This window comes from Frischella perrara (assembly GCF_000807275.1).
Classification (GTDB): domain Bacteria; phylum Pseudomonadota; class Gammaproteobacteria; order Enterobacterales; family Orbaceae; genus Frischella; species Frischella perrara.
Window position 1 is genome coordinate 2,422,203 of the sequence record NZ_CP009056.1, and the last position, 230,686, is coordinate 2,652,888.

182 protein-coding genes, 4 tRNA genes, 3 rRNA genes, 1 other RNA gene and 4 pseudogenes (2 of these 194 only partly in view) are annotated in these 230,686 nt (G+C 35.6%); 105 read left to right on the forward strand and 89 right to left on the reverse strand.

Features of this window, described 5'->3' with window-relative positions; translation table 11 throughout:
• Positions 1 to 1,499, forward strand: partial view of a chaperonin GroEL gene (gene groL / locus FPB0191_RS10500; protein ID WP_039105961.1) — the 3' portion only. Its footprint begins 145 nt before the window's first position; 1,499 of the gene's 1,644 nt are visible here — the last part of the coding sequence; its start codon lies off the left edge, out of view; its stop codon occupies positions 1,497 to 1,499.
• Positions 1,500 to 1,708: 209 nt separating this feature from the next.
• Here the strand turns inward: groL and FPB0191_RS11815 are convergent, their stop codons facing one another.
• Together FPB0191_RS11815 and rlmN are read right to left on the reverse strand one after the other, a co-directional pair.
• A complete protein-coding gene (locus FPB0191_RS11815; protein WP_052236941.1) occupies positions 1,709 to 2,347 on the reverse strand; it encodes a hypothetical protein in 639 nt (212 codons plus the stop codon).
• 16 nt (positions 2,348 to 2,363) lie between these two features.
• Complete coding sequence (rlmN, locus tag FPB0191_RS10510; protein ID WP_052236942.1) at positions 2,364 to 3,557, reverse strand: dual-specificity RNA methyltransferase RlmN; 1,194 nt, start codon at positions 3,555 to 3,557, stop codon at positions 2,364 to 2,366.
• 117 nt (positions 3,558 to 3,674) lie between these two features.
• Here rlmN and FPB0191_RS11820 point away from each other — a divergent pair, with 117 nt between their 5' ends.
• Positions 3,675 to 4,394, forward strand: coding sequence for a M15 family metallopeptidase (locus FPB0191_RS11820; RefSeq protein WP_052236943.1), 720 nt, complete (start codon positions 3,675 to 3,677; stop codon positions 4,392 to 4,394).
• Here FPB0191_RS11820 and FPB0191_RS10520 read toward each other — a convergent pair whose 3' ends face one another.
• The 8 genes from FPB0191_RS10520 to murI all read right to left on the reverse strand — a co-directional run bounded on the left by FPB0191_RS10520 (position 4,395) and on the right by murI (position 13,222).
• A complete protein-coding gene (locus FPB0191_RS10520; RefSeq protein ID WP_039105963.1) occupies positions 4,395 to 5,687 on the reverse strand; it encodes an ATP-binding protein in 1,293 nt (430 codons plus the stop codon). It abuts the gene before it with no gap.
• Between the two features lie 12 nt (positions 5,688 to 5,699).
• A complete protein-coding gene (locus FPB0191_RS10525; protein ID WP_039107056.1) occupies positions 5,700 to 6,383 on the reverse strand; it encodes a response regulator transcription factor in 684 nt (227 codons plus the stop codon).
• A gap of 526 nt (positions 6,384 to 6,909) precedes the next feature.
• Positions 6,910 to 7,025 (reverse strand): 5S ribosomal RNA (gene rrf / locus FPB0191_RS10530).
• 67 nt (positions 7,026 to 7,092) lie between these two features.
• Positions 7,093 to 9,993 (reverse strand): 23S ribosomal RNA (locus FPB0191_RS10535).
• A gap of 196 nt (positions 9,994 to 10,189) precedes the next feature.
• A tRNA-Ala gene (locus tag FPB0191_RS10540) sits at positions 10,190 to 10,265 on the reverse strand.
• Positions 10,266 to 10,355: 90 nt separating this feature from the next.
• Positions 10,356 to 10,432: transfer RNA gene (locus tag FPB0191_RS10545), tRNA-Ile, on the reverse strand.
• 58 nt (positions 10,433 to 10,490) lie between these two features.
• A 16S ribosomal RNA gene (locus FPB0191_RS10550) occupies positions 10,491 to 12,024 on the reverse strand.
• The 16S, 23S and 5S rRNA genes sit together here with 2 tRNA genes alongside, the layout of an rRNA operon.
• A gap of 388 nt (positions 12,025 to 12,412) precedes the next feature.
• Positions 12,413 to 13,222: a glutamate racemase gene (murI, locus tag FPB0191_RS10555; protein ID WP_082018314.1), complete on the reverse strand. Its 810-nt coding sequence runs from the start codon at positions 13,220 to 13,222 to the stop codon at positions 12,413 to 12,415.
• Positions 13,223 to 13,570: 348 nt separating this feature from the next.
• Here murI and metK point away from each other — a divergent pair, with 348 nt between their 5' ends.
• From metK to gorA, 4 genes are all read left to right on the forward strand, one after another.
• Positions 13,571 to 14,725, forward strand: a complete 1,155-nt coding sequence (gene metK / locus FPB0191_RS10560; RefSeq protein ID WP_039105965.1) for a methionine adenosyltransferase — start codon at positions 13,571 to 13,573, stop codon at positions 14,723 to 14,725.
• A 45-nt stretch (positions 14,726 to 14,770) separates the two neighbouring features.
• Entirely contained in the window at positions 14,771 to 15,304 is a 534-nt protein-coding gene (locus tag FPB0191_RS10565) for a SprT family zinc-dependent metalloprotease (protein ID WP_238574446.1), read from the forward strand.
• 137 nt (positions 15,305 to 15,441) lie between these two features.
• Entirely contained in the window at positions 15,442 to 16,284 is an 843-nt protein-coding gene (locus FPB0191_RS10570) for a 23S rRNA (adenine(2030)-N(6))-methyltransferase RlmJ (protein WP_039105968.1), read from the forward strand.
• Between the two features lie 123 nt (positions 16,285 to 16,407).
• On the forward strand, positions 16,408 to 17,763 hold the full coding sequence (gorA, locus tag FPB0191_RS10575) for a glutathione-disulfide reductase (protein ID WP_039105970.1): 1,356 nt from the start codon (positions 16,408 to 16,410) through the stop codon (positions 17,761 to 17,763).
• A 140-nt stretch (positions 17,764 to 17,903) separates the two neighbouring features.
• Here the strand turns inward: gorA and dacB are convergent, their stop codons facing one another.
• From dacB to rsmB, 5 genes are all read right to left on the reverse strand, one after another.
• Positions 17,904 to 19,334, reverse strand: coding sequence for a serine-type D-Ala-D-Ala carboxypeptidase (gene dacB / locus FPB0191_RS10580; RefSeq protein WP_052236944.1), 1,431 nt, complete (start codon positions 19,332 to 19,334; stop codon positions 17,904 to 17,906).
• 201 nt (positions 19,335 to 19,535) lie between these two features.
• Positions 19,536 to 20,519, reverse strand: a complete 984-nt coding sequence (locus FPB0191_RS10585) for a hypothetical protein (protein ID WP_146202392.1) — start codon at positions 20,517 to 20,519, stop codon at positions 19,536 to 19,538.
• 15 nt (positions 20,520 to 20,534) lie between these two features.
• Positions 20,535 to 21,164, reverse strand: a complete 630-nt coding sequence (lpoB, locus tag FPB0191_RS10590; protein ID WP_039105977.1) for a penicillin-binding protein activator LpoB — start codon at positions 21,162 to 21,164, stop codon at positions 20,535 to 20,537.
• A gap of 14 nt (positions 21,165 to 21,178) precedes the next feature.
• The gene (locus tag FPB0191_RS10595; protein WP_039105980.1) at positions 21,179 to 22,465 is read right to left on the reverse strand and encodes a COG3014 family protein; all 1,287 of its coding nucleotides are present in this window, start codon (positions 22,463 to 22,465) and stop codon (positions 21,179 to 21,181) included.
• A 146-nt stretch (positions 22,466 to 22,611) separates the two neighbouring features.
• The gene (gene rsmB, locus FPB0191_RS10600; protein WP_039105983.1) at positions 22,612 to 23,898 is read right to left on the reverse strand and encodes a 16S rRNA (cytosine(967)-C(5))-methyltransferase RsmB; all 1,287 of its coding nucleotides are present in this window, start codon (positions 23,896 to 23,898) and stop codon (positions 22,612 to 22,614) included.
• A gap of 257 nt (positions 23,899 to 24,155) precedes the next feature.
• Between rsmB and FPB0191_RS10605 the strand changes: the two genes are divergently transcribed.
• From FPB0191_RS10605 to FPB0191_RS10650, 9 genes and pseudogenes are all read left to right on the forward strand, one after another.
• A tRNA-Phe gene (locus FPB0191_RS10605) sits at positions 24,156 to 24,231 on the forward strand.
• 742 nt (positions 24,232 to 24,973) lie between these two features.
• Positions 24,974 to 27,781: a type I restriction endonuclease subunit R gene (locus FPB0191_RS10610; protein ID WP_039105985.1), complete on the forward strand. Its 2,808-nt coding sequence runs from the start codon at positions 24,974 to 24,976 to the stop codon at positions 27,779 to 27,781.
• Entirely contained in the window at positions 27,781 to 29,331 is a 1,551-nt protein-coding gene (locus FPB0191_RS10615; protein WP_052236945.1) for a restriction endonuclease subunit S, read from the forward strand. The genes FPB0191_RS10610 and FPB0191_RS10615 overlap by 1 nt, the downstream gene beginning before the upstream one ends.
• Before the next feature lie 81 nt (positions 29,332 to 29,412).
• Positions 29,413 to 30,900: a class I SAM-dependent DNA methyltransferase gene (locus FPB0191_RS10620; protein ID WP_039105986.1), complete on the forward strand. Its 1,488-nt coding sequence runs from the start codon at positions 29,413 to 29,415 to the stop codon at positions 30,898 to 30,900.
• 688 nt (positions 30,901 to 31,588) lie between these two features.
• Positions 31,589 to 32,935 (forward strand): hypothetical protein, encoded by a 1,347-nt coding sequence (locus FPB0191_RS10630; protein ID WP_039105989.1) that lies wholly within the window; start codon positions 31,589 to 31,591, stop codon positions 32,933 to 32,935.
• On the forward strand, positions 32,913 to 33,338 hold the full coding sequence (locus FPB0191_RS10635) for a hypothetical protein (protein ID WP_039105992.1): 426 nt from the start codon (positions 32,913 to 32,915) through the stop codon (positions 33,336 to 33,338). Before FPB0191_RS10630 ends, FPB0191_RS10635 begins: the two co-directional genes overlap by 23 nt.
• Before the next feature lie 26 nt (positions 33,339 to 33,364).
• Positions 33,365 to 33,526: pseudogene (locus tag FPB0191_RS10640) on the forward strand (polymorphic toxin type 17 domain-containing protein); the annotation flags it as partial.
• A 23-nt stretch (positions 33,527 to 33,549) separates the two neighbouring features.
• Positions 33,550 to 33,768 (forward strand): Imm31 family immunity protein, encoded by a 219-nt coding sequence (locus FPB0191_RS10645; protein WP_039105995.1) that lies wholly within the window; start codon positions 33,550 to 33,552, stop codon positions 33,766 to 33,768.
• Between the two features lie 128 nt (positions 33,769 to 33,896).
• Positions 33,897 to 34,079, forward strand: a complete 183-nt coding sequence (locus tag FPB0191_RS10650) for an Imm31 family immunity protein (RefSeq protein WP_052236946.1) — start codon at positions 33,897 to 33,899, stop codon at positions 34,077 to 34,079.
• Positions 34,080 to 34,369: 290 nt separating this feature from the next.
• Here the strand turns inward: FPB0191_RS10650 and FPB0191_RS12450 are convergent, their stop codons facing one another.
• Complete coding sequence (locus tag FPB0191_RS12450; RefSeq protein ID WP_258324726.1) at positions 34,370 to 34,498, reverse strand: hypothetical protein; 129 nt, start codon at positions 34,496 to 34,498, stop codon at positions 34,370 to 34,372.
• Between the two features lie 688 nt (positions 34,499 to 35,186).
• On the opposite strand from FPB0191_RS12450, the gene FPB0191_RS11825 reads away from it, so the two are divergent.
• From FPB0191_RS11825 to FPB0191_RS10720, 15 genes are all read left to right on the forward strand, one after another.
• A complete protein-coding gene (locus tag FPB0191_RS11825) occupies positions 35,187 to 36,824 on the forward strand; it encodes a hypothetical protein (protein ID WP_052236947.1) in 1,638 nt (545 codons plus the stop codon).
• A 484-nt stretch (positions 36,825 to 37,308) separates the two neighbouring features.
• Positions 37,309 to 39,681 carry a polymorphic toxin type 17 domain-containing protein gene (locus FPB0191_RS12310; protein ID WP_039105998.1) on the forward strand — a complete coding sequence of 791 codons (2,373 nt, stop codon included), beginning with the start codon at positions 37,309 to 37,311 and terminating at the stop codon, positions 39,679 to 39,681.
• A gap of 23 nt (positions 39,682 to 39,704) precedes the next feature.
• A complete protein-coding gene (gene imm31, locus FPB0191_RS10665) occupies positions 39,705 to 39,923 on the forward strand; it encodes an Imm31 family immunity protein (RefSeq protein ID WP_039105999.1) in 219 nt (72 codons plus the stop codon).
• Positions 39,924 to 40,198: 275 nt separating this feature from the next.
• The gene (locus FPB0191_RS12620) at positions 40,199 to 40,390 is read left to right on the forward strand and encodes a polymorphic toxin type 17 domain-containing protein (protein ID WP_419185263.1); all 192 of its coding nucleotides are present in this window, start codon (positions 40,199 to 40,201) and stop codon (positions 40,388 to 40,390) included.
• A gap of 52 nt (positions 40,391 to 40,442) precedes the next feature.
• Positions 40,443 to 40,664: an Imm31 family immunity protein gene (locus FPB0191_RS10670; protein WP_039106001.1), complete on the forward strand. Its 222-nt coding sequence runs from the start codon at positions 40,443 to 40,445 to the stop codon at positions 40,662 to 40,664.
• 83 nt (positions 40,665 to 40,747) lie between these two features.
• Positions 40,748 to 40,975, forward strand: a complete 228-nt coding sequence (locus FPB0191_RS10675) for an Imm31 family immunity protein (protein ID WP_039106003.1) — start codon at positions 40,748 to 40,750, stop codon at positions 40,973 to 40,975.
• An 81-nt stretch (positions 40,976 to 41,056) separates the two neighbouring features.
• Positions 41,057 to 41,431, forward strand: a complete 375-nt coding sequence (locus tag FPB0191_RS10680; protein ID WP_039106005.1) for a hypothetical protein — start codon at positions 41,057 to 41,059, stop codon at positions 41,429 to 41,431.
• Between the two features lie 559 nt (positions 41,432 to 41,990).
• Complete coding sequence (locus FPB0191_RS12455) at positions 41,991 to 42,263, forward strand: Imm31 family immunity protein (RefSeq protein ID WP_052236948.1); 273 nt, start codon at positions 41,991 to 41,993, stop codon at positions 42,261 to 42,263.
• Between the two features lie 980 nt (positions 42,264 to 43,243).
• Positions 43,244 to 45,214: a hypothetical protein gene (locus FPB0191_RS11830; RefSeq protein ID WP_052236949.1), complete on the forward strand. Its 1,971-nt coding sequence runs from the start codon at positions 43,244 to 43,246 to the stop codon at positions 45,212 to 45,214.
• Positions 45,215 to 45,226: 12 nt separating this feature from the next.
• On the forward strand, positions 45,227 to 45,913 hold the full coding sequence (locus FPB0191_RS10695) for an NYN domain-containing protein (RefSeq protein ID WP_052236950.1): 687 nt from the start codon (positions 45,227 to 45,229) through the stop codon (positions 45,911 to 45,913).
• 1,335 nt (positions 45,914 to 47,248) lie between these two features.
• A complete protein-coding gene (locus tag FPB0191_RS10700; protein ID WP_039106007.1) occupies positions 47,249 to 48,136 on the forward strand; it encodes a hypothetical protein in 888 nt (295 codons plus the stop codon).
• Positions 48,137 to 48,528: 392 nt separating this feature from the next.
• Positions 48,529 to 49,566, forward strand: a complete 1,038-nt coding sequence (locus FPB0191_RS10705; protein ID WP_052236951.1) for a sulfate ABC transporter substrate-binding protein — start codon at positions 48,529 to 48,531, stop codon at positions 49,564 to 49,566.
• 82 nt (positions 49,567 to 49,648) lie between these two features.
• A complete protein-coding gene (gene cysT, locus FPB0191_RS10710; RefSeq protein WP_039106008.1) occupies positions 49,649 to 50,482 on the forward strand; it encodes a sulfate ABC transporter permease subunit CysT in 834 nt (277 codons plus the stop codon).
• A 14-nt stretch (positions 50,483 to 50,496) separates the two neighbouring features.
• The gene (cysW, locus tag FPB0191_RS10715; protein ID WP_039106011.1) at positions 50,497 to 51,354 is read left to right on the forward strand and encodes a sulfate ABC transporter permease subunit CysW; all 858 of its coding nucleotides are present in this window, start codon (positions 50,497 to 50,499) and stop codon (positions 51,352 to 51,354) included.
• Between the two features lie 9 nt (positions 51,355 to 51,363).
• On the forward strand, positions 51,364 to 52,443 hold the full coding sequence (locus tag FPB0191_RS10720; protein ID WP_039106013.1) for a sulfate/molybdate ABC transporter ATP-binding protein: 1,080 nt from the start codon (positions 51,364 to 51,366) through the stop codon (positions 52,441 to 52,443).
• Positions 52,444 to 52,467: 24 nt separating this feature from the next.
• On the opposite strand, the gene FPB0191_RS10725 is transcribed toward FPB0191_RS10720, so the two are convergent.
• From FPB0191_RS10725 to sat, 5 genes are all read right to left on the reverse strand, one after another.
• Positions 52,468 to 53,421, reverse strand: coding sequence for a LysR substrate-binding domain-containing protein (locus FPB0191_RS10725; RefSeq protein WP_039107071.1), 954 nt, complete (start codon positions 53,419 to 53,421; stop codon positions 52,468 to 52,470).
• 280 nt (positions 53,422 to 53,701) lie between these two features.
• Positions 53,702 to 55,468: an assimilatory sulfite reductase (NADPH) hemoprotein subunit gene (gene cysI / locus FPB0191_RS10730; protein WP_082018315.1), complete on the reverse strand. Its 1,767-nt coding sequence runs from the start codon at positions 55,466 to 55,468 to the stop codon at positions 53,702 to 53,704.
• Between the two features lie 46 nt (positions 55,469 to 55,514).
• Complete coding sequence (locus FPB0191_RS10735; RefSeq protein ID WP_039106014.1) at positions 55,515 to 57,314, reverse strand: assimilatory sulfite reductase (NADPH) flavoprotein subunit; 1,800 nt, start codon at positions 57,312 to 57,314, stop codon at positions 55,515 to 55,517.
• 139 nt (positions 57,315 to 57,453) lie between these two features.
• Entirely contained in the window at positions 57,454 to 58,089 is a 636-nt protein-coding gene (locus tag FPB0191_RS10740; RefSeq protein ID WP_039106017.1) for a phosphoadenosine phosphosulfate reductase domain-containing protein, read from the reverse strand.
• A gap of 49 nt (positions 58,090 to 58,138) precedes the next feature.
• Positions 58,139 to 59,299, reverse strand: a complete 1,161-nt coding sequence (gene sat / locus FPB0191_RS10745) for a sulfate adenylyltransferase (RefSeq protein ID WP_052236952.1) — start codon at positions 59,297 to 59,299, stop codon at positions 58,139 to 58,141.
• Between the two features lie 378 nt (positions 59,300 to 59,677).
• Here sat and FPB0191_RS10750 point away from each other — a divergent pair, with 378 nt between their 5' ends.
• The 3 genes from FPB0191_RS10750 to FPB0191_RS10760 all read left to right on the forward strand — a co-directional run bounded on the left by FPB0191_RS10750 (position 59,678) and on the right by FPB0191_RS10760 (position 62,583).
• Positions 59,678 to 60,550, forward strand: a complete 873-nt coding sequence (locus tag FPB0191_RS10750; RefSeq protein ID WP_039106019.1) for a phosphorothioated DNA-binding restriction endonuclease — start codon at positions 59,678 to 59,680, stop codon at positions 60,548 to 60,550.
• 40 nt (positions 60,551 to 60,590) lie between these two features.
• A complete protein-coding gene (locus FPB0191_RS10755) occupies positions 60,591 to 60,842 on the forward strand; it encodes a hypothetical protein (protein WP_202965343.1) in 252 nt (83 codons plus the stop codon).
• Between the two features lie 202 nt (positions 60,843 to 61,044).
• Positions 61,045 to 62,583: a DNA cytosine methyltransferase gene (locus FPB0191_RS10760; protein ID WP_039106026.1), complete on the forward strand. Its 1,539-nt coding sequence runs from the start codon at positions 61,045 to 61,047 to the stop codon at positions 62,581 to 62,583.
• Between the two features lie 8 nt (positions 62,584 to 62,591).
• Here FPB0191_RS10760 and FPB0191_RS10765 read toward each other — a convergent pair whose 3' ends face one another.
• Genes FPB0191_RS10765 through FPB0191_RS10785 form a run of 5 tightly spaced genes read right to left on the reverse strand, consistent with a single transcriptional unit; the run spans position 62,592 to position 70,354 of the window.
• Positions 62,592 to 63,173 carry a GIY-YIG nuclease family protein gene (locus FPB0191_RS10765; protein ID WP_039106029.1) on the reverse strand — a complete coding sequence of 194 codons (582 nt, stop codon included), beginning with the start codon at positions 63,171 to 63,173 and terminating at the stop codon, positions 62,592 to 62,594.
• 2 nt (positions 63,174 to 63,175) lie between these two features.
• Entirely contained in the window at positions 63,176 to 65,218 is a 2,043-nt protein-coding gene (locus FPB0191_RS10770) for an AIPR family protein (protein WP_052236953.1), read from the reverse strand.
• Position 65,219: 1 nt separating this feature from the next.
• On the reverse strand, positions 65,220 to 66,182 hold the full coding sequence (locus tag FPB0191_RS10775) for a PD-(D/E)XK motif protein (protein WP_039106031.1): 963 nt from the start codon (positions 66,180 to 66,182) through the stop codon (positions 65,220 to 65,222).
• Positions 66,179 to 68,872, reverse strand: a complete 2,694-nt coding sequence (locus FPB0191_RS10780) for a Z1 domain-containing protein (RefSeq protein WP_039106032.1) — start codon at positions 68,870 to 68,872, stop codon at positions 66,179 to 66,181. Before FPB0191_RS10780 ends, FPB0191_RS10775 begins: the two co-directional genes overlap by 4 nt.
• A gap of 6 nt (positions 68,873 to 68,878) precedes the next feature.
• Positions 68,879 to 70,354 (reverse strand): ATP-binding protein, encoded by a 1,476-nt coding sequence (locus FPB0191_RS10785; protein ID WP_039106036.1) that lies wholly within the window; start codon positions 70,352 to 70,354, stop codon positions 68,879 to 68,881.
• 414 nt (positions 70,355 to 70,768) lie between these two features.
• Here FPB0191_RS10785 and FPB0191_RS12405 point away from each other — a divergent pair.
• From FPB0191_RS12405 to FPB0191_RS10820, 7 genes and pseudogenes are all read left to right on the forward strand, one after another.
• Positions 70,769 to 71,180: pseudogene (locus FPB0191_RS12405) on the forward strand (type I restriction enzyme endonuclease domain-containing protein); the annotation flags it as partial.
• A 32-nt stretch (positions 71,181 to 71,212) separates the two neighbouring features.
• The gene (locus FPB0191_RS11835; RefSeq protein WP_052236954.1) at positions 71,213 to 72,325 is read left to right on the forward strand and encodes an EVE domain-containing protein; all 1,113 of its coding nucleotides are present in this window, start codon (positions 71,213 to 71,215) and stop codon (positions 72,323 to 72,325) included.
• Between the two features lie 331 nt (positions 72,326 to 72,656).
• The gene (locus FPB0191_RS10800; protein ID WP_039106042.1) at positions 72,657 to 73,112 is read left to right on the forward strand and encodes an STY0301 family protein; all 456 of its coding nucleotides are present in this window, start codon (positions 72,657 to 72,659) and stop codon (positions 73,110 to 73,112) included.
• 320 nt (positions 73,113 to 73,432) lie between these two features.
• Positions 73,433 to 76,012, forward strand: coding sequence for a type I restriction-modification system subunit M (locus FPB0191_RS10805; protein WP_039106044.1), 2,580 nt, complete (start codon positions 73,433 to 73,435; stop codon positions 76,010 to 76,012).
• Positions 76,009 to 77,181: a restriction endonuclease subunit S gene (locus tag FPB0191_RS10810; RefSeq protein WP_039106047.1), complete on the forward strand. Its 1,173-nt coding sequence runs from the start codon at positions 76,009 to 76,011 to the stop codon at positions 77,179 to 77,181. Before FPB0191_RS10805 ends, FPB0191_RS10810 begins: the two co-directional genes overlap by 4 nt.
• A gap of 13 nt (positions 77,182 to 77,194) precedes the next feature.
• On the forward strand, positions 77,195 to 80,119 hold the full coding sequence (locus tag FPB0191_RS10815) for a type I restriction endonuclease subunit R (protein WP_082018316.1): 2,925 nt from the start codon (positions 77,195 to 77,197) through the stop codon (positions 80,117 to 80,119).
• A gap of 69 nt (positions 80,120 to 80,188) precedes the next feature.
• Positions 80,189 to 81,397: an IS4-like element ISVsa5 family transposase gene (locus FPB0191_RS10820; protein ID WP_001339197.1), complete on the forward strand. Its 1,209-nt coding sequence runs from the start codon at positions 80,189 to 80,191 to the stop codon at positions 81,395 to 81,397.
• A 30-nt stretch (positions 81,398 to 81,427) separates the two neighbouring features.
• On the opposite strand, the pseudogene FPB0191_RS10825 reads toward FPB0191_RS10820, so the two are convergent.
• Positions 81,428 to 81,823, reverse strand: a pseudogene (locus FPB0191_RS10825) (helix-turn-helix domain-containing protein); the annotation flags it as partial.
• A gap of 87 nt (positions 81,824 to 81,910) precedes the next feature.
• Between FPB0191_RS10825 and tetC the strand changes: the two are divergent.
• On the forward strand, positions 81,911 to 82,504 hold the full coding sequence (gene tetC, locus FPB0191_RS10830) for a tetracyline resistance-associated transcriptional repressor TetC (protein WP_000428546.1): 594 nt from the start codon (positions 81,911 to 81,913) through the stop codon (positions 82,502 to 82,504).
• Between the two features lie 112 nt (positions 82,505 to 82,616).
• Here tetC and tet(B) read toward each other — a convergent pair whose 3' ends face one another.
• Complete coding sequence (gene tet(B), locus FPB0191_RS10835; protein ID WP_001089072.1) at positions 82,617 to 83,822, reverse strand: tetracycline efflux MFS transporter Tet(B); 1,206 nt, start codon at positions 83,820 to 83,822, stop codon at positions 82,617 to 82,619.
• 81 nt (positions 83,823 to 83,903) lie between these two features.
• Here tet(B) and tetR(B) point away from each other — a divergent pair, with 81 nt between their 5' ends.
• A complete protein-coding gene (gene tetR(B) / locus FPB0191_RS10840; protein ID WP_000088605.1) occupies positions 83,904 to 84,527 on the forward strand; it encodes a tetracycline resistance transcriptional repressor TetR(B) in 624 nt (207 codons plus the stop codon).
• Here the strand turns inward: tetR(B) and FPB0191_RS10845 are convergent.
• From FPB0191_RS10845 to FPB0191_RS10855, 3 genes are read right to left on the reverse strand one after another with little or no spacing between them, the layout of a single operon-like run.
• Positions 84,505 to 85,191, reverse strand: a complete 687-nt coding sequence (locus FPB0191_RS10845; protein ID WP_001284954.1) for an ArsR/SmtB family transcription factor — start codon at positions 85,189 to 85,191, stop codon at positions 84,505 to 84,507. The genes tetR(B) and FPB0191_RS10845 overlap by 23 nt on opposite strands.
• A 7-nt stretch (positions 85,192 to 85,198) precedes the next feature.
• Entirely contained in the window at positions 85,199 to 85,585 is a 387-nt protein-coding gene (locus FPB0191_RS10850; RefSeq protein ID WP_000460651.1) for a hypothetical protein, read from the reverse strand.
• A complete protein-coding gene (locus FPB0191_RS10855; RefSeq protein ID WP_000562370.1) occupies positions 85,578 to 85,898 on the reverse strand; it encodes an antibiotic biosynthesis monooxygenase family protein in 321 nt (106 codons plus the stop codon). The genes FPB0191_RS10850 and FPB0191_RS10855 overlap by 8 nt, the downstream gene beginning before the upstream one ends.
• Before the next feature lie 443 nt (positions 85,899 to 86,341).
• Between FPB0191_RS10855 and gltS the strand changes: the two genes are divergently transcribed.
• Together gltS and FPB0191_RS10865 are read left to right on the forward strand one after the other, a co-directional pair.
• Entirely contained in the window at positions 86,342 to 87,547 is a 1,206-nt protein-coding gene (gltS, locus tag FPB0191_RS10860; protein WP_000599533.1) for a sodium/glutamate symporter, read from the forward strand.
• Between the two features lie 230 nt (positions 87,548 to 87,777).
• A pseudogene (locus FPB0191_RS10865) lies at positions 87,778 to 87,897 on the forward strand (LysR family transcriptional regulator); the annotation flags it as partial.
• 15 nt (positions 87,898 to 87,912) lie between these two features.
• On the opposite strand, the gene FPB0191_RS10870 reads toward FPB0191_RS10865, so the two are convergent.
• Positions 87,913 to 89,121, reverse strand: coding sequence for an IS4-like element ISVsa5 family transposase (locus FPB0191_RS10870; RefSeq protein ID WP_021112574.1), 1,209 nt, complete (start codon positions 89,119 to 89,121; stop codon positions 87,913 to 87,915).
• A gap of 1,014 nt (positions 89,122 to 90,135) precedes the next feature.
• Between FPB0191_RS10870 and FPB0191_RS10875 the strand changes: the two genes are divergently transcribed.
• The 8 genes from FPB0191_RS10875 to FPB0191_RS10910 are packed head-to-tail and all read left to right on the forward strand — an operon-like array spanning position 90,136 to position 98,169.
• Positions 90,136 to 91,137, forward strand: coding sequence for a 3-oxoacyl-[acyl-carrier-protein] synthase III C-terminal domain-containing protein (locus FPB0191_RS10875; RefSeq protein WP_039106081.1), 1,002 nt, complete (start codon positions 90,136 to 90,138; stop codon positions 91,135 to 91,137).
• Complete coding sequence (locus tag FPB0191_RS10880; RefSeq protein WP_039106083.1) at positions 91,134 to 92,141, forward strand: NAD-dependent epimerase/dehydratase family protein; 1,008 nt, start codon at positions 91,134 to 91,136, stop codon at positions 92,139 to 92,141. The genes FPB0191_RS10875 and FPB0191_RS10880 overlap by 4 nt, the downstream gene beginning before the upstream one ends.
• Before the next feature lies 1 nt (position 92,142).
• On the forward strand, positions 92,143 to 92,949 hold the full coding sequence (locus FPB0191_RS10885) for an MBL fold metallo-hydrolase (protein WP_039106085.1): 807 nt from the start codon (positions 92,143 to 92,145) through the stop codon (positions 92,947 to 92,949).
• Entirely contained in the window at positions 92,946 to 94,235 is a 1,290-nt protein-coding gene (locus FPB0191_RS10890; RefSeq protein ID WP_039106087.1) for a F390 synthetase-related protein, read from the forward strand. Before FPB0191_RS10885 ends, FPB0191_RS10890 begins: the two co-directional genes overlap by 4 nt.
• Positions 94,232 to 94,840, forward strand: coding sequence for a phosphatase PAP2 family protein (locus FPB0191_RS10895; RefSeq protein WP_039106089.1), 609 nt, complete (start codon positions 94,232 to 94,234; stop codon positions 94,838 to 94,840). The genes FPB0191_RS10890 and FPB0191_RS10895 overlap by 4 nt, the downstream gene beginning before the upstream one ends.
• A gap of 14 nt (positions 94,841 to 94,854) precedes the next feature.
• Positions 94,855 to 95,961 (forward strand): sterol desaturase family protein, encoded by a 1,107-nt coding sequence (locus tag FPB0191_RS10900; RefSeq protein ID WP_052236956.1) that lies wholly within the window; start codon positions 94,855 to 94,857, stop codon positions 95,959 to 95,961.
• A complete protein-coding gene (locus tag FPB0191_RS10905; protein WP_039106093.1) occupies positions 95,951 to 97,054 on the forward strand; it encodes a fatty acid desaturase family protein in 1,104 nt (367 codons plus the stop codon). The genes FPB0191_RS10900 and FPB0191_RS10905 overlap by 11 nt, the downstream gene beginning before the upstream one ends.
• Positions 97,055 to 97,080: 26 nt before the next feature.
• Entirely contained in the window at positions 97,081 to 98,169 is a 1,089-nt protein-coding gene (locus FPB0191_RS10910) for a fatty acid desaturase family protein (RefSeq protein ID WP_039106095.1), read from the forward strand.
• A gap of 18 nt (positions 98,170 to 98,187) precedes the next feature.
• Here the strand turns inward: FPB0191_RS10910 and FPB0191_RS10915 are convergent, their stop codons facing one another.
• The 5 genes from FPB0191_RS10915 to FPB0191_RS10935 form a co-directional block, all read right to left on the reverse strand.
• Positions 98,188 to 99,969, reverse strand: a complete 1,782-nt coding sequence (locus tag FPB0191_RS10915) for a DUF2326 domain-containing protein (RefSeq protein WP_039106097.1) — start codon at positions 99,967 to 99,969, stop codon at positions 98,188 to 98,190.
• Entirely contained in the window at positions 99,956 to 100,204 is a 249-nt protein-coding gene (locus tag FPB0191_RS10920) for an ABC-three component system middle component 8 (RefSeq protein WP_039106100.1), read from the reverse strand. Before FPB0191_RS10920 ends, FPB0191_RS10915 begins: the two co-directional genes overlap by 14 nt.
• Positions 100,188 to 101,165 (reverse strand): ABC-three component system protein, encoded by a 978-nt coding sequence (locus FPB0191_RS10925; RefSeq protein WP_039106101.1) that lies wholly within the window; start codon positions 101,163 to 101,165, stop codon positions 100,188 to 100,190. The genes FPB0191_RS10920 and FPB0191_RS10925 overlap by 17 nt, the downstream gene beginning before the upstream one ends.
• A 678-nt stretch (positions 101,166 to 101,843) precedes the next feature.
• The gene (locus FPB0191_RS10930; RefSeq protein ID WP_039106103.1) at positions 101,844 to 102,998 is read right to left on the reverse strand and encodes a hypothetical protein; all 1,155 of its coding nucleotides are present in this window, start codon (positions 102,996 to 102,998) and stop codon (positions 101,844 to 101,846) included.
• A gap of 2 nt (positions 102,999 to 103,000) precedes the next feature.
• Positions 103,001 to 104,554 carry an AAA family ATPase gene (locus FPB0191_RS10935; RefSeq protein ID WP_039106106.1) on the reverse strand — a complete coding sequence of 518 codons (1,554 nt, stop codon included), beginning with the start codon at positions 104,552 to 104,554 and terminating at the stop codon, positions 103,001 to 103,003.
• Positions 104,555 to 105,339: 785 nt separating this feature from the next.
• On the opposite strand from FPB0191_RS10935, the gene FPB0191_RS10940 reads away from it, so the two are divergent.
• Positions 105,340 to 105,624 carry a hypothetical protein gene (locus FPB0191_RS10940; RefSeq protein ID WP_039106107.1) on the forward strand — a complete coding sequence of 95 codons (285 nt, stop codon included), beginning with the start codon at positions 105,340 to 105,342 and terminating at the stop codon, positions 105,622 to 105,624.
• Between the two features lie 131 nt (positions 105,625 to 105,755).
• On the opposite strand, the gene FPB0191_RS10945 is transcribed toward FPB0191_RS10940, so the two are convergent.
• Both FPB0191_RS10945 and rtcR read right to left on the reverse strand, forming a co-directional pair.
• Entirely contained in the window at positions 105,756 to 107,153 is a 1,398-nt protein-coding gene (locus FPB0191_RS10945) for an RtcB family protein (RefSeq protein WP_039106110.1), read from the reverse strand.
• Positions 107,154 to 107,299: 146 nt separating this feature from the next.
• Positions 107,300 to 108,919 carry an RNA repair transcriptional activator RtcR gene (rtcR, locus tag FPB0191_RS10950; protein WP_039106113.1) on the reverse strand — a complete coding sequence of 540 codons (1,620 nt, stop codon included), beginning with the start codon at positions 108,917 to 108,919 and terminating at the stop codon, positions 107,300 to 107,302.
• A 404-nt stretch (positions 108,920 to 109,323) separates the two neighbouring features.
• On the opposite strand from rtcR, the gene FPB0191_RS10955 reads away from it, so the two are divergent.
• The gene (locus FPB0191_RS10955) at positions 109,324 to 110,550 is read left to right on the forward strand and encodes an RtcB family protein (protein ID WP_039106114.1); all 1,227 of its coding nucleotides are present in this window, start codon (positions 109,324 to 109,326) and stop codon (positions 110,548 to 110,550) included.
• Between the two features lie 178 nt (positions 110,551 to 110,728).
• Here FPB0191_RS10955 and FPB0191_RS10960 read toward each other — a convergent pair whose 3' ends face one another.
• The gene (locus FPB0191_RS10960) at positions 110,729 to 114,697 is read right to left on the reverse strand and encodes a coiled-coil domain-containing protein (protein ID WP_039106116.1); all 3,969 of its coding nucleotides are present in this window, start codon (positions 114,695 to 114,697) and stop codon (positions 110,729 to 110,731) included.
• 361 nt (positions 114,698 to 115,058) lie between these two features.
• Between FPB0191_RS10960 and FPB0191_RS10965 the strand changes: the two genes are divergently transcribed.
• Positions 115,059 to 115,772, forward strand: coding sequence for a hypothetical protein (locus tag FPB0191_RS10965; protein ID WP_039106119.1), 714 nt, complete (start codon positions 115,059 to 115,061; stop codon positions 115,770 to 115,772).
• Between the two features lie 51 nt (positions 115,773 to 115,823).
• Here the strand turns inward: FPB0191_RS10965 and treC are convergent, their stop codons facing one another.
• The 3 genes from treC to treR all read right to left on the reverse strand — a co-directional run bounded on the left by treC (position 115,824) and on the right by treR (position 120,158).
• Entirely contained in the window at positions 115,824 to 117,500 is a 1,677-nt protein-coding gene (treC, locus tag FPB0191_RS10970) for an alpha,alpha-phosphotrehalase (RefSeq protein WP_039107079.1), read from the reverse strand.
• A 78-nt stretch (positions 117,501 to 117,578) separates the two neighbouring features.
• Positions 117,579 to 119,006: a PTS trehalose transporter subunit IIBC gene (gene treB / locus FPB0191_RS10975; protein ID WP_039106120.1), complete on the reverse strand. Its 1,428-nt coding sequence runs from the start codon at positions 119,004 to 119,006 to the stop codon at positions 117,579 to 117,581.
• Positions 119,007 to 119,174: 168 nt separating this feature from the next.
• Positions 119,175 to 120,158, reverse strand: a complete 984-nt coding sequence (gene treR / locus FPB0191_RS10980; protein WP_039107081.1) for a trehalose operon repressor TreR — start codon at positions 120,156 to 120,158, stop codon at positions 119,175 to 119,177.
• 591 nt (positions 120,159 to 120,749) lie between these two features.
• On the opposite strand from treR, the gene FPB0191_RS10985 reads away from it, so the two are divergent.
• On the forward strand, positions 120,750 to 121,292 hold the full coding sequence (locus FPB0191_RS10985; RefSeq protein WP_039106121.1) for a hypothetical protein: 543 nt from the start codon (positions 120,750 to 120,752) through the stop codon (positions 121,290 to 121,292).
• Here FPB0191_RS10985 and FPB0191_RS10990 read toward each other — a convergent pair.
• Positions 121,289 to 121,636: a winged helix-turn-helix transcriptional regulator gene (locus FPB0191_RS10990; RefSeq protein WP_039106123.1), complete on the reverse strand. Its 348-nt coding sequence runs from the start codon at positions 121,634 to 121,636 to the stop codon at positions 121,289 to 121,291. The two genes, FPB0191_RS10985 and FPB0191_RS10990, sit on opposite strands and share 4 nt — an antisense overlap.
• 186 nt (positions 121,637 to 121,822) lie before the next feature.
• Here FPB0191_RS10990 and FPB0191_RS10995 point away from each other — a divergent pair, with 186 nt between their 5' ends.
• A complete protein-coding gene (locus FPB0191_RS10995) occupies positions 121,823 to 122,461 on the forward strand; it encodes an NAD(P)-dependent oxidoreductase (RefSeq protein ID WP_039106126.1) in 639 nt (212 codons plus the stop codon).
• Positions 122,462 to 122,595: 134 nt separating this feature from the next.
• Here the strand turns inward: FPB0191_RS10995 and flhA are convergent, their stop codons facing one another.
• The 5 genes from flhA to flgA all read right to left on the reverse strand — a co-directional run bounded on the left by flhA (position 122,596) and on the right by flgA (position 127,477).
• Positions 122,596 to 124,665, reverse strand: a complete 2,070-nt coding sequence (flhA, locus tag FPB0191_RS11000; RefSeq protein ID WP_039107082.1) for a flagellar biosynthesis protein FlhA — start codon at positions 124,663 to 124,665, stop codon at positions 122,596 to 122,598.
• Between the two features lie 10 nt (positions 124,666 to 124,675).
• Complete coding sequence (flhB, locus tag FPB0191_RS11005; RefSeq protein ID WP_039106128.1) at positions 124,676 to 125,833, reverse strand: flagellar biosynthesis protein FlhB; 1,158 nt, start codon at positions 125,831 to 125,833, stop codon at positions 124,676 to 124,678.
• Between the two features lie 154 nt (positions 125,834 to 125,987).
• Positions 125,988 to 126,422, reverse strand: a complete 435-nt coding sequence (locus FPB0191_RS11010) for a flagella synthesis protein FlgN (protein WP_039106129.1) — start codon at positions 126,420 to 126,422, stop codon at positions 125,988 to 125,990.
• A 2-nt stretch (positions 126,423 to 126,424) separates the two neighbouring features.
• Positions 126,425 to 126,739, reverse strand: coding sequence for a flagellar biosynthesis anti-sigma factor FlgM (gene flgM, locus FPB0191_RS11015; protein WP_039106132.1), 315 nt, complete (start codon positions 126,737 to 126,739; stop codon positions 126,425 to 126,427).
• Positions 126,740 to 126,811: 72 nt separating this feature from the next.
• On the reverse strand, positions 126,812 to 127,477 hold the full coding sequence (gene flgA / locus FPB0191_RS11020; RefSeq protein WP_082018317.1) for a flagellar basal body P-ring formation chaperone FlgA: 666 nt from the start codon (positions 127,475 to 127,477) through the stop codon (positions 126,812 to 126,814).
• 155 nt (positions 127,478 to 127,632) lie between these two features.
• Between flgA and flgB the strand changes: the two genes are divergently transcribed.
• The 9 genes from flgB to flgJ are packed head-to-tail and all read left to right on the forward strand — an operon-like array spanning position 127,633 to position 134,867.
• Positions 127,633 to 128,049, forward strand: a complete 417-nt coding sequence (gene flgB / locus FPB0191_RS11025; RefSeq protein ID WP_039106136.1) for a flagellar basal body rod protein FlgB — start codon at positions 127,633 to 127,635, stop codon at positions 128,047 to 128,049.
• Between the two features lie 2 nt (positions 128,050 to 128,051).
• Positions 128,052 to 128,459 carry a flagellar basal body rod protein FlgC gene (gene flgC / locus FPB0191_RS11030; RefSeq protein WP_110021828.1) on the forward strand — a complete coding sequence of 136 codons (408 nt, stop codon included), beginning with the start codon at positions 128,052 to 128,054 and terminating at the stop codon, positions 128,457 to 128,459.
• Positions 128,460 to 128,471: 12 nt separating this feature from the next.
• The gene (locus FPB0191_RS11035; protein WP_039106141.1) at positions 128,472 to 129,200 is read left to right on the forward strand and encodes a flagellar hook assembly protein FlgD; all 729 of its coding nucleotides are present in this window, start codon (positions 128,472 to 128,474) and stop codon (positions 129,198 to 129,200) included.
• Positions 129,201 to 129,214: 14 nt separating this feature from the next.
• The gene (gene flgE / locus FPB0191_RS11040; RefSeq protein WP_039106143.1) at positions 129,215 to 130,426 is read left to right on the forward strand and encodes a flagellar hook protein FlgE; all 1,212 of its coding nucleotides are present in this window, start codon (positions 129,215 to 129,217) and stop codon (positions 130,424 to 130,426) included.
• Positions 130,427 to 130,444: 18 nt separating this feature from the next.
• The gene (locus tag FPB0191_RS11045) at positions 130,445 to 131,200 is read left to right on the forward strand and encodes a flagellar basal body rod protein FlgF (protein ID WP_039106144.1); all 756 of its coding nucleotides are present in this window, start codon (positions 130,445 to 130,447) and stop codon (positions 131,198 to 131,200) included.
• 13 nt (positions 131,201 to 131,213) lie between these two features.
• Positions 131,214 to 131,996: a flagellar basal-body rod protein FlgG gene (flgG, locus tag FPB0191_RS11050; protein ID WP_039106145.1), complete on the forward strand. Its 783-nt coding sequence runs from the start codon at positions 131,214 to 131,216 to the stop codon at positions 131,994 to 131,996.
• A 22-nt stretch (positions 131,997 to 132,018) separates the two neighbouring features.
• Positions 132,019 to 132,696 carry a flagellar basal body L-ring protein FlgH gene (locus FPB0191_RS11055; RefSeq protein ID WP_039106146.1) on the forward strand — a complete coding sequence of 226 codons (678 nt, stop codon included), beginning with the start codon at positions 132,019 to 132,021 and terminating at the stop codon, positions 132,694 to 132,696.
• Positions 132,697 to 132,705: 9 nt separating this feature from the next.
• Positions 132,706 to 133,815 carry a flagellar basal body P-ring protein FlgI gene (locus tag FPB0191_RS11060; RefSeq protein ID WP_039106149.1) on the forward strand — a complete coding sequence of 370 codons (1,110 nt, stop codon included), beginning with the start codon at positions 132,706 to 132,708 and terminating at the stop codon, positions 133,813 to 133,815.
• A gap of 14 nt (positions 133,816 to 133,829) precedes the next feature.
• Positions 133,830 to 134,867, forward strand: a complete 1,038-nt coding sequence (gene flgJ / locus FPB0191_RS11065; protein WP_052236957.1) for a flagellar assembly peptidoglycan hydrolase FlgJ — start codon at positions 133,830 to 133,832, stop codon at positions 134,865 to 134,867.
• Positions 134,868 to 135,212: 345 nt separating this feature from the next.
• Here the strand turns inward: flgJ and FPB0191_RS11070 are convergent, their stop codons facing one another.
• Positions 135,213 to 136,313, reverse strand: a complete 1,101-nt coding sequence (locus FPB0191_RS11070; RefSeq protein WP_052236958.1) for an SEL1-like repeat protein — start codon at positions 136,311 to 136,313, stop codon at positions 135,213 to 135,215.
• A gap of 368 nt (positions 136,314 to 136,681) precedes the next feature.
• Between FPB0191_RS11070 and miaB the strand changes: the two genes are divergently transcribed.
• The 6 genes from miaB to ybeD all read left to right on the forward strand — a co-directional run bounded on the left by miaB (position 136,682) and on the right by ybeD (position 144,050).
• Positions 136,682 to 138,109: a tRNA (N6-isopentenyl adenosine(37)-C2)-methylthiotransferase MiaB gene (miaB, locus tag FPB0191_RS11075; protein ID WP_039106152.1), complete on the forward strand. Its 1,428-nt coding sequence runs from the start codon at positions 136,682 to 136,684 to the stop codon at positions 138,107 to 138,109.
• Positions 138,110 to 138,304: 195 nt separating this feature from the next.
• Positions 138,305 to 139,360, forward strand: coding sequence for a PhoH family protein (locus tag FPB0191_RS11080; RefSeq protein ID WP_039106154.1), 1,056 nt, complete (start codon positions 138,305 to 138,307; stop codon positions 139,358 to 139,360).
• 4 nt (positions 139,361 to 139,364) lie between these two features.
• Positions 139,365 to 141,305, forward strand: coding sequence for a penicillin-binding protein 2 (mrdA, locus tag FPB0191_RS11085; protein WP_039106156.1), 1,941 nt, complete (start codon positions 139,365 to 139,367; stop codon positions 141,303 to 141,305).
• Entirely contained in the window at positions 141,305 to 142,414 is a 1,110-nt protein-coding gene (mrdB, locus tag FPB0191_RS11090) for a peptidoglycan glycosyltransferase MrdB (protein ID WP_039106160.1), read from the forward strand. The genes mrdA and mrdB overlap by 1 nt, the downstream gene beginning before the upstream one ends.
• A gap of 35 nt (positions 142,415 to 142,449) precedes the next feature.
• Positions 142,450 to 143,661: a serine hydrolase gene (locus tag FPB0191_RS11095; RefSeq protein ID WP_039106162.1), complete on the forward strand. Its 1,212-nt coding sequence runs from the start codon at positions 142,450 to 142,452 to the stop codon at positions 143,659 to 143,661.
• 122 nt (positions 143,662 to 143,783) lie between these two features.
• Positions 143,784 to 144,050, forward strand: a complete 267-nt coding sequence (gene ybeD, locus FPB0191_RS11100; RefSeq protein WP_039106165.1) for a DUF493 family protein YbeD — start codon at positions 143,784 to 143,786, stop codon at positions 144,048 to 144,050.
• Positions 144,051 to 144,160: 110 nt separating this feature from the next.
• Here the strand turns inward: ybeD and FPB0191_RS11105 are convergent, their stop codons facing one another.
• The 4 genes from FPB0191_RS11105 to ppnN form a co-directional block, all read right to left on the reverse strand.
• Complete coding sequence (locus tag FPB0191_RS11105) at positions 144,161 to 146,833, reverse strand: beta-N-acetylhexosaminidase (RefSeq protein ID WP_039106167.1); 2,673 nt, start codon at positions 146,831 to 146,833, stop codon at positions 144,161 to 144,163.
• Positions 146,834 to 146,845: 12 nt separating this feature from the next.
• Entirely contained in the window at positions 146,846 to 148,312 is a 1,467-nt protein-coding gene (locus FPB0191_RS11110) for an OprD family porin (protein WP_052236959.1), read from the reverse strand.
• Positions 148,313 to 148,677: 365 nt separating this feature from the next.
• Positions 148,678 to 149,301 carry a Fe-Mn family superoxide dismutase gene (locus FPB0191_RS11115; protein ID WP_039107088.1) on the reverse strand — a complete coding sequence of 208 codons (624 nt, stop codon included), beginning with the start codon at positions 149,299 to 149,301 and terminating at the stop codon, positions 148,678 to 148,680.
• A 256-nt stretch (positions 149,302 to 149,557) separates the two neighbouring features.
• Positions 149,558 to 150,940 (reverse strand): nucleotide 5'-monophosphate nucleosidase PpnN, encoded by a 1,383-nt coding sequence (gene ppnN, locus FPB0191_RS11120; RefSeq protein WP_039106169.1) that lies wholly within the window; start codon positions 150,938 to 150,940, stop codon positions 149,558 to 149,560.
• Between the two features lie 190 nt (positions 150,941 to 151,130).
• Between ppnN and syd the strand changes: the two genes are divergently transcribed.
• The 3 genes from syd to FPB0191_RS11135 all read left to right on the forward strand — a co-directional run bounded on the left by syd (position 151,131) and on the right by FPB0191_RS11135 (position 154,439).
• Complete coding sequence (syd, locus tag FPB0191_RS11125; protein ID WP_039106171.1) at positions 151,131 to 151,673, forward strand: SecY-interacting protein; 543 nt, start codon at positions 151,131 to 151,133, stop codon at positions 151,671 to 151,673.
• A 55-nt stretch (positions 151,674 to 151,728) separates the two neighbouring features.
• Positions 151,729 to 152,925, forward strand: a complete 1,197-nt coding sequence (locus tag FPB0191_RS11130; RefSeq protein WP_039106174.1) for an amino acid aminotransferase — start codon at positions 151,729 to 151,731, stop codon at positions 152,923 to 152,925.
• A gap of 164 nt (positions 152,926 to 153,089) precedes the next feature.
• Positions 153,090 to 154,439: an MATE family efflux transporter gene (locus tag FPB0191_RS11135; protein WP_039106177.1), complete on the forward strand. Its 1,350-nt coding sequence runs from the start codon at positions 153,090 to 153,092 to the stop codon at positions 154,437 to 154,439.
• 223 nt (positions 154,440 to 154,662) lie between these two features.
• Here FPB0191_RS11135 and FPB0191_RS11140 read toward each other — a convergent pair whose 3' ends face one another.
• Positions 154,663 to 156,225, reverse strand: a complete 1,563-nt coding sequence (locus tag FPB0191_RS11140; RefSeq protein ID WP_039106179.1) for a hypothetical protein — start codon at positions 156,223 to 156,225, stop codon at positions 154,663 to 154,665.
• A gap of 452 nt (positions 156,226 to 156,677) precedes the next feature.
• On the opposite strand from FPB0191_RS11140, the gene ypfJ reads away from it, so the two are divergent.
• The gene (ypfJ, locus tag FPB0191_RS11145; protein WP_039106182.1) at positions 156,678 to 157,523 is read left to right on the forward strand and encodes a KPN_02809 family neutral zinc metallopeptidase; all 846 of its coding nucleotides are present in this window, start codon (positions 156,678 to 156,680) and stop codon (positions 157,521 to 157,523) included.
• 532 nt (positions 157,524 to 158,055) lie between these two features.
• Positions 158,056 to 160,245, forward strand: a complete 2,190-nt coding sequence (gene priA / locus FPB0191_RS11155) for a primosomal protein N' (protein WP_039106188.1) — start codon at positions 158,056 to 158,058, stop codon at positions 160,243 to 160,245.
• A 107-nt stretch (positions 160,246 to 160,352) separates the two neighbouring features.
• On the opposite strand, the gene fbaA is transcribed toward priA, so the two are convergent.
• Positions 160,353 to 161,429 (reverse strand): class II fructose-bisphosphate aldolase, encoded by a 1,077-nt coding sequence (gene fbaA, locus FPB0191_RS11160; RefSeq protein ID WP_039106189.1) that lies wholly within the window; start codon positions 161,427 to 161,429, stop codon positions 160,353 to 160,355.
• 84 nt (positions 161,430 to 161,513) lie between these two features.
• Positions 161,514 to 162,674 carry a phosphoglycerate kinase gene (gene pgk / locus FPB0191_RS11165; RefSeq protein ID WP_039106191.1) on the reverse strand — a complete coding sequence of 387 codons (1,161 nt, stop codon included), beginning with the start codon at positions 162,672 to 162,674 and terminating at the stop codon, positions 161,514 to 161,516.
• Positions 162,675 to 162,869: 195 nt separating this feature from the next.
• Here pgk and rpsT point away from each other — a divergent pair, with 195 nt between their 5' ends.
• The 6 genes from rpsT (at position 162,870) to rnpB (ending at position 167,653) form a co-directional block, all read left to right on the forward strand.
• The gene (gene rpsT / locus FPB0191_RS11170) at positions 162,870 to 163,133 is read left to right on the forward strand and encodes a 30S ribosomal protein S20 (protein ID WP_039106194.1); all 264 of its coding nucleotides are present in this window, start codon (positions 162,870 to 162,872) and stop codon (positions 163,131 to 163,133) included.
• 141 nt (positions 163,134 to 163,274) lie between these two features.
• Positions 163,275 to 163,922: an SPOR domain-containing protein gene (locus FPB0191_RS11175; protein WP_039106197.1), complete on the forward strand. Its 648-nt coding sequence runs from the start codon at positions 163,275 to 163,277 to the stop codon at positions 163,920 to 163,922.
• Positions 163,923 to 163,941: 19 nt separating this feature from the next.
• Positions 163,942 to 164,823 carry a virulence factor BrkB family protein gene (locus FPB0191_RS11180; protein ID WP_202965347.1) on the forward strand — a complete coding sequence of 294 codons (882 nt, stop codon included), beginning with the start codon at positions 163,942 to 163,944 and terminating at the stop codon, positions 164,821 to 164,823.
• Entirely contained in the window at positions 164,820 to 165,254 is a 435-nt protein-coding gene (gene dtd / locus FPB0191_RS11185) for a D-aminoacyl-tRNA deacylase (RefSeq protein ID WP_039106201.1), read from the forward strand. Before FPB0191_RS11180 ends, dtd begins: the two co-directional genes overlap by 4 nt.
• 184 nt (positions 165,255 to 165,438) lie before the next feature.
• Positions 165,439 to 167,115: a C4-dicarboxylic acid transporter DauA gene (dauA, locus tag FPB0191_RS11190; protein WP_039106202.1), complete on the forward strand. Its 1,677-nt coding sequence runs from the start codon at positions 165,439 to 165,441 to the stop codon at positions 167,113 to 167,115.
• Between the two features lie 153 nt (positions 167,116 to 167,268).
• Positions 167,269 to 167,653, forward strand: an RNA gene (gene rnpB, locus FPB0191_RS11845) — RNase P RNA component class A.
• A gap of 31 nt (positions 167,654 to 167,684) precedes the next feature.
• Here the strand turns inward: rnpB and FPB0191_RS11195 are convergent.
• The 6 genes from FPB0191_RS11195 to FPB0191_RS11220 form a co-directional block, all read right to left on the reverse strand.
• Positions 167,685 to 168,347: a DedA family protein gene (locus tag FPB0191_RS11195; RefSeq protein ID WP_039106203.1), complete on the reverse strand. Its 663-nt coding sequence runs from the start codon at positions 168,345 to 168,347 to the stop codon at positions 167,685 to 167,687.
• Positions 168,348 to 168,379: 32 nt separating this feature from the next.
• Positions 168,380 to 169,840, reverse strand: a complete 1,461-nt coding sequence (gene tldD, locus FPB0191_RS11200; RefSeq protein ID WP_039106206.1) for a metalloprotease TldD — start codon at positions 169,838 to 169,840, stop codon at positions 168,380 to 168,382.
• A 95-nt stretch (positions 169,841 to 169,935) separates the two neighbouring features.
• The gene (rng, locus tag FPB0191_RS11205; protein ID WP_039106207.1) at positions 169,936 to 171,411 is read right to left on the reverse strand and encodes a ribonuclease G; all 1,476 of its coding nucleotides are present in this window, start codon (positions 171,409 to 171,411) and stop codon (positions 169,936 to 169,938) included.
• 11 nt (positions 171,412 to 171,422) lie between these two features.
• Positions 171,423 to 171,911, reverse strand: coding sequence for a rod shape-determining protein MreD (gene mreD, locus FPB0191_RS11210; RefSeq protein ID WP_039106208.1), 489 nt, complete (start codon positions 171,909 to 171,911; stop codon positions 171,423 to 171,425).
• The gene (gene mreC / locus FPB0191_RS11215; protein WP_052236960.1) at positions 171,904 to 172,782 is read right to left on the reverse strand and encodes a rod shape-determining protein MreC; all 879 of its coding nucleotides are present in this window, start codon (positions 172,780 to 172,782) and stop codon (positions 171,904 to 171,906) included. The genes mreD and mreC overlap by 8 nt, the downstream gene beginning before the upstream one ends.
• A 57-nt stretch (positions 172,783 to 172,839) precedes the next feature.
• The gene (locus tag FPB0191_RS11220; RefSeq protein WP_039106209.1) at positions 172,840 to 173,883 is read right to left on the reverse strand and encodes a rod shape-determining protein; all 1,044 of its coding nucleotides are present in this window, start codon (positions 173,881 to 173,883) and stop codon (positions 172,840 to 172,842) included.
• 376 nt (positions 173,884 to 174,259) lie between these two features.
• Between FPB0191_RS11220 and accB the strand changes: the two genes are divergently transcribed.
• The 7 genes from accB (at position 174,260) to FPB0191_RS11255 (ending at position 181,626) form a co-directional block, all read left to right on the forward strand.
• Complete coding sequence (gene accB, locus FPB0191_RS11225; RefSeq protein WP_039106210.1) at positions 174,260 to 174,724, forward strand: acetyl-CoA carboxylase biotin carboxyl carrier protein; 465 nt, start codon at positions 174,260 to 174,262, stop codon at positions 174,722 to 174,724.
• Between the two features lie 64 nt (positions 174,725 to 174,788).
• Positions 174,789 to 176,135 carry an acetyl-CoA carboxylase biotin carboxylase subunit gene (gene accC, locus FPB0191_RS11230; RefSeq protein WP_039106211.1) on the forward strand — a complete coding sequence of 449 codons (1,347 nt, stop codon included), beginning with the start codon at positions 174,789 to 174,791 and terminating at the stop codon, positions 176,133 to 176,135.
• A gap of 367 nt (positions 176,136 to 176,502) precedes the next feature.
• A complete protein-coding gene (recN, locus tag FPB0191_RS11235; protein WP_039106213.1) occupies positions 176,503 to 178,164 on the forward strand; it encodes a DNA repair protein RecN in 1,662 nt (553 codons plus the stop codon).
• Between the two features lie 111 nt (positions 178,165 to 178,275).
• Positions 178,276 to 179,493, forward strand: a complete 1,218-nt coding sequence (coaBC, locus tag FPB0191_RS11240; protein ID WP_039106215.1) for a bifunctional phosphopantothenoylcysteine decarboxylase/phosphopantothenate--cysteine ligase CoaBC — start codon at positions 178,276 to 178,278, stop codon at positions 179,491 to 179,493.
• Positions 179,486 to 179,944, forward strand: a complete 459-nt coding sequence (dut, locus tag FPB0191_RS11245) for a dUTP diphosphatase (RefSeq protein ID WP_110021827.1) — start codon at positions 179,486 to 179,488, stop codon at positions 179,942 to 179,944. Before coaBC ends, dut begins: the two co-directional genes overlap by 8 nt.
• Positions 179,945 to 179,946: 2 nt before the next feature.
• A complete protein-coding gene (slmA, locus tag FPB0191_RS11250; RefSeq protein ID WP_238574448.1) occupies positions 179,947 to 180,534 on the forward strand; it encodes a nucleoid occlusion factor SlmA in 588 nt (195 codons plus the stop codon).
• Positions 180,535 to 180,804: 270 nt separating this feature from the next.
• A complete protein-coding gene (locus FPB0191_RS11255; RefSeq protein ID WP_039106221.1) occupies positions 180,805 to 181,626 on the forward strand; it encodes a mechanosensitive ion channel domain-containing protein in 822 nt (273 codons plus the stop codon).
• 87 nt (positions 181,627 to 181,713) lie between these two features.
• Here the strand turns inward: FPB0191_RS11255 and cysE are convergent, their stop codons facing one another.
• From cysE to FPB0191_RS11275, 4 genes are read right to left on the reverse strand one after another with little or no spacing between them, the layout of a single operon-like run.
• The gene (gene cysE / locus FPB0191_RS11260) at positions 181,714 to 182,508 is read right to left on the reverse strand and encodes a serine O-acetyltransferase (RefSeq protein WP_039106222.1); all 795 of its coding nucleotides are present in this window, start codon (positions 182,506 to 182,508) and stop codon (positions 181,714 to 181,716) included.
• Between the two features lie 33 nt (positions 182,509 to 182,541).
• Positions 182,542 to 183,585 carry an NAD(P)H-dependent glycerol-3-phosphate dehydrogenase gene (gene gpsA, locus FPB0191_RS11265; protein ID WP_039106224.1) on the reverse strand — a complete coding sequence of 348 codons (1,044 nt, stop codon included), beginning with the start codon at positions 183,583 to 183,585 and terminating at the stop codon, positions 182,542 to 182,544.
• 34 nt (positions 183,586 to 183,619) lie between these two features.
• Positions 183,620 to 184,108, reverse strand: coding sequence for a protein-export chaperone SecB (gene secB / locus FPB0191_RS11270; protein WP_039106227.1), 489 nt, complete (start codon positions 184,106 to 184,108; stop codon positions 183,620 to 183,622).
• Between the two features lie 26 nt (positions 184,109 to 184,134).
• Positions 184,135 to 184,575 carry a rhodanese-like domain-containing protein gene (locus FPB0191_RS11275; protein WP_039106230.1) on the reverse strand — a complete coding sequence of 147 codons (441 nt, stop codon included), beginning with the start codon at positions 184,573 to 184,575 and terminating at the stop codon, positions 184,135 to 184,137.
• 473 nt (positions 184,576 to 185,048) lie between these two features.
• Between FPB0191_RS11275 and glnA the strand changes: the two genes are divergently transcribed.
• The 6 genes from glnA to mutH all read left to right on the forward strand — a co-directional run bounded on the left by glnA (position 185,049) and on the right by mutH (position 191,500).
• A complete protein-coding gene (gene glnA / locus FPB0191_RS11280; protein ID WP_039106233.1) occupies positions 185,049 to 186,458 on the forward strand; it encodes a glutamate--ammonia ligase in 1,410 nt (469 codons plus the stop codon).
• Positions 186,459 to 186,558: 100 nt separating this feature from the next.
• Positions 186,559 to 187,608, forward strand: coding sequence for a nitrogen regulation protein NR(II) (gene glnL / locus FPB0191_RS11285; RefSeq protein ID WP_039106236.1), 1,050 nt, complete (start codon positions 186,559 to 186,561; stop codon positions 187,606 to 187,608).
• Positions 187,609 to 187,620: 12 nt separating this feature from the next.
• Positions 187,621 to 189,147, forward strand: coding sequence for a nitrogen regulation protein NR(I) (glnG, locus tag FPB0191_RS11290; protein ID WP_082018319.1), 1,527 nt, complete (start codon positions 187,621 to 187,623; stop codon positions 189,145 to 189,147).
• 205 nt (positions 189,148 to 189,352) lie between these two features.
• Positions 189,353 to 189,946: a Dps family protein gene (locus FPB0191_RS11295; protein ID WP_082018320.1), complete on the forward strand. Its 594-nt coding sequence runs from the start codon at positions 189,353 to 189,355 to the stop codon at positions 189,944 to 189,946.
• Positions 189,947 to 190,013: 67 nt separating this feature from the next.
• Complete coding sequence (locus FPB0191_RS11300) at positions 190,014 to 190,562, forward strand: NADPH-dependent FMN reductase (protein ID WP_039106238.1); 549 nt, start codon at positions 190,014 to 190,016, stop codon at positions 190,560 to 190,562.
• A 245-nt stretch (positions 190,563 to 190,807) separates the two neighbouring features.
• Positions 190,808 to 191,500: a DNA mismatch repair endonuclease MutH gene (gene mutH, locus FPB0191_RS11305; RefSeq protein WP_039106241.1), complete on the forward strand. Its 693-nt coding sequence runs from the start codon at positions 190,808 to 190,810 to the stop codon at positions 191,498 to 191,500.
• On the opposite strand, the gene FPB0191_RS11310 is transcribed toward mutH, so the two are convergent.
• Complete coding sequence (locus tag FPB0191_RS11310; RefSeq protein ID WP_110021826.1) at positions 191,445 to 192,032, reverse strand: peptidylprolyl isomerase; 588 nt, start codon at positions 192,030 to 192,032, stop codon at positions 191,445 to 191,447. The two genes, mutH and FPB0191_RS11310, sit on opposite strands and share 56 nt — an antisense overlap.
• Positions 192,033 to 192,245: 213 nt before the next feature.
• Between FPB0191_RS11310 and FPB0191_RS11315 the strand changes: the two genes are divergently transcribed.
• The 3 genes from FPB0191_RS11315 (at position 192,246) to robA (ending at position 194,595) form a co-directional block, all read left to right on the forward strand.
• On the forward strand, positions 192,246 to 192,914 hold the full coding sequence (locus FPB0191_RS11315) for a phosphoribosyltransferase family protein (RefSeq protein ID WP_039106243.1): 669 nt from the start codon (positions 192,246 to 192,248) through the stop codon (positions 192,912 to 192,914).
• Positions 192,915 to 193,027: 113 nt separating this feature from the next.
• On the forward strand, positions 193,028 to 193,603 hold the full coding sequence (gene nfuA / locus FPB0191_RS11320; protein ID WP_039107098.1) for a Fe-S biogenesis protein NfuA: 576 nt from the start codon (positions 193,028 to 193,030) through the stop codon (positions 193,601 to 193,603).
• A gap of 92 nt (positions 193,604 to 193,695) precedes the next feature.
• Positions 193,696 to 194,595, forward strand: coding sequence for an MDR efflux pump AcrAB transcriptional activator RobA (robA, locus tag FPB0191_RS11325; protein WP_039106247.1), 900 nt, complete (start codon positions 193,696 to 193,698; stop codon positions 194,593 to 194,595).
• Between the two features lie 82 nt (positions 194,596 to 194,677).
• Here robA and trpR read toward each other — a convergent pair whose 3' ends face one another.
• Both trpR and sltY read right to left on the reverse strand, forming a co-directional pair.
• Positions 194,678 to 194,986, reverse strand: coding sequence for a trp operon repressor (trpR, locus tag FPB0191_RS11330; protein ID WP_039106248.1), 309 nt, complete (start codon positions 194,984 to 194,986; stop codon positions 194,678 to 194,680).
• 106 nt (positions 194,987 to 195,092) lie between these two features.
• Positions 195,093 to 197,072 carry a murein transglycosylase gene (sltY, locus tag FPB0191_RS11335; RefSeq protein WP_052236962.1) on the reverse strand — a complete coding sequence of 660 codons (1,980 nt, stop codon included), beginning with the start codon at positions 197,070 to 197,072 and terminating at the stop codon, positions 195,093 to 195,095.
• A gap of 188 nt (positions 197,073 to 197,260) precedes the next feature.
• Between sltY and FPB0191_RS11340 the strand changes: the two genes are divergently transcribed.
• Positions 197,261 to 197,337 (forward strand) — tRNA-Met (locus tag FPB0191_RS11340).
• A gap of 191 nt (positions 197,338 to 197,528) precedes the next feature.
• Here FPB0191_RS11340 and metF read toward each other — a convergent pair.
• The 8 genes from metF to FPB0191_RS11380 form a co-directional block, all read right to left on the reverse strand.
• Complete coding sequence (gene metF, locus FPB0191_RS11345) at positions 197,529 to 198,425, reverse strand: methylenetetrahydrofolate reductase [NAD(P)H] (protein ID WP_052236963.1); 897 nt, start codon at positions 198,423 to 198,425, stop codon at positions 197,529 to 197,531.
• Positions 198,426 to 198,427: 2 nt separating this feature from the next.
• On the reverse strand, positions 198,428 to 200,698 hold the full coding sequence (gene metE, locus FPB0191_RS11350; RefSeq protein ID WP_039106250.1) for a 5-methyltetrahydropteroyltriglutamate--homocysteine S-methyltransferase: 2,271 nt from the start codon (positions 200,696 to 200,698) through the stop codon (positions 198,428 to 198,430).
• A gap of 198 nt (positions 200,699 to 200,896) precedes the next feature.
• The gene (locus FPB0191_RS11355; RefSeq protein ID WP_039106252.1) at positions 200,897 to 202,126 is read right to left on the reverse strand and encodes an N-acetylmuramoyl-L-alanine amidase; all 1,230 of its coding nucleotides are present in this window, start codon (positions 202,124 to 202,126) and stop codon (positions 200,897 to 200,899) included.
• Between the two features lie 279 nt (positions 202,127 to 202,405).
• The gene (relA, locus tag FPB0191_RS11360) at positions 202,406 to 204,652 is read right to left on the reverse strand and encodes a GTP diphosphokinase (protein ID WP_039106254.1); all 2,247 of its coding nucleotides are present in this window, start codon (positions 204,650 to 204,652) and stop codon (positions 202,406 to 202,408) included.
• A gap of 12 nt (positions 204,653 to 204,664) precedes the next feature.
• Complete coding sequence (rlmD, locus tag FPB0191_RS11365; RefSeq protein ID WP_039106256.1) at positions 204,665 to 205,984, reverse strand: 23S rRNA (uracil(1939)-C(5))-methyltransferase RlmD; 1,320 nt, start codon at positions 205,982 to 205,984, stop codon at positions 204,665 to 204,667.
• A gap of 11 nt (positions 205,985 to 205,995) precedes the next feature.
• A complete protein-coding gene (coaD, locus tag FPB0191_RS11370; protein WP_039106259.1) occupies positions 205,996 to 206,481 on the reverse strand; it encodes a pantetheine-phosphate adenylyltransferase in 486 nt (161 codons plus the stop codon).
• Positions 206,482 to 206,629: 148 nt separating this feature from the next.
• A complete protein-coding gene (locus tag FPB0191_RS11375) occupies positions 206,630 to 207,208 on the reverse strand; it encodes a YiiX/YebB-like N1pC/P60 family cysteine hydrolase (RefSeq protein WP_039106260.1) in 579 nt (192 codons plus the stop codon).
• Positions 207,195 to 207,776, reverse strand: a complete 582-nt coding sequence (locus tag FPB0191_RS11380) for a biotin transporter BioY (protein WP_052236964.1) — start codon at positions 207,774 to 207,776, stop codon at positions 207,195 to 207,197. Before FPB0191_RS11380 ends, FPB0191_RS11375 begins: the two co-directional genes overlap by 14 nt.
• Positions 207,777 to 207,979: 203 nt before the next feature.
• Between FPB0191_RS11380 and FPB0191_RS11385 the strand changes: the two genes are divergently transcribed.
• The 5 genes from FPB0191_RS11385 to trpA all read left to right on the forward strand — a co-directional run bounded on the left by FPB0191_RS11385 (position 207,980) and on the right by trpA (position 214,667).
• Positions 207,980 to 209,539 carry an anthranilate synthase component 1 gene (locus tag FPB0191_RS11385; protein ID WP_039106262.1) on the forward strand — a complete coding sequence of 520 codons (1,560 nt, stop codon included), beginning with the start codon at positions 207,980 to 207,982 and terminating at the stop codon, positions 209,537 to 209,539.
• Positions 209,539 to 211,182, forward strand: coding sequence for a bifunctional anthranilate synthase glutamate amidotransferase component TrpG/anthranilate phosphoribosyltransferase TrpD (gene trpD, locus FPB0191_RS11390; protein WP_039106265.1), 1,644 nt, complete (start codon positions 209,539 to 209,541; stop codon positions 211,180 to 211,182). The genes FPB0191_RS11385 and trpD overlap by 1 nt, the downstream gene beginning before the upstream one ends.
• A gap of 2 nt (positions 211,183 to 211,184) precedes the next feature.
• Complete coding sequence (trpCF, locus tag FPB0191_RS11395) at positions 211,185 to 212,585, forward strand: bifunctional indole-3-glycerol-phosphate synthase TrpC/phosphoribosylanthranilate isomerase TrpF (protein WP_162485190.1); 1,401 nt, start codon at positions 211,185 to 211,187, stop codon at positions 212,583 to 212,585.
• A 61-nt stretch (positions 212,586 to 212,646) separates the two neighbouring features.
• Positions 212,647 to 213,840, forward strand: a complete 1,194-nt coding sequence (gene trpB / locus FPB0191_RS11400; protein ID WP_039106272.1) for a tryptophan synthase subunit beta — start codon at positions 212,647 to 212,649, stop codon at positions 213,838 to 213,840.
• Entirely contained in the window at positions 213,837 to 214,667 is an 831-nt protein-coding gene (gene trpA / locus FPB0191_RS11405) for a tryptophan synthase subunit alpha (RefSeq protein WP_039106273.1), read from the forward strand. Before trpB ends, trpA begins: the two co-directional genes overlap by 4 nt.
• A 180-nt stretch (positions 214,668 to 214,847) precedes the next feature.
• Here the strand turns inward: trpA and FPB0191_RS11410 are convergent, their stop codons facing one another.
• The 11 genes from FPB0191_RS11410 to FPB0191_RS11460 all read right to left on the reverse strand — a co-directional run.
• Complete coding sequence (locus tag FPB0191_RS11410; protein WP_146202379.1) at positions 214,848 to 216,056, reverse strand: hypothetical protein; 1,209 nt, start codon at positions 216,054 to 216,056, stop codon at positions 214,848 to 214,850.
• Position 216,057: 1 nt separating this feature from the next.
• Entirely contained in the window at positions 216,058 to 216,321 is a 264-nt protein-coding gene (locus tag FPB0191_RS11415; RefSeq protein ID WP_039106276.1) for a PAAR domain-containing protein, read from the reverse strand.
• A 295-nt stretch (positions 216,322 to 216,616) separates the two neighbouring features.
• Complete coding sequence (locus tag FPB0191_RS11420) at positions 216,617 to 217,288, reverse strand: hypothetical protein (RefSeq protein ID WP_039106280.1); 672 nt, start codon at positions 217,286 to 217,288, stop codon at positions 216,617 to 216,619.
• Between the two features lie 189 nt (positions 217,289 to 217,477).
• Positions 217,478 to 218,161, reverse strand: a complete 684-nt coding sequence (locus FPB0191_RS11425; RefSeq protein ID WP_039106282.1) for a hypothetical protein — start codon at positions 218,159 to 218,161, stop codon at positions 217,478 to 217,480.
• A 329-nt stretch (positions 218,162 to 218,490) separates the two neighbouring features.
• Positions 218,491 to 219,201, reverse strand: coding sequence for a hypothetical protein (locus tag FPB0191_RS11430; protein ID WP_039106283.1), 711 nt, complete (start codon positions 219,199 to 219,201; stop codon positions 218,491 to 218,493).
• Positions 219,202 to 219,217: 16 nt separating this feature from the next.
• Complete coding sequence (locus FPB0191_RS11435) at positions 219,218 to 221,809, reverse strand: hypothetical protein (protein ID WP_162485179.1); 2,592 nt, start codon at positions 221,807 to 221,809, stop codon at positions 219,218 to 219,220.
• 116 nt (positions 221,810 to 221,925) lie between these two features.
• Positions 221,926 to 222,633 carry a hypothetical protein gene (locus FPB0191_RS11440; RefSeq protein WP_039106290.1) on the reverse strand — a complete coding sequence of 236 codons (708 nt, stop codon included), beginning with the start codon at positions 222,631 to 222,633 and terminating at the stop codon, positions 221,926 to 221,928.
• Between the two features lie 16 nt (positions 222,634 to 222,649).
• On the reverse strand, positions 222,650 to 225,244 hold the full coding sequence (locus FPB0191_RS11445) for a hypothetical protein (RefSeq protein ID WP_039106291.1): 2,595 nt from the start codon (positions 225,242 to 225,244) through the stop codon (positions 222,650 to 222,652).
• Positions 225,245 to 225,373: 129 nt separating this feature from the next.
• Positions 225,374 to 226,069, reverse strand: a complete 696-nt coding sequence (locus FPB0191_RS11450) for a hypothetical protein (RefSeq protein WP_039106293.1) — start codon at positions 226,067 to 226,069, stop codon at positions 225,374 to 225,376.
• A gap of 16 nt (positions 226,070 to 226,085) precedes the next feature.
• Positions 226,086 to 230,360, reverse strand: coding sequence for a toxin VasX (locus tag FPB0191_RS11455; protein WP_039106295.1), 4,275 nt, complete (start codon positions 230,358 to 230,360; stop codon positions 226,086 to 226,088).
• A gap of 111 nt (positions 230,361 to 230,471) precedes the next feature.
• Positions 230,472 to 230,686, reverse strand: the end of a protein-coding gene (locus FPB0191_RS11460) for a DUF4123 domain-containing protein (protein WP_039106297.1). 736 nt of this gene lie beyond the right edge of the window; only the last 215 of its 951 coding nucleotides appear in the window; the start codon falls outside the window, past its right edge; it ends in the stop codon at positions 230,472 to 230,474.

Genomic DNA, 230,686 nt, shown 5'->3' on the forward strand with positions numbered 1-230,686 from the left:
TTACAAAAGATGGTGTATCTGTGGCACGAGAAGTCGAATTAGAAGATAAATTCGAGAACATGGGTGCACAAATGGTTAAAGAAGTTGCATCAAAAGCGAACGATGCAGCTGGTGATGGTACAACTACTGCTACAGTATTAGCTCAAGCAATTGTTAACGAAGGTTTAAAAGCCGTTGCAGCAGGCATGAATCCAATGGATTTAAAACGCGGTATTGATAAAGCGGTTATTGCTGCGGTAGAAGAACTTAAAAAATTATCTTCTCCTTGTGCTGACTCTAAGGCTATTGCACAAGTAGGAACGATTTCTGCTAACTCAGATGAAACTGTTGGTAGTTTAATTGCACAAGCAATGGAAAAAGTTGGTAAAGAAGGCGTTATTACTGTTGAAGATGGTACTGGTCTACAAGATGAACTTGATGTTGTTGAAGGTATGCAGTTTGACCGTGGCTATTTATCACCATATTTCATTAACAAACCAGAAACAGCAACAGTTGAACTAGATAGCCCTTATATTCTACTTGTTGATAAAAAAATATCTAATATCCGTGAATTGTTACCTGTGCTTGAAGCTGTTGCTAAAGCAGGTAAATCATTATTAATTATCGCTGAAGATGTTGAAGGTGAAGCACTAGCAACATTAGTGGTTAATACCATGCGTGGTATTGTTAAAGTTGCTGCGGTAAAAGCACCTGGTTTTGGTGATCGTCGCAAAGCAATGTTACAAGATATTGCTATTTTAACAGCGGGTACTGTTATTTCTGAAGAAATTGGTCTAGAACTTGAAAAAGCAACACTTGAAGATTTAGGACAAGCAAAACGTGTAGTTATTAATAAAGACAATACAACTGTTATTGATGGTGTAGGTGAAGAATCTTTAATTAATGCTCGTGTTGAACAAATTCGTAAACAAATTGAAGAGTCAACTTCTGACTATGATAAAGAAAAACTTCAAGAACGTGTAGCTAAATTAGCTGGCGGTGTTGCTGTTATTAAAGTTGGTGCAGCAACTGAAGTTGAAATGAAAGAGAAAAAAGCGCGTGTTGAAGATGCACTACATGCAACCCGTGCAGCCGTTGAAGAAGGTGTTGTTGCAGGCGGTGGTGTTGCTTTAGTTCGTGCGGCTAGTGCGATTACATCACTTAAAGGTGATAATGAAGATCAAAACGTAGGTATCAAAGTTGCACTACGTGCTATGGAAGCACCATTGCGTCAAATCGTAACTAACTGTGGTGAAGAAGCCTCTGTTGTTGCTAATTCAGTAAAAGCAGGCCAAGGTAACTATGGTTATAACGCATCAACCGAAGAATATGGTGATATGATTGCAATGGGTATTTTGGATCCAACAAAAGTTACTCGTAGTGCATTACAATATGCTGCATCAGTAGCTGGCTTAATGATTACCACTGAATGCATGATTTCAGAATTACCTAAAGAAGACAAAGCTGATTTAGGTGCTGCTGGAATGGGTGGCATGGGTGGTATGGGCGGAATGATGTAATTCACGCACACGCAATATACTCAAAAAAAATGAAAACCACTCTAACATGAGTGGTTTTTTTATTTAGCTAACTTCATCTTTAAAATTCAGTAAGACAAAAATTATTTTTTAGTTATGAATTATTGTTTAGTCGTCAAAATAGTATTAATTTTACTTTTTATTAACTAACAATGATGATTACTCACCATTTTGCTAAAACACTATTTTCTTTATTTAGAGTTATTTAATAAATGATTTAAATAATCGGCAATTTTAACCGCGCCCTTCTGTCGATATTCATCAGCCATTTTTGCGACCCTATCTTGCGCAGTTGTATCATAACGGAACAATTGTTTAAAAGTCTGGTCGGCTTCTTTGATGTCATTATTTTGTAGCGCGCAATAACCTAACTGTTCTAACCCATCTATTTTCCATTTTGGTTTATCTAAGCTAATCGCATGTTTGAATTGTATTTTTGCTTCATTATAACGCTCTCTTGCACATAAAAAAGAACCATAATGATTAGAATACAGCCCATTCATGGGCTCCATTTTTACTATATTTCTATAAATCATATCAGCTTCATCATATTGCCCTACATGCTGGTCAAATAATGCCATGCCCAACATGATATTGGGGTTATTAGGCGAATATTGATTAGCTAAATTCAGATTATAATGTGCTTTCTTAATATTTTCTGTCGATTCTTCAGCCTGCGCTAAATAACCTAACCCTAACTTTAGTCTAGCAAAAGCAGCTTTTTCAGGATTAAACTCTGCTTGTTGCTGTTCAGTAAATTGGCATCCAACTAAAGTAAATGAAAATAGTACACTTAAGACAACAAAATATAACTTTTTTGAAACCATCATTCTAAACATTCCAAGATTAAGTCTGTCTTACTTTGATTTGCGTTTGTTTTAACGCAGATTTAATGATCTTCGTTCTTTTTGTACGATCTAATACATCGCCGGCTAATTGACCACATGCAGCATCAATGTCATCACCGCGAGTTTTACGAATAATCACAGTAAAACCATACTCCATTAACGTTTTCATAAATCGATCAATACGCGTGTTAGAACTGCGAGAATAAGGTGCTCCAGGGAATGGATTCCAAGGAATAAGATTTATTTTACAAGGGGTATTTTTAAGAAACTTTGCTAATTGGTGAGCATGTTCAATACCATCATTGACTTGATTAAGTAATACATATTCAATGGTTACTTTACCATGATTAGCATTTGAAACGGCTAAATAACGATGAATAGAATCCCGTAACATCGCCATATTATATTTTTCATTGATTGGCATAATTTGATTACGAATTTCATCGTTAGGCGCATGTAATGACACGGCTAACGCCACATCAATCATTCCAGCCAATTTATCCAACGCAGGAACGACTCCCGATGTAGACAACGTTACCCTACGCTTAGATAAGCCATATCCAAAATCATCAAGCATAATCTCCATTGCAGGTACAACATTAGAGATATTTAATAACGGTTCACCCATTCCCATCATAACGACATTAGTAATTGGGCGATCAGCCAGTTTACCTGTCAATCCAATCACTTTGGAAGCTCGCCATACTTGTCCAATAATTTCTGAAACCCGTAGATTTCGATTAAAACCTTGTTGTGCAGTAGAACAGAATTGACAAGCTAAAGCACAACCTACTTGCGATGAAACACACAACGTTGCTCTGTCTTTTTCAGGAATATAAACACATTCAATTAATTGATTATTACCGACATCTAACGCCCATTTTATCGTACCGTCAGTGGAGCGTTGCTCTTCTGCGATCTCTGGAGCTTTAATTTCGGCAATTTTAGCTAACTGATCACGTAATTTTTTATTGATATCAGTCATTAATTCAAAATCATCATAGCCAAAATGATAAATCCATTTCATAACTTGATCAGCTCGGAATGGTTTTTCTCCTAAGCTCTTAAAAAATTCACGCAATTCTTGACGTGTGAAATTTAACAAATTGACCTTTTCCGTCGGTTGACTATTTGATAAAAAGGGATGATTAGGTAATTCAGTTTGAGTTGTTACATTATTTACTACAGTCATACGGCCTCGTTTTTACACATTACGGCAATAAAAAATATGAATAAAATTAAAAGGAGGATTATAATAGTTTTAAATTCATCTGGCTAATATAATTCTATTTTTTGAGATTTTAATAGCATGAAAAAATTTATTTTATTAATTCTAATTTTTACAACTTTTACGTCTATGGCTGATTCACTATCATTAAATAAATTAATTGGGCAATTTGATGAAAAAAAAGATGCTGATTTTATTTCGCTAGATTCTACAATTTTACCCGTGAATAAATCTGGTATGTATTTACAAAAAGAAGTAACCCAACAATTGATTAAAGCATATCAGGATTTTAAAAAGGTAAATCCTAACATTCCTTTTATTATAGTTAGTGCTACTCGGAATTATGATTATCAAAATCGTATTTGGCAAAATAAATGGAATACAATATTTGCAAAACTAAAAAATGAACAAAAAACAGCCGAAGAAATTTTAAAATACTCGTCAATGCCTGGAACTTCAAGACATCATTGGGGAACAGATGTTGATATTACGAGTGTTTCAAATGAATACTTTAAAAGCAATCCTCAAGGTAAAATTCTTTACCAGTGGTTACAAGACAATATGCCAAAATATGGCTTTTGCCAACCATTCAATAATGGAAGAAAAGGAGGTTACTTACCGGAAGAATGGCACTGGTCTTATCATCCAATATCTAAAAACTATTTAGCAAAATATAAAGATATATTTGATAAAGATTCACAATTAATTATTAATAAACTTAATTTTGTCGGACACAATAAAATCCAACTAAAGGAATTTATTAAAGAATATGTATTTGATATTAATTCAGAATGTTACTAATTAACCACGCCAATAGGGTAATTTAATTGTCATATTTAGACCTCGGCTTTCTCTATTTTTAGCCTGAATTGATCCATTATGCATTGTGATACTTTTACGTGCTATTGCTAGCCCTAATCCGTATCCTTTTCCTAATTGTGGCGATTGGATTCTGACAAAAGGCTCAAATATGCTAGATAATTTATGTACATCAACACCTGGACCATGATCACTCACAACTACTTGTAAATATTTACCCACCTCTTTTAAATGAATATCAATTTGCTGTTCTTTTTGTGAAAAACGAATAGCATTTCGGATAATATTCTCAATTGCTCGCCGAATTTGTTCAGAGTTTCCTTTAATTATTGAATGAATAATGGGTTCACATGTAAAATTGATAATTATATGTTGCGGTTCAGCCTCATATTTAGCATCATCAACAATAACACTTATTAACGCTTTTAAATCGAAATATTCATCTAACGAATTATTCATTTCAGCACGTGAATAATTTAATATTTCACCTATTAGTGCATCTAAACGTTGCGATTCAAGTTCAATTCGTGCAAGTGAATTATCAATATTTTGTTTATTCTGTTGCGCCAATCCAATTGCTAGTTGTAATCTTGCCAAAGGCGTTCTAAGTTCATGCGAGACATCATGTAATAAGACTTGTCTATCCGTAATTAGTATATCTAATTGTTCAACCATCGAATCAAAATCTTTAGCTAATTCACTAAGTTCATCATGACGTAATTTAAGATGTTCATAAAGTCTAACAGACAAATCACCTTGTGATACACGGAAAAAGCCTTGGCGTAAGAGTTTCATTGGCCGAGTGAGATTCCAAGCTAAAAATAAACTAAATAGTAAACCACCACTAATTCCCATTAAAAACATCGGAATAGGCAGGTTAAAAATAGAACCATTTGAATAATTTTTATTGTTATCTTTGAAAGTGATTAAATAAATAATACCATCCGGCGCTATGGCGGTTTTTTGATAGATAAAAGCACCATCTTTCAAATCATTAGATACAACTTTTATATGCTCATCCTGAGCATTAGATAGGGTAATGGAAAAACATAAACGTTCAGGTTCTGGTAAATGGGATATGAAATTAACTGCTTCACGTTCACCAGAAATTTGAAGCAATTGAGCTATCATTTCTACTTTGGTAGGAATGTGGTAATAGGTTTTTGCATAACGATTTTGAATATAAAAACTGAAACCAATCCAAGTCAATTGAAAAGTAAGATAAAAGATACCCCAAAATATGATAAGTATCTTCCAAAATAAACGTCTGTTCATCACACTTACTAATTATCTTATACGATAACCAACAGCTCTAATGGTTTCAATAGTTATTGCATCTCGAGTCAGTTGATGCAATTTTTGTCTAATATTACTAATGTGAACATCAACACTTCGATCATAAAGTTCTCGAGCTCGTCCTAATCCTTCTTCAGATAATTCTTCTTTCGTTACAACTCTATCGTTATTTTTAACAAGCAATGCTAATAAATTAAATTCAGTAGAAGTCAGTTCAATTGTAATATTTTTCCACATACATAACCTTTGTGGAATGTCTAATGTTAGATCATGGAATTGATATTTTTTATCATCAAGTTCTGCATAAGGTTGTTTATCATCCATTCGACGCAATACAGCTCTCAATCTAGCCAGTAATTCTCTCGGATAACATGGTTTAGGAATATAATCATCAGCTCCTAGCTCTAACCCTAGAACACGATCAATATTATCTCCTTTTGCAGTTAACATAATAACAGGAGTATTTAGTGATTGTCGGATATTTTTAAGAACATCAATACCGTTGAGATCAGGTAACATGATATCTAATATAATCGCTTTATATTCACCCGTAAGCGCTTCATTAATACCTTCTTGCCCTTGATGGACAACTTTAACTTTAAAACTTTCATTTGTTAAGTATTCACTTAGCATCTGAGACAGTTCAACATCATCATCAATTAGTAGAATATTAATCATAGCAATATAAGTAAATAATTATAGATAATCTATATTATCAGTTAGATACCAAAAATGTCAGTCATTTTTACTAAAATATTACATCATTCTGTTAATTATTATATATAAATCGCATATTTTTTGATAAAGATGTGAAGTAAAAACTGAATTAACAATAAATAAAGCAATTTCATTGTTATTCAAAAGTATATTAATAAGAGCCGGGAAATATTTTGAATGTTAAAGCAACTTCAATAAGATGATTTAAAAATTAAGTTTCTATAATTTATAAATAAATTAGTACAAGGACATCATTTATGATAATAATAAGGTAAGACTTAGACTTAAAATGAATATAAGATAAGTGTGGCATTGGAGTATTACATTATGAAAGGGTAAGGACTAATGGCTATGATGAACTAATCAGGAATCAGAATCTTAATCTTAATTTTAGTCTTATAAATTAAGATAGATATGGTTTAATGACAACAATATAACAGCAATAAAAAAACCCCATCCTTGCGGACGAGGTCGGTATTTTATAGTCTGGCGGTGACCTACTCTCACATGGGGTAACCCCCACACTACCATCGGCTCCACGGCGTTTCACTTCTGAGTTCGGCATGGGTCAGGTGGGACCACCGCAACATCGCCGCCAGACATATCCTGTCTAACTTCTCTAACTCTTCAGAACAAGCTCTTCTTTCCAAAAACAACTCCGAGTTGTAAGGTTAAGACTCTCGGCTCATTAGTATCAGTTAGCTCAATGTATCACTACACTTACACACCTGACCTATCATCGTCCTAGTCTCGAACGGACCTTACTGAATCTCTTCAGGGAAAACTCATCTCAAGGCTAGTTTCGTGCTTAGATGCTTTCAGCACTTATCTATTCCGCACGTAGCTACCGGGCAATGCAATCGGCATCACAACCCGAACACCAGCGGTGCGTTCACTTCGGTCCTCTCGTACTAGAAGCAAACCCTCTCAATTTTCCTACGCCCATGGCAGATAGGGACCGAACTGTCTCACGACGTTCTAAACCCAGCTCGCGTACCACTTTAAACGGCGAACAGCCGTACCCTTGGGACCTACTTCAGCCCCAGGATGTGATGAGCCGACATCGAGGTGCCAAACACCGCCGTCGATATGAACTCTTGGGCGGTATCAGCCTGTTATCCCCGGAGTACCTTTTATCCGTTGAGCGATGGCCCTTCCATTCAGAACCACCGGATCACTATGACCTACTTTCGTACCTGCTCGAGCCGTCACTCTCGCAGTCAAGCTAGCTTTTGCCATTGCACTAACCTCCTGATGTCCGACCAGGATTAGCTAACCTTCGTGCTCCTCCGTTACTCTTTGGGAGGAGACCGCCCCAGTCAAACTACCCACCAGACAGTGTCCCTTGCCTCGATTCAGAAGCATAGGTTAGAACATCAAACATTAAAGGGTGGTATTTCAAGGTCGACTCCATGCATACTGGCGTACACAATTCTCAGTCTCCCACCTATCCTACACATTAAGGCTCAATGTTCACTGTCAAGCTATAGTAAAGGTTCACGGGGTCTTTCCGTCTTGCCACGGGTACACCGCATCTTCACGGCAATTTCAATTTCACTGAGTCTCGGGTGGAGACAGCCTGGCCATCATTACGCCATTCGTGCAGGTCGGAACTTACCCGACAAGGAATTTCGCTACCTTAGGACCGTTATAGTTACGGCCGCCGTTTACTGGGGCTTCGATCAAGAGCTTCTGCTTGCGCATAACCCCATCAATTAACCTTCCAGCACCGGGCAGGCGTCACACCGTATACGTCCACTTTCGTGTTTGCACAGTGCTGTGTTTTTATTAAACAGTTGCAGCCAGCTGGTATCTTCGACTGATTTCACCTACATCCGCATGGGATTTCAATTACCATCAGCGTGCCTTCTCCCGAAGTTACGGCACCATTTTGCCTAGTTCCTTCACCCGAGTTCTCTCAAGCGCCTTAGTATTCTCTACCTGACCACCTGTGTCGGTTTCGGGTACGATTACATATAACCTGATGCTTAGAGGTTTTTCCTGGAAGCATGGCATCAATTACTCCGCCACCTTAGTGACTCGTCATCACGCCTCAGGGTTTCAGTGACCGGATTTGCCTAATCACACCCCTACACGCTTAACCCATTATCCAATATATGGTAAACCTAGCCTTCTCCGTCACCCCATCGCAGTTATATCTAGTACGGGAATATTAACCCGTTTCCCATCAGCTACGCATCTCTGCCTCGCCTTAGGGGTCGACTCACCCTGCCCCGATTAACGTTGGACAGGAACCCTTGGTCTTCCGGCGAGCGGGCTTTTCACCCGCTTTATCGTTACTTATGTCAGCATTCGCACTTCTGATACCTCCAGCACCCCTCTCAGGATACCTTCACAGGCTTACAGAACGCTCCCCTACCCAATATGCTTTCGCATACTGCCGCAGCTTCGGTGCATAGTTTTAGCCCCGTTACATCTTCCGCGCAGGCCGACTCGACTAGTGAGCTATTACGCTTTCTTTAAATGGTGGCTGCTTCTAAGCCAACATCCTAGCTGTCTAAGCCTTCCCACTTCGTTTCCCACTTAACTATGACTTGGGGACCTTAGCTGGCGGTCTGGGTTGTTTCCCTCTTCACGACGAACGTTAGCACCCGCCGTGTGTCTCCCATGCTCGAACTTGTCAGTATTCGGAGTTTGCATCGGGTTGGTAAGCCGGGATGGCCCCCTAGCCGAAACAGTGCTCTACCCCCAACAGTTATACATGAGGCGCTACCTAAATAGCTTTCGGGGAGAACCAGCTATCTCCCGGTTTGATTGGCCTTTCACCCCCAGCCACAGGTCATCCGCTAATTTTTCAACATTAGTCGGTTCGGTCCTCCAGTTAGTGTTAACCAACCTTCAACCTGCCCATGGCTAGATCACCGGGTTTCGGGTCTATACCCTGCAACTTAACGCACAGTTAATACTCGGTTTCCCTTCGGCTCCCCTATTCGGTTAACCTCGCTACAGAATATAAGTCGCTGACCCATTATACAAAAGGTACGCAGTCACTATTACCCAATGGTAACAGCTCCCACTGATTGTACGTACACGGTTTCAGGTTCTATTTCACTCCCCTCGCCGGGGTTCTTTTCGCCTTTCCCTCACGGTACTGGTTCACTATCGGTCAATCAGGAGTATTTAGCCTTGGAGGATGGTCCCCCCATCTTCAGACAGGATATCACGTGTCCCGCCCTACTCTTCAAGCTTTCACATATTTAGTCTTCGTGTACGGGACTATCACCCTCTATCGTCTAACTTTCCAGATAATTCCACTAACTCTATATGCTTCCCACTTTGGGCTCCTCCCGGTTCGCTCGCCGCTACTTCGGGAATCTCGGTTGATTTCTTTTCCTCGGGGTACTTAGATGTTTCAGTTCTCCCGGTTCGCCTCATATGACTATGTATTCATCATATGATAATGCAGTTACCTGCATTGGGTTTCCCCATTCGGACATCGACGGCTATTGCGCTTTTTATCAGCTTACCGTCGCTTTTCGCAGATTAACACGTCCTTCATCGCCTCTGATTGCCTAGGCATCCACCGTGTACGCTTAATTTCTTAACCTTACAACTCACAGTTGTCTCTGGTTTTCTTTTACGCTTTCTTCTCTTATCATATCTTCACCACATAAATTCATTCATGCAGTTACAATATCATTCGAGAACTCGTTTCTTTCAGCTTGTTCCTACTTGTTAAAGAGCTTTATCTCTCTATTCACTTATCAGTAAATACAAAGATAATTTATTGAGAGAATAAATAATGGTGGAGCTAAGCGGGATCGAACCGCTGGCCTCCTGCGTGCAAGGCAGGCGCTCTCCCAGCTGAGCTATAGCCCCATCTATCTTCACTTCATCACTTCTACCAATTCGATTCGACACCAACTTCGCAGGAATACAAACCTCTTCTCAGCAGAGCTTTTCTCAAATTGGTGGGTCTGAGTGGACTTGAACCACCGACCTCACCCTTATCAGGGGTGCGCTCTAACCACCTGAGCTACAGACCCAATAAAGTGCTTCTCTCTTCATAACAAACAATCTGTGTGAACACTGCCAGGCGCTTCGTAAGGAGGTGATCCAACCGCAGGTTCCCCTACGGTTACCTTGTTACGACTTCACCCCAGTCATGAATCACACCGTGGTAAACGCCCCCCTTGCGGTTAAGCTATCTACTTCTGGTGCAACCCACTCCCATGGTGTGACGGGCGGTGTGTACAAGGCCCGGGAACGTATTCACCGTGACATTCTGATTCACGATTACTAGCGATTCCGACTTCATGGAGTCGAGTTGCAGACTCCAATCCGGACTTAGACGTACTTTAGGAGGTCCGCTCCAGCTCGCACCTTCGCTTCCCTTTGTATACGCCATTGTAGCACGTGTGTAGCCCTGGTCGTAAGGGCCATGATGACTTGACGTCGTCCCCACCTTCCTCCGTTTTATCAACGGCAGTCTCCTTTGAGTTCCCGACCTAATCGCTGGCAACAAAGGATAAGGGTTGCGCTCGTTGCGGGACTTAACCCAACATTTCACAACACGAGCTGACGACAGCCATGCAGCACCTGTCTCACAGTTCCCGAAGGCACTCCCTCATCTCTGAAAGATTCTGTGGATGTCAAGACCAGGTAAGGTTCTTCGCGTTGCATCGAATTAAACCACATGCTCCACCGCTTGTGCGGGCCCCCGTCAATTCATTTGAGTTTTAACCTTGCGGCCGTACTCCCCAGGCGGTCGATTTATCGCGTTAGCTTCGGAGCCCATCACTCTAGGCAACAAACTCCAAATCGACATCGTTTACAGCGTGGACTACCAGGGTATCTAATCCTGTTTGCTCCCCACGCTTTCGCATCTCAGCGTCAGTATCTGTCCAGAAGGCCGCCTTCGCCACCGGTATTCCTCCACATCTCTACGCATTTCACCGCTACACGTGGAATTCTACCTCCCTCTACAGTACTCCAGATCACCAGTTTTAAATGCTATTCTCAGGTTGAGCCCGAGGCTTTCACACCTAACTTAATCATCCGCCTACATGCCCTTTACGCCCAGTCATTCCGATTAACGCTCGCACCCTCCGTATTACCGCGGCTGCTGGCACGGAGTTAGCCGGTGCTTCTTCTGTAACTAACGTCAATTATATGTGCTTATCCCACACATAACTTCCTCATCACCGAAAGTACTTTACAACCCTAAGGCCTTCTTCATACACGCGGCATGGCTGCATCAGGGTTTCCCCCATTGTGCAATATTCCCCACTGCTGCCTCCCGTAGGAGTCTGGACCGTGTCTCAGTTCCAGTGTGGCTGGTCATCCTCTCAGACCAGCTAGAGATCGTCGCCTTGGTGAGCCTTTACCCCACCAACTAGCTAATCTCATATGGGTTCATCAAATGGCAAGTGCCCGAAAGCACCCTTTGGTCTCGCGACATTATTCGGTATTAGCAGTCGTTTCCAACTGTTGTCCCAATCCATTCGGCAGATCCCCATACATTACTCACCCGTCCGCCACTCGTCATCAAGTGCAAGCACTCATGTTACCGTTCGACTTGCATGTGTTAAGCCTGCCGCCAGCGTTCAATCTGAGCCATGATCAAACTCTTCAATTTAAAGTTTGATGCTCAATAACTGTCTCTGACATATTCAAATGAATCTTCAGTGTCACTTATTAAGACTTGATTTCTTTTAAGTCCGTAGACTTTAATTCTTTGTCCTAACAGTGCCCACACAGATTGTCTGTTATTTACTTTTTAAAGAGCTGACAGTTTTTTCCGTTTCGGCTTACTGTCTCAAGGGTTGCGTATACTACGCTACCTCTTATTTCATGTCAAGAAGTTTTTTAACTTTTTTTAAAAACTTTCTTCACTTCACTTTGCAACCTTGACTTTCTTTTCGTTCGTCTCAATCGCTAAGTGAGTTGGGCATTATAGAGAACTTTTTCTTTTTAGCAAGCATAAAATGTCATTTTATTTTCAGTCGCGCAATCTTTAATCATGACTAAATATTAACTAATTGATATTTAATAAGATCATACTTTTTTAAGCTCTCAAGAGTTTTATCTACCTGAGGATTAAATAATGTACTGATAACAGTATGACTCATTTGATTCTTATCATTAATAAGTGCTAAGTCATAATTATCCTTTAATAAATAATGAACTCTAGATGCAATGGCATGACCTGAATCAATAAAAGTAGAGAGCGGAAAAATCTCTTGGAGCTCATCTTTAATAAATGGATAATGCGTACATCCTAAAACAATAGTATCTGGAACAACTGTTAATTGTAACCATGGTTGCATGAGCATATTTAGTTTTTCTTTATCAACGGCAATACCTTGTAATTTAGCCTCAGCAATCATTGCTAATTCCGACACACCTAGCAACTCTATATGAAATCCCTGAGCAAATTCATTTATTAGATTGTAAGTATATTGTCTTTGAACCGTTGCTTTCGTTGCCAGTAAACCTATACATTTATTCTGAGTGATTAAAGTAGCAGGTTTAATTGCTGGCACCACACCCACAATTGGAATTAAAAATGATTGCCGCAATGAAGGTAAACATATAGTACTAGCTGTATTACACGCAATTACAATCAAATCAAAGGAATAAAGTTTTAATGCTGCAGCAATAACTTTATTTACCCTTTCGACTAGAAATTCACTTGATTTATCGCCATAAGGAAACGCCTGATTATCAAATAAATAAAAATAATTTGCACTTGGGATTTTTTGCCGAACTTCATTATAGACTGATATTCCACCAATGCCTGAATCAAAAATAAGTATATTAGGTGTTCGATTCATGACATCATCCTGCTTATCTTGATTAACATAAAACAACATAAAAAAATGGATATGATATGGTATATGCTAAGCAAAATCTGATTTATTGCAAGATATCACTGAATGAATAATCTATTTTTAATGTTCGGAACCAACCAGATATTAAAGAAAATCGTTATAAAAATTGATATTTAATAGCATCTAGTTGTTCAACACATTAATAAAATCCATACATTAATTTTAATAAAATTAACTGGCTTTTTAGTAGTGAGTTGATTAGAATAGCCGTCTAGACGCTCAAACTGCTAGATAGATAATTAAAAATTAAAATCTTTCTATGCATCTAACTCAGTATTTAGGAGAGTATAAATGTCAGAATTCTTATTTACCTCTGAATCTGTTTCAGAGGGTCATCCGGATAAAATAGCCGATCAAATCTCGGATGCTGTGCTTGATGCCATTTTAAAGCAAGACCCTAAAGCACGTGTAGCTTGTGAAACGTATGTTAAAACAGGAATGGCCTTAGTCGGAGGTGAAATTACCACTTCTGCATGGATTGATATTGAAGAATTAACTAGAAAAACTATTCAAGATATTGGTTACACTAGTTCTGAAATGGGATTTGATGCCCGTTCTTGTGCGGTATTAAATGTTATTGGTAAACAATCTCCTGATATTAATCAAGGCGTTGACCGTTCGAATCCATTAGATCAAGGTGCAGGTGATCAAGGAATTATGTTTGGCTATGCAACAAATGAAATGCCAAATTTAATGCCTGCTGCCATTACCTTTGCTCATGAACTAATGAAACGTCAAGCCTTAGTTCGTAAGAATGGATTATTACCGTGGTTAAGACCAGACGCAAAGAGCCAAATTACTTTAATATATGAAGATAATAAAATTAAAGGGATTGATGCTATCGTATTATCAACACAACATGCTGAAGAAATCTCACTTGATGTGTTAAAAGAAGCAGTAATGGAAGAAATTATTAAACCTGTGTTACCAGCTGAATGGTTAACCTCTCGTACCAAATATTTTATCAATCCTACTGGACGATTTGTCATTGGCGGTCCTATGGGAGACTGTGGTTTAACAGGTCGTAAAATTATTGTTGATACTTATGGCGGAGCAGCTCGTCACGGTGGTGGTGCGTTCTCAGGCAAAGATCCATCAAAAGTAGATCGTTCAGCAGCTTATGCTGCCAGATATGTTGCTAAAAATATTGTCGCAGCTGGATTGGCAGATCGTTGTGAATTACAAATTTCGTATGCAATTGGTATTGCCGAACCAACTTCTATATATATTAATACCTTTGGTACGGAGAAAGTTTCTCACCGAACTATTGTTGAATTAGTCAAAGAGTTTTTTGATTTACGTCCTTATGGTTTAATTAATATGTTAAATCTGATTCAACCTATCTACCAAAAAACAGCATCATACGGACACTTTGGGCGCGATGAATTCCCTTGGGAAAGTATTGATAAAGCTGAACTGTTGCGCGATGCAGCTAACCTAAAATAATTGCCTAAGCTTTCACGGTACAACCGTGAAAGTTTTCTTCTAATAATGCAACAAATTAATCATTCCAGAATACCGATTCGACTTCAGAATCAAGTTTTATCTTGTTTAAGACAATATTTATCACTTGCAAATCAGTTTTTTCATACTGAATTCTTTGAGCCTAAAATAGAATATAAAAACAAAGGTAGTATAGCTGGTAGTGCTTTATTGAATAAGTGGCAGATTCAACTTAATCGTTCAATGTTAATAGAAAATCAACTACTTTTCATCAATGAAGTTATTCCTCATGAACTAGCACACTTAATTACTTTTAAACAATATGGCCGAGTTAAACCGCATGGCCCAGAGTGGCAATATGTAATGATGACGGTTTTTAACTGTCAACCCAAACGAACTCATCGTTTTGTACTCCCCTCAACAATTCAGAAAAAAAGATATCGTTATACTTGTCAATGCCAAACACATTTATTAACTACTATTAGGCATAATCGTATTCAAAACCAACATGCTAAATATTTCTGTAAATCGTGTCATGCATTATTACAACTTGATAAAAATGATTCCAATAATCCACAATAATGCTTTATACTTTATTGTCAAAACCATTCATATATTTTTATCAAATATCATTAACCTAAAATGAATTACACATATCTTGTAAAAACCATTTTTAGTTAAATGTATTGCTATAAAACCCAACTACAAATGAGATTAAGATGTTAAGTTACCGTCACAGCTTTCATGCTGGCAATCATGCTGATGTACTAAAACACACTGTTCTTACACTGTGTATCAATTATTTGAAAGAAAAAGATAAACCTTTTTTATATCTCGACACTCATTCTGGAGCTGGTCGTTACTTATTACAAAGTGAACACGCAGAAAAAACAGCAGAATATCAGACAGGGATCGGCCGTATCTGGCAACAAGAAACACTTCCAGAATTACTTACCCCCTATCTATCCGTTCTTAAATATTATAACCGTACAGAAACATTAAAATATTATCCAGGATCTCCCTTAATCGCTAAGCAATTACTCAGGGACCAAGATAAATTAAATTTAACTGAAATTCATTCAACAGACTATCCATTATTAAGACAAGAGTTTCTTAAAGATAAACGCGCAAAAGTCCTAAGAGAAGATGGTTTTCAACAATTAAAATCCAAACTTCCGCCACAATCGCGTCGTGGCATTATTCTAATTGATCCTTCATATGAGATTAAAGAAGACTATCAAAAAATACCGAAAGCTTTACTTGAAGGCTACAAACGTTTTTCAACAGGTATTTATTTAATTTGGTATCCGGTCGTTAATCGAACTCAATCACAAAGAATGATTAATCAAATTGTTGAATCAGGTATTAAAAATATTTTACAAATTGAATTAGCTGTTCAACCAGATAATAACCAGAAAGGAATGACCGCATCAGGTATGATTGTTATTAATCCACCGTGGAAATTACAGCAAGAAATGAAGGAGCTACTTCCTTGGCTAAGTCAGCAAATTGATCCTAATAATATTGGTCATCATATAATCAAGCAATTAGTCAACGAATAAAAAAGATTAATTATTTATTGGGCATTGATAGTTAAATTCTATCGCTTTGTTTTTATATTCTCACTTTTTTTATTGCCCTTTTTATGAGAAGCTTTAAAAATTATTAACTACAGGATTTAGATAATGACAATTCAACATTATGATTATATTGCTATCGGTGGTGGTAGTGGAGGTATCGCCTCAATTAATCGAGCAGCTTCTTATGGTAAAAAATGCGCTATCATTGAAGCTAAAGAATTAGGTGGTACTTGTGTTAACGTTGGCTGTGTTCCCAAAAAAATAATGTGGTACGGTGCACAAATTGCTGAAGCGATCAAAAATTATGGACCCGATTATGGTTTTAGTACTGAAATCAAACAATTTAGTTGGCAAAAATTAATTGAGAGTCGTTCAGCTTACATTGATCGAGTTCATCAATCGTATGATCGGGTATTAAGTAACAACAATGTTGATGTAATTAGAGGATATGCCAAATTTCTCAATGCAAAAACACTAGAAGTAAACGGTAAACAATATACCGCAGATCATATTTTAATTGCAGTCGGTGGTAAACCAACTATTCCAAATATTCCTGGAGCTGAATATGGAATCACTTCTGACGGTTTTTTTGCATTATCAGAACAACCTAAACGTGTAGCAGTAGTTGGCGCCGGTTATATTGCTTGTGAAATTGCAGGTGTATTACATGCTTTAGGTAGTGAAACGCATCAATTTATTCGCCGAGATACACCGTTACGTACTTTTGATCCATTGATTATTAATACATTAACGGAAATTATTCAAAACGAAGGATATCAACTTCATACTCAATCCATTCCAACTGCGGTAAACAAAAATAACGATGGCTCATTAACTTTATCGTTGCAAAATGGCGAACAATATGAAGTTGATTGTTTAATTTGGGCTATTGGACGTCAACCGGCTACGGATGGACTTAATCTTGAATCAACTGGTATTGAACTCACTGAAAAAGGCTTTATTAAAGTAGATAAATTCCAAAATACGAATATAAAAGGCATTTATTCAGTCGGAGACGATACTGAAGCAGCAGCGCTTACCCCTGTTGCAGTGGCAGCAGGTAGAAGACTTTCTGAACGTTTATTTAATAATAAACCAGAAGAACATCTAGATTATACTAATATTCCAACAGTTGTTTTTACTCATCCACCAATAGGCACCGTTGGGCTAACTGAACCACAAGCTATTTATGCTTATGGTAGGGAGAATGTCAAAATTTATCAGTCAACATTCACCGCTATGTATACTGCTGTAACACAACATCGTCAACCTTGTAAAATGAAACTCGTTTGTGCAGGTGAAGATGAAAAAATTGTTGGTATTCATGGGATTGGTTATGGTATGGACGAAATTCTACAAGGATTTGCAGTTGCTCTAAAAATGGGTGCAACCAAAAAGGATTTTGATAATACTATTGCAATACATCCAACCGCTGCCGAAGAATTTGTTACTATGCGTTAATACATCATGTATTTAATAAGCCAATCTAAAATGACATAGATTGGCTTAATTCGCTAATATACTCTAAATTATTCTTTCTTTTTCAAGATAAGTGTTTCAACGCTAAGTATCTTATCTAAGCGTATTAGTGGTTAATTAAATTATCGACTAATGAAATTTTTATAAAGTGCCTTCTCAAAATTAATAATCGCCGTGTTATTTGGTTCATTATTATCTTTAATATAACTATAACCAGTAATAAATTGCACAAATGCAATATATTTATTTTCTTTAAGTTTGATAAAACCTGCCAAATTATAATTGCCTTCCAAGTAGCCAGTTTTAGCATATATAGTTGATTTAAAATCACTACTTGTAAAACTCCTACGATATTGCAGCGTCCCATCAACTCCTGCAATAGGGAGCTTTTCAATTAGATGCAATGTTTCATCATTGGCAGCGATAAATTGTAAAACTGACATAAGTTTATCCGCATCTATGAGATTTAAACGTGATAAACCAGATCCATCATTTAAAACAGCATTACCTAAATCAATATTAGCTTTACTAAGTAAAATAGCTTTAGTTGCATCACTCGCACTTTTCCATGTTCCTGGAACCTTGAAATAATGAGCACCAATGGTTCTAAATATCGTATCTGCAATTAAATTATTCGATTTTTTTAACATTACAGTTAACAGTTCTGACAATGGCTCTGATTGATTAATAGCTAAAGGAACCAAGTTTTTCTGAATTGTTTTTTTTGTTTCAATCATTTTACCGGTAAATTGAATCTTTTTCGTAACAAGTTGAGATTTCAAAATACGACTAAAATAATCAAGGTTATCCATTACAGCGAATTTAAAATAGCTTTTATCCTTATTTTGCTTGATACATCCGGTTAAATGATAATGATTTTTTTCAAGGCTAATAATATCTAACTCGCAATATTTATCTTCAAATGCTTGCGAATTCTTAGCAATTGTCCGTACATCACTTGTTAACTTAATTGGATAGAGTGATGATACAGATGTTGTTGCTTTGTCACCAACTTTTTTACCCGGTAAGATTCCGGCATAAAAGTAATTCTGATCAATAATAATTGCCGATGGTGCCGTATTATATGACGCAGTTAAATTATTCCATGACCAACCTGAAGCTTTATCATGTCCTTTAAAAATAGATGTATCAATAATGATATTGCCATTAATCTTATCAATACCTTTTAATTTCAAAACAGTCAGCATTTCATCAAGTTGTGTACGCGTAAAAGTGGGATCACCACTCATTTGTATGATCAAATTGCCTTTTAATTGTCTATTAATAATTTTACCATCAGTTTGCATGCGAGTAATAAAACGAAAATCCTTTCCTAAGAATAATTGAGCCGTTAAAGCCGTAATTAACTTCTGCACGCTTGCTGGCTGCATAAACTGATGATTTTGATAAGCAATAATTGTTGTAGGATTTTTCTCGACTGATTGCACCAATATTGAAATATCAGTGCCTTTAGGTAACAACGGTAAATATGGAGCTAACTTCGCTTTATCATCGGCAAAACTATAAGTGGCGATGAAATACATCATTAGCATGATGAGTACTCGTCTCATTTTCATGTCTAAATTAGGATTAGTATAAATATAATATTACAAATTATTCGACAAAGCCAAACGGTATTAACGATTCAATAATGATACATTAATTGAATAACGATATCAAAATCAACAAATTATCAAATAAAGTATCACTATTGAGTCAAATTATTATAACGATCAGACAATTTAGTAGCAACGTTAATCAAAAGGTAATATTACGCCACCACGTTCAGTACGTATAACTAATTCAGAAGCAACTAATGATTTTGCTTGTCCAATTTTACAAATATCACCTTCTGATACTTGCCCGTCAATAATTTTACCGTAGCTTAAAACACTTGTGACATTGGTTACAGCCAATTTACCCACCTGAGTTTGTTCGTATCCTAAGACACTATTTGTGTAGCCATCTTTCAACTTTTCCCCGATGCGGATAACATCACATTCAGTATCAACCGGCAGAGGTTGATCTAAAATGATCTGATTATTATCAGCCTTCAAAATACGAATAGGATAAATTTCGTTAAGTACCTCACGCTTCATCAAATCCGCGATCTTAGCGAAAGTATTATTAATCGTAGTCGATAAACTTTCGCTATTAGTAGTACTTTTTAATTGATAACGTAAAGAACGGCCCAAAACAATTTTATTAGTTTTTGCGTCAATAATTTGATACAACACCGTTGTTGAAACCTGTTTCTCTTCAACGCCCTGACCTGTAGCTTTTAATATACGCACGGTCTCATCTGTATCAAGTTGAGTTAACGTACTTTTCAGATAAAATTCAGATTGAGTAATACCATTAGAATCTACCTCACTACTTTCATTTGATTGAGAATCGTTACTATGTTTATTAGCTAAGATCTCAAATCGCTGAGAATTGTGCAATGCTGTTGCGATTTCATGAGTAATGGTTTCAGAAAGTAAATCTGATGAAATAGGCAATTGATATTGGTTACTTAAATTAACTTGTGTAGGTAACACAACCATTTTATAACGTTCAATTTGTTTTTCACCTAAACCATTTTCATAAAGCGCTACTTGATTATCCATATCAGCTGCAACATTGCTAATTATTTGTTGATCTTCGTTAGAAGTAGACTGTTTTTCTGATTGTGAACTACATGCTGATAAGATGAATATCGCTATTAGTCCAAACTTTAGTTTTATTAATCTATTCATAGTCATCTAACCCAATTACCATACAGTTGATTTATTGCTGCCTAACTTACGTACAACACTCTCATTTTCCCAATAAGCTAAACCACTTTTAATATCAGTTAAAGTCAGTTGTAAATAATATTCGACTAACTGTTTATTCTTACCAGTACGCGCAATACGCTGCACTATTTTCCCTGTTAAAGAGAAATCAGGCGCATATAAAGTCCCTTTACCTGCAATAGTATCTTTCTTGAATTCATCATTATCACGCAATTCGCGTACGTCATAAATTAGATCATCAACATTATTACTATTACCAGCAATAGCTGTCGTAATCACAGCCTTTCCTGATTGCAACATTCCGATGCGGATTTTTTTCACAAGCATATCGGTATCAATACGAATAGTGGTATCATTAATAATCTTACCGATTGCTACCACATAGCGCCCACCACCCGGTTTATTTAATGCATTACTAGAAATTAATGAATTGAGTGATTCCTGTGCTGCTTGTTCAAAATCTTGGCTATCTAAACCTAAAGTAACCGCATCTTCAGCATTATCCTTCGTGACATACTCTATATTCGAAGAGCACCCCGTTAATGCTAATATGAATCCCAACGATAAAGCGGTTAGAATTTTATTTAGTGATATTGTAGCTTTCATTATTTATATCCTCGTTAATTGTATTTAGGATTCTTTTGGATAATATGAACTTTAAAGTGCTCAATAATATCCGATTTTATGTAGATTATTGCATCACGATCCTTCGATAAGGATGACACAGTTGTTAAGATCGAACCGTCTGGTTTATAAATATTAATTGGTTGATTAGGTATTTCCATTCTGGCGATTTGAAAATTTTTAGGTAATGATCGCCATTGTCGGATATCTGCACCACTAGTGAGCGTTTGATAAAGAAAGCCTAACCATTTACCACCATATTCTTCTAGATTCTCCTCAAGTAAATATTGAATACCAACATTGTTAATCATATTAAGCATGGCTTCAGTATAAATTGCTGGTAGTTTTTTATTAAATTCAAGCTGAATAATACTATCCATATCAGCAATTTCCGTTGTTTTCTGTTTATTCAATAATAAATATGGATAGGAGCTAGTGCGTTTTTCAATCGTCGGTAAACTAATTTGCGCAGAAACAATTTTATCTGTAAAAAAGTATGCTGGAAACTGGTAAGTAAATGATGTTTTTATCATGCCTAAACCATTTTCATAGATAAGCCATACATAATGTTGTTTATTTGGAGAATTTCTCTCGGTTAATATTAAATCCTGTTTAACTTGTCGCTGATTAGGTAACATGCGCAAAGTTTGTTTAAATAGCTCCCCAGCTTTAGCGTAATCATGATCCAAATAGAAAAATAATGCACTCATATAAGTTGCAAATGGATTAATAAAATCTGGATAAATTATCGCTGGCGTAATATCACCATAATAATCAGGAATTTCAGAGGAATGAGTTGGAAGTGTCATCACTTCTGAACGAGCGCTTGAACGATTAAATTCAAGATAAGCCTCATTGATCTCTTTTTGAAAATACTCGCTTGCTCGCCTTTGCCGATCAAGCGCTCGATTAAATTCAACACGAGCATTATCAAAATCATCTAACAACATGAAGTCTAATCCTTTATAGACATTCATCATGATTTTCTCATAATTCTCGCCATTATAATCATTTATATTATTATTGATTAGGATTGACAGAAAAGAACGCTCAACACCTTTAATATCAAGCTCCAATTCCTGTTTTTTAAAAATGGCCTCTGCTTTATCAAAAAATTTAATACTTTTCCGATAATCACCACAATGATAAGCAAGTGATCCACCATTTAGTGACCATAAAAGTGGATCACTCTTTATATATTCTTTCACGTCTGAATATTGACAATCATCAGTAATTACTTGTTTTTCGTATTGATTTAAAATTTCTTCATTATCCCTAAACATACTACAACCGTTTAAAATCAATACTGTAAAAACCACGACAAGGCTATTTATAAATTTCTTCATCAATTATTATGATTTGTTGTTATCATAGTCGAATAATCATATCAAAAATAACAATCATAAAAATGCTGATAAGCATAAATTGTTTAAATTTTATTAAGCTTAGCATAAAAGAAACCATCGCCCTCCTCTTCTGATGGAAGATATTGTATAACTGGTTCAACTAATTTCGCATCATTTGTCTCTTTTAAGAAACGCTCAATTTGTAAAGAATTCTCTTCAGGCAAAATCGAACAAGTCGCATAAACCAATGTTCCCCCAACTTTAAGATAGGACCAAATATTTACCAATATTTGATATTGCAATTTAGCAAGTTCGCTAATATCACTATCACGACGTAACCATTTAATATCTGGATGACGACGAATAACACCTGTTGCAGAACAAGGCGCATCTAATAATATACGATCAAATTTTTTCCCCTTAGCCCATTGCTCTGGTTTTACCCCATCGCCAACAATAACGTCTGCATTTAACTTCAGACGACTAAGATTTTCATTTATTCGTTTTACGCGCTCAGAATCAATATCGACAGCTAACACATTCGCTTGTGGTGCCAATTCAAGAATATGAGTGGTTTTTCCGCCTGGTGCGGCACATAAATCTAAAATCGCTTCACCATTTTGTGGATCAAGCAAATATGCAGCATGCTGAGCAGATCTATCTTGTACAGTCACGACACCTTCTGTGAACTTAGGTAACTTATTTATCGCTACAGGTACGTCTAACCGTAATGCTGTTGGTAATTTAACATCGATAGTCGATGTAATACCATGCTGTAATAATAAAGTTTGATAGTCTTGGGCGGAATAATGCTGCTGATTGACTCTTAACCACATAGGTGGCTTTTGGTTATTATTATCAATAATAGCTTGCCATTGATCTGGATAAGCATGCTTAATTCGTTTAATAAACCAACTGGGATGTAAAGTTGTATTACCTTTTGCCAAAAATTGTTGTTTTAGTGCATCCTGTTCGCGTAAGAAAGAACGCAAAACACCATTAACCAGTCCTTTTAAAGCGGTCTTTCTAAAAGATATGACGCCATTAACTGTATCACCGACAGATGCATGTTCAGGCACTCGGGTATAAACAATTTGATAAATCCCAACCATCAACAAATAATGAATAATGCGATTCTTACCCGTTAGCGGTTTTACCATTAAAGATTGAATATAAAACTCAATTTCAGGAAGTACACGCATAATTCCAAAACAGATTTCTTGCACTAAAGCACGATCTTTATCATTGAGCTTATTAGTGCACTGTACTAAAGCATTACTTAAAGAAACACCTTTATCCAATACATCGAAAACGACTTGACTACAAATTGCCCGTAAATTGTAAGATTTAGATTGTGATTTAAAAACCATTGCTAACAGCTACCATAATAAAAATTGCCATAAGCATAACTTAATCCACTTTGCTGTAAAGTCATTTTATTGTTAAAACAATTTTAAAGAAGCTTAAATCAAGCCCGATTGATAAATCTATACAATATTTAATCTATTTGAAATCAAAAAATAATCATATTGCTATTTTTCAATCAATCGAATCATTTTTTTATAAATTAATGCAAAAAGGGGATTGACGAAACAAAGCTTATCATGTTTAATATGCATCCATTGTTGCCCGGATAGCTCAGTCGGTAGAGCAGGGGATTGAAAATCCCCGTGTCCGTGGTTCGATTCCGCGTCCGGGCACCAATTCCAAAAAAGACACCAGCTTAAAGCTGGTTTTTTTATGTCTAAAGCCTTTTCAAAGCCACCTTTCAATGAGTTCTCTTTGTCAATCGTAATCAACTAAAATTACTCTACACCAAGTGCGAAATCATATATAAAACGGTATACAAACAGTTTTATATTAGTGTATATTCTAAAAATATTGTTAATCTCTTTATTTTGAATACTTAAAAGAACTTGCTTTTACCTAATTTATTCGGAGCTGGTTTTATAATATTCACTAATTAATACTCCCAATAAATAATGTTGGCTATATTGGTATATGATATAATAATTGGTTAAGTTATTATTTTATTTTTATATCAAATGATGAATTACTTAACTAAAATTGATAATAACGAGGCGTTGACCAAAAAATTGAGTAGTGAAAGCGTTTTAGGTAAAAGCAATTGTTAATGATTTAAATACAATGAATTGAATTGTCGATAAGCTGTTAAAACCCCCAGTGCATATAAAGAGTATTGATAGATTTTTAGTAGCTTCATCAGTATGATTATTATAGCAAGTTAACTTAACAGTGCTATAGTTTAAAGTAATCTAATATTCACACTATTTTGATTAAACAGCTAGTCATCACTTATCTTGTTAATGTGTTTATCTTGAGTGAAATTTGGACTTGACAGCATAAGAGGTATAATGCATTAAACTATTTAAATATTTTCTAATAATAGTTTTAGATGTGAGATGATTCATAAGAGAAAAATAAATGGTCAATCAAAATCCAGAACAAAAATCCCGAGATCAAATAGACGCATTGCTCGCGCAAGCGGGGTGGATCGTACAAGACAAGAAAAAAATCAATTTTTCCGTATCTAGAGGGGTTGCCGTTCGCGAGTATCAGACTGACGTAGGCCCTGCTGATTATGTGCTATTTGTCGATAAACAAGCAGTCGGTGTGATTGAGGCTAAACCCGAAGTCTGGGGCGAGAAGATTACTACGGTTGAAGAGCAATCTCAAGGGTATGCTAGCGCCACATTGAAATGGGTCAAAAATAGTCAACCGTTGCGTTTTGTCTATGAAAGTACTGGCATCATAACTCGCTTTACAGATGGATTAGACCCGCATCCACGCTCTCGTGAAGTGTTTAACTTCCACCGTCCGGAAACCCTCGCCAAGTGGAGCAAAGATTCTAAAAGCCTGCGAGGCCGTCTGCAAGATTTCCCTGTTCTGCTAAAAAACGGTCTACGTGATTGCCAAATTACAGCCATCACCAATCTTGAAGAATCTTTCAAACAAGACAAGCCCCGTGCACTGATACAGATGGCTACTGGCTCTGGGAAAACTTTTACCGCAATTACTGCTAGTTATCGCCTGTTACGCGAGCCCGTAAGCGCAAACCGAATTCTGTTTCTGGTGGATACGAAAAACCTTGGAGAACAAGCTGAACAAGAGTTTATGAGCTTTGTGCCGAACGACGATAACCGAAAATTTACCGAACTTTACACAGTTCAGAGATTAAAAAACCAAAATATTGCCAAAGATGCTCAAGTTTGTATCAGTACCATCCAACGTATATACTCAATTTTAAAAGATGAGGTTCTGGACGAATCACTCGAGGAACAAAACCCAGCGGAACAATTAACTAAACCAAAAGAACCACTGCCAGTTGTTTACAACGAAAAGATCCCACCTGAGTTTTTTGATGTGATCATTGTTGATGAGTGTCACCGTTCCATTTACAACCTATGGCGGCAAGTACTGGAGTATTTTGATGCCTATCTGGTCGGACTCACCGCCACTCCAGACAACCGTACTTACGGTTTTTTCCGTAAGAATGTTGTCAGCGAGTATAACCACGAAAAAGCTGTGGCCGATGGCGTTAACGTTGGCAACGAAATTTTTATTATTGAAACCGAAAAGACCAAACAAGGCGGAAAGATCAAAGCGAAGCAACAGGTAGAGCGCCGCGAGCGTACTACTCGGCGCAAGCGTTGGGAGCAACAGGATCAGGATCAAACCTACACAGCCAAGCAACTTGACCGTGACATCGTTAATCCAGATCAAATTCGTACAGTTATTCGTACGTTCAAAGATTCGCTGCCAAGCATCTTTCCTGGCCGTCAAGAAGTGCCCAAAACGCTGATTTTTGCCAAAACCGATAGCCATGCTGATGACATAATCCAAATCGTGCGTGAAGAGTTTGGTGAAAGTAACCAGTTCTGCAAAAAAGTCACTTACCGTGTCGCCAATGACAAAACCGATGCCAAAGGTAATGTGGTTGAAAAAGGTGAAGATCCTAAATCCGTACTCGCCCAATTTCGCAATGACTATTACCCTCGTATTGCTGTCACCGTTGATATGATTGCCACGGGCACTGACGTAAAACCGCTTGAATGTCTACTGTTTATGCGTGACGTTAAAAGCAAAAACTACTTTGAACAAATGAAGGGGCGCGGTACCCGTACACTGGATAAAGATAGCCTACAAAAGGTCACACCATCTGCACAGAGTGCCAAAACACACTATGTGATTGTTGATGCAATTGGTGTCACCAAGTCAGTTAAAACGGCAAGCCAACCTCTTATCACCAAGCCTAGTGTATCATTTAAAGATTTGGCGATGGGTGTTATGATGGGGGCGAGTGATAGTGATACTGTTTCATCACTAGCTGGACGCCTAGCTCGATTAGATAAACAACTTGATGACAAAGAGCGTGCCCGCATTGCTGAAAAAGCAGGTGGTACAACACTCCTTACGATTGTGAGTGAACTTTTCAATGCTATTGATGGTGACCGTATAGAGCAAAAAGCCTTGGAAATTGTCGGTCAACCCGTCGGTACCGATCCTGGTGATGATGCCCGCAACCAAGCTCAACAACAGCTGGTGAGTGAGGTGGCAAACCTATTTAACGGCGACTTAATAGAGCTAATTGATTCTATCCGTCGTGACAAAGAACAAATCATCGTTCACGATGATCTGGATACGGTACTTAAAGCTGAATGGGAGGGAGAAACCACCGAAAACGCTAAGGTACTTATACAGGAGTTTGCCGACTATCTGCAAGAGCAAGCCGATAAGATTGATGCTCTCACCATTTACTTTTATACTCCTGCTCGCAGGTCTGAAGTCACCTACCCACACATCAAAGCGCTGTTGGAAAAACTCAAGCAAGATCGTCCTAAGCTGGCACCATTACGTATCTGGCAGGCTTATACCCATTTGGATAACTACCAAGGTGACAACCCGCTAACAGAACTTACTGCTCTAGTGGCTTTGGTTCGCCGAGTATGTGGAATTGATAGTAAAATCAAACCTTTTACTAATACTGTAAGAAAGAATTTTCAGGATTGGATTATGAAGTACCATTCAAGTAACTCAGAAAAATTTAATGAACAGCAAATGCAATGGCTACAAGCCATTCGCGACCATATCGCCAGCTCCTTTCACTTTGAGCGCGATGATTTAGATATGACACCCTTTGATGCCAAAGGTGGTTTGATGGGCATGTATCAGCAATTTGGAGACAAGATGGACTGGGTGATTGAGGAGTTGAATCGGGAGTTGGTGGCGTGATGAGCGACATAGAAAAAAAAGATGATAACTGGATACCTCAATCCTACCCAATTCCTACTCATTGGATTTACACCGAACTAGAAACAGTATTCGAGAATTTGCCCCTCACTGGTAAAAAGTTGGCACAAAAATATTATGATACTGCGGGCAAAATTCCAGTCATTGACCAAGGGGTATCAGAGATAGGCGGGTACTCAAATTACCAGGAGAAAGTGGTTACAGCTGAACGTCCAGTGATTATATTTGGCGATCACACAAAATGTCTAAAATACATAACCTACCCATTTATTCCTGGTGCGGATGGAATAAAGGTTCTGTTACCTAACTTAGGAGTTGACCCTAAGTTTGCTTTCTATGCGTGTACATCCCTGCGGTTACCAGACAGAGGATATTCTCGTCACTTTTCTTTTCTCAAAAAGTGTGACTTTCCGTTGCCACCACTCAACGAACAAAAACGTATTGTCGCAAAAATCGAAGAACTGTTCTCTGAACTGGATAACGGCATTGCCTCGCTGAAAACCGCCCGCGAACAACTTAAAGTCTACCGCCAAGCCGTGCTTAAACACGCCTTTGAAGGTAAGCTCACTGCGAAGTGGCGTGAGAAGAATGCCGATAAGCTAGAATCCCCAGAACAACTTCTCGCCCGTATCCAACAGGAACGTGAAGCCCGCTATCAAGAACAGCTGGAAGATTGGAAAGCTGCAGTAAAAGAGTGGGAAGCTAATGGTAAAGAGGGGAAAAAACCGAGTAAACTTAAGAAATTGATTCAACTTACTCTGCAGTCTGAAACATCAAATCTAAAGCTTGCTTTTCTACCAGCTGGCTGGTCTCACATCAAACTGGGAAACTTAATTGACGAACCAGTTTACGGTACATCAGCTAAATGTGATTATGAAACTGGCGAGCAAAGTGTACTTCGTATTCCTAATATTTCAGCGGGAATAATAGATGACACTGATTTGAAGTTTGCTAACTTTGAAGAAGGTGAGGTCGACCATCTTCGCTTAATGATTGGTGACATATTAACTATACGTTCCAATGGGAGCATATCACTAGTTGGCAGTTGTGGGCTTGTCAAAGAAAAGGATACAAAACACATATTTGCAGGCTACTTAATCAGATTGAGACCCAATAAAAAAATGATAAAATCAGAATATTTATTGGCAGCCATGAGTAGTCATCTTATTCGCCAACAAATAGAGTCAGCTGCAAAATCAACAAGTGGTGTCAATAATATCAATAGTAGTGAATTGCAAAATCTAATTATTCCTCTGACTTCAATACAAGAACAAGAAGTTCTGATATCATTGTTGGATTCTATACTTCCGATGATTAAATCAACTGAAATTGAAATCGATAAGCAGCTAGCAAAAGCCGAAACTCTACGCCAATCGATTCTGAAAAAAGCTTTCTCTGGTCAATTGGTACCACAAGACCCAAGTGATGAACCAGCTAGTGAACTGCTGGCTCGTATTCAGGCGGAAAAAGGGTTCGTCAATACTCAGAAAACCAAAAAGACAAACAAGAAACAATCAGTGTCTGGTCATTAGATAACTGTCAACAAATCAACTTTATATGAAAGCCACATTGATGTGCTTTTTACTTATTTATCGAGTTAGGACAATGTAATAATGAATACATCAACAATCATCTCCAAAGTCTGGAGCTTTTGTACTACCCTACGTGACGACGGTGTCGGTTATGGCGACTATCTTGAACAGCTAACCTATCTGATCTTTCTTAAGATGGCCGATGAATACGCCAAACCACCTTACTCTCGTGATGTAGGTATTCCGGCAAAATATAATTGGCAGGCGCTTACTAGTAAGAAAGGTGCAGAGCTTGAAGTGCTTTACGTGGAATTGTTACTTGAATTAGGTAAGCAGAAAGGTATGCTTGGTCAAATTTTTACTAAAGCACAAAATAAGATTCAAGATCCAGCTAAGTTGTACCGCCTGATTGATATGATTGATAGTACTCAATGGATCATGATGGGAGCAGATGTTAAGGGCGACATCTATGAAGGGTTGCTGGAAAAGAACGCTGAAGATACTAAGTCTGGTGCGGGTCAGTATTTCACGCCAAGGCCTTTAATCCGCGCTATGGTGGAATGCATTCGACCAGAACCCGGAAAAACTATCGCTGACCCCGCATGTGGTACGGGTGGATTTTTTCTGGCAGCCTATGACTTTCTAACAAATCCAGAAAATACCGCTCTTGACAAAGAGCAAAAGCAATTTCTGAAACACAGTACTTTCTATGGTAACGAAATCGTCGCCAATACTCGTCGCCTGTGTCTAATGAATATGTTTCTACATAATATCGGTGAAATTGATGGTGATAGTCTAGTATCTCCTAATGACGCGCTTATTGCGACAAGTCCTATTAGTGTAGACTATGTACTTGCCAACCCACCCTTTGGTAAAAAAAGCTCAATGAGCTTTACCAATGAAGAAGGTGAACAAGAAAACGATGAACTGACCTATAACCGACAAGACTTTTGGGCGACTACCTCTAACAAACAACTCAACTTTGTTCAACACATTCGCAGTATGTTGAAAACCACCGGCAAGGCCGCAGTAGTTGTACCAGATAACGTACTGTTTGAAGGTGGTGCAGGAGAAACCATTCGCAAGAAACTACTAGAAAATACGACCCTACATACCATTCTACGTCTACCTACTGGTATATTTTATGCACAAGGGGTTAAGGCCAACGTATTGTTTTTTGATAACCAGCCTGCCAGTCCAAAGTCTTGGACAAAAGAGGTGTGGTTTTATGATTACCGAACCAATATTCATCACACCCTGAAGAAAAAGCCAATGCGTTTTGACGATCTGGCCGACTTTATCGAATGTTACAATCCGAAAAATCCTGCTAAACGCAAAGAGACCTGGCATCCCGAAAATAATCCCGAAGGTCGCTGGCGTAAATACACTATTGAAGAGTTACTGACACGGGACAAAACCAGCTTGGATGTTTTCTGGTTAAAAGATAGAAGTTTAACCGATCTTGATAACCTACCAGAACCAGATGAACTCGTAGAAGAAATTATTGAAAATCTAGAAGCTGGATTAAATAGTTTCAGAAATGTTCTCAATCAACTAACTACTAAATAGATTTATTAAAAAAATACTGTCAAATTAACTTTTCAACCTGAAACTAAATTTGACAGTCACTCCCCTATTTTGAATTTTGGACGCAACTTAGATGATCACATTCTATTCTTTAAATTGTCATTTAACGGAGTGTTCGAAAAGTTTTAGCTGTGCATTTAAGATACAACATGATAAAACTGATTAAAGTTCGAACAATTTAATTTAAGGATACAAAAGCGAATATATTTCGGCAATTTAAAACTCATAAACCGAAAATTAATAAGATTTGGTTTGATTAAATTCAACCCCATATCCAACCACCAAACTCCAAAACTTAACCCTAGCAGTTTTTTTATGTCTAAAGCCTTTTCCAAACTACCTTTCAAAGGATTTCCTTTGTCAACTGAGATTACCCCATATAAAGTGCAAAATCGGATACAAACCCGGTTACATTCAGTTCAATAATGACGTGTATTCATAAAATGACTTTAACGCTTTCCATAATTTTGAATAAACAGTTAATAGTATCTATATATTCACTTTTAACATTATTAAACATATTTTATTAAAATAATAATTTCGTATTAACGCTCAAAAGTATATAAAAATAGATAGTTTATTTTAAGAATTTTTATCTCTTTTTTTTATCCAATTTTATTATGTTATAGTTTACATTTTTTATAAAAAATAAAAAATTGTAAGTAATAAAATGTACTTCTACCAGCTTATGCTTGCCAAAGATTGGCAACAGCTTGAGGATAATTATCAATTATCTAACCAACAATCCGGTTACTATTCCCCTAAACCCAAACGAATTAAATATTTTTATGACAATCAATATCAAGACATCGTAAAACAATTAGTTAATGAACCTGAAAGTTGTAAAAATTTTTATCCGGTACTACAGCAAGTCGGTTTACCTTATCAAACTTATTATCATAAATGCGCCGATAAAGTTGCTAAAGTATTAACAACAGCATTATATAATGAACAGGTTATCTTAATTCATCAACCACAGATTAATGGTTATCACGATAACTCATCTTTTTCCTGTAATGAATTTCGCTCAATACCAATAATCCAGAAAGATCCTTATTTTGAACCGGATGATAGTTGGTTAATTGTCAATTTACAGAATCATCATCCGGAGCAAATACAAATTCTTGATGCCAGTAACAATCAATTAGTTACTAACACCCAAACCAGTGCAAATGAAATTTTTTTAATACATGGTGATGCATTTTCATCAATTCAGGTGTTACCTAAAGTGCATATTTTATTAGGTGGCTTACAAGGAAATTATGACCTAACTCTACGTGGTGATAAATCACTCCGAGTCAAATCATTAGCACAAAGCTGGCTTGATGAACTGAGCAACTTACTCCGCTCAGGCAATTCCCCCTTTACTGTTGAACAAGATGAAGCACTTGCGAGTCTGATTAATTATGGGGTCTCACCACAGCATTATAATCAGACTAAAAAAATAGATGATGAATCCGCGTTTCGTCCTGATGAAACCATTGGCGTATTTTTCTACCAAATGTTAGCGCTACTCCATAAAACGGATTTTATCACCGCAAAACGGCGTATAGGGAATATTGGTGCCGATGAAGGAGAAGGTGCAATTCCAGATGTAAAATTACTAAAACAGACTTTAAAAGCACTGCATAATATACGTCATAGCGATGGTCAAGACAAAACAGATTATGCTTACCATAGCAATAAATTGACGCTCACTGCGAATGAATATCTTAGTAAACCATTAGTACTTGATGGAACAGATCATGAAAATGATTATGAAAGTTTACTTAAACAAGAAGTTAAACACTATACACAATTAGACCAGCTAAGCGAAATTGAATCATTATATTTCAATGCTATCAAACTGTTAAAACTCATGCGTGAACCTGGTTTGATTCGACATGTCGAAACAAGGCGCGAATATCAACTAAAAGCTACAAAGCTGGATTATAGTTATGTTGAATTAAAGCCTTTAGACTATATTCAACTTGAGCTTCATCGTAACTACCGATATGAAATTAATTATATCCGATAACGATACTTATCGTTTTGTAGGGCGTTTTAATCCTGATGGTAAAGTAAATATTAAAATCCCATCTAAATGGTCGGCAACAAAACATTGGCATTTAAATGCTGAGCCCGTTGAAGAGGATTTTGTTGCCAAACTATTTCCTAAACTAGTCAATCCTACTTTTACTAAACAAGATATTAACAATACATTAATTGGAATAGGCTCAGGTGAGATTGTCGGTGGAATAACCGGTTACTTTTATGGTGACCAAATCAAAGAAACCGTGATAGAAAACTTACCGCGTATTACTGGTGCAATGCAAGTTGCTGGAGGTGCAGTTAGCTTATATCTTATATGTAGCCGGCGTTGTTGGTGCAACCGGTATTGGAGCTCCATTAGCAGCAGTAATTGGATTTGTCGCACTTGATAATATACAAGCAGGTATGCAGTCATAAATTTAAAAATGAATGGGTTAAAGGTCCATCAAGTACGGCAGGACAAGAATTTGAATGGGATGTTCAATTATCAAAACTAGGAACTAAGCAGCTTGGTTGGGCATCTAGAGATGGCAAACACCTAAATGTATCTCTAGATGGAAGGATAACACATAAATAAAGTAAATTAATGGTAATTATATTATGACTAAATTTGAGTTTTATCAAGAAGTTGAAGTATTGGATAATTGTCTTCAAAAAGAATGTATTGGCAAAAAGGGGGTTATCACAGGAATTAGTGAGGAAAATGGAATTATTTATGGGTATGCTGTTGATTTATATGATAAGGAATATGGCTATTATTTTAAAACAGATTGCTTAAAACCAACAGGAAAGCAATTTAAACGCGAAGATTTTTATTAATATTATTTAAAAGATATTGCATCAAAAATTAAAGTTCCAAATCTAGATGGAAGGATAACACATAAATAAAGTAAATTAATGGTAATTATATCATGGCTAAATTTGAGTTTTATCAATAAGTTGAAGTATTGGATAATTGTCTTCAAAAAGAGTGTATTGGCAAAAAAGGAGTTATCACAGGAATTAGTGAAGAAAATGGAATTATTTATGGTTATGCTGTTGATTTATATGATAAGGAAAATGGCTATTATTTTAAAACAGACTGCTTAAAACCAACAGGAAAACAATTTAAACGCGAAGATTTTTGTTAAATTATTGTTTTTTATTTGGGGTCATTTTATTTCTTTATGTTTTTCGATTCGTAATGTTCATTTTTTGACAAATGTTTTAGCGAACACGGTTTATTTTTGATTATTACTATAAGCTTTTGGCTATCCTGTTCTTGAAAAAAGATTAATAAAACCTCAATGTTTAAGTGATGAGCAGCTCAGTCTTAAATTTGAGAGAGAAATAAAAAAATCTCTAAAGAAATAACGAAAATGATTAAAAATCAGGTATAAATTAAGATAGGCTAGTCTGACTTGACTAGCCTCAAATTATACTACTTTTTGTTGTTAGGGTTTAATTGTTTCCCTCTATTTCCTTGATTTTTATCGTAGGTTTGATTGGTTCCTTTCGTTCCTTTATTTGAGTTTTCAATATCGGCATTATGATTTGATTTTTTACTCATAAATTATTCCTTTTAATTTAAGTTAATGAATCTTTATGTAGATTATCTAAACCGCATAATTATGACATTATATTAATGCACTTCGGGGACAAATAAAAGTAAAAAGAAACAAACTATAAATTTCTTAACAGAAATCAGAAATTTTACAAATAAGGTATATTTGGTAAAGAAACAGTTCAAAGTGTGATTAATCAATTAACAGGTCTAAAAAAATTATTATTCAAAATATGCTGGAATGGATATTTCGCAGATTGAGCAGTTAAAAATACTTGAAATCTAATATTTGACATATAGTCTTAATCGGAAAATTGCAAAGCCATCAGAATTTAAAATTATGGCTATAAAGCAATTAATAAATCTTAGATCTTGATTCATTTAATGTTTAAAAATTCAATATCAATCAAATCTGCTTTTGTTATCAGACAACAAGCTTATTATCTAATCAAATGATTACAAACACCTTTTAATTGAAGTTAGAAATAAGCAAATTACCAACATACATAAGAATTACAAACTCTATTTAGTTTTCCATTCCAAAGTTTATTTCTTGTTTTGAACTCGATAATTGTCAATATAGCTGAGTTAACATAATGACATTGCCTTTATTAGATATAGTTTAGTGTATATCGAAGAATAATGTTATTATTTATAAATAAAAAATAATATCTTGATATTATCGGTCAACCATATGAAATTTTTAGAGATTATTGATAATATTACTGTACGGGATGATTGGCTGTCGGAATATAAAAAATATGTTCCTTTATTCATTGCGCAAGCCAAACGTGATGTGAACTGGGATAAATGGGACAGTGATATATTTAATGAATTCTTTGAGCGATCTTCTGAGCAATGTGTTGCTTCTTTAAAACAGGGCTATTTCACAAATCAAGAAAAAAAGAATATAAAAAATAAATGGACAGAATTATCACCATTACTTAAACAATTAGCAATACAGCAAAATGTCTGTAATTATGAATTATATAGTAAAATTGATAATTTAATTAGAACATGCACTGTCAATCATAAAAGATCAGCCACGCACAGGTTGATTGCCTCTTTACAACCATCATTACTATCTAATATTGTTGATCAAAAATCGCTTATTACACTACAAAAATATTTAAAAAATAATGTTGATGATATCGAGGTACCTAGTTTTTCTAATAGCTGGTTTGAGCTTAGTCATAATATTCTAAAGTTTTACCAAAATAATAAAAAACCGGGTTTTAACAATATGGATATAATTACTTACCCATGGCAAACATTAGAATTTTTTCAAAGAAAAAGAGTAGGTAGAATTTGTTGGAATGAGCATAATTGGGAAAGACCTTCTGGAACAGAAGGGAAATCAACCAATTCAGAAACCTATGAGAAAGAAAAAGGATATGGTCATGAGGAGTGGCTATTTGATAAAACAAAATTAATTGACGGATATTGCTATGGTTATCTCCGACCCATCGTTCATTATAGAAACAAATATTTAGAACAAAAAATTTTTGATCTTTACTTATATTCTATAAATGAAAACACAAAAGTTCGTTATTGGTTAGGTAAAATAAAAAAAGCTGAAGTCATTGATAGACAAGAATCCAAAAGAGTTTTCTCAATTTATAAAGCTAATGGTTGGTATGATGAAATGATTCAACAATTAAAAGCTGTTGGCGCAAATGTTGACGCCTTTAAGCAAGCCGATGAAGATTACTTTGCTGTCATAAAGTATAAACCAGATGATCTTGATTTATTGGATACACCAGTACCATTTGAACATACAGATAAAGCAGTTAGTTCAACTTATTATAATTTATTAAAATTTGTAAAAGAGCCTAAAAGTGTAATTGAATATAATGCTGGTTTTGTATTTAAAAAAGGAAATAATAACAAATCAACAACATCTAAAGTAAGTATTAGAAAACAAGAGTTTGAAAAGAATCTAATTCATAATCAAATTCAAGATCAAATTTATAATATTTTATGCAAAGAACATGGTAAAGAAAATGTTGGTACTGAAAATCAATTAGGAACGCGAGGTCAAATAGATATTGTTGTTAAATTAGAAAAAGGATATGTTTTTTATGAAATCAAAACCTCAAATAATATTAGGGAATGCATAAGAGATGCCATAGGACAATTATTGGAATATGCTCATTATGATAATGAAGAAAATATTATAGAGTTAGTTATCATTACGCCAAATAAACTAACTGATTCAGCAAAAAAATATCTTCTAAAACTACGTCAAATATACAATATTCCTATTACCTATAAATATTTTGATTTAAAAAATGAAAAAATAATTAATTGTTTTAAACAAGAGATGGTGTAGATGATCAAATTTAGACAAAATATTTTCCCATTAGTCAGGTTATGTTTTGATTACCCTTTCAGACGCCAATCACCAAATTTTAAGACCTACTTTTAGCAGTTTTTTTATGCCTAAAACCGTCTCAAATAAGACATTAACTTTATTTCACTACTTGACCAAGTTCAGCTAAAACGACTCCAAATAAAGTGAAAAAATGTATACCAATATGGATACATTTAGTTAGATAATTGCATGTTTCGATAAAAGAACATTCAAATCTTTATTTACAATAATTGTAGAGAATTTCTTAGAATGCAAGAATTAAAATACATGTTTATTTTTACTAACATGCGTGCTTATTTTTATTGGTCGAAATTTTACTCTAAAGCTTAAAATACATGAAAAAGTGATCGCTTATTTTGATTTTTTTATCTCTTTTTTTCTCCAATTTTATTATGTTATAGTTTACATTTTTTATAAAAAATAAAAAATTGTAAGGAATAAAATGTACTTCTACCAGCTTATGCTTGCCAAAGATTGGCAACAGCTTGAGGATAATTATCAATTATCTAACCAACAATCAGGTTACTATTCCCCTAAACCCAAACGAATTAAATATTTTTATGACAATCAATATCAAGACATTGTAAAACAATTAGTTAATGAACCTGAAAGTTGTAAAAATTTTTATCTGGTACTACAGCAAGTCGGTTTACCTTATCAAACTTATTATCATAAATGCGCCGATAAAGTTGCTAAAGTATTAACAACAGCATTATATAATGAACAGGTTATCTTAATTCATCAACCACAGATTAACGGTTATCACGATAACTCATCTTTTTCCTGTAATGAATTTCGCTCAATACCAGTAATCAAGAAAGATCCTTATTATGAATCGGATGATAGTTGGTTAATTGTCAATTTACAGAATCATCATCCGGAGCAAATACAAATTCTTGATGCCAGTAACAATCAATTAGTCACCAACACCCAAACCAGTGCAAATGAAATTTTTTTAAAACATGGTGATGCATTTTCATCAATTCAGGTGTTACCTAAAGTGCATATTTTATTAGGTGGCTTACAAGGAAATTATGACCTAACTCTACGAGGTGATAAATCACTCCGAGTCAAATCATTAGCACAAAGCTGGCTTGATGAACTGAGCAACTTACTCCGCTCAGGCAATTCCCCCTTTACTGTTGAACAAGATGAAGCACTTGCGAGTCTGATTAATTATGGGGTCTCACCACAGCATTATAATCAGACTAAAAAAATAGATGATGAATCCGCGTTTCGTCCTGATGAAACCATTGGCGTATTTTTCTACCAAATGTTAGCGCTACTCCATAAAACGGATTTTATCACCGCAAAACGGCGTATAGGGAATATTGGTGCCGATGAAGGAGAAGGTGCAATTCCAGATGTAAAATTACTAAAACAGACTTTAAAAGCACTGCATAATATACGTCATAGCGATGGTCAAGACAAAACAGATTATGCTTACCATAGCAATAAATTGACGCTCACTGCGAATGAATATCTTAGTAAACCATTAGTACTTGATGGAACAGATCATGAAAATGATTATGAAAGTTTACTTAAACAAGAAGTTAAACACTATACACAATTAGACCAGCTAAGCGAAATTGAATCATTATATTTCAATGCTATCAAACTGTTAAAACTCATGCGTGAACCTGGTTTGATTCGACATGTCGAAACAAGGCGCGAATATCAACTAAAAGCTACAAAGCTGGATTATAGTTATGTTGAATTAAAGCCTTTAGACTATATTCAACTTGAGCTTCATCGTAACTACCGATATGAAATTATATCCGATAACAATGCTTATCGTATTGTGGGACGTTTTAATCCTGATGGTAAAGTAAATATTAAAATCCCATCTAAATGGTCGGCAACAAAACATTGGCATTTAAATGCAGAGCCCGTTGAAAAGGATTTTGTTGCCAAACTATTCCCTAAACTAGTCAATCCTACTTTTACTAAACAAGATATTAACAATACATTAATTGGAATAGGCTCGGGTGGGATTGTCGGTGGAATAACCGGTTACTTTTATGGTGACCAAATCAAAGAAACCGTGATAGAAAACTTACCGCGTATTACTGGTGCAATGCAAGTTGCTGGAGGTGCAGTTAGCTTATATGTAGCCGGCGTTGTTGGTGCAACCGGTATTGGAGCTCCATTAGCGGCAGTAATTGGATTTGTCGCACTTGATAATATACAAGCAGGTATGCGGTCAATGTATACCAATCAATACACACCGACTTATGGTGGAGAGTTGATAGAATGGTCAGGGTTACTACCAAAAGGTTATGGTGAAATAGCTTATTCCTTGGTGGATATAGGGTTAGTGGGTAAAGCTAGTGCCTTACTTAAAACAACCAGTCAGAGCACTAATATTATTAAATTTAAACCCATAAACTCAGCTAAAGGGGGCAGAGCGCTTACACCAACCGAAGTTACAATTTCAATTGAAAAAATCCACCTAAATCAAGCAAATAAGATCGAGCTGAAGGAGCCGACATTTAATCCACATGGTTCACTAGGATCTGCTAAACCTTGGACTATTGCGCAACGACTGAAATATGCTAAATTACCTACTACAGGTAAAATTAGGTTTGTTCCTCGTAAAAGATATAAGCCAAATGACCCCCTTGAAAGAGGTCCAAATAATGGTTACGTAGATAATTTCAATAATGAATGGGTTAAAGGTCCATCAAGGACAGCAGGACAGGAATTTGAATGGGATGTTCAATTATCAAAACTAGGTAATAAGCAGCTTGGTTGGGCATCTAGAGATGGCAAACATCTAAATGTATCTCTAGATGGAAAGATAACACATAAATAAAGTAAATTAATGGTAATTTTATTATGACTAAATTTGAATTTTATCAAGAAGTTGAGATTCTTCCTAATTGTCTATATGCTGAATATATAGGCAAAAAAGGAGTTATTATGGGAATAGGTGAGGAAGATGGTGTAATTTATAGTTATGCGGTTTCTTTACTTGATGGAGAAAGTGGGCTTTGTTTTAGTCCTGATTGCTTAAAACCAACAGGAAAGCAATTTAAACGCGAAGATTTTTATTAATCTTATTTAAAAGATATTGCATCAAAAATTAAATTTCCAAATATTAAATTAAATATATTTCACAATAAAGGAACATATTTATACATGATATTAATTATATAGAAGCAAAAAATTAATAATAGAATCTTATCATGAATTTATACAGAAAGGGGTTAGCTCTGGCCAAGCCATTCCTGCGGTATTTGAAGATTTAGTTATTAGCATGAAAAAATAATAAAATTTTAGTCGCCACTATTCAAAATTTATCAATAATAAGCTTACAACATTTATTCCTGATTAGATTTGTCCCTTCAAAATCGTATTTTCCAAACAAATCTTTACTCAGAGGAAATAATAATGGATACATTGATAGGTTTCTTTATGAATGTATTAAATGTCCATCAAGAACAGCAGGACCAGAATTTGAATGGGATGTTCAATTATCAAAACTAGGAACTAAGCAGCTTGGTTGGGCATATCGAGATTGAAAGCATTTAAATGTTTCATTAGATGGAAAAATAACACATAAATAGGTAATGTATGAAAAATAAAATAGATTTTGATTCGGAAGTAGAGATTCAAACATCATGTACACACAAAGAATATATCGGTTGTAAAGGAATTGTTGTTGGTATTAGTGAAGAAGATGGTGTGATTTATGGTTATGGCGTTGTTATTAACGGGAAAGAAACAGTCAGTTATTTTGATAAAGATGATTTAAAACCAACAGGAAAACAATTTAAACGCGAAGATTTTTATTAATCTTATTTAAAAGATATTGCATCAAAAATTAAAGTTCCAAATCTAAATGGAAACATAACACCTAAAGAATAAGGTTACTAGAAATGATAAATACATTAAATCTTTACCAAGAAGTAGAAATTTTACCAACAGCACCTGAATCACTTCAAGCATTTGTTGGAAAAAAAGGTGTCATTGTTGGAATAAGCGAAGAGGATGGGATTTTATATGGATATGGGGTTTGGGTTCATGGAGAAAATGAAATTGATTGTTTTGACGGAAAAGCTTTAAAACCAACAGGAAAACAATTTAAACGCGAAGATTTTTATTAATATTATTTAAAAGATATTATATCAAAAATTATAGTTCCAAATATTAAATTAAATATATTTACATAGTAAAGGAACATATTTATGCATGATATTAATTATATAGAAGCAAAGAAATTAACAATAGAATCTTATCATGAATTTATAGATGAAGGATTTAGCGCTGAACAAGCTATTCCGGCTGTATTTGAAAATTTAGTTATTAGCATGAAAAAAAATAATAAGATTTTAGTCGCTGTTATTCAAAATTTATCAATAATAAGCTTAAAACATAATTTTATTCCTGATTACCTGTTAAATAAATTATCTAAATTAAAAATTAATACAGAGCTAAACAATAATGAGATATTAGAATATACAAAAGATAAAGTTGAACTAAATGTATTATTAAAAAATAACTATACGCTTGATGAAGATGAACACTATAGCAAAAGAGCCGACATTTTATTAGGAACATAAACCTCTAAAAAAATATGCTGACACAAAACAGTGTGTTTTTATCGTAAAATTTAGTGACAGAATTAACCATTAGATTTAATTACAAATCCACAAAATCTAGAATGAGCCTTAACGATGCATTCCCTCACTTAAATCCCCTGCCCCAATAATACTAACACGTCCAAAGACCTCTTCGTTCCACGTACATGCACCAGTTTCAAGAAAAGATACCAGAGTAAAATTATTTTTATGTCTAAAGTTTTTTCATATGGTTTACTATTCAACACAAATCAATCTTTAGCCATATAGTTCACTAGTTTCTGCCCAATCTTTAACAACAGCTCAAAGACTTAATATTGTAAAATTACCAATTACAAGTAAAATTAGGTTTGTTCAAAAACATATTTCCTAGAGAAAATAATAACGGATACCTTGTTAAGTTTCATAATGAATGAGATGTTCAATTATCAAAACTAGGTAATAAACAGCTTGGTTGGGCATCTTGAGATGATAGATATCTAAATGTATCTCTAGATGGAAAGATAACACATAAATAAAGTAAATTAATGGTAATTTTATTATGACTAAATTTGATTTTTATCAAGAAGTTGAGATTCTTCCTAATTGTCCATATGCTGAATATATAGGCAAAAAAGGAGTTATTATGGGAATAAGTGAGGAAGATGGTATAATTTATAGTTATGCGGTTTCTTTACTTGATGGAGATTATGAGGTTTCTTTACTTGATGGAGATTATGAGGTTTCTTTACTTGATGGAGAAACTGGACTTTGTTTTAGTCCTGATTGCTTAAAACCAACAGGAAAGCAATTTAAACGCGAAAATTTTTATTAATATTATTTAAAAGATATTGCATCAAAAATTAAAGTTCCAAATATTAAATTAAATATATTTACATAGTAAAGGAACATATTTATGCATGATATTAATTATATACAAGCAAAAAAATTGACAAGGGAAATTATTGAAGCTGAAATATTATGAATGTTAAATAATCTTGAGTCTAAGAGTGATGAATATTGGGAACGTGTACAGAAGAGAACACCGACAATCTAGGTTAGGAAAAAAGTATAGCAGCAAGGATAAATTATCTCCTAAACTATTTCACTTCAAGACTAATTTTGATTGAAGAAAAAGAACATATATTTGAACCATTGTAGCCTAATAACAAACGACATGTTTATCGATAAATTTAAATAGTAAAAGCAAAAACTAAAGATTAGGCAGTACAAATAAAAATAAATCTTTTATTATTTTTTGCAATCGAAAAAATTAAGTACAATGATGAATTACACCGTTGTTTGTTAGAGTTTACGCTGATCATAAACCAGAAAGAGCTTATAGCCGCATAAAAACAGCCTAAACAAATTCAAAAAAATAAACAAGATATAACCTGTGTCTTTTTTATTGCCGAACTGAATCAAATAAATTGTGATATTCCCCATTCTAAACTCCTGAGACTTATTTGTTTTATTATTGATCACATCATCAACTAAATTGTTAAAAGTATTACATTTCAATCACAAACCAACTTATCTACTTTATCTAAAGAACTGATTTTTTGTTATGGAAAAAGTAATAAAAACGATATATTTGTCACAATAAAGAAATAATAGTTTGATTTTAAATGATATTTTTATGATAGATAAAGCCCCGATATATACTATAGAAGGTAAGCTGAATTAAATGTTATTTATAGAACTATGTTATTTATAAAACTTATTTTTCAAATATGAAGGGGGGGGGACAGCATTTTTCATAGTATATGGTAATAATTTTTCATAATATTACTCAAAACAAGAGGAGTAATAATTATGCCAACAATTCCAACCTTCGAAAGTATTTTACTTCAAATCAACCAAAGTTTTGGTGGAATACGTCTTTCAACAAATAAAAAACGAAAATTTTCAACTCGTAGAATACAAAAAGAAGGGGTTCAAAAAATATATAAAGCTATTTTTGAAGATATATGCAGTAAATTAAAATTAGATATTAAAGCTAAATCAGATATTTACAAAAATCTATCTGATGTTGAATATTTCTTCAAATTAGTTGAATTAAATACATGGACGGGAAATGCAACTAAACAACAGATAGTATGGATTTGGTTAGCTTACATTGGTGTACCTAGTCTAGCTAGATACATGACCTTTTGGAATATTGATGATATTACTGATAAAGGAATGCCTGGTGGTAAATTTTGGTATTTACCTGATATTATTGAAAGAAATAATAAAAAAATATTACATTTACCCGTTGCACAAATAGTGGATTGGTTATTAGATTTATTGGGTATATCAATGCAGGAGTTTATAACAGAGTACCGTGACAAAGCAGATCCTGATGATAAAAAAACAGATACACTAATTCGAACACTTTATAACTGGAAAGTCTCAGAAAATGTACCACAACCCTCTAAATTTGAAGAGTTTTTTCCTGACTCACTAAATAATTTAGAGTTTAAAGGTTGTTTCATAATTCAAGATGATTTATCTCATACAGAGCAATTTTCCTTAGCATTACAATTTGTTAAACAAAAATTTGAAAGTTTAGATACAAAACATATTGCAGAAATATTAATCCACGAAATACCAATTACTCAAGTCGAGACATTGGTAAATATTTTAAATAGAAATTCAGATATTGAGATGGAAAAACACTTTATTGAATTATTAGCTATTCGTTATGGAAAGCCAGAGCCGAAAATGATTCGTCATTATTTTTTAATGGCGCGTATTGCTCAAGATGGTTATATTCGTTTACTTAAATTTCTATTTCCAAATGTTGATAAACTTTGCCCAGATCCCGGTAAAAATAAGTTGTTACAGCTTATTTCACTCTATAAATTTGTTTATAACTTATCAATTTTTTCGTGTAAGATGAATAGGCATTCTATTGAAGAGGAAGAAATCTATTTTGATAATAATATCCCACCTCATTTAACACAAATTTTATTATCCATTTCCCGAACAAAAGCAAAACCAGAATCACTCCATCTGCTTGTATCCCAAATATTAACTGATAAATTTTTAAATTTTACTCCTCAAAATGAGTTAGAAGATATTTTCCCATATAGTGATACTTCATTATTAAAAATTTTTTCAAAACTTTATAATGAAGAACTAAAAGAAGAGGAAATAAGAAATAATGTAAAAAAACTGATGAAACTTTTCCCTTTGTCTACTCCGCAAGAATTTACATTACTAATAAAAAATGAAAATCAATTCGATACGGTTTATCAATTTTTTAACAAAGCTACTTTACAACCTCCACAGAAATTAATTCTAATCGAAAAATTATCAGAATTAGCAAAATCTTCTTATGAGAAAATGATGGTTATTTTATTGAAGCTAGGCCATTATTTGGATGATGATCCTATACAACCCTTTGATGTCTCTATACAAGTAGAAAACTTACTAAATGAAGCCGAAAAGAATAATGATTATATAGCTTGGAAAGCGCCTTTGTTAAACTACAAAGCAAAACATGTATTGTCACAAAATGATTTTACTCAAGCGAAAAAACTTTTCCGGGAAGCATTAAATCACTGCTCAGAATATAATTATGGTAATCTTTTTCGTTGTAAAATTGCATATGATCTTTTAGCAATAGAAGTGGCAACATCAGGTAAATACATTCCACAAAATCATTATCGTTATTATCAAGAAATGGTTAATCATGGGATGCCTGAGATAAGCTTATTTAATCAAGAATATTATGCCAAGCAGTGTGCCGAATATTTTCGGAAAACATTACATAAACCGTATATTAAGTACAACAAATAAAAGGTAAACATCATGATCAGAATGAATAACGTTAAAAATATAGCTGTTCTGATTGATGCTGATAACACATCACCAGAAATTATTGACCCACTTTTAGCTGAAATATCTAAATATGGATTGATATGTACAAAAAAAATTTATGGCAATTGGGCATCGCCAAGATTATCGAAATGGAAAGAAAAAATTATGCTTAATGCACTAATTCCGATACAACAATTTGCATCAACTAAAAGTAAAAATTCTACTGATATTGCATTGGTGATTGATTCAATGGATTTATTCTATACAGAAAAGTTTGATATTTTTTGCATTGTATCAAGTGATAGTGATTTTGCACCCTTAGCAACTCGAATCCGCCAAAATGGTACTCAAGTTTATGGATTTGGAAAGCGATCAACACCAAATACTTTTCAACGTTCATGCAATCAATTTAATTACATTGAAAAAATGATGTTACCAAAACTTATATCTAAAGCTAATAGAGAAGACATTAACGAGATACTTTTAGAAGCAACAAATGCGACCAAAGATTTAACAGGTTGGGTTAATCTTACAAAAATGGGGGAATATCTTAAAAAAAATAAAAGTGATTTTTCTATACAACAATATGGATATAAAAAATTATCTCTCTTAATTAAAGATACAAACTTGTTTGAAATGAAAAAAGAAAATAGTACTATTTTTATTAGAGCCATATAATTAGATTAAATAAAATTATTCCACCAAGCTTTCTTAGTTTGGTGGAAAATTAATTATATTCAGGTTAGATGTTTAATGGAATATTCTATTTAACTGTGTCACTTATGATTAATCAAATAAAAAAACAGATAATAAATAACTAATTTCTTTTGAAAGATCCCATTCATGAATCAATTTATCAAAATTCAGTATATTTTCTTGGTTTAAGTCATTTTCAGATTTTGATAAATTATTGACAGTTTTGCTGTTAGGTTTAAACCTCTCATATTCTTCGTCAGGTCTTGAGAAAAGACATTATATTCTGATGTAATGCCTTCAAAGCATAACCACTAAGATTCATCTGTTTGTATCAATACATCAATGTATTGGTATACTAACCATTTAGCTTCATATCTGTTTCTAAGTTTATCCCAATCCTCTCCTACTAGCATATTATCGCTCTAGATATTATTTATTAATGGTAAGTTCACATAAACAATAGTTTCAATGTTTCGAAGTTAAGTTGTTTAAAATTGATAAATTTATCTTCAACATCATTTTGTTTAATAAAATTAATCCATTGACCTGATGACAATTAGCTAGCATCCGTTAGTTCTTTTCATTTAATATTTTAATAGAAGAACTTTAAATATATTTATTTTCAATAAGCTTAAGAAATCGTTGTTTGGATTTTTTGATTAATTATTATTCTTTTTTATGCCAACTTAAAGTTTTTTGAGGGAAATCACAAAAATTATACGATATTTGTAATATTTTACTACTCATTAAATTTGTTTTGAGTGTTAATAGATTGGATATTAAATAATTACAACAGAAAACTACTGATATCACTATCTGGAAAAAGTCCATCAGCAAACATGACATAAATTCTTATTATTATTTGCGTATTAAAACAATTTAAACAAAATCATTTTCGTTTGTTACATTAAAAAATGAATTTACTTAATTCTAATAAATCTTAAATGACTAAATTCAGATATAAATCTTTTTACATGTAAATAATTATTAATACTTAATCTCTGATTACAATTTAAAACATAACTGTAAGTCAATTAGCCTTGAAGCAACTCATATAAAATGGAAATAATATAGTATCCCATACATTATAAATAATGAGATTGATCTAATTGTAATTTAAAAATCAAAGGATTAAATATCGTAAATAGTACTCATATAGCGAAAAACAATATTGGGGTTTTGACGGGAAAAACATCTCATTAATCCTAATAAAAATTGATTCTTTATAAGACCGGTTTAAAGAAATTTCAACAAAAATTAGTTTGCTTAAAAAAACCAAACAAAAACTAGAAATACTAATCAACAAGGACTTACATTATGAAATTAGAGAAAGCCTATTCTCAAGATTTAAAGAGAACAATAACCCCTGAAGATGCCGATTATAATTTCTCTTCAGGTAAAATTTCATCAAAATATGCCTTTACTTGCCCTGATGAAAACTGTGATGCTGCTGTGACCTGTGCAAATTTAGATAAAGAGAAATCTCAAAGAAAAATTCCTCCTTACTATAGAGTAGTTGGCGAGCATAATATAAACTGCCTAATTAATCAGGCAATTACTGAAAAAAATAATCAAAAAGCTGAGCCAAGCGATATTTATTCCGAAAACGATGTTTATATTAGTAACGCTGTTCGTTTAGATCTTCGTCTAGCTAGTAATCAACAAACAAAAACTGAGAGTTCAATTAATTTAGAAGAAAATATTCTTAAATCTGAATATAAAACAAATTTGAATAAATCAAATAAGCGAATGATGCAGCCTACTAATACAGTCTCTTCTTTAGTAAGTTCATTTCTTAATAAAGAAAAAAAGACTGTACAGATCCCCAAAGTAGGGACACTACTACCTATTGAAGAATTTTTTATCGAAATCAATGGGCAAGATATTCATGATTTTGATGATGAATATCGTATTTATTTTGGTTTGGCATGGTTTAACAAAATAGACGGCAAAGGATTTGTAGTAAGATTTGATAATAAACTTAAATATAGTGAACTGGAAGTTAGACCATCGTTTTTTATTTCTTTATCTACCATTGGAAATAGTCCTTATGCTAAATTCAGTTTAGAAAACATGAATAATTTATGTGATAAATATCCGAAACGAGTTTTTATTTTAAGTGAAACTAGCCCAAACGTAAAAGATAATAAATATATTAATTTTTGGTTAGATGGATTGCAATACATGGATTATCGTCTTGAATAAAATCAGATAAAAAAGTCACGAGATTGACTACTAGGCTAATCTAAATTTTTGCATGGACAAGTTGATGTGATAAATATGATTATAAATAGATTACTTTACTGTTTTATAATTTGCTATTAAATGTTAACTTGAAGTTGTAACTTATTCCATGCAAAAAATAGAATTCTGCTTATCATTTCACTCTTAGTACTTACGCATTACCAACAAAATCCATATATTCAACACATAATCATTCACTCAATACACACAAAATAAGACTCACGCTAAATTTAAACCCCCCTTAGCATATCTATTTTTGTTATAACCTAATGCAAAATAATCGTTTTCGCATCTTTCGATAATTTGGTCTAATCTTGGTATTCCTATCTAAAGAAGCTAATGTCTTTAATAATATGAGGTATCAAGTGGAAAAAACACCTATCGTTCGGAAACAATATTGGTTAAGTATTAGCTTAATTTTATTCGCTATATGCACCTTTATGGGTCATGCCTATAGTGTTGAATTACTTAATGTCTCGTATGATCCAACTCGTGAATTTTATAAAACCTATAATCAGACCTTTATTGAGTACTGGCAACAACAGACAGGTGAAACGCTGACTATAAAAAATTCGCACGGAGGATCTGGTAAACAAGCGCGTTCAGTGATTGACGGTTTGCAAGCCGATGTGGTGACACTTGCTTTAGCGAGTGATATTGATGCGCTAAATCGTTATCGAACTAATATATTACCTGAATGGCAAAGTAGATTGCCAAATAATAGTGCACCCTATAATTCCACAATTGTGTTTTTAGTCCGCAAAGGTAACCCAAAACAGATTCATGATTGGAGTGATTTAATTAAAGATGATATTGAAGTAATAACACCCAATCCCAAAACCTCAGGTGGTGCGCGTTGGAATTTCTTAGCTGCTTGGGCTTATGCTCGAAGCACTTACGGTAACGATGAACAAGCTCGAACATTTGTAACCAAATTATATCAACATGTCCCCGTCTTAGACACTGGAGCTAGAGGCGCAACCATTAGTTTTGTGCAACGAGGTTTAGGCGATGTATTAATTGCTTGGGAAAATGAAGCTTATTTAGCGTTAAAAGAGCAAGGTGGCGATCAGTTAGAAATCATCATGCCGTCATTATCGATTTTAGCAGAGCCGACCGTCGCCTTAGTGGATAAAGTCGTAGATAGCAAAGGCACACGTAAGCAAGCGCAAGCTTATTTAGAGTATTTATATAGTGAACCAGCACAACATATCATTGCTCAGCATTTTTATCGACCAGTAAATCCTAACATCCTCAAACAGTATGCTAAGCAGTTTCCTGAAATTAAATTAGTAACCATTAACGATTACTTTGGAGGTTGGCAAAAAGTACAAAAAGCCTTTTTTAGTGATGGTGCAATATTTGATGAGATTTATGCTGAAATAAACTAAACATTGCTTTTGTATGGTTATGTTATGTGTTGTTATCACTCAACCCTATGCGATAAAGGTACAAGTTCTAAAGGTGTAAGTTATGAAAGTGGCAAGCTTTAAACAACAACGCAATATACCCGGATTTAACTTAACGTTAGGTTATACTCTAACCTTTCTTAGTTTGATTGTTCTCATTCCGCTATTAAGCTTGTTTATTTATTCCACTAAATTGTCTTTCCATGAATGGGAAAAGTTATTATTCAGTAAACAATTTTTATTAGCGCTAATGCTTTCATTAAGTACCGCATTGATAAGTGCAGCTTTAAACAGTTTCATTGGTTTATTGTTGGCTTGGGTACTGGTACGTTATCGTTTTCCAGGACGCAAAATAATGGATATCTGTATTGATATCCCATTTGCTTTGCCAACTGCGGTAGCGGGTATTGCTTTAACGGCAATTTACGCTCAAAACGGTCCTATTGGCTATTGGTTTAGTTTTAAAATCGCTTATACGCCAATTGGTATTACCTTAGCACTACTATTTGTCACACTACCGTTTGTTGTCCGCACTCTACAACCTGTAATGGCTGACTTACCACGCGAACAGGAAGAGGCAGCCAGTCTGCTTGGCGCATCACCTCGGCAAATTTTTATGCATGTTATTCTACCGGCTATTTTACCTGCTTGGTTAACTGGATTTACCCTCGCTTTTGCTCGTGCTATTGGTGAGTATGGTTCGGTAGTCTTTATTGCTGGAAATATTCCATTTAAAACAGAAATCTTACCATTATTGATTGTCTCAAAGCTTGACCAATATGCTTATGATGCTGCTGCCGCCATAGGCATAACCATGTTATTGATCGCTTTCATACTATTATTTTTAATGAACACATTACAGCGAAGACTCAACCGTAATATTAATAAAAATAACTAATTATAGGTAAATTTATGCCAATATTGCCAACAAACCCAATAACCGATAAAAAACAAGCACTGACTAGTGTGCAGTTATTATTAATACTATTAGCGATATTATTGTTTTTAATTCTGTTATTTTTACCGCTCTTGGTAGTATTGGCACAAGGACTCGCCAATGGGATAACGGCTTTTTGGCAGGTGATCACTGAATCAGATACCTTAGCTGCATTTAAATTGACACTTATTGCTGTTGGTGTGGCGGTGCCTTTAAATGTCATATTCGGTGTGTGTGCTGCTTGGGTTATCACTAAATACCAGTTTAAAGGCAAACAGATATTAATGACCTTAATTGATTTGCCATTCTCAATATCTCCCATTATTGCGGGTTTAATCTATGTATTACTATTTGGTGCACAAAGTGCATTTTATCCCTTTTTACAGACATGGAATATCCAAATAATCTATGCCATTCCCGGTATTATCTTAGCAACCATTTTTGTTTCTGTTCCTTTTGTCGCGAGAGAATTGATTCCAATAATGATGGCACAAGGAACCCATGAAGAAGAGGCAGCCAGTGTACTTGGCGCAAATGGTTGGCAAATTTTTTTCCATATCACACTACCAAATATAAAATGGGCATTGATGCATGGCGTTATTCTTTGCACGGCTCGCTCACTCGGTGAGTTTGGCGCGGTATCCGTTGTTTCTGGGCATATTCGTGGTTATACCAATACGTTACCCTTACATGTAGAGATTTTATACAATGAATACAATATTGTTGCCGCATTTAGTGTCGCGATTTTGCTATTAATCATGTCGCTTACTTTATTATTAATTCGTCAATGGATTGAACGACGCTTAGTTAATGAACTTTATTTAGGCCACTAAGAGGTAACTATGGGTATTACACTACAGAATATTAATAAAAGTTTTAAAAACTTCAATGCTTTAAAAAATATTAACTTTAGTATAAAACAAGGTGAATTAGTTGCGCTCTTAGGTCCTTCCGGGTGTGGTAAAACCACATTACTACGCATTATAGCCGGTTTAGAAACAGCCAGCTCAGGTAAAATCTATTTCACTGATACTGATGTAACACCGCTTAGTGCTAAACAACGAGATATTGGATTTGTGTTTCAAAATTACGCACTCTTTCGCCATATGAATGTAGCAGAAAATGTGGCATTTGGGTTAAAAATGAAGCCAAGATCAATACGATTAAGTAAAACTGCGATTAATGAGCGGGTTAATCAGTTGCTTGGATTAGTCCAATTAGAGAATTTTGCTAAACGTTATCCTGACCAACTGTCTGGAGGACAACGACAGCGAGTTGCCTTAGCGCGTGCGTTGGCATCAAAACCTAATGTTTTGTTGCTGGATGAACCTTTTAGCGCCTTAGATGCTAAAGTTCGTAAAGATTTAAGACGCTGGTTGCGTGATTTCCATCATGAATTGAATGTAACTAGCATCTTTGTTACACATGATCAAGACGAGGCGCTAGAAGTTGCCGATAAAATAATTTTAATGAACCAAGGTCAAATAGAGCAAATAGGCACGCCAACAGAAGTCTATAAACAACCAAAAACAGCCTTTGTGGCGCACTTTTTAGGAGACGTTAATCTTTTACATGGTTACATTGAAAACAATACCTTAATCATTGGTGATTTTCAAAAAGATATGCAAGCGCAAGGGAACTGGGCTGATCAGTCAGCTATCGCTTATGTTCGACCTCATGAAATCAGTATTGCCAAAACAGCTAGAAAGAATGATATTCAAGGACAAGTCGTACGCATCCATACCGCTGGTCCAACGGTTTTTTTAGAAATTGCGGTAGCAGGACAACCAAAGCATATTGATGTCTCGGTAAGTTATCGTCAATATGAACAACAGCACGTTGAAATAGGTGATCATATCTATTTTCAACCGATACTAATAAATATCTTTGTACAGGATCAATTAGTTGAGTTTATGATTTAATGATATTAGAAACCACCATACCAATTAGATCTGATAATCAACTATTGCTGATGTTGTCTGATCGAATAAAGCATGACTTTTAATATCTTCTAGTGCAAGCTCTTGATTGCATAATTGAATAAAACGCCAAATGTAATTACGCTGCAATTTATGCCGCTTTAATCCTAGCCATGTCACATGTGATTCAAACAGATGTTTTGCATCAAGTTGGACCAAGTTTACATCATACTCAGGGTTATACATTTTATTGCCTAAAATACCAATTCCTAAACCTAATTCAACGTAGGTTTTTATAACGTCAGGTTCTTGGACGTTCAATGATATATTAGGCGCCAATCCTATCGCTGAAAATGCTTTATCGATGCTTTTGCGAGGAAAGATCCCTTGTCGATAAGTAATTATGGGTAAGGGTTGCAACATATCTAATGTTACTTTGTCGGCTTTGGTTAAAGGATGATCTTTCGGTGTCACAATCGAGTAATGCCAACGATAAAAAGGGTAGGTAGCAAGACAGCTGTTATCCACTCTCTCATTATCAATACCTATATCAGCCTCGCCAGAAAGAAGCTGGGCAATAATCTCACTTGATGAGCCTTGATTGATAATAATATGGACTTTTGGAAAAAGTATTCTAAAGGATTTAATAATATTAGGGAGAATATAACGCGCCTGTGAATGAGTTGTCGCTATTACTAATGATCCTTCATCAGTATTAGAAAAAACGGTTGATAAACGCCGAATATTATTAATTTCATTTAAAATCCGTTCTGCAATAACCACCAATTCTAGACCCGGTTCAGTCATATTGATCAAACGTTTACCTTGACGAATAAAGAGCTCAATATTCAGTTCTTCTTCTAGTTCTTTGATATGTCGGCTTACGCCAGATTGGGACGTATATAAAGTATTAGCGACTTCGGTTAAATTATAATTACAACGCGCTGCTTCACGAATAATTCTTAATTGTTGTATGTTCATCATCGAGCATCCGAGTAAAATGACTTTATCCCTATTGATATAGTTGCTTTGCACTAAATTTACTTAATAACATCAAACTGATTATAGATATGTCAATTAATCCATAAATAAGGCTTCTTATTAATTTTATTCAAAATAATCATATATTTTGATAAACAATTTAAGTATAAAAAAACATATAAAAAAGACAAATATGATAAAGTGATAACCATATGCGTTATTGCTATATCTACCAGTCAATAACAACGTTAAAAGCATCTACCAAACACTTATATGCGCTTTAATTAGCAACCTGATAAAAATCAATCGCTGAATTTAATACTGGTTTAACAATTTCATGACGAATAACAAAATCACCAAACCCCTCATCTTGATGACGATGAACCGACCAATCTTTAATTAACGGTTCCAGAACCAATAAAATTTCTTCAACATTCACGTTTTCTTTATATAAACGTGGGATTCGTGTACCCTCTCGATTACCGCCCAGATACAAATTATAGCGACCTGGCGCCTTCCCCACCATGCCTACTTCGGCCAACATCGCTCTGGCACAGCCATTAGGACAGCCTGTTACTCGTAAAATAATATAATCATCGGATAAGTGATGTTGACTTAACATTTGCTCGATTTTAGTGACAAATGACGGCAAAAAACGTTCGGCTTCGGCCATAGCAAGCGGACAAGTCGGGTAAGAAACACATGCCATGGAATATTTACGTTGTAATGTGACCGTATCGTCAAGCAGTCCATACTCTCGGGCAATTTTTTCAATGGCTTCTTTTTGTTCTGCTGGCACATTAGCAATAATCAAATTTTGATTAGCGGTAATGCGCAAATCACCTTGATGAATTTTAGCGATCTCAGCTACGCCCGTTTTTAAGGGTTTGTTTGGATAATCAAGCAATCGGCCATTTTCAATAAACAGCGTTAAATGCCAGTTATCATCAATACCTTTATACCAACCGAATTGATCCCCTCTTTGAGTGAATTTATAAGGTTTACTGGTCATAAAAGCACTGCCTGCGCGTAGCTCCACCTCTTTTTTAAAGTTTTCCACCCCTACTCGCTCAAGTGTATATTTCGTTTTGGCATTTTTGCGATTATGACGGTTACCCCAATCGCGCTGTGTGGTAACAACAGCTTCGGCAAAGGTCAGAACCTTTTCTACAGGAATAAAACCAAAATCATCCGCTTTACGCGGATAGGTTGTTTTATCTCCATGAGTCATAGCCAATCCACCGCCCACTAACACATTAAAACCAATCAATTCACCTTTTTCGGCGATAGCCACAAAACTAAGATCATTAGCATGAACATCAACATCATTAACTGGTGGAATAACTACCGTGGTTTTAAATTTACGCGGTAAATAAGTTGAACTTAAAATAGGCTCACTGTCGGGGGTAGCTAGTTTTTCACCGTCTAACCAGATTTCAATGTAAGCGCGGGTTTTTGGTAAAAGATGCTCTGAAATTTTGCTTGCCCAGTAGTAAGCCTGTTGATGAACTTTTGATTCTATTGGATTTGAAGTACATAAGACGTTACGATTAACATCGCCAGCAGTAGCAATCGAATCAAGTCCTATATTATGTAATAACTGATGCGCTGATTTAAGACTGTGTTTAAACAGACCGTGAAACTGAAATGTTTGTCGGGTAGTCAGCCGAATACTGCCATACCTTGTTGCCTCGGTAGCAAATTTATCAATCGTTAACCACTGTTTGGGCGTGATAATCCCCCCAGGAAGACGGCATCGGAGCATCATATTGATCAACGGCTCAAGTTTTTGTTCTAGCCGTTCCTTACGAATATCTCTGTCATCTTGCTGATACATGCCATGTAAGCGGATGAGCTGAGAATTATCACTATTAAAGCCGCCAGTTAGGCCATTATTCAGATCATCAACGATAGTGCCTCGCAAATAATTACTTTCTCGTTTAAATCGTTCAGAATCCGATAATGGTAAATCTGAGACATCATTTTGCGGAGGAGTTAAATTTACCGCTTGAGTTAGGGTAACTGTTCTAGGTTTGTTGTTGCTCATATTGCATCACTCAATAAATTAAAATTAATTGTTATATCTTTATGGTTTAATAAACATCTCGTTGATAGCGTTTTTCGCTCCTTAACTCATCTAAATAGTTGATGGCTTGCTCTTGATTGTATTGTGCTTGGGTCCGCAAAATTTGTTGTAGTGCTAAATCAACCGCTTTTGCCATGCGTTTTGCATCTCCACAAACATAAATATAGGCACCTTGTTGCAACCATTGCCAAATCTCACTGCCTTGAGCAATTAATTTATCTTGTACATATATTTTTTCGACTTGATCTCGTGACCAAGCAAGATCGATATTCGTTAACAGACCTTCTTTAACATAATTTTGCCACTCCACTTGATACAGAAAATCAGAAATAAAATGTGGATTGCCAAAAAATAACCAATTTTTACCCGTAGCACATTGGGCACTACGTTGTTGTAAAAAAGCTCTAAATGGTGCAATGCCCGTGCCGGCAGCAATCATGATGATTGGCGTATTGGTATCATTAGGTAATCTAAAGTTATCATTATGTTCAACAAAGATTTTGACCTGATCTTGGTCGGCAATTTGATTAGCTAAAAAGTTTGAAGCTCCACCGGTACGGGTTTTACCTTCGATCTGATAACGTACCACATTGACGGTAAGATGAACTTCATCGCCAACTTCATCTTGCGCAGATGCAATGGAGTAAAAACGAGGTGCAAGCGGTCGAAGCAATGCAACTAATGTTTGTGCGGTAAGATTGCCTCGATAACGATTAAACATATCAACCAGTGGCAATGTTTGACTCATTTCAATCAAAGCCTCTCGGTCTTTGATTAAAGTAAGCAGTTCAGGATATTGAATTGCTTGCGCGTATTTCTCAATAATAACAGGTGTATTTTGTGTCAATTCAACATGCTCAATCAGCGCTGTTTTTAAAGTAATTTGTTGACCATTGTGTTCGACCAGCTCATCACCGGTAAGCTGGGTAATATTAAGCATTTCATCCACAAGCTCATCGCTATTTTGATACCAGACCCCTAACGCATCGCCCGGTTGATAATTGATATCAGAACCGGTAAGGTCAAGTTCAATATGACGGATATCACGATCCGAATCGCGAGAAGTAATTTTTTGATTCACATTAACGGGGGCAATAAAGGGATTATCGCGGTGATAAAGGCTACTGTTAACAACGACACTGCTTGAAGTGTTATTTTCTGTTGGTGATATTGAAACTGATTGTTGTAGACTGCTAAGTTTATCAATTACAGCTTGTCGCCAATTGGTACTTACAGTTTGAAAATCCGTATCAGCATCAACGCGTAATAACAGACGCTGAGCATCTAATTGTTCTAATCGTTGATCAAAATCTTTAGCAGCTTGACAGAATTTTGGATAAGAAGAATCACCTAACCCCATTACCGCAAATTGTAAATTTGCCAATTTAGGCGCTTTGGCAGCAAAAAGGTATTTATAAAGTGGTAGTGCTTCTTCTGGTGGTTCGCCCTCACCTTGTGTTGAAGTAATCAAGATTAGAATTTCTTCCTGACTTAGTTTTTTGGCTTTATATTGACCAGCCGGCAGATGAGTTACTTCAACACCTAAACGCTCAATATCTTGAGTTAACTCATTTGCCACTCGACGAGCATTACCCGTTTGTGATGCTGATATAATCGTAACCTTTTTCGGTTGCGCGACTTGCGTTTCGCTGGGGACAGTTGTGACATCCGGTAATGCTTGTTCATTTGAACCTTTTTCTGCAAGCCCCCATAAATATCCAGACAACCAAGCAAGCTGTTTATCACTAGACTTTTCTATAATTTTTTTTAATTCATCACAATTAAAAGGAAAATGTTGTATGCTCATGTGATTCCCTTATCTGATAGCTTTTGAGCTATCGGTAAATTGCCAATGTCTAGCAACCTTAAAATGTTCTGTTAAATCCTAACAATATTGTTTTACTTAACGACTATCGGCAAAGCCAAATGTGTATTTATTTCTAAAATCAAAAGGTTATTTTATGTAAGCCACACTCTCTACCTTGCGGTCCTTTAGTCGGATCAACATAATCCATCTCATTAGGTAAATTAAATTTTTCGATATAGTTCTGCATATCTTGACTTGTCCAGTCGAGTAAAGGGGCAATCTTAAATAAATTATCTCCCGCTTTTGTCACGATATTTAACTCCTGCCTTAAGGCAGATTGTTCACGACGTAGCGCAGTAAACCACAGCGTTGGTTTGAGTGTGGCTAAAGCACGATTAAACGGCTCAATTTTAACAATTTGGGTAAACTCGGTATGCTCTGGCGTATCTAATTCAGGTAAACCACCGTATCGCACATTCAAATAAGCCGTCGTTCGTTGCGGTACAAAAATATGTAGATTGAGATTAAGTTGTTCAGTAATTTTATTGGCGACACGATAGGTTGCATTTGTGGCATAACCATTATCAACCCAAACAACCTGAATATGGGGATCAACTTGGGTAACAAGATGAAGAAGTACTGCTTCATAAGGTCCAAAATGGGTACTAATGATACTTTTAACTGGAATATCTTGTTGCGTTTTTAAAGCCCACTCAATAATGGTTAACGGTGACTGATTTTGTAAATTCTGGTTAACTTTGGTTAAATCTAACATGGCTTACCTCTTTATCAACTTATTGATGAGTAATTATTTATTTTGCATATTACTGCTTTGCCCATTGGTATAATTCAGCAACAACTTCTGGTCGGCTAAATGTTTCAGGTATGGGTTCTTTTGTTTGTAAACGCCGTCTTACCTCCGTACCTGAAATAAGTACATGATCACTACTGTCATGTGGGCAAGTTTTGCTTGATGCCATTCCCACACATTTATGACAATAAAATGTCCAGTCAATTTTGATTGGTTTAATGAGTAAATCTTCATCCCGCAATTGGGTAAAAATATCTTGTGCGGCAAACGGTGAATAATAATTACCGACACCAGCATGATCGCGACCAACAATAAGATGACTACAGCCATAATTTTGTCTAAAAAGAGCATGTAGCAACGCCTCTTTGGGTCCAGCGTAACGCATATCTAAAGGATACCCAGAATGAACAACTGAATCAGGCACAAAGTAGTTATAAATTAGTGTATTAATTGCTTTAAGACGAATATTTGCCGGTACATCACCTGCTTTCAAATTACCAAATAGAGAATGGATAAGCACCCCATCAAAAAGCTCTAATACTGTTTTGACTAAATATTCATGGGAACGATGCATAGGGTTACGCGTTTGAAAGGCTGCGATGTTATGCCAACCTAATTGATTAAAACGTTCTCGTGTCTCGTGTGGCGTTAATGCATATTGACCAAATTGCGTTTTAAAACCATTATCATGCAAAACACGCACTTTACCGCCTAAATTAACTGGTGGCTGAGCCATAAGCATTGCAACGCCAGGATGATTTTGATCCGTTGTTGTAAACACCTGCATCGCTTCAAATTGCTTATCGGGTCGATACATACTATCAACATTTAAAATACCAATTATCTGCCCATCAGGTGTTTTAAGGGCGATATCATCCCCCAATTTTAGAGTCTTCGCTTGGGCATCCGACACCGATACCGTAATAGGAATTGGCCAAAAAACGCCATTTGCTAAATGCATATTATCGCAAACACTACGCCAATCTTCTTCCCGCATAAAACCATACAGTGGCGTAAAACCGCCAATTCCTAACATCACTAAATCCCCAGTCTCACGACTTGATAGCGTAATTGCGGGTAAATTATTGGCATAATGCTGTAATGCCAATCGCTCTTCGTCTTTAACAAGCAGAGGTTTTAACTGATCACTGGCGTGAGGAGGTATCAATGCCATAACATTTCCTTACCTATCTAGTTTTTATTAAGCCTAATTAAAAACAATTATCGACAAATAAGGAAATATCAATTTTATATACTATTATGCGTTTTACGCATATTCATAAATGAGTTTGGGTTTGGGTTTGGGTTTGGGTTTGGGTTTGGGTTTGGGTTTGGGTTTGGGTTTGGGTTTGGGTTTGGGTTTGGGTTTGGGTTTGGGTTTGGGTTTGGGTTTGGGTTTGGGTTTGCAAGAGTTAAAAATAATTTTTTAGATCTGACTATCAAATATCCATCGATTTTTTCACACCAACTTATAATTTTGTGAGGCAGATCACAAAAATAATACGATATTTATAATATTTTTTCACTTATTACATTTATTTCTTCTGTGTTAATGGATATTAAACAATTACAACAAAAAATTACTAATATCACTATCTGGAAAAAAGGCGATCAGCGTGCTCCACATAAACCTTTATTATTACTTTATGTATTAGCACAATATAAGCAAGGTCATGATCGCTTGTTTGATTATGAAAAAGAAATTGAAAAACCTTTACATGATTTACTCGCCCGATTTGGTCCTCAGCGTAAACACTATTATCCCAATATGCCTTTTTGGCGTTTGAAAAATGACGGATTTTGGCAACTCATTAATTTTGAAAACTGCACTAATCCAATTTCGACAAGTAAAGAACCCACTAGTAAAACCCTTGCTTCACACCAAGTACTCGGTGGTTTTGATGAACAAACGTATCGACTGATAAAAACAAATCCTTCCATTATTGATCAATTAGCCGAACAAATTTTAAGTCAGCATTTTACAGAAAGTGTGCAAGAAAACTTACTTAATCGATTTGGCTTCAACCTAATAGAGGCTAATAAATACCGAGATCCTAAATTCAGACAAATCGTATTACGTGCATACAACTATCGATGTGCCATCTGTGGTTACGATTTAAGGCATGACTCAGTATCAATTGGTCTTGAAGCAGCTCACGTAAAATGGAAACAACATGGCGGACCATGCATCGTTAATAATGGCTTAGCACTATGTTCATTACATCATTCCGCTTTTGATATGGGCGCTATCGGGATTGATTGTAATCTAAAAATCAAAGTATCAAGCGGCGTAAATGGAAACCACATAGTTGAAAAACTATTTTGGGATTTCGACGGCAAAAACATCTTATTACCTCGCATGAAAAGTGATTATTTACATGACAGGTTTATTGAGTGGCATGTTAATGAGGTATTTAGGGATTAAAAACAATATCATTAAAAAATAATTTGCATAGGAGTTTATTTTGAATAGAAAAATAATGAAAGATTGGATTATTGAGGCTTTACAGAATTTAGGTGGAAAAGGATGGCCAAGAGAAGTAAGTAAATATATTTGGGAACATTACGAATCTGAACTAAAAAATGCTGGCGATACGCTCTATACTTGGCAATATGATGTACGCTGGGCTGCTCAATCATTAAGGAATGAAGGGAAATTAAAACCTGTAAATAATCGACGTGATTTACCTTGGGAGTTATTAAAAACTAAAAACTAAATATTTCATTAAAATTCTTATTTTAATAGTTATAAATTAAACAACTAGTGCTTTTTTATAACTTCTTTGCTACTATAAACATCCCATTATTGTTACGTACTTTTATTGGCTGAATATGAACAAAGTTAATATTCCATTACTCTGTTCATACCCGCCTTATATCAGATTTCCTATGTGAAATGTATTACAAGAAATATTTAAAATGCATCAAAAAATTTTAGTGATTGATTTATTTGCTGGTCCTGGTGGTTTAGGTGAAGGATTTAGCGCTTGTAGTACAGAAGACGGAAAATTAGCATTTAAAATAGGTATATCTGTTGAGAAAGATCCTGCCGCCCATAAAACTCTTACCACAAGAGCGTTATTCAGAAAACTCATTACGAATAATCAAGCACGCCAAGATTATTACAAATATGTGATGGGAAAAATAACCAGAGAGGATTTATTTAGAAAATATCCAAAAGAGGCTCGGTTAGCCCAAGAAGAAACATTACATTCTCCTCAAACACTTGGGGAAGATAATGAAATTATTCACAAAAGAATTAAAGAATTAGTTGAGTCTCATAACGGATTTAAAATAGTTATTGGCGGACCTCCATGTCAAGCTTATTCACTAGCTGGTCGTTCTCGTAATGCAGGTAATAAAGATTATAGAGCCGAAGAAGATCACCGACATTTTTTATATAAAGAATATTTAGAAGTTTTATCTATTGCAAAACCAGAAGTATTTGTGATGGAAAATGTTAGAGGTATCTTGTCCGCAAAAGTTAATAATAAATTAATATTCCCTCAGATTTTAGATGACTTGAAGCAGCCAAGTATTGCTACAGGTACTACAAATATGCGGGGATATAAAATTTATTCATTAGTTGTAAATTCAAAATCACCTGAAAATCCAGACTATCAAAACCATTCTGATTTTTTAATCCGAGCGGAAGAATATGGGATACCTCAAGCAAGGCATCGGGTCATATTGCTTGGTGTTAGAGACGATATTAAAAAGATTCCAGATATATTAGTCAAAACAAAGAATGAAAATAATACAGTTAAAAACTTGATAAGTGATCTTCCTCGTTTAAGGAGTGGTTTATCTAAACATCAAGATACAGATGAAAGATGGATGATAATAGTATCCAATTATTTAGATCAGCTTAGCCAGTATTTTGAAAAACAGGGCAAAGCAGAGGCTTTTTCAAAATTAAATCTAAATTTATCTAAAGAATTGAAACGAAATTGTTCTATGAACAATGGAACAAAAGACATTTTAATGCCAAATTTTTTAAGGAATTGGATAGAAGATAAAGATTTAAACGTGGTATTAAATCATGAAACAAGAGGTCATATCGAAACAGATCTTCTTCGATACGCATTTTGTGCAATTTACTCTATGCTCTATGATGGCATTTCGCCAAAGTCTCGGGATTTTCCCGCCGAATTAGCTCCTCAACATGCCAATTGGTCAACCGGAAAGCATGCAGATCGTTTTCGAGTTCAGTCTGCGAATAAGTTTTCAACAACTATTACTAGTCATATTTCTAAAGATGGACACTATTTTATTCATTATGATCCTACACAATGTCGTAGTTTAACTGTGCGAGAAGCCGCTCGATTACAAACCTTTCCAGATAACTATTATTTCGAAGGAAATAGAACACAGCAATATGTTCAAGTAGGAAATGCTGTACCGCCATTTTTAGCAAAACAAATTGCTGAAATTGTATTTAATTTACTTAACGAGTAAAAATATTTCTATTTATTTTTTATATATATTCGCCGATTATTCATTTTCTCACTTTTAATTTCTCCGTCGGCAATAAGCAAACCTAATATACTGTAAGTTAAATAATCTTGTTGACGACCTTCATTATTTGATTGTAATCCAAGATAGTGCGCGCAATTTGAATTTGTAATTCCTTGAGGGTTTTCATTAATAAAAGCTACAATAGCTTCTTTTATCAATTTCAATCCTAATTGCGCTTTCATTATTGCATCGTCTGGTAGTGATATATTATTAGGTTTTAATTTAGAGGATATACTACGAGGTGTAATTGAATTGTATAAAATACCATTATTATCAATAGAACCTAAACAAGAGATTAGTTCCATTTCAATACGTAATGCATCTTCTTCTGTAAGATGATCAACTAATTTTGTAATAATAATATTAAATCCGTCGTTTAATATTTCTTTGATATATTTTCCTTTACGAGTATTATCAGGTTTGTTTATATGCTCAATAGACCTACTTCCAGTTCCTTTTCCAACATAAAAAATTTTTGCCGGTTTTTGTCTAGGATCTTTCAATGCATAAACATAATAATTTCGTTTCATTCTTATAATTTTTCCACTTTATCTTGGTAACGATTAAGAAGGTTTTCTAGAACTATAGCTTGTTTTTCAGAAGGAGCTTTTTTATGATCCATTGCTACTCTTAGTATACTTATTTGCGAAACGGTAGCCTTATCTTCTTGATGCAAAATATCTTCGATCTTTTGCCATACGTCTTTAGGGACTCTCATAACTTTTTCTTGTAAACTAATTCCAGTCTCTATTTTTGGTGTTTTCTGAGATTTAATAGCTGAATAGTTTACTTCCTCTATTGTAATTAAAAGACTCTTAATGTCGTTTATATCACAGTCTATTTCTTTTACTCTATCCCAGAAATTAACTCTCTTCGCATATTCGCTTGGATTTCCTATTGGTCGATCATTTGCTTGTAATAATTCATTAATTTTTTGTGATAAAAGTAAGAGTAATTGAATAATTGAAGTAGAAACCGAAGATGAACGCCAGAGTAAATCAATATTCAATTCAAAGTTATGTTTATTTATCTCACTAGATAATCTAGCAATTGCATATGTAACTATATTTGCCCTAAACCCAGAATACCATTCTTCAGGCATAATTGCCTTTTCTAAAGCTCTAAAAATTGAAGCATAACAAACTAATTTTCGATAATACCGTTCACCAAAAATAGAGTCATCTTCTTCCCATTGTTTATTAATGAGCTCTGCAAATATAGCGAAATTTTTTTGTGCCCCTTTACTAACTTCATAAGGTAAACAATTCCAGCTATTCATTATTTTTGCAACGTCTGTTTTTGTAAGTAATTGTGAACGAGGATTTAACAATTGAAATTGCTTTTTCTTCGAGCCACTTATATATAATTGAGCATCTAAATATTGTCCCCTTGCTCGTTCATAAAACCAATGAGTTAGACCTTTTTGACCAATTTTAGCTGGAACCCATAATCTACGAGAGAACTCTTCAAGTCGAATATGAAAAGGATGATTTGAAAAAAGATCTGCATCGGATACTTTATTTTGAGAATTCGCATAACGAGATATATTTGATACTAGATTTTGCGTATTATCTGAAATTACAGTTAATTTCATTTGAACCGAAACATTAGATAAATCAGCTTTGTCTTTTATAAATGCGCTATATAATGATGCTGTTGTTTGACCGCCGTTTACGATTTGTAGGTCTTTTAATTGCGTTATTACGGTTCCTGTTGGCGTTTCTTTTGTTACTGCATGACTAGCTATTGTTGTTAGACCATTATTATATGCAAAGAAATGTAGGGGATCATGCAGAATTGTAGCTTTTATTCCTTTGTTCACTTTTCCTTTATGTTGTAAAAAACTACGAACATTCTGCTCAAGTAAACGAGATCCCCATTGTTGGTATAGCTTAGCTAGTTGCTCTCCAGGTAAAACTGCTAATATTGATTTTTCTTCCTCATTTTTTTGATTTGCAATGAGACATGAAATAGGAGAGTCACTTAAATCAATAATCATTTCCTCTCTTTCTTTACGAGAAAATTCAAGTTCAAAAGTTCTTTTTAAATCCCATAAATTTACAGAACAAACTTTATCATCAAAATTATCTAGTTTTACTTCTTTCATCCTATCCGAGGCAAGTCTATTAGACAAAATAATAAATCTTATATTCTCAATATTAGACCAATTATTTTGAATAAACTGAGCTGCATAATAGCAATTACTCGATGGTTCAAAAGTATTATAAAGCACTTCTGGTGTAGCTAGTTTTTTAAGAAAATTTTGAAGTTTTTTCAATACAGCTTCAATTTCTCTTTTAGATAAAGAAGATTGTTCCGGTGTTGATGAAATTATTGTCCCGAATATGGATAAAGAAAAATTATTTTCATCAAAAGAGTAGCCATCAATTAACCAACGACCTGCCCCATCCCTTCCATCTTCGACAATATTGTAATCATCAAATTCTCCAGCATCAGATAATAATTCTAGAATATAACTAAGATATTCATATTCGATCATTCTAGATTCTACATCTGACGATACTTTTATATGCTCTATTAAAGATGTATAGTATTCTGTCAACTGTTCATTCATTTTAACATCCTTTTATATGTAGCTTCTCTATTGGGCAAAGGTGCTCTGAAACAGAATCCAGATCAATATCATATTTTACCCTTCCTATACCTATAGGAATGTTTATATCAGTAAGCTTTGGAAACTGTTCCGTGATAACATAACTTTTCGGTTTACCAAGATTAAAATAAAATGAATCATAATTTTCATTTTGAATATAACCAACATTTAATAATCTTTCATCAAAAATAGCATATTCTTGGGGAGAAATTAATTGCCTAACTTCTTTTATGAATTCATTAAGTGTAATTCCATTTTGTTCTGTATTCATAGCGCAAGGATATACAATTAAATATAAAGAATGAGGGCTATTTAGTTGCTGTCGAGAAGATATGTTAATAATATTAGAATCAAATGCACGAGTTTTGATTTCAACGCTTAATTCACATTTTTCATCTATGAAATCTTGACTCTTACCTAAAGGACCTTTCCATCCATAAACGCCTGTTCGAGATACTTTACTTATCCAATGCTCTTTTAAAAATTGAAGTTCTGCAATTAATCCCATACACTCTTGGGGAGTAAGTAGCTTATTTTCTTTTTCAAAAAGCCGCTGCCATGCTAACACTCTATTTTTTACTATATTAATGGTATCGATATAGGTTATAGAAACTTCACAAGAACTAATAAGATCAAGACATAAATGATAAAAAACCTTAGATAATTCTGATGAACCTATTACAATACATAAATAACAATCGTCATTTTCTCCTCTTATTTTAAGAATATTTAATCTATAATAATTGTGATTTAAGTGGATATATTGCGCATCTTGTAAAGGTATTTGTATAGCAATACCAAATTGCTCATCTCTACATTTTACCCAATACCAAGGTATTTTTTGGTCACTTCTTACTCGCAATGTACTTAACATACCTTTGACTGGCGTGTTCATTGAAAACCAAGGAATATTATTCTGACTCATATCTCTGATTCATCCGTTAATTGAGTTCCATACCGTTCAAACCAATCACGTGTAACCTCCCATCGAACTTCTGATCCGGCATGGTTAGAAGGTGGAATAGAAATAACCCAACCTAAAACTGTCGTTTTATGTAAACCATTTTTATTTACAGCATTAACTATATGAAAAATAATAGATGGCTTATTTCGTTTTCTTCTATATATTTTATCTGCGGGTGGTTTTCCATTAAATTTTTCGTTTATTTCTTCTATTTCTTCTTTAGTAAGACCTAAGGCTTCAATACCTTTATCTGTAAGTCTACTGTTTGCATTTAATCTCAATTCATTTTTATTATTAGCATTTTTACGTATATCTACAACAGTACGATTTACGCGAATAAACTGTCTCCCATTCTTATCAATCCAGTTTCTTTCTTCACTAGACTTTTTCAGTTGAAAAACAAAGACATCCCATAATTTAGCATCATTATCAGCTAAGACATTTAAAAAAGGAATAAACTGAGAATTATCAGCCCAAAAACCACAACTAGGGTGATTTGTAAGTTTTTCGAGACAATCTATGACTATATCTGCAGAGATATTTAAAAAGTGCAAATGTTGTTTTTGACTATCTGGTATATCTTCTGGATTTCTCTCTTTAGCAGCTATTTGTTGAATAAAGTCAGAGAAAATATCTAAGTTTTTTTGAATGATTTCCGGTCTAGAATCGACACAATCCGTTTCAAGCAATTTGTCATCAAATCGTAATCGAGTAACAATTCTAGTAGACGTTTTCATTTTATTTACAGCTGTGACCATTAATGCATCAGGTGAAGCTCGAACTCTTAATCCAAATTGTCTAGGCGTCATTTTCTTTTTCTTCATTTCAGCAATTTGTCTTCGCAAATCTTCTGTTGCTTCTAATATATGAAAATACCAATCTAACGATTCAGAAGTTAACCACAATTTTAGTAAATCTTTATAACCTTCTCTATAGCCGTACCAACGTCCCATTTGCATTAAACTATCATACATAACTGAACGTCTGTAAAAGTAACTAACTACTAATCCTTCTAATGTCAATCCTCGACTTAATTTCGAACCGCCAATAATAATTTGTTTTTTAGGTCCATACTGATCATACTTAAGTGTGTTTCCAGATTTACTATGAATTGTAATAACTTTAGGTTCTTCCATTGTTGATAATGCTTGGCAAACCTCTTTCCAAGATTCGTTTATTGTGCCTGCATAATTTTCATTCCATAAAGCATAAAGATCTGCCATAGTGTTGGATACCTGTTCACAATTATTGTGATTAGAATATAGTGTTATAGCATTCCAATATTCATCAAGGCAATTTTTAATGAATGGTTCTAAATCAGACTGTACCGCAGTTAATCTAGACATATTGATTAACATAGAATCATAATCATTATTTGTAATCAAAAGTTTTTTTCTTCGAAGATCCTTAACCGCACAAGCTAATAAAAAAACGCCAATAGCATTTATTAAAGACTTTGGTATAGATGTAATAGACACACCTGTTTTATGAACTAGAGGCAGATGGTTTTCTGCATCATCAATAATGTTACAAATACGATTACTAGGATCTTCATTAAAAAAATATGAAGCTCCATGATAAGAAGATGAAGCATTTAATGCCACAATAAAATCTTTTGGAAACAAGTCTTCTGTATCAGCGATATCTCCATCAGAGTCAGGATCGATGAAAATATTAGCAAATGGTGTTGCAGTGTATGCCACATAACTAACTTTTTGTCCGGTATTTATTACTTCTCTAATTAATCGATTGATTTTTTTAGGATCTTCTTCTGGATTACCTGTATTGACAGAAGCATTATCGGCTTCATCATCTATAATTAAAATAGGTTGTTCTATATAACCATTTTTTGCGTTTATTTCTGATTTTAACCATTTTAATAAGTAATTTAGCTTATGTGTATTTTTTTTTGTGACAACTAAAATCAGATCATTAATCACCGCGATACTATTGCGCGGAGTTTTCTCTATGTCATTTTGTTGGTCTGTTAAACAATAAGGTAATCGCGGGTTTTCCAAAAGCCCTACACCAATATATTTAGTTTCCCGGTCTCTTGTTGCTCGACCTGCTATTGATATGCTGCCAACAAAATCTTTGTCCAATCTTTCCTGTGTTTGGCTTCTTAAATCTTCAACAGTTCCAGTTAAAATAATAATTAATTTATATCCGATATCAGCTGCTTTATTAATTAATGCAGTATAGTTATTTGTTTTTCCTGATTGAACATCGCCAACCACCATTCCTTTAACGTGATAAGCCGTTTTAGACTTAGGATCACCTAATCGAGCTAAAATTTCATCGGTATCTGAATCAGTTCTTTTTAAAATATTTCTCGGTAAATCTTTACTTTTTGCATAACTAGAATATCTATTCCAATAGTACCAATCTGTTTCTTCCTTTCTTCTTTCTGTGAACCAATCCTCTTCAATATCATTATCAGTAAGAATAATGGCCTCACCAATAGTAACATTAAATTTCTCGCGGAAGCGTTTCTCTATTACCTTTAGATCCCCCTGCATAATACTAGGCATACTTAAACATTTTTGTAATTGCTCGTTAAGCCAACTACTTGTTATCTCTTGCTCACTCTTATAGGCTTCTTCTTCTAAAGCTCCTAGAACCATTTTGATTATTTGTTCTTTTGAGTACATATCTCACTATCCTTCTACACTTTTAATTAAGTGCTCTATTTCTTCTCGAGTTAAAGAAAAATTACTATCACCTAATAGAACTTTAGAAATAGAGTCAGCTGAAAATCCGGCGATTAAAAGTTCTTGAATTAATTTTTTAATCATCTGATTTGAATCTTCAGTTTCCTGAACTAATTTTATATTTAGTGCCGCAACATCATTTTTTAGTAATTCAAGGGGTAATGCTTGTTCAATAAGTGTTAATAATGCAGATTTAATCTCAGAGGACTCAATACAGTTTATCATTTCAGCTAACAAGGAATGGGTTCTATTAATTTTATAAACAATATATTGTTTATCCCTGTCAAATACACGTTGCCAAATGGGATCAGTATCTAATACTTGCATTTTAGCTCGACATGTAAATGTATTAGATGACTTAGCTGAACACTGAAAAACAATACGTTTTAATTGCTCTCGTAATAACGCTGGCAATTCAACCCGGGATTTTTTAACATCCAAACACCAAAGATGGTCTGCGTCATTATTAAATTCTACTGATATTCGAGCTAATTTATTTGCTTCTGAAGCTTTAGCAAGTTTTTGCCATCCACCTGCAACAATTAATCTTCCAGCGCGATAAATATAAATGCCTTGACCAAGATGATGCTCACCTTTATTCGATACTCTGTTAGAAAAAGCATAGCTCATCTTAGATGGATGAGGTAAAACATAAGCCTTAACTTGAATAGTGCACTTTCCAATGTTTAGCGCTTGTTCAGACAATAAAGTTGAAGCTAACTGTTCTGGTTCGGGATTAATAGCAAAAGGATCCATTCCTTTTATAACTTTATTATTAAGAAGTATACTAACTTTTTGCGAAACATTATCATTATTAATAAAACGATGAAAAATAAGCGATAGATGATCAATAAGATTTACGATACGTCGTTCATAGTCACGATCATTCTTAATAGAAGTCGGATCAATCGCTCTATCGAAACAGCTCCAAATAACAGCAGTGCCTGTTACAGATGAGAAAGAAATATCATTTAAATAGGCTTCACAAACATCATAAGGAATAATTTGAGCCAACCATTGATTAGTTTTTTCAACAAGATCTAAATCCCAACATATTCCATACCAATTATCATTTACATTAGTTCTGCTAATTAATATGAGCTTTTTACATTGGGAAAAAGAAGCTGTTTTTAACCCCATCCCAAATCGACCAAGATCACTTTTATCTCTTATCTGATTAGGACTAATAGCACCTAATTGCATTGCTTTTTGGACTGTTTCAGGCAACATTCCAATGCCATCATCCATAACAGCTAAAATAGGATTACCATTACGCCATTGTGTAAAAATATTTATTGATTTAGCATGTGCAGAAATAGAATTATCAACTAAATCTGCAATAGCTGACTCAAGAGAGTAACCCACACTTCTCAAACTTTGTATAAAAGAACTTGCAATAGGAGGAAGAGAAACAATTTCCATGCTTTAAATATTCCTCTCATTATTAATATTATTTTTATGAGTATTTATTTTTTTAATGTAGAGAAAAGTATTATACATTGTTAAGGATATATTTCTTTATTTATTTCAAAAATACAAGAAAACCAATTTATCTTATAGTAATTTTGTACCCTAAACTCAAAATTGATTAGGAATTAATTGTTCTAAAAATGATAATATTATTATCGTTTTTAATTATGCATTTTTTATAGAATTGTTATTAAAAAATATTTAAAAGTTACATAATATAGATAATATTTTTGCTCATTAGATATAGTTTAATAGTTAATACAAATAAAATATATTCCTCCCCTATATGTGTTCAAGAAAGGATTAAAAAAATGAAAAATAAAATCGCAAGTATCATCGCTTTTATTTGTTTAGGTATGATTAGCAATATTAACATCTGCAATTAATGGTTATCAAAATAAAATTCTTACAGCCGCCGAAGTTATTGAAGAATTAATTAAGTTGGCTAAAACAATTAAAAACTCAGATAATTTAGCCAAAGAGCTCAATCTTACTGTTCATGAATATGCTTTTTATTCTGCTGTAGCGGAAAATAATAGTGCTTGAGAATTAATGAGAAAAGAAAAGTTACGTGAGTTAGCTGTTGTATTGACTGAAGCCATTCGTGGTTCTGAATCGTTAGATTGGGCAAGTAAAGAATCTGCTCGAACAAAAATTCGTGTAACCGTTAAACGACTACTAAAAATATGGTTATCCATCAGGTATGGCTTTATTTGCAAAAAAGGCAGTTCTTGCTAAGGCTAAAATACTTTCTAAAGAATTAGTAAAAGAATTATAATATTTGAATAAGGATATAATAGGATCGAATTTATGGCTTACTATACCAACATATTTTCACCAGAAACGTACCAAGCGTTTACCCATTCAGATAAAACTATAGCAGGTTTTCTAATTCGGCAAGAAAGTTTAGCAAAGAAACTCAAGCCTAGAGATATTTTAATTTGTTATATTACACGTTTATCTAGATGGTGTGGGCTACTTGAAATTGCAGATGGTCCATACCAAGATAGCTCGCCTATCTTTTTAGATAAAGATGATCCTTATATAGTACGTTTTCACGTTCGAGTTAAAATTTGGTTACCATTATCAACGACAATCCCAATTCATATTGATGAAATTTGGCAAAATCTCTCTTTTACAAAATCACACGATAAAAATAGTAATGCTTGGACAGGTTTATTACGTAACAGTTTAAATAAATTTAATGAAAAAGATGGTAAATTGCTAAAAACTATTCTGTTAAAGCAGTCTAATAATACCATCACCTCTTACCCTTTAAGTGAAACCGAGCAAAAGAAATTAAAAATTCATACCGTTAATCGTACCGACAAAATTATAGAAGTTTCTGTTCCTGAAAATGATGATAGTTTAGAGGACAATCAACCAAATCAAGATGTTCGTGAATCAATAAAAATGCAAGCTTTACTTGCCGAAATAGGTGCGTGTATGGGACTTAAAGTTTGGTTACCTAAATCTGATCGTAGTCGCGTTCTCAAAAAATGGAAAAAAGGAATAGATACTTTGTTAGATAGATTACCTCTTAATTACGATGAAACAACATTAAGTACCATTGAGCAAATTGATGTTATTTGGTTAAAAGGACGATCAATTGTTCGGGCATTTGAAGTTGAACATACAACATCCGTTTATTCAGGTTTATTACGAATGGCCGATTTACTTGCACTTCAACCAAATATGAATATTAATTTGCACATTGTTGCCCCTGATAATCGTCAAGAAAAGGTATTCCAAGAAATTCAAAGACCTGTATTTTCTCTTTTAGAAAAAGGTCCTTTATCTGAAAGTTGTAGCTATATTTCTTATAGTAATTTGAAAGAACTCAGTAAACAAAAACATTTAGATCGAATGACGGATGCGGTGCTTGATGATTATGCAGAATTGCTTCAAAGTAATATTTTATAGAAAAGATAATACGTTTTAACGGTTTATTAACCGGATAAAATTTAGGAACACCGCCAATGAAAAACATCTAAAATTAACTACAACTAATCCCCCCTAACACTCCCATAATAAAACCGAGTAAAAACAAATCACTCGGTTACCTGCAAAACATAATAAATATAATCAAATGGTTATCAACTTCAATATTCTCTATTCAATATTCTAAATACATCAAATTATAAATAACTTATTAGACCATAATTAACATATCATACTTGATTTCGCATAAAGTACAGGCATAATTGTTTAGTGTATAAAATAGTATTACAGACGTGTGATAAGGATTGAGATAATGAAAAATAAAATCGCAAGTATCATCGCTTTTATTTGTTTAGGTATGATTAGCACAGCCAGTGCATATGAAATTGTTTGTCCGTCTGAAATCGAAGTTAAATACAACGAACCGGAAATTAAAGACATGCCTGACGGATGGGAAATGTCTTACAAAAAAAACCTCATTCATTTTCTTGATGGTATGGACGTTTATTATGATAAACCTATCTATTTAGGTATTTTAAAGCCAGAGCCAGGAATCATTAACGGCAATAGATATGAATCCACATGGACGCTTGGTTCGATCTATGATAAGAAAGATAGTTATGTTAGTTGCTCTTATTCTGGAATCTACTTAATAAAAAAAATTGACCCTTCCATGGAAAGCTGTTGGAGTATTGAATCTAAAAATGAATTTGGATATCCACAATTTAAACTTGTTTGCAGCACAGAAGAATTAGAAATGATTGAATAGTTTTCTTGATTACACAACGGAAAACTTCATATTTTTCAACTAAAGATGTTATGGATGATCTTATTTCATAAGAGAACCGATGTAAGTACCAAAATAAGGTTAAGTATGATTTATGCAGAATAAATCTTTATTATAAATTCTAAAATTATTAAAAAACATAAATTACTTTTTATAACACTAAAATTGAAAAACCTTTCATTAAGTAACTGATTATTAACAATGCTTTATAACTTAACCTAGCTAAAAATATAACATAACGTTATGGCAACAATTATTTATTAATTTTTAATGCCAAAAATCGATTGAAGAGGTAGTAAGCAGTGATAACGTCGGAAGAGATAAAAAATAGATTATGGGATGGTGCCAATGAACTTCGTGGATCAATGGATGCTAGTCGATATAAAGATTATATGTTAGGTTTGATGTTTTATAAGTTTTTAAGTGATAAAACATTAGCCACATTCAAAGGCATGTATACCAAAGATGAAATAAGTGAATCAGATTTAATTACTGCTTTTGAAGATGCAATGAGAAGTAACGGCGATCTACTTGAAGCATCTTTCCAAAAACTACTTGGTTATTATGTATTACCACAATATCTTTACCAAAAATGGATAAAAGATATTAATAATGGTGATTTTGAAGTCCAAAAAGTAATCGACAGTTTAAACTATTTCGAACGTTCAATTTCCGCATCACCAGATGCCGATGATTTTAAAAACCTATTTTCTGGCTCCACATTAGATCTTACTGATACAGCACTGGGTAGCAATTTAAATGAACGAAGCAAAAATATTAAAGCCCTGATTTTATTATTTGCTGATCTAGATATGATCGCATTACAGAAAGGTGACGTACTCGGGGATGCATACGAATATCTAATTGGTCAGTTTGCTATGGAGTCAGGCAAAAAAGCTGGCGAGTTCTATACGCCTCGCCAAGTTAGCGAAATTATGGCACAAATAGCAGCTAAAACATCTAATATTCGCTCTATTTATGATCCAACCGTTGGTTCTGGTTCTCTACTACTAACAGTAAAAAAACATTTAACTAGAGAAATACAAGAAGCACTCACCTATTATGGTCAAGAAAAAAATACAGCTACCTATAATCTTGCTCGTATGAATTTATTACTGCATGAAGTTAAACCAAATAAAATGACCATCAAAAATGGTGATACATTATCCCATGACTGGCCAGAAGATCCATCTCGTCCGAATGAAGGCGTACTATTTGATGCCGTGGTAATGAACCCTCCCTACTCTGCCAAAAATTGGAATCGAGCGGGACTGAAAGTAAGTGATCCACGTTTCGTTGTGGCCGGTGTATTACCCCCTGATTCAAAAGGTGATTTTGCTTTTTTATTACATGGACTATTCCACCTTGGGCAAACAGGTACAATGACCATTGTATTGCCGCACGGTGTTCTATTCCGAGGTGCAGCAGAAGGGGAAATCCGCAAACGACTACTTGAGAAAAATTATATTGATACTGTTATTGGTCTACCAAGCAACTTATTCACCAATACGGGTATCCCTGTTGTTATATTGGTATTAAAGAAAAATCGGCAACTAGGTGAACCGATTTTAATTATTGATGCATCAAACCAATTTATTAAAGTTGGTAAGCAAAATGTTCTTCAAGAAAAAGATATTGCCAAAATTGTTGATACTTATGTAAATCGTAGTGAAGAAAAAGGGTATAGCCATTTAGCTGACCGCCAAGAGATTATTGAAAATGAATATAATCTCAATATTCCTCGTTATATCGAAACGATTGATAATGAAATTGCTCATGATGTTGATGGTCATTTACTTGGTGGGATTCCACAACATAATATTAATAATTTAACAGTGATACAGTCTATAACCCCCGATCTATTACAGGCAGCCTTACAACCGTTACGACCTAACTATGTTAAATTAAATTGTGAAATTGCTGAATTAAGTGACAAGATTTTAAATGATCCGCGGCTAGTCAATCTATCCGCTAAATTAGCCCAGCAAGCACAAGCATACATTAATAAATATTGGCCTCAAATTATTACTATCAATGATCAAGATAAAATTCATGATTTAATGGAAGCGATGTTAGCGGAAATTAAAACGCTATTAACGAATTTCAATCATATTGATATTTATGATGGCTACCAGATTATTGCCGAAATCTGGCAGAATGCACTACTTCATGATAGTGAAATTATAGCTTTAAGTGATTTTTACACCGCCGGCCGTAGCCGAGTACCTAATATGATAACTAAAGGTACTGGAGATAAAAAACGTGAAGTACAAGATGGTTTTATTGGTAGCATTGTACCAAATGAATTAATTGCCACTGAACTTTATGCCGAAGAATTAGCAAAAATTGAACATAATAAAAATCAAATTCAAATGCTTGAAGGTGAGCTTAGCGAACTAATTGAAGCCAGTAAGGAAGAAGATAGCGCTGAGTACGAAGCACTTTACGAATCATTGAAAAAGAATGATGACGATGAACCACTTGATGCGTTTGATAATAAAAAACTAAAAGAAGAGCTAAAAAATACGCCAAAAGACAGTGAGCAATATAAATTACTTAAAAAAGCCGATAAATTGATCAGTGAAAAAGCCTCTTTAAGCAAAAAAGTAAAAGCAGTTGAATTAGCACTAAAAGATGAAATACAAGAACGGATTATAAATTTAACCGATCAAGAAATCGATTCCCTAATGTATAAAAAATGGTTTGCCAATACAACCACATTATTGAGTGAACTGATTGAAAAACCGATAAAGGCTGAATTAAAAATCTTACAAATGTTAAACGAACGTTATCAAGATACCTTAACTTCAATTGATGATGAAATAAAGCAACTTGAAGATGAGCTACAAGCCATGATGCAAGAATTGGTGGTAACCGAATGAGTAAGACTAAAAAATTAGTGCCTAAACGGCGTTTCAAAAAGTTTGATCTTAGCTGGGATGTTACAAATCTAGGTGAAATATCTGATATTGTTAGAGGTGCAAGCCCGCGACCAATTCAAGATAAAAAATGGTTTGATAGTAATTCAGAAATCGGTTGGTTACGTATTTCGGACGTTACAGAGCAAAATGGACGTATTTATCATATAAAACAACGCTTATCGAAAGCAGGACAAGAGAAAACGCGTGTATTAAATGAGCCACATTTGCTATTAAGTATTGCGGCCACTGTAGGAAAACCAGTAATAAATTATGTCAAAACAGGTGTACATGATGGTTTTTTGATTTTTCAAAATCTTAAATCTGATATTGAATTCATGTTTCAATATTTAGATATGTATGGGGTTAAATGGAAAAAATATGGTCAACCAGGAAGCCAATTGAATTTAAACTCCGATATTGTTAAAAATCACAATGTTGAATTACCTCACAATGAGGAACAAACCCAAATAGGCGAATTCTTTAAAAAACTCGATACTCTTATTCAAACACAGCAAAAAAAGCTAGACAAAACAAAAACCCTAAAATCGGCTTACCTAGCTGAAATGTTTCCCAAAGATGATGAATCCAAACCTAAACTTAGATTTAAAGGGATGAAAGATAATTGGATGCACACTAAGTTAAAAGATGTCATAGAAAGAGAATTAAAGGGAAAAACAAAAGCAACTATGCTTGGTAACAAAAATATATACCTTGATGCAAATTACTTAAATGGTGGAGAAATAAACTATGTTAATGCCTCTAAAGATGTTACGTTAAATGATGTTTTAATTTTATGGGATGGCTCTCTTGCAGGGACAGTATATCATGAATTTGAAGGAGCTTTAGGTTCAACTTTAAAAGCCTATAAACCCAAAGAATCAGGACAGTTTTTGTATCAATTTTTAAAGAAAAATCAGCAGAATATTTTTAATAATTATAGAACACCAAATATACCTCATGTGATAAAAACATTTACAGAAGAATTTCGGATAACAATACCTCATATTAAAGAACAAACCAAAATAGGAAATTTCTTTAAATTATTAGACCAAAAAATCGCCCTAGAACAACGTAAATTAGAAAAATTAAAAAAAATAAAACAAGCTTATTTAAATGAAATGTTTGTGTAAAAGGAGTTAGGTTATGAGTCAGGTGAGTAAAGATGCGTCAGAAAAAGTTTTCCAAGAAAAATTTGTTAGAGAACTAGAAAAAAATAAATGGCATGCGCCTGACTATTTAGATGGTAATAAACAAAAAGTTACAGTTAATGATTTAACTAATCATTGGCGCCAAGAACTTAATCGTCTTAATGCTGACCAGCTTGAAGGTATTGAACTAAGTGATAATGAATTCAAGCAAGTAATGGCAAAAGTACAACAAATTAATAATAGCTATGAAGCTGCCAAAATTTTAGCCATGGAAGAGTCAAAAGGTAAAATTGATGGCATCTACCGCGACGATCATCCTAACATTACACGCAAACAAATTACCTTAACTATTTTTAAAAAAGCAGAAGTCCGAGGTGGAGATTCTAGTTATCACATTGCCCGCGAAGTACACACCCCAAACGGTAATCGTTTTGATATAATTTTATTAATCAATGGATTACCACTTATCAATATTGAACAAAAACGTTCGGACAAAAATTTAGACGAAGCATTTGAGCAATTTAAGCGTTATTATCGCGAGGGTGAATATTGCAATAACTTTATGGCTTTTTCGCAGATGATGGTAATCACATCCGAGATCGAAACGCGCTATTTTGCTACACCGAAAACTATTGCTGATTTTAATCCGAAGTTTGTTTTCCATTGGGCGGACGAGTTTAATAAGCCAATTAACCACTGGCAAAAGGTAGCGGAAAAATTTTTAGTGATACCAATGGCACATCAAATGGTCGGTGATTATTTGGTAATCGATGAAGCAAAAGAAGAAGAAAACCGTCGCCATATGTTAATGCGTCCTTATCAAGTATGTGCTTTACAAGCTGTTGAAAAAGCCGCATTTGGAGCAGATACCCCTGAGAAAAAACCTCATGGTGGGTTTGTTTGGCATACTACCGGCTCAGGTAAAACCATTACTAGTTTTAAAACTGCACTATTTTTATCTACCCGAGCAGGATTTGATAAAGTGGTTTTTTTAGTGGATCGACGTGAATTAGATAGGCACACAATAATCAAATTTAATAATTATGCCGCTTATGAACCCGTTTCGGTTGATGATACCAAATATACCGCCCAATTACATAAACATCTTAAATCAGCCAAAAACGGTATTGTAGTAACCACCACATTCAAATTAAATAGTTTAATTAAAGAGCTAGAAGAATCTAAAGATAATGCTCTTACTAATAAAAAAATAATTTTTATTGTCGACGAAGCCCATCGAACCACAATGGGGCAAATGATGGGTAATATAATAAGTTACTTTAAAAACAATGGGTTATTTTTTGGTTTCACAGGTACCCCTTTATTTGATGAAAATAAGATCAAAGGCAAAATTAATGAAAAAAGTGAATTGATTAATACCACTGAAAAACTATTTGGTCCAAAACTTCATCAATATACTATAGATGAAGCTATTGCAGATGGTAATGTGCTCGGTTTCCATGTCGATTATATTAACACTGGGGAATTTAAAAGTTATGATGATCTCCGTGAAAAACTCATTGAAAGGATAAAAATAGAAAAACCAGATATGTCCGACCGAGATATTGCTCGCTTGGTACAAGGCTGGAGCGAGTTAGAAGTCGAAAAGCAAGCGGTAAAAAAAGATATTTTGGCATATCATGATAAAACTCATATTCCCCGCGTTGTTGAAGAAATTATTGCTAATTGGCAAACTCAATCACAACAACAGCAATTTAATGCTATTTTAACTGTTGCCTATAAAGAACGGGTGATTGCTTACTATAATGAATTTAAAAAACAACTAGAAGATAATCAGCAAAAAATCAATATAGCAATGACATTTAGCTTTGGTAATGAAAATGATCCAAATAATGTTGCTCCCGAAGTAATTAAAACCATGTTTGCGGATTATGCACAATTTACCGAAATTAAGTTTATTGCTGGCGATAAAAAACATGGTGAAAAAGCTTATTTTGAAGACATTGTCGAGAGAGCAACTTTGGGAGGAAGTGGTCGCAATGCTAAAAATATTGATTTAGTGATTGTGGCAGATCAACTATTAACCGGTTACGACTCAAAACGATTAAATACCCTCTATGTAGATCGAGCATTAGAACTACAAGGATTAATTCAAGCTTATTCACGTACTAATCGTGTATTTAACTCAAGTAAAGAATTTGGCACAATTATCAATTTTCAGTTACCAAGAATTACTGAAGAGATAGTTAACCGAGCATTAGAATTATATGGCAGTGGCGGTAAAACTAGCAAAGCTATTGTGGACACTTATCAAGTTGCGGTAGAGAAATTGGCAAATGATTTTGCAGAGCTCACGTTGACTTTACCCGATCCAACAGATTGGCAGAGTTTATTGCGAAATATTAAAAAGTTAAATGCATTTATAGTCGCTTTCAAAGTTGCTTCTGATCAACTTAATACCGTTCAACAATATTATGAATTTAAATGGGATGATATTGCTTTTGGTATGACAGAAAATACTTGGTTAAATTATGTTGGCGCCTATAAAAACTTAGCTCAAAAATCTAATACACCATTAGCCCCAATAGTTATACCCGCTTTAATTGGCAAAACTAAGTTAGCTGGAACACAAATAATTGATGCGGCACATATATTAAACCTGATTGGCGAAAAAGTATCTAATGCTTCTGGCATCCAGACGGTTGATAATGAAACTTTACGTATTATTTATGAACAAATTCAAGAATTGAGTAATATGGGGGAAAATCAGCAAGCAGAAATACTAAAAGAGTTTGTTGATACGGAACTAATAACCGGTAAGCTTTCTAATCAAACGCATTTTGATGAAGCATTTAACAAATGGAAAGCAGATAAAATCATTATTCTGGTCAGTGAATTTGCTAAAAAATGGGGACTTAATACTGATGAATCCCCTAATGATTTTGGTAAAAATCATTAAGTTAAGGTGGATACACATCTTGTCATATGATCAAATGGTTTCGCGAAAAATCAATAATCAGACAACAAGATGTGCGAACTCGATATTTTACACGACTCTCTTTACCAATTCTGCCCCGAATTACACTTAAAACGACTCAACAGCTTAACGTTGGCTTGCCACGCATTACTTGACTGTAAAACTCTCACTCTTACCGAACTTGGCCGTAACCTGCCAACCAAAGCGAGAACAAAACATAACATCAAACGAATCGACCGATTGTTAGGTAATCGTCACCTCCACAAAGAGCGACTCGCTGTATACCGTTGGCATGCTAGCTTTATCTGTTCGGGCAATACGATGCCCATTGTACTTGTTGACTGGTCTGATATTCGTGAGCAAAAACGACTTATGGTATTGCGAGCTTCAGTCGCACTACACGGTCGTTCTGTTACTCTTTATGAGAAAGCGTTCCCGCTTTCAGAGCAATGTTCAAAGAAAGCTCATGACCAATTTCTAGCCGACCTTGCGAGCATTCTACCGAGTAACACCACACCGCTCATTGTCAGTGATGCTGGCTTTAAAGTGCCATGGTATAAATCCGTTGAGAAGCTGGGTTGGTACTGGTTAAGTCGAGTAAGAGGAAAAGTACAATATGCAGACCTAGGAGCGGAAAACTGGAAACCTATCAGCAACTTACATGATATGTCATCTAGTCACTCAAAGACTTTAGGCTATAAGAGGCTGACTAAAAGCAATCCAATCTCATGCCAAATTCTATTGTATAAATCTCGCTCTAAAGGCCGAAAAAATCAGCGCTCGACACGGACTCATTGTCACCACCCGTCACCTAAAATCTACTCAGCGTCGGCAAAGGAGCCATGGGTTCTAGCAACTAACTTACCTGTTGAAATTCGAACACCCAAACAACTTGTTAATATCTATTCGAAGCGAATGCAGATTGAAGAAACCTTCCGAGACTTGAAAAGTCCTGCCTACGGACTAGGCCTACGCCATAGCCGAACGAGCAGCTCAGAGCGTTTTGATATCATGCTGCTAATCGCCCTGATGCTTCAACTAACATGTTGGCTTGCGGGCGTTCATGCTCAGAAACAAGGTTGGGACAAGCACTTCCAGGCTAACACAGTCAGAAATCGAAACGTACTCTCAACAGTTCGCTTAGGCATGGAAGTTTTGCGGCATTCTGGCTACACAATAACAAGGGAAGACTTACTCGTGGCTGCAACCCTACTAGCTCAAAATTTATTCACACATGGTTACGCTTTGGGGAAATTATGAGGGGATCTCTCAGTGCATTGCCTCCAATTCCCATAATTTATTACGCCGATAATAACTTGGTGTAACCTTAAAAATGTACTTAAATCGACGTGTAAAAGATTGTTGGGAATCAAATTGATATTTTAATGCGATCTCAAGGATAGTTTTTTTCGTCAACCTCAACTCAACAGCCGCTTTCGTCAAACGACGAGCACGAATATAGCTAGCCAGTGTGACCCCTGTTACTTTTTTGAACAGCCGCTGAAAATACCACTTGGTATAACCCGCTTTATTCGCCACATCATCAAGCAGTAAAGACTGATCTAAATTATGTTCAATCCATAATAGAACATCTTTGATAACCGTTGTATGAAACTGCTTATCATCATATCTTAATTGGATGTTATTAGCTTTATTTTGATAGCGAGAATGCTGTTCAATATACATAAAATAACCTAAATGTTCTTAAGATTGTCACGACCACATCATCATGATACCATAAACATACTGACGGTATGTTATTTTAAATCTATCATGGAAAATAAAAATCATCAACAAGAAAATTTTAAGAGTACCTATCAATCACTGGTTAACTCAGCACGAATATTGTTTGTTGAAAAAGGCTATCAAGCTGTTTCAATAGATGAGATCTCGGGAAAAGCGTTGGTGACCAAAGGTGCCTTTTATCATCACTTTAAAAATAAAAAACAATTACTCAGTGCCTGTTATAAGCAGCAATTAATTATGATTGATGCCTACATCACAACAAAAACTGATTTAACAAATGGTTGGTCTGCCTTAGAAAGTATATTTGAACATTATCTTGATTATATTATTGATAATAATAAAAACCTTATCCCTATCCAAGAAGTGATGCCTATCATTGGTTGGAATGAACTTGAAAAAATTAGCCTTGAATACATTACTGGTAAGGTAAACGCCATTGTCAGCAAATTGATCCAAGAGAACCAACTTAAAGCTTATGATGATGATGTGCTTAAAAACTTACTCAATGGCTGGTTTATGCATATCGCAATACATGCGAAAAACCTAAAAGAGCTTGCCGATAAAAAAGGCCAATTTATTGCTATTTACCGCGGCTTTTTATTGAGCTTGAAAGATAAATAAAATAGATAGGTTTTATTTGAAGCTAAATCTTCTTTATCGTAAAAAATGCCCTCTTGGGTTATCAAGAGGGTCATTATATTTCGCGGAATAACATCATTTGGTGACGAAATAACTAAGCACTTGTCTCCTGTTTACTCCCCTGAGCTTGAGGGGTTAACATGAAGGTCATCGATAGCAGGATAATAATACAGTAAAACGCTAAACCAATAATCCAAATCCAGCCATCCCAAATTGGTAGTGAATGATTATAAATAACAGCAAACAGTAATGGGCCAATAACACCGGTTGCATTGGTAAGGCTCACCAATAATCCCTGTAAAGCACCTTGCTGATGACTCTTTGTTTGGATAGACATCACTCCCTGTAATGCAGGTAAAGCGATCCCACCACCAGCCAATAAAATTAAAACAGGGAAAACTAACCAACCTTCAGATATAAACGCTAAAAAGGCAAATGCACTACTATCTGCAATAAATCCGAGCAGTACTGCCGTTTTTTCGCCCCATTTAGTGGCTATTCTTCCTGCCACAAAGGCTTGGAATACTGAGTGTAAAAGACCAAGACCCGCTAATGAAAAGCCAACCATCATGCTATTCCATCCAAAACGATTTTCGGTAAATAGCACCCACACCGTTGCGGGAATTTGGCCTATCAATTGCGCTGAAAAATAAATAATCAACAAAATGGGCATCGTTTTAAATAAAGTGATGTATACCGAATTCGATTGCGTCTCAACCCCTACTTCGGTATCTGTATTATCACGTGTATTTTTGGTTTCACGGAACCAAAACATAACCACAAGGAAAGTGACAATATTTAGCAACGCAGCGATAAAAAAGGGACTATGCGGTGAAATCTCTCCTGCAAAACCACCAATAATAGGCCCCGCTATTAAACCAAGCCCAAAACTTGCCCCTAACCAACCGAACCACTTCACGCGTTGAGAAGCTGAGGTGGTATCGGCAATGACCGATGCCGCGACAGCCCCAGTAGCTCCTGTGATCCCTGAAAGCAAACGGCCTAAATACAGCATCCAAAGCGCACTTGAAAAAGCCAGCAATAAGTAATCCAGCGATGCGCCTATTAATGACAACAACAGCACTGGGCGCCGACCAAATCGGTCAGACATTTTTCCAAGCCAAGGAGCAAAGATAACCTGCATTAACGCATAAAGTGCAAGCAATACGCCAAAGTGGTTAGCGATATCTTCCGAAGCAATAAATTCACGTAATAACGTTGGCAAGACTGGCATGATAAGGCCAATCCCCATGGCATCGAGTAACGTAATTACCAATGCGATCTTTGTCGAACTATTCATTTAACTTTTCTCTATTACTGATAGGGAGTGGTAAAATAACTCTATCAATGATAGAGTGTCAACAAAAATTAGGAATTAATGATGTCTAGATTAGATAAAAGTAAAGTGATTAACAGCGCATTAGAGCTGCTTAATGAGGTCGGAATCGAAGGTTTAACAACCCGTAAACTCGCCCAGAAGCTAGGTGTAGAGCAGCCTACATTGTATTGGCATGTAAAAAATAAGCGGGCTTTGCTCGACGCCTTAGCCATTGAGATGTTAGATAGGCACCATACTCACTTTTGCCCTTTAGAAGGGGAAAGCTGGCAAGATTTTTTACGTAATAACGCTAAAAGTTTTAGATGTGCTTTACTAAGTCATCGCGATGGAGCAAAAGTACATTTAGGTACACGGCCTACAGAAAAACAGTATGAAACTCTCGAAAATCAATTAGCCTTTTTATGCCAACAAGGTTTTTCACTAGAGAATGCATTATATGCACTCAGCGCTGTGGGGCATTTTACTTTAGGTTGCGTATTGGAAGATCAAGAGCATCAAGTCGCTAAAGAAGAAAGGGAAACACCTACTACTGATAGTATGCCGCCATTATTACGACAAGCTATCGAATTATTTGATCACCAAGGTGCAGAGCCAGCCTTCTTATTCGGCCTTGAATTGATCATATGCGGATTAGAAAAACAACTTAAATGTGAAAGTGGGTCTTAAAAGCAGCATAACCTTTTTCCGTGATGGTAACTTCACGGTAACCAAGATGTCGAGTTAACCACCCTTTAGATTCATAAAGCGAAAATAATGCGGCTCCAACGTACCCACCTAAATGGAAACGGCGTTCACTCCAATCTAAACACGCACAACAGATTTTACGTGAATGTTTGGAAGGAACGTCAATTCCCATTTCATGAAAATATTGAATACCACTTAATGTGATCATTGAACCATTTTCAGTGATCCATTGCTGTTGACAAAGGGAATCATAGATCTTAACGGCAACTTCGCCAGCTAAATGATCATAGCAAGTACGTGCTTTTCGTAAATGCACTGGCGTGGAAACTTTGGCATGTACGCCATGGTTTAAGGAGATCCCCATCATACTTTCCATCAATTCAGCAATATCTTTTCCTGCTAGCCGAAAATAACGATGCTTGCCTTGAGCTACTACTGTGATTAGCTGGCAATCTAATAATTTAGATAAATGACTGCTCGCCGTTGAAGCTGATATATTCGCCACAGAACTTAGCTCAGTGGCCGTCCAAGCTCGCCCATCCATCAAAGCACTGAGTATTTTAACTCGTGAAATGTCAGACATAGCCGCCCCTATCGCGGCTATTGAGGACTCAAAGGTAACCTCTTTTCGTATTAAATTAGCCATCGCAAGTTCACTTTATTGCCCAAGGGAGCGTAACAGATGCAGCCATACTATCATTGTCCGTTATTAATATCAGTTGGTTAGCATGGTCACTGTATTGCACTAAAATATTAATGTTATTCTCCGCCAATACTCGTGCTATTTCGCCAAGTTCCCCCGGTTTTTCCTGTTTTAACTTACGAATTAATGGTGTCCGGATCGCAAGTACTAACAGTCCAGCTTGCTCTAGCGCTATTTTAGCTTCCTTTCCTTGTTCAACAAGAAAATGAGCATGGCATTCATCACCAACCGTAAATATCCCTCCCCCTTCCAATCCAATACCTTTATTACCTAATGTTTTTCCTAGTAATGCTAATTGTCCTATTTGATTATCTAAAACAACGTGAACATCAAACATTATCCTTGTCCTTTTTAAATGAATATTCGCGAGTAATATGAGCAATACTAATTTTGTAAAAATCAAATATTGACTCTCGCCCTTCTTGTTGAGCTTTCGCATGTAAAACATGATTTTTCCATTGCAGAACTGCGTATTCGTTTTCCCACCAAGATAGCGATAACATTTTTCCTTCTGTAGCTAGACTTTGAAAACGTTCAATTGAAATAAAACCAGCTACATGACTTAATAGTGGTCTTAACTCCTCAGCTAAAGTCAAATAGCGAGTTTGTTGGTCGGGTTGTATTTGCACCTCAAATATTACAGCAATCATATTTTTCTCCGTTATTAATCAACAAACAGAGTAATCCACCCGAAAATTAACACTTCGATAAGCAACGAAATATAGAAAGGTCATGCTGCTGTTTTATGTTGTATATCACACTTCTTTAAATTGCTCGGCCTGCGCTTATCATGTTCTCCTTCTCTTATAATTTTGTTTATTATTTATACTTTTTTATTTTTTGCTATCACCGAAAATAGTGCGGATCCCGCATGGTATTTAGGTTTACCCATCATTAAATACCATTGTTGTTATTTTAATCTTTTTAATATTTCATGATTAAGATCACACTAAAATTATGACCCTATTAACTAAAAGTTATGGATACCCTAATAAAACTCATTGTTAAAGATTAGTTAACCAAAGTAACTTCATTTTTCACTATTGTTAAATTGTTATAGTGAAAATTCTGGTAAACTAATAGAGGTAAAAAAATGATCCTAGATGCCAGTTATACATTATTAGTCGCATGTATCGCGCTACTCATAGGAATGTTTGTCGTAAAATTTACCCCGTTCCTACAAAAAAACCACATACCAGAAGCCGTCGTTGGTGGCTTTATTGTTGCAATTGTTCTGTTAATTATTGATAAAACATCAGGTTATTCGTTTACTTTTGATGCTTCATTGCAAAGTTTATTAATGCTCACATTCTTTTCCTCTATCGGGCTAAGTTCTGACTTTTCTCGACTGATTAAAGGAGGAAAGCCGTTAGTTCTATTAACTATTGCAGTAACGATCCTAATCGCCATTCAAAATACTGTCGGCATGAGTATGGCTGTCATGATGAATGAAAGTCCATTTATTGGCTTAATTGCAGGTTCAATTACTCTAACAGGTGGTCATGGTAATGCCGGAGCATGGGGCCCTATTCTCGCTGATAAATATGGTGTAACAGGCGCCGTTGAATTAGCGATGGCTTGTGCAACACTTGGATTAGTGTTGGGTGGTTTAGTTGGCGGCCCTGTTGCCCGTCATCTTTTGAAAAAGGTCTCTATTCCTAAAACAACCGAGCAAGAGCGCGACACTATCGTTGAAGCTTTTGAGCAACCAAGCGTCAAAAGAAAAATCAATGCAAATAACGTTATTGAAACCATTTCAATGCTGATTATCTGTATTGTTGTTGGTGGCTATATCAGTGCATTGTTTAAAGATACTTTTCTGCAACTGCCTACTTTTGTCTGGTGTTTATTTGTCGGTATTATTATCCGTAATACACTGACTCATGTATTTAAACACGAAGTGTTTGAGCCGACCGTCGATGTATTAGGTAGCGTTGCTTTATCGCTTTTCTTGGCAATGGCGTTAATGTCATTAAAATTTGGTCAATTGGCAAGCATGGCAGGGCCAGTATTAATTATCATTGCTGTACAAACTGTTGTCATGGTGCTATTTGCCTGCTTTGTCACCTTCAAAATGATGGGCAAAGATTATGATGCTGTCGTGATCAGCGCGGGTCACTGTGGCTTTGGTATGGGAGCAACACCAACAGCAATTGCGAATATGCAAACAGTCACAAAAGCATTTGGACCATCACATAAAGCTTTCCTTGTCGTTCCTATGGTCGGTGCCTTTATTGTTGATATTTCAAACAGTATCTTAATTAAAATATTTATTGAAATTGGTACATACTTTACCTAATAGCTACACACTACTCGGCGTACTTCTCCTAACAATTTATTATAGGGCAGTATGCCGAGCCGCTTTCTTACCCCGTATATTCCCCTAGTCAATCTATTTAGCTTGCACGTTTACGAATTAATTCTCGTGACAACTAAACCAAAATTTGAATTATGACGAGTATATCTGATTATTTATACTTTATTCGTTAGAATAGTCCGTAGAAATAAATAATCAGTAGGCTACATGGAATGAAATTAAGACATCTCGATATCTTTTATGCTGTAATGACTTGTGGTTCCTTAACGCGTGCGGCTGAAGTTTTACATATTTCTCAACCCGCGGCGAGTAAAGCACTCAAACATGCTGAGCACTGAGAGATCCCCTCATAATTTCCCCAAAGCGTAACCATGTGTGAATAGATTTTGAGTAAGCAGGGTTGCAGCCACGAGTGAGTCTTCCCTTGTTATTGTGTAGCCAGAATGCCGCAAAACTTCCATGCCTAAGCGAACTGTTGAGAGTACGTTTCGATTTCTGACTGTGTTAGCCTGGAAGTGCTTGTCCCAACCTTGTTTCTGAGCATGAACGCCCGCAAGCCAACATGTTAGTTGAAGCATCAGGGCGATTAGCAGCATGATATCAAAACGCTCTGAGCTGCTCGTTCGGCTATGGCGTAGGCCTAGTCCGTAGGCAGGACTTTTCAAGTCTCGGAAGGTTTCTTCAATCTGCATTCGCTTCGAATAGATATTAACAAGTTGTTTGGGTGTTCGAATTTCAACAGGTAAGTTAGTTGCTAGAATCCATGGCTCCTTTGCCGACGCTGAGTAGATTTTAGGTGACGGGTGGTGACAATGAGTCCGTGTCGAGCGCTGATTTTTTCGGCCTTTAGAGCGAGATTTATACAATAGAATTTGGCATGAGATTGGATTGCTTTTAGTCAGCCTCTTATAGCCTAAAGTCTTTGAGTGACTAGATGACATATCATGTAAGTTGCTGATAGGTTTCCAGTTTTCCGCTCCTAGGTCTGCATATTGTACTTTTCCTCTTACTCGACTTAACCAGTACCAACCCAGCTTCTCAACGGATTTATACCATGGCACTTTAAAGCCAGCATCACTGACAATGAGCGGTGTGGTGTTACTCGGTAGAATGCTCGCAAGGTCGGCTAGAAATTGGTCATGAGCTTTCTTTGAACATTGCTCTGAAAGCGGGAACGCTTTCTCATAAAGAGTAACAGAACGACCGTGTAGTGCGACTGAAGCTCGCAATACCATAAGCCGTTTTTGCTCACGGATATCAGACCAGTCAACAAGTACAATGGGCATCGTATTGCCCGAACAGATAAAGCTAGCATGCCAACGGTATACAGCGAGTCGCTCTTTGTGGAGGTGACGATTACCTAACAATCGGTCGATTCGTTTGATGTTATGTTTTGTTCTCGCTTTGGTTGGCAGGTTACGGCCAAGTTCGGTAAGAGTGAGAGTTTTACAGTCAAGTAAGGCGTGGCAAGCCAACGTTAAGCTGTTGAGTCGTTTTAAGTGTAATTCGGGGCAGAATTGGTAAAGAGAGTCGTGTAAAATATCGAGTTCGCACATTTTGTTGTCTGATTATTGATTTTTGGCGAAACCATTTGATCATATGACAAGATGTGTATCTACCTTAACTTAATGATTTTGATAAAAATCATTAGGGGATTCATCAGGACTTAATACTCAATTATTACAAAAATCAATGAATAATTTTGATTTATCTCAACCGCAGATTATCCCTTATCTTGAAGAATTAATTAAAAGTGTAGATATCACACAAATAGAAAGCGAAACTAAGGATAACTTATTTATCCATAATTTGAAACTAACAGACGAATTACCTCGTTGGATGATAACCGTTAAAAATAAATATAGATAAGTTATCTTTTATTGAAAAGCTAATTCTTAGCACTCTTTTTTATATTTAGCTGTTATATATATTTGTTATAGTCATGAAGTTTTAATAATTAGCCAACCACATAATTAACATGAATAGATTACGGTTAGTCTTAGGTAAAAAACAGTAAAACATTAAACCGAATCACAATATTTTGTGAAAGGATTAGATCTGTATAAATTGTTATAAATTAATAGTAATATACACAATGATATTTCATATCATGGTTACTAACCATTTTTTCGGTCGATTTAAAATTATGTAAAATAACTAATGAAGTTAATATTTATAATATTTTTGTATTTATTACCTTTAGGTTCAATATTAATAGATATTCAACAATTTCAACAAAAAATCATTAATATCAACATTTGGAAAATAATAGTTTTACTCTGATTGCCATTGGGAAACGATTATGTGGCATCAAAACTACCACAATGACTACAAGTCCATAATACGAAAAACTTGTTTGCAGCACAGAAGAATTAGAAATGATTGAATAGTTTTCTGGATTACACAACGGGAAACTTCATGCCTTTCAACTTAAGATGTTATTGACATATCTATCTTTATCACATTAAGCTAATTTTAAAATTATTATAATAGTTAAACAACCTAAGATATATTGGTACTCAACATTAAGTTATAATTATTATTACAAGATAGATTACGAGGTATCTATTGTGTTGAAAGGAAATAAATTGCCAGTACCTATAAAAATTATTTCGACTGGCATTGCTCTACCGCCAGATAAAATAGAGGCGGTAGATTTAGATAAAAAACTAAATAAACCAAATGGTTATTCACTTAAACGTTCAGGCATACTTTACCGTTATCATGCCGATACGCAATTACAACAAGCCGATTTAGCTGCAAGCGCCATTAGTGATGCTCTCACCCGTTGTAATATTGCTGGAGAATCTATTGATTTATTAATATCTGCATGTGCTCTTCCTGTTCAAGCGCTTCCTTACACTGCTGCGCATATTCTAAAAGCAAGCTCATTACCCAAAACGATTACTTGCTTTGATGTGAATGCTAGCTGTGTGAGCTTTATCAGTGCGTTACAAGTAGCAGCAGGTTTATTAAATACCGGTATTTATAAACGTATAGCGATTGTCTCTGCCGATTTAGCATCACGTGGTTTAGATTGGCAAGATGAGGAATCTTCTTTAATTTTTGGTGATGGTGCAGCTTGTGCAATTGTTGAACAAGGTGACGGAAAGAGTGGCATCCTTTCATGCTTATTAGAAACCCATACTAATGGTATTGATTTGTGTGAAATTCGCGGAGGCGGTTCTCGTCGAAATATAAAAACCGGTATCGAAGAGCATGATTTCTTGTTCCATATGCAAGGAAAACCGCTGTTTAAATTAGCATCATCGCTAATTGAGCCCTATTTAACCCGATTATTAAACCAAGCCGGTTTAACACTTGCTGATATAGCGACTGTCATCCCTCATCAAGCTAGCCATTTATCATTAGAACATATGCGTAAGCGACTTAATATTTCTAGCGAAGGTCTAATTGATATTTACCGTTTCCGAGGCAATCAAGTATCGGCTTCAATTCCTAGTGCATTGCATGAGGCCGTAATAACTCAACGCTTTAATCCAGGTAAACCTGTTATGTTAATCGGTACGGCAGCAGGTTTAACGTTAGGGGGAATGATTCTATTACCATGAGAATTTTAGTGACGGGTGCAACAAGTGGTTTAGGTCGCAATGCCGTAGAGTGGTTACTTACACAAGGTCATCAAGTTCATGCCACGGGTCGTAATCAAACTGTTGGAAAGCAACTTAGCGCGCTTGGTGCAAAATTTACTGCACTAGATTTAATTACCGCAACAGATGCGGATTACCAGCAAATGCTTGTTGATTGTGATACGGTTTGGCATTGTGCTGCATTGTCTTCCCCTTGGGGAAAATATGATTGGTTTTACCAAGCGAATGTCGTAGTCACATCACGTTTAGCACAGTTTGCCGGTAAACTTGGTATTAAGCGTTTTATCCATATATCAACACCATCGATATATTTTGATTTTCAATCACACCTTAATATCACGGAAGACTACCTAGCTAAAAAGTTTGCGAATCATTATGCAAACACCAAATATCAAGCAGAAAAATGTATACAAGAATGTGTCGCGCATTACCCTCATACAGTTTATTTAATATTAAGACCTAGAGGAATTTTTGGTCCACATGATCGCGTGATTATTCCTCGGATGCTAGCATTATTGAAACGTACTGGCGGTACATTATATCTGCCGAAAGGCGGACATTCTTTTCTTGATCTTACATTTGTGCTTAATGTTGTTTATGCCATATTTACGGCATCGAATAATCCTCATCTTCGCTCAGGTGATGTCTTTAATATTACTAACCAACAACCAAGCCAACTTATTGACTTACTTAATTTATTATTAAGAGAACATTTAGCGCTTGATTATAAAGTTCGATCACTACCGTATCAACTTCTATATGGGGTAGCGACCTTACAAGAAGGTATCGCATCATTAACACATAAAGAGCCTACTTTAACACGTTATAGCGTTGGGACGTTATATTATGATATGACCCTAAGTCAGGAGAAAGCCATAGCCTGTTTAGGTTATCAACCGCTGTATAGCTTAAGTGAAAGTGTTGAACTGACCGCAAATTGGTTAAAGCAACAAAGGTTAGTATAAGATGGCAAAAATTATACCCTTTAAAGCCGGATATTGTACCCATATTGCCTGCATGGCAATGCGGGGAGCAGGGTTTAATGTCTGTCAATTTCCTGCACGAGCTTGGCTGATTGAGGTAGATGGCTATCGTTGGCTTTGGGACACCGGCTATGCAGACTATTTTAAACAATATACCCAAAAAGGCATATTTAAGCTGTATCAAAAAACAACCCCAGTTTACCTTAATCAGGGAGAATCGCTTAAAGAACAATTTAATGTATTGGGAATCGATCTGGCTAGTATACAGCACGTTATTATCTCACATTTCCATGGTGATCATATTGCGGGATTAAGAGATTTTACGCATAGTCGATTTATTTGTTCTCAACTCGGCTGGCAAACAGTTAAACCATTACGTGGTTTTTTTGCGCTTAAACAAGGTTTTGTGCCCAGCCTGATTCCTACTGATTTTGAACAACGGGTAAGTTTTATTGAACAGTTTGAACGTTGTACGCTCGCACCGGAATTATCACCGTTTACATATGGCTATATTTTACCTAATAGCAAAAAACAGGTAATTCTAGTCCCCTTACCGGGACATGCTGCCGGTCATATTGGCGCATTCATTCTGACCGATAATGGTTGGACATTACTAGCAAGTGACGCAGCATGGGTGAAAGCAAATTATAAAGAACTAAAAAAACCATCACGACTAGCTAATTTAATTATGTCAGATTCTCAAGCTTATTATTCAACCCTTAATCAGCTTCATCAACTCTCTTATCATCCTGATGTTACCATTTATTTAAGCCATGAGGGGGAAGAATGAGGTTACTAAAAATACTGTGGTATTATTGGCGCACCAAACATCTAACATTTAAAAATCGCGCTACACTTCAAACCTATCAACTAAAACAATTACAAAAATTTAAACAACGCGTTTTAACTCGAAGCCCCTATTTCAGCCAATTTATCCAACAACCATTCGAAACCTGGCCATTAATGAATAAAAAAATAATGATGGAAAATTTCGATCAAATGAATACCGAACATCTTACCTGCCATTCCTTATTGGCATTGGCTCAACAAAGTGAACAACAACGTGACTTTAGTGCCAAAATGGGAAAATTTAGTGTCGGCTTATCATCAGGCACATCTGGGCAACGAGGTCTTTTTGTTGTGAGTCCGAAAGAACAACAAATGTGGGCGGGTGTCATATTAGCAAAAATGTTGCCACGCGGATTACTAACCAAGGAACGAGTAGCCTTATTTTTAAGAGCGGATAATCACCTTTACCATAGTACAAACAGCCATCGACTAACATTTCGCTTTTATGGTCTTTATGATAATTTTCAACAGCAACTTGAATCACTAAATGACTATCAACCAACGATTGTTGTAGCACCGGCACAAGTACTACGAGCCCTTGCCATAGAAAAACTTGCTAACAAATTAAAAGTGAATCCAATTTTAGTCATATCCGCAGCAGAAGTACTAGAAGAACAAGATAAAGCGTTAATCAAACAAGCCTTTCAGCAAGTAGGTGAAGTCTATCAAGCGACAGAAGGATTTCTGGCTGCCACTTGTCCATTGGGTACACTTCATTTGAATGAAGAATTTCTCTATATTGAACCACAATGGATAGATGAAGATCGCTTTATACCAATTATTACTGATTTTACTCGCGAAACGCAGCCTATCGTGCGTTATCAATTAGATGACATTTTGGTACGACGATCAACACCTTGCCCTTGTGGTCGGCAAGGAATGGCGATCACACATATTGAAGGTCGGTGTGATGATCAGTTACTTTTAACCGATCAACAAGCAAAGCCATTAACCATTTTTGCCGATTATTGTAGTCGAATAATAGCCAATCATTTACCGTTAACTTGTGACTATCGTTTAATTCAGCATACAAAACATCATTTTGAGTTAATCGGCTGCTGCTCACAAGTACATTTAAGTCAATGCCAACAAGCATTAACAGCTCATTTTATACAACAAGGGGCTAATGTTGATGAATTAGTATGGACATTGACGGCAGTCAATACGTTGCCGAAACAATTTGCCCAGAAAAGACGGCGGATCATTCGTGAACGAGGTAGCCAATGAAACCCTTCTTTAAGCGATTAACCTATTTAATCATTGGCTGGGGCATGGTGGGAGTCTGCTACCACAGTGCCGCTATACTACAGCGCGAACCATATTTACTGCCGGTTTCTTTCATTGACCAATGGATAGCATTCACTCCTCATGCTGTTTGGTTTTATCTTTCGTTTTTCCTGATCATACCTATCTGTTTTTGCGTCGCACCTTATAAGCATGTACGTTGGATGTCGATCTGTTTTATGGTCAGTAGTTTTTTAGCGGCATTGTGTTATCTTATTTTTCCAACCACAATGGTTTTCCCGATCGATCAGGGTACTTCGATCAGTTCTTGGTTGCTAAGCAAACTGATTGATATTGATGTACCCGTTAATTGTTTTCCCTCACTGCATATCGATCTAACATTACTGGCTATTTGGGGGACTTTAGATAAGCATCATCCCGTACGTAATACTGTATTAGTATTATGGGGAATCATGATTGCCTTATCCATTATTCAACTTCGACGACATCTCTTTATTGATTTTGTCGGAGGTGTAGTTCTAGCGCTCACTGTCGGGTGGAGTGTACGTTTTATATTTAGTCGTTTGATTAATCAACCTTTAGAATAGTGATAATAATAATTATGATGGAATTAATTTTACCTCTAATAATCATGTTAATCATGATCATGGCTGAAGCTTTTATTTTACAATTCATTAAAAAAGTAACAATTAACTGGTCTGATATTGTTTTTAATCTCAACTCCGGGCTTTTAATGCTCTGGTTATTCCGCGGACTTGAGTTAGTTTGTTATCATTTCATGTATACACATTTTAGTTTCAATTTATTTATGCATGTTCCTATTATCATAACGTGGCTATTTACCATACTCGCGTGGGATTTTGGCTTTTATTGGGAACATCGATTACACCACAAAATCCCCATGTTATGGGCAATTCATATGGTCCATCATCAAGGTGAACACTTTAATTTATCGTTAGCTATCCGTAACTCTTGGTATTCATCACTAACCTCAATCCCATTTTTTGCATTACTGGCTATCGCCGGCGTTCCAACCTCGATTTTTATTACGGTATCCATTTTCCATTACTCTATCCAATTCTTTAATCATAATGCAATCACCCCTAAATTAGGGATATTAGAACGGATTTTAGTAACACCAACGCATCATAAAGTTCATCATCTTAAAGACCAGTATTATGCTAACAGTAACTTTTCTGGTTCATTTATCATGTGGGATAAGCTCTTTGGTACCTTTGAAACCACTCCCAAAGACAAATCAATTAACTACGGTAGTCAAGGTCTGATCTCGCAAAACCCTTTTTGGGCGAGTATGTTACCTTTTATGCGCTTATTGAAAATTCCATTTACACCTACTCAAGGCTTTTATCGTTTGCCAACGATTTTATTGGTCAGTGGTTGTTTATTTCTATTCAGCCTAGCGATCTGTTATGTGTATGATTATGGCTACGGTTATCAAGATCCCAATGTCATCCAATACTCATTATTTAGTTGCTTAGTTTTAGCCAGTATCGCATTAGGGGGGATTGCAGAAGGAAAACACTGGGCAATCATCAGTTGGTTTATATTGTGCTGGTTTATCCCCCTATTTTTTATTATTTTCCTGCAATGGTCAGCGTTATATTGGTTACTATTTATGGGAATGATAGCTTTACATGGTTCTATTACACTCATTATATGGCTGAAAGGGAAATATCATGTCAACTAAGCCACTACCCAAACTACACTATTCTAATTATGCCGAGACAGCCTTTCATCAAAGACTGATGAGTGAAGCCGAGGCTTATTTAACCCAAAAAGGCGATCACCGTTATGCCAACAGCACGTTAATTTGCAAAAATTTATTACTGTTAGTGCTTTGTGGTTTGTGCTACTTGTTAAGTTTACAACAAGTAAACGTATGGCTATTTGCGCTTTATTATTTTGGTTTTGTTATGCTAGCAATGCTAGCTAATATTAATGCCCAACATGATGCTTGCCATAACGTGCTTTTTAGAACGCCATTAGCTAACCGCATTTTTGGGCGTTTAGTTACCTTGCCTTTAGGCGTTGATCCTCATTATTGGCGAGTCAGGCATGTCGATTATCATCACATCTATCCTAATATGGAAAAGTATGATCTAGATATGGAAGAAAATGGCGTCTTTCGCCAAACTCCTTTCCAAAAATGGTATCCTCACATGCGTTACCAAACTTATTACTGGCCGTTCATTGCGGGCTTATCATTGCCCTATATTGCTTGGGTATTTGATTGGTCTGATCAGTTAGGAAAAACATCACTAGCAGCAGATAACAAAACGTTAACGGGTATCAAAGGTTGGGGATTATTTTTAGCAAGCAAAATTTTGCATTTCACAATCGCTTTAATCGTACCCATGTATATCCTCGCGAGTGTGGGAATAAGTTGGTATTTGGTGCTATTAGTTTATCTACTAACGCAAATGCTCTCCTCTTTATTTGTTGTCTGTTTATTATTAGGCACACATTGGGTTGATCCGGCCTTCTATACAGTTCCTAAAAATAATCAAATCGAACATGGATGGTATCATCAACAATTTACTACATGTTGTGATTGGTATCCCTCCCCGAAAATATTGAACGAATTATTAGGTGGACTTAATTTACATTTGACTCATCACTTGTTTCCGGGTTGGAGTCACCGTCATTACTCGGCTTTAATGTTGATTGTTGAACGGTTAGCAAAAGAATATCAATTGCCTTATCGGCGATTAAGCTATCCTGAACTGCTCACTTCGCAACTGAAATTTATTAGTAAAATGGCTCAAAAACCGGAATTATGATTTTTCATATAAAAGAGAAGCAAAAAATGCGACAGTCTCAACCAATACTCCATTTTACCGCTGAACAAGATGCATTATTACGCAGTGCATTAAACACCGCTGCTAAAAATTATTTATGTTCTACCAATGAACATCGTTATGCAGATACGGGAATGTTTGTAAAATTAGGCATACTTTCCGCTTTGTGCTTACTCTTTTACTTTATGGCACTTTGCCAGCAATCGGCATGTGTATTCTTTGTATGTTATTTTGTATTTATTACACTTGCTTTATTATTAGCGATAAATGTTGTTCATGATGCATCACATAATGTCTTTTTTAAATCAAGTAAAGCCAATGTTTGGCTTAATCGCATTATAACCATACCTTTAGGCATTGATCCTGAATGCTGGCGTATTCGCCATGTTATCCAACACCACCCATTTACCAATATAGAATATTACGATCTTGATATTGAATATAATGGTGTACTTAGGCAAACACCTTTTCAAGTTCATCATTGGTTTATGCGTTATCAGCAATACTACTGGCCATTGGTGGCTGGAATGACCTTCCCTACTATTATTTGGTGTTTCGATTGGCAAGATCGATTGGGTCTAAAATTTGATAAAAACAAATTTACTCATAACGGTATCATTGGTTGGACAGCCTTTTTAATTATCAAATTCCTACACATAATTTTAGCTATCGTTCTACCTTACTTTATTTGTTCTCAATTTAGTATCTGGTTTATTTTACTCACTTACTGCTTAAGTCAGTTTTTTGCCTCTCTGATTTTTGTTATTCTCATCTTAGGAACTCACTGGGCAAAAGCAACCTTTTACCAAGCACCTGACAATGGCGTGATGTCACATGGACCAATCCAACATGTATTTAATACCACTCTAAATTGGCGCCTCAAATCGCCGACTATCGAATACTGGTTAGGCGGACTGAATTTACACTTAACTCACCATATCTTTCCTGGTTTTAGCCATCGCCATTACCAACATTTAACCAAAATAATTCAACAAATTACCGAACAATATCAAATTGATTATCGCGAAATTACCCTTTTAGAACTATTCAAACAACAACAACTTTTTTTAAAACAGATGGGGAAACGTGGTGATTGATGGGTTTAATTTATTTGATTACCAGGAAGGTAATTTAAATAACCTTCCCTGCATCCCTTCATCATGTAATACCAATACGATGTCATTGTTATTAAAAAAGATATCATTATCAAGTGGAATATCTGAATCAATCACAGTAATAATTTGTTGGATGCCAAAATCAGAATATTGCCTTATCACATTAAGAAGATTAACCTTTTTTCTATCATCTAAAGATTCAAATATTCCATCATGATAAACAAAACGAGGGAAATTATCTTTAAGATGAGCACGCAATATAGCTAAATCAAAAGCTACACATAATAACTTTTTATAAGTATGACCATCATCAGCACTTGTTGAGCGACCGGCTTCATCTAAAATATCAGCACTAAAGTCTAGGTGACCTTCTTGATTAATTTTGACATTAAGTAATGCTTTTCGAGAAATAACATCTTCAACAATACGACTAAAATACAGCCTTACTTCTGAAAACAAACTTGTCTCTTTTTTATTCTGCTCTTCTAAATCTCTTTCTATATCAATTTGAATGTTTTGATATTGTTCTCTTATTTGCCTAATTTCAGCCCTCAAGACTTGCAACTTATTAATAAATTCTCTTTGTCTTTCTAAAAAGCTAATATCAGCTTTCAAAGTAATTAACTCATTAGATATTTGTTTATATTTATCAAAAACATCTGTTTCACATAAAAATGATAAAGTTTGTATTCTTTCATTTTCTAATTGCGATAAGGTCTGATCAATGTTTTTTAACTTATTTTTTATGGATGATAGTTCTTCTATTAAATATTTATTTCGTTCTTCTGTAATAGCGCGGTTGAATGTAATAAGTTGATCAAAATCTTTTTTTAATTGTTGTGGAAAAAGTATACCCGCTTCTCTATATAAATTTTCAGCTTCATTAGGATCAAATAATATCTGTTGTTTTTTTAAAGATAATTCTATTTTTTTTCGATTGAACTCTAATGAATATCGTTTTTTATTCAATGTAGCTATTTCTAAATCTAATTCATCAATTATTTTTTTTGTTTTTGCTTGATCAACTGAGTGAAAATCAAACTTATCTAATAGTCGTTGTCGCTCATTAACATCCTGTTGTTTTAATAATAAAAGCCCATCAATCTGACTAATATCTTCAATTGAGCCTCCCAATTCTTGTTCTACTAATTTTTCTCTATTTTGTGCATCGTTAAGTTGAGATTCGAGTTCATAATGTTTTTCTATTAAATCAGAATTAAAACCAAGAATATGAGCAAGAATGGGTTTCCAGTGTTTATGTTTAGATGCAAATTTTTTTAATTGAAAAACATCACGATAATCATCCTGAGACCGTAATAAATAACCTAAAATATTGCGATAATGCCACGGTTTTAAACAATAAAAATTCAGTATACTATCTAAAATCTCTTTCGCTTTTTCGAATGGCAAATTTTCGTGATCCCAATGAGTTGATTGAGTAAAATCTTGATGTGAATCGTTATGTTTCTTTATATTAATACGAGTTGCATCTGTGACGCTTCGCCGAATAGTAATATAAGATCTATCTTCTAATTCCAATTCTAAAAAAAACACAAACTGGTTAAACAACTGTTCGTGTTTAAATAAAAAGAATTTTGCATTTTTTTTAGATAAAAAACAAAAATCAAGTAATTTACCTAATATCGACTTACCAAGATTATGAGTATCTTTTCTCTTATTTTCAGGTAAACGAATCTCGCCTTGAATGACATTCAAGCCTGATGAAAAAAAAATTGTTTCAAACAAATCGGGTTTATTTGAATATAATTTAGATAGTTTCATTTATCCCCACATATTCAATTGAATCAGTTTTGGCATGATACTCAACTAAGCCTAATAGAAAAAGAAGATTAAGAGCTGGTAAAAATAAAACGTGACCACCTTCAATAGATTTCTTCGCATATTCTAATAAATTATCATACTTTTCTAGTCTCTTTTTCTTAATATAAGAAAGCAACAAAAAAGACATATTAATGATAGTTTTATCTGGGTGCGTATGTTTATTTGGTCTCAACATCTTCATTCACACCTATATCACAACTCCAATACATAAAAAATAACATAGTATTAACTAATCGTTTGTGTTTAGTTTGCTTTAAGATTGGCTCTCTATCAACTAAAAGTTTTGATAAGTAAACTATTACCTCATCAAAAGTTTGATAATGTTTTCTTTTTGCAATAATATTTAAACAAAATTCTTCTGCAGCTAAATTATAACGCTCACGTAATTCACTATTTTCAGGTGCGGATAGAAAAGATTCAATTTCATCAACATCTTTTAGGTAACGCCGTATTAGTTCATTAGAATACGCCTCAGTCATATTATTCAGCTGATTTTTTCTAGCATAAGCAGTACGTTTAATATCTTTATCAGAAATTCCTTTTATGATAGAACTTGCTTGATTTGCAAAAGCTTGTATAACCTCAGCTAAATCATCAGGACTAACAATTAAAGGACTATCAATAGGATCCAGATCAGCAACTTTAACTATTTCTGGGTACCATTTCAGGTAAAGTTCAATTTGATTAACATCTATAATTTTTACTGAAGCAATATTAACATTAATATATTCTGAAATCGTTTTACATATTTCACTTTCTGCATTACCTGTTAAGCGACGGTTAGTAAATAAAGCATAATTATCTAGCTCATTATTATCTCTTAGCTTCTTAATACGAATAAGTTCGGCACCAATAACCGAGTTTGGATTAGTTTTATTTTCTTTATTATAAAAATCAGGTTCAGAGCAATTACGATTATAGCCATTTGTGTGCTTAGCTTGAATAATTGTTATTCCAACCCAAGGACAACTTTGGCTAGGAAACAAGTCAGCTGTACCAATAAATTTAGCATCTCGGCCTCCATCAGGACCTTTGGCAAATCCTTGAGCAGAATTACCTAAAATACGTTGGCAAATAATAACAACTAATCTTTCAAATTGTTCATCACTCATATCTTCATAACTATATACTGCCATGTATGTATTCCTTATGATGAAATCTTAGACATTATAGTTGTGTTTATATACATAACAACAGTAAGTTTACTATGTTAGGATCTACCTCACGAATTTACAAAATTAGTTTTCTTTAATTTTAGGAATTTTTTCATTAACTAATTTTTTCGATATTTTTTATTGAAATCACACTATCTTTTTTCTATCACCTGTAAAAATTATTCAGGAGTCTATACCGTTTTATTTCAGCTCCTAAAACAATTTAAAATTAAAGTTATTTTAATAATACATTTGAATAAACATCCGTTTTTTTTGATTAACTATTATTAATAATCTTATAACTAACTAATCTAAATCTATAAATAAACAATTTTCCCATCTTGTGATATAGGTGGTTAGCTATTGCAATAGCGTATTTATCCAGATAGTAATGAAGCAATTTTAGAATCAACAATTATTGATTTATTAAGACTCTTTCGAAGTATATTGGTACATTATAACCTTTGGGGGAAAGCATTTATTTTAGGGTAAGACAAAAAATTTTAGTTATTACCATCCTCACAAATTAATCTAAATTGTTTATAAATTTAAGATGTTGAGGATGGATAAATGAATGAATGAATGAATGAATTATAATATCTACATTTACACACAATATTGAAAATAAAAAAACATGAGCTATCTCATAGAATATTATGATTAACTTACTTTCATTGACACATCATAACAACAGCACCAACTAAAAATGTCTTTTCCTATAATTTCCCAATAAGGAAGTGTAATTTTATCGATATCTTCTTTTTTATAATTATTATTATTTTCAAAAAATTTTAACGTGTTAGATAATAGTTTACTACCCATTGGAGCAAAACTGAAACAGTTATCATCACATTCATGATCTACCTTATCTTTATGTTCAAAACATTTGTTATTTTGTTCAATAAGCTTATTTAATTCAGTAGAATAATAACCGCTATTTTTATTTATATTTCCATATCTTCTATCTAACTCTTTAGCTTGATTTCTCTTTAACCCATTTTTATGATCAAGAAATAGTCTTATATTACTATTCTTTTCAATCATTCTCTTCAAGCGCCTTATTGTCAAGATTTGATCTTTGCTTGAATTTCCAGTTTCAATAATTTCAGCTAATACATTAAATGGAATAATGGATTCTATTTCATGTGCATCTAAGATTCTAACCTGCCCAAATTTTTCAAAAAAGAACTCTTTAAAAGCATTAATGTTTCCGAAAAATGCTTTACATGTTTCTCCTCTTGAAGAATGTGGATGTTTTTTATCACTATCAACTATGCAATAGCAGAATTTATTTTCAGCTAGAGTATTGTTATATATGTTAGCTGTTTGGCTTCCGCCACCATGGCAGCAACTATGTTTCAGAGCAAACTTATTTAGAATAGAATTATTTTTAATATAAAAATTCCCAATATAAATATAAAACCTTGCATCATTTAGATCTTCTCCAAGAATACTTGTACTTTGAATCGATGAGGAATTTTTAAAAAAAGCAAAACCTGATTCAAGTACTGTCTTTTGATTTTCTTCTACAATTTCAAATTTATCCTCATTACTTAAATCAATACGTATATATGTGCTAACATGGTCACTTTTAATAAGTGCTTTTAATTCTCGAACAGTTTGTTTAGCATACGCCGCTATATTTCTTACTTTACGTGAAAAATATTCATTTTTAATTACTTTATCCAATAATGAAGAAGGTGCGATTACTATATGCTGTTTTTCTGCAAATGCTTTTAAAAGGTTTTCAAGTGCATCAAGAAGTGATTCATCTGACCAATTAGCTTGCTCTTCATTTATTAATTCAAAAATCATTACTACTCTCCCGAAAAAAAACCAATAGGCCAGTTTTCGAGGGTACCCTCTTCATCAAAATAGGCAGTTTGAATATCTGTTTCTGTGTTTTCTTTATTGAAAATAATTATTGATAGATCATCTTTTGAAATTTTTCCTTTTTCTACACACTCTCCTAAAGCATTGATAAAATGTTGACTATGTGTTTCAACTATAATTTTAATCTTTAATTTTTTTGGTGCTTTAGCAATTATATTAACAAATAATTTGGCTAGCTGGGTTTGATAAGCTGGGTGTAAATGCAATTCTGGTTGTTCAATAACAAAAAATAATTCATTATTACGTCTATGAGTTAATTTTTCAGTTTCCAGCCATAAACTCATAATTATTGGTAAAAGTTGGGAATAACCAAATCCCATATCACTAATATTGTATGTAATATTGTCTTCATCAATAATATTAATGGTATAATGTAGACCTGATTCTTCTACAGATATAGAAAAATTAAAATTTTTTTTAACCCATGCAGTAAATGCATTTTTTTCTTTTTGGGTTAAAGAGTTTAATATCATTGCTACATTTGACCCTGTATGATCCATCTCATTAATTTGTAGATCTTGAAATCTATAAAACCTTTCGGCTATTGCTCTTATAGGTGCTATATATCTAATCTTTGAAAAAGTTTCATTTAAATTGTAATTAATTTCTGTCAGGATAGAGTTAATCTTAGAAAATAATAAACTTGGAAAAATATCTTCATATATTTGATCGTAATTATTGTTCAGATTCTCTATAAATGTTTTATTGTTTAAAAAACTTTTTTTTAAAGAATCCAAGAAAGAGTCTTTTTCTAGCATATCAAGTTTTAAATTACGGACAAAATTGTGTATTAATTCCATTTCCGGATTAGGTGAAAAATACTTTATAAGTTTTTTTTCTACTTTTTCATTAAACGAGATTAATTCAATAATTCCCCCAAAAGCATACTTTTGTATAAGTAAAGTATGATTATTACCTATTGTAGAGATTGAATAATTGACGTAGGGAAGTATAAAACTTCTATATAATTTTTCTAACTTAAGATCAGGAAAAGTTTTTTCAAACATTTTATTTCCATTCTCATAAAAGGAGTAATCAATCCCTTTTTCATCATTATTTGTTATAGATACTTTAATATTATTAAAAGATATATTGATACTTTTATATTTGGTCTTTTTTTGGTCTGATCCAACGATTAACTCTATATTGATTTGAGTCTCTTTCTCATCTCCAATAATAGATTTATAAACAAGAGATGACGATGGTGGGATAATAAATTTAAAGAAAAATTTTATATTTTTATCTTTAGCTTGTTTATATAAGGCTTTATTAAAATCACCAAAATCAACATATCGTCCAAACCATAAAATAGGACCTGTTGTATTAGCTTCTATTGATTGTCTAAAAAGTGGAAATAATCTTAGAAATGAGCTTTTACCGCTGCTATTTTTCCCAACAAAAACGGTTATTGGTTTTAATTCAATATTCGTTTTCTTTTTAAAACTTCGAAAGTTTTCCACTCCTAAAGAAACTAACATAGTAAACTCCCCATACTTAATTATAATTATTCTATTCCCTAAATGCTTTGCAGTATTTTTTATAAAAAATAAGTAAACCGAAGCGTTATTTAAATTTTGGTTCAATTCACTTATAAAGATAATTTCAGCAAAGCTAAATTATGTTTTATGAGATAATTCGTCAGTCGATAAGGTTAATTTTGTTGTCAAACAATAATTTATACATATATATTAACCGATGCTACCTGAATAGTTTTTATCTTGTTTGAACAGTCCAATATCAATCTTAACGTCTTATAAATTATTTAAAAAAATATAGCATATTTTATTTATACTTTGTATTGGTTAATCCAAACCGATAGCATCACTGACAATTTTTTTATTTGTGTTTGTCTTTTTTTATTACCAATACAGGTACTAGCTATTTAGCTTTTTGTTTGATTTAGTATGATTTTTATCTTTAAAATTAAATCCTCTATTTTTTACTTTTTAAATTCCATTCTTTATAAAAAACCATTCATGAATCTACACCATTTCATGGCAATTTTTGTAACCTTCGCCGTGTTATTGGATTGTTTCTAGATAAGTTAATTAATACTTATAGACTTTAAAGATAAAAGCTGTATCTATAGAGCTAAATAGATATAGATATAGATATAGATATAGATATAGATATTGATATTGATATTGATATTGATATTGATATTGATATGTCATTGTAACTTTACTTAATGCCTTTAGGTTTATAATTCCTGCCATAAAAAATACATTCCTCACTTATCATTATTAAATGAGGAATGACTAAAATGGGAATGAAATATAAAGTTAAACTACTATTAAGTATGTTACTCATGAGTGGCTTATCTCTGGCGGAACCGTTGCCTTTTTCAGAGACAGGGAAATATTGTGAGACTCCGGCTCGCTGTCTTAATCCGATCACAACCCAGATTATGGTGACCTCACCAAATTATTTAGCAACACAAGCAGGTCTGGATGTGTTACAGCAAGTTGGTAATGCGGGTGATGCCGACAATCATCGATTAATGGGCGCAACCGCTCCTCGTGGTGATGGCTTAGCCGCGGGTTATTGATGATTGATGAAAATAAGAGAGCAAATCAGCAATAATAGGACTAACATAATAAAGATAATGACATCAGCCATTATCTTTATTTACTCTCTATAGCGATGCCAATTTTTGGAGAAACTGACATCTTTTTTACATCATACTTTAAACGTTATCCAAGGTTTAAGTTTGACTGCGGTTTGGATCAAACCGGCATTTTCTTGCGCTTGAATGACGGGCGTAATCGGTTTATATGCAGTAGGCACTTCCTCAAATAGTCGTTCTTGTTTCAAAGTAACGCATTGCCATGGCAATAAAGCGTTATCAGAAGCCAACTTCTTACTGCGCATCGTTTGCCTTTTTTCTGCTCGTCCTGCGCCATGTGAGCAAGACCATAACCAATCAGGATGACCTTTTCCTATTGCAACATAAGAATAATCACCCATAGAGCCGGGTATTAACGCGATTTCACCTAAGTGTGCGGGCGTTGCGCCTTTACGATGAATATTCATACCATTTTCAGGAAAAATAACATTGTGTGATATATCGACCAATAATTGACTCGAATCCTGCTTAAAGAGTGTGTTAAACGTTTTACGCACCAGCTCTGTGATCACAATGCGGTTTATCCAAGCATAACGCGCAGCAACACCCATCGCTTGCAAATACTCTTGAGCATGATTGTCTGTCAAAGCAAATAAACCTGATTTAGGATATTTTTGATCAACAGGCCATAATGTTTTGGCTTTATCTTGCCAACGTTTGCCAATAGAAAAACCGACATCACGTGATCCGGTATGAATCATAACCACAATAGCATCTTTCTTTAAACCTAATTGATAAGCAACATGGCGATCAATAATTTCATCAACAATTTGTAATTCAACAAAATGGTTACCGGAACCTACTGTGCCTAAACTTGACGGACGAATAATCGCTCGTTTTTCAAAAAAGGCTTCGGGAGCATACTGGCTATCGGCTGAAAGAAGATCATTGCCAGAAATTTTACTAATCTCATGCGTTAGTCGATCAAAATTGACACTATTCCATAAACCTTGTTGCGGTAAAGCTCCCAACCAAGCGGTAAGACCTTCATCAAAGAGCGCCTGAAAAGATGTGGGTGTAACCGGTACATCGCGCTCATCATGCAATAACACCTGTTTTAATTGCTCAATGAGTTTTGATTTTTGTTCATTCACCTCATTAAGGCTTAAACCTGTAGTAAACAGGCGCATACCACAATTAATATCCGTACCTATCGCTGCTGGAATAATTAAATTAGAAGTAGTGGCAACAATACTTCCAATGGGTGCAATCGCACCAGGATGAAAGTCCGGCGTAGCCCTTGCCGCACAAACCTTGCCATCACTATTGGGCATTGTTACCGATGCAAAATCAAGTAACTGCTCAACCGCTTTTTCTTCTAAAGGTAATAGATTGGGTAACAGTACTTGTGCTGTAATATCTTGTTTATTAAATGTGTAAATATCATTATTAAAATGAGTTTCAATCCCACTTCGGGATAAACGTTTTTGTAAACGGGTAAATGTAGACATAATAGCCACCTAGAAAACAATAAAATACCGTCCTCTCAATTTGAGAGGATAATTACTGTTTCCTGCAGCAGCACTATTCAGGAAAGTGGGCGTATTCTAGACCAAAGTTTATTAAGATGTAAACGGATAAATCATTTTTTATTAGATCATCCGTTCTTACTGTGTATGATTTCCCAACTCAACCCAAATTTAGCTAAATATTTTTTTAAGCGATCGGCATCGTTGCTGCGTTGTTTTTTGGTTCGGGATATGGCAAATAATTGTCGCCCTGCTTCGGATAAGCTATTACTTTTTTGGCAGATTTCGAGCACTTTTTCCAATTGATAACGGTCAAATTCATCAATTTCTACAGGTATTAAGTCATCATAACTATTTTGGGTAGAAGTCCAATTTTGATTTAGCCGTTTAATTTCCTGTTCGACCTGTTCAATGGTAATGTTAGCTTGCGGTGCTAAGGTTGCCATGCGAATAATTGAGCTGTTTAATTCACGAAAGTTACCTTGCCATAAGGCTTGTGGTGAGGTGGCAAAATTCAGATAAGCATTGCGGGATTGTTGATTAAAGCGTGGCATAATGCCGTATTCTTTGGCATAACGGGCTAGCTCAAAATCAATATTGGGTTCGATATCCTCTTTTCTATCCACTAAGCCCGGCAGTTGATAACTCCACAAATTGATTCGAGCAAACAGATCTTCACGAAACTCACCTTGCGCTATAGCCTGTTTGAGATCTTTATTAGTACCGGCAATTAATTGAAAATTGCTTTGAATCGGTTTGTCACTACCATAAGGATAAAATTGTTTTTCTTCAATGGCTTTTAATAACATCGCTTGCTCATCAAGCCCCAGTTCACCAATTTCATCTAAAAATAGTAAGCCACCATCGGCATTTTTAAGTAATCCAGTGCGCGCAAGATTGGCTCCGGTAAAGGCGCCTTTAACATGACCAAACAAGGTTGACATTGCACTATCACCGCGTAGCGTGGCGCAATTAATTTCAACAAATTGTCCTTTGATCTGATGATTGGTTTGTTTGAGTAAATAAATCTGTTTTGCTAGAAATGATTTACCGGCGCCCGTTGGTCCACATAATAAAATAGGCGCATGGGAACGACTCGCGACTTGTTCGATTTCGGCAATAAGCTGATTAAATTGTGGGTTACGGGTTGCGATGCCCGATTTTAATAGCTCGGTCGCTTGGTGAGCATATTGCTGGAAACGGGTCAGGATTTTATCGTAACGATTTAAATTTAAATCAATAATACTCATTATTCCGCAAGGGGTAAGCGCAATCAGATCGTCTTCCTCAATTTCATTATTTTCGATCAATGTCGCTTTTTTCGGAGGAGACATTTGTAATAATTTAGCAGGAAAATAGCGTGATTCCGCCAGTAAAAACCAACAAATCTGCGCAACATGGGTACCTGTTGTAATATGCAAATAATACGCTTCTTGTTCTGAATTAAATGTGTAGTTTTTCGAAATATCAAAAAGGAAGGTATAAACTTGTTCAAAATCCCATGGATCATCAATATTTACCTCAATGGGGTTTACTTCAGTATGAGGCGATAGAATTTTAATATCCTTAACCGTTTCACAAAGTAGATTATAATCGTTTGGAAAATAGAGCAGTTCTAATTGAGTAACAGGCATATTCGGTTGATGACATAAATCAATGGTCGGTCGCCAATGCTTCCAGCGCCGTTTTCCTTTTCCACGTTGATCCAATACATTCCCTAAAAACCCAAATACGACATTCTTCTTCATAGCTTTATATATTTTTATAAATTGATATATAAAATTATAAAAAATGTGTATTAAAAATACTATGATAATTTTTATCTTCATTTAAAAAAATTATTTATTTTGTTTAAAAACAAATAATTAAAAAATAATTGTTATGGTTTTTCATTTATTGGCACGCTTTTCGCAATATTAATCATACCTAAGCAAACATATTCAGATATGTTGAGATGGTTTAAATTAGATAATTAACTCACTTTGTGGTGATAAAAGATAGCAGCATTAAGGCGCTCATAGCGCAATGTAGCAATAGAATTTTGGTCATAAACGAACGGATAAACGGTTACATGGTTTAGCGCGATCTAACCAATATAAAGATATTAACACTGGCGCAATGCATTTTGCCCAGATTTAAAAGGAAGATAAAAATGATTCAATATGAAGTAATAAAAAATGAAAATTCAAGACCTGTAAAAATGTGGACTAAAGGCGTGCCAGTAGAGCAAGGTGCCAAAGAACAATTACTAAAAACAGCACAATTGCCATTTATTTTCAAACATATTGCTGTTATGCCTGATGTCCATGTGGGTAAAGGATCAACAATCGGGAGTGTTATTCCTACTCTGGGTGCCGTTATTCCGGCAGCCGTTGGGGTGGATATTGGTTGTGGAATGATGGCCGTGCAAACATCACTTACTGCTAATGATTTACCTGATGATCTAGCCCCTTTACGTTTAGCGATTGAAAAAAACGTGCCACATGGTTTAACACCTAAAAAGGAAGGTCAAGATCAGGGAAGTTGGCAACATGCACCAGCAATTGTTGATCAATATTGGCAACAACTTTTACCAGGATTTGAGAAGTTAACCGAAAAATATCCGTGTTTTTTAAAAACAAATAATTACAACCATTTAGGGACACTTGGAACCGGTAATCACTTTATCGAAGTGTGTTTAGATGAAAATCAACAAGTATGGATTATGTTACATAGTGGTTCACGTGGGGTTGGTAATGCTATCGGTGAATTCTTTATTAAATTAGCCAAAAAAGATATGGAAACTTACTTTATCGATAAATATTTACCAGATAATGATTTAGCTTACTTTGTTGAAGGGACTGAACATTTTGATGATTATCTTATGGCGGTAAATTGGGCGCAAGAGTTTGCTCGTTTAAATCGTGAAATTATGATGCATAACACTATTATGGCTATTAGAAATATATTAAATATTGAATTTACCAGTCATATACAAGCGGTAAATTGTCATCATAACTATGTGCAAAAAGAGCATCATTTTGGGCAAAATGTGTTTGTGACGCGTAAAGGGGCGGTTTCGGCACGCAAAGGAGAACTTGGTATTATTCCTGGTTCAATGGGAGCAAAAAGCTACATTGTTCGCGGACTAGGGAATGAAGAAAGTTTCTGCTCTTGTTCTCATGGTGCGGGACGAGTGATGAGCCGATCTGCAGCCAAAAAAATGTTCACCATTGAAGACCAAATAAAAGCCACTGCGCACGTCGAATGTCGTAAAGATGCCAATGTGATCGACGAAATTCCAATGGCTTATAAAGATATTGATGCGGTAATGACAGCTCAAAGTGAATTGGTTGAAATTATGCATCAATTACGGCAAGTGGTGTGTGTGAAAGGGTAAATGATATCGAGGATAGACTCCTCGATAGTCATAATAACAATAGTTGGGTAATAATTGATTGTTTCAATGGTTACCTTTCTATTATAAAGTGCATGAATCCAACTAGTTATAAATCAACACAATTTCTTTAAAATTTGTTGATTTTTAATGTATAAATTTAAATTGCTAATAATTAAATTTAATTTTTAATTAACTTCTGTCCATAACCAATAATTTTATCTTCTTTTATTTTATATTTTAATTGCCACTTTTGATTCAGTTTTTTCATCATTTTTTTATTTAAAGTTGTATTATCAAAATATTGGTCTTTGCCTATAAATAAATTTGAGAAAAGACTTTCGTTTGTTGGATCTTGTTCTAAGATTTTAAATGCTTGATAGGTTTCTTCAATATTTAACTGATTTATTTGGTTACATAACAAAGTATATTTATTGTCTCGGGAAAACTGTTCAATTTTTAGTAATTCGATTAATAAATCATAAGAAATTTCTCTATATTCTAAAATTTCTTCCTGATATTCAATGCACAGATGCTTTATTGTTTCTTTTATTTCATCAGTTGTAGAATCATAAAATTGGCTATTTGTTATATAATGTAGATCAATAAGATTAAAGTTATTTTTTAAAATATAGTTTTGTAATTCTGTTGGATAATTTTTATTATTAATCAAAATTGGCTTACTTGTTAATGGTAATAATGAAAGCTTTTCATCCAAACTTAGATCTTCCGATAATAGGCTGATGATCTCGTCAGGATCGACTAATGAAGGATTGTTTTTTAGTTTGTTAATATAGTCGTTAAAATTATGGATAATCAATTCTTGAATATTTTTTGGATAATTTTCTCTTATAAAATTTAAATCTTGTTCTTCTCCTAGACCAATAGCTTTAAGCTGAATCAGCATTGATACGTTCTCTTCAGATACCTTCTCTTCATTAACGCCTATATCATTAAAGTTTGAACAACATTTACCATTAAACCATGCAATTAACATTTTATATCTATCAGGATTTAAGTCAGGATTTAGGATTATTTGTTTAAAGAATAAATCAGTGCCATCTTCATCTGATATTAAGTTTCCTAAATTAGCCTGTTGTGGCGATATATCTTTGTCACTATTGTTAATAAAATGGGCTAGTTGATCATTGATTTTTATTCCCTTATCTTCATCTTCATCTTCCAATGCATAATTAAAGAAATAGTGGACAATATTCTCGGCTGAATATTCTATTTTTTTATTTTCAAGTAGCTTATTCCAAACAGCTTTATCGGTTACTTGTTCCAATAATTTTATAGTTAATGAAATTTTATCTATATAAGCTATTTTAACAGATAAAGATATCTCATCATGATTCAGAATAAATAATACAATATCTTCATTATCATCGATTGTTTGGATATCTGATTCAGCAATAGATAAGACTAGTGGTTCAGGATTTCTTTTAAAATATACTTTAACTGGTGCATCATCACTTAATGTTAATAGGGTTTGTATAATTTGAGAATCAATATTTGTTTGATTATATCTATTTTGTAATAGATGTTTTACATTAACATAGTTTAATTTATAGCGATTGTTTGCTTCAACTAATGCTAATAATTCGGGGGTTGAATGCTCAATTTGTTTGAATTGAATATTCAGTATTGTAAAAGCATCAGTTATTTTGCTTAAATGATTCTCCGTTTCATCAAGTAGTTGAAAAATCCTATTCCATTCTTCATCAATACATAAAAAATCATTTTGCTTTTCAATAAACTCTTTTAGCGCAACCTCTTCATTCATGTTTTCTAATTCATTTGGTTGATTATGTATAAATGAAAGATATAGATAAAGCCGTTGGTCAAGCTTATCAATAGATGCCCATATATTCCATAATTGAATATTTATTTGTTTTACAAATAAACATAAATATTCAGGTTGATATTTTGTATTGTTATTTATCAATAAAGTATAAAATCTTGAAAAATATTGTTTAATAAAATTAATTTCACGATGTGATGTTAATAAATTGATAAATTGAGATAAATAACTTGTTTTACCTGTTGCTAAAAGATGATCAAGTAAGGAGAAATTTAACACAGCCGGCTCGTTAAACTTACTTGAATTATTGGGATTCAACCTTTTTAGTACTATCTCCGGTTTTTTTAATTCAAGCTGCCAGTCATTTAGTATTCGCTCGTTAATATTACGCAAAAATAGCATATCATTTTGTGGTAACCCTTGTTCATCATATAAGCTCGTATAATCATTATAATTCTCATCAATATAACCTTGAATAATGAGTGTGCGTAAAAGCGGAAAATAACATGAAGACGATAATTTTTCATATTCAGATTTATATTGTTCATGCTCTGTCTGGTCGTTAATATGAGCTTTAAATATATTATCTATAGTTATATTATTAGCTTGCTTAAGCTTAATTATTTCAGAAATTTTCTTAGGTGATTTCAATTGTAATTTTTGTTTTTTTAATTCTCTAATTTCTTGTTCAAGTGTTGATTTTTTGTTTTGTAGAATAATGTTAAGTTTTTTTCTCCTATTTTTATATTCGCTATCTCGCTCAAGAGCATCAAAATATTGCTTGCAATTAATTTCTCTATAATAATAGCTATTTCGACGCCCATTATTAATTTTATAGTCATTTTCTTTCAAACTAGAAATCAATTCTACCCTATTTAAAGTTAAAGCAGAAATTTTTGTCCCATCATCAAATTGATAGTCATAGGAATAAATTTCGGATGGAAACAGGATATATAAAGCCTCTAACTCATCAATACTTTCTAAATGGTCCGTTTCTAAATTTTTAATTTTCTCTTTTTTTAACTGAATTTTCTCATCAAGTTCTTTAATTTTAGTTTCAGTTTCATTATCAGTGTTTTTTTCCTGCTTTAATGATTCAATAATTCGATGGACAACGCCTTGCCCTAAACCTAAGCGCGTTAAAGAATAATCTTCTGGAAAAATATTTTTATAAACAATAATGGCTAATAGGTTTTCTTTTTTAAACCAACTGGCTTGGTGGGGTAATTTTTTCTTATAAATGATATATTCATTACAAATATTCTTAATGAGTCTAATATCATCTAGATATAAGGATAAAGTGTCTAAAAAAGTTATTGAAAAATCACTATAAATATTTTCATTTTTAAATAGTTCTTCCATTTTTCCTAATGAATTGGAGTTATCCATAACCGGCACAATAGGTAAAATGTAATCAAAAAACTTAGTGCGCTCCTTCGATTCAAAAATTTCATCTTTAATTAGATAGATAAATTTGATTGTTTTTCCTTTGGTTGGTTTTCTTTTGCGATTTTTTTGTCTTTGATTATAGATATAATTTAATTCTCTTAATTTATTAAGTATCAAATTATCATCATAGCGGTCGATATCTTCAAAAACGATAAAATCTAACTTTGATTTACGTAAGATATAAATAATTTCATCCAAATATTTATCAAAATAAGAAACATCACATTCTGATGAGATATCAATCTCATTCTGAAAAATTTTTAGTTTTCTAATAAGATTTTTTCTATGTTGCAGATCGATAATTTTATAAAAAACAAAAGTTATCAGAGTAAATATCGAACCGATAAGTATCAAAGTTAATTGAGTCGGCTCTTCTAACCATTTATTTAGTAATGTTTTATCAATATAAACAAAACAACAGAAAAACAAAGAAATAATGCTCGCCCAAAATATATTAATCCAGCTTTTTGACTCAGCTTTAACTTTAAAATCTGTCGAGGGAATTTGCTTTGGCTCGATTTGATGAATAATTTGGTTGATAATTTTTCTTTCTAACATTAATTCATCATTAAATGTTAATTCATCATCTGGGTTTTGGTTTTTTATTTTTGACTTTAGATTAGGTGAAAAATATGAAAGAGAAATATGAATACCCTTAAGTTTTTTCTTTTCAAGGCGTTTTTCTTCGTAAGTTTTAAATACACTGCTTTTTCCTGAAGCATAAGGTCCACTAATAGCAATGTTAAGCAAATCATCTTCTTTGAATACAAAATCGAGCGCTTCGTTATAACCACGCATTTCATCATCAGAAAGCGTTATAGGGGTAAGTTTTTGAAAGGTTAAACTACGTTGATCTCGGTTAGTTGGTTGTCTGGCTCCAATTTGATTATCTTCCATTATGTATTCCTTATTATTATTTTTTTAACTAATTATTGCATTTATAAAACGTATTTTTATTTTTATTCAACCAGATATTCATCGTTTTAATTTTAATATTTTGTAAAATATCTTGATATGCAATATAGCATATTTTAATTATACTTCGTACCGATTAACCAAACAGATAAAATAGTCAGTAATTTTTTATTGTAACTATTGATTCAAATAGTTTTTCATAAGCTAGCAATTGCCATTTAACGTTTTATTTTATTTATTTATAATTCTTATTTTTAATATCAAATCCTCGAACTCTTTATGTTTTACCTTATATCTTTGTAAAATTTATTGAGGAGTCTATACCGTTATAAGGAAAATAACCGTGTATCATGCTATTTTGCCTATTGAGCAGCATTCTGCCGCAGAGCGGTTTTTGCAGGGATTACCAGATTTAGTTGCTGCAAGTCCATTATGCCGACGTCTTAAGCCTGTTTCATTGTTGATTGATATTGCGCCAATGACGTTAACTGATCAGCCACATAGTTTTATTGCTGATAATTTTAATTTGTCACCTCGAGCAGCGCGTCGGCGAGATAATGTGATTCGTCAGTTGTTATCAGAGCATGAACCAGATCTTTATCAAGCGATTCTTAACCTTGCCCAGACCAAGCCAACAGAAGTTTTTCAGCAAGCTAACGCTTTTAAGACATGGCTTACGGAATTACTGAATACGGCTATCATGCCTTGCGATTATTGTGCATCTTTGAAAACTGTTAGAATCGGGCATCGGCTTAATTTTCGTTGTCGAGCATGTCGACGAACCTTTAATCCTCTTAAAAAATATCGGCTAGATAAATTATCTCACTGTGAACTATGGCTGCCCTTTATTGATTTATTACTCCAAGGCGAAACATTTAAAACCATTCATCGGCAATTAGGCATTAATACTAATACGGCAGCTAAATGGCAGCGTTATTTTTTTTCGTTAATGGATAAACAGGGATTTGACTTATTAATTAACTATTGCCAAGTGAAACGGCGTCAGCATTATCGTCAAACTTGGTTAGATGTTAATGCCAGCCGTTCACATTTTTGAATTTAATTAATACGGTTATGCCGTAAAAAATATTGGGGAGTCTATACCGTTTTAACGAATATCATTGAGAAAATAGATTGCTTGATAAGGTTTTAACGCAATGGTCTTATCGAATGATGTCGTTTCTGAAGTATAATTATTTAATAATTGTCGCCAATTTATATCCGCTAGATTGTCAGGCAATTGCCATTTAACTGGTTGTTCAGTTAGATTAATGATGACTAATAATTGTTGATTGTTCCAACGGCGTAGGTAGCACCAATAATCAGCAACATTGGCGGTTAAATCCTGATAATCACCTAAAATAAATATTGGGTATTCTTGGCGTAATTTAATTAACGTTTGATAGCAGTAAAAGATAGAATTAGGGTCTTCAAGTGCTGCTTTGACATTGATTTGTTGATAATTACTTGCTACTTCGATCCATGGTTGACCTTTAGTGAAACCAGCATTTAAGCTATCATCCCATTGCATGGGTGTTCGGCTGTTGTCGCGCGATTTGCTCGCTAATATGGCTAAGATTTCCGCTTTATCCATACCTTCGGCTACTTTTTCGTGGTAGATATTTAGGCTTTCAACATCACGATACTGATTAATATTATCAAAATGGGGATTGGTCATGCCGATCTCTTCGCCTTGATAAAGGTATGGCGTACCCTGTAATCCATATAGCAACATGGCAAGCATTTTAGCCGATTCTGTGTGATATTGGCTTTCATTACCTAAGCGCGACACAATTCGCGGTTGGTCGTGATTACACCAGAAAATAGCATTCCAAGCTTTATTATGCATCCCGGTTTGCCACTCACCGATGATATTTTTTAACTGGAGTAGATCCGGTTTGGCTAATGCCCATTTATAGCCTTTTGGATAATCGACTTTTAAATGGTGGAAATTAAATGTCATAGTTAGCTCTTTTCCGTCTAACGAGGCATATTTTAAGCAGTTAGCTAACGAGGTCGAAGACATTTCCCCCACCGTTTTTAGATCATTGGGTTGAAAGGCATCTCGGCTCATTTCTTGTAAAAACTCGTGGATTTTAGGTCCATCCGTGTAAAAGCAGCGACCATCCCCGTTTTTATCATCAGCAAAATCTTGTTGTTTGGAGACTAAATTAATCACATCTAACCTTAAGGCATCCACGCCTTTGTCTGACCAAAACTGACACACTTTTTTAATTTCAAAGCGAACTTGCGGATTTTCCCAATTAAGGTCCGCCTGCTCTTTGGCAAATAAGTGTAAGTAATACTGCCCTGACTGTTCATGCCATTGCCACGCTTTACCGCCGAATTTGGATCGCCAGTTGTTGGGTTCACTGCCGTCGGCTTTAGCATCTTTCCAGATATAAAATGAGCGATAAGGGCTAGATTTATCTAAGGCTGATTTAAACCATGGATGCTCGGTTGAGGTATGGTTAAACACCATATCCATCATAATGCGGATGCCACGTTCATGCGCCTGTTTGACTAATAATTCAAAATCCGCCATTGAGCCATAAGCCGGATCGATATCGTAATAATCGGCAACATCATATCCGTTATCTATTTGCGGTGATGGGTAGATCGGCGTTAACCAAATTGCACTAATGCCGAGTTTTTTTAGATAATCTAATCGGCTAATGATGCCTAATAGATCGCCTGTGGCACTGTCTTGGCTGGCTTGAAAACTTTTTGGGTAGATTTGGTAAATGGTGCCGTTTTGCCACCACGGGATATCAATTTTATTCATCGCTTGCTCTTTATTTTTAATCCGTAAATTGTAATATTCACCCTTCTGTAAAGTTGGGTGAATCACCCTGGCTATTCTTTATTGGACATTGAGCGTGCCTTTTTTCTGTTTTATCTTATAAACCACTATCGTTAATAATATCGGAACGACAATCGCCACTAACATCGCCAATGCATAAATCAACCAGTAGACTGGTTTTATCGATAAAATACCCGGTAATCCCCCCACGCCGATACCGTTGGATAATACGCCATTTAAGCCACAGATTAATCCCGCACAAGCTGCACCAATCATGGCGCAGTACATTGGGAATTTATAGCGTAAATTAATACCGTACATAGCGGGTTCAGTTACCCCTAAATAACCTGATATCGCAGCAGGAACTGAAACTTCCCGTTCATTATGTTTTTTACTTATTAAAATGATACCAACCACCGCTGAAGCTTGAGCAATATTTGACAAGGCAATGATTGGCCAAATCGGTGTCCCGCCCATACTTTCTGTCATCTGCATGTCGATAGCTAATGTGGTATGGTGGATGCCTGTTACGACTAAAGGTGCATATAAGAATCCAAAAATAGCTGAACCAATAAAGGCATAATCCCCTGTCATTAGATATTTAACGATATAAGCAATACCATCACCAAGTATGCGTCCAATTGGTCCTAAAACAAAGTGAGCTAAGACGACTGATACCATTAAGGCAACAATTGGCACGATAACTAGGTTTAAGTAATCAGGTACAATTTTGCGAAGACGCGTTTCAATCCATCCTAACGCTAAACCGGCAAAAATTGACGGGATAACTTGTGCTTGATAGCCAACTTTAGCAATGGTAAACCAACCAAAATCCCATACTTTGGGAATGGCCTTACCCAAATCATAAGCATTCATCAGTTGTGGTGAAACTAATGTGATGCCTAATACAATGCCTAAAACCGGTGATCCGCCCATTTTTTTCACCGTAGACCAGCAAATAGCTACCGGTAAGAAGTGAAAGATAGCTTCACACGGTAACCATAGGAAATCGTTAATTGGTATCAGCCAACTAAAAGTGTGTGTCAGTGGTTGATTGTCAATGGTTGGCATTTCACCAATCACATTACGTAAGCCAAGTAGTAAACCACCCGCAATAAGTGCGGGTAATAATGGCACGAAGATTTCCGCTAAATTCGAGATTAACCGTTCAAACCAAGACATATTTTGTTTAGCTGCAGCTTTAGTTTGCTCTTTAGTCGCTTCATCAATATTTAACTGTTCAGTGAGTAATTTGTAATAACGGTCAACATCCGTGCCAATAATAACTTGGAATTGCCCAGCGTTATTAAAGCAACCTTTGACAAAAGGAAGTTGTTCAAGAGACTCGATATTAGCCAAGTTAGGATCAGCTAATGCAAATCGCAATCGCGTTAAGCAGTGGCTAACACTTGCAACATTATCTTTTCCACCAACAAAATCAATTAACTGCTTGATTGATTCTGCCGTTATTTTAGCCCCTTTAGCCATAGCTAAGCCTCCTTACCATGAAAAATTTAGCCTTTTGTTTTATTGCTGATCTGGCTATTTTGAATAAGAATTAAGCATAAATTGAAATCAAATAATAATAAATGGGAACGTTCCCTATCTGTGATAAATCTCACAGTTTTTAATCAAATAACCGTTTTGTGTCCGGTATTATGATGATGAGTGATTGAGCTGGGAAGGAATCGTCATGGTTTTCGCTATAGCGTTAAAATCTGTGACCTTTTGCAACATAGCAATTAATTTATTTGCCGCATAAGTCCCCGCTTTATCAAATCCAAGTTCAATAAATAACGTTTGCGGGAAAAGGAAATTAAGTAGTTCGCTGTTTCCTACACTGGCAACCACAATGTGATTGAGCTGTTTTTCATACAGATATTTATTAAGACCTAATGCTATCGCTTCCGTTGCACACACAATGGCAGTTGGAGCAGATGCAAGTACCAATGGCGCTAGATCATAACCCGATAAAAAACTAAGTTTACCCAAATAAGCGTGGGGGATAATGTTATAACGTTGGCAAAAAGCCAGATAAGCTTGATAACGAACCGCCCCAGTGGTCTGATCTTGTTCTTCTACGCCAATGTAAGCGATTTTTTGATGTTTTTTAGTTAAATGTAAGTGATGAAGTAATTGTGTTACAGCACCAATATCATCGTAGCAAACACAGTTATAATCAGGGTATGACCTTGCCATTATGACACTTTTATTTTGCCAAAATGATAAAACGTTGTTATCCAGTCCAGTAAATGCAAAGATCACTACGCCATCCGCTTGTTTTTCTTTTAACATGGATAAATGCTCTTGGACTTTTTCAACCTTAAATTGGCTTTCCATAATAATAGGATCATAATCATGCTCATAAAATATTGGTAGCATGCAACGAACCGCCTGATTTTCAGACATAGAATCAAGACGTGTCACAATAATACCAATCACTTTATTACCATAACCTCGCATCGCCCTTGCCGATTTAGAGGGGGTGAATTGATATTGTTCAATAATCGCCATTACTTTATTACGCGTAGATTCTTTTACCATAGGATCATGATTAATTACTCGCGAAACGGTGGATTTACTGACACCACTCAATTTGGCAATATCTTTAATGGTTAAATGATTCGATGATACGGACATAATAAATTTACGAATGAAAAGCAATGGCAGCATAGTAATATAGTTTAAAGAAAATAGCGACAGTCCTATTTACTGAATGATTGATTAACGTGATGTTTTTATATTTGTATTTGTATTTGTATTCATATTTGTATTGGATTATCTTTATTTTTATGACTCGATCCGATATGCCAATAACTTTATACCCTGCCATTAGTATTTTACAAATTATAGAGATTGCGAGTAGAAAAGCGTTAACTTGCTTTCGCATAATAATCGTTAAACACAATGGGTTAAACACAACGGGTTAAACGCCACTTTTTAGATCCTTCATTAAGCTGATAATGCTTATATTAACGAATAAGTTAATATCAAATTTACACTATTAAATCCAATATAATTGGTAATTAGTTGATATTAATTACATCATCCCGCTCAATACGTTGTAATGGTTAATAATGCCTTACAAATTCAATAGATTTTATGTGATTTTGCCTATTTTCGGTTTGTTCTATAACTGCTATATTGACTAGAATGTAAAAGGATTGTTTAGCTAAACTGTTTAACTTTTAACAGTAACGAAAATCAGGTATTACTCTAAAGGAATAAAATATGAGAATACTCTATAAAATAATAAGCTGTGCATTAATAACTATTAGCTTTACAGGATATGCCACTAACGCTAACACATACGCCTTAATTGAATTGCAATTTAAAGGCGCATTATTATGTAAAAGAGCACCGGTCGATGGTCGCGATCCAAAACTGGCTGCAAAACTTGATCGCTATAGAATAAAAGTGCGAAACTTAAATCCTAACGGCGCGATTAATTTAAGATATCTCTTTACTAAGCCATTACGATTATTAAATGCCTTCATTTCCGTAGTTCAATACCAAGATGATGGTAGACCTTTCTTTTATGCCACAGCTAAGGGCGATATGGACGAATTTGTTAGACTGGTCGAAGCCGAATCCATATCGCCGCAATTAAGAGAAGCGTTTTCATTGGCGAGAACTAATCATTATTTTAAATTGGTAACTTTAGATTCAAACAATGAATCTCTCACAGCAATGATCTTAATTGGTCGTAAAAGCGAGATAAAAGTCAACGAGTTTTATTTTGGTTGTATGTATTTTAAAAATCAACAAGATTAGCTAGCAGAAAGATAATTATCCGTCCTTTTTGATTTGTAAGCTTCTCCCCATTGTAACATTGCATCGTGGACATGCTTTAGACTTTGCCCTACATCGGTTAAGCTGTACTCGACTTTAGGCGGCACAACCGCATAGACTTTGCGATGAATTAGACCGTTTTTTTCCATCGCCCGCAGGTGTTGAGTTAGCACTTTTTGCGAAACTCCCGCTAATGATTTTTTCAATTCACCAAAACGTTTCGTTCCGGTCAGTAAATCTCGTACGATTAACACTTTCCATTTATCGCCCATTAACATTAAGGTCGTTTCTACTGGGCATCGTGGTAAATTCTCATTTAATGACATGCAAATAATCCTTTAAAATCAATAATAGTTACCAAATGGATACTATATTACTTATCAGTACCTACTTTACATTAGATACTTTAAATATTAGTCTAAAAATCACTTTTTGCTAATCAGTTTTTAAAAAATAAGCACAAAAAAGAATCTTAACAAAATATTAAATCAAATTATTGAGAGGTGTTACAAATGAAAATTGCTGTAATTGGTGCCAGTGGTAAATCCGGATCTTTATTAGTAACCGAAGCACTTTCACGTGGTCATGATGTTACCGCGATCGTGCGTAAATCAAATTCAAATTTTGATCCTAAAGTGAACGTTTTAGTTAAAGATCTCTTCCAACTTAGCTATGATGATTTAAAACCATTTGATGTGATTATCGATGCGTTTGCAGCTTGGACACCTGAAACTCTACCCCTACATCAAACCAGTTTGAAACATTTAACGGATATTCTAAGCAATAAACCAAATCGCTTATTAGTTGTAGGTGGTGCAGGTAGCTTGTATGTCAATCCTGAACATTCAATTCGTTTAGTTGATTCACCGGATTTCCCAGAAGAATTTAAACCATTAGCAAATAATATGGCTAAAGCGCTTGATGCTTTAAGACAATGCAATGATGTACAGTGGACTTACTTAAGCCCATCAATTGAATTTATTGCTGATGGAAAAAGAACCGGTAAATATACCGCGGGTGGCGAACAAGTGCTCTTCACTAGTCAAGGTAAAAGCCAAATCAGTTATGCCGATTATGCTATTGCAATGATCGATGAAGCTGAAAATGCTAAACATGTTAAACAACGTTTTACCGCTGTATCTGAATATTAATTTTTAAAATTAGCCTGACATTGAAATTTATCATTATGGATGTCAGGCCATGTTAATTAAATATCATTTTAATCAACTTAAGTATTAATTCCGTTTCCTAATTAGTTTTCTTTTGAATATCATTCAATTAACAATTATTCGGCTCCAATTTGAGCCGTCATTTTTATTTGTCGATTGCCACTAATTTCCAAATTACTTAATACCGCCAGTTGAGGGAAATGTCGCCTTAAAAAACGTGCCATCATTGGTCTTAATGCATGATTAACTAACAACACGGGCGGTGCTCCCAATATATCTTGTTGTGTTAAGGCTTGTTGGGTCTGCTGAATAATACTATCGGCTAAACCGGGTTCTAAGCTACTAGCATTTTGCATAGCTTGTAATAACAATCGTTCTAAACCGACATTAAAACCGATCACCTGTACTTCATCCGCACTAGCAAACCATTGTTGTGTGATCGAACGTCCCAGTGCAACACGGACTATGCTCAATAATTCCATAGGATCAGTTTGTGCCGGTGCATGTTCACACAAGGTTTCTATAATGGTACGCATATCACGAATTGAAACTTGTTCACTAATTAAATGTTGTAACACTTTATGAAATACCGTTAAGGTTACCACCGCTGGAATAAAATCCTCTACCAATTTTGGGAGATCTTCTTTTACACGCGTTAAAAGTTCCTGTGCTTCTTGGCGACCAAACAGATCACCTGCATTTTGTTGCAATAAATGGTTGAGATGAGTGGCGATCACCGTGCTACCATCGACAACGGTATAACCAAGAATTTGGGCATTTTCTTTTAGGTGGTTCTCAATCCAAATTGCAGCTAAACCAAAAGCCGGTTCAGTGGTGTGGGTTCCTTCGATGGTTTCGGTTACATTCCCCGGATTAATCGCCAACCATTTATTATGCATAACCTCACCTTGACCAATTTCTACCCCTTTCATAAATAACTTATATTGATAAGGATTGAGTGACAAATTATCACGAATATGGACTGACGGCGGTAAAAAGCCAATGGTTTGGGCAAACTTTTTACGTAAACTGCGAATTCGACTTAGTAACTCACCATTTTGGCTCTGATCAACCATTGGTATCAACCCATAACCGACTTCCATTGCGAGGGTATCTTCAATATTGACATCTGACCAATTGGCTTCAATCGTTGTTGTCGTCGTAGCTTGAATGGTAACGGGTTCATTTGATGTTAATTGTTGTTTCTTTTGACGTGTTGTAATCCACCATGCTAATGTTGTTAACGCCCCGGTAAATAATAAGAAAACCATATTCGGCATGCCAGGAATTAAGCCCAGTAGACCAATGACAATTGCCGCTAAAATTAAGATCTGTGGATTATTGAATAACTGACCGAGCATCTGTTCACTGACATTTTGCTCTGAAGCAACACGAGTGACGATAACCCCAGCTGCTGTTGAAATAATCAGTGACGGAATTTGTGCTACTAAGCCATCACCAATGGTTAAAAGTACATAAGTGTGCGCAGCATCGCCAATTGCCATTGCATGTTGACCGACACCGACCAACAAACCGCCAATAATCGTGATCGCCATAATCAGTAAGCCTGCGATAGCATCACCGCGTACAAATTTGCTCGCACCATCCATTGAACCGTAAAAATCAGCTTCTTGAGTGACTTCCGCCCGTCGAGCTTTCGCTTCATCTTCGCCAATTAATCCAGCATTGAGATCGGCATCAATAGCCATTTGTTTACCTGGCATACCATCTAATGCGAAGCGTGCACCGACTTCAGCTATACGCCCAGCACCTTTCGTGATGACCATGAAGTTAATGATTACCAATATGATAAAAACCACGATTCCGATCGCAAAATTACCCCCAACCAGAAAATGCCCAAATGCTTCAATGACGCGTCCTGCTGCATCACTTCCGGTATGCCCGTTAAGTAACACGACTCGCGTCGAGGCAACATTTAATGATAGGCGTAACAAGGTCGCAAACAAAAGCACCGTTGGAAAAGCAGCAAAATCCAATACTCGTTGCGTAAACAGTGCCACGATCAAAATAATAATGGCTAAGGCAATGTTAAAGGTAAAAAGTAAATCTAAAATAAAAGGCGGTAGCGGTAGCACCATCATTGATAAAATCAACAATATCAGCAATGGACCAGCTAATACTTGATAATGTGCATTTTTTAGGTTTTTCTTAGAAAAAAAACTCATTATATTTAGTTTATTCATGAGATGGCTGATCTCCGTTATTTACAGCCGGATCAAGTGATGCCGGTACGGGTAAATGATGAGGTTTGATAGGCGCTGCACCCCCATGTTGATGCCAGCGTTTTAATTGATAAACCCATGCCAGAACTTGCGCAACGGCTGCATATAATTCGGCAGGGATTGTTTGACCGACTTCACTATGTCGATAAAGTGCTCGCGCCAAAGGAGGTGCTTCTAATTGAGGTATATTATGTTCGGTAGCTAATTGCTTAATGTGAAGGGCAATCTTATCCACCCCTTTTGCTAACACTTTAGGTGCTAACATGGTTTTCTCATTGTATTGTAGTGCCACAGCATAATGAGTGGGGTTAGTAATAATGACATTTGCTTTATTAACATCGCCCATCATTCGGCGTCGCGCCATGGCTTGTTGCATTTGCCGAATGCGACCTTTTAATTGTGGATCGCCTTCTTGTTCTTTAAATTCATCTTTAATTTCTTGCTTAGTCATTTTGAGTTTTTTCAAGTGACTCCAAATCTGATAAAAGATATCAAAGCCCACCATAGGGGTCAGCGAAATAACAATTAATATTCCGCACCCAATAAGCAGATTCATTGATTGATTTAACGCTTGATTAAAAAATGAATTGGGTAATGACAGCATGATCGGAAAGGTGGTTAAAAGAAAGCCACCTGTCATGATGGTGATCAATATAACTTTTAGCACGCCTTTTAATAATTCGGCGAAGATTTTAGTACTGAAAATTCGTTTAAATCCACTAATTGGACTTAATCGTTTAAGATCAAATGAAATCGATTTACTACTAAACAATAAACCACCGATACTGATCGGTGCACATATCGCCGTGACAACTAATGCGATTAACACCGGTACTAATACCCAAAAACCCGCTTTCATTAAGCGAGTGAAATTAAATAGCATCAATTTTTCATCACTACTTTGCTGGGCGACGATCATACCTTGTTTCATGATCGTGGTTAGATTGGATGTCATCGTCGATCCAAATAACCACATAGTCGCAAGACCTATTAAGAGAAGAACAATAGAAGTCAATTCACGCGATCGGGGAATTTGCCCTTCTTCTTTCGCTTTTTTTAACTTACTGTCGGTTGGCTGTTCACTTTTTTCTAAATCACTATCATCTGCCATGGCGGCACTTCTCTCGATGCAAACTATGATAAGGGTTGTATCAGAGCAATAAGTATCGCGCTAAATAGCATAAGTTATTGGCAAGAAAAGAAACTATTTTACAGTGTATTTAAGGCGTTTAAGGTTGTTAATAATTTGCCGAATATGGTATTAATTAGACTTTAGCACGCGTTGTTGAAACTGTTTCAGTCTTTTGGTAACCACCATTGGTGTATATATTGGTTTTTTTTGACTTATTAATGAAGTCTATTGTCTGTCGAGTTTGGTCTAATCGTTGTTGTAGTATTTCACCATTATCACGATTCATTTGCGCTAATAATGAGGTGCTTTTTACAATCGTTGCCCATTGATTGGCTAAAGGCTCATTATCACTATAAGGAGAGGCAAGATGCAGCTCTTTACCAATTGCGATGCGTTGCTCATCAAGAATTTTCAATTTTATCAGTAATTGATTTTTTTCATCAATGATATTTCCTAACTTATGAACCAGATAGTTTTCAATTAATATCATTTGTTCTGTATGGAGAATACCGGTGAGTTGCTGTAATAACTCCGTCATTTTATTCAAAATATGATTTAATTCTTGCATTATTATTCACCTTCAATATCCATTTCCATCGTTAGATATTCCATCGTATGCCTAATTAATTCATCTGCAATTTTATCGGTATTGACTAATAGACTGCCGGTTTCAATGGCATGTTTGATTTTGTTTACTTTTTCCATATTAATGTCATTGGTTGACGATAACAGTGAAACTGTTTGATTTAAACTAACATTTGTACTTGGCTCAATGCATGGTTTAGATTTTACTTTCGCAGTAGGTTGTTTTTGTTGAGCATTAATTAAATCGCAATTTAGCGTTGCTGCAATTGTTGAAACGGATTTAGTTGAATCTATACTCATGACATTTCTCTTGTTAATTATTAGTTTAAATAACTTTGCTCATTGTAATTATCGGCATTTTTTTAAAATTCCTTAATTTTTTTTATCAGAAATAGTAATGCCTTGATTTGTAACAACCCCTTTCACCACTTTACCATTTTCCGTTCGTACATTGATCATATCACCTAAGCCAGCATTGGTTAGCGGTTTACCCTGTGTAATAATTTGGTAACCATCCCCATTTAATATTAATTTGACAACTTGCCCTGCTTTGACCTGCCAACGTTTTCGGATCATGGTGCTTTTAATGGGTTGTTCATGCGTAATATTACGTAATGCAACAAAATCAATTAATTCTGTTTTATCAAGCAAAATACCCGGTGGTAATTTATCAAGTCTCCCTGATTGAAGGCGAATCGAATCTTGCGTAATAACGCTTCCTGCTGCAATAGATTGATTAGCGACAATATAATTACCCATTATCGCAATATAAACTTGGATAAATGTTTTTTTATGATGACATTCGGCGCTAATCGTTACATTTCCCCATTTTTTTTGTGGATTAACTAAATTTAAAATAGGTTCTTCACAATCAAGTTGAGGCTTAGTTTGTGGATAGCTCACTTGAATATCTGATGCTTTTTCACCCCATTGTGCATGAAAAAAGGCTTCTATCTGTTTATCTAATGTACTGGCAACAGTCGGATGAGCGCTTAATACCAGCATGACAATAAGAAATAACATTCTGTTTTTTATCATTATTAATTACTTATTATGTTAACAATAATCATAATTCTACGCTATCGCCCTGCATACCAAAGCAAAAAATAAGGATAATTTTTGCAGTTATTTATACGATGATTTTTTTTTGTCTAGCTTAAAATTCTGATCATCACATTAACCGAGTAGATGCTATGCTTGATAAATTAGATGTAATGATTGGATTTCACCGACAAGCGTTAAACTTACGTGAACAGCGTCAACAAATCTTAGCTGCCAATATTGCTAATAGTGACACGCCAAACTATCAGGCGCGTGATTTTGATTTTAAAACAGAACTCACTAAAGCGCTCGATCAGCATTCTGTTCATCATCGTCCCCCTGTTGGATTAAAAGTAACAGCTCAACAACATATGCAAATCGCGACACCACTAGCGAATAGTCCACAAGCCTTATACCGCGTTCCATTTCAAAATTCAGCCGACGGTAATACCGTTGATATGGATCTCGAACGAATGGCATTTATGGATAACAGCATTCATTATCAAGGTAGCTTAACTTTTTTAGGTGAGCAATTTAAAAGTCTAATATCTGTATTGCAACAAGGATAATCATCATGAGTTTTTCAATTTTCGCTATTGCCGGTTCAGCTCTTACTGCACAAACTCAACGGATGAATGTCAGTGCAAGTAATCTGGCTAATGCTGATAGTGTTACAAGCACATCTGGCGATGCATATCATGCTAAGCAAGTTATTTTCCAAGTGGATGATCAAGGAACGGGTAGTGTAATTGGCGGCGTAAAAGTAGCAAAAGTGATTGAAGATCCTACACCGATGAATCTGGTGTATGAACCTAATCACCCCTTAGCGGATGAACGTGGTTATATACAGAAACCAAATGTGGATGTCGTGGGTGAGATGGTCAACACGATATCAGCATCACGTAGTTATCAAGCTAATATTGAAGTGATTAATACAGCAAAGAACTTAATGTTAAAAACTCTCACGTTAGGACAATAACAAGGAATTATTATGGGCGTTTCGAGTATTCCCGTTTCAGCACAACCCGTTGATCATATGAATCGCGCAGTGACAAGCTCATCATCGAATGGTAATTCAAGTCAGGAATTACAAGATCATTTTTTAACCCTGCTGATTGCACAAATGAAAAATCAAGATCCTACCAATCCGATGGATAATAGCCAGTTAACTTCCCAGTTAGCTCAAATTAGCACGTTATCAGGTATTGAAAAACTCAATACGACGTTGGGTATGGTCTCTGGTCAAATTGATAATAGCTTATCAGTTAATGCCAGCAATATGATTGGGCATGGCGTGATGATACCCGGTGAGAAAATACTCGTAGCCAGAACACCGGCAGAAGACGGCAATGACACAGAAAACGACAATGAAGTCGTAACGACTCCTTTTGGTTTTGAATTAATGCGAGATGCTGATTCTGTTGTCATTACCATTAAAGATGAAAATGGTAATGTGGTGCGTGAAGTTGATCTTGGTAAAGTATCTGCCGGCGTCAGTTCATTCACATGGGATGGCGAACTAAGTGACGGAACACTTGCACCTGATGGTAGTTATACATTTACTGTGAATGCCACTAGTGATGGGCAAAAAATTCCCGCAACATCATTATCGTATTCTATGGTTTATGGTGTGATTAATAGCAGAATCAACGACACTGTGTTACTTGATTTAGGTATATCAGGCACTGTGAGCATTCATGACGTACGTCAAATTCTTTAAGAAGGTAATTAATTATGGGATTCTCTCAAGCAGTTAGTGGCATGAACGCTGCCGCAAAACAGTTAGATGTCATTGGTAATAATATTGCCAATTCAGCCACCGTCGGTTTTAAAAGTGCCAGTATTTCCTTTGCTGACATGTATGCAGGTTCGAAAGTTGGGATGGGGGTAAAAGTTGCATCCGTCATGCAAAGTTTCAATGATGGTACCATTACCAACACAAATAATAACCTAGATGTAGCCATTTCAGGAAATGGCTTTTTCCGTTTAGTTGATAGTACCGGTCAAGCTTATTATAGTCGTAATGGACAATTCCAACTTGATAGCGAAGGCAATATTGTTTCTGCTGACGGGTTGTATCTAACGGGTTATCCGGCGGTAGGTATGCCACCGAAGATCCTACAAGGCGCAACACCACAATCAATAACGATTTCACGGCAAATGTTAAGTGCGTCAGCAACCAGTAAGGCATCATTACAAGTTAATCTTAATTCAAACAATGTTATCCCTTCAAAATCACCCGTGAATGCCAGTGATTCTGAAACATTTAACTATTCCACAACAATTACGAGTTATGATTCCCTTGGTAATCAACATAATGTTCAGTTGTTCTATGTTAAAACCGCTGACAATCAATGGGATGTACATTATTTAGATAGCAGTGATCCTGATGCTAAACTCACTAAAGCAGGTGCGATGACGTTTGATTCTACCGGTAAACTGATCAGTGATCCAGAAATGACCATTGATATTGCTGGCATCAAAGGCGCTGCCGATAGTAGTTTTACGCTATCATTTGTCAACAGTTCCCAACAAAATATTGGTAAAGAAATGGGGAGTGTTAAAAACCCGATCGTTGATGGCTATGCTGCTGGTGACTTAATCGGTTATAGCATTAACGATGACGGCTCAATTTACGGTATTTATTCTAATCAACAAACCATGCTGTTAGCACAAATTGCCTTAGCTGATTTTGCCAATGTTAATGGGCTTGAATCTGCCGGCAATAATAATTGGCGTTCAACCAACCAATCTGGCGAAGCTGTGATTGGCGCTCCGGGTACGAGTACTTTTGGCTCATTAACAAGCGGTGCGATTGAAAATTCGAATGTCGATATGAGTCAAGAATTAGTGAATATGATTGTTGCACAACGTAATTATCAGTCCAATTCACAAACCATTAAAACGCAAGACCAAATACTTAATACTTTGGTTAATTTACGTTAATAAAATAGGGAGCGGTAAATGGATCGCGTTATTTATACAGCTATGTCTGCTGCTAGTCAGGCGCTTAATCAACAAGCCATTACCAGTCATAATTTAGCGAATGTTTCAACGACGGGATTTCGAGCACAACTTGCAACGATGAAAGCGGTGCCGATTCAAGGTAATAGCATGACCACACGTACCTTAGTCACCACAACGACACCGTTGTTTGATTCCTCAATGGGCGCACTCAATTATACTGGTCGTGAACTTGATGTTGCCTTAATGGAAGATCATTGGTTAGCGATCCAATTACCTGATGGTAGTGAGGCCTACACCCGTAACGGTAATATTGTTGTAGATGAAAATGGCACCCTCACCATTGAAGGCTACCCGTTATTAGGTGACAGTGGCGTACTTACCATCCCCCTTCACGCTAATGTCAGCATTAGTACTGATGGGACACTTTCATCATTAGGTGCCGGCGATGATCCAACGACCATTGCCCAAGTAGGAAAAATCAAACGTGTGCAGTTACTACCCAATGAGATAGTTCGCGGTGATGATGGTTTCTTCCATTCAACCGAGACGACTAAAAATCTGCGCGGTGCCAATTTGCCAGATAATCCTAATATTAAATTAATGTCAGGCGTTTTAGAGGGTAGCAATGTTAATCCGGTATCGGCAATGGTTGATTTAATTAGCCATTCCCGTAAATTCGAAATGCAAATGAAAGGGATAATGACCGCGGATGAAAATGCCCAAAAAGCTAATCAAATCTTATCATTAACTTAAGTAGGATCGACAAATGATTAAATCACTATGGATTGCCAAAACCGGGTTATCTGCACAGCAGATGAATATGGATATTATTTCCAATAACTTGGCTAATGTCAGTACAACTGGCTTTAAACGACAACGCGCTGTTTTTGAAGATTTGCTCTATCAGACTATGCGCCAACCCGGTGCTCAATCATCAGAGCAAACAACCCTACCTTCTGGACTACAGATTGGTACTGGGGTACGGCCGGTTGCAACTGAACGTATTCATAGCCAAGGTAATTTGGAATTAACGGATAACAGTAGCGATATTGCTATTAATGGGCAGGGATTTTTCCAGATCTTACTTCCCGATGGTACCCAAGCTTATACGCGTAGTGGTGCTTTTCAGGTTAATCAAAATGGGCAATTGGTTACAGCTAATGGCTATGAAATTCAACCTACTATTAATATTCCTACCAATGCGACCAAAATGACGGTATCGCGTGACGGTATCGTTAATGTCACGCTAGCTAACCAATCAAATCAAGTGCAAGTGGGTCAATTAACGCTGCATACTTTTATTAATGATTCTGGACTGGAAAGCGTTGGTGAGAATCTTTATCTGGAAACGGAGAGTTCGGGTGCTCCTACAGAAAATACTCCCGGTTTGAATGGTGCCGGTTTGTTATATCAAGGTTATACCGAAACCTCTAACGTGAATGTGGCAGAAGAGTTAGTGAATATGATTCAAGTACAACGTGCTTATGAAATTAACAGTAAAGCGATATCTGCTTCTGACCAAATGTTACAACGGTTGAATCAACTTTAATATTAAGGGTGTGGTCGATGTGATGAAATATTTTTGTCTTGTGTGCATTTTGTTCTTAGCCAGTTGCGCTCAACTACCCAAAAAACCGTTAGTAGAAGGTGAAACGAGCGTGTCACCACAAATGCCAGATATTACCAACAATAGTGGTTCAATTTACCAAGCTGCCCAACCGAGCAGCTACGGTTATCAACCCATGTTTGAGGATCGTCGACCGCGTCATATTGGTGATGTATTGACCATTGTATTACAAGAGAATGTCAGTGCGAGCAAAAGTTCATCGATCAGTGCGGGGCGTAATGGTTCGGCAAATATTGGCGTAAAAGCGATTCCATCTTTTCTTGATGGTGCTTTGGGGCGTGGTAAAGTGGATACCGATCTCTCTGGCGGTACCGACTTTAAAGGATCCGGGGGAGCTAACGCCAAAAATACGTTTAGCGGAACGATTACGGTCACTGTGCAAGATGTGATGATTAACGGTAATTTGAAAGTGGTTGGTGAAAAGCAAATCGCTATTAACCAAGGTACTGAATTTATCCGCTTTTCTGGCGTCGTTAATCCGAGAACGATCAGTGGTAATAATACCGTTATTTCAACCCAAGTTGCTGATGCTCGTATTGAATATGTCGGCAATGGTTATATTGATGAAGCGCAAACAATGGGTTGGTTGCAGCGTTTATTCTTGAACCTTTCACCTTTTTAAAAAATGATTATGTTTAAAAATCTGCGTTTATTGTTTTGTACTATTTTGATTATGTTAACAACGGTCACTCATTGTTATGCTGAGCGCATTCGCGATTTAGTCAGTATTCAAGGGGTGCGAGAAAATGCCCTCGTTGGTTATGGTATTGTTGTTGGATTAGATGGTACCGGTGACCAAACCTCCCAAACTCCTTTTACGATTCAAAGTATTACTAATATGTTGTCACAGCTTGGTATTACCGTACCTACCGGTAGTAATATGCAATTAAAAAATGTTGCAGCGGTAATGGTGACAGCCAAATTACCACCCTTCCCCCATATTGGGCAGCAAATGGATGTCGTGGTTTCATCTTTGGGTAATGCTAAAAGCCTACGAGGTGGTACATTAATTATGACTCCGCTAAAAGGCGCAGATAATCAAGTTTATGCCATCGCGCAAGGAAATTTATTTGTTGGTGGCGTAAGTGCTACTTCTCAAGGTAGTAGTATCAGTGTTAATCAACAAGCGGGAGCAACTATTCCGAAAGGAGCGACAATTGAGCGCGAATTAAATAATCAGTTTGATAAGCAAAACGTTGTCCATTTACACCTTAATCAATTTGATTTTACCCGAGCCTTAAAAATCTCGGATACAATTAATCGATGGCGCAAAAACTCCGCTATGGCTTTGGACGGTAGTACCGTCGCGGTGAATATGCCTACCGAGACGAATGAACGGATCAAATTTCTCGCTCATATTCAAGATTTGCCAGTTGGTAAAACGCCCGTTAGTGCGAAAGTGGTCATAAATACGCGCACGGGTGTTGTTGTCATGAATCAAAATGTTACATTGGATAATTGTGCCGTAGCGCATGGCAATCTATCTATTGTCGTAAATAATCAATTAAAAGTAAGCCAGCCAACAACCCCATTGACCGAGGGCAGTACTGTCGTGGTTCCAGAAACCCAAGTTGCAATTCACCAAGAACCGGGATCGTTACTTAATGTACCTTCTAGCGCTAACTTAAACCAAGTGGTGAATGCACTTAATGTGTTAGGGGCAACGCCCGATCAATTAATGTCAATCTTGGAAGCATTAAAAACGGTTGGCTGTTTACATGCTAGCTTGGAAACCATTTAACTAAAATTAACATCATGATAAATAACAATATAGGTCAATCTTACCATCGTTTAGCATTTGATGTATCGGGTTTTAGCCAATTAAAACAGCAAGCTGTTAATGGTTCTCCCGAATCAATTCGACAAGTAGCACAACAGTTTGAAACGTTATTTATTAATATGATGATGCAAAGCATGCGAAAGGCTGTGCCTGAAGGAGGATTATTCAGCAGTTCAGCAAGCCAATTATTTACGTCAATGTTTGATCAGCAAATTGCTCAAGATGCAGCGGGTAAAGGCTTTGGTTTAGCTGATATGTTGACTAAGCAGTTATCAAGAACATCAATGTCAACTGAACAGGTAAAATCCAATACTGATGTTAATCAAACTCAAGTCGCTCAATCATCTATGACAAACTCACTGGCGCAATCATTATTTACCGATTCAGCAACCCATACACCAAAAGCATTGGGTCAGGTCTTATATCAAAACCAAGTTAACAATTCAGCGATACAAGCTAAAGTACATAATCCGACGGCTAGCCAACAAAAATCAGATAGTAAAGAGGATCATATTACGCAATTCGTTAATCAGTGGTTAAATCCAGCCCAACTGGCAGCGAAACAAACGGGTATTCCTTATCAAATTATCATTGCGCAAGCTGCTTTAGAAACGGGCTGGGGTAAAAGGCAAATCACCACAACGGATGGTCAGCCGAGTTATAACTATTTTGCGATTAAAGCCGGTAACACATGGCAAGGTAAAACAACTGAAATCACAACAACCGAATATGTCAATAATAAAAAAGTGACTAAAAAACATCGTTTTCGGGTATATGATAATCATCATCAAGCCATTAATGATTACACTCGATTAATAACGCAAAATCCACGCTATAAAGTTATCCGTCAAGCGCCAACTGCCAAAGCGGCGGCTCAAGCCTTACAACAAGCCAACTATGCAACGGATCCCAATTATGGCAGTAAACTGATACAACTTATCGATCAAATTGATTCTATTACTAAGTCAATAAGTATCAAAAATGTCAAAGGGTTTAATAGAATCAGTTTTTAGCATTAGCTTTTAGCATTGGTAATAAAATTAGCCTTTGAATATCGGCTATTTGCTTTCAATTTCTATGGTAACGTGGCTTTTTTTCAACTGTGATATCAGTATGGAAACATATTATCTGAGGCATTGCGTGATCACAAGCTTAACGCTACTTAGAAAATAGCAACACTATGGCTATTATTTATCATCATTAATATCGTTTAAATGTGAGCGGTTAAGATGGCGATTCAATTCAATAGAAAATACCAGATAAATGCGTCGCCAGTTAATCAACCTAATTGCGAGTAAGTGAAAAATGGCTGATAAAGAAATATAAGCAATGGGTTACTTATATTTCTTGAAGTATAGTTACTTAACGGTTTCGCTATACTCATCATCTTTTAGGATTTGTGCTAGATTATTTTTAGCATCTTCATCACCTTGATCGGCTGCTTTGGTAAACCAGTAGATGGCGCGCCCTTTATTTTGGGTAATGCCATCCCCGTCTAAATATTTGACAGCTAGATTATATTGAGCATCAACACTGCCTTGTTCTGCCGCTTTTATGTACCATTTAACGGCAGTCTCGGCATTACGTTCCACGCCACCACCTATGTCATACATCACACCAATATTATATTGTGCTTCGACATTACCCGCTTCTGCGGCCTTTTCAAACCAATAAGCGGCTTGCGAGCTATTGGGGTTTGTACCGATTCCCATAGCATACATAATACCTAGATTATACATCGCATTAATATGACCATTTTCTGCTGCTTCGGTATAAAAGAAAATCGCTGCGTTGTAATCTTGTGTTATGCCGTCACCTTTTTCTGACATCATACCTAAATAATAATCAGCTTCATTGTTTTTATCTTTTGCAGCTTTACTGAACCAATCCGCCGCCGTGGACCTATTTAGTTGGACTCCATCACCTAAATAATACATTAATCCAAGATTAAGATAACCGTCAGATACACCTTGATCGCCAGCTTTGATAAAATAGTTGATGGCTTGAGTAATATCTTTTTTTATTCCCAAGCCATTTTTATAGGCTAAGCCTAAATTGAATTGTGCTAAGGCAAAATTTTGATCAGCTGCTTTTTTATAATATTCAACCGCTTTTTCAGGATCCTGTTTAAAACCCAATCCATCTAAATAAAGATTGGCTAGGTTATTTTGTGCTTTAGCTAATCCTTGATCGGCTGCCTTTTTGTACCAGAAAGCTGCTTTGATATAGCTAACATCAACACCTAAACCTTGTTGATAAATGTTCCCTAACGAGTATTGGGCATCAGCCTCCCCTTTTTCAGCTGCTGTGCGTAGTGATTCGATTAAGGATGACGGATCTAAGATCGTAACCTCTGATGGCTTGGAAGGATTGTCTATTGTAGCGTCCGATTGTGCTAACGCTGTATTTATAAATAACGGTATAGACAATATAATTATGAAAAATCGTAACTGATTCATTCAATGTTCCTGATCTTGTAAACTCGAAAAGGTATTTTTAATATAATTATTACCGTAATTATAACGAAATGTTGATATCAATAACAGCTTTCATTTAACAAGAATTAATCTATTTAAACTATATCTTGTTCCGATAGAAATATCCCCTTAACAAAACGGTACTTATTCAAGCATAATAGATAATATTTTAGTGATTTGATATGAAAATAATTGGAGCATGTTATGCGCTGATTAACTTATTTTTAGCAAAACAATATAGATTTTTTAACTGGATTCAATATTAACAAAGCATTACAATATGACGCGCTAAAATCGCGGATTTATAACCGTTTTCATTTTAACAACAATTAAAAATAGTTGAGCAATTGATGAGCAAGAAATTACATATCAAAACTTGGGGTTGCCAGATGAATGAGTATGACTCTTCAAAAATGGCAGATCTACTTGAATCGACCCATGGGTTAACCCTAACCGAAAATGCTGAAGAAGCCGACATATTATTACTTAATACCTGTTCAATTCGAGAGAAAGCACAGGAAAAAGTGTTCCATCAATTAGGGCGTTGGAAAAATCTTAAAAAACACAATCCTAATGTGATTATTGGCGTGGGTGGTTGTGTTGCGTCTCAAGAGGGTGAACATATCCGTAAACGGGCACCGTTTGTTGATATTATTTTTGGTCCACAGACATTTCACCGTTTACCCGAAATGATTAACCAAGTCAGTAATCAGGAAAATGCTCACGTGGTTGATGTCAGTTTCCCTGAAATTGAGAAATTTGATCGGCTTCCGGAACCACGAAGTGAAGGACCGACTGCATTTGTGTCAATTATGGAAGGTTGCAATAAATACTGTACTTACTGTGTTGTACCTTATACCCGTGGTGAAGAAGTCAGCCGACCTTGTGATGATGTAATTTATGAAATTGCGCAACTAGCCGCTCAAGGCGTACGCGAAGTGAATCTCTTAGGGCAAAATGTGAATGCTTATCGTGGCGCAACTTTTGATGGTAATATTTGTACTTTCGCTGAACTATTACGTTTAGTTGCTGCGATTGATGGTATCGATCGCATTCGTTTTACGACTAGCCATCCAATTGAATTTACTGATGATATTATTGATGTCTATCGTGATACCCCTGAATTGGTGAGTTTTTTACATTTACCGGTACAAAGCGGCTCCGATCGTATTTTGAATTTAATGAAGCGAACTCATACCGCTTTAGAATATAAGTCAATCATTCGTAAACTACGAAAAACGCGTCCTGATATTCAAATTAGTTCTGACTTCATTGTTGGTTTCCCTGGTGAAACACAAGAAGACTTTGAACAGACTATGAAACTTATTGCTGATGTTAATTTCGATTTAAGTTATAGCTTTATTTATTCTGCTCGCCCAGGCACACCGGCTGCCGATATGGAAGATACCGTTTCCGAAGAAGAGAAAAAACAACGACTTTACATTCTACAAGAGAGAATTAATCAACAAGCAATGCAATTTAGCCGTCAAATGTTGGGAACAATTCAACGTGTGCTCGTAGAAGGTACATCGAAAAAAGACATGTTGGAATTTACAGGACGCACAGAGAATAATCGGATTGTTAATTTTGAAGGCAATACCGATATGATTGGTAAATTTGTTGATGTTGAAATTACAGATGTTTATCCAAATTCATTACGTGGTAAGGTTATTCGTACAGAAGATGAAATGACATTGCGCGTTAATGAATCACCAAATGCAATTATTGCGCGTACCCAAAAAGAAGATGCGCTCGGCGTTGGTATGTATCATCCCTAAATAGGATGAATTAGGTAGTCGGATCATAGTATTTTTCTGAGATTGTTGATTTTATCATTAATTCAATGGGTTAATGATAAAATAGAAGTAAATCTGTTTGGTATATTAACGGGATATCGGTCTGTAATTAATATCCCGTTACAGGTGATTAGGCTGGGTCTAATCAAATTTTAGCTAACCCCAAAAGGTGATTTCTTGAACATTATTCAACGTGAAGTAAAACTAGAACCGGCTAATAACCAAAGGTTAATTAGCTTATGTGGTCCCCATAACGATAATCTTAAACAAATCGAAAATCGATTAGGGGTCGAAATTAATCAACGTGATAATGGATTTGTTGTGATCGGCGATGAAGCGAATGTTGAGGCATGTCAATCAATTCTTCAATCACTATATGAACAAACACTTTACGTTAATTACGTTATTGATGTCAAACCTGAACAGGTACATTTAGCAATTATCGAAAGTGGCATCTTAACTGAATCAAAGGAGAATCTGTTAATTAACTCATTGCAAAATAATGGCAAATTAGTGTCGATTAAAACTAAATCAGGCGTAATTAAACCTCGCACACCCAATCAGGCAAAATATATTAATAATATTTTCGAACATGATATTACCTTTGGTATTGGACCGGCTGGTACAGGTAAAACATTTTTAGCCGTTGCGACTGCCGTTGATGCTTTAGAAAAACAATATGTTCGCCGTATCTTACTTACCCGACCAGCGGTTGAAGCAGGTGAAAAACTGGGCTTTCTACCCGGTGATTTAAGCCAAAAAGTCGATCCTTATTTAAGACCACTTTATGATGCTTTATTCGAAATGCTTGGATTTGAACGCGTCGAAAAACTGATTGAGAAAAATATAATTGAAGTTGCCCCGCTTGCGTATATGCGCGGACGTACGCTTAATGATGCCTTTATTATTCTTGATGAAAGTCAGAATACGACCATAGAACAAATGAAAATGTTCTTAACCCGTATTGGTTTTAATTCTAAAGCGGTTGTGACCGGTGATGTGACTCAAATTGATTTACCGCGTAATCAAACATCTGGGTTGAAACATGCCATTGAAGTATTAAGTAATCTTGATGAGATTAGCCTTAATTTCTTCCATAGTGAGGACGTCGTACGTCATCCAGTTGTTGCAAGTATTATTAATGCTTATGAACAATGGGATACTCAAGAACAATTTAGATTAGCAGAAAGACGTCGTCAGCGTGAATTAGATAAGCTTAATAATAAGGAGTAGTACCATACAACAGAATAATTCCCATAAACAAACGAAATTCCGTGACCATAGTGCCGAAACCAATCTATTTCTGCGACGCGCTTTGATTGCTTTTGCGGTTATCATTGTTATGGTAATTGTTTTGTTAAGTAAATTAGCGCATTTACAAATTTTTAGTTATGGCTATTACAATACTAAATCAAATAATAACCGTATTGAAATCATACCAATTCCACCTAACCGTGGAATTATCTATGATCGGAACGGCGTTGCGTTAGCTACCAATAATACGATTTATCAGCTGAATATTATTCCTGATAAGATTCGCAATCTTAATGAACAACTGGAACAGCTTAAGTCTATTGTTAATTTAACCGATGAGGATATTGAGAATTTTCAAAAAGAACGCTTAAATTATAAATCTCATCGTGCGGTACCTTTGAAATATAATCTAACTCAAGAAGAAATTGCCCACTTTGTGGTGAATCAACACCTTTATCCTTATGTGAATATTACTGGCACACAGCATCGTTACTATCCTTACGGTTCTGCTCTTACCCATGTTTTAGGTTATGTTTCAAAAATAAATGGTCAAGATAAGATCCGCTTGGAAGAACAGAATAAAATTACTGAATATGTCGGTACAAATAATATCGGTAAAATTGGGATTGAGCGATTCTATGAAGATCTATTACATGGTCAACCGGGTTATGAAGAGGTTGAAGTTAATAATCGTGGTAGAATCGTACGCCTACTTAATCATCATGATCCTGAAGCCGGCGAAGATGTCTATTTAACTATCGATCTGAAATTACAACTTTATATTCAAAAGCTATTGGAAGGTCGACGTGCTGCCGTGGTGGCTTTAGATCCCAATAATGGTGAAGTATTGGCATTAGTATCAAGTCCTAGTTATGATCCTAATTTGTTTGTTGATGGTATTTCTTCAACTAAATATAAAGAGCTGCTTAATGATCCGAAAAAACCACTCTTTAATCGTACCATGTTAGGCTCTTATCCTCCTGCATCAACGGTAAAACCATTTTTAGCCGTTTCTGCGCTAAGTGAAGGTGTTATCACACCTAAAACAGTTGTGTATGATCCGGGTTACTGGCAATTACCCGGCACAACTAAACGCTTTAGAGATTGGATGCGTTGGGGACATGGTAAAGTGGATACCACTAAATCCATTGAGGAGTCGGTTGATACCTTTTATTATCAAGTTGCTTATGATTTAGGTATTGATCGTATTAATTATTGGATGAAAAAATTTGGTTATGGTGAACGAAGTGGTATCGATCTGTCACCAAATGAGGAAACCAGAGCAGTATTACCAAATCGTGACTGGAAAAAAAGTCGTTATAAGCAAAGCTGGTTACAAGGCGATACGATTCCTGTCGGTATTGGGCAAGGATACTGGACAGCAACACCGTTACAGATGGCCAAAGCCCTAACAATTTTAGTGAATGAAGGCGTTGTGTATACACCTCATCTATTATTGAAGAAAAAATCCGATGTGCTAGATACAGCCTTACCGAAACAAAATAAACCGCTACCTGTTGAAGATTCATCATTAGTTAATTTAATCAGTAAAAGTAACTGGCAAATAGCTAAACAAGGTATGTATCGAGTGATGTTTGGTTCACGTGGGACCGCGCGTAAGGTCTATGCCGATGCACAATATAAAGCAGCCGGTAAATCAGGTACGGCACAAGTATATGGTTTAAAAAATGATGAAATCTATAATGCCGATAGCATTCCAGAGCATTTACGTGACCATGCGTTATTCATTGCTTATGCCCCGTTTGATAAACCAAAAATTGTATTAGCGATTGTGTTAGAAAATGGTGGCGGTGGAAGTACTAATGGTGGTGCGGTGGCTAAACACATTTTAGATTATTATTTATTAGGTATTGAAAGTACCAATTTAGAAACTACAGATTCATCAATAAGGCGGGATGATTAATGATAGATCGTAAAAAATTGCCGATTTGGACAAAATTACATCTTGACCCATTATTGCTATTATTCACTCTCTTGTTATTAGGGTATAGTGTTTATGTAATTTGGAGTGCGAGTGGCCAAGATGTTGCGATGACACAGCGCAAAATTATGCAAATTATGTTAGGTTTAGCCGTCATGATCACCTTTGCCCAATTTCCGCCACGGTTTTATGAGAAGCTAGCCCCTTATCTTTATGCTGCTTGTATTCTGGTTTTACTGTCTGTGGATATTTTTGGACATACTAGCAAAGGTGCTCAGCGCTGGTTAAATTTGGGTTTTATTCGCTTTCAACCCTCGGAAATTGCCAAAATTGCAGTACCATTGATGGTGGCCAAATTTATTAATCGTGAAGGTTGTCCTCCGCCATTTATGACAATATTACAAACCTTTGCCATTATTGCTATTCCAACATTACTCGTTGCGATGCAACCCGATCTAGGGACATCAATTTTAGTTGCGATGTCAGGGATTTTTATTATCTTCTTAGCCGGAATTGGCTGGAAATATATTATTGCTGCGGTAGGTGCAATCGCTGCCTTTATTCCGGTGATGTGGTTGTATCTAATGCATGATTATCAACGCGAACGCGTATTAACTCTTATTTATCCAGAACGCGATCCTTTGGGTAAAGGGTATCACATTTTACAATCGAAAACGGCGATTGGCTCAGGTGGTATGTGGGGGAAAGGCTGGTTACAAGGAACTCAATCACAATTGGAGTTCATTCCTGAACGGCATACCGATTTTATTTTCTCAGTGATTGCAGAAGAACTTGGTTTTATCGGTGCGGTCATATTATTAACGCTCTTTTTATGTTTAATCATTCGTGGATTAATGATTGCTGGGCAGGCTCAAACGACTTTTGGTCGTATTTTAGCCGGTGGGTTTGTATTAGTATTTTTTGTATATGTATTTATTAACATCGGTATGGTGAGTGGTATCTTACCGGTGGTTGGTGTACCATTACCTTTAATTAGTTATGGTGGTTCATCTTTGGTCGTTTTAATGGCCAGTTTTGGCATTATTATGTCAATCCATACTCATCGATATATGTTATCTAAGAACATATAACTTTTTGAATTTTTCATCACTGTCGGATTTATATAATGAAGAAACAACATTTTCTAAAACATGTTAAACGATCTTTAACCATTTTGATATTATCAGCTTATGGCTGTGCGCATGCAGATATCAATTTTCCTATTCCTGATGCACCAAAACTTGAAAACGTAGGTGCTTATATTCTTATCGACGCAAAATCAGGTGAAATATTAACTCAATATAACGCCGATCAACGACGTGATCCGGCTAGTTTAACCAAAATGATGACCAGTTATGTAATTGGTGAAGCAATAAAATCAGGTCGTATCAATAACTCTGATATGGTCGTCATTAGTAAAGATGCTTGGGCAACAGGAAATCCGAAGTTAAAAGGTTCATCATTAATGTTCCTTGAAGTGGGTAAACAAGTTTCAGTAGAGAATCTAAATAAAGGTATTATTATTCAGTCTGGTAATGATGCTTGTATTGCAATGGCTGAACATGTTGCTGGCAGCCAAAGTTCATTTGTGAGTTTAATGAATAATTATGCCAATCAATTAGGCTTAGCGGATACTCATTTCCAAACTGTTCATGGTCTAGATGCTGATGATCAGTATACCACTGCTCACGATATGGCATTTTTAGGAAAAGCGTTAATTAACAATCTTCCAAATGAATATGCCATCTATAAGCAAAAAGAGTTTAAATACAACTTAAGTAAACCACAATTAAATCGTAATGGTTTATTATGGGATACGACTTTGAGTGTTGATGGAATTAAAACCGGCCATACCAATAACGCTGGTTATAATCTAGTTGCTTCCGCTGTCGATGGAAATACACGATTAATTTCGGTAGTGATGGGCGCGAAGACCGAAAAAGAACGTGAATCAAAAAGTAAACAACTGTTAATTTGGGGATTCCGTTCATTCGAAACGGTCAATCCTGTCGTGGCAAATCTACCAAAAATGAATGCTAAAATCTGGTACGGTGACAGTAACACGGTTAACCTAGGATCACTTAATGATGTCTATGTAACAGTACCCAAAGGACAAGCAGCGAATTTGCAGATTGAATATAAAATGGATTCCGACTATATTTCAGCACCAATTGAACAAGGTGTTAAAGTTGGTACTATGCAATTTATTTTGAATAATCAAGTTGTAGCGGAAAAACCATTAGTGACGCTTGAAAAAGTAGAAGAAACCGGTTTCTTTGGAAGTATTCTTGATTATATTAAATTGAAATTTAATCAATGGTTTGGCGATATTTTTTAATTTTATTATCATAATTTGGGGCGGTATAATCCGCGCCAAATTTTTATCATAAAATATTAGTTGATAAATAAAAATTGAACACCATATAATTAATGAATTTAATGATAACTTAAGAGAATATTATGCAACCAACCAAACTCAATGAATTACTTGAATTTCCTTGCTCATTTACTTATAAAGTAATGGGGGAAGCCAAACCAGAGCTGGTTGATAAAGTAATTACTGTTATTCAACGTCATGCACCGGGTGATTATACACCATCAATTAAACCAAGCAGTAAAGGTAATTATCACTCTGTATCGGTTACAATTAATGCAACACATATCGAGCAAGTGGAAAGCCTTTATAAAGAATTAGGTGATATCGATATTGTTAGAATGGTGTTATAATAATTGCGTGATTTAATCACATCCTATTAACTTCATAAAAAAACCAGCTTTATGCTGGTTTTTTTATTCCGAAGGTATTTTACCTTTCGTTATTCTACTTTTACCTTTTGTTATTCTACTATTTCGGCACGACTGGTTCGTTTACCATCGGCAGCACGACTGCGTACCATGACTTGATCTTGCTGATTGACCGTTACGTCTTGGCTATAAGTTAACCATGTTTTGCCTTTGTCTAGGGAATATTCAATTGTTAAGCCAGGAAAAGCAATGTTAGCGTGCAATTTACCATCCACCCATTTCGCACCCGGAATCGGTAAACGATAATTAATTCCAGCTAAATCAAGTTTGGCTAACTCACGTTGTCCAATTAGATTAGCAAAACGTGTCCAATCATTTAATAACGTTGTTTGATCGACATATTGTGTTTCGCCTAGCTTATATTCACGGTCTTTCACATATGGTGTTTCCCAGTCAGATTGATGCCAAGCACGCTCTGCAACAGCCAATAACCTTGGATACATCATATATTCCATTTGCTTATCTGTACGTACGATTTCACTCCATAATTGTGCCGATAAACCATAGCTTCCCGGCCAATCCTTTGTTCCTTTTGCATTAAACACATTACCATCACGATCTTTTGATGTTTCAGCATTCTGCGGTAAATTGTTCGGGGCAAAACTAAAGATCTTACGTTCATCATTAAAGCGGGTTGCCCAATAATAACCATGCTCTTTCGGATTTATTTCATATGGGAAGTCAAAATAAACGTAATCAGGGTTAGATATAATGACCTGATAACCTTTGTTTGCCCAGTCATTGGCCGAATCAAAACCACCCCAATAAAGCGTATCCCAGAAATTTAACCTCACTTGATCAACAGCAAAAGATTGGGCATTTTCAGCATACTTCACGCCATCTTGCCATGCTTGCATATTGTTAATACCGTGATCTTTGATGATTTTACTAACCTCGATGGCGAAATAGCTAGGTAAATGTTCAATATCATGTACAGTACCTTGAGCAACTAAGGCCTGACAAGCCTGTGATTTAGCCCAAGGATGATCTTCTTTACTTTGATCTATTGTACCTTTCCACGTTACTTTTTCTTCAGCATTGATATCTTGATAGCCATTACCTAAACGGATATTTTTTGCTTCATCACCACCAAAATGCCATACAGCAATAGGTTGACCTGCTTCACTATGCATCTTGGCAATTTCGGTAATGATTTTATCGACAAAGCGCTTTGATGAATCTAAGCACGGATTAAGATAACTTCTGCGATCATAAAATTGAACGGTGGTGGTATTAGATGTATCAGTTGGATCAACTAAGCGAAATTCATTGGCTTGTTCTGTTTTACCTTCTGCCATCAACCGATTATAACGTGCTTCCATCGCAATAATTGCTGCGCGCGCATGAGCTGGCATATCAATTTCAGGAATCACTTCTATAAACCGATCTTTTGCATATTTAACGATCTCGATATAGTCATCACGACTAAAATAGCCACTACCTAAGTTATCACTATCTGGTCCAGAACCAAGTTGCGGTAATAAACAAGATTGTTCGCTTAAATCATGACAACGTTGACCACCTACTGATGTTAATTCTGGTAGATCTGGGATCTCAATTCGCCAACCTTCGTCATCACTTAAATGGAAATGGAATTTATTAAGTTTGTAATGAGACATTTGATCTAAAAGCTTTAAAACAGCTTGTTTGCTTTTAAAGTTACGTCCGGTATCAAGCATGATACCGCGATAATCAAAACGTGGTGCATCATTAATTTCAGCAGTTGTGATCGTTGGTTTTTCGCCTGCTGGAATAAGTGATAAAATTGATTCTACAGCATAAAAAATACCACTTTCATCATAAGCAGTAATGGTCGCTTGCTTATCGCTAATATTAAGTAAATAAGCACCTGATACCGTATTTTCAAATTGTGTCGGATCAATACTTGCTTGGATTTTGTAACCTTTGTCGCTTAATTTAACACCTAATTGTTGGAATTGCTTAGATAGTACCGCTTGGCTAGCTTTATTAAGCGACTTTAATTGCAAATTAACACCGGTTTTATCAAGGGTAATATTTGTTTTTCCAACCGTAATATGGGTTGGTGTCGGTATAATTTGCCCACGTAATGTTGATGCTGATAGCTTTTGAACATCTGCATTACGTTCAAAACGTGTTACCGGTGTCATCAGAACATTATGGTCATCAGGCGTACGTTGCCATTGTTGCCCAATCGGTGAGACAAAATCACTCAATGTTTCGGTATTGGTATTATTAATTACTTTCGGTTTAGCTCCCTCTGATGTCACATACCAACGTGGAATAACATCCGATTCGCTTAATTGCCAATATTCGCCAATGATTGGAATCTCAATCGTTCCTTTTTCTGGGAAAGCGGTGAATTTTTCAGTGGGTTCAATTTTATGTAAATCACCGGTTAAATGAGTAATCGTAAACTGATCCGTTTCAACGGCTAAAATCATTCGTATACTACTAAAATAAATGGCCCAATTATTATCCGTGATAGCTGGTCCGTCGTTGGTTAAGGAAATCGTCGCTTTATTACAGGCTCCCCAATCGCCTCCTAAACTGGAGCAATCCACGCCATGATTGGCAGCATGGTTATCGATTACTTGATAATTAACTTTCAACTGTTGGCTAAGCGTATCAACGGTGGTTTGTGAAGCAACAGCAGTTGTACTCATCGCGGTGGACAATAAAGCAGTAATAACACTACTGAGTAACGTTGTTTTTAAACTATTCATAACACTGTTTTCCTATTTTTGATTCGGGCTAAATATGGTAAAAGGCAAAGTAACGATGAATTTAATGTCATGCTCATCTTGGAATACATTTGCGTAACCATTACTCCAACTTGGATTTTTCGAATGATTGTTATAACGGGTATAATGAAGTTGGAATGAACTATCTTTAGCCCAACTTTCTTGTACTGTATAAGATAAATCCAAATTCCAAGCTGATTCAGCTAATCTTTGGTGACGGTATTTACGTTTATTCGTCGCATTTTGGATATCTAACGCATTTGGTTTAGCATCCCAACCATAAGCATATGATGTTGCTGTGCGCCAACCTGATAGAGAGTTTGATAAGTGTCCTAAATCATAACTAATTTCAGCAAAAAGTGCTTTTTCACCATCAGCATTAAAGTCGGAACGGGAATTCCACCATACATCTAAACGTCCATTAGAAGAGGCATAACTTGGCGTCATACGTTGTAAGAAGAAACCTTGATTACCTGCAGCTTTAACAACTACCCCTTCAGCACGTAAACCGACTGGTCCCATTTGATAATGTAACGTCGCTGCTTGTAACCATGCTAATCCGTCATAGACATCTAAGCCACTATGACTTTGATCTTTAGCACCATAAAATTGATAGCTCATAGATAAAGGATTATTTAACACGTCTATTTGATAGGATGCTTTAGCTCGATATTGGTTCATATAGTTATGTGCCTGACCAAATGAGCCTTCAATTACGAAGTTATTTTTAAAATCATATTGAAATCCAGCAGAGTGTAAATAGCTGATTTCTGTTTTATTATCCCATTGACGGAAATTATATAAACGCTTATACCATGGTGCCTTATATTTATCAGCCCACATATAGGACATGGATAATGCACCGTGCTCTTGGAAATCTAAGGTAGTTCCGGTTTCAAAACCTCGATAGGTACCGGGTAATAAGCTCCAATGTGGGGCAAGTAAAGTTTGACCTGACGGCTGAATATAACCCGCTTTAAGCCAAAATAGATCATCAATTTTTACATGCATCAATGCTTTATAGGTACTTAACCCACTAACATCCCTTTTCCAATCTTCATCCCAGCGAGTTTTTCCACCACTGAAACCGATCTCATTTGGATGACCATCACCACCATTACTCACTTCCCATGCCCCATATTCACCAAATTCAAAACCTAATTTATCGGCAATAAATCCTGTTTTGATATCTAAATTGGCATTAAAAGTGGATTGGCGAATATTCTTTTTATACCCTTGATACTGTCTGGTGTGATTATAATCTTCAGTGATTTTTTTTCTTTCCCGATCTCGATTCCAAAAGAAGATATTTCCTGAAACAGAGGAATCATCTAAAAATTGGTTGGCATATACAGGTAAAGTCTCACAGAATAATGTTGTTCCTAAAATGATAGCAATTGAATGTTTGATAATGGATGGTTTCTTTCGCGATATTATGGCATAGCTATTATGGTTGTTCATTTTCATTATTTCCTAACAAGCGATGATTAATAAAAATATAATAAATTCAAAATTAAAGAAAATATGAACTTTATATTTATGGAAACATAATGAACTAACATATTTCACTGCTCAAATTAAATAATCCTAATTTGTGATTTTAATCACTTAAAAATGTAAATAAAATGTAAAATAGTGATGCAGATCTCAGTGTTATTTCATCTCCAAAAATAAATAAAATTTGGTAAAAACCATGTGTTAGTGGAAATTTCAAATAAAAGAAACGGTTTTTTAAAGCAATTAGAAAAGTAAATAATTATAAATAAAAACGACAATGACACGGTTATGTCATTGCCAAAAAATAAAGATAGGAGAAATGAAATAACTTATTGCGCTGCGGAATATAATTCTGAGACTTTATCCCAGTTCACGACATTCCAGAAAGCACCAATATAATCAACACGACGATTTTGATATTTTAGATAGTATGCGTGTTCCCATACATCTAATGTTAGAATTGGCGTACCTGACGTCGCTGCATATTTCTCTCCCATTGAAGGGTTATCTTGGTTAGCTGTAGATACAACCGCTAAACGACCATTTTGCACAACTAACCATGCCCAACCCGAACCAAATCGACTTGCTGCTGCTGAAGCAAATTTTTCTTTAAAAGCATCAACTGAACCAAAATCACGTTCAATAGCAACTTTTAATTCACCTTTTAATTCCGTACCGACTTTTAGTAATTCCCAAAATAATGTGTGATTTACATGCCCACCCACGTTATTACGAATGGCAGTAAGTTTATCCGCAGGCACTTTATCTAAATTCTTAATTAACTCTTCCGCAGATAAAGTTTGTAACTCTGTAGGTAAACTTGGTAATGCGGCATTCGCGTTATTCACATAAGTTTGATGATGTTTATCATGATGTAAATGCATGGTTTCAGAATCAATATAAGGCTCTAAAGCATCATAGGCATACGGTAACGGTGGAAGAGAGTAAGGCATTGATATTGCTCCTTTGTAATCATTATATAAATTAGCACTTAATTGCTTTTGTAAATAATTTACCCTTTTTTTTGACATTTCTCAATCAATTATTTTTATAATTAATGTTTATTAAAAGGTTAGCTAATAACACTTCATTCTCTGAGTTGATAAGCTTTTAAGACATTAAACATTAGCAGGATTTACTTGTTTCCTGCTAATGTTTTAAGAATCAGTCATCCCAAATGAGATAACTGTATATTTTTATTGATTTTAGTTACTTGTCATAGCAAATTTCATAACAAGGTTTATATGCTGATCCACCCGGTAATTTCATGCGATCTTGGTCAACAAAACGACGGAGTAGTTGATCTAGTTGTTGCATAATGAGTGCATCACCTTGTAATTTAAAAGGACCATGTTTTTCAATTTCCTGCATACCCAATTCTTTAACATTGCCAGCCACAATACCCGAAAAGGCACGTCGTAAATCCGCAGCCAACTGTTCAATGGGTTGATCTTTGTGAAGATTGAGCTTCGCCATATTTTCATGACTAGGGAAAAATGGATGTTGTAAGTCTTTGTTGATTTTTAAAGTCCAGTTAAAACCATAAGCATCACCACTGCTTAAACGTGCTGCTTTGACTTGCTTGATGCCGTTTTTCATAATACGTGCCACTTCTTTTGGATCATCAATAACAATTTGATACAGTTTTGATGCTTGTTCACCTAAAGTATTGTGAATAAAACTATCAATCGCTTGAAAATAATCACTACATTCTTTTGGTCCCGTTAAGACTAATGGCAATGCTTGAGCTTTATTTGCTGGGTCAAGCAGTATACCTAAAATATACAGTAATTCTTCTGCTGTCCCCGGTCCTCCCGGAAATATGACAATACCATGCGCCATGCGTACGAATGCTTCTAGCCGTTTTTCAATATCGGGCATAATAATCAATTCATTAACTAAGGCATTAGGGGGTTCTGCTGCGATAATAGACGGTTCTGTTAAACCAACAAAGCGACTATCCTTATAACGTTGCTGAGCATGACCGACTGCCGCCCCTTTCATTGGCGCTTCCATAATACCTGGACCACAACCCGTGCAGATATTCAATTCTCGCAATCCTAACTGCATACCAACTTGTCGAGCATAATAGTATTCTGTTTCATTAACGGAATGACCACCCCAACATACGACCATATTCGGGTCTTCCCCAACATGAAGCGCATTAGCATTACGCAAAATTGAAAAGACTAAATTGGTAATATAAAAAGTGCTATGCTCATTAAATAGTTCCGTCGTTAATAATCCCTTAACCGAGGCAATTTGACTATTAACAAATAAAATATCGCGTAGAACTGCAAAAAGGTTAGCTTGAATTGAACGAATTATTTTACCGTCAACAAAAGCACTCTGAGGTGGATCCACTAATTCTAATTTAACCCCTCGCTCTTTACTGATTACATTTATTTCAAAAGATAAAAACCGATCTAGTAATTGTTTAGTATTATCAGTTTTACTACCAGCATTTAGGGTAGCCAACGAGCAATTGCGATAGAGTTGATATAGTTCACTGCTCGCAGAACGCTTTAACATATCTACTTCAATTTGTGACAATAGATCCATTGAACCTAATGGACTAATTTGGGTAATCACAGCGCACCTCTCTTTGATTTTAAGTTATATCTCGGTACTTCTTACGTAGCAAATGCCTCATCAAAAATGCGTACTTTCTACGCATTGATTCCACTCTAGAGATTTTTCGCTACAATATTGTTTATCGATTCATTCAGCATAGCTAATTTAGCCTTAAAACTAAAGCGATTATTTAAACAACAGGACGATTATGACTAAACCATCTCTAGCACTTAAAGACTTTACACAACGATATGTTGATGAATGGCAAGCCACCTGTCACCATGATCCTAAAAGTTACGAACTATATGATATTGCTTCTCCTTGCATAACCAGTACTCATGATTCAGCGGTATTTTGGCGCCCTGTACCGGCTCAAGATCATTCACTCACGATTGTGGAACAAGTTATTTTCATCACCCTACACCCAGATGCGCATGATTTTTATCAAACCCAATATGCTGGTGATATGGCTGCCACATTCAATGGTTTAACTCTAACATTAATTCAGATCTGGAATGATGATGATTTTTCACGTTTAGAGCAAAACTTGATTGCGCACCTTAATATGCAAAAAAAACTCAAACGTCGCCCATCAGTATTTATTGCATCAACATCAGATAATACTGAAATTATTACGATCGATAATCAAACGGGTAACATTATGTTGGAAAGACTTGTTGATAATGAAAATCAAATTCTAGCTGATAATTTAGCTGAATTCTTGGCACAATTAAAACCTATTGCTCAATAGGATTTTTCAAGCGTATAATAAAAAGCTGAGTATAAAAATAACGATTGAGGTCAGCATGTTCGAGAGTTTAGTTAAAGCGCCGGCCGATCCTATATTAGGATTAGCTGATATCTATAAAGCCGATGAGCGTGTCCATAAAATCAATTTGAGTGTGGGTGTTTATAAGGATGAAAATACTGTTACGCCTATTTTAAACAGTGTCAAAAAAGCTGAATCTTATTTATTAGAAAATGAACAGAGTAAATCCTATCTACCTATTGAAGGATTAGCGACATTCAATCTTGCAACCCAACAGCTTATTTTGGGAAATGATAGCCCATTAATTCAAGACAACCGTGTTAAAACTGCCCAAGCTCCCGGCGGGACGGCGGCTTTAAGAATCATGGCTGATTTCCTATTTAATAAGACTAAAACCAAACGAATTTGGCTAAGTCAACCAACTTGGCCTAATCATCGCGGTGTTTTCCATTCCGCAGGGCTTGAAGTTAAAGAATACCGTTATTATGATCCACAAAATCATAATATTGCATTTGATGCTTTGCTTAGCGATCTCGAAAATATTCCTGAAGGAGATGCGGTACTTTTCCATGGATGTTGTCATAATCCAACGGGTATTGATCCAACCGCAGAACAATGGCAACAGATCTTAGCCGTCGCCACCAAAAAACGTTGGTTACCAGTCTTTGACTTAGCCTATCAAGGTTTTGGGGGGGGACTTGAAGAAGATGTGGTCGGTGTCCGTTTATTTGCTAATGCGCTGCCGGAATTACTGATTGCTAGCTCCTATTCCAAGAATTTTGGACTTTATAATGAACGCGTTGGGGCGTTGACACTGATCGCTGAAAATGCAGATATTGCCGATAAGGCATTTAGTCAAGTTAAAACCATTATTCGAACAAACTATTCAAATCCTCCTTCTCATGGTGGTAATATTGTTGCTCATATTCTAAATAATCCAGAGCTCAAAGAAGAATGGATTGCCGAATTAACAGTAATGCGTCAACGTATTCACCGTATGCGACAATTATTTGTTAAAACCTTGCAAGAAAAAGGCACTAATCAAGATTTTAGTTTTATTGTTAAGCAAAACGGTATGTTTTCATTTAGTGGACTTACTGAAGAACAAGTATTAACGTTAAGAAATGATTACGGTATCTATATCGTTAATTCTGGTCGAATTAATGTAGCAGGAATGACACTTGATAATATGTCTCTTTTATGTGAGTCAATTGTTAAAGTGTTGGCCTTGTAACTCATATCCGTCACGCTATTTAAATTGTTAAATAGCGTGGCAACATCTATACTTCCCTTTAGTAAACAAGCTATTAAAGCAATATTTGGTTTGTTAACCCAAACTAAGTACCATTTAAAAGTAAGTAACATTTAACTATAACATTCATTGTTGAGAAACGTTTTATGAAAGCAGATCGTTCGGTTATCGATCAATCACTCTTTTCTTTAAGTTGGCCAATTTTTATTGATATTTTCTTACATTTTTCCACGTTATTAATTAATACCTATATGATAGGTCACGAATCTATCTCAATGGTCGCTGCTACTACCATTGGTAATCAGTTTTTTGATATTTTTATTCCGATTTTTAATTTCATTGGTATTGGATGTAGTGTTGTTGTTGCACAACATTTGGGAGCCAAAAATTATCAACAGGCACGTCATGCTATCCATTTATCCATCGCTTTCAATCTTGTTCTTGGCTTAATTTGCTATTTATTTATCTTATTAGCGGGATATCACGTATTGATAGTTATGAATACACCAAAAACAATCCTAGATTTAAGTTATGACTACTTTCATATTTTGGGTATCTGTTTATTTTTCGAAGCCATTGGTCTTATTATGGCGTCGTGTATTCGCGTTTATGGTTATTCAAAATCGGTTATGTATGTTTCATTAATTATGAATATTACAACTGTCGTGGGTAATATATTGGTGCTTTATGGTTATTGGGGATTTCCTAAATTAGGATTAGTTGGTGTAGCTTGGTCAACAGTAATTGGTCGTGTAGTCAATGTTTTATTGCTTAGTATTATTCTCTTTTGTCATCTAAAAATTAAAGCGGAATTGCGATTATTTATCCAATGGAATAAGAACGTTTTAAAGCAAATTTTACAAATTGGCTTACCTTCTGCGGGTGAAAATTTGCTATGGACGGGTCAGGTATTAGTTATGACCGCCTTTATTAGTTTAATGGGAGAAACGGCATTAGCCGCGCAGGCACTCTATCTACAACTTGCTTATTTTATGATGCTATTTGCCATTGCGATTGGTATCGGTAATGAAATTATAGTTGGTCATTTGGTTGGTGCAAAACAATTCGAATTAGCCTATAAGCGAACATTTAGTAGCCTTAAATTGGGAATGATTGTCACCGTTGTTGTGGTACTTCCGTTTTTCTTCTTCAGAGAACTTATCGTTATATTATTCACCGATAATAGTGATGTGATGCGTATCTTATTACCAATTTTTATTTTATCTATCTTCCTTGAACCGGGACGCACACAAAATATCATTATGGTTAATGCACTAAGAGCAGCCGGCGATGCTCGTTTCCCTTTCTATATGGCAATCATCTTTATGTGGGGCGTTGCTATTCCTATTGGCTATATTCTTGGTATTACATTTCAAATGGGTTTATTGGGGATATGGATCGCTTTTGCTTGCGACGAATGGCTACGCGGACTAGCAAATGCTTGGCGTTGGAAATCAAAAAAATGGCAAAATAACCGTCTTAACATTGATTCATAATTTGGAATAGTTGCTCATTACAATTGCATTTTTAATTTTATAGCGTACAACATAGAAATGATTACTTAAAATATTAGAAATCTATAAAATTATACTGAACATACTAGTTGTAAAAATCATCCAGATGCGATGAACTTATGTTCATTAAGCATCAAGATGATAATTATTTCTAGCATAATGTTTTACTAGCATCGATGTAACTTTTTATTCTTCACTTATCCGCTTAAGGTGAAACGCAAATTGCTTGGGCGGTAAGATTTTTACCACCTCTTATAACCTGCCCACTCGAATTATCAATTAAGTATGGCAGATTATTATCCCCTTGATAATTAACACCCCAAGACTTCATTAATGTGACATTACTGTCTGAATATTCATTGGTATTTTTTAAATCGCCCCATTCTGCTAATAAACCACCACCAATTCGTCTTTGATAATTGTTTGGTTGCCCTAGAAGACCACCTTCCCAAGCTGAATCAGGTGCATTTGCATTTGTTAGATCACCGATAAGCGGTAATTTATAGCCAATACTTTCGCAATAGTCTTTAGCTTCTGAATATATCACTCCTTTCTTGTTATTATTTGAGTTCGGTTTAACAATAAACCATTGTGCAATTTTAAAGGTATAGAGCTTAGTTTTTTTACTTTGATCAGTAAAGATGGTGAAAGTAGTTGGGATAAATGTGTCTTGTGGTAGTATAGTGTTTGAGTTAGGGCCATGTAAGGTTATTTTAGCAATTACTTTTTTATTTTCTGAAAAGGGAGTAATAGCTAAACGTAATTTAGAATCACTTGGCTCTGTTGTATATGTCATGTCATTAACCTTAGTTTCCGCCATCGTTAAATAAAACCAAAGATTATCCATACCACTGGTTGGGAAATTTAGTGAAGGTTGATCAATATTTTGAGGTAAGAATCCTTTATCAAAATCCCACTGATTTGCCGGTCCATTAAAACTATCACTATTATTCACCCCGCCATTAGATTTCAAATAAGGTGTAACCCAACAGGCTGAAGGTTCAATTTTGTGTTGAATAAAAAAGTCGATGTAAGGTAGACCATCAAACTTAATTTTTTTAGGGAATCCATACATAGTTGATATTAAAGAATCACTAGTAAGGGTTAAAGTTATCCTATAATATTTTGAATCACAAGCAACAAACCGAGCATCTCGCCTTACAGTATGGTTTTCATCATTAGAAATTCGTACTTTTATTTTACCTTCGCCTGACATATTTTGATCACCATCGTCATCTACTCCCCATTTACTTGATAATTCAGCTAAGTTAATAAATTGAAAATTACTTGTGTCATATGATGCAGTTATAGGAACCGGTAATAGAATCTGTTCAAACGTTTTTACCGTTTCTGGTACTGTATAAGGGTTATCTTCTTCAGAAGTATTATTGATTGGATCATATATCTTTAGCTTATCCGCATCATAAAACGCCATATAAAATAGATCGTCACTATTATGTACTTTTCTTTTTTCACCATTTTCAAATTCGAATAACAAATAAGGAGCCGTCCCTTGAATAGGGTTTTCTGTTTGTTTCGACAAATTTCCCCATGCGACACAACTTCCCATAAGACTGAAAATTAATAACAATCGAAAAATTTGACAAAATACCATCGTCAAATACCGATAACTTTTATTAATAACTTCATCTGGCATTGCTACAAACACGTTTGTTTTTTGGTGAAGGACATCCACCGCATTTATCGTATTATGGTAGTAAAATTTAGGTATTATAAAAGATAAAGAAGCGTGATCGATGTGACGCATTATGGCTATTTCCTTTGTCTGTTTTTTAACCAAGCTATATTATTTTTTAGACTAAAAATACAGCTATTTTTGTGCTAACATATTAAATAATATAGATTTTTTTTGCAACTTATGTTTTTGTTTTACTTGGTAAAATGAGATATATAGGAAAGCAATAATATTGTCACAATAGTGAGCATATATCCCAAAAATCATTAAATGATTAATGAGAAGATTGTTTAGTGCGTACTGATTTATAATTAGTGAGATTAACTCATATCACTAGGATAATAATTTAATCGGCAGTGAAACTTAATTATCACTAATTTTGTGGTTAATATCTTAATACTTAAAAAGTGATTTTTCAACTAACTTATTAAATTATAATAAATTATTTATAAAATAACTTATAGTGGAATCGTAATTATTTATCATCTAAAATAGAGATGACCATTTATTGATAGGGTAAATCTATGCGCTGGCAAAATAAACGCGAAAGCACTAATATTGAGGATCGCCGTTCACAAACAAGCAGCCAATTAGGTAATATTCCACTTCGTGGTAAAAGTGGATTGATAGTATTCATTATCATTTTAGTGGCTGGTTATTACGGCGTTGATTTGACCGGTTTATTAAATAGTACCACCGTGACACCTACCGATCAGAGTGTTTCCTATTCTCAAGAGGATGAAGAGGCAACCAGATTTACCTCCGTTATTTTGGCATCAACCGAAGATTATTGGTCACAAGAATTTCACCGTTTAGGTAAATCATACACCCCCGCCAAATTAGTTCTTTATCGAGGTTCTACCCGAACTGGTTGTGGTGTTGGTCAATCTATAATGGGGCCTTTTTACTGTAGTGCAGATCGCACGCTTTACCTTGATCTCTCTTTTTATCAAGAAATGAAACAACGTTTGGGTGGAGGTGGTGAATTTGCACAGGGTTATGTTATTGCGCATGAGGTCGCTCATCATGTACAGAACTTACTGGGTACTTTTGATTATGTAGCTAATTTACGACAAGGTAATTCTTCCGCCGGTAAAAATCAATTGTCTGTTAAACTTGAACTACAAGCCGATTGCTATGCCGGGATGTGGGGACACGCAATGCAACAAGAGAATATTTTAGAGGTGGGTGATATTGATACGGCATTAAAAACGGCTCAAGCAATTGGTGATGATCGGTTACAAAAACAACAACAAGGCTATGTTGTACCCGACAGTTTTACTCATGGCACTTCTCAACAACGTTATAATTGGTTCAAACGTGGCTTTGACAGTGGTAATATAAAAAACTGTGATACTTTTGCGGATTAATTAGGATATAACCACTTACTCTTTTAAAGGATTAAGCATTAATAGGTAAAGTGATTTTATTGTCATTTTTATTACTCCGTTAATCGCATCTTTAGTCTGGTAAAGGGCTTATTTATTTCTACTTGTGTGGTGTGGTTTTGTTTATTTAATTATGGATTATTTTTCGCCGTGCCATACACAAGATATTCACTGAGTCTTTTAGCTGTATTGTTAATTAGTCTATGAGGTTGCTTATTTTTTTCTTATATACTTCATTTTATTCGTCAAATGGAAATTTGTCGTTGCAATAATAGTATTTTTGTTATGTCTAATCTCAAAAACTGATTATTTAGGATACTTTGCCGGTTCTTTAATTCCTTTTGTACTTGTGATGTTACATTTTGAGCTTTGGATTATAATTGGTCAGACTGCCTTAATCAGTGTTTCATTCGGTTTTGTCACCCAATTATTGAATGTATGGATTACTGGTAAAAATATCAATTAATCAAAATGTGCTAAAATAAAACCCACCTTTTATTGATTTGATAGCATTATGTTAATTGCCAAAGTTGTTTTACCCATTAGATTACATCAAATTTTCGATTATATCGTACCCGATAATTTGTGTACTATTGTCGGTGCCGGGCAACGAATTAAAGTCCCTTTTGGTAATCGACAAGCTATCGGAATTATTACCGCATTAAGTAAGGATAGTGAATTTGAATTAGATAAACTAAAAACTATCCATAGTATAATAGATAATCAAACTCTTTTTTCTGCAAAAATATGGCAACTTTTAAATTGGGCTGCCAATTATTATCATTACCCACTGGGGGAAGTTTTATTTCACGCATTACCTATCTTATTACGTCAAGGTAAACTTGCTGCGCTTCAAGAAACACAAATTTGGCAACTGACGGAAAAAGGTAGACATTTCGATACACAATTGTTGTCTCGCTCAATTAAACAACAAGCGCTATTAAATTTATTGCAGGCTGATCAACCCGTTGATAATCAAGACTTTTCTCCTGCTATATTTAAAGGTCTACAAGATAAACAATTAATTGAAAAGGTGGCGATTTCATCTATTACCAATGACTGGCGAATTGACTTTCAACCGCAACATATGCCTTTCCAACTTAATCAACAACAACATACGGCGATTAATGAAATAGTACGACAATTAGATAAATTTACTGCCTTTTTATTAGAAGGCGTAACCGGATCAGGGAAAACAGAAGTCTATCTACAAGCCATTCAATCTGTGCTTGCGCAAGGTCGGCAGGCCTTAGTATTAGTACCTGAAATAGGACTGACACCACAAACGATTAAACGATTTCAACAACGTTTCAATGTACCAATCGTTGTTTTGCATTCAGCGATGAGTGATAAAGCGCGTTTGGCAGCTTGGTTGCAATGTCGTACTGGCGACATTGCTATTGTAATTGGAACGCGCTCGGCATTATTTACGCCATTTTCTAATCTTGGCATGATTATTGTTGATGAAGAGCATGATAGTTCTTTTAAACAGCAAGAAGGTTGGCGATACCATGCGCGTGATCTCGCTATATTGCGAGCCAAGATTGAACAAATACCTATCGTGTTAGGCTCTGCTACGCCTTCATTAGAAACTCTAAATAATGCATATAATCAACGTTATCGTCATTTATTGCTTACCGAAAGAGCGGGAAATGCGCAATTAGCTAAACAGACAATCTTAGATATAAAAGGGTTAGTACTAACAGCCGGGTTATCTCAACCTCTTACTGCTAAAATTAAGCAACATTTGGCTAACAATAATCAGGTCATGCTATTTTTAAATCGTCGTGGTTTTTCACCATTATTAATTTGTCATGATTGTGGTTGGATCGCTGAATGCCCGCGGTGTGATAGACCTTTTACTTATCACCAAAAGCAGCATAAATTAATTTGTCACCATTGCGATACTCCAAGAACGATACCAACTCAATGCCCTAAATGTGGGTCTACACATTTAGTCCCAATCGGATTTGGTACAGAACAGTTAGAGCAACAACTCAATATCTTATTTCCGACCATTCCTGTAACTCGAATTGATCGTGATTCAACCCAAAAGAAAGGGAGTTTAGATCAATATTTACAAGCAATTGGTAAAGGAGGTAAACATATTTTAGTTGGTACTCAAATTCTAGCTAAGGGTCATCATTTTCCAGATGTAACACTTGTAGGTATTGTGGATGTGGATGGTGCATTATTTTCTAGCGATTTTCGGGCAACCGAACGTTTTGCTCAAATATATATGCAAGTTTCGGGTCGGGCTGGGCGTGAGAATAAAACAGGTGAAGTGATTCTGCAAACCTATCATCCTGAACACCCTTTATTGAATAATCTATTGCATAACGGCTATTCGGCTTTTGCAAAGCAAACATTGGCAGAAAGAAAAAGTACATTATTACCACCCTTTAGTTATCAAGCCTTAATCCATGCTGCTGATCGTAATAATCAATACGCCCCACAATTATTGCAGAAAATAGTTGATTGGTTACATACTTACCATACTGATCCTTCTTTATGGTTATTAGGACCAAGTCCAGCAAATCAACCTAAAAAAGCGGGCTATTATCGATGGCAGTTATTACTACAACATGGTCAACGCGCTAAACTGCAAGCTATTTTGAGCGAGTTAGTCATAATGATTGAAAAATGGTCGGAAGCAAAAAATAGCCGTTGGAGTATTGATGTCGACCCTATTGATGGTTGGTAATCATAGAATACCAATTATGATATCGTTCAGATATTTATGCTGTAGGATATTTACCATAAAAAAACCCACTATAAGTAGTGGGCTTTTTAATATCAAAATATGATAAATTATAATACATCTACAGCATTAAGTTCTTTAAATGCTAACTCTAAACGAGCAATTAGAGATTCTTCACCTTTACGTAGCCATACACGTGGATCGTAGTATTTCTTGTTAGGAGAATCTGGACCTTCTGGGTTACCTAATTGACCTTGTAAGTAAGCTTCATTTGCTTTGTAGTATTTTAAAATACCTTGCCAGTTTGCCCATTGAGTATCTGTATCGATATTCATTTTAATTACACCATATCGAACTGCTTCAGCAATTTCTTCAGGTGTTGAACCAGAACCACCGTGGAATACGAAGTTCAATGATTTTTCAGGTAAACCGAATTTTTCAGATACATATTTTTGAGAGTTATCAAGAATTTTCGGAGTAAGTTTAACATTACCTGGTTTATATACGCCGTGAACATTACCAAATGATGCTGCAATGGTAAAGCGTGAGCTAATTTCACTTAGACGTTCATAAGCATAAGCGACATCTTCAGGTTGAGTATATAATGCTGAACTGTCCATATGGCTGTTATCAACACCATCTTCTTCACCACCAGTACAACCTAACTCAAGTTCTAAAGTCATACCAATTGCTTTCATTCTAGCAAGATATTGGCAACATAGGTCAATATTATCTTTTAAAGATTCTTCAGATAAATCGATCATATGAGAAGAGAATAGTGGTTTACCAGTACGTGCAAAGTGTGCTTCACCAGCATCTAATAATCCATCTACCCAAGGTAATAGTTTTTTAGCACAATGGTCAGTATGAACTAACACAGGTACACCATATTTTTCTGCAACTAAATGTACATGTTTAGCCCCAGAAATAGCACCTAGCACAGCACTTTCTTGACCTTCTAATTTTAGCCCTTTACCAGCCATAAATTGTGCACCACCATTAGAGAATTGCACAACAACAGGTGAACGTACTTTAGCCGCTGTTTCAATTACAGCATTGATAGTATCAGTATTAACACAGTTTACTGCAGGTAATGCAAAATTATTCTCACGAGCAACTTGGAATACTTTTTGAACATCATCACCCGTAACAACACCCGGTTTTACTACATCTGAAATCTTAGTCATTATTCTTACCTATCGATTTTATAATTTTATAAAAAGTAAAAGGATGAGCTTGTTCTCATCCTTAGTATCACTTAGTAATCCTGATTATTTGCCTCTAGCTTCTAGCATAGCAACCGCAGGTAATTTCTTACCTTCAACAAATTCAAGGAAAGCACCGCCACCCGTTGAGATGTAAGAGATTTTATCTTCAATTCCAAATAAATCAATAGCAGCTAAAGTATCACCACCACCAGCAATTGAGAATCCAGCGCTGTCTGCAATGGCTTTAGCAACAATTTCGGTACCACGACGGAAATTAGGGAATTCAAATACACCTACTGGACCATTCCATAAAATAGTTTTAGCATTTTTAATGATTTTAGCTAATTCTTCTGCTGAAGCATCACCAATATCAAGAATTTGTTCATTATCTTTGACATCATTAACTGATTTTAATGTTGCTGTTGCTGATTCACTAAATTCAGTCGCAACACGAACATCAGTAGGTACTGGGATTGTACAATTTTGCATTAACTTCTTCGCTTCTGGGATTAAATCTGCTTCATAAAGAGATTTACCTACATTATATCCTTCCGCAGCAATGAATGTATTTGCAATACCACCACCAACAATGATTTGATCTGCAACTTTTGATAATGAATCAAGTACAGTTAGTTTAGTTGATACTTTAGAACCAGCAACAATTGCCACCATTGGGCGAGCTGGATTATCTAATGCTTTACCTAATGCATCTAATTCAGCAGATAACAATGGACCTGCACAAGAAACCGGTGCAAATAGACCAACACCATGTGTTGAAGCTTGAGCACGATGAGCGGTACCAAAAGCATCCATCACATAAATATCACATAATGCCGCATATTTTTTAGATAGTGCTTCGTCGTCTTTACCTTCGCCTTTATTAAAACGAACATTTTCTAAAACAACTAATTCACCTTCTTTAACTTCTACGCCATCTAAATAATCTTTGACTAAACGAACAGGATAGCTAACGTGTTCTTTTAAATAATCAACGACAGGTTGGAGTGAGTATTCAGGATTATATTCACCTTCTGTAGGTCGACCGATGTGTGATGTTACCATTACCTTAGCACCTTGCTTAATAGCAAGCTCTATTGTAGGTAATGAAGCACGAATACGTGCATCAGAAGTAACTTTACCATTTTTTACTGGTACATTGAGATCGGATCGAATAAAAACGCGTTTGCCCTTGAGATCAAGATCTTGCATTTTAATAATAGGCATGAAACTTCCCCTTTCTAAGATTTATAATTCAAAAAACTTTGTCGATATTCTAGCATAAAAATTTTAACGAATAACAAATTAAAAAAAATGATTTGACAAAAATTTCTTATTGACAAAATAGTTCAAATAGGGCATATTTTTCCGCCTTAATGATAATTATGTTTTAATTAGTTAAACTAATTTTGGGAGTTGACCTTGGCTAATATTAAATCAGCTAAGAAGCGTGCAGTTCAATCTGAAAAACGCCGTAAACACAACGCAAGTCGTCGTTCAATGATGCGTACTTATATAAAGAAAGTATACGCAGCTATCGCAACTGGTGATAAAGAAAAAGCACAAGCTGCATTTAAAGACATGCAAGTTGTTGTCGATCGTCAGGCGGCTCGTGGTTTAATCCACAAGAATAAGGCAGCACGTCATAAAGCAAACTTAACAAAACAGATCAATGCTTTAGCATAAGTCTGTAAATAAAATAAAAGCACATATTATCTCTGTGTTTTTAGACATTTTGTTTAAATTTAATAAAAGTGGTGTAAGCCACTTTTTTTATTTGTATACTATACAGAGTATTTAAATAAAGCGTAGCAAGAGAGCAAAATTGTGGCACAACGTGATTATGTTAAAAAGACTACCAAGAAAAAGAATAAGAGCAAGAGTAGAAATGTAACCAAAAGCAAATCAAATAATAAATCACGTACTATGCCTACCATCATGGTATTGTTAGCTATTACGCTAGTCGTGTTGTTTGCTGCAATTCTTTATGTTGTTTCGACCAATAAAAAAGATGCTAAGCCTGTCCCGCCAGTTAAAAATATTACTGAAGGACCTCAATCCACTTTACCTGAAAAACCTGAAGAGCGTTGGACTTATTTAAAAGAGTTAGAAAAAACAGATACCAATCAACTTCCGATTAATAGGCAGCCGATAACACACCAACAAAATTTAGAACGTCAGCAGATTTTGAATGACTTCATCAATGACAGTAGTCAATTATCAAGTAATTCCCTATCTTCAAATAATACAACAACAGATGATTGGTATTTACAATGTGGTGCTTTCAAAGAGCATGCTAATGCCGAATCTGCAAAAGCAAAATTAGCTATGCTTGGTTTCAATGCATCAATTGTTAACGATAAATTATATCGCGTATTCGTTGATGAACGATTTGCTTCAAAAATTGAAGCCGAAAATGCGAAAAAACGCTTAGAAAGTAACGGAATATTAGATTGTATCTTATCTCAAAAATAACTGCTTGAGGATAATACCAATGAAGCTGACTAACATGCAATTAAGTCAAACGACTAAGGGTGCTCAAACTTTTATCCATATTCTGGTACAACATATTATCCGTGATCGCTTGACCACCTCTGCTGCTAGTTTAGCCTATACCACTATTTTATCTTTGATTCCTTTAATTACGGTCATTTTTTCATTACTTTCGGCTTTTCCAATGTTTGAAGAAGTGAGTGGTAATGTTAAGACTTACATTTATAACAATTTAGCGCCAGCGGCGAGCGACACCCTAGCGCCTTACATTGAACAGTTTATTTCGAATACCAATCGTATGACGGTATTTGGTGTTATCGGACTGATTGTAACTTCCTTACTACTTATTCGTTCGATTGATAATATTTTGAATTTTATTTGGCGGACTAAGCGCCGTCGTTCATTAATGTATAATCTTACTATCTACTGGACTATTTTGACGTTAGGACCTATTTTGATTGGCGCCAGTATTGCAATTAGTTCTTATATTTTCTCCAGTAAATGGCTTTATAATACTAATGTAAGTTCAATTTTGTTGAGTGCATTACCTTTTATTATATCGGTAATCGGTTTTTGGTTACTTTATTGTATTGTACCTTCCGAACCAATCCCCATTAAAGAATCAATTTTGGGCGCATTATTAGCAGCAGTTTTATTTGAACTGGGTAAGCGGGCTTTTACCATCTATGTTACATCATTTCCTACCTATCAGTTAATCTATGGCGTATTATCTTCTATACCGTTATTATTGATTTGGATTTATTTTTCTTGGTGTATTATTTTGTTTGGTGCCGAATTTGCGGCAGCCCTAGCCGATTATAATCAACAGAAAAAATCGAATGATTCTTCATCACAAACTAATTTAAATCAGGATAGTTTATGATTGCTTTAATTCAACGAGTAAAACAAGCGAGTGTCAAGGTTGATGATCGTATCGTTGGTCAAATTGAACAAGGTTTATTGGTGTTATTAGGTGTCGAACAGGGCGACGATGAGCAAAAGGCACAAAGACTTTGCGATAAGGTTCTTGGTTATCGCATTTTTAGCGATATTAACGAGAAAATGAACCTTAATGTACAACAAGTTAATGGTAGTATATTGGTGGTTTCACAATTCACTTTAGCTGCTGATACTAAAAAAGGTATGCGTCCTAGTTTCACCAAAGGAGCGAACCCAACACAGGCTAATCAGTTATATGAGTATTTTGTTAAGCTATGCCAGCAACATATTACTACTCAAACAGGTATATTTGCCGCAGATATGCAAGTTTCTTTAATTAATGATGGTCCCGTGACTTTCTGGTTACAGGTTTAACGTATTTTCTACTTTGATAAATTTATTGGTTATAATTTTAGTCTAACCCTTTTATTTTTGTATACAAAGGCGTATCTTATAAAAACTATATAACCCTAAGTTTGATTGTCCGGCTGCTAAATCTTCCCATCAAAATGTCATATAACGAACTAATCAAACTGTAATTTACTGTAAAGAAAATAGCATGAAGTGGCATAGTATTAGTATAGTTCAAATCGGTAGCGCGGTCAGAGCTGCCTGCATCAATACCCCTTATAATCGATATCGTTTAATAAAAGACCTTACAGCTGGTATTACAGTCGGTATCATTGCCATTCCTTTATCGATGGCTTTGGCTATTGCCAGTGGTGTTGCTCCGCAACATGGATTATATACGGCTATTATTGCTGGGATAATCATTGCATTAACTGGTGGATCACAATTTAGCATTTCTGGTCCGACGGCTGCATTTGTTGTGATACTTTATCCTGTTTCAATGCGATATGGTTTATCCGGTTTGTTAATGGCAACACTGTTATCGGGCATTTTTCTTATATTCATGGGAATTATTCGTTTAGGTCGTTTAATAGAGTATATTCCGCTACCCGTTGTTCTTGGCTTTACTTGTGGGATAGGTATTACGATTGCCACCATGCAGATTAAGGACTTCCTAGGGTTAGAAATTCAAGATATGCCTGGAAGCTATATCGGTAAGGTAGGTGCGATTATTCATGCCTTACCAACTATACAAATAGCAGATTTTCTTGTAGGTTGTTCGTCATTGTTGGTGTTAATTTTATGGCCAAAATTAAAAATTAGATTTCCCGGTCATTTACCCGCCATTGTCGTCGGTGTGATTGTGATGCTAATTTTATTGCAATTTGGTTTGGGCGTGGAAACTATTGGTTCACGCTTTAGCTATATATTGCCTGATGGGACGGAAGGTCATGGTATTCCGTCAATGTTACCAGAGCTTATATTACCTTGGCAGTCTGAACAATTACAATGGGATTGGACAACATTCTCTGCTTTAGTTCCGATTGCTTTAACAATGGCAATGCTCTGCGCAATAGAATCCCTGTTGTGCGCTGTAGTATTGGATGAAATGACGCATACCAAGCATAACTCTAATAGTGAACTAATTGGTCAAGGACTGGGTAATATTATTGCGCCATTTTTTGGCGGTATTTCTGCTACAGCTGCTATCGCTCGTTCTGCAGCAAATGTCAAAGCGGGAGCAACCTCACCGTTATCTTCTTGTTTTCATGCTTTAGTGGTATTACTTGCTCTTATTAGTTTCGCGCCTATTTTATCGTTCTTACCATTATCAACGATGGCAGCATTATTACTCATTGTTGCTTGGAATATGAGTGAGGCAAAAAGAATCATTTATATGCTAAAACGAGCGCCCAAAGATGACATTATTATTATGATTCTTTGTATGTCCTTAACCGTTTTATTTGATATGGTGGTTGCTATCACTTTTGGTATTGTTCTGGCATCATTATTATTTATGCGTCGCATCTCACGGATGACCAAAATTGTTGAGCTACCTCAAAGCACGGATAAAACGCTAATTGTTAGAATAAATGGTCCACTATTCTTTGCCGCAGCAGAAAAAACCTTCCTTGAACTATATAAACGTGTTAATGGTTATCAACATATCGTATTACAGTGGGATGCAGTGCCGTTACTTGATGCCGGTGGTCTTAACGCATTATCGCATTTTATTGAAGCATTGCCACCTGAGGTTGATTTATCAATTGCTGAATTACAATTCCAACCATTGAAAACCTTAGCCCGTGCACAAGTTGTACCTATCGAAAACAAACTTATGTTTTATTCTACGTTGAATGATGCATTAGTGGGTAAATTAGATTAGTAAAATTAATAAGTTTTTTAAGTTATGTGATACACGTTAAGTCATTAATGTGTATCACATAATAGTCAAAATAGCGTTAATTTAAGCTATAACGTATCGTTAATTAGTAAACAGATTTACAACATTAATTTAATAGGTTATTCTGCCTGCTAAGAAATCAACCAGACAATCGCTGCTTTATTGTTGTCCCAATAGGGAGACAAATAAAGGGGAGGAAAGTCCGGGCTCCATAGGGCAGAGTGCCAGGTAACGCCTGGGGAGTTTTTACGCGAGTGAAAATTCACGACTAGTGCAACAGAAAGCAAACCGCCAATGGCTTATTTATAAGTTCAGGTAAGGGTGAAAGGGTGCGGTAAGAGCGCACCGCGCAATTGGTAACAATTGTGGCACGGTAAACTCCACTCGGAGCAAGGTCAAATAGGGATTCATTGGCGCGGCCCGCGTTGAATCCGGGTAGACTGCTTGAGCTAATGCGTGAGCATTAGCCTAGATGAATGATTGTCCTCGACAGAACCCGGCTTATCGGTTGATTTCCTTTTTCTCTACCTTTCTTAAGATGAACTTGATAATTACTTTTTAGTTGTTATCCAACGTTTTATCGCCATTATTAGTGACAATACGAGCCCTAAAACCAATAAAGCGACTGGAATTAAGGTTAATAAAGACATAAACTCTCTTTGGTGATTCTTGAAAAGCGAAGTCATTCCAAAAAAGTAACCTAATGTCACAATCAAAAAGATCCATAGCGTAGCACTAAGCCAGTTATAAACATGAAAACGTTTGCTTTGTAAGCCTGAAAGTCCAGCCATCATTGGCATTAAAGTACGAACAAAAGCAATAAATCGACCAATAAACAAAGCATGTAAACCATATTTATGGAATAAAAGCTCTGACTTACGATGATATTTTTCTGGCAAGTGTGCCATCCAGTTTTGGACTATTTTCGTGTTACCAAGCCAACGACCTTGAATGAAGCCTAACCAAGTACCGAGCGCAGCCCCAACAATTAAAATCAGATTAATTAAACCAAAATGAAAGACTTCATTACCAATTAATACACCCGTCAAAAATAATAAACTATCACCAGGTAAGAATGCAGCCGGTAATACGCCATTTTCTAGCAAAATAATGACAAATAACATGCCATATAACGTCCACAATAGATTCGGATTAGAAAGGGTATCCAAATCCAGATTAATAAAGGCATTATAGAGAGAGATCATTGTTTCCATTTATTATCCATCCAATTATATACATATTTAAACTACACATGATTAACGGTACCGCCAACAGTTAGATTGTCTACTTTAAGCGTAGGCTGTCCAACACCGACCGGCACACTTTGTCCAGATTTACCACATATTCCAACACCTTTATCTAATGCCATATCATTACCGACCATTGATATCTGTTGCATTGTTTCAATCCCTGAACCAATTAATGTTGCCCCTTTGACTGGTTTAGTAATTTTACCTTTCTCAATTAGATAGGCCTCGGAAGTTGAGAACACAAACTTACCCGAAGTAATATCTACTTGTCCTCCGGCAAAACCGGGGGCATATAAACCATAATCGACACTGCTTATGATATCATCAAAACTGGATTTCCCACCTAACATATAGGTATTTGTCATTCGAGGCATTGGTAAACAATCATAACTTTCACGACGACCATTGCCCGTTGAACTTGTTCCCATTAATTTGGCATTAAGCTTATCAAACATATAACCTTTTAAAATACCATTCTCAATGAGGACTGTTCGTTGACCATCAGTACCTTCATCATCAATTGTTAATGAACCTCGGCAATCTTTTAGCGTAGCATCATCAACAATAGTACATAATTCAGATGTGACTTGTTGACCGATTTTACCACTGAATACTGATGATTTTTTACGGTTAAAATCGCCTTCTAAACCATGACCAACTGCTTCATGTAACAATACTGCTGGCCAGCCAGCCCCCAACACCACCGGCATTGCACCAGCAGGCGCTGCATCAGCGGATAGCGCAACTAAAGCTAAGCGCACGGCTTCTTTGGTATAGCTATCAACGACACTCTCGTTAGTTTGAGGGTTTATTGAGAAGAAGTAATCATAACCGAATCGACCCCCTCCGCCACTACTTCCTCTTTCACGGACGCCATCCTTTTCAACTAATACTGAAATGGATAAACGCACTAGGGGTCGAATATCCGCAGCGTAGGTTCCATCCGTTGCTGCGATTAAAATATCATTGTAACTTCCAGCTAGTGTTACCGTTACATCAATTACCCTTGGATCAAGCGAACGAGCCAAGCGATCAATATGCTGTAATAAAGCAATTTTAACTTCTTGTTGCGTAGTATGGATGGGATTGATACTGCAATAAATTGGTGTTTTATCGCTGTTTTTAAACGGAGTAACCACAAGAGGCTGACTGCTTTTACATATACTTTGTGCGGCAATTGCACTTTGTTGCAATCCTGTTAATGCAATTTTGTCAGTATAAGCAAATCCCGTTTTTTCTCCGATAACAGCACGTATACCTACCCCTTGATTCTGATGAAAGTTAGCACTTTTTATTATTTTGTCTTCTAATGTCCAACTTTCATAGTACCCAGAGGAAAAGTATAAATCACCATAATCAATTTGTCTGGCAGCTAAAATATCCAATAGATTTATTACATCATTTTGGCTCAAATTATTAGCCGTCAGTAAACGATCACTTACTTTTGTTCGTAACATAGTTATCCTAAAATAGCTTTAATTTTATGTAATTAATTGTCTTTATTAAGTTCAGTCGTTTTTTAAATGTAACAGATATTTTTGTTAGTGAATACTTACATTAATACAACATCATACTGTTCTTGCATATAAAGATTTTCAACTTTGACTTCAACACGCTTACCAACGAACAATTCAACTTCTGCTAAGGCATGTGATTCATCTGTAGTCAGAGCATTTGCCACTGCTGTAGAAGCATACACTAATAAGTACTCACTACGATGCGCCTTATGAACACGTACAATCTCACGCAATATTTCATTACAGATAGTTTCAACTGATTTAACCATCCCTCGCCCCTGACAAGATGGGCACTCTTCACATAAAATGTGCTCAATACTTTCACGCGTTCGTTTACGTGTCATTTCAACTAAACCCAATGAAGAGAATGAGTTAACCGTTGTTTTAGCCCGATCACGACTTAATGAATCTTGCAGTGATTGTAATACCCGTTCTCGATGATGCTCTTGTTGCATATCAATAAAATCAATAATCACAATACCACCGAGGTTACGTAATCGTAATTGTCGCGCTATGGCAATAGTTGCTTCAATATTGGTATTAAAAATGGTTTCTTCCAAATTACGATGCCCAACAAAAGCGCCAGTATTAATATCAATAGTGGTCATCGCTTCCGTTTGGTCAATAATTAAGTAACCCCCCGATTTTAATAAGACTTTTCGTTCTAAGGCGCGTTGTATTTCATTTTCAATATCGTAAAGATCAAATATTGGCATATTGCCTTTATAGTGAACTAACTTATTGGTAACCTCTGGCATAAACTCTTTAGTAAATTCAAATAGCAGATCATATGTTCGCTTTGAATCAACTACAATTTTCTCAATAGGATCACCAACAAAATCACGTAGAATACGTTGCGATAATTCTAATTCACCATAAAGTAGATTTTTGCTTCTCGGACGAGCCATTCTTTCTTGGATTTTCTTCCATAATCGGCGCAAGAAATGAATGTCCTGCTCAATTTCATGTTCAGTTGCACCTTCTGCTGCCGTCCGAACAATAAATCCACCCTCTTCAGTGATATAATTTTCAACAATTTCCTTTAATCGTTGCCGCTCTTTTTCACTTTCAATACGCTGTGATGTCGCAACATGGGCTGAATTAGGCCCCGGCATAAATACCAAGTATCGTGAAGGTAATGTGATATCGGTTGTTAACCTTGCCCCTTTTGTTCCCATCGGGTCTTTTACAACTTGAACCATAATATCTTGTCCCTGACGGACAAGTTCAGAAATGTCTTTTACCTGAAACTGTTCTTGTTCAGAATCAGAAACACATTCTGTATGTGGCATAATATCGGAGGCATGCAAAAACGCGGCCTTTTCTAATCCGATATCAACAAATGCCGCTTGCATACCTGGCAAAATACGGATAATTTTGCCCTTATAGATATTACTAACGATTCCTCTTTTTGATTCTCGATCAATGTGAATTTCTTGTAGAATACCATCTTCAATATAAGCAACCCGCGTTTCTGACGGGGTGATATTCATAAATAATTCAACTGACATACTTTCCTCATTTAATCGATTGCAAAACGACGTCTAATTTGACGCAATAATGAAAATATCCAGATCCACAATACACCATCAACAAAGCTGGATAAAAATATCATGGGTGTCAAGGTAATCGTTCGATAGATAGCGATCTGGAATAACAATAATAATAAATCATAACATATTGATAAACCAAAAATAATAAAACATTGCTGCCATCGAGCTAAATTTCTGATTAATTGAAAACGAAAGAGAATTAAGTAAGCAATTACGGTAAAGATAAAAGCATGTACTCCTAACATGGTCCCTAAAAAGAGATCGATAATAATTCCTGACAAAAATGCGGTCGTTATACCAACGCGATGGGGCAATGCGACAAACCAATAGCAAAGAATTAACATCAACCAATGCGGTTTAAAAATATAAAATGATGAAGACCATGGCATAATTTGTAATAATAAACCAATAATAATGGTCACCCAAATCACCCAATAGTTATGTGCGATATTATTCATTTGAGCTTATCTCTTGAGTTGTTTCGATAGGTGTAACTGCTTGGGATTTATTATGCTCATTCCATAACAATAGAAGATAACGTAAACGTTTTAAATCAGCCGTTGGGGTCGCTGAAATCACTGGTGTAGAATCGTGCATATCAACTTTAACAGAACTCACCGTAGCAACAGGATAACCTTTCGGAAAACGCCCCCCCAATCCAGAAGTCACTAATACATCACCGACTTGAATATCGACATTATTGGGTAGAAAATCCAGTAATAGATCGTTATTACAACCATTACCAACTGCCACCATTGTTATACCATTTCTCAGTACTTGTACGGGTATAGCATGTTGAGAGTCACAAATGAGAATTGCTCGACTGGTATTATAGGCAGTTTTAAAAATCTGTCCGACAACCCCTTTTTCATCAACAACCGGTTGCCCAATAAAAACCCCTTCTCGCGTACCTTTATCTAAGGTAATTTGGTAAGAATAAGGGTTGGTATCTACCAGTAATACCTGTGCCACCTTTTTATATTCATCATTACGCAAAGGGGAGCCTAATAAAGTCCTTAATTCATCATTTTCTTTTTTTAAAGAATCTAAACGCACCAGATCACTTTGCTGCATTTGTAATTGTTCTTTTAATAAGACATTTTCGTCGAGTAATGCTTGATGCTTTGCCGATAAATCATTTAACTCATTAAATGCCGATAGAGGGAAATTAGAAACGTAATATAAAGGAGAAATTGCACTATCTAAGTAATATCTGATAACCGTGAACGGTCGATAGTTAACATCACAAATAATTAGGGCGACTGATAATATCAATGATAAAAAAAGCCTTAATCCTAAAGGTGTACTTTTTGAAAATATCAGTTTCATACAAACGACCACTCTTTATTAAAATAATAAAAAGTGGTTTTCATGATTAAATAGTGATTATTCTTCACTAAATAGATCGCCACCGTGTAAATCCACCATATCAAGTGCCTTACCACCACCACGAGCAACACATGTTAACGGTTCATCGGCAATGACAACATGAATGCCTGTTTCAGCAGAAAGTAGTTTATCAATATTACGCAATAACGCACCACCACCGGTTAACACCATACCATGTTCAGAAATATCTGCGGCCAACTCTGGCGGACATTGCTCTAAAGCAACTTTAACTGCACTCACAATTCCGCTAAGTGGTTCTTGTAATGCTTCTAAAATCTCATTGGAATTTAAGGTGAAACTTCTTGGTACTCCCTCAGCTAGGTTGCGCCCCCTCACTTCAATTTCCAATACTTCATCACCAGGATAAGCACTACCAATAGCATGTTTAATACGTTCTGCGGTCGCTTCACCGATAAGTGCCCCAAAATTACGACGAACGTAATTAATAATTGCCTCATCAAATCGATCGCCACCAATTCGTGCCGAAGCGGAATATACAACTCCATTTAAGGAAATAACCGCCACTTCAGTTGTACCACCACCAATATCTACTACCATTGATCCTGTTGGTTCTGAAACTGGTAATTCTGCACCAATCGCCGCAGCCATCGGTTCTTCAATTAAATAGACTTCTCGAGCGCCGGCTCCTAAAGCTGATTCACGAATTGCTCGTCTTTCAACTTGAGTTGCACCAACTGGAACGCAAACTAATACGCGCGGGCTTGGTTTTAAAAAACCATGGCTATGTACTTGGCGAATAAAATACTGCAACATTTTTTCAGTAACAGAAAAATCAGCAATAACCCCATCTTTCATCGGTCTAATCGCTGCAATATTTCCTGGGGTTCTACCCAACATTTGTTTGGCAGCTTGCCCAACGGCTGCAACACTTTTAGGCGCGCCATTACGATCTTGACGAATAGCAACAACAGACGGCTCATTAAGAACTATTCCCTGACCTTTAACATAGATCAGCGTATTTGCAGTACCTAAATCAATCGAGAGATCATTAGAAAAAATGCCGCGAATTTTTTTAAACATAATAAAAGTTATTCCTAGTTTAGTTGCATCCAAAAAATTGGATGTTATTGTATCTTATTTATATAGTAACGCATAGTTAGAAATAATTAGATTTTTGGTTTTTAATCTTTTTTTTTATTATCAATTTTTGTAACTAAATTAAATTAAATGATACATATAATAATATATATAATGACAAAGTTAATTTTAAGGTGTATGCTTGCGCGCAATAGATAATTGTCTTAAAATTTAGCAATTTATCTGCTAATTTCGGCAAAAATGGGCAATATCGGTTAATACACTATTAAACAGCAGGCCTTTAAAATCTAGGCTATTACAGGCTATTAAAAGTGTTATTAGCTTATTTTGACAATAAAACGAAAATACGGTGTTATTCATGGATATACGCAAAATAAAAAAATTAATTGAATTAGTTGAAGAATCTGGTATCTCTGAACTTGAAATCTCAGAAGGCGAAGAATCAGTTAGAATTAGTCGCGTCATTAATCAAGCTGCCTATCCTGTGCAAAATATTCACGTAGCACAACCGGCACCTACAGTTGTCAATGCGCCAGTTAATGAACCCGTTCAACCAGCAACAAGCGAAGCAAATGCTTGCGCAATGACAGGACATACCATTAAATCACCAATGGTTGGTACTTTCTATCGTACGCCGAGTCCGGATTCTAAGGCCTTTGTTGAAGTTGGACAAACCGTCAATGTTGGTGATGTATTATGCATTGTAGAAGCAATGAAAATGATGAACCAAATTGAATCAGAAAAAGCAGGAACAATAAAAGCTATTTTAGTTGAAAACGGGCAACCTGTTGAATTTGATCAACCGTTATTCATTATTGAATAACTTTGATCATCTTTAATATGTTTCTATACAACATTAAAACTAAAACAGCGGCCTAGAGGTTTATATGCTTGACAAAATTTTAATTGCTAATCGCGGTGAGATCGCCTTACGTATCTTAAGAGCATCCAAAGAACTTGGCATCAAAACCGTTGCCGTTCATTCAACCGCAGATAAAGAGTTAAAACACGTATTATTGGCTGATGAAAGTGTGTGTATTGGTCCTCCTCCATCTGCAAAGAGTTACTTGAATATTCCTGAATTAATTGCTGCGGCCGAAGTAACCGGTGCATCAGCGATTCATCCAGGTTATGGTTTCTTATCTGAAAATGCTGATTTCGCAGAGCAAGTTGAAAGCTCTGGATTTATTTTCATCGGTCCAAAACCTGATACGATCCGTTTAATGGGTGATAAAGTGTCAGCAATTAACGCGATGAAAGCAGCAGGTGTTCCTTGTGTACCGGGTTCTGATGGTCCACTTGGAAATGATATTGAGTTAAACAAAAAAATAGCCAAAGATATTGGCTATCCGGTCATTATTAAAGCTTCAGGTGGTGGCGGTGGTCGCGGAATGCGAATCGTGCGCCAAGAAAAAGATCTGGAACAATCAATTAAGATGACCAAATTAGAAGCTAAAACAGCATTCAATAATGATATGGTTTATATGGAAAAATTCCTTGAAAACCCTCGTCATATTGAAATACAAGTACTATCCGATGGGCAAGGTCATGCTGTTTATTTAGGTGAACGTGATTGTTCAATGCAACGTCGTCATCAAAAAGTGGTAGAAGAAGCCCCTGCGGTTGGTATCACTGAAAAAATGCGCCAATTCATCGGTGAACGCTGTGTTAATGCCTGTATCGAAATTGGTTATCGTGGTGCCGGCACATTTGAGTTCCTATTTGAAAACGATCAGTTCTACTTTATAGAAATGAATACTCGTATTCAAGTAGAACACCCAGTGACAGAAATGATTACTGGTGTTGACTTAATTAAAGAACAGATTCGAATCGCGGCTGGATTACCTTTGTCTATCAAACAAAAAAATATCCACATCAAAGGTCATGCGATCGAATGCCGAATTAACGCAGAAGACGCTAAAACATTTATGCCTTCACCGGGTAAAATTACACGCTTCCATGCACCAGGTGGGTTTGGTATTCGTTGGGAATCACACATTTACGCTGGTTATACAGTACCTCCGCATTATGATTCAATGATCGGTAAATTGATCGCTTATGGTGAAACACGTGAGATCGCTATCGCACGAATGAAAAATGCTTTAGCAGAATTAGTCATTGATGGTATCAAAACCAATATTGATTTACATATCGCGATAATGGAAGATGAGAATTTCCAAAAAGGTGGAACTAATATCCACTATTTAGAGAAAAAGCTAGGCATTTATGAATAAATCTTAATGCTATAGTTAAACTTTACAAACCACCATCTTTGGTGGTTTTTTTATACCTATCATTTTATACCCATCAACAACTAATACTATGAGCATAACATTGCGTTGTATTCTTATGAGTTACAGGTAATTGATAAAATCTAACGATTAATAAATTTATTATTAATTTTATAATAGCCTTTTTGTAAAAAAATCGCACAATAATCATTTTTTAGCATATAACAAAAATATTACTATTAAAAAGTAATGATCAAAAAGCAAATTAGCCTAGCTTAAAAAAGCGGTATATTAATTAAAGCTGTATTTATTTACAGTATTATAAACGTTATAATATTGATCAACGTAATATTCATTATTGATAAAAAATATGCTAACTCAATTAACTGTAAATAATTTTGCTATTGTTAATCATTTAGTTATCGATCTTAATTCAGGAATGACTGCCATTACCGGTGAAACAGGTGCTGGTAAATCGATAGCCGTTGATGCATTAAATTTGTGTTTGGGTGCGCGTAGCGATACGTCTTTTATCCGTCACGGTAGTGATCGATTAGATATTTCAGCACACTTTGTATTAGATGATACTCCAAGTGCACTAAAATGGCTTACACATAATCAACTCGATGATACTAATGAATGTATTTTACGAAGAGTTGTTAGTCAGGATGGTCGTTCAAAAGCCTTTATAAATGGCAGTGCTGTTCCTCTTAATCAGTTAAAAGAGCTAGGGCAAATGTTGATTCAGATTCATGGTCAACATGAACATCAACAATTATTACGCAGTGAGCATCAACAACTGATTTTAGATCAATATTTAGCTGATAACATTCTATTAGCTAAAATGAAAGAAGCGCATCGTTGTTGGAAACAGACCAAAAATCTATTACAAGAATATGAGAAATCTCGTTTAGAACGGGATGCTCATAGGCAATTATTACAATACCAATTGAAAGAGCTTAATGAGTTTTCCCCTATTGAAGGCGAATATGAACAAATTGATGATGAGTATAAACGTTTATCCAATAGTGAACAGTTAATAACAACTAGTCAACAATTAATTGATCTATTAGATGAAAACACCGAATTCAATATTCTTTCTCATCTTAGTCAAGCCAAGAATTTGGCGTTAAAATTGGTAGAGGTTGATCATCAACTTGATAATATTACAACTATTTTAGAAGAATCATCAATTCAAATTAAAGAAGCTTGTTATGAGTTACATCATTACGTTGATAATTTGGATATTGATCCGTCACGAGTAATGCAGCTTGAACAACGCATTTCAAAACAGATTGCTTTATCACGCAAGCATCAGGTAAAGCCCGAAGAACTACCAAAATTACATCAACAACTTTTAGATGAATTTAATCAGCTAAGTACCCAAGATGAGCAAGGTGAACAACTTAAGCATGATATTGAGAAATATCATCAACAAGTGATTGCTGTTGCACAAAAATTACATGATAAACGTATTAAAGTCGCTGCAACGTTATCTAAAAAAATCACTAAGAGTATACAAGAATTATCAATGCCACATGGTGAATTTAAAATAGACATAACTTGGGATGAGCATAAATTATCCGAGACAGGATGTAGCCAAATTGTATTTTTGGTCACAACCAATCCGGGACAACCATTACAGCCGATTGCTAAAGTAGCATCGGGTGGGGAATTATCCCGAATAGCTTTAGCGCTACAAGTATTAACTGCTCAAAAAATGGAGACTCCGGCACTTATTTTTGATGAAATAGATGTTGGCATCAGTGGTCCAACAGCCGCTAAGGTAGGTAATTTATTAAGGCAATTGGGGCAATCAACCCAAGTCATTACGGTTACACATTTACCCCAAGTTGCCGGTAATGCTCATCACCATTATTTTGTCGTTAAGCAAACTGACGGTAAACACACCCAAACGCAAATTAATATACTTGATAATCAACAAAGATTATATGAATTAGCCCGTTTGCTTGGTGGTGATAAAATAACCGACAATACCTTAGCCAATGCAAAGGAACTGCTTATTGATTGAAATCATTAATAAATTTTTTATTTCGTAACTAGTTAACGTTTTCACGTCATTTAATTATTAATTTTATTTATGTTAAAATAGCTTATCGTTCATTAATGAGTAAGATGATACATGAACATAACCAATAAACGCATTTTATTAGGCATTACCGGTGGCATTGCCGCTTATAAATGTCCTGATTTAGTTCGTCAATTGAAAAAAATGGGTGCGCAAGTACAAGTTGTAATGACTGAATCTGCCAAACATTTTGTTTCCGAACTTTCCCTACAAGCCGTGTCCGGTAACCGTGTTTCTCACGATCTATTTGATTCGGCTGCTGAACTTTCTATGGGGCATATTGCCTTAGCAAAATGGGCTGATCTCGTTATTATTGCACCTTGTACGGCAAATATAATTGCTAAACTAGCACATGGTATTGCTGATGATCTTTTAACGACGTTATGCTTAGCGACTAAGGCACCAATTGCTATTGCACCAGCTATGAATCAATATATGTATCTTGCTGAGGCAACCCAAACCAACATTAATACATTAACCCAACGGGGTTTCCATATTTGGGGACCTGATCAAGGTGAACAAGCATGTGGTGATGTTGGTCCCGGTAGAATGTTAGAACCACAACAACTCTGCAACAAAATTGTGGCTTTGTTTTCGTCTAAATCATCATATTCACACTTAAACATTGTTATTACAGCCGGTCCTACTCAAGAAGCTCTTGATCCAGTACGCTATATATCAAATCACAGCTCAGGTAAAATGGGCTTTGCTATTGCTAAAGCTGCAGCAGAATTAGGTGCTAAGGTTACTTTAATTTCAGGTCCCGTTAATTTATGTACTCCACATAATGTATTACGAAAAGATGTAACTACGGCGCTAGAGATGTACCAAACGACACTTGATACGGTTAAATCAGCTGATATTTTTATCGCTTGTGCTGCTGTGGCGGACTACCGCGCAGCAACCATTGCCGATCAGAAAATCAAAAAACAAGACAACAGTGATAATCTCACTATTACACTCGTTAAAAATCCAGATATCGTTGCTGAAGTCGCTAATCTTAAACAACATAGGCCATTTGTCGTAGGATTTGCTGCAGAAACACAAAATATTGAGCAATATGCATTAAATAAACTTACCAGTAAAAAAATGGATATGATTTGTGCTAATGATGTCTCATTAACAACACAAGGATTTAATAGTAACCAAAATTCGCTTACATTATATTGGCCTACAGGTAAACTATCCCTGCCTTTAGTTGATAAGAATCGCTTAGCACAGCAGCTTATTAGTGAAATATTTAAACATTATAATGAGTATCATGATGAATAAAAAAATAGATATTAAGATTTTAGATAAACGATTCCACAATGAATTTCCATTACCTACCTATGCCACTTCAGGTTCGGCCGGTATTGATTTACGAGCAATGTTTGATGAAACAACAGAAATTAAACCTGGCGAAACTATTTTAACGCCTACCGGTTTATCTATGCATATCGCTGATCCTAACTTAGCAGCGCTAGTACTTCCTCGCTCTGGATTAGGTGCCAAAAATGGAATTGTATTAGGCAACTTAGTTGGTTTAATTGATTCTGATTATCAAGGGCAACTATTTGTACCGTTATGGAATCGAGGTCAGCATCCCTTTACCATTGAAGTAGGCGATCGCATAGCTCAGTTAATTATTGTGCCAGTTGTTCAAGCCGAATTTAATATCGTTGAAGAGTTCACTACATCCGCTCGTGGTGAAGGCGGATTTGGTCATTCAGGTAAAAAATAATTGTGACAACAAAAAGAAAAAATCGCAAGGAAGACATCCTTCAAGCATTAGCAATAATGCTTGAATCTAACGAAGGTACACAGCGTATTACCACAGCAAAACTTGCTGCAACAGTAGGTGTTTCAGAGGCTGCGCTTTATCGACATTTTCCAAGTAAAACGAAAATGTTCGAAAGTCTAATTATTTTTATTGAAGATACCCTACTTTCACGCATTAACTTTATTTTACAAGATGAGAAAAATACCGAAGCTCGCTTAAAGTTAATTGTCGCACTTATTTTAGGCTTTGCTGAAAAAAATCCCGGTTTAACCAGAATCATGACTAGTCATGCATTGATGTTTGAACATGCACACTTACAAGAAAGAGTAAGCCAGTTATTTGATCGTATTGAAACACAACTAAAACAAGTTATTCGGGAACGAAAATTACGCGAAGGAAATGCTTTTGTGACAGAAGAACGTATTTTATCTGGTCAAATACTCGCATATTGTGAAGGTATAATGGCTCGGTATGTACGCTCAGGATTCAAATATCTACCCACAACTGATTTCGAGATACGTTGGACTTTAATTTCCAGACAATTTATCTAATCACAAAATAATGCCTAATGCAGGTGTGACTAGTATTCATCTGCATTCCTGCTCCTTATTTTAGCTACTTAAACAAGTTCGATAAGAATTAACTATTTGATTTATTTATAAAATGGATTATATTCTTACTTTGATGATAATAAGAACAAAAATTTGTAGAAGCTAGTCAGCAGTTTTATAGATAAGTTTATCTATCTGTTGCAGCGCCTTATCTGTTTAAATTCATTTTTATGCAGGCCGATAACCTGTTATTAATAAAGAAGGTTAAACATGGAAATTATTAACAGAAGCATACAATTTTTTGAAAATTACGATAGCATCATTTTGGATTATCTTATCCATTTTGGCTTAGCCATTTTGATTTTTATTGTAGGTCGATTTATCTCTATATTTGTTAGTAATCAGTTACGTAAAATTCTGATTCTTAAACAAGTAGAACCGACTATTATCAAATTTACGGCCTCTTCTTCTCGTTATACTATTATGGGGCTTACCTTAGTTGCCGTGTTAGGGCAATTAGGCGTACAGACTAGTTCTATCGTTGCTATCATTGGTGCAGCAGGATTAGCTATCGGTTTAGCATTACAAGGTTCATTATCTAATTTCGCAGCGGGTGTTTTACTCATTTTATTCCGCCCATTTAAAGTGGGTGAGTTAGTAATGGTCAGTAATATTCGTGGTACGGTGGATGCTATTCAAATTTTTTCGACAACTATTCTGACACCCACAGGTGAAGCCGTTACAATTCCCAATAGCCATGTACTCGCCACTAGTATCATCAATTTTACTCGCCAACCCAATCGACGAATTGATTTAACTATCGGTATTGATTATAAAGCTGATATCAAACAAGTGTATCAGATATTACTGTCGTCAGTCGAAAGAACACCCAATATTACTAAAGAATTAGGCATCATTATTCGTCTTGATGAGTTAGCAGCATCTAGTGTTAATTTTTTGGTAATGGTCTGGACTAATAATGATAATTACGGTCCGGTACGAACATTAATACTTGAGAATATTAAAATGGATTTAGATCATCATAATATCAATATTCCGTACCAAACATTAGATGTAAATATTAAACAATAGTGATTAACTAAATTTAATTAATAATTAAGTACTGTGAACTAATTTCTTCTTAATAGATATAATCATCTAAGAATAAACAAGAAGAAATTAGAGTACTTGATCCATATTAAATGCAGGTTTATCACAATTTGGATTGCCCACGATTTTAGCAGGCACTCCCGCAACCGTAGTATGAGGTGGTACTGGATTTAATACAACTGAACCCGCCCCTATCTTTGCACCTGTACCAATTTCTATATTTCCTAAAATAGTCGCATGTGCACCAATCATGACACCTTCACGAATTTTTGGATGTCGATCGCCATTTTGTTTACCTGTTCCGCCTAAGGTTACCGATTGTAATATAGATACATCATTCTCAATAACAGCGGTTTCACCAATCACAATACCCGTTGCATGATCAAACATGACCCCACAACCAATTTTGGCGGCAGGATGAATATCAACCCCAAACACGATCGCAATTTGGCTTTGTAAGAAAATCGCCAAAGCCTCTCGCTGTTGCCCCCATAACCAATGGGCAATTCGATAAGCTTGTAATGCTAAGAAACCTTTGTAGTAAAGTAACGGCGTAGAATATCGATTAGTTGCTGGATCGCGAACATAAACAGCAATAATATCGGTAATTGTGGATTGTATAATTTGAGAATCGGCTTGGTAGGCATGACGAATTACTTCACGAATATCTAATGCGGGCATAACTTGAGTAGCTAATTTATTTGCTAGTATATAACTAATTGCACTAGCTATATCGTCGTGATTTAACAATGTTGCATGAAAATAACTTGCCAACATCGGTTCACATTTCACTAATTGATTCGCTTCATCACAAATAGTATGCCAAAGATCTTCTGGTTTAACGATTTTTTTTTCTGTCCCCATAATCTAACCTGTAATTACAAGATGCATTATTTATTATATAGTATTTGAACTCGCTAATTCTTCTTTTTGTGTTCTTCCTAATAATGTTTTAGCAGCATCCAGTGGATTTTTATTACAATAGAGAATTTGATAAATCTGTTCAGTTATTGGCATATCAACTTGATTTTTTTGTGCCAATGTCCAAACCTCTTTGGTATTTTGGCAACCTTCAACCACTTGTGCAATGATGGCTTTGGCTTCTTCAATAGATTTATTTTGCCCTAATAACATTCCAAAACGTCGATTCCGAGACTGGTTATCAGTACAAGTTAGAACTAAATCACCAAGTCCTGCCATACCCATAAATGTGATCGGATCCGCACCTAATGCAGCGCCTAAGCGCATCATTTCAGCCAACCCTCGTGTAATTAGAGCGACTCGTGCATTAGCCCCAAAGCCCAATCCATCTGATAGACCCGCACCGATAGCGATTACATTTTTTACTGCACCACCGAGTTGAACGCCAATGAAATCTTTACTGCTATAAACACGGAAACTCTTACTGCAATGAAAAAGCTGTTGTAATTCACCCAAAAATTCATCATTAGTCGAAGCGACTGTGACCGCTGTCGGTAAGCCTAATGCGACCTCTTTAGCAAACGTTGGACCAGAGATTACCGCTAACGGAATTTGATCACCCAAAATCTCTTTCGCAACATCTTGCAATAATCGACCTGAATTGGTTTCTAATCCTTTGGTTGCCCAAACAACTTTTGAATCCGGTCGTAAAAACGGTTTTATTCTATTTAGTACCTCGCCAAAGGCATGGCTTGGTACCACAATCAATAAAATAGGGGATGCAGATACGGCTTTCTGGAGATCACTTTCAATAAACAAATTATCAGGAAAAATAATATCCGGTAAAAATTTCTTATTTTGTCGATCGTGTTGGAGAGCCTCAATTTCAGCCTTATCGTGCCCCCACAACAACGTTTCATAACCATTTCGTGCTAATAAAATTGCCAATGCGGTACCATAAGAACCTGCACCAATTACGCTAATGCTTGATGCAGTTACTGAACTTAATTGACTATTCATATTCACCTACTTTGATATTTAATGAGTAAAACGGTTATTGCAGTATCTCACTTGAATCTGCAACTTGTTCTTGTTCTGCTTGTTGTTGTAAATAATTTGCAAACAACGCATCAAAATTAACAGGGTCTAAATTAATTGGTTGGAATGAACCTTTATTGACCAGACTAGAAATCGTTTCTCTAACATATGGGAAAAGAATATTTGGGCAAAATGCAGCTAAACAATGTTGTAGTTGCTGGCCATTTAAACCAAGAATTGTAAATATACCCGCTTGCGTTACTTCACAAATGTAAGCAACTTGATCACCTGATTTTGTCGTTACTGTTAAGCGTAAAGAGACTTCATAAACATTTTCAGCGACAAGTTGTGAAGACGTATTTAGCTCAATATTAACATCGGGATCCCATTCTTGTGTAAAAATTTTTGGTGAATTCGGTGTCTCGAAAGAAACATCTTTAACGTATATACGTTGAATTGAAAAACCGCTTTCTTGAGTTTCTTGAGTGCTATTTTGTTCTGTCATGATAAATCCTTTATTTCCTGATTATTTTACTTAGTGACTAATGGTAAATTCTCACCATTCCAACCTGCAATACCGTCTTTTAACGCAAAAAGGTGGTTAAATCCTTGTTTAGACAGCGTTTCACCTAATGCAACTGTATTTAAATCATTTTCGTCAACTAAAATTACAGGCAACGCTTTATATTTATCAATTGATTTTGTACTACCATTTTTAATGTCAATCGGCAGGATATTAATTGATTCTGCTATGTGCCCTTTTTTAAAATTATCTGCATTACGTAAATCTACAACTGCGGCATTTTGATTATTAATCATTTGAATAGCGATAGCATTAGAAATGACTTTTACTTTTGATAATTTCATTTTTACAGTCATCTGAATTATCATGAATGCAATGGCTACCCAACCTAATGTTAGTATTGGATGATTTTTAAAAAATGGGAAAATCTCATTTACGATAAAGTCCATATTAGTACTATTACCTATCATTTAATGAATTAGTTAAAATTAAACTCAAATTATAACGATATTATGCCTTGAAATACAGCATTGAATAAAAAAGCTATGATTTAAGTCATTTATTATATAATACCTTAGCCTACCTTTCCTTTCATTGCGCTTTTTCAGCAATGGACAAACTCATTTTTAGAAATATACGCAAATATGACCTACCTTCTTATCTTAATTAGATAAAATTAAGTTGCATTATATTAGTGCAATTTTAATTATAAAGTGTCAAAATGGTGCACTATTAACGAGCACAATGAAGATTGATTATTCAATTTGCTCTCAAATGAACTTATAGCGCGTTTAAATTAAATTGTTTATTGGATATTTTAGCACGAAAGAAAATTGGCATAAATTTTGCTTAGTGATAAACATATTCATACAAGTAATTATTTTAAGATTCTTATATTTCATTCCAATTACGGAGAAACGACATGTCGATAGAAACAGTTTTAACAATGATAAAAGAAAACGATGTCAAATTTGTTGATTTACGTTTTACAGACACTAAAGGAAAAGAACAACATATCACAATTCCAGTTAGCCAGATCGATGCTGATTTCTTCGAAGATGGTAAAATGTTCGACGGTTCTTCAATTGCTGGTTGGAAAGGGATTAATGAATCAGATATGGTGTTAATGCCTGATGTATCCACCGCTGTTATTGATCCATTTTATGAAGATGCCACAATTAATGTTCGCTGTGATATTTTAGAACCAGCAACGTTACAAGGTTATGATCGTGACCCACGTTCAATTGCTAAACGAGCTGAAGAATTTTTAAAATCATCCGGCATTGCTGATACGGTGATCGTTGGACCAGAACCAGAGTTTTTCTTATTTGATGATGTTCGTTTTGGTACGCCTATGTCTGGTAGTTTTGTACATATTGATGATATTGAAGCAGCATGGAATAGTGGTAAACGTTATGAAGATGGTAATAAAGGACATCGCCCAGGTGTTAAAGGCGGTTATTTCCCAGTTCCACCTGTCGATTCATCACAAGATATTCGTTCACAAATGTGCTTAATTATGGAGCAATTAGGTTTAGTTGTTGAAGCACATCACCACGAAGTAGCAACCGCAGGTCAAAATGAAATCGCTTGTCGCTTTAACACCTTAACTAAAAAAGCTGATGAAGTGCAAATTTATAAATATGTAGTACAGAACGTAGCCCACGCTTATAATAAAACTGCTACATTTATGCCGAAACCGATGTTTGGCGATAATGGTTCAGGCATGCATTGCCACCAATCTTTATCTAAAGATGGCGTTAACTTGTTTGCTGGAGACAAATACGCGGGGCTTTCTGAAATGGCTCTCTACTATATTGGTGGTATCATTAAACATGCTAAAGCTATCAATGCTTTTGCTAATGCAACGACCAACTCCTATAAACGTTTAGTACCGGGCTATGAAGCACCTGTGATGCTAGCATATTCAGCGCGTAACCGTTCTGCTTCCATCCGTATTCCAGTTGTTAGTAGTCCAAAAGCTCGTCGTATTGAAGTGCGCTTCCCTGACCCAGCAAGTAACCCATATTTATCATTTGCAGCGCAGTTGATGGCGGGTCTAGATGGTATTATTAATAAAATCCATCCTGGTGATGCGATGGATAAGAATTTATATGATTTACCACCTGAAGAATCAAAACTCATTCCACAAGTTGCTGGTTCATTAGAAGAAGCGTTGAGTGCATTAGATGCCGATAGAGAGTTCTTAACTCGTGGTAACGTCTTTAGCAATGACATGATTGATGCTTACATCAAGTTAAAAACTGAAGAAGTCGATCGTGTACGTATGACACCACATCCGGTTGAATTTGATCTCTATTATAGTCTTTAATCAACACGTCATTTAATTATAGGCACTAAGGTTACTCAATTCCCGAGTAATCTTGGTGCTTAATGATCAAGCTATATCAATATTCAGGAGGCATACTGTGATGACAAAGCATCCATTTGAAGCAGATGCCATCCTTAATTCTTTATTTACTCATATTCTGTTACTCAACGACCAACTTCATATTATTTTTGCTAATAGCTCGGCACAACAGTTATTAGGACAGAGTACCAAAAAGCTATATGGCTCATTTTTTCCTGATCTACTTAGCTATTGCTCTTTGGATATTTCATTAATGTCAACCACTTTAGCGCAAGGGCAAGGATTTACCGATAATGAAGTTGATATGGTCGTTAATGATCAATTGTATGTCATGTCTTTAACGGCTCAACAATTTGTTGATAATAAGATACTCATTGAAATGACGCCGCTAAATAATCATAAACGTTTATCCAAGGAACAATTGCAATACGCGCAACAGACAGCCGCGCGTGATTTGGTCAGAGGTCTTGCCCATGAAATAAAAAATCCTCTAGGAGGATTAAGAGGGGCTGCACAATTACTAGCACGTGAATTACCGAATGATGATTTACAAGAATATACCCAAGTTATTATTGAACAAGCCGATCGTTTAAGAAATCTCGTTGATAGGTTGCTAGGTCCTCAGCAACGATTACAACAAAACGTACAAAATATTCATCAAGCTTTAGAACGAACCTATGCCCTTTTAAAATTGGAAAAACCGGTTAATGTTGAAATAATTCGCGATTATGATCCGAGTCTGCCAGAATTATCTCATGACCCTGAACAACTAGAACAAGTTATAATCAATATTGTGCGTAACGCTCTACAATCACTGGGCAATCAACCCGATGGTTGTATTACGATTCGAACTCGAACTGCTTTTCAAGTTACCATTCACGGTACGCGCTATCGATTATGCGCGCGCATTGATATTGAAGACAATGGTCCGGGTGTCCCGGTTCATCTGCAAGATACGCTCTTTTACCCATTGGTTAGCGGTCGAGACAATGGCTCAGGATTAGGTTTATCAATTGCACGAAACATTATCGATCAGCACCATGGCAAAATTGAATTTATCAGTTGGCCAACACACACGGAATTCTCCATCTATCTGCCAATACGTTTATAAAGGAGTTAGGTTATGAATTATCATATCAACATCAACAAAAATCATCATTATTCACCGCAAGATGCTAATTTTTCCCATTCACCTAAAACTGTATGGGTAATTGATGATGATAATTCAATTCGCTGGGTTTTAAAAAAAGCGCTCGATCAAACCGGCTTTGATTGCGTCTGTTTTGAAAATGGTAAAATAGCCTTAACTGCTCTACAAAATAGCTTGCAAAAACCAGCCGTACTCATTTCTGATATCAAAATGCCTGAAATAGATGGATTAACCTTACTAAAACATATAAAGCAATACTATCCCTCCTTACCGGTTATTATTATGACCGCACATTCAGATTTGGATGCTGCCGTTAATGCTTACCAACAAGGTGCTTTTGATTATATTCCCAAACCATTTGATGTTGATGAAGTGGTACATTTAGTGCAACGAGCGATTGCTCAGAATCAAAAAAATCGCGTTGACACTCATTTGGGTAGTAAAACAAGTACTGGCATTATTGGTGAAGCCCCAGCGATGCAAGATGTATTTCGGATAATAGGTCGTTTATCAAATTCATCCATTAGTGTATTAATTAATGGTGAATCTGGGAGTGGTAAGGAATTAGTGGCTAATGCCCTGCATACTCATAGTCCTAGAGTTCATGGACCATTTATCGCATTAAATATGGCAGCCATACCTAAAGATCTTATTGAAGCAGAATTGTTTGGCCATGAAAAAGGCGCTTTCACTGGTGCTAACCAAGTAAGACAAGGACGATTTGAACAAGCAAATGGAGGAACGCTTTTTTTAGATGAAATTGGTGATATGCCTTTGGACGTTCAAACTCGACTTTTAAGAGTATTAGCAGATGGGCAATTTTATCGTATTGGCGGTTATTCTCCTGTCAAAGTTGATGTGAGAATTATCGCGGCTACTCATCAAAATCTAGAATCGCGCGTTAAAGAAGGGAAGTTTCGGGAGGATTTATTTCATCGTCTAAACGTAATTCGTATTGTTTTACCATCCTTAAGAGAAAGAGTTGAAGATATTCCTGCATTAACTCATCATTTTTTACAATCTATTGCCAAAGAATTAGGGGTTGAAGCAAAAGTGATCGCACCAGAAACATTACAGGTTTTGTCAACGCTAAGTTGGCCAGGTAATGTACGGCAACTCGAAAATATATGTCGCTGGTTAACAGTCATGGCATCAAGTAAAGAAATTTTACCGCAAGATCTTCCTCCTGATCTGTTATCAAATACGAGAATTGATTCATCATTACAAGATCATAACACGCTTCATACATCTGAAAATCCATCGTTATCATCCAATAGCCATACGCAATGGCAACTGCTATTTACTCAATGGGCAAAACAAGCATTAAAAGAAGGCAAAGAGAATATCTTACCTGAAGTAACCTATGATATAGAAAAGATACTGTTAGAATGCGCGCTTAATTTCACCCGCGGACATAAACAAGATGCAGCTCGAATCCTTGGTTGGGGAAGAAATACCCTAACTCGTAAAATTAAAGAGCTAAATATTAATACAAAATAAATGAGTCAACCAATCATATTTATGAGTTTAGTTCTTGCTATTTTTTAACCTTTTTATTTAATTATAAATAGCAGTGATAGTTAAAAAAATTCTTATTTTACTGGACACTAGCATAATAAAATTGCTATTTTAATACTAATAATTATTTAATTATTATAGATTTTTTTACTCATTGCAAATTAAGGTTAAAATAAGGAGATTTATTATGGCTAAAACTGCATCATCAACAAAATCGACTGCGAAAACCGCACCTAAAAAATTATCGGCAACAAAAGTAGAACAAACTAAAAAATTGCAAAAAAGTGCAATTTTATTCCCTACTGATCTTGGCGAAAAAGCATCGAAAGATATCTCCGGCGCGATGAATTCTGTTTTAGCAGATGTATTTGCACTTTATTTAAAAACCAAAAATTTCCATTGGCATGTAAGTGGACCTCATTTCCGCGATTATCACCTTATGCTAGATGACCATGGTGAAGAATTATTTGCTATGACTGATCCGATTGCTGAACGTGTACGTAAATTAGGTGGTACAACATTACGTTCAATTGGTCATATTTCAAAATTGCAAAGTATTTCAGACAATAATGCTGATTACGTTGAACCTTCTGATATGCTAGCTGAATTATGCCAAGATAATATAAAACTTACTTCACGAATGCGTGTTGCGCATGATATCTGTGATAAGTACAACGATAGTGCTACTGCAAGCTTAATTGAAGAGTGGATCGATCAAACAGAAAAACGCGCCTGGTTCTTATTTGAAACTGGACGCAAAATGGATTCATCAGGCCATTAATTATTGCAACTAACGCCACGTAATGTGGCGTTTTTTATGTCATTAGCTTAAAAGGTAAGATTTTATTATGAGTAAACCCATCGCAGTGTTAGTCGGCAGTCTCCGTAAAGAATCATATAATCTTAAAGTAGCTAAAGTATTAGCACTAATTGCTCCGAATTCATTACGTTTGAAAATCATCGAAATTGGTGATTTACCCCTTTACAACGAAGATATTGATACTCAAAATCCACCCGCAAGCTATACCCGATTTCGGCAGGAAATAGCTGCTTGCCAAGGCGTTATTTTTGTCACCCCTGAATATAACCGTTCATTACCCGCTGTAATTAAAAATGCGATTGATGTTGGTTCCCGACCGTATGGAAAAAGTGTCTGGAGTAAAAAACCGGCTGCGGTAATATCTGTTTCTCCTGGTGCTATCGGTGGATTTGGCGCAAATCATCATTTACGACAAACCCTCGTCTTTTTAGATATGCCGACATTACAGCAACCTGAGGCTTATTTTGGTGGTGTAGCAAATGCTTTTGATGAGCAAGGTAATATCAATGAGAAAAGTCGAAGTTTTTTGAAACAGTTTATTGATGCCTATGCGCAATGGGCACAAAAAATTGCCTAAATCATCTTTAATAATTTAATAAAAATCAATTAAATATTATTTAAAACGTATTAGGATTAGGATGAAGATTCCTGATACGTTCAATACCTTTTTATCATAAATAAGCGTATTTCTTTAAACCTTACAATGACTTTACCAAAAGATAACGTATAGCATTTTTGCATTTATTGGTTATACGTTAAAATAAATAGACTTTTGATTAAACAAAATGGTTTCCATAACATCTGGCAACAACAGACAGCATAATGAAGACAATATCCGCACCGAAAAATGAAGTGGAATTAATGCAACGCGCTTTATCAATTGCCGGTTATACTTTAGCTGAAATTGCTAACAGCATTGACGTTTCAGTACCCTGCAATTTACAAAGGCACAAAGGCTGGGTAGGAACCTTAATTGAGCGTTATTTAGGTGCAGATGCCGGTAGCAAAGCACAACAAGATTTTGCCCATTTAGGGATTGAGCTTAAAACCTTACCGGTTAATCGTGTTGGCTATCCCTTAGAAACAACCTTTGTAAGCATCGCACCATTAGTCGCAAATCATGGCATCACATGGCAAACAAGCCATGTTAGATACAAATTAAGTAAAGTATTATGGATCCCAATAGAAGGTGAGCGATCAATTCCGCTAGCTGTTCGCCGAGTGGGAATGCCAATATTATGGCAACCGAATGCTGAGCAGGAGCAGCAACTGAAAAATGACTGGCAAGAACTAATGGATATGATTGTATTAGGGAAAATTGAGCACATCACAGCCAGACACGGTGAGTATTTACAGATAAGACCTAAAGCAGCCAATGGTCAAGCATTAACTGAGGCTTATAACGAAAGTGGCGAGTTAATCATGACTCGCCCTCGTGGATTTTATTTAAAAAAACAGTTTACTGCTCAGATACTGTCGGATTTTCTTGCTGAGGTTCATCGGGTTCATCGATAACCGATACTTTAATGATATAAATCGGTTCAACAGGAACGTTCTGATGAGGACCTTTACGTGTAGTTTTAACATTGGCAATTTCATCAACAACTTCCATACCTTTAATAACCCTTCCAAATACAGCATAGCCATATCTTTCTGGTGACTGATAATTAAGGTAATCGTTATCAACTACATTGATGAAAAACTGACTGGTCGCACTATCAATTTCGGACGTCCTTGCCATAGCAATAGTACCACGATCATTTTTCAAGCCATTCATCGCTTCGTTTTTAATAGGTTCATGTGGGACTTGAAAGTTTAACTCATTATCGGCGCCCCCGCCTTGAATCATAAAGTTTGGAATTACACGATGAAAAACTAAACCATCATAAAATCGATCATTAGCGTATGCTAGAAAGTTTTGAGTTGTAATTGGAGCATGTTCAGTATCCAATTCAATTTCAATGTCTCCCATACTAGTTTGCATTAGTACTTTTGTATCTGCCAATACAAAGCTTGATAACATTGATAACAATAGCGTCAAAAACATCAATTTTATTTTTTTCACAATTAAATATCCTCAAATCGATTCATAACGATCATTATAATAACAGGGCTGATAATAAAATTAAGATTATTGGAAATAATTACAAATGTTATTCCAACTAAATCACAATTTTGCGTGCATAATACCAATACCTTTTATATTTGACTAGAATCTCCATAATAAGTTCATAATTATTTTTAAAAGTAAGGTCTTTTTTTGCGCTGTATTATTTGTCGATTACCCGTAAAGCTCGTGTGGGGTATCTGTAGTCAATGTTATCAGTTGTTACCAAAATTGATTTCTGTATGTAAAAAATGTGGCTTACCACTTTTCCCTGCTAATAAATCTTGTCATCATTGCCTTAAAATTCTCCCTAATTGGGACAATTTAATTGCTGTTGGCGATTATGAACAGCCTTACACTAAATGGATATATCAATTAAAATTCAATCAACATACCGAATTAGCCTATCCGCTTGCTCGATTGATGTTACTCGCTTGGTTTAATGCCCGAAATCTACATGGATTAAAAAAACCGGCCATTGTAACGTGTATTCCTCTTCATCATCATCGATATTGGTCACGAGGTTATAATCAATCTCAATTGTTAGCTCGTTTAATAGCCCATTGGTTAGGAGCAGAGTGGCTACCATACCTTATAAAACGTAATAAAAATACCATAGATCAAAAAATTTTATCGAAACAACGACGTAAAGGTAATATTGAAAATGTATTTAATTGTAATAAACAACTGCATGGTAAAACTATTGCTGTTATAGATGATATCGTTACAACTGGATATACGGTGCAAGCTGCCTGTCATCAGTTAAAGCAACAAGGTGCCGGTGAAATTCAGATCATTTGTTTATGTCGGACTAGCTTGTAAATGCCGAAACTACCCTTATAATAGTTGATAAATTGTATCAACTATTTGTTAAGTTATGGCATTTGCACCATAAACCCTAACCAAATGACTATATTTAGGTAAAAATTATGTCAATTATCACGATTAAAGATGCTGCTCAAGAGCACTTTCGAAAATTGTTAAGTAACCAAGCGGAAGGAACACAAATCCGTGTCTTTGTGATGAATCCCGGCACGCCGACAGCGGAATGTGGTGTATCATACTGTCCTGCTGATACTATTGAAGATACCGATATTGAAGAGCAGTTTGATGGATTTTCCGTCTATATTGATGAAATCAGCGCGCCATTTCTTGAAGAAACGGTAATAGATTATGTCACAGATGAATTAGGTTCCCAATTAACGTTGAAAGCACCAAACTCCAAAATGAGAAAAGTTGCTGATGATGCACCGTTAATTGAACGTGTAAACTATCTTATTCAAGCACAAATTAATCCGCAATTAGCTAACCATGGTGGTCATGTTAATTTAATAGAAATAACAGATGATAACTATGTGGTTCTTCAATTTGGAGGAGGTTGCAATGGTTGTTCAATGGTAGATGTAACCTTAAAAGAAGGTATTGAAACTCAAATTATGTCGGAATTTCCAGAAATAAAAGGAGTACAAGATCTGACTGATCATCAGTCTGGTAGTCATTCATATTATTAATAAAATAATAACAAAGGCAAAAGATTTCGCTTTGCTTAACTTCATCATTACGGCATAATCCATCAAGGTTATTGCATAATTAATGGAATACTATGAATCAAATAAATATTATTAGTGATTTAATAAAATGGATAGAAAAAAATCTTGAGCAACCATTATCAATTGATGCGGTGGCAGAAAAATCAGGGTATTCTAAATGGCACCTACAAAGAATGTTCAAAAAAGTCACTGGGCAAATTTTAGGAACCTATATTCGTCACCGTCGTTTAACGCATGCAGCCTTAGCCTTACGATTAACTAGTAAGCCAATATTAGATATTGCCATGCAATATCGTTTTGATTCTCAACAAACCTTTACCCGATCTTTTAAAAGACAATTTAATGTTACGCCGGCAACATATCGCCGTAATGATTTGTGGAATCCGGCCGGTTTAACTCCCCCGATTGAATTGCAGAAAATTCAAATCTCATTACCGGAACCAACCTTTGCCAATTTTCCAGAGCAAGAGTTTTGGGGAATTACATATAAAAATAATTGTGATTTAAATACGCTTATAAATAAAAATACTGAATTAAGAAAACAGTTTTTTAATGATTATTTAGCAAAAACGTTCAATAATAAAAGAACCTTACCTGATAAGATTTATTCATTTAGTCGCTTAGTTAAAAGTAAAGATAAAGACAATCAAGATGAGCAAGAGTTGCTCTATAGTATTGCCATTGAAGAACAAAATATTTCTGAAAATACGAAAAAGATTGTCAGTTCTGGGGGCTTATACTTATGCTTTAAATATGTTGGTTCTCCTGCTAGTTTCATTGATTTTATGAACCATGTTTATTTTTCAGCAATACCTCGATTAAATGTTCAATTACGTCGAGCGGAAGTTATTGAAATTTATAGAAATCATGATAATGTCTCAAGACTAGGCAACATTACTGAAATTAACGTACTTGATTGTGATTATTGTATACCTATCGTTTCCCTAGATTAGGTATTATATTATTTAGTTAAATCATCTAGTTGATGTGCATAATTCGTTATTACAAGTACATTAATCTCATTACCCTAATCGGTTATTGATTATGTTCATCAACATGATTCTTATCGATAAGGGTTTGTTCTAACCAAGTTCGGAAATCGGCTGAAACTTCTTTTAATGAGTTAGACCCTCGCGTTACTGTGGCAATGCCAATCCCTAAATGTTCCTTCAATTGTCGTTGATTGATTGAGCCATCTAGTAAAGCATGTACAATTTTGACGCGAGTAATGAGTGCATTTCGTTCATCAGGCGTTAAAAGCAATTTCAATACATCAAATTGATAATTATGATTAAATGCCTGTTGTATAAAATTAACGGTTTGTTGCCAATCGTCTTTTTCCATTTTACTCTCTTAAGAAAAACAATAAATTAGGTTCATGTGTCATTAATATAACGGCGTTTTTACCACGTTTATTCATAACTTTATTACACTAGCAGAATAGTTCACATTAACTTTTCTCTTTGTGATAGATATGTTGCACTTCTTTAGTATTTAATATTGTTTGTGGTTTATTTTTAAGAATTAATTGATAAATATAATCGAAAACTAGCACACTTTTAACATAATTTCGTGTTTCTGTAAAAGGGATGCTCTCTATAAATGCGATGACTTCTAAACCATCTGCTGTATCTTGCAACCAGCGATTTACGCGATTTGGTCCAGCGTTATAAGCCGCCGCTGCTAATACTCGATTATCATCAAATAATTGATAAACATAATTCAAATAATATGTTCCCAGTTGAATATTTGTCTCAGGATCATAAAGTTGCTCGGAACTATGATAATTTTGCAAAGCAATTTTTTTTGCGCTCTCCTTTGCCGTATTTGGCAGAAGCTGCATAAGTCCTTTAGCACCACTTGGTGATTGTACCGTTGGGTCTAAACCACTTTCTTGCCGACTAATCGCTAACGCAAAGGATAAGGGGATCGATTTGTCTTTAGTAAAATGATCAAAATGTTGCTGATGGACAAGTGGAAAGCGTTCTAACCAATTATCCCATAATTTACCAGCAATGGTAGCTTGCACACTGTGTTCACCCCACCCTCGTAAATAAGCATAACGTGCAATCTCAGCATACTGTTTAGGATTATTATCTTTATATAAGAAATATCGCCACTCAGCAATGGCTTCTGGTATTTTACCGAAATAACGAAGCTCTTCAATACGTTGTATTACCGGTAGTTTAGCATAATGGGATGATAAACGAGCTAGCTCTTCCTTAGGCGTTACTTTATCAATCACTGGATATTCAAAATTAAAATGATAGGTTTGTTTGAGTTTTTGTGCACTATACATTGCATAAAAGCCTCTTTGCTCCATTAAACTCTGTAAGATTTTGTCAGCATCAGCCTGTTGATTATCCTTCTCCAAAATTACTGCTTGCCAATAACGCCATTCATCTTTTTGTTTATGAGTTTTCGGTAGTAAATTTATCCAATAAGCAACTTGATCTAACTGATTATCTTTTAGAGCTAATCGGATGCGTCGTTCCAAAAGTCCTACATCACTATGTTCACTAATAAAGTGGTCACGCCAAGCGACTTGCTCTTTTGTCGCTGAAGAATTGAAGTAATTTAGGGCAATACTTCTTTGTAATTTAATTTCCTGCTCTTGTGTTAATTTTAACCTTTTTACTAAAGTTGGAATAAAAGTATTTGCAAGCTCAGGATTACGGTTAGCCAATCGAGGAAAAGATAACATGACCACATTTTTACTAAATGGTGTAACAGACATATTTTTAACAAATGCTGTCAAGTTTTGTGGATCATCTAATACTGCTAATAAATTTTTCTTTAACGTTCCATAATTACTCGGTAACTGATTGGTTAGATAACGTGCTAATTTTATATTGTTCTTACTTAATACTAATTCCAGTCTTAATAAAATTAAATTAACTGACTTTGCGCCTGATTGATCCCAAGCATTAAATAGATCATTACAAGCTGATGGTAGATCATTATCTGATAACCAGAGCGATGCAACATCCTTGAATGCCTCGGTTTTCTTGCCTTGTTGAAATAAGGCGTATTTATAGCGACATTTGGTGACTAGTGAGTTATCAATAGAGAGTTTGCTAATATTCTGCCAGTCTTTTTTTTCAGTTAACAATTCAACATAGGACTGCATTAATGAAGATGATAATGGAAAATCCGGATTTTGTCGTACGAATTGGTTCACTTGATTGATAGAAGCCGTCGCCAAATGGGCTTTAAGGTATTGGTATCTAGCGTAAGGGTAAAGAGGATAGTCTTTTAACAAGACAAGTTGGTTAAGCTGTTCTGTATCACTTAATGTCGTATAATTTTGTAACCATTTTTGATAGATTTCGCGTTGTTTCTTTATTGACGAGTCTTTTCCATAAGCCATCATACTGTTAAAACCAAATAATAAAGAAAATAACACTACGATAATTGTTCTCAGACTCATTTTATCATATCTCGTTAGTAAATTAAGGGACGTCTAGACAGTCTAACATATCCCCTCTGGATTATCATGTCATCCTCAAACTAATAGTTATTTCAAATAATTCTTCAAACAATTTTATAAAAAGTGAAATAAAAGTAAGAAAAATATTGCTTTTTTCCAAAAATACTGTATTATTATCACCACTTTGACGCGGGGTGGAGCAGCTTGGTAGCTCGTCGGGCTCATAACCCGAAGGTCGTTGGTTCAAATCCAGCCCCCGCAACCAATTCTCACTTCTTCAAATCTTATTTCTATTATCGTTTTATCTAGCACAAACTTTTATTATTTAGTGATATTATTGCAATTTTAATCAACTTACTTAATACCTAATATATTTTAAAAATATAATAAAATCAATAAGTTGTTTTGATTAAATAGGTCGTAAAGACCTATTCAAATTTACAAGGCTGGTAGCTACTAAGCGGATACTGGCTGCGTAGCTATCTGTTTAGGAATGGTAAATAAGGAAGCAACAGCCTCATGGATTCTTCTAGCAATTAAAGAGTTATTCATTGTATATAAATGTACACCATCCACATCTTGAGATACCAAATCTACCACTTGATCAATTGCATATGCAATACCGGCATCACGGAAAGCTTCTGGGTGATATTCATACTTTGCCATCATTTGCTTAAATTTCTTAGGTAGATTAACCCCACAAATTGAGACCATCCTTTCAATCTGCTTTTTATTTATTACCGGCATAATCCCCGCTTCAATCGGTACATGAATACCCATATCAGCCGCTTTATCACGGAAGACATAAAAGTACTCATTATCGAAAAATAACTGCGAAATAAGTTGATTTGTCCCTGCATCAACTTTTTCTTTAAGATTAATCAAATCTTGCTTAACCGTCGTTGCTTCAGTATGTCCCTCGGGGTAACAAGCACCAATAATATTAAAGTCACCATGCTGTTTAATAAATGATACCAGTTCACTGGCATAACGAAAATCCTGCTTTGGCTGTACTTCGGGTGTAATATCACCACGAAGTGCCAAGATATTATCAACACCTGCTAATTTCAGTTCTTCAAGGATTGATTTGATTTCGACCTTGCTGAAATTAATACTCGGTAAGTGTGCAACACTTTCAATACCATAAGTATGCTTAACGGCATGGGCTATATTGATTGTGGTTTCACCATTTAAACTTCCACCAGCACCATAGGTAACACTGATGAAATCGGGCTTTAAATGGCCCAATTCTCGCAATGTTCCATAAATGGAAGCGAGTGGGGAGGTTTTCCTCGGTGGGAAAACCTCAAACGATAAAACAGTCTTATCTTTGAATAACTGATTAACTTTCATTACTATAACTCCGAACGAACGTCCTGAGTCGCTTTCACTAAATTAATCAAGCTAGCAAAGACCTCAGATTCACCGCGTGTTTTTAAACCACAATCTGGATTGATCCAAAGTTTTGATTTATCAATTTTAGCCAATAACTTCTCAATAACTTGACGAATTTCATCAACTGAAGGCACACGAGGTGAATGAATATCATACACACCTGGTCCTACTTCTGTTTTGAAATGATTTGCTTTAAGAACATCAATTAAAGCTAAGTTAGAACGTGATGCTTCAAATGAAATTACATCAGCATCTAGATCATCGATCTCTTTAATAATATCGTCAAATTCGCTATAACACATATGCGTATGGATTTGTGTTTCAGGTTTCACTTTGCGATGTACTAAACGAAATGCCGGTATTGCCCAATCTAAATATTCGCTATGCCAATCGGCTTTACGTAATGGTAATTTTTCTTTTAATGCGGCTTCATCGATTTGAATAACTTTAATTCCAGCTGCTTCTAAATCTAGCACTTCATCGGCAATCGCTAAACCAATTTGGAACACTGAATCTTTATATGAAATATCTTCACGAGGGAATGACCAATTTAAAATGGTAACAGGTCCGGTTAACATTCCTTTAACTGGTTTTTTAGTTAGACTTTGCGCATACTGAGAATATTCAACCGTAATCGGTTTAGAACGTGAAATATCACCCCAAATAATAGGTGGTTTAACACAACGAGTGCCATAAGATTGAACCCAAGCCTTTTCAGTAAATACAAAGCCATTCAAGCTTTCACCGAAATACTCTACCATATCATTACGTTCAAATTCACCATGAACTAACACATCTAAACCAATCTCTTCTTGTAATGTAATACAGTCGGCAATTTTTTGTTGATTAAATGCCGTATATTGCTCAAGATTGATTTCACCTTTCTTAAACTTAGCGCGGTTTAATCGCACATCACTGGTTTGCGGGAAAGAACCGATAGTGGTGGTTGGTAATACTGGTAATTGTAATGCTTGTTTTTGGATGGACTCCCGTTCAGCAAAAGCAGGAAGACGCACAAAATCTTCTTGAGTTAAAGCGGCGACTTTTTCACGAATAGCTTGATTAGTGCCTTCTCTCTCACGTGTAAATAATGTTTGATTAGATTTATAAGCCTCATGTTGCTGAGCATCATTTTGTCCAAATAATTGACCTAATTCCGCCAATTCCTGCAACTTTTCTTGAGCAAAAGTAAAATAGGCTTTTTGTGCAATGGTTAACTTTGTTTCATTTTTTAATGTATAAGGTACATGCAGTAATGAACATGATGTATTAACAACAACTTTTTGAGTTACAGCTTTGATTTTACCAAGTAATGCCAAGGTTTTAGCATAGTTATTGCGCCAAATATTTTTACCATTTACCACACCAGCAAATAACTGTTTATCTTGTGGAAAACCATATTTCTCTAGTAGCTCTAAAGTTAATTTTCCTTCAACAAAATCTAAACCAATCGCATCAAATGGTAGATTAACGACTTGTTGGTAACAATCACGAATATCACCAAAATAGGTTTGTAATAATACGTTTAATTGTTGCTTATTAGCTAAAATTGCATGATAAATTTTTTCAAAATTTTCAATGTCTTGTGATGTTAAATCGGTAACTAAGATCGGTTCATCAATTTGTAACCAAGTTACTCCAATTTGGGCAAATTGTTGAAGAATATCTTGATAAGCCTTAATAATCACATCAATGTAAGTTGAATAATTTTGCCCTTTTGGCAATTTAGCTAATTTCAACAAAGTCAATGGACCAATAATCACTGGTTTAGTTTCGATACCAAGTTGTTTGGCTTCTAAATATTCATTAAATGGTTTTTTTCCCACTAATTTAATTTCAGTCGTTGCTTCAATTTCTGGTACTAAATAATGGTAATTGGTATTAAACCATTTTTTCATTGCTAATGCGTGTACATCACCTTTTTCACCTTGATAACCGCGCGCCATCGCAAAATACTCATCAAGCTCAGGCAAACCTAACTGCTGATAACGAGCAGGAATTATGTTAAGTAAACACGCTGTATCAAGTACCGCATCATAAAAAGAAAAGTCGTTGGATGAAATATAATTAATGTGAGCTTGTTTTTGATCTTGCCAATGCGTCTTACGTAATAATTGCGCAATTTTTAGTAACTCATTTTGACTCTTGTCACCTTTAAAATAACCTTCAATAGCAAATTTGAGTTCACGTAATTTACCGATTCTTGGATAGCCAATAACAGAAGTAGTCATTTTTATTTCCTTTATTAATTGGTTAATTTTTATCTTATTATTAAAGATAACAAAAATAATTGTTATTGAATAATTCTATTTATTTATTGTTTGATATAGTTATTTTCTATATCAAAAGGATAAAATTTGTTGAAATTATGCTCTGATTAATGATTGCAGATAATTGAAATCATCACTGATAAGAAGATGTGGGGAGGTTTAATTTTTACGTAGTTTAACGTATTCTTTGATACCATCAAGCATCGCTTTAGCGATCTGATTTTGGAATGCGGCTGTTTTTAGTTTTTTCTCTTCATTGAGGTTACTAATAAAAGCAGTTTCAACTAATATTGAAGGAACGTCAGGCGCTTTTAATACAGCAAATCCAGCCGTTTCAACACGGCTATTATGTAGCGTATTAACATGTTTCATTTTATTTAGAACAGTGCTTCCCAATACCATACTATTGCTTTTAGTAATAGTTTGCACTAAGTCTAAAATCGTATGATCAAGATAATGGTCACCACTACGGCTAACTCCCCCAATTTCATCCGCTTCATTTTGAGTTTGAGCCAAATAATTGGCTGCTGAACTACTTGCACCTTTCGTCGATAGAGCAAAAACCGATGACCCTTTAACATTACGTTTTGTAAAGGCATCAGCATGAATAGAAATGAACAGATCTGCACGTAACGCCCGCGCCTTTTCAACACGAACCCGTAACGGTAAAAACACGTCTTCGTCACGAGTCATATGTACAGTAATATTTTTCTCTTTAACTAGCAGATCACGCAGGCGTCGCGCAATCTGTAATACCACATCTTTTTCTCGAGTTTTATAATAACCGATAGCTCCCGGATCTTCTCCACCATGTCCTGGATCTAAAACGACAACAATTTTATTCCGATCTTTAACAATCGGTTGATTGACCACAGCCGGATCATTATCATCTAAACTACCTTTATTAAATTCTTCTAACAAAGCGACTAATGGATCTTCATCAGCGACATTTTTTTGTACTGGGTAGAGGTCTATTACTAAACGATTTTTAAATTCAGAAATCGGTTTTAACGTAAATAAGTTGGGATTAACATCTTGTTTTAGTTCAATCACAAGTCGGACTGTTTTGGTATTAAATTGCCCCACACGGATTAATTTAATATAAGGATCTTCCGCTTTAACTAACGTTGTTATGCCACGAAATACAGAATTAAGATAAAGATTATCAATATCAATGACCAATCGTCTTGGATTGGTTAACATATACTGTTTATAAGATAATAAGATATTTGATTCTAATGTAACGCGCGTGTAAGTGGATGAAGGCCATACCCGAACCGCCACCATTTGTGCTTGCGCAGCAAAACCGACACGCGTAGCGGATAGCAAGCATACAGCAGCAATACCTTTTATTAAAAGACGTCTGGTCGGGTTAATTGAAGTGGGCATAACATCACATACGAAATTCTAATCATTGTTTTTAATTTATAATATCATAAAACCGATAATGTTAATAATTTAGATATGGATAAGACATTATAAGCCAATGATTAACTCATTTATTTAAAGAATCGCATGGCTAAAACTGATAACTTTATTATAAATTGATTGATTACAGCTTTTATCTGCATCTACTTACATACAGTTACAGCCCAACCTATACCATAAATCCTAATATTATAAGTTGAGCTGTAACCATCGTTTTTTAAAATAAAACTATTACTGCTATTACGTCGTCAATCGTTTGGCTTCAATAACATCTGGTAGTTGTGCTAATTTATTTAATACTCGGTTAAGGGCTTCTTGATTGTTGACTTGTAAATCAATATCCATTGTTGCAATTTGTTGTTTACTATCAAGGCGACTTGAGAGTCCTAGTACATTCACCTTTTCATTAGCCACAATCGTTGTAATATCTCTTAATAATCCACTTCTATCATGAGCGATAACACGCACTATCATAGTATAACTACTGAAACTATCCGTATTCCATGATGCAGCAACAATTCGTTCTGGGGCATGTTGTTTCAATTCAATTAATTGTTCACAATCAGCACGGTGAACAGAAACACCTCGACCCAAAGTAACAAAACCGACAATACTATCGCCGGGAATTGGACGGCAGCATTTAGCCATCGTAATCATGAGATTACCCATACCGGCGATGATGATCTCACTATTATTTTTCTTATTATTTTTACTTTGCGTATTGGATTTCTGAGTAATTTGTTTTAAGGCAGCCTGATCTTCCTCTTCAGCCGTCGGTTTATTAAATTGTGCATTAATATAATTAACTAATTGATTAATGCGAATATCATTACTACCAATGCCCGCGAGTACTTCTTCAAACGTGTGTGCGTTATAGCGTGCGATAAGCAATTTTTCAACGTCCTTGAGAGTTAAGTCTAACGCTGTTAGTTCATTTTCAAGAATATCTTTACCGGCTGCGATATTTTTATCACGATCTTGTTTTTTAAACCAAGCTTGGATTTTAGCTCTAGCCCGACTACTATTAATAAATCCGGCGTTAGGATTTAACCAATCACGACTTGGATTTGGCTGTTTTTGAGTAATGACCTCAATTTCATCACCCATTTTTAATTGATAAGTAAATGGCACAATGCGACCACCAACTTTCGCACCAATACAACGATGCCCTACATCACTATGAATATGATATGCAAAATCTAAAGGTGTTGAGCCGGTTGGTAGATCGACGACATCGCCTTTAGGGGTAAATACATAAACACGATCATCAAAAACCTGACTACGAATTTGCTCTTGAATTTCGCCATTTTCTGACATCTCCTGCTGCCAAGCCAAGAGTTTCCTTAACCACGTGATACGTTGGTCATAGGCAGTCATCTTGTTAGTATTGCCTTCTTTGTATTTCCAATGTGCAGCAACACCTAACTCGGCATCGTTATGCATTTGTTCAGTTCGAATTTGAATTTCAATCGTTTTATATTGTGGTCCATAAATTACGGTATGAATTGATTGATAACCATTTGGTTTAGGATTAGCGACATAATCATCAAACTCTTTAGCAATATGTTTAAATTGGCTATGTACAATTCCTAAGGCTGCATAACAATCTTCAACCTGATCACAGATAATTCTAACGGCTCGAATATCAAATAGTTGTTCAAATGGCAGATGCTTACGTTCCATTTTACGCCAAATACTGTAAATGTGTTTTGGTCGTCCATATACTTCAGCGCGAATATTATCTTGATTCATCATGTTTTGCAGATTTGACACAAAATCATGAATATACCGTTCTCGATCAAGTCGTTTTTCTTTTAATTTCTTCGCGATCGCACGATATTCGTCGGGATGTAAGTAACGGAAACAAAAATCTTCTATCTCCCATTTTAATTGACCTATCCCTAATCGATTAGCTAAAGGCGCATAAATATTAAAACATTCTTTTGCGGCTAAAACCTGCTTTTCTCGAGATTCGTTAATTAACTTACGTAAATAAGTAATGCGTTCTGCTAGTTTAATAATAACACTGCGGTAATCATTCACCATAGCTAATAGCATCCGACGGATACTATCAATTTGTTCAAGCGTTGCTGTACCATTTCGGATAGCACTTAGTTGGCGAATACCTTTCATACGAATAATACTGGTCACTAAATGCAAAATATCACGTTCAAATTCTTCGCTAATATCCTCATGACGCAGAATTTTAATGTCTAAGAAAGGGAAAACCAGTGCAGCACATAAACTATCAATATCCATATTCAAATTGGATAGAATTTCGACCATTTCAATCGCATATTGGAAGCAATAATTTTGTTCGGGCGAACCAGCACTATTTTCAAAACAAAAATCCCATACCGACTTGAATTTTTGATAGCATTTAGGATTGGTTAAACCAACTATTTGTTTAGCCCATTGTTCAACATCAAATTGTTCTAAAGCAATACGTTCATTGCAGTATTGATGTACTTCTCGTATTGAAACCATTTGTTGTGTTCCTCATTTTTTAAACAGTAGCATTGACTCAATGTGTTTAGTTTGTGGAAACATATCCAAAATTGAGGCTTTTACGATTTTATAACCTGCCTGTTTTAATTTTTTACTGTCTCGAACCAATGTTGCTGGATTACAAGAGATATAAACAATATGACTTGGTTGATGAGCAATGATGCTATCCATCACGTGATATGCACCGGCACGCGCTGGGTCGAGCAATATTTTATTTATTTTATTTGTAAACCAAATTGGTTTTTTCGCTACTTCGTCTAGATTACTAACAAAAAAATCTACCTCTGCTAATAAATGCTGCTGATTTATTCTTGTATTGTGTTTAGCTTTTTCTACTAACGTCTGAACTCCTTCAACACCAATCACATGATGACAATGTTGGGCAATAGGAAGCGAAAAATTCCCCATACCACAAAACAGGTCTAATACATGATCAGTCGGTTGTAAATCAAGCCAATTAATTGCTTGATAAATCATCTTACGATTGATTTGAGTATTTACTTGAATAAAGTCTTGTGGACTAAATTCGAGTGTTAAATCATTAATAATATAATAATGATGCTGACTACCACTACAATGCGTTAACGTTTCGCCTAATAAATATAGACTAATTTCGTGTTGTTCCGCAAAGGTAACTAATATTTGCTTATCTTTTTCAATCAACGGCTTAATATGCCGTAAAATAACAATAATACCACTTTCAGTATGAATTAACTCTACATGCCCAAGCGCTTTCTTATCTTTTAAGCGATTTAGACAACTTCTTAACGGAACGATTAACTGTTCCAGTTCTGGTACGAGCACTGGGCAAACGGTAATATTCACAATTTGGTTAGATTCTAATTGCCTAAATCCCATAGCCAATTGATTATTCTGCCACATTAGTGCTAAACGTGCCCGTCGACGATAATGATATGGTTTATCCTCTATCACTTGAATATCGGTAACGGTTAACTCATAATTTGCTTCTTTTTTTAATAAATTAGCAAGTGCTTCTGCCTTAAGGTGGTGTTGCATTTGTGCCGATATATGCTGCATTTCACAGCCACCACACACTTGATAATGCGAACATAACGCAGTTGTTCGAACTGGGCTGGTACTGCAATATTGTGTTACCTTGGCTTTGGCATAATTTTTTCTATCTTCCGTCAGTTTAATTTTAACACGTTCTGACGGTAATGCATTTTTAACAAATACTGTTTTACCTTGATAATGAGCGATGCCTTGTCCAAATGCATCTAATGAATCAATCGTTAATTCAATCGTCCTTGGTGAAACTGTTTTTTTCGGTGGAGAATAAAATAAAACCATAGTACTTCTAATCAACCTACTCGTTCTAATAATGCCTGTTCGACATGTTTAGGTACTAAACGACTAATATCGCCATGATGAATCGCAACTTCTTTAACAATCGTTGAAGAAATAAAACCAGTTACTAATGATGGCATCAAAAATATAGTATCTAAATCCGGTTTTAAATTACGATTCATTTCAGCTAATTGACGCTCATATTCAAAATCGTAAGTTGTCCGTACCCCTCGTACCAATACTGTTGCCCGATGAGCTTTAGCAAAATCAGCCATCAAATTAGCATAACCAATGACTTCGACATTCGGTAAATGTGCTAATGCCGTTTCCGCTAACGCAACGCGCTCATCCAATGTAAAAAAAGTTTTTTTATTAGGGCTTTGGGCTACGGCAACAATTAAATGTGGGAAAAGCAATGCCGAGCGCGTAATTAAATCAATATGACCATTAGTAATTGGATCAAATGTGCCGGGAAATATCGCTGTTAATGCTGTTTTCATTAGTAGACCTGTATAATAACTAAAATTGTCTATCGCATATCATACCAAAATGCACCAAAATTGTTAGCACTTGCAAAATTTTATGATAAATAGATAATCGGTTAACATTTATTGCTAGTTTTGGTATATTGCTCACAATTCATGCTATTTATTTGCACGAATTGTACGATATGATGGAAGAAAATAAGTGCTGTTGGCTTAATAGCTGTTGAGGATGCGAGCCCACTAAGCCATGTGGTATAGCTTGTTGTAACGCTTTATAATAATCCACCCAATACGGTAAAATCTGTTGTGTATCAACATCGTTAAAATTCATGGGATAGCATTGAAAATAGTCTTGACCTTGATGGGTCTTAAATACATGTGTAATTAATTGACTACAATATAACCCGTTACCGGTGGGATGAAAACTGAAATTATAAGGTAAACCTAAACAGGCTTTTGCCCGCACGATAGCTGGTTTGATCAACGATGGGTCATTAATTGTGGCAATAAGATTGCTATCCGCTGCATCCAAAAACGTTTGTAAAGAGCGCAAGATGACACCGTATTTTTGTGTTGCTTCTATAACCTGATCATCACCAATATATAAACCAACGTGATTGATATTATCAATGGCTAATGTCAGGTTATTCTTGCCCGAACGGCTGACTGCATCATTAAACTGATCATTATGATCAAGACTTTGAAAAATAATACAGCCCGCTTGGATATTATTTTTTAGCACGATAACGCCATAGTGTTAGCATGACAATGGTAGCTAACACAAACTTAATTGCATCAACTCCGACAAAAGGTAGATAACCCATTTTTATTGCATCCATTAGACTAATTTGGAAATATCCCGCTAAATAAACGACACCGAATACAAATAGCACTTGATGAGCAACAGCAAAAGCTATAAGACCGGTCAACCAACGACGGTCATAGCCTTTCTCAGCCGCATAACCGGCAATATAAGCACTCACCACGAATCCATATAAGTAACCCGCTGATGGTGATATTAACGCAGCAATGCCACCACTACCATTGGCAAAAACCGGTAATCCTAATGCGCCAACGAATAAATATTGTAATAAAGTTATAGTCGCAAGTTTACGACCTAAAAATGCGCCAACTAATAACACCGCCAGTGATTGTAAGCTAAAAGGAACTGGATAGGTTGGAATACTAATATTAGCCGCAATGGCTAATAGTAATGTCGCAACTGAAGTGGTAAGTAATTTTTGTTGCCAAGAAGACAACGGCACAAGCGTATTAATAAACGGTGAATAATAAGTTAATTGAGCTTTCATAATTAATGACCTGCCTTATGTTAAGAATAATCGTATTTTCAGATCCGCAATATAATGCCGAATAAGATTATTGTAAACTAATTATTATTATTTTTAGTTTACATATGGCACAAATTGAACGGAACAAAATCGAGTTTCCATCTTGACAATTACTTATGAACTAGTATAGTGATACAACGCTAGCGAATCAGGAACCGATAACAATGCCAACCCTTAAACAACTGCAACATAGCATACATTATCACAATGACCCCACCGAGATTTTCAATCAACTTTGTGCCCAACGAACAGCAACGTTACTATTAGAATCGGCAGAGATCGATAATAAGCAAGGTATTAAAAGTGTCATGATTATTGATGCTGCACTAAGAATTACCGCTTCGAATAACCAAGTAACCATTGTTGCACTGACTGAAAATGGTGCATCATTGTTACCACTATTAGCGCAATCCTTTAAACAAGGGGTGGACAAGATTCTAGAAACTGAAAAGCAAACGCTAATACTTAATTTTACGCAAATTAATAATGATCTAGATGAAGATTCACGCTTAAAATCGTTATCTGTATTTGATGCCTTACGCCATATTCTCAACGTTGTAAAATTACCAGCCGAGGCTTCCCCCGATGCGATCTTATTGGGTGGACTATTTGGTTATGATTTAGTGGCTGGATTTGAAGATTTACCGCAACTACCTAGCGAACAATGCTGTCAGGATTTTTGCTTTTATCTTGCCGAAACCTTATTAGAAATCAACCATAAAAACGCCACTGCCATATTAAAAGCTAGTTTATTTACAACGAACCAAGCCGAAGATCAACGTTTAACTCAACGTTTACAGCAACTTAGTCAACAGCTTGCACAACCTTTGCAGCCCATACCTGTGCAAACGTTAACTGACATTACCGTTGCTTGTAATTTAAGTGATGATGACTTTAAAACTATCGTCAAAAAAATGCAGGACGCTATCCAACAAGGCGAAATATTTCAATCAGTACCATCGCGTCGTTTTACCCTACCTTGTCCAAATCCTTTAGCCGCTTATCATACCTTAAAACAACAAAATCCTAGCCCCTATATGTTCTATATGCAGGATCAAGATTTCATCTTATTTGGTGCATCACCAGAAAGCGCCTTAAAGTATACTAAAGCAACCAATCAAGTCGAAATCTATCCCATCGCGGGAACTCGGCCTCGTGGTTTAAAAGCTAATGGTGAAATTGATTATGATTTAGATAGTCGTTTAGAGCTCGAAATGCGCACCGATAAAAAAGAGTTAGCGGAACACTTGATGCTTGTCGATTTAGCACGTAATGATTTAGCCCGTATTTGTGAACCTGGTAGTCGATATACAAAAGAACTGTTAAAAGTTGATAGATATTCACACGTGATGCACCTAATTTCTCGTATTGTTGGGCAGTTACGTGGTGATTTAGATGCGCTACATGCCTATCAAGCCACGATGAATATGGGAACATTAACCGGTGCACCAAAAGTCCGAGCCATGCAGTTAATCGCCGAATCAGAAAAAACGAAACGTGGTAGCTATGGCGGTGCTATCGGCTATTTCACCGCTAACGGTGATTTAGATACCTGTATTGTGATCCGAAGTGCCTATGTTGAGAATGGCATTGCAACCGTCCAAGCCGGTGCCGGCGTTGTATTAGATTCCAATCCACAAGCAGAATCCGATGAGTCACGCAACAAAGCACGTGCCGTTATTCGCGCTATCGCTCAAGCGCATCATGTTACGGGAGAATTCTAATGGCTAATATTCTATTCCTAGATAATATTGACTCATTCACCTACAATTTAGTCGATCAATTACGCTATAGTGGACATCAAGTTATTATTTATCGTAATACTTTACCTGCTGATGTCATCATTAATAAACTGGCCTTATTAGACAATCCCATATTATTTTTATCACCAGGTCCAGGCACACCAAGCCAAGCCGGTTGTATGCCTGAACTATTAAAGCGTTTAAAAGGGAAATTACCTATTATCGGTATTTGTCTTGGACATCAAGCCATTGTTGAATCTTATGGTGGATCGATCGTCCCCGCCGGAGATATCCTGCACGGGAAAGCATCGTTAATTAAACATGACGGAAAATATATGTTTAATAATTTACCTAATCCGTTACCTGTTGCACGTTATCATTCTCTAAAAGGAGAAAATATTCCCGATTCGTTAACCATTAATGCAATGTTTGATAATATCGTAATGGCGGTAAGAAACAATCAAGATCGCGTATACGGTTTTCAATTCCATCCCGAATCGATTTTAACTATCAATGGTGCGCAGTTACTTAATCAGACGATTGAATGTGCTTTAGCTGATCCACAAATTTCAAAACAACCGTCGGTTATGAGTGAAAAAACGGCTGCCCAAACCAGTGAACGACTAGTGCAACCAATCCTTAATAAACTCTATCAAGGGCTAATCTTAGAACAATCCGAAAGTGAAATATTATTTAGCCAAATAATTCAAGGTAAATTGGAAGCAACCAAACTGGCTACCGCCATAATAAGTATGAAAGTACGAGGTGAAACACCACAAGAAATTGCAGGGGCAGCTAACGCTTTACTACGCCATGCTGATCCCTTTGTTGCGCCAGAATATGACTTTACCGATATTGTGGGAACAGGTGGTGATGGTACGAACAGTATTAATATCTCTACTGCCAGTACGTTTGTTGCGGCCGCGTTAGGCTTCAAGGTTGCTAAACATGGTAACCGTGGTGTATCAAGTAAGTCAGGCTCATCTGATGTACTAGCTGCGTTAGGCATTAAATTAAATATGTCAGCTGAAACCGCTCGTCAAGCATTAGATGAACTCGGTGTTTGCTTTTTATTTGCTCAACAATATCACTCAGGTTTTCGTTATGCAGCACCGATCCGTCAACAACTAAAAACTCGCACTATATTTAATATTCTTGGTCCACTAATAAATCCAGCCAAACCGAAACGAATTTTACTGGGTGTTTATGATCGTGGCTTACTAAAACCGATAGCCGAAACATTATGCATGCTAGGCTATAAGCATGCCATTGTCGTACATGGTTCAGGAATGGATGAAGTCGCGATACATGGCACAACCTATGTTGCTGAAGTCATCGATGGTGTAATCGATTATTATGAAATTAATCCAGAAGATTTTGGCTTAACAACGTATACGTTAAAAGATATCGAAGGCGGAACCCCCGAACAAAACCGGGATATGTTAGTTGATATTTTGCAAGGTCATGGTAAACCAGCTCATGAAGCGGCTATTGCCGTTAATGTAGCAATGTTAATGAAGCTATTTGATCATAATGATTTAAAAGCCAATGCAGCTAAAGCTATTACAATGATGCATTCTGGTCAACCTTATCAACTCCTAACTGCATTGGCACAACGAGGTTAATGATGGCAATTGAATCACTAAAAAATAATGTTGCGATGGCAACAGTACTAAAAAAAATTGTTACCGATAAAGTAAATTGGGTCGAACAACGGAAACAAACACAACCGCTGGCAAGTTTCAAAACACAATTACAACCAAGCGATCGTTGTTTCTACCAAGCACTGACCGATCAACATAGCGTTTTTATTTTAGAATGCAAAAAAGCCTCTCCATCAAAAGGGCTAATTCGTGCTGATTTTGATCCGGCAATGATTGCCAAAACCTATGCCCCATACGCTAATGCCATATCTGTATTAACCGATGAGACCTATTTTCAAGGCAGTTTTGATTTCTTACCGATTGTCCGACAGCATACCCAACAACCAATTTTATGTAAGGATTTCATCATTGATGAATATCAAATCTATTTAGCCCGCTACTATCAAGCTGATGCCATATTGTTAATGTTATCAGTGTTAACTGACGATGAGTATCAAAGGCTTAGCCAATTAGCTCATCAGTTTAATATGGGAATATTAACCGAAGCGAGTACGCCAGAAGAAGTGGAACGTGCGATAAAATTAAATGCTAAAGTGATCGGTATAAATAATCGAGATCTACGAGATTTATCAGTTGATCTTAATCGAGTTAAAAATCTATCCGCGTCAATTCCTGCTGATCGAATTGTGATCAGCGAGTCAGGTATTCATACCCATTCTCAAATTTTATCATTGAGCCAACATGCACACGGTTTTTTAATTGGTAGCGCCTTAATGGCAGAATCTAATCTTGAATTAGCTATTCGCAAAGTTATATTTGGTGAAAATAAGGTGTGTGGTTTGACGCAAAAAAATGATGCGTTAGTCGCCTACCAAGCCGGAGCCGTTTATGGCGGTTTAATTTTCGTTAAAACCTCCCCGCGGTATATTGACCCCAATCAAGCACGAATAGTAATGTCTGCTGCGAAACTCAATTGGGTCGGTGTATTTAGAAATGAGAATCCAAACTACATCACCGAGGTAGCTAAGACACTCAAATTATACGCTGTACAATTACATGGGAACGAAGATCAAAACTATATTCAACAATTAGCCAAATTACTTCCTTCCACTTGTCAAATTTGGCAAGCATTAAGCATTAACCATACCATTCCTGACTATAATAATCCTCTAATTTCCCGCTATATTTTTGATAATGGAGAAGGAGGCAGTGGTCAATCATTTAACTGGCAACTGTTAGCGAACAAAAATCTTAGTAACGTATTATTAGCAGGGGGTATTAATCCCGATAATGCGATCACAGCTATTCAAACCGGCGTGGCGGGATTAGATATTAATTCCGGTGTAGAAATATCCGCAGGTCACAAGGATCCGCAAAAACTAACAACTTTATTTGCACGCTTAAGAGGTTATCCTTATTCATAAGCTCATTTTATAAAATTAATTTCACAGTAATTGCAATGATACTGTTTAAAAGGAAAACATAATGGCAAAATTAAATCCTTATTTTGGCGAATTTGGTGGACAATATGTACCACAGATTCTCATTCCGGTACTTGATAATCTAGAACAAGCATTTTTATCTGCCAAGGATGATCCTGCTTTTCAACAAGAGTTTCAGGATCTTCTTAAAAACTATGCAGGACGCCCAACACCATTAACATTGTGCCGAAATCTAACGGCAGGTAGTAAAACTAAACTCTATCTAAAACGGGAAGATTTGGTACATGGTGGGGCTCATAAAACAAACCAAGTTCTCGGTCAAGCATTACTCGCCAAACGTATGGGAAAAACTGAAATTATTGCCGAAACAGGTGCTGGTCAACATGGTGTTGCCTCTGCATTAGCCTGCGCATTATTAGGGTTAAAATGCCGAATCTATATGGGTGAGAAAGATGTGCAACGTCAAGCACCTAACGTTTTTAGGATGCGCTTAATGGGTGCGACCGTTATTCCTGTTACAACAGGCAGTGCAACCTTAAAAGATGCGTGTAATGAGGCGCTACGCGATTGGTCTGGTAGCTATGAACGCGCTCATTATATGCTCGGCACCGCAGCAGGACCGCATCCTTTCCCTACCATTGTCCGTGAATTCCAACAAATGATCAGTGCCGAAGCTAAACAACAAATCCAAGAGAAGGAAGGTCGATTACCTGATGCCGTCATTGCTTGTGTTGGCGGTGGTTCAAATGCTATCGGGATGTTTGCCAATTTTATTGACGAAAAAAATGTACAATTAATTGGTGTTGAACCGGCAGGACACGGTATTGAAACAGGTCAACATGGCGCTTCGTTAAAACATGGAAAACTTGGTATTTATTTTGGTATGAAATCACCGATGATGCAAACCGAGGAAGGGCAAATCGAAGAATCCTATTCTATCTCTGCCGGATTAGATTTTCCATCAGTTGGTCCGCAACATGCTTATCTTGATAGTATTGGTCGAGCACAATATGTATCGATTACAGATGATGAAGCATTAGATGCATTTAAGGCATTATCACGTAATGAGGGGATCATACCTGCACTAGAATCCTCGCATGCGCTTGCCTATGCCTTAAAGTTAATAAAAAATAATCCAGAAAAAGAACAAATTCTGATCGTCAATTTGTCAGGCAGGGGAGATAAAGATATCTTTACTGTATACGATATTCTAAAAGCAAGAGGGGAAATCGCATGAGTCATGTAACGCCATCTAACCGCTATCAAAAACTCTTTGCCGAACTGGCACAACAACAACGTGGTGCATTTGTTCCCTTCGTGGCAATAGGGGATCCTACTCCTGAATTATCACTTGATATAATTGATACTCTCGTTACTGCTGGTGCTGATGCGCTAGAATTGGGGATACCATTTTCCGATCCACTTGCCGATGGCCCTACTATTCAAGATGCCAACCTGCGTGCTTTTGCTGGTGGCATTAATGTCGCGAAGTGCTTTGAAATATTAACACAGATCCGTCAACGACATCCGACCATTCCAATTGGTTTATTAATCTATGCTAATTTAGTATTCAAAGCTGGCATTGAGAATTTTTATGCTCGTTGTGCAAAGGCAGGCATTGATTCGGTATTGATTGCGGACGTACCTTTGTCAGAATCGGCACCATTCCGACAAGCGGCTATTAAATATAACATTGCACCGATTTTTATCTGCCCACCTAATGCCGATGATGATGTGATAAAAGCCATTGCAGAAAATGGACAAGGCTATACTTATTTGGTTTCCCGTGCTGGCGTTACCGGCACTGAAAACAAAGCGGATAAGCCACTGACACATTTATTAACAAAGCTAAAACAATATAACGCACCGCCGGCTATTCAAGGTTTTGGTATCTCAACCCCGCAACAGGTTAAGGAAGCTATTCAAGCTGGAGCATCTGGCGCCATAGCAGGATCTGCGACAGTCAAAATCATCGCTGAAAATCAATCCAATCCAACTTTACTGCGCCAAAAATTAACACAGTTTGTGAGCACGATGAAAACCGCAACGAAGAGGGATGGCTAAGTCCTAAATTTTAGTTAGTTAACTCGATGCTATAAGTGCATTTTAAGTACAACTAACTTTTCAGGTGAATACATTGAGATGCTATTAAAGTAAAAGGGGGAATGAAATACCCCCCTTTACTATTAATTTCAGTTATTAATTTCAGTTATTCATTTAACTTAGCATTTTCAATTGATATTATTAAGATAATAACTTAGATTTGACAACCACTGATACACTAACTTCATTCTCTTGACAGACAACTAATTGTTTATCTTCGCTATTCTGGGCATGTTCAATAGCAAGCGCAACGGCTGTGAAATAACCGCAGTTGCCGGTATGACCAATCGTATTATCTAAATGATAAATATTTTTAAGCGTTGTACCTTGTTCATTTAATGTTGTCGCAATCTTTGGGATAAGCTCCGGTTCAATATGACTATACCAAATCGTATTCAATTCAGCCTCTTCTTTTGCTCCCCAAAGAACACCATTATGAATAACTTTATCAAGTTCTTGCCCTATTTCAGGTCGATGTAAACTAACCAATGGTATTGCCTGTGATTTAATAGCTTGTTTAACTAACGGTTTTGAAAGTAAACTCTCACTGGCCAGTAATAATGCACTAAAGGCCTCCCCTTCTTTTTCCTGTGGGAAATCAAATAAATGCAAAGAAACAACCAACAGCAGCGCTTCATTTTCATCATCAATCCATGTATCAATGAACTGACTGCTTTGTGCTGGATCAATAAAGCCAATACTAGCAAATTGATAAGTGGAAAACTGTTTTTTCCATAATGCTTGTAAATGTTTTTGATCTAATTGTGAATCAAGGCAAAATCGAACATGAAGTGGATACTTATGCCAAGGTTCATCAAGAAAAGCAGCGATTTGTTTATAAAACCGTTCTAATAAATAGCTTACCCGAATATCAATGGCAGAGGATTTAATGGGCTCTTCCAGTGCCAACTTAGCATGTAAGATAGCTTGAGTTCCTTGTAAAGGCTCCTTACTTTGAAGAAAAGCCCCTTCTTGGGTAATTTTACGAGCGGTATCTTGATACCCTTGTTCTGTGTAAAGTCCGTTGAAAATAACATATAAAGGCTGCTGACCGAGTTCAGTCATTTGAGCATATTGTGTATCATATAATTTATTCCAACCAATGGTATATCTTTTAAGATTTTGCACGCAATATAACCAAAAACTGGAAACGACAGCCCAAAATAACAAAGGAATAAACACAATCCCGCCCAAAAACCAATTATTTGATATAGTATGATTAATACTTATAAAAAAAGTAATTGTTGTTCCAATTATTACAAAAACAACCAACAATAAAGGCCATATCCACCAATGAGGGAATTTAGGTAAGGTTTTTCTTTCAGGAAGTAATGCAAAATCAATGGCCACCTTATTTAATCCCCACATTAGATAATGAAGTAAATAATACACAGCCACATCCAGCATGATGACCTTCAAGAGCTATAGGTTTTCCTTGATCTTTCATTCGACTATCGCCTTCAATAATAGCGGTAACACCATGCCCTTTTTTCGGACAACTGACTAAATCACCTACTCGCGCAACACCTTTACCTTTAACTATCATAGTCGTTGATGCTGAGATCACCTTTCCACCATGATCCGTGCTATCACCAAGTCTAATGACATATCGCATTCTTTCTCCTTATTGTTTACTTATTATTGCTGTTTTTATCTTTAAGACACTTCCCGAAGAAGACTATTCCTACCAATAATTAACGTTAATTTTTTTATAACGCATTCTCATTAATTCTAAAAATCAGATTTTTATTTACTCATGCGGATTTCTATCAGAAAGCGGAATAACATAATACCAATTACACCAACGTTTATATTCACAACTTTTTAATACTATTAATTCATTTAATACTATTAATTCAATCTACCACGATCTTGGTTAGCATAAAAATAAATTGTTAATAGCCATTATGTTAGCTAGAAGACGCCCATTTATAAGTTAGGCTCACCCCTTCGATTGACTCCAATTTACGTTTACTTAAGATTCGATAACGATGAATACCATCTATTAATCCTTCTGTTGTGACTTCTTTGGGATAACCAAAGCGTTTATATACCGTTGGATCTTTCATCCAGTCTGGAACATTTTTCACATAATAAGTAATGTATACTTTACGCTCTTTGTTACCATTATCGCTATTAAGAACATCTTCAATTATATTGGCAGAGTTTACTACTATCCGCCCAAAACAAAAATTAGTTTGATCATTAAAATCGTCAAAATATTGTCGACCTAAATTAGTGAGATTATAACGGTAGATAGGTTTACCCCAACTTCTTGCCACTTGCTCCTCGGTAAATAAACCGAATTGACTAAATAAATGCAAATTTTCATTTGTTAAACGATTAAGATGTGCTTCTTGATTTTTGGGTGAAAGGGGCTGAAATTCGCCCTCCATATAATGGATGGTATAGGGATACATTGATTTCGAGATATTCCCCACTATTAAGCAAATTGCTTTATTGCCAGATGGGTTATTTTTATCATAAAGTCTCTGAATTTTTTCTTCATATGGATAAGTATCGAAAAAAGAGAAATATAATGCCATTATTAACATTAAGCCAACTGATAATCGTTTTATCATCTACCGCTCCTTTGTTAATTATTAGTATAGTATTAAGCCAATGAGGATGATGAAATGTCTTTATTTCCTACGTTTTTCATTTGACCAATAATTTATTGACTTCGCAACTACATTTTTATTAGTAAGCACACTTATCCAAAAAATTAAAAATGATAATTGTAAAGCTTAATCAACTGATTGCTGAGTTTTTTAATCTTCATCATCGTTTGAAGATGCCCATTGATATCTTCTATTCACACCTGCAATTGACTTTAATTTTCCTTTACCTAATACTCGATAACTATGAAATCCTTCAAACGACTCTCCTGTTGCAACTTCTTTTGGATAACGAAAAAGCTGATACACTGCCGGCTCTTTTACCCAGTCCGGGATATTCTCCACATGATAGGTAATATACACATCACGCTCTTTTCCTCCCCCGACTCCATTAGTAACATCTTTAGTCCGAATAATAGAGTCCACCACTATCCGACCAAAACAGAAATTTGTCTCACCCAATCCCCAGTCAACATATTGTCGACCTAAATCGGTTAAATCATAACGATATAGCGGTTTACCATCAGTCTCACCTACCCATTCCTCGGTAAAAAATCCCCGTTCAGCAAAGAAGTGCAAAGTTTCGTTTTTTAAACGATTATAAAAGGGTTTTAGTCTATCATTTGAATAGGGCAATTCCTCCCCTTCTATATGATAGGTAGTATAAGGGTACATGTCTCGTTTAATATCTCCAACCATCATACAAATCGCTTTATTGCCTGACTGATTATTCCGGTCATAAATCTTTTGAATATCTGTCTTATAGGGATACGAATCACATCCGGTTAACCCCAATACTATTACCCCCCATAATGCTATTACCCATCGTTTATTCATCTTTTATCCTCTCCCATTAATCTTTTTTATAGTGGTAAGTCAGTAAGTACGGTATTATTTGCTGACCATTTTCATCTTGCTCTCCATTTGGCCAATAATTAATAGCTACCTCAACTTCATGGTCACCCTTGATTTGGCCAATACACTGCTTAATTACAAATAACCCTGTCTGAGAATCATTTGTAGGGTTTTCATTCTCTGGCGACGGTGTATAGGAGCCGGCAGGTCTGCCCTGTTGCTAAAGACACATTAAAGCTTCAGCATTCTACGACCGAATGCTGACAGATGAGTATCGTTACCAAAGACATTAAAAAAGATAATAGTAATGCTTAATCGACTGATTGCTGAGTTTTTTCATCTTTATTTTTTTTGCTTGAAGATGCCCATTGATATCTTCTATTCACACCTGCAATTGACTTTAATTTTCCTTTACCTAATACTCGATAACTATGAAATCCTTCAAACGACTCCCCCGTTGCAACTTCTTTTGGATAACGAAAAAGCTGATACACTGCCGGCTCTTTTACCCAATCAGGAATATTCTCCACATGATAGGTGATATACACATCACGGATTGTACCTCCCCCTATACCGTTTATACCATCTTTAGTTCGTTTTATAGAATCCACCACTATCCGACCAAAACAGAAATTTGTCTCACCCAATCCCCAGTCAACATATTGGCGACCTAAATCGGTTAGGTTATAACGATATAGCGGTTTACCATCAGTTTCCCCTACCCATTCCTCGGTAAAAAAGCCTCGTTCAGCAAAAAAGTGTAGAGTTTCATTTTTTAAACGATTAAAATATGCTCTTTGTGTTTTTGATGAAAAAGGCAAATATTCCCCTTCCATATAATAAATAGTATAAGGGTACATGTCTCGTTTAATATCACCAACCATCATACAAATCGCTTTATTGCCTGACTGATTATTCCGGTCATAAATCTTTTGAATATCTGCCTTATAGGGATACGAGTCACACCCGGTTAACCCTAATACTATTACCCCCCATAATGCTATCACCCATCGTTTATTCATCTTTTATCCTCTCCCATTAATCTTTTCTATAGTGGTAAGTCAGTAAGTACGGCGTTATATCCTGACCATTTTCATCTTGCTCTCCATTTGGCCAATAATTAATAGCAACCTCAACTTCATGGTCCCCCTTGATTTGGCCAACACACTGCTTAATTAAAAATAACCCTATCTGTGAATCATTTGTAGGGCTTTCACTCTCTGACGACGGTGTAGAGACAGGTAAAGACTGCCCAGCTGCCAGACTCATTAACGCATTCCATTGCTGTTCATCATTGCTCACCTCTTTTACTTCATTATCATCAAAACCATAATATTCTTTTTTTCCGTCTAGGGATTCTTTAATTATCGGCTTTAAGTTAGCCATTTCTTTAGTCGGAGTGATCTCTAAATTCTGTTCACCATGTTTTATATTCAGAGTGTCCACTTGTCCACTATCTAATGTCGTAACCGTTATTGTTCCCTCAAACCATCCATTTTTCTTATTAAAATCCGGTAATCTAAGGTCTAAATAAAGATCATAATCGGTATTTATAAAATCATACCAACTTGAATCAGTCTCAACCTTACAAACACCTCCTTTTACCGCCAGATAAAAATCCTGCTGTGATAACTTCATGCAAATCGGTGTCGGTAAGTAATAAAGCGGATATTTATTTTTATGGTCATAATTACCCAACATACTGCGGTTTAACCACTTATCCAACTCATCCCAATCACTTCCATCACTGTAGTAAATCGACTCAATTATCGCCGCACATGCCACTATCACTACTGCCGCTATCTGCCCATAAAGCGGAAGCTTATTAATAGCAACACTCACAACAAAATTTATAAAACTCGTTACCAAATACACGCCTGCCCCAGTATTCCCATCACGATAACTTGAAATTGCTTGCCCGAATGATATCGCCGAATCGATAATCGCAACTATACTAATTGCTTTACTTAATAAATCTGCTCTTTTTATGACTAAATAGAAACTAAACCTTGAACTTAAATATAAATCTAATTTCCCTAACGATGCTAAATTAGCAAACCTCGCTACCACATCCACTGCATTTAAGACTATTAAGGCTTTACTCGTATATATTCTAAATTGTACTGCCATTTTCATTGCCGGGTCATTTATCGTATCAAGCTGACTTTCTAAATTCTTTAATGTTTGCATCTGGAAGTAGACTGTTATTCCGCTTAATAACATTGTTGTCAAGCTGCTGATTGTTCTAATAAGAGGTGCATTGCGTTTATTGCGCGACAATGCTTTCGACAATTTTTCTATATCTTCACTATCGTATACGGTATCACTCATCTCTATGATATAAGGTCTGAGTTCATTCATCTTCGACTTCGCCGGGCGCCCACCAGTGCGATGCAATATCGATTCAAAATTCTGTTGCTCTTCCGCTGAATTAAAAAACGCTAACAGACTTACTTTCACTTTATCCCGGTTAATACTTCGGCTATTAGCATTTTCTACCTGCCAAATACCGTCAATATTTTTACTAACTTGTAGCGTTTGACCTCCATTGGTTCTCATCTCTGAATTGAAAAAGAACGGCATCAATTCATGCATATTTTTCATATATTTGTTCAAGGCTCTGACTGTCATCTTCACTTCATATTGCAAAATACGCTCATTTGGGTTTCCCGTAAATAAATTCATTACCGTTAGAAAATGTTCACGTACCATTAATTCGTTCAGTCTGACAGCATGCCTTGATGCTCTTATCACCCCGTCAACACTAGTGTTAAGCCATTTTTTCAGCAGTATCTCCAATACGGTATCTGTCTGAGATTCCGTTTCTGATATCATTTTTTCTTTTTGTGCTGTTATTGTATCCTTCACCGTGTTGAAAATAGTCTCGTTCGATATTACGCCGTCAGATTGCTGCTCCTCAGAAAGCGATTCACTCGCTTGCCTTTCCCGCATATTGTTAACTACTTTTCGGAAATAAAATTCCTCTTCATCCGCTATCGGTGATACGGTTGATTCGGTATCACCCAATAGGTAAAAATAAATCGACTGCTTATTTTCAAACAACATCGCCCATAGTGCGGATTGGATTGGCAATTCCATATTACCAACACTACCACTATCAAATATTTGTAACACGTTTAATAAAAAACTAATATGCATATCAGAGCAGTTCGGCAAGACTTCATTACGCCAGAAAAATAAGCTGTTTAACGTCTCCGGTAGCGCTTCTTTCTTCGCTCCGTCCTCCACTTGATAGTATTGTTTATCTTCTCCCCATAACCAAATCAGATAGTGATAATAATCTTGTGAGCTTTCATTTACATATTGATATAAAGACTGATAACCCGATTTTTCTAACGCTTCAAAATTTTCAATGGACGGCTGATTCAGTCGTTTTTGATGCTTATCCCAGTTATCCGCCACCGTTTTGTCGCCCAATTTATCTTTATAAGCACTTAAATTGTAAAAATGCACCACCATAACGCTGTTAACCTGGTTCGCTTCTTTACTGGTATGCGATTGATGATAGTGTGAAAGTAAAGCTGTTTGTTGTGCCTCACTTAAAGTAATGCTTCTATAATCCCCAAAGCCATTATTATTCTCAGTTTTAGGAATGGATAAACCATACAAACTTAAACGCTGACATAATAAATAATGATTGATACATTAAAGCGTCAGCATTCTACGACCGAATGCTGACAGACGAGTATCGTTACCAAAGATATAAAAAAAGATAATAGCAATACTTAATCAACTGATTGCTGAGTTTTTTCATCTCCATCATCGTTTGGAGATGCCCATTGATATCTTCTATTCACACCTGCAATTGACTTTAATTTTCCTTTACCTAATACTCGATAACTATGATATCCTTCAAACGACTCCCCTGTTGCAACTTCTTTTGGATAACGATAACGCTGATACACTGCCGGCTCTTTTACCCAGTCAGGAATATTCTCCACATGATAGGTGATATACACATCACGAATTGTGCCACCTCCTATACCGTTTATACCATCTTTAGTCCGTTTAATAGAGTCCACCACTATCCGACCAAAGCAGAAATTTGTCTCACCCAATCCCCAGTCAACATATTGTCGACCTAAATCGGTTAAATCATAATGATATAGCTGTTTGCCATCAGTTTCACCCACCCATTCCTCGGTAAAAAAGCCTCGTTCAGCAAAAAAGTGTAGATTTTCATTTTTTACACGATTGTGGAAAGATATTTGCGTTTTTTCTGAAAAAGGCAAATCTTCCCCTTCCATATGATAGGTTGTATAAGGGTACATGTTTCGTTTAATATCACCAACCATCATACAAATCGCTTTATTGCCTGACTGATTATTCCTGTCATAAATCTTTTGAATATCTGTCTTATAGGGATACGAGTCACATCCGGTTAATCCTAATACTATTACCCCCCATAATGCTATTACCCATCGTTTATTCATCTTTTATCCTCTCCCATTAATCTTTTTTATAGTGGTAAGTCAGTAAGTACGGTGTTATTTGCTGACCATTTTCATCTTGCTTGCCATTTGGCCAATAATTAATAGATACCTCAACTTCATGGTCACCCTTAATTTGACCAACACACTGCTTAATTGAAAACAATCCTATCTGTGAATCATTTGTAGGGCTTTCAAGCTCTGACGATGGTGTAGGGGTAGGTAAAGACTGCCCAGCTGCCAGACTCATTAACGCATTCCATTGCTGTTCATCATTACTCACCTCTTTTACTTCTTTATCATCAAAACCATAATGTTCTTTTTTACCGTCCAGGGATTGCCTAATTATTGGCTTAAAGTTAGCTATTGATCCACTTGGAACAATTTCTAATCGTTTATAATCATGTTTAATCTTCAGGATGATCACTTGCTGATTATTTGATGACATAACCATTATTAACCCCTCAAACCACCCTTTTTTCTTATTAAAATCTGGTAATTTAAGCTCTAAATAAAGGTCATAATTGTTCCAAAAATCATACCAACTTGAATCAGCTTCAACCTTACAAATACCACCATTTACCGCCAGATAAAAATCCTGCTGTGATAACCGCATGCAAATCGGTGTCGGTAAGTAATAAAGCGGATACTTGTCTTTATGGTCATAATTACCCAACATGCTGCGGTTTAACCACTTATCCAACTCATCCCAATCACTTCCATCACTATAGTAAATAGCCTCAATTATCGCCGCACATGCCAATATCACTACTGCCGCTATCTGCCCATAAAGCGGAAGCACGTTAATAGCCATCGCATAACTCACAGCCAAACTTAAAAGACTCGTTACCAATAATACACCTGACCCGGTATTTCCACTGTTATAACTCCTAAATGCCACTAGACATGATAACATCGCATCGTAAACGCTTATCCAAGCAAGGGTCTTACTCCAAATTTTATATCGCCTAGCATATCGATAAAGACTACTCGTACGGCTAAAATATAATTCTAATTTCCCTGACGTTGCTAAATTAGTAATATTCGCTACTATATCCATTGTATTTAATGCTATTAAGCTTCTGTTAACAAGTATTTTATATTTGATTGTTTCTTTCGTTATTGGGTCATTTAACGTATCAAGCTGACTTTCTAAATTCTGTAGCGTTTGTATCTGGAAGTAAATCCCTACTCCATTTAATATACTTGCTGCCAAGCTGTCGAGTTTTTCAATACGAGGCGCATTGCGTTTATTGCGCGACAATGCCTTCGACAATTTTTCTATATCTTCACTATCGTATACGGTATCACTCATCTCTATGATATAAGGAGCAAGCCTATTCATCGCCGACTTCGCCGGGCGCCCACCAGAGCGATGCAATAATGATTCAAAATTCTGTTGCTCTTCTGCTGATTTAAAAAACGCTAACAGACTTACTTTCACTTTATCCCGGTTAATACTTCGGCTATTAGCATTTTCTACCTGCCAAATACCGTCAATATTTTTACTAACTTGTAGTGTTTGACCTCTAGCGGTTCTCATTTCTGAATTAAAAAAGAACGGCATCAATCCATGCATATTTTGCATATATTTGTTCAAGGCTCTGACTGTCATCTTCACTTCATATTGCAAAATACGCTCACTTTGGCTCCCCGTAAATAAATTCATTACCCTTAGAAAATGGTCACGTACCATTAATTCATTCAGCCTGACGGAATGCCTTGATGCCCTTATCACCCCTTCAAGACTGGTGTTAAGCCATCTTTTCAACAGCAACTGCAATACGGAAACATTCTTTTCTCTTCCTTGTAGTGTATTTATATCTTGACTTAAATCTAGCGTTCCCTTCGCCGCATTGAAAATAGTCTCGTTCGATATTACGCCGTCGGATTGTTGTTCCTCAGAAAGCGATTCACCATCTTGCCTTGCCTGCCTATCTTTCACTTCTTGTCGGAAATAAAATTCCTCTTCATCCGCTATCGGTGATACGGTTGATTCGGTATCACCCAATAGGTAAAAATAAATCGACTGCTTATTTTCAAACAGCATCGCCCATAGTGCCGATTGGATTGGCAATTCCATATTACCAACACTACCACTATCAAATATTTGTAACACGGTTAATAAAAAACTAATATGCATATCAGAGCAGTTCGGCAAGACTTCATTACGCCAGAAAAATAAGCTGTTTAACGTCTCCGGTAGCGCTTCTTTCTTCGCTCCGTCCTCCACTTGATAGTATTGTTTATCTTCTCCCCATAACCAAATCAGATAGTGATAATAATCTTGTGAGCTTTCATTTACATATTGATATAAAGACTGATAACCCGATTTTTCTAACGCTTCAAAATTATCAATGGACGCCTGATTCAGTCGTTTTTGATGCTTATCCCAGTTATCCGCCACCGTTTTGTCGCCCAATTTATCTTTATAAGCACTTAAATTGTAAAAATGCACAACCATAACGCTGTTAACTTGGTTCGCTTCTTTACCGGTATGCGATTGATGATAGTATGAAAGTAAAGCTGTTTGTTGTGCCTCACTTAAAGTAATGCTTCTATAATCCCCAAAGCCATTATTATTCTCAGTTTCAGGAATGGATAAACCATACAAACTTAAACGCTGGCAAAATAAATAATGATTGATACATTAAAGAGTCAGCATTCAACGACCGAATGCTGACAGATGAGTATCGTTATCAAAGGCATTAAAAAAAGATAAAAGTAAAATTTAATTGACTGATTACTCCGCTTTTTCATCTCCATCATCGTTTGGAGATGCCCATTGGTATCTTCTATTTACGCCTGCAATTGACTTTAATTTACCTTTACCTAATACTCGATAACTATGAAATCCTTCAAACGACTCCCCTGTTGCAACTTCTTTTGGATAACGATAACGCTGATACACTGCAGGCTCTTTTACCCAATCCGGGATATTCTCCACATGATAGGTAATATACACATCTCGAATTGTGCCCCCCCCTATACCGTTTATACCATCTTTAGTCCGTTTAATAGAGTCCACCACTATTCGACCAAAACAGAAATTAGTTTGGTTCCTAAACCCATCAAAATACTGTCGACCTAAATCCGTCAAATCATAACGATACAGTGGTTTACCATCAGTTTCCCCCACCCACTCCTCGGTAAAAAAGCCTCGTTCAGTAAAAAAATGTAAATTTTCATTTTTTACACGATTGTGGAAAGATATTTGCGTTTTTTCTGAAAAAGGCAAATCTTCCCCTTCCATATGATAGGTGGTATAAGGGTACATGTCTCGTTTAATATCACCAACCATCATACAAATCGCTTTATTGCCTGACTTATTATTCCGGTCATAAATCTCTTGAATATCTGTCTTATAGGGATACGAATCACATCCCGTTAACCCCAATACCATTAAACTCAATAATGCCATTACCCATCGTTTATTCATCTTTTATCCGCTCCCATTAATCTTTTTTATAGTGGTAAGTCAGTAAGTACGGTGTTATTTGCTGACCATTTTCATCTTGCTTGCCATTTGGCCAATAATTAATGTAAACCTCAACTTCATGGTCACCCTTAATTTGACCAACACACTGCTTAATTAAAAATAACCCTGCCTGTGAATCATTTGTAGGGCTTTCACTCTCTGACGACGAGGTAGGGGCAGGTAAAGACTGCCCAGCTGCCAGACTCATTAACGCATTCCATTGCTGTTCATCATTACTCATCTCTTTTACTTCTTTATCATCAAAACCATAATGTTCTTTTTTACCGTCTAGGGATTGCCTAATTATTGGCTTAAAGTTAGCTATTGATCCACTTGGGACAATTTCTAATCGTTTATAATCATGTTTTATATTCAGAGTGTCCACTTGTCCACTATCTAATGTCGTAACCGTTATTGTTCCCTCAAACCATCCCTTTTTCTCATCAAAATCCGGTAAATTTAGCATTAAATAAAGGTCATAATCGGTATTCATAAAATCATACCAACTTGAATCAGTCTCAACCTTACAAACACCACCTTTTACCGCCAGATAAAAATCCTGCTGTGATAACTTCATGCAAATCGGTGTCGGTAAGTAATAAAGCGGATATTTATTTTTATGGTCATAATTACCCAACATACTGCGGTTTAACCACTTATCCAACTCATCCCAATCACTTCCATCACTGTAGTAAATCGACTCAATTATCGCCGCACATGCCACTATCACTACTGCCGCTATCTGCCCATAAAGCGGAAGCTTATTAATAGCAACACTCACAACAACATTTATAAAACTCGTTACCAAATACACGCCTGCCCCAGTATTCCCATCACGATAACTTGAAATTGCTTGCCCGAATGATATCGCCGAATCGATAATCGCAACTATACTAATTGCTTTACTTAATAAATCTGCTCTTTTTATGACTAAATAGAAACTAAACCTTGAACTTAAATATAAATCTAATTTCCCTAACGATGCTAAATTAGCAAACCTCGCTACCACATCCACTGCATTTAAGACTATTAAGGCTTTACTCGTATATATTCTAAATTGTACTGCCATTTTCATTGCCGGGTCATTTATCGTATCAAGCTGACTTTCTAAATTCTTTAATGTTTGCATCTGGAAGTAGACTGTTATTCCGCTTAATAACATTGTTGTCAAGCTGCTGATTGTTCTAATAAGAGGTGCATTGCGTTTATTGCGCGACAATGCTTTCGACAATTTTTCTATATCTTCACTATCGTATACGGTATCACTCATCTCTATGATATAAGGTCTGAGTTCATTCATCTTCGACTTCGCCGGGCGCCCACCAGTGCGATGCAATATCGATTCAAAATTCTGTTGCTCTTCCGCTGAATTAAAAAACGCTAACAGACTTACTTTCACTTTATCCCGGTTAATACTTCGGCTATTAGCATTTTCTACCTGCCAAATACCGTCAATATTTTTACTAACTTGTAGCGTTTGACCTCCATTGGTTCTCATCTCTGAATTGAAAAAGAACGGCATCAATTCATGCATATTTTTCATATATTTGTTCAAGGCTCTGACTGTCATCTTCACTTCATATTGCAAAATACGCTCATTTGGGTTCCCCGTAAATAAATTCATTACCGTTAGAAAATGTTCACGTACCATTAATTCGTTCAGTCTGACAGCATGCCTTGATGCCCTTATCACCCCGTCAACACTAGTGTTAAGCCATTTTTTCAGCAGTATCTCCAATACGGTATCTGTCTGAGATTCCGTTTCTGATATCATTTTTTCTTTTTGTGCTGTTATTGTATCCTTCACCGTGTTGAAAATAGTCTCGTTCGATATTACGCCGTCAGATTGCTGCTCCTCAGAAAGCGATTCACTCGCTTGCCTTTCCCGCATATTGTTAACTACTTTTCGGAAATAAAATTCCTCTTCATTTGCAACGGGTGATACGGTTGATTCGGTATCACCCAATAGGTAAAAATAAATCGACTGCTTATTTTCAAACAACATCGCCCATAGTACCGATTGGATTGGTAATTCAATATTACCAACACTACCACTATCAAATATTTGTAACATGGTTAATAAAAAACTAATATGCATATCAGAGCAGTTCGGCAAGACTTCATTACGCCAGAAAAATAAGCTGTTTAACGTCTGCGGTAGCGCTTCTTTCTTCGCTCCGTCCTCCACTTGATAGTATTGTTTATCTTCTCCCCATAACCAAATCAGATAGTGATAATAATCTTGTGAGCTTTCATTTACATATTGTTGTAAAGCCTGATAACCCGATTTTTCTAACGCTTCAAAATTATCAATGGACGCCTGATTCAGTCTTTTTTGATGATTATCCCAGTTATCCCCCACCATTTTGTCGCCCAATTTATCTTTATAAGCACTTAAATTGTAAAAATGCACCACCATAACGCTGTTAACCTGGTTCGCTTCTTTACCGGTATGCGATTGATGATAGTGTGAAAGTAAAGCTGTTTGTTGTGCCTCACTTAAAGTAATGCTTCTATAATCCCCAAATCCATTATTATCCTTATTTTTAGGAATGGATAAACCATACAAACTTAAACGCCGACAAAATAAATAATGATTTAGTTTTGACTTTTCCAATGTATGGGGGTCACTTATCTCTAACTGCTCAGCAAAATACGTTTCACCCACCACATCTAATACATAAATCTTATCCAATGCATTTAACTCAGCAAGTTCATCGGATGATTGAAAAATAGTTTTCAGTTTAATTTCTTGCCATTCATAATAATCTTCTTCAAATTTAGTTCCAACATTTTGATTAAATTCTCGCTGATAATCTTGATTTTTGTCATAAAACAGAAATAGATAAAAATCATTGTCACCTGTTTCCGTGATTGAAGACTTAATCATCTGCTTGTACTGCATAATACTGTGGTAGTGATTGCGAGCATAACGAATTTCAGGAGTGAAATAAGACAAGGGATAACTGCTGACATAATCGTTGTTTTCTTGATAGAATTGTGCAAAAGTATCCCGAATTTCACTCGAATCTGGCTTCTGCATCGTTTTCGCCAATTTACTTTTCGCCGTTTTCTTTTCTTCATTGTAGATATAATTATGGCTACTGTTTCGCACTAAATGATCGTATCGCTTTAATAACTCGTTGTCATTTTCATCTTGTCCTGCCAGTCCTTCTATCACCGGTGCTAAGCGTTGCCGACGTTGTATTGATAGTTCTTCGGCTAGCCCTAACGGATCCTCTACCACTAATGCCGTTAGCTCTGTTGTGCCATACTGGCTATCTTGCTCATAGCGACTTACTGTCAAATCTAAGGCTTGTCGCGCTTTTTCACCATGCAGAGAGTTAAAATGACTGGCTGTACAAAATGTATGCCTATATAAGTATCCTAGGCCTGATGGAGTGGCATTTAACAAATCTGATAACTTTTGCGATTGAATTGCCATGACCCCTTTACGAACATTTTCTAACAGATTTATTAGACCATCCACTGGTCCCTGATTCTCCTTATTTTCTTCCAATTCTCCTTTACTTTCATCTTCATAGTAATCTATGACTTCTTCATCGCTACATTCAAGCTCTAACAAAAAGCGGTTTTTTGTAAAAAAATCTCTAAACAAAAAACTTCGATTTTGTTTTGATACGTCCTTTGCTGTTTGCTGTGTTAAATCAACATGACTAAAACGCTGCTCTCGCTCTGCTTGATTTTCTTTATAATAGTTGATGGTCGCTAATGTCCAGCGAATAGATGAATAAGCTACCCAAGCTTTATCATAAACTCGGTTATCTATCGTGACAAACTGCGCCTTCACTTGATGATTGTCTGACAAACAGCTAAGCGGAATATCTTTCGGTCTCGTCCCCTTAACATCTCGAAACTCACGTAACCGAAAACAGCCTGAGTGGGTCACTTCATAAGCCATCACTTCTAGCTTACTATCATCATCGTTACCTATTCGATTACATAAAATATACACATACCCTTCTCGGAGAGTGCGATAGGCATACTGATAATCAAGCAAGTTTCTTTCTGGCTCTCGGTCACCCAGAGAAACCATGCCATTTGACCAATCGATTTGGGATTTAAAGGTTCGTGGAACAATTGATTTTCGTACCAAAAATAATGGAAAACCGCGTCGCTGACATGCGCCACATTGACCACTGTCTAAGTTCATATCTTTTTCACTGGCTTCATAAACAAGCTGCGGATTAAATATGTTTTCTGATTCTGCTTGATTATTTGACTCATTCATCTTATTTTCTCTTCCCTACATTATTTTCGACGATATCTAGCTCTATGACATCATCTTAATTTTCTAACTGTTTTTATTTTTATTACGCTGAATTATTCTGATAAGTGCGACTTATTGCGCTTGTGATAATAACGAAAGCGCTTCCTTTCTTTGACTTAAAAGATAACCTAATTGCCCTTGTTTATGGCTATCTTCTATTACCTCTTTTATCAGTTTTGATAACTCTTCATTAGTCATTAACTGTCCATACTGTAATGAAAATAAGACATAAGCTCGTCTATCTTGATCATTGTCAAGTTGAGTAGCCTGAGGATCATAAAACAATG

Bases quoted from the DNA above. Each gene is read 5' to 3' on its own strand.
- flgA (WP_082018317.1), bottom strand. From the start codon at position 127,477: ATGATAAAAAACAGAATGTTATTTCTTATTGTCATGCTGGTATTAAGC.
- FPB0191_RS11035 (WP_039106141.1), top strand. From the start codon at position 128,472: ATGGGCGTTTCGAGTATTCCCGTTTCAGCACAACCCGTTGATCATATG.
- FPB0191_RS11415 (WP_039106276.1), bottom strand. From the start codon at position 216,321: ATGCGATATGTCATTAGACTTGGTGATAGCACGGATCATGGTGGAAAG.
- sat (WP_052236952.1), bottom strand. From the start codon at position 59,299: ATGGCATTGATACCTCCTCACGCCAGTGATCAGTTAAAACCTCTGCTT.
- ypfJ (WP_039106182.1), top strand. From the start codon at position 156,678: ATGCGCTGGCAAAATAAACGCGAAAGCACTAATATTGAGGATCGCCGT.
- FPB0191_RS10740 (WP_039106017.1), bottom strand. From the start codon at position 58,089: ATGTTAGATTTAACCAAAGTTAACCAGAATTTACAAAATCAGTCACCG.
- FPB0191_RS11825 (WP_052236947.1), top strand. From the start codon at position 35,187: ATGAAATTTTTAGAGATTATTGATAATATTACTGTACGGGATGATTGG.
- FPB0191_RS10930 (WP_039106103.1), bottom strand. From the start codon at position 102,998: ATGATTTTTGAATTAATAAATGAAGAGCAAGCTAATTGGTCAGATGAA.
- FPB0191_RS10910 (WP_039106095.1), top strand. From the start codon at position 97,081: ATGCGACAGTCTCAACCAATACTCCATTTTACCGCTGAACAAGATGCA.
- glnG (WP_082018319.1), top strand. From the start codon at position 187,621: ATGAATTATCATATCAACATCAACAAAAATCATCATTATTCACCGCAA.
- FPB0191_RS10780 (WP_039106032.1), bottom strand. From the start codon at position 68,872: ATGTACTCAAAAGAACAAATAATCAAAATGGTTCTAGGAGCTTTAGAA.
- mreD (WP_039106208.1), bottom strand. From the start codon at position 171,911: ATGAATAATATCGCACATAACTATTGGGTGATTTGGGTGACCATTATT.
- treB (WP_039106120.1), bottom strand. From the start codon at position 119,006: ATGGCTAAAGGGGCTAAAATAACGGCAGAATCAATCAAGCAGTTAATT.
- FPB0191_RS11425 (WP_039106282.1), bottom strand. From the start codon at position 218,161: ATGAATAAACGATGGGTAATAGCATTATGGGGGGTAATAGTATTGGGG.
- FPB0191_RS11060 (WP_039106149.1), top strand. From the start codon at position 132,706: ATGTTTAAAAATCTGCGTTTATTGTTTTGTACTATTTTGATTATGTTA.
- dut (WP_110021827.1), top strand. From the start codon at position 179,486: ATGAATAAAAAAATAGATATTAAGATTTTAGATAAACGATTCCACAAT.
- FPB0191_RS10870 (WP_021112574.1), bottom strand. From the start codon at position 89,121: ATGTGCGAACTCGATATTTTACACGACTCTCTTTACCAATTCTGCCCC.
- accB (WP_039106210.1), top strand. From the start codon at position 174,260: ATGGATATACGCAAAATAAAAAAATTAATTGAATTAGTTGAAGAATCT.
- FPB0191_RS10770 (WP_052236953.1), bottom strand. From the start codon at position 65,218: ATGAATGAACAGTTGACAGAATACTATACATCTTTAATAGAGCATATA.
- FPB0191_RS11295 (WP_082018320.1), top strand. From the start codon at position 189,353: ATGGCTAAAACTGCATCATCAACAAAATCGACTGCGAAAACCGCACCT.
- cysW (WP_039106011.1), top strand. From the start codon at position 50,497: ATGCCAATATTGCCAACAAACCCAATAACCGATAAAAAACAAGCACTG.
- FPB0191_RS10785 (WP_039106036.1), bottom strand. From the start codon at position 70,354: ATGGAAATTGTTTCTCTTCCTCCTATTGCAAGTTCTTTTATACAAAGT.
- metE (WP_039106250.1), bottom strand. From the start codon at position 200,698: ATGACTACTTCTGTTATTGGCTATCCAAGAATCGGTAAATTACGTGAA.
- FPB0191_RS10645 (WP_039105995.1), top strand. From the start codon at position 33,550: ATGACTAAATTTGAGTTTTATCAAGAAGTTGAAGTATTGGATAATTGT.
- metK (WP_039105965.1), top strand. From the start codon at position 13,571: ATGTCAGAATTCTTATTTACCTCTGAATCTGTTTCAGAGGGTCATCCG.
- FPB0191_RS10725 (WP_039107071.1), bottom strand. From the start codon at position 53,421: ATGAACATACAACAATTAAGAATTATTCGTGAAGCAGCGCGTTGTAAT.
- cysE (WP_039106222.1), bottom strand. From the start codon at position 182,508: ATGGGGACAGAAAAAAAAATCGTTAAACCAGAAGATCTTTGGCATACT.
- coaD (WP_039106259.1), bottom strand. From the start codon at position 206,481: ATGAAAACAGCATTAACAGCGATATTTCCCGGCACATTTGATCCAATT.
- FPB0191_RS10890 (WP_039106087.1), top strand. From the start codon at position 92,946: ATGAGGTTACTAAAAATACTGTGGTATTATTGGCGCACCAAACATCTA.
- FPB0191_RS10700 (WP_039106007.1), top strand. From the start codon at position 47,249: ATGAAATTAGAGAAAGCCTATTCTCAAGATTTAAAGAGAACAATAACC.
- treR (WP_039107081.1), bottom strand. From the start codon at position 120,158: ATGTCCGTATCATCGAATCATTTAACCATTAAAGATATTGCCAAATTG.
- flgM (WP_039106132.1), bottom strand. From the start codon at position 126,739: ATGAGTATAGATTCAACTAAATCCGTTTCAACAATTGCAGCAACGCTA.
- FPB0191_RS11310 (WP_110021826.1), bottom strand. From the start codon at position 192,032: ATGTTTTTGACGCTATTGTTATCAATGTTATCAAGCTTTGTATTGGCA.
- FPB0191_RS10905 (WP_039106093.1), top strand. From the start codon at position 95,951: ATGTCAACTAAGCCACTACCCAAACTACACTATTCTAATTATGCCGAG.
- FPB0191_RS11055 (WP_039106146.1), top strand. From the start codon at position 132,019: ATGAAATATTTTTGTCTTGTGTGCATTTTGTTCTTAGCCAGTTGCGCT.
- FPB0191_RS10915 (WP_039106097.1), bottom strand. From the start codon at position 99,969: ATGAAACTATCTAAATTATATTCAAATAAACCCGATTTGTTTGAAACA.
- dtd (WP_039106201.1), top strand. From the start codon at position 164,820: ATGATTGCTTTAATTCAACGAGTAAAACAAGCGAGTGTCAAGGTTGAT.
- FPB0191_RS10720 (WP_039106013.1), top strand. From the start codon at position 51,364: ATGGGTATTACACTACAGAATATTAATAAAAGTTTTAAAAACTTCAAT.
- FPB0191_RS10585 (WP_146202392.1), bottom strand. From the start codon at position 20,519: ATGAATAGATTAATAAAACTAAAGTTTGGACTAATAGCGATATTCATC.
- FPB0191_RS11455 (WP_039106295.1), bottom strand. From the start codon at position 230,360: ATGAATGAGTCAAATAATCAAGCAGAATCAGAAAACATATTTAATCCG.
- FPB0191_RS11115 (WP_039107088.1), bottom strand. From the start codon at position 149,301: ATGCCTTACTCTCTTCCACCGTTACCGTATGCCTATGATGCTTTAGAG.
- FPB0191_RS10705 (WP_052236951.1), top strand. From the start codon at position 48,529: ATGAGGTATCAAGTGGAAAAAACACCTATCGTTCGGAAACAATATTGG.
- tetC (WP_000428546.1), top strand. From the start codon at position 81,911: ATGGAAAATAAAAATCATCAACAAGAAAATTTTAAGAGTACCTATCAA.
- FPB0191_RS10680 (WP_039106005.1), top strand. From the start codon at position 41,057: ATGCATGATATTAATTATATAGAAGCAAAGAAATTAACAATAGAATCT.
- miaB (WP_039106152.1), top strand. From the start codon at position 136,682: ATGAGCAAGAAATTACATATCAAAACTTGGGGTTGCCAGATGAATGAG.
- trpA (WP_039106273.1), top strand. From the start codon at position 213,837: ATGAGTCATGTAACGCCATCTAACCGCTATCAAAAACTCTTTGCCGAA.
- FPB0191_RS11045 (WP_039106144.1), top strand. From the start codon at position 130,445: ATGGATCGCGTTATTTATACAGCTATGTCTGCTGCTAGTCAGGCGCTT.
- flgE (WP_039106143.1), top strand. From the start codon at position 129,215: ATGGGATTCTCTCAAGCAGTTAGTGGCATGAACGCTGCCGCAAAACAG.
- FPB0191_RS10960 (WP_039106116.1), bottom strand. From the start codon at position 114,697: ATGGAAGATAATCAAATTGGAGCCAGACAACCAACTAACCGAGATCAA.
- ybeD (WP_039106165.1), top strand. From the start codon at position 143,784: ATGCAACCAACCAAACTCAATGAATTACTTGAATTTCCTTGCTCATTT.
- FPB0191_RS11070 (WP_052236958.1), bottom strand. From the start codon at position 136,313: ATGAATCAGTTACGATTTTTCATAATTATATTGTCTATACCGTTATTT.
- FPB0191_RS10800 (WP_039106042.1), top strand. From the start codon at position 72,657: ATGAAAAATAAAATCGCAAGTATCATCGCTTTTATTTGTTTAGGTATG.
- FPB0191_RS11105 (WP_039106167.1), bottom strand. From the start codon at position 146,833: ATGAATAGTTTAAAAACAACGTTACTCAGTAGTGTTATTACTGCTTTA.
- FPB0191_RS11180 (WP_202965347.1), top strand. From the start codon at position 163,942: ATGAAGCTGACTAACATGCAATTAAGTCAAACGACTAAGGGTGCTCAA.
- rlmD (WP_039106256.1), bottom strand. From the start codon at position 205,984: ATGGTTTTATTTTATTCTCCACCGAAAAAAACAGTTTCACCAAGGACG.
- sltY (WP_052236962.1), bottom strand. From the start codon at position 197,072: ATGAGTCTGAGAACAATTATCGTAGTGTTATTTTCTTTATTATTTGGT.
- gltS (WP_000599533.1), top strand. From the start codon at position 86,342: ATGATCCTAGATGCCAGTTATACATTATTAGTCGCATGTATCGCGCTA.
- coaBC (WP_039106215.1), top strand. From the start codon at position 178,276: ATGAACATAACCAATAAACGCATTTTATTAGGCATTACCGGTGGCATT.
- FPB0191_RS11820 (WP_052236943.1), top strand. From the start codon at position 3,675: ATGAAAAAATTTATTTTATTAATTCTAATTTTTACAACTTTTACGTCT.
- FPB0191_RS11385 (WP_039106262.1), top strand. From the start codon at position 207,980: ATGCCAACCCTTAAACAACTGCAACATAGCATACATTATCACAATGAC.
- FPB0191_RS10820 (WP_001339197.1), top strand. From the start codon at position 80,189: ATGTGCGAACTCGATATTTTACACGACTCTCTTTACCAATTCTGCCCC.
- flhA (WP_039107082.1), bottom strand. From the start codon at position 124,665: ATGAGTTTTTTTTCTAAGAAAAACCTAAAAAATGCACATTATCAAGTA.
- flhB (WP_039106128.1), bottom strand. From the start codon at position 125,833: ATGGCAGATGATAGTGATTTAGAAAAAAGTGAACAGCCAACCGACAGT.
- FPB0191_RS10900 (WP_052236956.1), top strand. From the start codon at position 94,855: ATGATGGAATTAATTTTACCTCTAATAATCATGTTAATCATGATCATG.
- rtcR (WP_039106113.1), bottom strand. From the start codon at position 108,919: ATGAAGAAGAATGTCGTATTTGGGTTTTTAGGGAATGTATTGGATCAA.
- FPB0191_RS10670 (WP_039106001.1), top strand. From the start codon at position 40,443: ATGAAAAATAAAATAGATTTTGATTCGGAAGTAGAGATTCAAACATCA.
- mutH (WP_039106241.1), top strand. From the start codon at position 190,808: ATGAAGACAATATCCGCACCGAAAAATGAAGTGGAATTAATGCAACGC.
- FPB0191_RS10810 (WP_039106047.1), top strand. From the start codon at position 76,009: ATGAGTAAGACTAAAAAATTAGTGCCTAAACGGCGTTTCAAAAAGTTT.
- FPB0191_RS11420 (WP_039106280.1), bottom strand. From the start codon at position 217,288: ATGATAAAACGATTATCAGTTGGCTTAATGTTAATAATGGCATTATAT.
- FPB0191_RS10920 (WP_039106100.1), bottom strand. From the start codon at position 100,204: ATGTTGAGACCAAATAAACATACGCACCCAGATAAAACTATCATTAAT.
- rlmN (WP_052236942.1), bottom strand. From the start codon at position 3,557: ATGACTGTAGTAAATAATGTAACAACTCAAACTGAATTACCTAATCAT.
- FPB0191_RS10760 (WP_039106026.1), top strand. From the start codon at position 61,045: ATGCATCAAAAAATTTTAGTGATTGATTTATTTGCTGGTCCTGGTGGT.
- accC (WP_039106211.1), top strand. From the start codon at position 174,789: ATGCTTGACAAAATTTTAATTGCTAATCGCGGTGAGATCGCCTTACGT.
- FPB0191_RS11140 (WP_039106179.1), bottom strand. From the start codon at position 156,225: ATGCGTCACATCGATCACGCTTCTTTATCTTTTATAATACCTAAATTT.
- priA (WP_039106188.1), top strand. From the start codon at position 158,056: ATGTTAATTGCCAAAGTTGTTTTACCCATTAGATTACATCAAATTTTC.
- flgG (WP_039106145.1), top strand. From the start codon at position 131,214: ATGATTAAATCACTATGGATTGCCAAAACCGGGTTATCTGCACAGCAG.
- robA (WP_039106247.1), top strand. From the start codon at position 193,696: ATGAATCAAATAAATATTATTAGTGATTTAATAAAATGGATAGAAAAA.
- FPB0191_RS10855 (WP_000562370.1), bottom strand. From the start codon at position 85,898: ATGATTGCTGTAATATTTGAGGTGCAAATACAACCCGACCAACAAACT.
- FPB0191_RS10565 (WP_238574446.1), top strand. From the start codon at position 14,771: ATGCAACAAATTAATCATTCCAGAATACCGATTCGACTTCAGAATCAA.
- glnL (WP_039106236.1), top strand. From the start codon at position 186,559: ATGACAAAGCATCCATTTGAAGCAGATGCCATCCTTAATTCTTTATTT.
- FPB0191_RS10935 (WP_039106106.1), bottom strand. From the start codon at position 104,554: ATGTTAGTTTCTTTAGGAGTGGAAAACTTTCGAAGTTTTAAAAAGAAA.
- FPB0191_RS10925 (WP_039106101.1), bottom strand. From the start codon at position 101,165: ATGGCAGTATATAGTTATGAAGATATGAGTGATGAACAATTTGAAAGA.
- FPB0191_RS10615 (WP_052236945.1), top strand. From the start codon at position 27,781: ATGAGCGACATAGAAAAAAAAGATGATAACTGGATACCTCAATCCTAC.
- FPB0191_RS10735 (WP_039106014.1), bottom strand. From the start codon at position 57,314: ATGAGCATACAACATTTTCCTTTTAATTGTGATGAATTAAAAAAAATT.
- FPB0191_RS11355 (WP_039106252.1), bottom strand. From the start codon at position 202,126: ATGCCCACTTCAATTAACCCGACCAGACGTCTTTTAATAAAAGGTATT.
- rng (WP_039106207.1), bottom strand. From the start codon at position 171,411: ATGTCAGTTGAATTATTTATGAATATCACCCCGTCAGAAACGCGGGTT.
- FPB0191_RS11380 (WP_052236964.1), bottom strand. From the start codon at position 207,776: ATGAAAGCTCAATTAACTTATTATTCACCGTTTATTAATACGCTTGTG.
- trpR (WP_039106248.1), bottom strand. From the start codon at position 194,986: ATGGAAAAAGACGATTGGCAACAAACCGTTAATTTTATACAACAGGCA.
- gpsA (WP_039106224.1), bottom strand. From the start codon at position 183,585: ATGAATAGTCAATTAAGTTCAGTAACTGCATCAAGCATTAGCGTAATT.
- FPB0191_RS11130 (WP_039106174.1), top strand. From the start codon at position 151,729: ATGTTCGAGAGTTTAGTTAAAGCGCCGGCCGATCCTATATTAGGATTA.
- FPB0191_RS12310 (WP_039105998.1), top strand. From the start codon at position 37,309: ATGTACTTCTACCAGCTTATGCTTGCCAAAGATTGGCAACAGCTTGAG.
- tldD (WP_039106206.1), bottom strand. From the start codon at position 169,840: ATGTTACGAACAAAAGTAAGTGATCGTTTACTGACGGCTAATAATTTG.
- gorA (WP_039105970.1), top strand. From the start codon at position 16,408: ATGACAATTCAACATTATGATTATATTGCTATCGGTGGTGGTAGTGGA.
- treC (WP_039107079.1), bottom strand. From the start codon at position 117,500: ATGAATAAAATTGATATCCCGTGGTGGCAAAACGGCACCATTTACCAA.
- FPB0191_RS10595 (WP_039105980.1), bottom strand. From the start codon at position 22,465: ATGTTTAGGGATAATGAAGAAATTTTAAATCAATACGAAAAACAAGTA.
- rsmB (WP_039105983.1), bottom strand. From the start codon at position 23,898: ATGGTTTTTAAATCACAATCTAAATCTTACAATTTACGGGCAATTTGT.
- FPB0191_RS12455 (WP_052236948.1), top strand. From the start codon at position 41,991: ATGACTAAATTTGATTTTTATCAAGAAGTTGAGATTCTTCCTAATTGT.
- FPB0191_RS10945 (WP_039106110.1), bottom strand. From the start codon at position 107,153: ATGTCTACATTTACCCGTTTACAAAAACGTTTATCCCGAAGTGGGATT.
- FPB0191_RS11195 (WP_039106203.1), bottom strand. From the start codon at position 168,347: ATGGAAACAATGATCTCTCTCTATAATGCCTTTATTAATCTGGATTTG.
- FPB0191_RS10885 (WP_039106085.1), top strand. From the start codon at position 92,143: ATGGCAAAAATTATACCCTTTAAAGCCGGATATTGTACCCATATTGCC.
- FPB0191_RS10675 (WP_039106003.1), top strand. From the start codon at position 40,748: ATGATAAATACATTAAATCTTTACCAAGAAGTAGAAATTTTACCAACA.
- FPB0191_RS10695 (WP_052236950.1), top strand. From the start codon at position 45,227: ATGATCAGAATGAATAACGTTAAAAATATAGCTGTTCTGATTGATGCT.
- FPB0191_RS11300 (WP_039106238.1), top strand. From the start codon at position 190,014: ATGAGTAAACCCATCGCAGTGTTAGTCGGCAGTCTCCGTAAAGAATCA.
- FPB0191_RS11255 (WP_039106221.1), top strand. From the start codon at position 180,805: ATGGAAATTATTAACAGAAGCATACAATTTTTTGAAAATTACGATAGC.
- FPB0191_RS11835 (WP_052236954.1), top strand. From the start codon at position 71,213: ATGGCTTACTATACCAACATATTTTCACCAGAAACGTACCAAGCGTTT.
- recN (WP_039106213.1), top strand. From the start codon at position 176,503: ATGCTAACTCAATTAACTGTAAATAATTTTGCTATTGTTAATCATTTA.
- FPB0191_RS10750 (WP_039106019.1), top strand. From the start codon at position 59,678: ATGGATATTAAACAATTACAACAAAAAATTACTAATATCACTATCTGG.
- FPB0191_RS10815 (WP_082018316.1), top strand. From the start codon at position 77,195: ATGAGTCAGGTGAGTAAAGATGCGTCAGAAAAAGTTTTCCAAGAAAAA.
- FPB0191_RS10570 (WP_039105968.1), top strand. From the start codon at position 15,442: ATGTTAAGTTACCGTCACAGCTTTCATGCTGGCAATCATGCTGATGTA.
- FPB0191_RS11010 (WP_039106129.1), bottom strand. From the start codon at position 126,422: ATGCAAGAATTAAATCATATTTTGAATAAAATGACGGAGTTATTACAG.
- trpCF (WP_162485190.1), top strand. From the start codon at position 211,185: ATGGCAATTGAATCACTAAAAAATAATGTTGCGATGGCAACAGTACTA.
- FPB0191_RS11815 (WP_052236941.1), bottom strand. From the start codon at position 2,347: ATGATGGTTTCAAAAAAGTTATATTTTGTTGTCTTAAGTGTACTATTT.
- syd (WP_039106171.1), top strand. From the start codon at position 151,131: ATGACTAAACCATCTCTAGCACTTAAAGACTTTACACAACGATATGTT.
- dauA (WP_039106202.1), top strand. From the start codon at position 165,439: ATGAAGTGGCATAGTATTAGTATAGTTCAAATCGGTAGCGCGGTCAGA.
- FPB0191_RS10520 (WP_039105963.1), bottom strand. From the start codon at position 5,687: ATGAACAGACGTTTATTTTGGAAGATACTTATCATATTTTGGGGTATC.
- secB (WP_039106227.1), bottom strand. From the start codon at position 184,108: ATGACAGAACAAAATAGCACTCAAGAAACTCAAGAAAGCGGTTTTTCA.
- FPB0191_RS10995 (WP_039106126.1), top strand. From the start codon at position 121,823: ATGAAAATTGCTGTAATTGGTGCCAGTGGTAAATCCGGATCTTTATTA.
- flgJ (WP_052236957.1), top strand. From the start codon at position 133,830: ATGATAAATAACAATATAGGTCAATCTTACCATCGTTTAGCATTTGAT.
- imm31 (WP_039105999.1), top strand. From the start codon at position 39,705: ATGACTAAATTTGAATTTTATCAAGAAGTTGAGATTCTTCCTAATTGT.
- FPB0191_RS10620 (WP_039105986.1), top strand. From the start codon at position 29,413: ATGAATACATCAACAATCATCTCCAAAGTCTGGAGCTTTTGTACTACC.
- lpoB (WP_039105977.1), bottom strand. From the start codon at position 21,164: ATGAAAGCTACAATATCACTAAATAAAATTCTAACCGCTTTATCGTTG.
- FPB0191_RS11440 (WP_039106290.1), bottom strand. From the start codon at position 222,633: ATGAATAAACGATGGGTAATAGCATTATGGGGGGTAATAGTATTAGGA.
- pgk (WP_039106191.1), bottom strand. From the start codon at position 162,674: ATGCCTATTATTAAAATGCAAGATCTTGATCTCAAGGGCAAACGCGTT.
- FPB0191_RS11110 (WP_052236959.1), bottom strand. From the start codon at position 148,312: ATGAACAACCATAATAGCTATGCCATAATATCGCGAAAGAAACCATCC.
- FPB0191_RS10985 (WP_039106121.1), top strand. From the start codon at position 120,750: ATGAGAATACTCTATAAAATAATAAGCTGTGCATTAATAACTATTAGC.
- FPB0191_RS11830 (WP_052236949.1), top strand. From the start codon at position 43,244: ATGCCAACAATTCCAACCTTCGAAAGTATTTTACTTCAAATCAACCAA.
- FPB0191_RS11095 (WP_039106162.1), top strand. From the start codon at position 142,450: ATGAAGAAACAACATTTTCTAAAACATGTTAAACGATCTTTAACCATT.
- FPB0191_RS10765 (WP_039106029.1), bottom strand. From the start codon at position 63,173: ATGAAACGAAATTATTATGTTTATGCATTGAAAGATCCTAGACAAAAA.
- FPB0191_RS10955 (WP_039106114.1), top strand. From the start codon at position 109,324: ATGATTCAATATGAAGTAATAAAAAATGAAAATTCAAGACCTGTAAAA.
- FPB0191_RS11430 (WP_039106283.1), bottom strand. From the start codon at position 219,201: ATGAATAAACGATGGGTGATAGCATTATGGGGGGTAATAGTATTAGGG.
- FPB0191_RS10895 (WP_039106089.1), top strand. From the start codon at position 94,232: ATGAAACCCTTCTTTAAGCGATTAACCTATTTAATCATTGGCTGGGGC.
- FPB0191_RS11450 (WP_039106293.1), bottom strand. From the start codon at position 226,069: ATGAATAAACGATGGGTAATGGCATTATTGAGTTTAATGGTATTGGGG.
- FPB0191_RS10630 (WP_039105989.1), top strand. From the start codon at position 31,589: ATGTACTTCTACCAGCTTATGCTTGCCAAAGATTGGCAACAGCTTGAG.
- mreC (WP_052236960.1), bottom strand. From the start codon at position 172,782: ATGAAACTGATATTTTCAAAAAGTACACCTTTAGGATTAAGGCTTTTT.
- relA (WP_039106254.1), bottom strand. From the start codon at position 204,652: ATGGTTTCAATACGAGAAGTACATCAATACTGCAATGAACGTATTGCT.
- dacB (WP_052236944.1), bottom strand. From the start codon at position 19,334: ATGCTAATGATGTATTTCATCGCCACTTATAGTTTTGCCGATGATAAA.
- flgB (WP_039106136.1), top strand. From the start codon at position 127,633: ATGCTTGATAAATTAGATGTAATGATTGGATTTCACCGACAAGCGTTA.
- FPB0191_RS10990 (WP_039106123.1), bottom strand. From the start codon at position 121,636: ATGTCATTAAATGAGAATTTACCACGATGCCCAGTAGAAACGACCTTA.
- cysT (WP_039106008.1), top strand. From the start codon at position 49,649: ATGAAAGTGGCAAGCTTTAAACAACAACGCAATATACCCGGATTTAAC.
- FPB0191_RS10610 (WP_039105985.1), top strand. From the start codon at position 24,974: ATGGTCAATCAAAATCCAGAACAAAAATCCCGAGATCAAATAGACGCA.
- murI (WP_082018314.1), bottom strand. From the start codon at position 13,222: ATGAATCGAACACCTAATATACTTATTTTTGATTCAGGCATTGGTGGA.
- FPB0191_RS10775 (WP_039106031.1), bottom strand. From the start codon at position 66,182: ATGAGTCAGAATAATATTCCTTGGTTTTCAATGAACACGCCAGTCAAA.
- fbaA (WP_039106189.1), bottom strand. From the start codon at position 161,429: ATGACTAAGATTTCAGATGTAGTAAAACCGGGTGTTGTTACGGGTGAT.
- FPB0191_RS11135 (WP_039106177.1), top strand. From the start codon at position 153,090: ATGAAAGCAGATCGTTCGGTTATCGATCAATCACTCTTTTCTTTAAGT.
- trpD (WP_039106265.1), top strand. From the start codon at position 209,539: ATGGCTAATATTCTATTCCTAGATAATATTGACTCATTCACCTACAAT.
- metF (WP_052236963.1), bottom strand. From the start codon at position 198,425: ATGAAAGTTAATCAGTTATTCAAAGATAAGACTGTTTTATCGTTTGAG.
- glnA (WP_039106233.1), top strand. From the start codon at position 185,049: ATGTCGATAGAAACAGTTTTAACAATGATAAAAGAAAACGATGTCAAA.
- mrdB (WP_039106160.1), top strand. From the start codon at position 141,305: ATGATAGATCGTAAAAAATTGCCGATTTGGACAAAATTACATCTTGAC.
- FPB0191_RS10940 (WP_039106107.1), top strand. From the start codon at position 105,340: ATGGGAATGAAATATAAAGTTAAACTACTATTAAGTATGTTACTCATG.
- FPB0191_RS11275 (WP_039106230.1), bottom strand. From the start codon at position 184,575: ATGGACTTTATCGTAAATGAGATTTTCCCATTTTTTAAAAATCATCCA.
- FPB0191_RS10850 (WP_000460651.1), bottom strand. From the start codon at position 85,585: ATGTTTGATGTTCACGTTGTTTTAGATAATCAAATAGGACAATTAGCA.
- FPB0191_RS12450 (WP_258324726.1), bottom strand. From the start codon at position 34,498: ATGAGTAAAAAATCAAATCATAATGCCGATATTGAAAACTCAAATAAA.
- FPB0191_RS10845 (WP_001284954.1), bottom strand. From the start codon at position 85,191: ATGGCTAATTTAATACGAAAAGAGGTTACCTTTGAGTCCTCAATAGCC.
- FPB0191_RS11220 (WP_039106209.1), bottom strand. From the start codon at position 173,883: ATGTTTAAAAAAATTCGCGGCATTTTTTCTAATGATCTCTCGATTGAT.
- cysI (WP_082018315.1), bottom strand. From the start codon at position 55,468: ATGAGCAACAACAAACCTAGAACAGTTACCCTAACTCAAGCGGTAAAT.
- FPB0191_RS10880 (WP_039106083.1), top strand. From the start codon at position 91,134: ATGAGAATTTTAGTGACGGGTGCAACAAGTGGTTTAGGTCGCAATGCC.
- trpB (WP_039106272.1), top strand. From the start codon at position 212,647: ATGGCAAAATTAAATCCTTATTTTGGCGAATTTGGTGGACAATATGTA.
- FPB0191_RS10635 (WP_039105992.1), top strand. From the start codon at position 32,913: ATGAAATTAATTATATCCGATAACGATACTTATCGTTTTGTAGGGCGT.